The sequence below is a fragment of the Halomonas sp. THAF5a genome (assembly GCF_009363755.1).
In the GTDB taxonomy this organism is placed as follows: Bacteria; Pseudomonadota; Gammaproteobacteria; order Pseudomonadales; family Halomonadaceae; genus Halomonas.
On record NZ_CP045417.1, the window covers coordinates 1,355,064 to 1,578,878 of the forward strand.

212 protein-coding genes, 1 tRNA gene and 1 pseudogene (1 of these 214 cut by a window edge) are annotated in these 223,815 nt (G+C 68.8%); 144 read left to right on the plus strand and 70 right to left on the minus strand.

The genetic code is table 11. The features are described from left to right. The 8 genes from FIU83_RS06065 to FIU83_RS06100 form a co-directional block, all read left to right on the plus strand. Nucleotides 1–1,104, plus strand: the 3' portion of a protein-coding gene (locus FIU83_RS06065; protein WP_152483217.1) for a VWA domain-containing protein. 738 nt of this gene lie to the left of the window's left edge; the window shows 1,104 of its 1,842 coding nt (coding positions 739–1,842); its start codon lies beyond the left edge, outside the window; it ends in the stop codon at nt 1,102–1,104. Next, a complete protein-coding gene (locus FIU83_RS06070) occupies nt 1,097–1,885 on the plus strand; it encodes a class II glutamine amidotransferase (RefSeq protein ID WP_152483218.1) in 789 nt (262 codons plus the stop codon). Before FIU83_RS06065 ends, FIU83_RS06070 begins: the two co-directional genes overlap by 8 nt. A 132-nt stretch (nt 1,886–2,017) precedes the next feature. Beyond that, complete coding sequence (locus FIU83_RS06075) at nt 2,018–3,694, plus strand: AMP-binding protein (RefSeq protein WP_152483219.1); 1,677 nt, start codon at nt 2,018–2,020, stop codon at nt 3,692–3,694. A gap of 216 nt (nt 3,695–3,910) precedes the next feature. Beyond that, entirely contained in the window at nt 3,911–7,936 is a 4,026-nt protein-coding gene (gene hrpA / locus FIU83_RS06080; protein WP_301538572.1) for an ATP-dependent RNA helicase HrpA, read from the plus strand. Further along, nucleotides 7,933–9,054, plus strand: a complete 1,122-nt coding sequence (locus FIU83_RS06085; RefSeq protein ID WP_152483221.1) for a beta-ketoacyl-ACP synthase III — start codon at nt 7,933–7,935, stop codon at nt 9,052–9,054. Before hrpA ends, FIU83_RS06085 begins: the two co-directional genes overlap by 4 nt. 65 nt (nt 9,055–9,119) lie before the next feature. Beyond that, nucleotides 9,120–9,887, plus strand: coding sequence for a VacJ family lipoprotein (locus FIU83_RS06090; RefSeq protein WP_152483222.1), 768 nt, complete (start codon nt 9,120–9,122; stop codon nt 9,885–9,887). Between the two features lie 12 nt (nt 9,888–9,899). Further along, nucleotides 9,900–11,114: a PP2C family protein-serine/threonine phosphatase gene (locus FIU83_RS06095; RefSeq protein ID WP_152483223.1), complete on the plus strand. Its 1,215-nt coding sequence runs from the start codon at nt 9,900–9,902 to the stop codon at nt 11,112–11,114. Next, nucleotides 11,101–11,610, plus strand: coding sequence for an STAS domain-containing protein (locus FIU83_RS06100; protein ID WP_152483224.1), 510 nt, complete (start codon nt 11,101–11,103; stop codon nt 11,608–11,610). The genes FIU83_RS06095 and FIU83_RS06100 overlap by 14 nt, the downstream gene beginning before the upstream one ends. A gap of 116 nt (nt 11,611–11,726) precedes the next feature. Here FIU83_RS06100 and tal read toward each other — a convergent pair whose 3' ends face one another. Beyond that, nucleotides 11,727–12,665, minus strand: a complete 939-nt coding sequence (tal, locus tag FIU83_RS06105) for a transaldolase (protein ID WP_152483225.1) — start codon at nt 12,663–12,665, stop codon at nt 11,727–11,729. A 160-nt stretch (nt 12,666–12,825) separates the two neighbouring features. Here tal and FIU83_RS06110 point away from each other — a divergent pair, with 160 nt between their 5' ends. The 7 genes from FIU83_RS06110 (at nt 12,826) to arsJ (ending at nt 20,961) form a co-directional block, all read left to right on the plus strand. Continuing rightward, complete coding sequence (locus tag FIU83_RS06110) at nt 12,826–14,025, plus strand: Bcr/CflA family multidrug efflux MFS transporter (RefSeq protein ID WP_152485271.1); 1,200 nt, start codon at nt 12,826–12,828, stop codon at nt 14,023–14,025. Nucleotides 14,026–14,142: 117 nt separating this feature from the next. Beyond that, a complete protein-coding gene (locus FIU83_RS06115) occupies nt 14,143–15,153 on the plus strand; it encodes a substrate-binding domain-containing protein (RefSeq protein ID WP_152483226.1) in 1,011 nt (336 codons plus the stop codon). Between the two features lie 107 nt (nt 15,154–15,260). Beyond that, entirely contained in the window at nt 15,261–16,517 is a 1,257-nt protein-coding gene (gene pstC, locus FIU83_RS06120) for a phosphate ABC transporter permease subunit PstC (RefSeq protein WP_152483227.1), read from the plus strand. An 18-nt stretch (nt 16,518–16,535) separates the two neighbouring features. Continuing rightward, nucleotides 16,536–17,702 carry a phosphate ABC transporter permease PstA gene (pstA, locus tag FIU83_RS06125; protein ID WP_152483228.1) on the plus strand — a complete coding sequence of 389 codons (1,167 nt, stop codon included), beginning with the start codon at nt 16,536–16,538 and terminating at the stop codon, nt 17,700–17,702. 26 nt (nt 17,703–17,728) lie between these two features. Beyond that, the gene (gene pstB, locus FIU83_RS06130) at nt 17,729–18,571 is read left to right on the plus strand and encodes a phosphate ABC transporter ATP-binding protein PstB (protein ID WP_152483229.1); all 843 of its coding nucleotides are present in this window, start codon (nt 17,729–17,731) and stop codon (nt 18,569–18,571) included. Between the two features lie 148 nt (nt 18,572–18,719). Then, the gene (locus tag FIU83_RS06135) at nt 18,720–19,736 is read left to right on the plus strand and encodes an ArsJ-associated glyceraldehyde-3-phosphate dehydrogenase (RefSeq protein WP_152483230.1); all 1,017 of its coding nucleotides are present in this window, start codon (nt 18,720–18,722) and stop codon (nt 19,734–19,736) included. A 7-nt stretch (nt 19,737–19,743) separates the two neighbouring features. Beyond that, entirely contained in the window at nt 19,744–20,961 is a 1,218-nt protein-coding gene (gene arsJ, locus FIU83_RS06140; protein ID WP_253939552.1) for an organoarsenical effux MFS transporter ArsJ, read from the plus strand. Nucleotides 20,962–20,979: 18 nt separating this feature from the next. Here the strand turns inward: arsJ and FIU83_RS06145 are convergent, their stop codons facing one another. Then, a complete protein-coding gene (locus FIU83_RS06145; RefSeq protein ID WP_152483232.1) occupies nt 20,980–22,182 on the minus strand; it encodes an MFS transporter in 1,203 nt (400 codons plus the stop codon). A 96-nt stretch (nt 22,183–22,278) separates the two neighbouring features. On the opposite strand from FIU83_RS06145, the gene FIU83_RS06150 reads away from it, so the two are divergent. After that, entirely contained in the window at nt 22,279–22,629 is a 351-nt protein-coding gene (locus tag FIU83_RS06150; RefSeq protein WP_152483233.1) for a metalloregulator ArsR/SmtB family transcription factor, read from the plus strand. 122 nt (nt 22,630–22,751) lie between these two features. Further along, nucleotides 22,752–22,976, plus strand: a complete 225-nt coding sequence (locus FIU83_RS06155) for an SIP domain-containing protein (protein ID WP_253939587.1) — start codon at nt 22,752–22,754, stop codon at nt 22,974–22,976. Here FIU83_RS06155 and FIU83_RS06160 read toward each other — a convergent pair. Together FIU83_RS06160 and arsB are read right to left on the minus strand one after the other, a co-directional pair. Beyond that, nucleotides 22,918–23,580 (minus strand): NADPH-dependent FMN reductase, encoded by a 663-nt coding sequence (locus FIU83_RS06160; protein WP_152483234.1) that lies wholly within the window; start codon nt 23,578–23,580, stop codon nt 22,918–22,920. The two genes, FIU83_RS06155 and FIU83_RS06160, sit on opposite strands and share 59 nt — an antisense overlap. Nucleotides 23,581–23,685: 105 nt before the next feature. After that, complete coding sequence (gene arsB / locus FIU83_RS06165) at nt 23,686–24,750, minus strand: ACR3 family arsenite efflux transporter (protein ID WP_253939553.1); 1,065 nt, start codon at nt 24,748–24,750, stop codon at nt 23,686–23,688. A 179-nt stretch (nt 24,751–24,929) separates the two neighbouring features. Here arsB and FIU83_RS06170 point away from each other — a divergent pair, with 179 nt between their 5' ends. Both FIU83_RS06170 and fetB read left to right on the plus strand, forming a co-directional pair. After that, nucleotides 24,930–25,544, plus strand: coding sequence for an ATP-binding cassette domain-containing protein (locus FIU83_RS06170; protein WP_152483235.1), 615 nt, complete (start codon nt 24,930–24,932; stop codon nt 25,542–25,544). Beyond that, nucleotides 25,535–26,338, plus strand: coding sequence for an iron export ABC transporter permease subunit FetB (gene fetB, locus FIU83_RS06175; protein ID WP_152483236.1), 804 nt, complete (start codon nt 25,535–25,537; stop codon nt 26,336–26,338). The genes FIU83_RS06170 and fetB overlap by 10 nt, the downstream gene beginning before the upstream one ends. Nucleotides 26,339–26,368: 30 nt before the next feature. Here fetB and FIU83_RS06180 read toward each other — a convergent pair whose 3' ends face one another. Together FIU83_RS06180 and FIU83_RS06185 are read right to left on the minus strand one after the other, a co-directional pair. Beyond that, entirely contained in the window at nt 26,369–27,151 is a 783-nt protein-coding gene (locus FIU83_RS06180; RefSeq protein ID WP_152483237.1) for an alpha/beta fold hydrolase, read from the minus strand. Next, nucleotides 27,151–28,338, minus strand: coding sequence for an acetyl-CoA C-acyltransferase (locus tag FIU83_RS06185; protein ID WP_152483238.1), 1,188 nt, complete (start codon nt 28,336–28,338; stop codon nt 27,151–27,153). The genes FIU83_RS06180 and FIU83_RS06185 overlap by 1 nt, the downstream gene beginning before the upstream one ends. Nucleotides 28,339–28,499: 161 nt before the next feature. Between FIU83_RS06185 and FIU83_RS06190 the strand changes: the two genes are divergently transcribed. The 7 genes from FIU83_RS06190 to FIU83_RS06220 all read left to right on the plus strand — a co-directional run bounded on the left by FIU83_RS06190 (nt 28,500) and on the right by FIU83_RS06220 (nt 37,203). Further along, nucleotides 28,500–29,069 (plus strand): TetR/AcrR family transcriptional regulator, encoded by a 570-nt coding sequence (locus FIU83_RS06190; RefSeq protein WP_152483239.1) that lies wholly within the window; start codon nt 28,500–28,502, stop codon nt 29,067–29,069. A 257-nt stretch (nt 29,070–29,326) separates the two neighbouring features. Continuing rightward, nucleotides 29,327–31,006, plus strand: coding sequence for an AMP-binding protein (locus tag FIU83_RS06195; RefSeq protein WP_152483240.1), 1,680 nt, complete (start codon nt 29,327–29,329; stop codon nt 31,004–31,006). Nucleotides 31,007–31,022: 16 nt separating this feature from the next. Beyond that, nucleotides 31,023–31,790, plus strand: coding sequence for an SDR family NAD(P)-dependent oxidoreductase (locus tag FIU83_RS06200; protein ID WP_152483241.1), 768 nt, complete (start codon nt 31,023–31,025; stop codon nt 31,788–31,790). A gap of 270 nt (nt 31,791–32,060) precedes the next feature. Beyond that, the gene (locus FIU83_RS06205; RefSeq protein WP_152483242.1) at nt 32,061–33,872 is read left to right on the plus strand and encodes an acyl-CoA dehydrogenase C-terminal domain-containing protein; all 1,812 of its coding nucleotides are present in this window, start codon (nt 32,061–32,063) and stop codon (nt 33,870–33,872) included. A gap of 249 nt (nt 33,873–34,121) precedes the next feature. Next, nucleotides 34,122–35,147, plus strand: a complete 1,026-nt coding sequence (locus FIU83_RS06210; protein WP_152483243.1) for a glutathione S-transferase N-terminal domain-containing protein — start codon at nt 34,122–34,124, stop codon at nt 35,145–35,147. Then, nucleotides 35,147–35,995, plus strand: coding sequence for a hypothetical protein (locus FIU83_RS06215; protein WP_152483244.1), 849 nt, complete (start codon nt 35,147–35,149; stop codon nt 35,993–35,995). Before FIU83_RS06210 ends, FIU83_RS06215 begins: the two co-directional genes overlap by 1 nt. A gap of 17 nt (nt 35,996–36,012) precedes the next feature. Beyond that, a complete protein-coding gene (locus FIU83_RS06220; RefSeq protein ID WP_152483245.1) occupies nt 36,013–37,203 on the plus strand; it encodes a hypothetical protein in 1,191 nt (396 codons plus the stop codon). Nucleotide 37,204: 1 nt separating this feature from the next. Here the strand turns inward: FIU83_RS06220 and FIU83_RS06225 are convergent, their stop codons facing one another. Then, a complete protein-coding gene (locus FIU83_RS06225) occupies nt 37,205–37,681 on the minus strand; it encodes a nucleoside deaminase (protein ID WP_152483246.1) in 477 nt (158 codons plus the stop codon). A gap of 170 nt (nt 37,682–37,851) precedes the next feature. Between FIU83_RS06225 and FIU83_RS06230 the strand changes: the two genes are divergently transcribed. After that, the gene (locus tag FIU83_RS06230; RefSeq protein ID WP_152483247.1) at nt 37,852–38,211 is read left to right on the plus strand and encodes a hypothetical protein; all 360 of its coding nucleotides are present in this window, start codon (nt 37,852–37,854) and stop codon (nt 38,209–38,211) included. Between the two features lie 13 nt (nt 38,212–38,224). Here FIU83_RS06230 and FIU83_RS06235 read toward each other — a convergent pair whose 3' ends face one another. Further along, on the minus strand, nt 38,225–38,527 hold the full coding sequence (locus FIU83_RS06235) for a helix-turn-helix domain-containing protein (RefSeq protein WP_152483248.1): 303 nt from the start codon (nt 38,525–38,527) through the stop codon (nt 38,225–38,227). Between the two features lie 247 nt (nt 38,528–38,774). Here FIU83_RS06235 and FIU83_RS06240 point away from each other — a divergent pair, with 247 nt between their 5' ends. After that, nucleotides 38,775–40,079 (plus strand): acetyl-CoA carboxylase biotin carboxylase subunit family protein, encoded by a 1,305-nt coding sequence (locus FIU83_RS06240; RefSeq protein WP_172976037.1) that lies wholly within the window; start codon nt 38,775–38,777, stop codon nt 40,077–40,079. Between the two features lie 35 nt (nt 40,080–40,114). Beyond that, complete coding sequence (locus FIU83_RS06245; protein ID WP_152483250.1) at nt 40,115–42,139, plus strand: CocE/NonD family hydrolase; 2,025 nt, start codon at nt 40,115–40,117, stop codon at nt 42,137–42,139. 4 nt (nt 42,140–42,143) lie between these two features. On the opposite strand, the gene bioA is transcribed toward FIU83_RS06245, so the two are convergent. The 15 genes from bioA to FIU83_RS06320 all read right to left on the minus strand — a co-directional run bounded on the left by bioA (nt 42,144) and on the right by FIU83_RS06320 (nt 50,353). After that, nucleotides 42,144–43,415: an adenosylmethionine--8-amino-7-oxononanoate transaminase gene (gene bioA / locus FIU83_RS06250; RefSeq protein WP_152483251.1), complete on the minus strand. Its 1,272-nt coding sequence runs from the start codon at nt 43,413–43,415 to the stop codon at nt 42,144–42,146. A 244-nt stretch (nt 43,416–43,659) separates the two neighbouring features. After that, the gene (locus FIU83_RS06255; protein ID WP_152483252.1) at nt 43,660–44,805 is read right to left on the minus strand and encodes a site-specific integrase; all 1,146 of its coding nucleotides are present in this window, start codon (nt 44,803–44,805) and stop codon (nt 43,660–43,662) included. 150 nt (nt 44,806–44,955) lie between these two features. Beyond that, nucleotides 44,956–45,204 (minus strand): hypothetical protein, encoded by a 249-nt coding sequence (locus FIU83_RS06260; RefSeq protein WP_152483253.1) that lies wholly within the window; start codon nt 45,202–45,204, stop codon nt 44,956–44,958. Nucleotides 45,205–45,206: 2 nt separating this feature from the next. Further along, nucleotides 45,207–45,506 carry a hypothetical protein gene (locus FIU83_RS06265; RefSeq protein WP_152483254.1) on the minus strand — a complete coding sequence of 100 codons (300 nt, stop codon included), beginning with the start codon at nt 45,504–45,506 and terminating at the stop codon, nt 45,207–45,209. Nucleotides 45,507–45,609: 103 nt separating this feature from the next. Continuing rightward, entirely contained in the window at nt 45,610–46,242 is a 633-nt protein-coding gene (locus FIU83_RS06270) for a hypothetical protein (protein WP_152483255.1), read from the minus strand. 26 nt (nt 46,243–46,268) lie between these two features. Beyond that, on the minus strand, nt 46,269–46,517 hold the full coding sequence (locus FIU83_RS06275) for a hypothetical protein (RefSeq protein WP_152483256.1): 249 nt from the start codon (nt 46,515–46,517) through the stop codon (nt 46,269–46,271). A 125-nt stretch (nt 46,518–46,642) separates the two neighbouring features. Beyond that, nucleotides 46,643–47,044, minus strand: a complete 402-nt coding sequence (locus tag FIU83_RS06280; RefSeq protein WP_152483257.1) for a pyocin activator PrtN family protein — start codon at nt 47,042–47,044, stop codon at nt 46,643–46,645. Beyond that, entirely contained in the window at nt 47,031–47,324 is a 294-nt protein-coding gene (locus FIU83_RS06285) for a phage antirepressor KilAC domain-containing protein (RefSeq protein WP_152483258.1), read from the minus strand. The genes FIU83_RS06280 and FIU83_RS06285 overlap by 14 nt, the downstream gene beginning before the upstream one ends. Next, nucleotides 47,321–47,551: a hypothetical protein gene (locus FIU83_RS06290; protein ID WP_152483259.1), complete on the minus strand. Its 231-nt coding sequence runs from the start codon at nt 47,549–47,551 to the stop codon at nt 47,321–47,323. Before FIU83_RS06290 ends, FIU83_RS06285 begins: the two co-directional genes overlap by 4 nt. Beyond that, nucleotides 47,539–48,126: a hypothetical protein gene (locus FIU83_RS06295; protein WP_216645072.1), complete on the minus strand. Its 588-nt coding sequence runs from the start codon at nt 48,124–48,126 to the stop codon at nt 47,539–47,541. The genes FIU83_RS06290 and FIU83_RS06295 overlap by 13 nt, the downstream gene beginning before the upstream one ends. Then, nucleotides 48,123–48,314: a hypothetical protein gene (locus FIU83_RS06300; protein WP_152483260.1), complete on the minus strand. Its 192-nt coding sequence runs from the start codon at nt 48,312–48,314 to the stop codon at nt 48,123–48,125. The genes FIU83_RS06295 and FIU83_RS06300 overlap by 4 nt, the downstream gene beginning before the upstream one ends. Further along, nucleotides 48,311–48,640, minus strand: coding sequence for a hypothetical protein (locus tag FIU83_RS06305; protein WP_152483261.1), 330 nt, complete (start codon nt 48,638–48,640; stop codon nt 48,311–48,313). The genes FIU83_RS06300 and FIU83_RS06305 overlap by 4 nt, the downstream gene beginning before the upstream one ends. After that, on the minus strand, nt 48,633–48,827 hold the full coding sequence (locus tag FIU83_RS06310; protein WP_152483262.1) for a hypothetical protein: 195 nt from the start codon (nt 48,825–48,827) through the stop codon (nt 48,633–48,635). Before FIU83_RS06310 ends, FIU83_RS06305 begins: the two co-directional genes overlap by 8 nt. Before the next feature lie 68 nt (nt 48,828–48,895). Next, nucleotides 48,896–49,708, minus strand: coding sequence for a toll/interleukin-1 receptor domain-containing protein (locus tag FIU83_RS06315; RefSeq protein WP_152483263.1), 813 nt, complete (start codon nt 49,706–49,708; stop codon nt 48,896–48,898). Between the two features lie 15 nt (nt 49,709–49,723). Next, on the minus strand, nt 49,724–50,353 hold the full coding sequence (locus FIU83_RS06320; protein WP_152483264.1) for a LexA family transcriptional regulator: 630 nt from the start codon (nt 50,351–50,353) through the stop codon (nt 49,724–49,726). A gap of 522 nt (nt 50,354–50,875) precedes the next feature. Between FIU83_RS06320 and FIU83_RS06325 the strand changes: the two genes are divergently transcribed. Both FIU83_RS06325 and FIU83_RS06330 read left to right on the plus strand, forming a co-directional pair. Continuing rightward, nucleotides 50,876–51,391, plus strand: a complete 516-nt coding sequence (locus FIU83_RS06325; protein WP_152483265.1) for a phage regulatory CII family protein — start codon at nt 50,876–50,878, stop codon at nt 51,389–51,391. Next, nucleotides 51,384–51,593 carry a TraR/DksA C4-type zinc finger protein gene (locus FIU83_RS06330; RefSeq protein WP_152483266.1) on the plus strand — a complete coding sequence of 70 codons (210 nt, stop codon included), beginning with the start codon at nt 51,384–51,386 and terminating at the stop codon, nt 51,591–51,593. Before FIU83_RS06325 ends, FIU83_RS06330 begins: the two co-directional genes overlap by 8 nt. A gap of 2 nt (nt 51,594–51,595) precedes the next feature. Here FIU83_RS06330 and FIU83_RS06335 read toward each other — a convergent pair whose 3' ends face one another. Continuing rightward, on the minus strand, nt 51,596–52,123 hold the full coding sequence (locus tag FIU83_RS06335) for a hypothetical protein (protein WP_152483267.1): 528 nt from the start codon (nt 52,121–52,123) through the stop codon (nt 51,596–51,598). 12 nt (nt 52,124–52,135) lie between these two features. Continuing rightward, nucleotides 52,136–52,627: a hypothetical protein gene (locus FIU83_RS06340; RefSeq protein WP_152483268.1), complete on the minus strand. Its 492-nt coding sequence runs from the start codon at nt 52,625–52,627 to the stop codon at nt 52,136–52,138. A 250-nt stretch (nt 52,628–52,877) separates the two neighbouring features. Here FIU83_RS06340 and FIU83_RS06345 point away from each other — a divergent pair, with 250 nt between their 5' ends. The 28 genes from FIU83_RS06345 to FIU83_RS06475 all read left to right on the plus strand — a co-directional run bounded on the left by FIU83_RS06345 (nt 52,878) and on the right by FIU83_RS06475 (nt 81,964). After that, nucleotides 52,878–53,912 (plus strand): PriCT-2 domain-containing protein, encoded by a 1,035-nt coding sequence (locus FIU83_RS06345; protein ID WP_152483269.1) that lies wholly within the window; start codon nt 52,878–52,880, stop codon nt 53,910–53,912. Further along, nucleotides 53,912–55,369 (plus strand): primase-helicase family protein, encoded by a 1,458-nt coding sequence (locus FIU83_RS06350; RefSeq protein ID WP_152483270.1) that lies wholly within the window; start codon nt 53,912–53,914, stop codon nt 55,367–55,369. The genes FIU83_RS06345 and FIU83_RS06350 overlap by 1 nt, the downstream gene beginning before the upstream one ends. Nucleotides 55,370–55,605: 236 nt before the next feature. Beyond that, nucleotides 55,606–55,986, plus strand: coding sequence for a hypothetical protein (locus FIU83_RS06355; protein ID WP_152483271.1), 381 nt, complete (start codon nt 55,606–55,608; stop codon nt 55,984–55,986). Between the two features lie 277 nt (nt 55,987–56,263). Then, nucleotides 56,264–56,836 (plus strand): N-acetylmuramoyl-L-alanine amidase, encoded by a 573-nt coding sequence (locus FIU83_RS06360; RefSeq protein ID WP_152483272.1) that lies wholly within the window; start codon nt 56,264–56,266, stop codon nt 56,834–56,836. Nucleotides 56,837–56,876: 40 nt separating this feature from the next. After that, on the plus strand, nt 56,877–57,227 hold the full coding sequence (locus tag FIU83_RS06365; RefSeq protein WP_152483273.1) for a phage holin, lambda family: 351 nt from the start codon (nt 56,877–56,879) through the stop codon (nt 57,225–57,227). Then, entirely contained in the window at nt 57,224–57,688 is a 465-nt protein-coding gene (locus FIU83_RS06370; RefSeq protein ID WP_152483274.1) for a hypothetical protein, read from the plus strand. The genes FIU83_RS06365 and FIU83_RS06370 overlap by 4 nt, the downstream gene beginning before the upstream one ends. A gap of 105 nt (nt 57,689–57,793) precedes the next feature. Then, nucleotides 57,794–58,123 (plus strand): HNH endonuclease, encoded by a 330-nt coding sequence (locus FIU83_RS17625; protein ID WP_253939554.1) that lies wholly within the window; start codon nt 57,794–57,796, stop codon nt 58,121–58,123. 141 nt (nt 58,124–58,264) lie between these two features. Beyond that, entirely contained in the window at nt 58,265–58,777 is a 513-nt protein-coding gene (locus tag FIU83_RS06380) for a phage terminase small subunit P27 family (RefSeq protein WP_152483275.1), read from the plus strand. Next, nucleotides 58,740–60,461: a terminase large subunit gene (locus tag FIU83_RS06385; protein WP_152483276.1), complete on the plus strand. Its 1,722-nt coding sequence runs from the start codon at nt 58,740–58,742 to the stop codon at nt 60,459–60,461. The genes FIU83_RS06380 and FIU83_RS06385 overlap by 38 nt, the downstream gene beginning before the upstream one ends. A gap of 10 nt (nt 60,462–60,471) precedes the next feature. Then, nucleotides 60,472–61,728, plus strand: coding sequence for a phage portal protein (locus tag FIU83_RS06390; RefSeq protein ID WP_152483277.1), 1,257 nt, complete (start codon nt 60,472–60,474; stop codon nt 61,726–61,728). After that, nucleotides 61,715–62,431 (plus strand): head maturation protease, ClpP-related, encoded by a 717-nt coding sequence (locus FIU83_RS06395; RefSeq protein ID WP_216645073.1) that lies wholly within the window; start codon nt 61,715–61,717, stop codon nt 62,429–62,431. Before FIU83_RS06390 ends, FIU83_RS06395 begins: the two co-directional genes overlap by 14 nt. A gap of 70 nt (nt 62,432–62,501) precedes the next feature. Further along, nucleotides 62,502–63,752: a phage major capsid protein gene (locus FIU83_RS06400; RefSeq protein WP_152483278.1), complete on the plus strand. Its 1,251-nt coding sequence runs from the start codon at nt 62,502–62,504 to the stop codon at nt 63,750–63,752. Nucleotides 63,753–63,827: 75 nt separating this feature from the next. Then, a complete protein-coding gene (locus FIU83_RS06405) occupies nt 63,828–64,058 on the plus strand; it encodes a hypothetical protein (protein ID WP_152483279.1) in 231 nt (76 codons plus the stop codon). A 3-nt stretch (nt 64,059–64,061) separates the two neighbouring features. Next, nucleotides 64,062–64,595, plus strand: coding sequence for a hypothetical protein (locus FIU83_RS06410; protein WP_152483280.1), 534 nt, complete (start codon nt 64,062–64,064; stop codon nt 64,593–64,595). Next, nucleotides 64,592–65,140 (plus strand): hypothetical protein, encoded by a 549-nt coding sequence (locus tag FIU83_RS06415; protein WP_152483281.1) that lies wholly within the window; start codon nt 64,592–64,594, stop codon nt 65,138–65,140. The genes FIU83_RS06410 and FIU83_RS06415 overlap by 4 nt, the downstream gene beginning before the upstream one ends. A gap of 4 nt (nt 65,141–65,144) precedes the next feature. Next, the gene (locus tag FIU83_RS06420; RefSeq protein ID WP_152483282.1) at nt 65,145–65,735 is read left to right on the plus strand and encodes a hypothetical protein; all 591 of its coding nucleotides are present in this window, start codon (nt 65,145–65,147) and stop codon (nt 65,733–65,735) included. A 2-nt stretch (nt 65,736–65,737) separates the two neighbouring features. Then, complete coding sequence (locus FIU83_RS06425) at nt 65,738–66,184, plus strand: hypothetical protein (RefSeq protein ID WP_152483283.1); 447 nt, start codon at nt 65,738–65,740, stop codon at nt 66,182–66,184. A gap of 5 nt (nt 66,185–66,189) precedes the next feature. Continuing rightward, nucleotides 66,190–66,942, plus strand: coding sequence for a hypothetical protein (locus FIU83_RS06430; protein WP_152483284.1), 753 nt, complete (start codon nt 66,190–66,192; stop codon nt 66,940–66,942). 87 nt (nt 66,943–67,029) lie between these two features. Next, complete coding sequence (locus tag FIU83_RS17430) at nt 67,030–67,179, plus strand: hypothetical protein (RefSeq protein WP_172976038.1); 150 nt, start codon at nt 67,030–67,032, stop codon at nt 67,177–67,179. Between the two features lie 80 nt (nt 67,180–67,259). Next, on the plus strand, nt 67,260–67,715 hold the full coding sequence (locus FIU83_RS06435) for a DUF4124 domain-containing protein (protein ID WP_172976039.1): 456 nt from the start codon (nt 67,260–67,262) through the stop codon (nt 67,713–67,715). Between the two features lie 72 nt (nt 67,716–67,787). After that, nucleotides 67,788–71,363, plus strand: a complete 3,576-nt coding sequence (locus FIU83_RS06440) for a hypothetical protein (protein WP_152483286.1) — start codon at nt 67,788–67,790, stop codon at nt 71,361–71,363. A gap of 8 nt (nt 71,364–71,371) precedes the next feature. Beyond that, entirely contained in the window at nt 71,372–71,761 is a 390-nt protein-coding gene (locus tag FIU83_RS06445) for a hypothetical protein (protein ID WP_152483287.1), read from the plus strand. Nucleotides 71,762–71,765: 4 nt separating this feature from the next. After that, a complete protein-coding gene (locus FIU83_RS06450) occupies nt 71,766–75,152 on the plus strand; it encodes a hypothetical protein (RefSeq protein WP_152483288.1) in 3,387 nt (1,128 codons plus the stop codon). Nucleotides 75,153–75,175: 23 nt separating this feature from the next. After that, complete coding sequence (locus FIU83_RS06455; protein ID WP_152483289.1) at nt 75,176–76,348, plus strand: hypothetical protein; 1,173 nt, start codon at nt 75,176–75,178, stop codon at nt 76,346–76,348. Further along, nucleotides 76,345–79,227, plus strand: coding sequence for a LamG-like jellyroll fold domain-containing protein (locus tag FIU83_RS06460; protein WP_172976040.1), 2,883 nt, complete (start codon nt 76,345–76,347; stop codon nt 79,225–79,227). Before FIU83_RS06455 ends, FIU83_RS06460 begins: the two co-directional genes overlap by 4 nt. Then, the gene (locus FIU83_RS06465) at nt 79,224–79,646 is read left to right on the plus strand and encodes a hypothetical protein (protein ID WP_152483291.1); all 423 of its coding nucleotides are present in this window, start codon (nt 79,224–79,226) and stop codon (nt 79,644–79,646) included. Before FIU83_RS06460 ends, FIU83_RS06465 begins: the two co-directional genes overlap by 4 nt. A gap of 45 nt (nt 79,647–79,691) precedes the next feature. Continuing rightward, complete coding sequence (locus FIU83_RS06470) at nt 79,692–81,734, plus strand: hypothetical protein (RefSeq protein ID WP_152483292.1); 2,043 nt, start codon at nt 79,692–79,694, stop codon at nt 81,732–81,734. Further along, nucleotides 81,734–81,964 carry a hypothetical protein gene (locus FIU83_RS06475; protein ID WP_152483293.1) on the plus strand — a complete coding sequence of 77 codons (231 nt, stop codon included), beginning with the start codon at nt 81,734–81,736 and terminating at the stop codon, nt 81,962–81,964. The genes FIU83_RS06470 and FIU83_RS06475 overlap by 1 nt, the downstream gene beginning before the upstream one ends. Here FIU83_RS06475 and FIU83_RS06480 read toward each other — a convergent pair whose 3' ends face one another. The 10 genes from FIU83_RS06480 to bioB form a co-directional block, all read right to left on the minus strand. Continuing rightward, complete coding sequence (locus FIU83_RS06480; protein WP_152483294.1) at nt 81,965–82,159, minus strand: hypothetical protein; 195 nt, start codon at nt 82,157–82,159, stop codon at nt 81,965–81,967. A gap of 683 nt (nt 82,160–82,842) precedes the next feature. Continuing rightward, complete coding sequence (locus FIU83_RS06485; protein WP_152483295.1) at nt 82,843–83,286, minus strand: hypothetical protein; 444 nt, start codon at nt 83,284–83,286, stop codon at nt 82,843–82,845. 15 nt (nt 83,287–83,301) lie between these two features. Continuing rightward, nucleotides 83,302–84,201, minus strand: a complete 900-nt coding sequence (locus FIU83_RS06490) for a DUF6731 family protein (protein ID WP_152483296.1) — start codon at nt 84,199–84,201, stop codon at nt 83,302–83,304. 453 nt (nt 84,202–84,654) lie between these two features. Beyond that, on the minus strand, nt 84,655–84,876 hold the full coding sequence (locus FIU83_RS17435; protein ID WP_172976041.1) for a DUF1654 domain-containing protein: 222 nt from the start codon (nt 84,874–84,876) through the stop codon (nt 84,655–84,657). 171 nt (nt 84,877–85,047) lie between these two features. Next, a tRNA-Leu gene (locus FIU83_RS06500) sits at nt 85,048–85,132 on the minus strand. A 44-nt stretch (nt 85,133–85,176) separates the two neighbouring features. Then, nucleotides 85,177–85,878 carry a dethiobiotin synthase gene (gene bioD, locus FIU83_RS06505; RefSeq protein WP_152483298.1) on the minus strand — a complete coding sequence of 234 codons (702 nt, stop codon included), beginning with the start codon at nt 85,876–85,878 and terminating at the stop codon, nt 85,177–85,179. A 1-nt stretch (nt 85,879) separates the two neighbouring features. Continuing rightward, nucleotides 85,880–86,722, minus strand: coding sequence for a methyltransferase domain-containing protein (locus FIU83_RS06510; RefSeq protein ID WP_152483299.1), 843 nt, complete (start codon nt 86,720–86,722; stop codon nt 85,880–85,882). After that, nucleotides 86,719–87,438, minus strand: a complete 720-nt coding sequence (locus tag FIU83_RS06515) for an alpha/beta fold hydrolase (protein ID WP_152483300.1) — start codon at nt 87,436–87,438, stop codon at nt 86,719–86,721. The genes FIU83_RS06510 and FIU83_RS06515 overlap by 4 nt, the downstream gene beginning before the upstream one ends. Further along, a complete protein-coding gene (gene bioF / locus FIU83_RS06520) occupies nt 87,435–88,607 on the minus strand; it encodes an 8-amino-7-oxononanoate synthase (protein WP_152483301.1) in 1,173 nt (390 codons plus the stop codon). Before bioF ends, FIU83_RS06515 begins: the two co-directional genes overlap by 4 nt. Before the next feature lie 5 nt (nt 88,608–88,612). Further along, nucleotides 88,613–89,743, minus strand: a complete 1,131-nt coding sequence (gene bioB / locus FIU83_RS06525; RefSeq protein ID WP_152483302.1) for a biotin synthase BioB — start codon at nt 89,741–89,743, stop codon at nt 88,613–88,615. Between the two features lie 70 nt (nt 89,744–89,813). Here bioB and FIU83_RS06530 point away from each other — a divergent pair, with 70 nt between their 5' ends. Next, a complete protein-coding gene (locus tag FIU83_RS06530; protein ID WP_152483303.1) occupies nt 89,814–90,530 on the plus strand; it encodes a ComF family protein in 717 nt (238 codons plus the stop codon). 75 nt (nt 90,531–90,605) lie between these two features. Next, nucleotides 90,606–91,592 carry a serine/threonine protein kinase gene (locus FIU83_RS06535; protein ID WP_152483304.1) on the plus strand — a complete coding sequence of 329 codons (987 nt, stop codon included), beginning with the start codon at nt 90,606–90,608 and terminating at the stop codon, nt 91,590–91,592. 72 nt (nt 91,593–91,664) lie between these two features. Here the strand turns inward: FIU83_RS06535 and FIU83_RS06540 are convergent, their stop codons facing one another. Next, nucleotides 91,665–92,210 (minus strand): hypothetical protein, encoded by a 546-nt coding sequence (locus tag FIU83_RS06540; protein ID WP_253939555.1) that lies wholly within the window; start codon nt 92,208–92,210, stop codon nt 91,665–91,667. 288 nt (nt 92,211–92,498) lie between these two features. Here FIU83_RS06540 and folE point away from each other — a divergent pair, with 288 nt between their 5' ends. From folE to FIU83_RS06555, 3 genes are all read left to right on the plus strand, one after another. Beyond that, on the plus strand, nt 92,499–93,056 hold the full coding sequence (folE, locus tag FIU83_RS06545) for a GTP cyclohydrolase I FolE (protein WP_152483305.1): 558 nt from the start codon (nt 92,499–92,501) through the stop codon (nt 93,054–93,056). Between the two features lie 22 nt (nt 93,057–93,078). Then, a complete protein-coding gene (folX, locus tag FIU83_RS06550) occupies nt 93,079–93,489 on the plus strand; it encodes a dihydroneopterin triphosphate 2'-epimerase (RefSeq protein WP_152483306.1) in 411 nt (136 codons plus the stop codon). Nucleotides 93,490–93,596: 107 nt separating this feature from the next. Then, on the plus strand, nt 93,597–95,054 hold the full coding sequence (locus tag FIU83_RS06555) for an NAD-dependent succinate-semialdehyde dehydrogenase (RefSeq protein ID WP_152483307.1): 1,458 nt from the start codon (nt 93,597–93,599) through the stop codon (nt 95,052–95,054). A gap of 233 nt (nt 95,055–95,287) precedes the next feature. Here the strand turns inward: FIU83_RS06555 and purH are convergent, their stop codons facing one another. The 7 genes from purH to dsbD form a co-directional block, all read right to left on the minus strand. Then, entirely contained in the window at nt 95,288–96,865 is a 1,578-nt protein-coding gene (purH, locus tag FIU83_RS06560) for a bifunctional phosphoribosylaminoimidazolecarboxamide formyltransferase/IMP cyclohydrolase (RefSeq protein ID WP_152483308.1), read from the minus strand. 94 nt (nt 96,866–96,959) lie between these two features. Next, on the minus strand, nt 96,960–97,298 hold the full coding sequence (gene fis / locus FIU83_RS06565; protein ID WP_152483309.1) for a DNA-binding transcriptional regulator Fis: 339 nt from the start codon (nt 97,296–97,298) through the stop codon (nt 96,960–96,962). After that, nucleotides 97,295–98,353 carry a tRNA dihydrouridine synthase DusB gene (gene dusB / locus FIU83_RS06570; protein WP_152483310.1) on the minus strand — a complete coding sequence of 353 codons (1,059 nt, stop codon included), beginning with the start codon at nt 98,351–98,353 and terminating at the stop codon, nt 97,295–97,297. The genes fis and dusB overlap by 4 nt, the downstream gene beginning before the upstream one ends. A gap of 81 nt (nt 98,354–98,434) precedes the next feature. Next, nucleotides 98,435–99,370 carry a 50S ribosomal protein L11 methyltransferase gene (gene prmA, locus FIU83_RS06575; RefSeq protein ID WP_152483311.1) on the minus strand — a complete coding sequence of 312 codons (936 nt, stop codon included), beginning with the start codon at nt 99,368–99,370 and terminating at the stop codon, nt 98,435–98,437. 100 nt (nt 99,371–99,470) lie between these two features. After that, nucleotides 99,471–100,811, minus strand: coding sequence for an acetyl-CoA carboxylase biotin carboxylase subunit (gene accC, locus FIU83_RS06580; protein WP_152483312.1), 1,341 nt, complete (start codon nt 100,809–100,811; stop codon nt 99,471–99,473). A 43-nt stretch (nt 100,812–100,854) separates the two neighbouring features. After that, a complete protein-coding gene (gene accB / locus FIU83_RS06585; protein ID WP_152483313.1) occupies nt 100,855–101,316 on the minus strand; it encodes an acetyl-CoA carboxylase biotin carboxyl carrier protein in 462 nt (153 codons plus the stop codon). Between the two features lie 206 nt (nt 101,317–101,522). Next, nucleotides 101,523–103,391 (minus strand): protein-disulfide reductase DsbD, encoded by a 1,869-nt coding sequence (dsbD, locus tag FIU83_RS06590; RefSeq protein WP_253939556.1) that lies wholly within the window; start codon nt 103,389–103,391, stop codon nt 101,523–101,525. 200 nt (nt 103,392–103,591) lie between these two features. Between dsbD and FIU83_RS06595 the strand changes: the two genes are divergently transcribed. Further along, the gene (locus tag FIU83_RS06595) at nt 103,592–104,968 is read left to right on the plus strand and encodes a DUF2333 family protein (protein ID WP_216645074.1); all 1,377 of its coding nucleotides are present in this window, start codon (nt 103,592–103,594) and stop codon (nt 104,966–104,968) included. Nucleotides 104,969–105,039: 71 nt separating this feature from the next. On the opposite strand, the gene ppa is transcribed toward FIU83_RS06595, so the two are convergent. Continuing rightward, a complete protein-coding gene (gene ppa, locus FIU83_RS06600; protein WP_152483315.1) occupies nt 105,040–105,570 on the minus strand; it encodes an inorganic diphosphatase in 531 nt (176 codons plus the stop codon). Between the two features lie 297 nt (nt 105,571–105,867). On the opposite strand from ppa, the gene FIU83_RS06605 reads away from it, so the two are divergent. Continuing rightward, entirely contained in the window at nt 105,868–107,505 is a 1,638-nt protein-coding gene (locus tag FIU83_RS06605) for a bifunctional protein-serine/threonine kinase/phosphatase (protein ID WP_253939588.1), read from the plus strand. Nucleotides 107,506–107,726: 221 nt separating this feature from the next. Here the strand turns inward: FIU83_RS06605 and FIU83_RS06615 are convergent, their stop codons facing one another. Then, nucleotides 107,727–108,986 (minus strand): 6-phosphofructokinase, encoded by a 1,260-nt coding sequence (locus tag FIU83_RS06615; protein ID WP_152483318.1) that lies wholly within the window; start codon nt 108,984–108,986, stop codon nt 107,727–107,729. A gap of 207 nt (nt 108,987–109,193) precedes the next feature. On the opposite strand from FIU83_RS06615, the gene mpl reads away from it, so the two are divergent. From mpl to FIU83_RS06630, 3 genes are all read left to right on the plus strand, one after another. After that, on the plus strand, nt 109,194–110,588 hold the full coding sequence (mpl, locus tag FIU83_RS06620) for a UDP-N-acetylmuramate:L-alanyl-gamma-D-glutamyl-meso-diaminopimelate ligase (RefSeq protein ID WP_152483319.1): 1,395 nt from the start codon (nt 109,194–109,196) through the stop codon (nt 110,586–110,588). A 22-nt stretch (nt 110,589–110,610) separates the two neighbouring features. Further along, on the plus strand, nt 110,611–111,237 hold the full coding sequence (locus FIU83_RS06625; RefSeq protein ID WP_301538573.1) for a flavin prenyltransferase UbiX: 627 nt from the start codon (nt 110,611–110,613) through the stop codon (nt 111,235–111,237). Nucleotides 111,238–111,334: 97 nt separating this feature from the next. After that, nucleotides 111,335–111,958, plus strand: a complete 624-nt coding sequence (locus tag FIU83_RS06630; RefSeq protein WP_172976042.1) for a LysE family translocator — start codon at nt 111,335–111,337, stop codon at nt 111,956–111,958. Nucleotide 111,959: 1 nt separating this feature from the next. Here FIU83_RS06630 and FIU83_RS06635 read toward each other — a convergent pair whose 3' ends face one another. Genes FIU83_RS06635 through FIU83_RS06645 form a run of 3 tightly spaced genes read right to left on the minus strand, consistent with a single transcriptional unit; the run spans nt 111,960 to nt 115,195 of the window. Further along, complete coding sequence (locus FIU83_RS06635) at nt 111,960–113,363, minus strand: bifunctional DedA family/phosphatase PAP2 family protein (protein WP_152483321.1); 1,404 nt, start codon at nt 113,361–113,363, stop codon at nt 111,960–111,962. A gap of 34 nt (nt 113,364–113,397) precedes the next feature. Then, nucleotides 113,398–114,333, minus strand: coding sequence for a diguanylate cyclase (locus tag FIU83_RS06640; RefSeq protein ID WP_152483322.1), 936 nt, complete (start codon nt 114,331–114,333; stop codon nt 113,398–113,400). After that, on the minus strand, nt 114,326–115,195 hold the full coding sequence (locus FIU83_RS06645; RefSeq protein ID WP_152483323.1) for a hypothetical protein: 870 nt from the start codon (nt 115,193–115,195) through the stop codon (nt 114,326–114,328). Before FIU83_RS06645 ends, FIU83_RS06640 begins: the two co-directional genes overlap by 8 nt. A 98-nt stretch (nt 115,196–115,293) precedes the next feature. Between FIU83_RS06645 and FIU83_RS06650 the strand changes: the two genes are divergently transcribed. The 11 genes from FIU83_RS06650 to lipB all read left to right on the plus strand — a co-directional run bounded on the left by FIU83_RS06650 (nt 115,294) and on the right by lipB (nt 125,730). Then, a complete protein-coding gene (locus FIU83_RS06650; protein WP_152483324.1) occupies nt 115,294–116,601 on the plus strand; it encodes a glutamate-5-semialdehyde dehydrogenase in 1,308 nt (435 codons plus the stop codon). Nucleotides 116,602–116,657: 56 nt separating this feature from the next. Then, the gene (nadD, locus tag FIU83_RS06655) at nt 116,658–117,287 is read left to right on the plus strand and encodes a nicotinate-nucleotide adenylyltransferase (RefSeq protein WP_152485278.1); all 630 of its coding nucleotides are present in this window, start codon (nt 116,658–116,660) and stop codon (nt 117,285–117,287) included. A 75-nt stretch (nt 117,288–117,362) separates the two neighbouring features. After that, a complete protein-coding gene (rsfS, locus tag FIU83_RS06660; protein WP_152483325.1) occupies nt 117,363–117,722 on the plus strand; it encodes a ribosome silencing factor in 360 nt (119 codons plus the stop codon). Next, on the plus strand, nt 117,719–118,186 hold the full coding sequence (rlmH, locus tag FIU83_RS06665; protein ID WP_152483326.1) for a 23S rRNA (pseudouridine(1915)-N(3))-methyltransferase RlmH: 468 nt from the start codon (nt 117,719–117,721) through the stop codon (nt 118,184–118,186). Before rsfS ends, rlmH begins: the two co-directional genes overlap by 4 nt. A gap of 63 nt (nt 118,187–118,249) precedes the next feature. Beyond that, complete coding sequence (gene mrdA / locus FIU83_RS06670) at nt 118,250–120,157, plus strand: penicillin-binding protein 2 (RefSeq protein WP_152483327.1); 1,908 nt, start codon at nt 118,250–118,252, stop codon at nt 120,155–120,157. Between the two features lie 3 nt (nt 120,158–120,160). Further along, entirely contained in the window at nt 120,161–121,321 is a 1,161-nt protein-coding gene (gene rodA, locus FIU83_RS06675; protein WP_152483328.1) for a rod shape-determining protein RodA, read from the plus strand. 29 nt (nt 121,322–121,350) lie between these two features. Continuing rightward, complete coding sequence (gene mltB / locus FIU83_RS06680) at nt 121,351–122,418, plus strand: lytic murein transglycosylase B (RefSeq protein WP_152483329.1); 1,068 nt, start codon at nt 121,351–121,353, stop codon at nt 122,416–122,418. Continuing rightward, the gene (locus FIU83_RS06685) at nt 122,415–123,329 is read left to right on the plus strand and encodes a septal ring lytic transglycosylase RlpA family protein (protein ID WP_152483330.1); all 915 of its coding nucleotides are present in this window, start codon (nt 122,415–122,417) and stop codon (nt 123,327–123,329) included. The genes mltB and FIU83_RS06685 overlap by 4 nt, the downstream gene beginning before the upstream one ends. Before the next feature lie 53 nt (nt 123,330–123,382). Next, nucleotides 123,383–124,582 (plus strand): D-alanyl-D-alanine carboxypeptidase family protein, encoded by a 1,200-nt coding sequence (locus FIU83_RS06690; protein WP_152483331.1) that lies wholly within the window; start codon nt 123,383–123,385, stop codon nt 124,580–124,582. 171 nt (nt 124,583–124,753) lie between these two features. After that, complete coding sequence (locus FIU83_RS06695; protein ID WP_152483332.1) at nt 124,754–125,065, plus strand: YbeD family protein; 312 nt, start codon at nt 124,754–124,756, stop codon at nt 125,063–125,065. After that, nucleotides 125,065–125,730: a lipoyl(octanoyl) transferase LipB gene (lipB, locus tag FIU83_RS06700; protein ID WP_152483333.1), complete on the plus strand. Its 666-nt coding sequence runs from the start codon at nt 125,065–125,067 to the stop codon at nt 125,728–125,730. Before FIU83_RS06695 ends, lipB begins: the two co-directional genes overlap by 1 nt. Nucleotides 125,731–125,828: 98 nt before the next feature. On the opposite strand, the gene lipA is transcribed toward lipB, so the two are convergent. Together lipA and FIU83_RS06710 are read right to left on the minus strand one after the other, a co-directional pair. Further along, nucleotides 125,829–126,881, minus strand: coding sequence for a lipoyl synthase (gene lipA / locus FIU83_RS06705; protein WP_152483334.1), 1,053 nt, complete (start codon nt 126,879–126,881; stop codon nt 125,829–125,831). A 198-nt stretch (nt 126,882–127,079) separates the two neighbouring features. After that, on the minus strand, nt 127,080–128,066 hold the full coding sequence (locus FIU83_RS06710; RefSeq protein ID WP_152483335.1) for a LysR family transcriptional regulator: 987 nt from the start codon (nt 128,064–128,066) through the stop codon (nt 127,080–127,082). Between the two features lie 265 nt (nt 128,067–128,331). Between FIU83_RS06710 and FIU83_RS06715 the strand changes: the two genes are divergently transcribed. The 9 genes from FIU83_RS06715 (at nt 128,332) to FIU83_RS06755 (ending at nt 139,684) form a co-directional block, all read left to right on the plus strand. Continuing rightward, nucleotides 128,332–130,926 carry a DUF3141 domain-containing protein gene (locus FIU83_RS06715; RefSeq protein WP_152483336.1) on the plus strand — a complete coding sequence of 865 codons (2,595 nt, stop codon included), beginning with the start codon at nt 128,332–128,334 and terminating at the stop codon, nt 130,924–130,926. Between the two features lie 283 nt (nt 130,927–131,209). Next, nucleotides 131,210–133,846 carry a type I DNA topoisomerase gene (topA, locus tag FIU83_RS06720; protein WP_152483337.1) on the plus strand — a complete coding sequence of 879 codons (2,637 nt, stop codon included), beginning with the start codon at nt 131,210–131,212 and terminating at the stop codon, nt 133,844–133,846. Beyond that, nucleotides 133,843–134,304, plus strand: a complete 462-nt coding sequence (locus tag FIU83_RS06725; protein WP_152483338.1) for a DUF6586 family protein — start codon at nt 133,843–133,845, stop codon at nt 134,302–134,304. Before topA ends, FIU83_RS06725 begins: the two co-directional genes overlap by 4 nt. Beyond that, on the plus strand, nt 134,298–134,798 hold the full coding sequence (locus FIU83_RS06730) for an NYN domain-containing protein (protein ID WP_152483339.1): 501 nt from the start codon (nt 134,298–134,300) through the stop codon (nt 134,796–134,798). The genes FIU83_RS06725 and FIU83_RS06730 overlap by 7 nt, the downstream gene beginning before the upstream one ends. A gap of 223 nt (nt 134,799–135,021) precedes the next feature. Continuing rightward, a complete protein-coding gene (locus FIU83_RS06735; RefSeq protein WP_152483340.1) occupies nt 135,022–136,614 on the plus strand; it encodes an ABC-F family ATPase in 1,593 nt (530 codons plus the stop codon). Between the two features lie 149 nt (nt 136,615–136,763). Further along, nucleotides 136,764–137,228, plus strand: a complete 465-nt coding sequence (locus tag FIU83_RS06740) for a 2-hydroxyacyl-CoA dehydratase (RefSeq protein WP_152483341.1) — start codon at nt 136,764–136,766, stop codon at nt 137,226–137,228. A 17-nt stretch (nt 137,229–137,245) separates the two neighbouring features. Next, the gene (locus FIU83_RS06745) at nt 137,246–138,499 is read left to right on the plus strand and encodes a GspE/PulE family protein (protein ID WP_152483342.1); all 1,254 of its coding nucleotides are present in this window, start codon (nt 137,246–137,248) and stop codon (nt 138,497–138,499) included. A gap of 120 nt (nt 138,500–138,619) precedes the next feature. After that, nucleotides 138,620–139,231 carry a murein L,D-transpeptidase family protein gene (locus FIU83_RS06750; RefSeq protein ID WP_152483343.1) on the plus strand — a complete coding sequence of 204 codons (612 nt, stop codon included), beginning with the start codon at nt 138,620–138,622 and terminating at the stop codon, nt 139,229–139,231. Between the two features lie 189 nt (nt 139,232–139,420). Further along, a complete protein-coding gene (locus FIU83_RS06755) occupies nt 139,421–139,684 on the plus strand; it encodes an Lpp/OprI family alanine-zipper lipoprotein (protein WP_152483344.1) in 264 nt (87 codons plus the stop codon). 286 nt (nt 139,685–139,970) lie between these two features. Here the strand turns inward: FIU83_RS06755 and FIU83_RS06760 are convergent, their stop codons facing one another. Both FIU83_RS06760 and mfd read right to left on the minus strand, forming a co-directional pair. Beyond that, nucleotides 139,971–141,017, minus strand: a complete 1,047-nt coding sequence (locus FIU83_RS06760) for a L,D-transpeptidase family protein (protein ID WP_152483345.1) — start codon at nt 141,015–141,017, stop codon at nt 139,971–139,973. 145 nt (nt 141,018–141,162) lie between these two features. Then, nucleotides 141,163–144,612 carry a transcription-repair coupling factor gene (gene mfd, locus FIU83_RS06765; protein WP_152483346.1) on the minus strand — a complete coding sequence of 1,150 codons (3,450 nt, stop codon included), beginning with the start codon at nt 144,610–144,612 and terminating at the stop codon, nt 141,163–141,165. Nucleotides 144,613–144,814: 202 nt separating this feature from the next. Between mfd and FIU83_RS06770 the strand changes: the two genes are divergently transcribed. From FIU83_RS06770 to nqrM, 8 genes are all read left to right on the plus strand, one after another. Further along, nucleotides 144,815–146,278, plus strand: coding sequence for a glyceraldehyde-3-phosphate dehydrogenase (locus tag FIU83_RS06770; RefSeq protein ID WP_152483347.1), 1,464 nt, complete (start codon nt 144,815–144,817; stop codon nt 146,276–146,278). 339 nt (nt 146,279–146,617) lie between these two features. Further along, nucleotides 146,618–147,967 (plus strand): Na(+)-translocating NADH-quinone reductase subunit A, encoded by a 1,350-nt coding sequence (locus FIU83_RS06775; protein ID WP_152483348.1) that lies wholly within the window; start codon nt 146,618–146,620, stop codon nt 147,965–147,967. Continuing rightward, nucleotides 147,967–149,193 carry an NADH:ubiquinone reductase (Na(+)-transporting) subunit B gene (locus tag FIU83_RS06780; protein ID WP_152483349.1) on the plus strand — a complete coding sequence of 409 codons (1,227 nt, stop codon included), beginning with the start codon at nt 147,967–147,969 and terminating at the stop codon, nt 149,191–149,193. Before FIU83_RS06775 ends, FIU83_RS06780 begins: the two co-directional genes overlap by 1 nt. Continuing rightward, nucleotides 149,193–150,014, plus strand: a complete 822-nt coding sequence (locus tag FIU83_RS06785; protein ID WP_152483350.1) for a Na(+)-translocating NADH-quinone reductase subunit C — start codon at nt 149,193–149,195, stop codon at nt 150,012–150,014. Before FIU83_RS06780 ends, FIU83_RS06785 begins: the two co-directional genes overlap by 1 nt. Nucleotides 150,015–150,017: 3 nt before the next feature. Beyond that, nucleotides 150,018–150,686: an NADH:ubiquinone reductase (Na(+)-transporting) subunit D gene (locus tag FIU83_RS06790; RefSeq protein WP_152483351.1), complete on the plus strand. Its 669-nt coding sequence runs from the start codon at nt 150,018–150,020 to the stop codon at nt 150,684–150,686. Between the two features lies 1 nt (nt 150,687). After that, complete coding sequence (nqrE, locus tag FIU83_RS06795; RefSeq protein ID WP_071945613.1) at nt 150,688–151,305, plus strand: NADH:ubiquinone reductase (Na(+)-transporting) subunit E; 618 nt, start codon at nt 150,688–150,690, stop codon at nt 151,303–151,305. A 69-nt stretch (nt 151,306–151,374) separates the two neighbouring features. Next, a complete protein-coding gene (gene nqrF / locus FIU83_RS06800) occupies nt 151,375–152,607 on the plus strand; it encodes an NADH:ubiquinone reductase (Na(+)-transporting) subunit F (protein WP_152483352.1) in 1,233 nt (410 codons plus the stop codon). Nucleotides 152,608–152,818: 211 nt separating this feature from the next. Further along, complete coding sequence (gene nqrM / locus FIU83_RS06805) at nt 152,819–153,073, plus strand: (Na+)-NQR maturation NqrM (protein WP_152483353.1); 255 nt, start codon at nt 152,819–152,821, stop codon at nt 153,071–153,073. A gap of 95 nt (nt 153,074–153,168) precedes the next feature. Here nqrM and FIU83_RS06810 read toward each other — a convergent pair whose 3' ends face one another. From FIU83_RS06810 to leuS, 6 genes are all read right to left on the minus strand, one after another. After that, on the minus strand, nt 153,169–153,609 hold the full coding sequence (locus tag FIU83_RS06810; RefSeq protein WP_152483354.1) for a DUF488 domain-containing protein: 441 nt from the start codon (nt 153,607–153,609) through the stop codon (nt 153,169–153,171). A 27-nt stretch (nt 153,610–153,636) separates the two neighbouring features. Further along, nucleotides 153,637–154,617, minus strand: coding sequence for a PA2778 family cysteine peptidase (locus FIU83_RS06815; protein ID WP_253939557.1), 981 nt, complete (start codon nt 154,615–154,617; stop codon nt 153,637–153,639). Between the two features lie 12 nt (nt 154,618–154,629). Further along, nucleotides 154,630–155,025, minus strand: a complete 396-nt coding sequence (locus tag FIU83_RS06820; protein ID WP_152485280.1) for a PA2779 family protein — start codon at nt 155,023–155,025, stop codon at nt 154,630–154,632. A 373-nt stretch (nt 155,026–155,398) separates the two neighbouring features. Beyond that, entirely contained in the window at nt 155,399–156,454 is a 1,056-nt protein-coding gene (gene holA, locus FIU83_RS06825; RefSeq protein WP_152483355.1) for a DNA polymerase III subunit delta, read from the minus strand. A gap of 98 nt (nt 156,455–156,552) precedes the next feature. Then, nucleotides 156,553–157,041, minus strand: a complete 489-nt coding sequence (lptE, locus tag FIU83_RS06830) for an LPS assembly lipoprotein LptE (RefSeq protein WP_152483356.1) — start codon at nt 157,039–157,041, stop codon at nt 156,553–156,555. A 38-nt stretch (nt 157,042–157,079) separates the two neighbouring features. Further along, nucleotides 157,080–159,662, minus strand: coding sequence for a leucine--tRNA ligase (gene leuS / locus FIU83_RS06835; protein WP_152483357.1), 2,583 nt, complete (start codon nt 159,660–159,662; stop codon nt 157,080–157,082). Between the two features lie 228 nt (nt 159,663–159,890). Here leuS and FIU83_RS06840 point away from each other — a divergent pair, with 228 nt between their 5' ends. Continuing rightward, complete coding sequence (locus tag FIU83_RS06840) at nt 159,891–160,406, plus strand: zinc ribbon-containing protein (RefSeq protein ID WP_152483358.1); 516 nt, start codon at nt 159,891–159,893, stop codon at nt 160,404–160,406. 13 nt (nt 160,407–160,419) lie between these two features. Here the strand turns inward: FIU83_RS06840 and FIU83_RS06845 are convergent, their stop codons facing one another. Then, nucleotides 160,420–161,748, minus strand: coding sequence for a hypothetical protein (locus FIU83_RS06845; protein ID WP_253939558.1), 1,329 nt, complete (start codon nt 161,746–161,748; stop codon nt 160,420–160,422). A gap of 92 nt (nt 161,749–161,840) precedes the next feature. Then, complete coding sequence (locus tag FIU83_RS06850; protein ID WP_152483359.1) at nt 161,841–162,734, minus strand: LysR family transcriptional regulator; 894 nt, start codon at nt 162,732–162,734, stop codon at nt 161,841–161,843. 187 nt (nt 162,735–162,921) lie between these two features. Between FIU83_RS06850 and leuC the strand changes: the two genes are divergently transcribed. From leuC to FIU83_RS06955, 21 genes and pseudogenes are all read left to right on the plus strand, one after another. Next, the gene (gene leuC / locus FIU83_RS06855; RefSeq protein ID WP_152483360.1) at nt 162,922–164,367 is read left to right on the plus strand and encodes a 3-isopropylmalate dehydratase large subunit; all 1,446 of its coding nucleotides are present in this window, start codon (nt 162,922–162,924) and stop codon (nt 164,365–164,367) included. 3 nt (nt 164,368–164,370) lie between these two features. Next, nucleotides 164,371–165,024, plus strand: a complete 654-nt coding sequence (leuD, locus tag FIU83_RS06860; RefSeq protein ID WP_152483361.1) for a 3-isopropylmalate dehydratase small subunit — start codon at nt 164,371–164,373, stop codon at nt 165,022–165,024. Between the two features lie 187 nt (nt 165,025–165,211). Next, nucleotides 165,212–166,291: a 3-isopropylmalate dehydrogenase gene (leuB, locus tag FIU83_RS06865; RefSeq protein WP_152483362.1), complete on the plus strand. Its 1,080-nt coding sequence runs from the start codon at nt 165,212–165,214 to the stop codon at nt 166,289–166,291. A gap of 190 nt (nt 166,292–166,481) precedes the next feature. Further along, the gene (gene asd / locus FIU83_RS06870; protein WP_152483363.1) at nt 166,482–167,594 is read left to right on the plus strand and encodes an aspartate-semialdehyde dehydrogenase; all 1,113 of its coding nucleotides are present in this window, start codon (nt 166,482–166,484) and stop codon (nt 167,592–167,594) included. A gap of 264 nt (nt 167,595–167,858) precedes the next feature. Further along, nucleotides 167,859–170,519, plus strand: a complete 2,661-nt coding sequence (locus FIU83_RS06875) for a FimV family protein (protein ID WP_172976044.1) — start codon at nt 167,859–167,861, stop codon at nt 170,517–170,519. Nucleotides 170,520–170,525: 6 nt separating this feature from the next. Further along, complete coding sequence (gene truA, locus FIU83_RS06880) at nt 170,526–171,446, plus strand: tRNA pseudouridine(38-40) synthase TruA (RefSeq protein WP_152483365.1); 921 nt, start codon at nt 170,526–170,528, stop codon at nt 171,444–171,446. A gap of 214 nt (nt 171,447–171,660) precedes the next feature. After that, nucleotides 171,661–172,296 carry a phosphoribosylanthranilate isomerase gene (locus FIU83_RS06885; RefSeq protein WP_152483366.1) on the plus strand — a complete coding sequence of 212 codons (636 nt, stop codon included), beginning with the start codon at nt 171,661–171,663 and terminating at the stop codon, nt 172,294–172,296. Between the two features lie 59 nt (nt 172,297–172,355). Then, nucleotides 172,356–173,570, plus strand: a complete 1,215-nt coding sequence (gene trpB, locus FIU83_RS06890) for a tryptophan synthase subunit beta (protein ID WP_152483367.1) — start codon at nt 172,356–172,358, stop codon at nt 173,568–173,570. Nucleotides 173,571–173,585: 15 nt separating this feature from the next. Further along, the gene (gene trpA / locus FIU83_RS06895; protein WP_152485282.1) at nt 173,586–174,389 is read left to right on the plus strand and encodes a tryptophan synthase subunit alpha; all 804 of its coding nucleotides are present in this window, start codon (nt 173,586–173,588) and stop codon (nt 174,387–174,389) included. 73 nt (nt 174,390–174,462) lie between these two features. Beyond that, nucleotides 174,463–175,479: an acetyl-CoA carboxylase, carboxyltransferase subunit beta gene (accD, locus tag FIU83_RS06900; RefSeq protein ID WP_152483368.1), complete on the plus strand. Its 1,017-nt coding sequence runs from the start codon at nt 174,463–174,465 to the stop codon at nt 175,477–175,479. 8 nt (nt 175,480–175,487) lie between these two features. After that, entirely contained in the window at nt 175,488–176,879 is a 1,392-nt protein-coding gene (gene folC / locus FIU83_RS06905; protein WP_152483369.1) for a bifunctional tetrahydrofolate synthase/dihydrofolate synthase, read from the plus strand. Then, nucleotides 176,876–177,547 (plus strand): SPOR domain-containing protein, encoded by a 672-nt coding sequence (locus tag FIU83_RS06910; RefSeq protein WP_152483370.1) that lies wholly within the window; start codon nt 176,876–176,878, stop codon nt 177,545–177,547. The genes folC and FIU83_RS06910 overlap by 4 nt, the downstream gene beginning before the upstream one ends. Next, nucleotides 177,544–178,128 carry a CvpA family protein gene (locus tag FIU83_RS06915; RefSeq protein ID WP_152483371.1) on the plus strand — a complete coding sequence of 195 codons (585 nt, stop codon included), beginning with the start codon at nt 177,544–177,546 and terminating at the stop codon, nt 178,126–178,128. Before FIU83_RS06910 ends, FIU83_RS06915 begins: the two co-directional genes overlap by 4 nt. Nucleotides 178,129–178,214: 86 nt before the next feature. After that, a complete protein-coding gene (gene purF, locus FIU83_RS06920; protein ID WP_152483372.1) occupies nt 178,215–179,735 on the plus strand; it encodes an amidophosphoribosyltransferase in 1,521 nt (506 codons plus the stop codon). A 10-nt stretch (nt 179,736–179,745) separates the two neighbouring features. Continuing rightward, nucleotides 179,746–180,942 carry an O-succinylhomoserine sulfhydrylase gene (locus FIU83_RS06925; protein ID WP_152483373.1) on the plus strand — a complete coding sequence of 399 codons (1,197 nt, stop codon included), beginning with the start codon at nt 179,746–179,748 and terminating at the stop codon, nt 180,940–180,942. 354 nt (nt 180,943–181,296) lie between these two features. Then, nucleotides 181,297–181,987: pseudogene (locus FIU83_RS06930) on the plus strand (type 1 glutamine amidotransferase domain-containing protein). A 174-nt stretch (nt 181,988–182,161) separates the two neighbouring features. Next, nucleotides 182,162–182,716, plus strand: a complete 555-nt coding sequence (locus FIU83_RS06935) for a cytochrome b (RefSeq protein ID WP_152483374.1) — start codon at nt 182,162–182,164, stop codon at nt 182,714–182,716. 37 nt (nt 182,717–182,753) lie between these two features. Next, nucleotides 182,754–183,338 carry a YceI family protein gene (locus tag FIU83_RS06940; protein ID WP_152483375.1) on the plus strand — a complete coding sequence of 195 codons (585 nt, stop codon included), beginning with the start codon at nt 182,754–182,756 and terminating at the stop codon, nt 183,336–183,338. Nucleotides 183,339–183,643: 305 nt separating this feature from the next. Then, the gene (locus FIU83_RS06945) at nt 183,644–185,470 is read left to right on the plus strand and encodes a bifunctional diguanylate cyclase/phosphodiesterase (RefSeq protein ID WP_152483376.1); all 1,827 of its coding nucleotides are present in this window, start codon (nt 183,644–183,646) and stop codon (nt 185,468–185,470) included. 117 nt (nt 185,471–185,587) lie between these two features. After that, complete coding sequence (locus tag FIU83_RS06950; RefSeq protein WP_152485283.1) at nt 185,588–186,868, plus strand: MATE family efflux transporter; 1,281 nt, start codon at nt 185,588–185,590, stop codon at nt 186,866–186,868. Nucleotides 186,869–187,039: 171 nt separating this feature from the next. Then, the gene (locus FIU83_RS06955) at nt 187,040–188,299 is read left to right on the plus strand and encodes a D-amino acid dehydrogenase (protein ID WP_152483377.1); all 1,260 of its coding nucleotides are present in this window, start codon (nt 187,040–187,042) and stop codon (nt 188,297–188,299) included. Between the two features lie 70 nt (nt 188,300–188,369). On the opposite strand, the gene FIU83_RS06960 is transcribed toward FIU83_RS06955, so the two are convergent. The 5 genes from FIU83_RS06960 to cfa all read right to left on the minus strand — a co-directional run bounded on the left by FIU83_RS06960 (nt 188,370) and on the right by cfa (nt 194,396). Beyond that, nucleotides 188,370–189,557: an amino acid aminotransferase gene (locus FIU83_RS06960; RefSeq protein WP_152483378.1), complete on the minus strand. Its 1,188-nt coding sequence runs from the start codon at nt 189,555–189,557 to the stop codon at nt 188,370–188,372. Then, entirely contained in the window at nt 189,558–189,896 is a 339-nt protein-coding gene (locus FIU83_RS06965; RefSeq protein WP_152483379.1) for a 4a-hydroxytetrahydrobiopterin dehydratase, read from the minus strand. A 149-nt stretch (nt 189,897–190,045) separates the two neighbouring features. Then, nucleotides 190,046–192,007 (minus strand): ATP-dependent DNA helicase RecQ, encoded by a 1,962-nt coding sequence (locus FIU83_RS06970; RefSeq protein WP_152483380.1) that lies wholly within the window; start codon nt 192,005–192,007, stop codon nt 190,046–190,048. 95 nt (nt 192,008–192,102) lie between these two features. Beyond that, on the minus strand, nt 192,103–193,017 hold the full coding sequence (locus tag FIU83_RS06975; RefSeq protein WP_152483381.1) for a sensor domain-containing diguanylate cyclase: 915 nt from the start codon (nt 193,015–193,017) through the stop codon (nt 192,103–192,105). A gap of 227 nt (nt 193,018–193,244) precedes the next feature. Further along, entirely contained in the window at nt 193,245–194,396 is a 1,152-nt protein-coding gene (gene cfa / locus FIU83_RS06980; RefSeq protein ID WP_152483382.1) for a cyclopropane fatty acyl phospholipid synthase, read from the minus strand. Nucleotides 194,397–194,668: 272 nt separating this feature from the next. Here cfa and FIU83_RS06985 point away from each other — a divergent pair, with 272 nt between their 5' ends. The 3 genes from FIU83_RS06985 (at nt 194,669) to FIU83_RS06995 (ending at nt 197,637) form a co-directional block, all read left to right on the plus strand. Beyond that, the gene (locus FIU83_RS06985; protein ID WP_152483383.1) at nt 194,669–196,129 is read left to right on the plus strand and encodes a sodium-dependent transporter; all 1,461 of its coding nucleotides are present in this window, start codon (nt 194,669–194,671) and stop codon (nt 196,127–196,129) included. A gap of 189 nt (nt 196,130–196,318) precedes the next feature. Continuing rightward, nucleotides 196,319–197,200: a uroporphyrinogen-III C-methyltransferase gene (gene cobA, locus FIU83_RS06990; RefSeq protein ID WP_152483384.1), complete on the plus strand. Its 882-nt coding sequence runs from the start codon at nt 196,319–196,321 to the stop codon at nt 197,198–197,200. Between the two features lie 101 nt (nt 197,201–197,301). After that, the gene (locus FIU83_RS06995; RefSeq protein ID WP_253939590.1) at nt 197,302–197,637 is read left to right on the plus strand and encodes a septal ring lytic transglycosylase RlpA family protein; all 336 of its coding nucleotides are present in this window, start codon (nt 197,302–197,304) and stop codon (nt 197,635–197,637) included. Between the two features lie 258 nt (nt 197,638–197,895). On the opposite strand, the gene FIU83_RS07000 is transcribed toward FIU83_RS06995, so the two are convergent. The 4 genes from FIU83_RS07000 to FIU83_RS07015 are packed head-to-tail and all read right to left on the minus strand — an operon-like array spanning nt 197,896 to nt 201,639. Further along, nucleotides 197,896–198,999 carry an ABC transporter substrate-binding protein gene (locus FIU83_RS07000; protein WP_253939559.1) on the minus strand — a complete coding sequence of 368 codons (1,104 nt, stop codon included), beginning with the start codon at nt 198,997–198,999 and terminating at the stop codon, nt 197,896–197,898. Beyond that, nucleotides 198,996–200,369 (minus strand): sensor histidine kinase, encoded by a 1,374-nt coding sequence (locus FIU83_RS07005; protein WP_152483386.1) that lies wholly within the window; start codon nt 200,367–200,369, stop codon nt 198,996–198,998. The genes FIU83_RS07000 and FIU83_RS07005 overlap by 4 nt, the downstream gene beginning before the upstream one ends. After that, a complete protein-coding gene (locus FIU83_RS07010; RefSeq protein ID WP_152483387.1) occupies nt 200,366–201,028 on the minus strand; it encodes a response regulator transcription factor in 663 nt (220 codons plus the stop codon). Before FIU83_RS07010 ends, FIU83_RS07005 begins: the two co-directional genes overlap by 4 nt. Beyond that, nucleotides 201,025–201,639 carry a helix-turn-helix domain-containing protein gene (locus FIU83_RS07015; protein WP_152483388.1) on the minus strand — a complete coding sequence of 205 codons (615 nt, stop codon included), beginning with the start codon at nt 201,637–201,639 and terminating at the stop codon, nt 201,025–201,027. The genes FIU83_RS07010 and FIU83_RS07015 overlap by 4 nt, the downstream gene beginning before the upstream one ends. Before the next feature lie 268 nt (nt 201,640–201,907). Between FIU83_RS07015 and FIU83_RS07020 the strand changes: the two genes are divergently transcribed. The 17 genes from FIU83_RS07020 (at nt 201,908) to FIU83_RS07100 (ending at nt 218,649) form a co-directional block, all read left to right on the plus strand. Beyond that, nucleotides 201,908–202,894: a tripartite tricarboxylate transporter substrate binding protein gene (locus FIU83_RS07020; RefSeq protein ID WP_152483389.1), complete on the plus strand. Its 987-nt coding sequence runs from the start codon at nt 201,908–201,910 to the stop codon at nt 202,892–202,894. Next, complete coding sequence (locus FIU83_RS07025; protein ID WP_152483390.1) at nt 202,894–203,346, plus strand: tripartite tricarboxylate transporter TctB family protein; 453 nt, start codon at nt 202,894–202,896, stop codon at nt 203,344–203,346. Before FIU83_RS07020 ends, FIU83_RS07025 begins: the two co-directional genes overlap by 1 nt. Continuing rightward, nucleotides 203,346–204,872, plus strand: a complete 1,527-nt coding sequence (locus FIU83_RS07030; RefSeq protein ID WP_152483391.1) for a tripartite tricarboxylate transporter permease — start codon at nt 203,346–203,348, stop codon at nt 204,870–204,872. Before FIU83_RS07025 ends, FIU83_RS07030 begins: the two co-directional genes overlap by 1 nt. Before the next feature lie 334 nt (nt 204,873–205,206). After that, a complete protein-coding gene (gene urtA / locus FIU83_RS07035; protein ID WP_152483392.1) occupies nt 205,207–206,523 on the plus strand; it encodes an urea ABC transporter substrate-binding protein in 1,317 nt (438 codons plus the stop codon). A gap of 60 nt (nt 206,524–206,583) precedes the next feature. Further along, complete coding sequence (gene urtB, locus FIU83_RS07040) at nt 206,584–208,188, plus strand: urea ABC transporter permease subunit UrtB (protein WP_152483393.1); 1,605 nt, start codon at nt 206,584–206,586, stop codon at nt 208,186–208,188. Nucleotides 208,189–208,191: 3 nt separating this feature from the next. After that, complete coding sequence (gene urtC, locus FIU83_RS07045; RefSeq protein WP_152483394.1) at nt 208,192–209,340, plus strand: urea ABC transporter permease subunit UrtC; 1,149 nt, start codon at nt 208,192–208,194, stop codon at nt 209,338–209,340. Then, entirely contained in the window at nt 209,337–210,182 is an 846-nt protein-coding gene (gene urtD / locus FIU83_RS07050) for an urea ABC transporter ATP-binding protein UrtD (protein WP_152483395.1), read from the plus strand. The genes urtC and urtD overlap by 4 nt, the downstream gene beginning before the upstream one ends. After that, nucleotides 210,182–210,880, plus strand: a complete 699-nt coding sequence (gene urtE / locus FIU83_RS07055) for an urea ABC transporter ATP-binding subunit UrtE (protein WP_152483396.1) — start codon at nt 210,182–210,184, stop codon at nt 210,878–210,880. Before urtD ends, urtE begins: the two co-directional genes overlap by 1 nt. A gap of 247 nt (nt 210,881–211,127) precedes the next feature. Beyond that, nucleotides 211,128–212,021, plus strand: a complete 894-nt coding sequence (locus FIU83_RS07060) for an urease accessory protein UreD (protein WP_152483397.1) — start codon at nt 211,128–211,130, stop codon at nt 212,019–212,021. A 25-nt stretch (nt 212,022–212,046) separates the two neighbouring features. Continuing rightward, nucleotides 212,047–212,349, plus strand: a complete 303-nt coding sequence (ureA, locus tag FIU83_RS07065) for an urease subunit gamma (protein WP_152483398.1) — start codon at nt 212,047–212,049, stop codon at nt 212,347–212,349. A 48-nt stretch (nt 212,350–212,397) separates the two neighbouring features. Continuing rightward, the gene (locus tag FIU83_RS07070) at nt 212,398–212,730 is read left to right on the plus strand and encodes an urease subunit beta (protein WP_152483399.1); all 333 of its coding nucleotides are present in this window, start codon (nt 212,398–212,400) and stop codon (nt 212,728–212,730) included. Then, on the plus strand, nt 212,727–214,442 hold the full coding sequence (ureC, locus tag FIU83_RS07075; protein ID WP_152483400.1) for an urease subunit alpha: 1,716 nt from the start codon (nt 212,727–212,729) through the stop codon (nt 214,440–214,442). Before FIU83_RS07070 ends, ureC begins: the two co-directional genes overlap by 4 nt. Nucleotides 214,443–214,615: 173 nt before the next feature. Then, nucleotides 214,616–215,152: an urease accessory protein UreE gene (gene ureE, locus FIU83_RS07080; RefSeq protein WP_152483401.1), complete on the plus strand. Its 537-nt coding sequence runs from the start codon at nt 214,616–214,618 to the stop codon at nt 215,150–215,152. Beyond that, nucleotides 215,136–215,864, plus strand: coding sequence for an urease accessory protein UreF (locus tag FIU83_RS07085; RefSeq protein WP_152483402.1), 729 nt, complete (start codon nt 215,136–215,138; stop codon nt 215,862–215,864). Before ureE ends, FIU83_RS07085 begins: the two co-directional genes overlap by 17 nt. Nucleotides 215,865–216,106: 242 nt before the next feature. Further along, nucleotides 216,107–216,763 carry an urease accessory protein UreG gene (gene ureG / locus FIU83_RS07090; RefSeq protein ID WP_152483403.1) on the plus strand — a complete coding sequence of 219 codons (657 nt, stop codon included), beginning with the start codon at nt 216,107–216,109 and terminating at the stop codon, nt 216,761–216,763. A 46-nt stretch (nt 216,764–216,809) separates the two neighbouring features. Further along, nucleotides 216,810–217,028 carry a hypothetical protein gene (locus FIU83_RS07095; protein ID WP_152483404.1) on the plus strand — a complete coding sequence of 73 codons (219 nt, stop codon included), beginning with the start codon at nt 216,810–216,812 and terminating at the stop codon, nt 217,026–217,028. 190 nt (nt 217,029–217,218) lie between these two features. After that, nucleotides 217,219–218,649, plus strand: a complete 1,431-nt coding sequence (locus FIU83_RS07100) for a phospholipase D family protein (protein WP_152483405.1) — start codon at nt 217,219–217,221, stop codon at nt 218,647–218,649. Between the two features lie 50 nt (nt 218,650–218,699). Here FIU83_RS07100 and FIU83_RS07105 read toward each other — a convergent pair whose 3' ends face one another. Beyond that, nucleotides 218,700–219,629, minus strand: a complete 930-nt coding sequence (locus FIU83_RS07105; protein ID WP_152483406.1) for a YihY/virulence factor BrkB family protein — start codon at nt 219,627–219,629, stop codon at nt 218,700–218,702. A gap of 112 nt (nt 219,630–219,741) precedes the next feature. Here FIU83_RS07105 and FIU83_RS07110 point away from each other — a divergent pair, with 112 nt between their 5' ends. The 5 genes from FIU83_RS07110 to apbC all read left to right on the plus strand — a co-directional run bounded on the left by FIU83_RS07110 (nt 219,742) and on the right by apbC (nt 223,725). Next, nucleotides 219,742–220,296: a YqhA family protein gene (locus FIU83_RS07110; RefSeq protein WP_152483407.1), complete on the plus strand. Its 555-nt coding sequence runs from the start codon at nt 219,742–219,744 to the stop codon at nt 220,294–220,296. 115 nt (nt 220,297–220,411) lie between these two features. Further along, nucleotides 220,412–221,086, plus strand: coding sequence for a hypothetical protein (locus FIU83_RS07115; RefSeq protein WP_152483408.1), 675 nt, complete (start codon nt 220,412–220,414; stop codon nt 221,084–221,086). 78 nt (nt 221,087–221,164) lie between these two features. Then, nucleotides 221,165–221,578 carry an alternative ribosome rescue aminoacyl-tRNA hydrolase ArfB gene (gene arfB / locus FIU83_RS07120; RefSeq protein WP_152483409.1) on the plus strand — a complete coding sequence of 138 codons (414 nt, stop codon included), beginning with the start codon at nt 221,165–221,167 and terminating at the stop codon, nt 221,576–221,578. Nucleotides 221,579–221,708: 130 nt separating this feature from the next. Continuing rightward, nucleotides 221,709–222,722 carry a hypothetical protein gene (locus FIU83_RS07125; RefSeq protein WP_152483410.1) on the plus strand — a complete coding sequence of 338 codons (1,014 nt, stop codon included), beginning with the start codon at nt 221,709–221,711 and terminating at the stop codon, nt 222,720–222,722. Between the two features lie 199 nt (nt 222,723–222,921). Then, nucleotides 222,922–223,725, plus strand: a complete 804-nt coding sequence (gene apbC / locus FIU83_RS07130; protein WP_152483411.1) for an iron-sulfur cluster carrier protein ApbC — start codon at nt 222,922–222,924, stop codon at nt 223,723–223,725. Nucleotides 223,726–223,815 lie beyond the last annotated feature (90 nt).

Consider the following 223,815-nt stretch of genomic DNA (forward strand, 5'->3'; position numbering starts at 1 on the left):
TCCGCGCTGATCTTCCATGAGCCCGATGACGCCCCCCTGACCCTGATCGCCCCGGATGGCGCGCGCTACCGTGCCGACGATGCGTCGGGGGACGTCCGCTGGCAGGCGGAGTCACGCTTCGACCTGATCCGGGTGCCGGACCCCGAGGCCGGCGAGTGGCTCCTGGAGGGCGCCGTGGGCGAGGAGAGCCGCATCAACGTCGCCTCGCCGCTGCACCTGCGCACCGCCAACCTGCCGACCACCCTCTACCTTGGCTTCGACGTGCCGGTGGAGGCATGGATCACCCACGACGGCGGACCCTTCGAGGGGGGGGAGGACCTGACGCTGTCGGTGGCGCTCCAGGACGCCGAGGGCAAGGTGCAGTCCCGCGTCGTGCTCGAGCCCGAGGCGGGACGCTATCGCGGGCGACTGCCGGCGCCGGCGCTGACCGGCAACGCCCACCTGGTGATCCGCGCCGAGAGCGAGGCGCTCAAGCGGCAGCGCACCCAGGCCGTGAACGTGCTGCCGGCCATCGGGGCGGTGCACCGTCCCCGGGCCGGGCGGGTGGTGCTGGCCGCCGAGCACCCGGCCCTTCATCGCAACAACACCGAGATCCACGGCGAGCTGCAGGGCGAGCGCCTCGCGGCCGAGCCGGTGGGGGAGCGGCGCTGGCATCTCGCGCTGCCCGAGCTCGACCCCTCGCTCTCCCTGCCGCTGCTGCTGGAGGCCACCGTCGAGCTCGACGGCGAGCGCCAGACGCTCTCCCTGCCGCGCCTGGTGCTCTATCCCGAGGGCCGCCTCGGCATCGGGGTGGCCGACGTGGCCGGCCCGACGCTGGCGATCGAGACGTCCGACGAGCAGGGAGAGGTCCCCCCGCCGCCGCCCGAGAGTTCGGCCGAGCAGGCCGCCGACCGCTTCGTCGAACTGGTCAACCGGATGCCCGAGACGGCCCGGGACCTCTGGCAGGCGGGCTGGCCGGGCGTTCAGGCGCTCTGGCAGACGCACCGTCGCGACCCGCGCCTGTGGGGCGTGCTCGCGGTGCTCGCCCTGGGGCTGATGGTCATTTTCCTGATTCGGCGCCGCCAGGCGCGGCGCCTGCCACGCCGGGAGGAACCCCATGTGTGAGCTTCTGGGCATGAGTGCCAATGTGCCCACGGATATCTGCTTCAGCTTTACCGGCTTCCTGCACCGGGGCGGCGGGACCGGCCCGCATCGCGACGGCTGGGGCATCGCCTTCTACGAGGAGGGCGGCTACCGCGACTTTCGCGACCCCCACCCCTCGGTGCACTCGCCCATCGCCCGGCTGATCTGCGACTATCCCATCAAGTCGAACATCGTCATCAGCCATATCCGCCAGGCCAACGTCGGCCAGGTGCGCCTGGCCAACACCCACCCCTTCGTGCGCGAGATGTGGGGGCGTCCCTGGTGCTATGCGCACAACGGTCAGTTGGCCGACTGGCAGGCACTGCCGCACTCCTTCTACCGTCCGGTGGGCGGCACCGACAGCGAGCACGCCTTCTGCTGGCTGCTCGGCGAGCTGCGCGGCGCCTTCCCCGAGCCGCCCGCCGACGAGGCGCAGCGCGAGGCCCTCTGGTCGAGGCTGCACGGGCTCTGCGAGCGGCTGCGCGGCCTGGGGGTGTTCAACCTGCTGCTGGCCGACGGCGAGTACCTCTATACCTTCTGCTCCACCAAGCTGGCCCACATCACCCGTCGGGCGCCCTTCGGTCGGGCGAGCCTGTCGGACGCCGAGCTGACGGTGAACTTCGCCGAGCACACCACCCCCGATGACGTGGTCTCGGTGATCGCCACCGAGCCGCTCACCGACAACGAGGAGTGGGTGCGCATGGAGCCGGGCGAGCTGCTGGTGTGGCAGGGAGGTGTCATCCAGGCGCGCTATAAAACGTAAGTTTCAATCGGTTGTTTTACAGCCGTCGAGCCGCTGGTATAAGGTGCCTGAAGACGAAACCGCGCGTGGAGAGCCGCGCGAGGATAACAATAAAGGCCGATACCGACATTGGCCGCCGCATGGAGAGAGCCCATGAGCGATAACGCCACGCCCGCCATCCTGACCGGCCAGCCGCTGGAGAATCTCGACGACTACGCGTCGGTGATGGACGTCTTCCACGCCTCGGTAGCGCGCTTCGGCGACAAGCCGGCCTTCAGCTGCATGGGGCGGGTGCTGAGCTATGCCGAGCTCGACCGCCTCTCCGGCCACTTCGCGGCCTGGCTGCAGCAGGAGACCGACCTCGAGCCCGGCGATCGCATCGCCATCCAGCTGCCTAACGTTCTGCAGTTCCCGGTGGCGGTGTTCGGCGCGTTGCGGGCGGGCCTGGTGGTCGTCAACACCAATCCGCTCTATACCGAGCGCGAGATGGCGCACCAGTTCAAGGATGCCGGGGTTCGCGCCATCGTCATCCTGGCCAACATGGCCGCCAAGCTGGAGCACATCCTCGAGCAGACCGAGATCGATCAGGTGGTGGTGACCGAGCTCGGCGACCTGCACCCCTTTCCCAAGCGGCCGCTGATCAATGCCGTGGTCAAGCACGTCAAGAAGCTGGTGCCGGCCTTCTCGCTGCCCGGTGCCACGCCCTTCCGCCGTGCGCTGGCGGTGGGCGGCCGTCAGGCCCACCGTGAGGTGAGTCGTGGTCCCGACGACATCGCTGCCCTGCAGTACACCGGCGGCACCACGGGGCTTGCCAAGGGCGCCATGCTGACCCACCGCAACCTGGTGGCCAACATGCTGCAGGCGCGTCAGGCGATTGGCCCGGCCCTGGGCGAGGGCGACGAGACCATCATCGCGCCGTTGCCGGTCTATCACATCTACACCTTCACGGTGAACTGCCTGTTCATGATGGAGACCGGCAACCACTCGGTGCTGATCCCCAACCCCCGCGACCTCGACGGCTTCGTCAAGACGCTCAAGCAGATACGCTTCACCGGCTTCATCGGCCTCAATACGCTCTTCAACGCGCTATGCAACCGCGAGGACTTTCGAGGTCTCGACTTCTCGCGGCTGCACCTGACCATCTCCGGTGGCATGGCCCTGACCCGGACCGCGGCCAGCCGCTGGGAGGAGGTCACCGGCTGTCAGGTGGCCGAGGGCTACGGCCTGACCGAGACCTCGCCCATCGTCAGCTTCAATCCCGTGGATGCCATCCAGCTGGGGACCATCGGCAAGCCGGTGGCCGGTACCGAGGTCAAGGTGCTGGACGCCGACGGCCGGGACGCCCCCTACGATGCGGCCGGGGAACTCTGCGTGCGCGGGCCCCAGGTGATGAAGGGCTACTGGAATCGCGACGATGAGACCGCACGGTCGATCGACGACCAGGGCTGGTTCCACACCGGCGACATCGCCGTGTTGCAGCCCGATGGCTACATTCGCATCGTCGATCGCAAGAAGGACATGATCCTGGTCTCGGGCTTCAACGTGTATCCCAACGAGATCGAGGATGTCGTGGCCGCCCATCCCGGCGTGGTGGAGTCCGCGGCGGTAGGGGTGCCGGACGAGACCAGCGGCGAGGCCATCAAGCTGTTCGTGGTCGCCCGCGACGAGAGCCTCGACGCCGAGACCCTGCGGGCCTGGTGCAAGAAGGAGCTCGCCGGCTACAAGGTGCCGCGCTTCGTGGCGTTCCGCGACGAGCTTCCCAAGACGAACGTGGGCAAGGTGCTGCGTCGCCAGCTGCGTGACGAGGAGCAGGAGAGCGCCGGTGCGTGATGCCGGCAGCCCGCGCTGCCCAAGACGCTGTCACGTTCAGCAAGGTGCTGCGTCGCCAGCTGCGTGACGAGGAGGAGGAGAGCGCCGGGGTGTGATCCCGGGTCGACGGCCCCGATTAGGCGCGGTCGAGGCCGCGACGTTATAATGCGAGGCCGCCCGGCCCCCCCGGGCGGGCCCCTTTTCGCCGACCGTGACCCGGAGCCGACCGTCGATACCGTGACCACCGAGACCCGCCAGCCCCCCGCCGCGAAGGCCGAGGACGCCGCCGCGCTAGACGCCCTGACCCGTGACCTCGATGACGTCATGCGCCGTGACGTCGCAGGCCTCGAGAAACGCCTGCGCGGCCTGCGCCGCCGCCTGAAGGACGGCAAGCCCGTCGATCGAGGTCTCGCCGAGGTGCGCCGCGCCGTGGAACGCTCCCGCGGCCTCGTCGAGCGGCGCCGGGCGCGCCCGGTCACCCTCGACTACCCGGCCGAGCTGCCGGTGGTGGAGCGCCGCGAGGATATCCTCGCCGCCCTCGAGGAGCACCAGGTGGTCGTGGTCGCCGGCGAGACCGGCTCGGGCAAGACCACCCAGCTGCCCAAGCTCTGCCTGGAGCTGGGCCTGGGGCGGCGCGGGCTGATCGGCCACACCCAGCCGCGGCGACTGGCGGCGCGCTCGGTGGCCACGCGCCTGGCCGAGGAGCTGGCGGTGCCGCTGGGCGAACAGGTCGGCTACCAGGTGCGCTTCACCGACCAGAGCAGCGACGAGACGCTGGTCAAGCTGATGACCGACGGCATCCTGCTCGCCGAGACCCGCCACGACCCCGACCTCAGCCGCTACGAGGCGATCATCATCGACGAGGCCCACGAGCGCAGCCTCAACATCGACTTCCTGCTCGGCTACCTCAAGCGGCTCACCGCCCGCCGGCCCGACCTCAAGGTGATCATCACCTCGGCGACCATCGACGTCGAGCGCTTCGCCGAACACTTCGCCCTGGCGGGCGAGGGCGGCACGCCGCGTCCGGCGCCGGTGGTCGAGGTCTCCGGACGCACCTACCCGGTGGAGGTGCGCTACCGCCCTCTGGTGCGCGATGACGACGACGAGGAGGACCGCACCCTGCAGGAGGGGATCCTCCACGCCGTGGAAGAGATCGAGCGGGTCGAGCGCGAGAAGGGCTGGTTCCACGGGCCGCGGGACATCCTGGTCTTCCTGCCCGGCGAGCGCGAGATCCGCGAGACCGCCGATACCCTGCGTCGGGCCGACCTGCGCGGCACCGAGATCCTGCCGCTCTATGCGCGGCTCTCCAACGCCGAGCAGAACCGCGTCTTCGCCTCCCACGCGGGCCGGCGCATCGTGCTCTCTACCAACGTCGCCGAGACCTCGCTGACGGTGCCGGGCATCCGTTACGTCATCGACCCGGGCCTGGTGCGCATCAGCCGCTACAGCTACAAGGCCAAGATCCAGCGCCTGCCGGTGGAGCCGGTCAGTCAGGCCAGCGCCAACCAGCGCAAGGGCCGCTGCGGTCGGGTGGCCGAGGGTCTGTGCATCCGCCTCTATGACGAGGAGGACTTCCTCGCCCGTCCCGAATTCACCGATCCCGAGATCCGCCGCACCAACCTGGCCTCGGTGATCCTCTCGATGCTGTCGCTGAAGCTCGGCGACATCGCGGCCTTCCCCTTCGTCGACCCGCCGGATTCCCGCTTCATCACCGACGGCTTCCGGCTGCTCTTCGAGCTGGGCGCGGTGGACGGCGGCAACCGCCTGACCCCGCTCGGGCGCAAGCTCGCCCGGCTGCCCATCGATCCGCGCCTGGCGCGGATGGTGCTGGCCGGCGCCGAGCAGGGGAGCCTGCGCGAGGTGCTGATCGTGGTCGCCGGCCTGGCGGTCCAGGACCCCCGCGACCGCCCGGCCGACAAGCGTCAGGCCGCCGACCAGGCCCATCGCCGCTGGCACGACCCGGACTCCGACTTCGTCGCGCTGCTCAACCTCTGGCACGGCTTCGAGGCCGCCCGGGAGGAGCTCTCCGGCAATCGCCTGCGCCGCTGGTGCAAGGATCACTACCTCAACTACCTGCGCCTGCGCGAGTGGCATGACACCTTCCGCCAGCTGCGCCAGCTGCTGCGCGACATGGAGATCGAGGTGCCGCCGCCGGCGCCCGTCGTGGCCCAGGAGGAGGGCGACGAGAAGGCGCGCCGCGAGGCCGGCCGCAAGCGCGCGGTCGCCCTGCACCAGGCGCTGCTCACCGGGCTGCTCTCGAATCTCGGCCTGCTTACCGAGAACCGCGAGTACCTGGGGGCGCGCAACCGCAAGTTCGTCGTCCATCCGGGGTCGGGGCTCGCCAAGAAGTCGCCCAAGTGGCTGATGGCCTTCGAGCTGGTGGAGACGACCAAGCTCTTCGCCCGCACCGCGGCGCGGATCGAGCCCCAGTGGATCGAGCCGCTGGCCGGGCATCTGGTGAAGCGCTCCTACGCCGAGCCCCATTGGGAGATGAAGCGTGCCCAGGTGGTGGCCACCGAGCAGGTCACGCTCTTCGGCCTGCCCATCGTCACCGGGCGCCGGGTCCACTTCGGCCCGATCGACCCGGTGGCATCGCGAGAGCTCTTCATCCGCCGGGCGCTGGTCGAGGGGGAGTTCAAGACCCGCGGCGACTTCTTCGCCCACAACCGGGCGCTGGTCGAGGAGGTTGAGGACCTCGAGGACCGCGCCCGCAAGCGCGATATCCTGGTCGACGAGGAGACCCTCTTCGCCTTCTACGACGAGCGCCTCCCCGCCGAGATCGTCAACGGCAAGGGCTTCGAGGCCTGGCGCAAGAAGGCCGAGGCCGAGGATCCCGGCATCCTCAAGTTCGACCGCGCGGCCCTGCTGGCCCGCGAGGCCGGCGAGGTCACCCAGGCCGACTACCCCGACGAGCTCACGCTCAACGGCGTGCGCTACCCGCTCGCCTACCACTTCGAGCCCGGCGCCCAGGACGACGGCGTGACCCTCACCGTGCCGGCCGCCATGCTGCCCCAGCTGCCCCTGGCGCGGCTGGAGTGGCTGGTACCGGGCCTGCTGCGCGAGAAGTGCATCGCCCTGATGAAGTCGCTGCCCAAGGCGATCCGACGCCAGGTGGTGCCGATCCCCGACTGGGTCGACGCCGCGCTGGAGGCGATGACCCCGGACGACATCCCGCTCACCGAGGCGCTGGGCGAGTTCCTGCGTCGCAAGACCGGCGTGCGCCTGCACCCCGACGACTGGAACCTCGAGGCCCTGGAGCCCCACCTGGTGATGAACCTGCGGGTGGTCGACCACCAGGGCGAGACCCTGGGCCAGGGGCGCGACGCCCGCGAGCTGGAGCGCCGCTTCGAGGCGGCCGCGGGGGAGGGCGCCCGGGCCCTGGCCGAGCAGGCGAGCGACGCGGGCGAACTTGCCGCCCTGCCCGAGACGCCGCTGCCCGAGTCCCGGGTCACCACCCAGGCCGGTATCCGGGTGGAGGCCTATCCCGCCCTGGTGCCCGCCCAGGAGGCCTTCCGGGTCGAGCTCTTCGATCATCCCGACAAGGCCCGCGAGGCGCATCGCGACGGCGTGGTGCGGGCGGCCATGGAGCAGCGGCCCGACCAGGCTCGCGCCATCGAGCGGCTCAAGGGGCTTGCCACCTGTGCGCTGCTGTTCGCCAAGGTGGGCAGCAAGCGAGCGCTGATCGACGACGTGGTGGCGGCGGTCTTCCGCCAGGTGGTGGCCGTCGACCCGCTGCCGCGCTCCCAGGGCGAGCTCCAGGCCCGGCTGGAGGCCACCGGCGATGCCCTGCTGCCCCGCGCCGAGACCCTGGTGGCGACCCTCGAGCAGGCGCTCCAGGGCCACCTGGCGGTGACCAAGGCGCTCAAGGGCAATCTCAACCTGGCCCTGGCGCTGGTGTACAGTGACCTCAAGGCGCAGATGCAGCGCCTGGTGCACCCCGGCTTCGTCAGCGAGGCCGGCGAATGGCTCGAGGAGTACCCTCGCTACATGGAGGCGGCGTTGATCCGTCTGGAGAAGGCGCCGCGGGAGCGCATGCGCGACCAGATGCAGATGCAGGAGGTCCAGGACTTCGAGGCCCGCCTGTCGGCCCGCCGCGAGAGCGAGCGGCGCGGCGGGGTGGAGGACCCGGCGCTGGTGGCGTTTGCCTGGTGGATCGAGGAGCTGCGCGTCTCGCTCTTCGCCCAGCAGCTGGGCACGAAGTTCCCGGTGTCCGCCAAGCGCCTCGAGAAACGCTGGGCCGAACTCACAGGGAGAAGCGCATGACACAGGCCGTTATCACCGGCACGGGACTCTATACCCCGGAGCAGTCCATCGACAACGCGGCCCTGGTGGCCGCCTTCAATGCCTGGGTGGACGCCGAGAATGCGCGCCATGCCGAGGCCATCGCCGCCGGGGAGCGGGAGGCGCTGCTGCACTCCAGCACCGAGTTCATCGTCAAGGCGTCGGGGATCCACAGCCGCTACGTGATGGACGCCGAGGGGATCCTCGATCCCGAGCGCATGCGCCCGCGCCTGGCCCCTCGGGGCAATGACGCGCCCTCCTACCAGTGCGAGATGGGCCTGGATGCGGCCCGTCAGGCGCTGGACGCGGCGGGCGTGGCGGCCGGGGAGATCGACCTTCTGATCGTCGCCTGCTCCAACCTGGAGCGCCCCTATCCGGCGGTGGCCGTGGAGCTGCAGGCGGCGCTGGGTGCCGGCGGCTATGCCTTCGACATGAACGTCGCCTGCAGCTCGGCGACCTTCGCCCTCGAGACCGCCGCCAACGCCATCCGCGGCGGCGGCGTGCGCCGTGCCCTGATCGTCAATCCCGAGATCTGCTCGGCCCACCTCAACTTCCGCGACCGCGACAGCCACTTCATCTTCGGCGATGCCTGCACCGCCCTGGTGCTGGAGAGCGACGAGGTGGCGACGGCCGAGGCGCGCTTCGAGATCCTCGGCACCCGCCTCGTGACCCGCTTCTCCAACGCCATCCGCAACAACGCCGGCTTCCTCGACCGCGTCACCGACAGCGACCCGCTGGCCGTAGACCGGCTCTTCGTCCAGGAAGGGCGGCGCGTCTTCAAGGAGGTCTGCCCGCTGGTGTCGGCGCTGATCACCGATCACCTGGCGAGCCTGGAACTCGCCGGCGACGACCTGTCACGGCTATGGCTGCACCAGGCGAACCGGCACATGAACGACCTGATCGCCCGGCGCGTGCTGGGCCACGCGCCGGAGCCGGATCAGGCGCCGATCATCCTCGATCGCTACGCCAACACCAGCTCGGCCGGCTCGATCATCGCCTTCCACCTCCACCGCCACGACCTCGCGCCGGAGGCGCTCGGGGTGGTCTGTTCCTTCGGCGCGGGCTACAGTGCCGGCAGCGTGGTGGTGCGTCGCCAGTGAGCGTCAAGACAACAACCGCAGGGAGGCGATAGTGCCCGATGAATGGACATGAGAGGCAAGGAACGATGAGCGGCATGATGGCCCGGTGGATGGGGCGCGGGGCCCTGCTGGTGTCGCTGGCGGTGCTGACCGGCTGCGCCAGCAGCGGCGAGCTTCACGAGCGCCATCCCGACGATCCCTGGGAGGGCTTCAACCGCAAGGTCTTCGCCTTCAACGAGGTGGTCGATCGCTACGCCCTCAAGCCGGCCGCCCAGGGCTATCGCTTCATCACGCCGGATCCCGTGGAGACGGGCGTGGGCAATTTCTTCTCCAACCTCGGCGAGATCCGCACCACCCTGAACAGCCTGCTGCAGGGCAAGGGCACCAACGCCAGCGTGGCCACCGGGCGCTTCTTGATCAATACCACCGTCGGCATCGGCGGGCTCTTCGACGTCGCCACGCGAATGGACATCACCGGCCGCGAGGAGGACTTCGGCCAGACCCTCGGCGCCTGGGGCGTGGGGGAGGGGGCCTACCTGGTGCTGCCGCTGCTGGGGCCGAGCACGGTGCGCGACACCGCGGGGCTGCCGGTGGACAGGGCCACCGATCCGGTCACCTACGTGGAAGACGACGCGGTTCGCTACGGACTGCGCGCCCTCGACGTGATCGATACCCGGGCCGGGCTGCTCGACCAGGAAGCGCTGATCCGCGGCGATCGCTACAGCTTCATCCGCGATGCCTACCTGCAGCAGCGTCGCTTCGAGGTCAACGACGGCCAGCTGGACGAGGATCCCTTCGCCAGCGACGAGTTCGACTTCGACGGGGCGGATTTCGACGACGCCTTCGCCGAGTGAGGCCATGACCGAATGCCACCAGCCAAGCAACTGATCGGAGTGATCGATGTCCCGGGGCCGGAGCGCGACGCTCTGGCGCGGACCATCGCCCGTGACGACCTGGCGGTGTACGCCGCCTCCGGGATCGAGGAACTGCCGCCGGAGACGGCGCTCATCGTCGCCCACGCCCGGGCGGTGTCCCGCGCCGACTGGGAGCGCCTGGCCGAGCGGCTGCCGACCCTGGTGGTCAGCGACAATCGCCAGGATGCCGACCTGCTGAAGGCGGTGGAGGCGGGGCTGGTGGACTACATCATCGACCCGCTGCGCCACGGCTCGCTCCTGCGGCGCATGATCGTCAAGGCCATCGAGGTGCATCGGCTGGCCGCCGAGCGGGAGCGCGACCGGGCGAGGCTGGCCCATCTCAACGAGAACCTCGAGGAGCTCAACGAGAGCCTCGAGACCCACCTGGCGATGCTGCGTCTCGATCAGCAGGCCGGCGGCCAGATCCAGCGCAAGCTGCTGCCGCCTCGCCCCCAGACGCTGCAGGATGTGACCTTCGACTACTGGCTGGCGCCCTCGCTCTACCTCTCCGGGGACTTCCTCGACTTCCAGGCCTTCGACGAGCGCTACAGCCTCTTCTACTTCGCCGACGTCTCGGGTCACGGGGCCTCCTCGGCCTTCGTCACCGTGCTGCTGAAGTACCTCTCCAATCGCTGGCGGCAGGAGTGGGATGGCGAACATCCCGAGCGACTGGCGCCGCGCTGGCTGGCGGCGCTCAATCGCGAGCTGCTGGACGCCGGCATCGGCAAGCACGCCACCTTGTTCGTCGGGGTGATTGACCACCGGCGCCGATATCTCCACTATTCTCTCGGCGCCCAGCTCCCCATGCCGCTGCTGGTGGCCGATGGCGAGGTTCAGGTGCTGCCCGGCGAGGGGATGCCGGTCGGGCTCTTTCCCGGGGTCGACTACCCGAGCCTGGGGTGTCCGCTGCCGGAGAACTTTCGGCTGTGGCTCTGTTCGGATGGAATACTGGAGTGCCTTCCGGGGGAGACCCTGGAAGGGCGGCTCAGGGAGCTCGAGCGGCGGGTCCTGGCCAGCGCGACGCTGGAGGATCTGCGTGGCAGTCTTGCGCTGGCGCACCTGGCCGACGATGATGAAGTCGTGGCCCATAGCGCTCCAGGGCATGAGGAGCTGCCGGACGACCTGACGATCATGGTGTTGAGCGGATTTGGCAATGATAAATCATGAGGGCCGCATCAAGGCAGCATTCGCATCGGGTGTCTTCGTCCTCAAGCTATGCGGGGACGTGCGCCTGACCCTCTGCGCGACCCTGGACCGCCAGGCCCAGCAGCTCGCCGAGACGCCGGGGCTCGAGACGCTGATCATCGATCTGAGAGACACCACCAACGTGGATTCCACCGCCCTGGGTTTTCTGGCCAAGGTGGCCATGGCGGTGCAGGGGCGCGTCAGCGAACCGCCGACCATCATCGCCGACAATCCCGACGTCCAGCGCATGCTGGACGTCATGGGGTTCTCGCGAATCTTCACCCTGGTGGAGTCGCCGATCACCGAGGCTCGCGACCTCCGCGACCTGCCCGAGATCCCCACCGACGTGGAGGAGACCCGCCAGCGGGTGCTCGAGGCGCACCGCATCCTGATGCGCCTCAACGAGCACAATCGCGAGGAGTTCCAGCCGCTGGTGGAGATGCTCGAGGCCCAGCAGGCCGCCTCCCACGGCTCCTAAACCGGCCGCCCTGCGCCCGATGCCGGCATCGGGCGCGTCTCACGTCGGTTTCGCTACGCCTCCCGGGCTCCGTGCCCTCCCAGGGTCTCCTGCGCGGCCCGGCGTCTCGAGGTCCCTCAGCCCTGGCGGAGCTCCGCCAGCAGCGCCTCCAGCTTGCGCTGGTCGGCCATGAACTTGCGGATGCCCTCGGCGAGCTTCTCGGTGGCCATGGCGTCCTCGTTCATCGCCCAGCGGAACTCGGCCTCATCCTGCGGCTCCGGCGCGCGGGTCTCCGCGTCCAGCGGCGTCAGCCGGCGCGTCAGCGTACCGCTCGTGCCGGCCAGTTCCTCCAGCAGCGCCGGGGAGATGGTCAGCCGGTCGCAGCCCGACAGGGCGAGGATCTCGCCGCTGTTGCGGAAGCTGGCGCCCATCACGATGGTGTCATAGCCGTGGCCCTTGAAGTGCTCGTAGATGCGCTTGACCGACTGCACGCCCGGATCGCGGTCGCCGGCGAAATCGGCCTCGGGATCCTGGGCCTTGTGCCAGTCGAGGATGCGCCCCACGAAGGGGGAGACTAGGGTCGCGCCGGCATCGGCGCAGGCCTGGGCCTGGGCGAAGCTGAACAGCAGGGTCAGGTTGGTGTGGATGCCCTCGCGCTCGAGGATCCGGGCGGCGCGGATCCCCTCCCAGGTGGCCGCGACCTTGATCAGGATCCGCTCGGGGCCGACCCCGTGACGGCCGTAGCGCTCGATCAGCGCCCGGGCCCGCGCGAGGGTGGCGTCGGTATCGAAGGAGAGCCGCGCGCTGACCTCGGTGGAGACGTAGCCGGGCACCAGGGCGCTGATCTCGCTGCCGATCTCGACGGCCACGGTGTCCAGCGCATCATCGACGTCCGTGGCGTGGCGGGCGATCTCGGCCAGCCGCGCGCGGCGCCCCTCGTGCTGGGCCGCCTGCAGGATCAGCGAGGGATTGGTGGTGGCATCGGTCGGCTCGAAGCGGCGGATCGCGTCGAGATCGCCGGTGTCGGCCACCACGGTGGTCATGGTCTTGAGTTGTGAAAGCAGGTCGTCTGCCATGGTGGGGTCCCTCCGGTTGTGATGGCGTTCACTCTAGCAAGGCGGCCAGGACGAATATAGGCGGTCGGGCCAGAGAGCGGCTTTTGGGTTATCATTAGCTCTCTATCTTTTGTCGCGATCCACTCCTTACTCTGCCAAGAGCCCTGTGGGAGGCGCCTTGTTGACCCTGGATTCCCGGCGGGTGGCCCTGCTGGTCGCCGCCAATACCGCTTTGGCTCCCTTCGCCATCGATGCCTACCTGCCGGCCATGCCGGCCCTGGCCGAGGCCGTGGGGGAGAGTATCCATCACACCGAGCTGTCGATCAGCACCTTCCTGGCCGGCTTCGCCCTGGGCCAGCTCACCGGCGGCCCGCTCTCCGACCGGCTGGGCCGCAAGCCGGTCCTGCTCAGCGGCCTGGTGGTCTTCCTGCTGGCCAGCCTGATGCTGGCCACGGTGGGCAGCCTCGGCGAGCTGCTCGGCTGGCGCCTGGTACAGGCGCTGGGCGGTGGCGCCTGCGTGGTCAACTCCGCGGCCATCGTGCGCGACTGCTTCCAGGGCCGCGAGGCGGCCAAGGTGATGTCGACGATGGCGATGATCATGATGCTGGCGCCGCTGGCGGCGCCGGCGGTGGGCAGCGGGCTGCTCTACCTGGCCGACTGGTGGCTGATCTTCGTCTTCCTGGCGGTCTACGCGGCCTTCCTGCTCTGGCTGATGGGCACCAAGCTGCCCGAGACCCGCGCACCGGACGCCCCGGCGGCCTCGCCGCGCCAGGTGCTGCGCAACTACGCCAGCGTGCTGCGCCATCGCGAGGGGATGGGCTACGTGCTCGCTGTGGCCGCGACCTTCTCCGGCATGTTCGCCTTCATCACCGCCTCGCCGTTCCTCTATATCAGCCACTACGGCGTGTCGCCGGCGATCTATCCGGTGGTCTTCGGCGCCAACGTGGTCGTCATGGCGGCGTCGAACCGGCTGAACATTCGCCTGCTGCGCCGCCGCACCCCCCAGCAGAACATGCGCCTCGGCCTCGGCGTCCAGTTCGGTGTGGCCTGCTGCCTGACCCTGCTGGTGGCCTCCGGCCAGGACTCGCTTTTGACCGTGGTGCCGCTGATCATGCTGTTCATGGGCATGGTCGGCCTGATCACGCCCAACGCCATCGCCTCGCTGCTCGAGCACTTCAGCCACATGAGCGCCACGGCCACGGCGCTGCTGGGCAGCATTCAGTTCAGCTGCGGGGCGCTCGCGGGGGTGGTGGTGAGCGGCTTCGAGATCGACAGCGCCTGGCCCATGGTGACGACCATGCTGGCGGTGTCGCTGGCCGGCAACCTGGCCCTGCGGGGGCTCGCCGGGCGTGCCGGTCGGGAGGCCACGACCGCCGCCTGAGCGGCGGCGGGGTGGCGCCGATGACGTCACCCTGCTGGCTGTCATGAAGCTGTCACTTTCCTGGGGCAATGTGTGTGTCGCGAAGGATGAATCCCTTTCTCGACAGGAGATCGCTCCATGAACCGCATCCTCAAGACCACCGCCATCGCCGCCGCCGTCATGGGCGTGGCCACCGTGGCTCACGCCCGCGATCAGATCCGCATCGTCGGCTCCAGCACCGTCTACCCGTTCGCCAGCTACGTGACCGAGGAGTTCGGCGCGGTGACCGAGTACCCGACCCCGGTAATCGAGTCCACCGGCTCCGGCGGCGGCCTCCGCCTGTTCTGCAACGGCGTGGGTGAGGGTACTCCTGACATCACCAATGCCTCGCGCCGCATCAAGGCCTCCGAGGTGGAGCGCTGCATCGAGAACGGCGTGACCGACGTCACCGAGGTCAAGATCGGCTCCGACGGCATCGTCTTCGCCCAGTCCAGCACCAACGAGGGCGTCGACCTGACCCTCGAGCAGCTGTTCCTGGCCGTGGCCGCCAAGGTGCCGGTCGACGGCGAGCTGGTCGACAACCCCTACCAGAAGTGGAGCGACATCGACGCCGCCCTGCCGGATCGCGAGATCTCCGTCTACGGCCCGCCCAGTACCTCCGGCACCCGTGATGCCTTCGAGGAGCTGGTGATGGAAGCCGCCTCCGAGGAGATGGACGCCTATGGCGACGAGGCCTACACCGAGATTCGTGCCGACGGCGCCTACATCGACGCCGGCGAGAATGACAACCTGATCGTCCAGCGCCTCACCGAGGACACCGAGTCCTTCGGCATCTTCGGCTACTCTTTCCTGGTCGAGAACCCCAACGCGCTGGTCGCTGCCACCATCGGCGGCGTCGAGGCCGAGCCCGAGGCGATCAGCTCCGGCGACTACCCGATCGCTCGCTCGCTGTGGTTCTACGTCAAGAACCAGCACGCCGAGGCCGTGCCGCCGCTGTACGACTACGTCGACATGTTCGTCTCCGAGACCATGATCGGCGAGGGCGGCTACCTGGGTGACCTGGGCCTGATCCCGCTGCCGGAAGCCGAGCGCGAGCAGACCCGCGACAAGGTCGCCGATCGCGCCAAGCTGCAGGTCTCCGATCTGTAAGGGACCCCATCGGGCACGGATGCCTGACCCGGCCGGCAGCCCCTCGGCTGCCGGCCGCTGCACGTTCCGACAGCCTGGCTGTCGATGAAAGCCATCGAGAGAGCCCTATGCAGACCGATCAACTCCTTCCACTGTTCAGCGGCGTGCTGCTGCTGCTGGGTCTGATAGCCTTCTTCCTGGGCCGTGCCAAGGCTGCGCGTGTGCGCGCCAGCGGCACGGCCATGCAAGCGCAGCCGGACCAGTACGCCTGGTTCGCCGTGCTCGCCACCGCCGGACCCGCCGTCACGGTCGGCGCGGTGGGCGCCTTCGTGATGCTGTTGCTCGGCGCCCAGATTCCTACCCTCTACCTCCTGGCCGGCAGCCTGGTGGTAGCCGCCCTCGGGCTGATGGTGGGCATGCGCCAGGTGAGGCCCGACTTCCACGCGCGCCAGGCGATCGAGCGGGTGATCCGCTGGGTGCTCAAGGCCGCGGCCCTGATCTCCATCCTGACCACCTTCGGTATCCTGATCTCGATCGTCTTCGAGGCGCTGCGCTTCTTCCAGATGCACAGCTTCTGGGAGTTCATTACCGGCACGGTCTGGAACCCCGGCGCCAGCTTCCTGGCCGCCGCCGGTCGCGCCGAGGAGGGCGCCAGCGCCGCGCAGTTCGGCTCGGTGCCGCTGTTCGCCGGCACCTTCATGATTACCGCCATCGCCATGCTGGTCGCGATCCCCATCGGCCTGCTGGCGGCGATCTATATGGCCGAGTTCGCTCCCCCGAAGGTGCGCACCCTGGCCAAGCCGACCCTCGAGGTGCTGGCCGGCATCCCCACCGTGGTCTACGGCTTCTTCGCCGCCATCACCGTGGCGCCGATCATCGTCTCCATCGCCAACTTCTTCGGCCTGGACGCCGCCTTCAACAACGCCGTGGCGCCGGGCATCGTGATGGGCATCATGATCATCCCCTTCATCTCCTCGCTCTCCGACGACGTCATCAACTCGGTGCCGGACAGCATGCGCCAGGGCTCGCTGGCGCTGGGCATGACCCGGGGCGAGACCATCCGCGACGTGGTCATTCCGGCGGCGCTGCCGGGGATCATCTCCGCGTCGCTGCTGGCGGTCTCCCGCGCCCTGGGGGAGACCATGATCGTGGTGATGGCGGCGGGCATGCGGCCCAACCTCACCGCCAACCCGCTGGAGGACATGACCACCGTGACGGTGCGCATCGTCGCCGCGCTCACCGGCGACCTGGAGTTCGAGAGTGCCGAGACCCTCTCCGCCTTCGCCCTGGGCCTGGTGCTCTTCGCCGTCACCCTCAGCCTGAACCTGGTGTCGGTGCTGATGATCCGTCGCTTCCGCGAGAAGTATCGCGTCAACAACCTGTAACGCCGAGGAATCGCCGAGATGAGTCAAACCTTCGACGAGATCAGCACCCAGTTGCGCAAGCGCCACCGCCGCTCGGCGCGACTCAAGTGGATCTCCATGGGCGCCCTGGGGCTGGCCGGCCTGTTCCTCCTGTGGTTCTTCTCCGACATGCTGGGCAAGGGCCTGCCGGCCTTCCAGCAGGCGCAGATCCAGGTGGAGATCGACTACAACGAGGATGCAAGCCGCATGGGGCGTGCCGCCCTGGATCCTGAGGTGTCGCGTCTGGTCAGCCGCACCTTCGAGCGCCTGATCCCGGTGCAGATCCGCGAGAATCCCGCGCTGCTGGGTACCACCGAGACCCGCTGGGTGCTCGCCGACGGTGAGGTCGACCAGTACCTCAAGGGGCATCGCCACAAGCTGAACGAGGCCCAGCAGGCCCTGATCGACGAGCTGGCGGCCGAGGGGCGCGTCGAGCTGAGGTTCAATACCACCTTCTTTACCACCGGCGACTCCAAGATGCCGGAGGCCTCGGGCATCCTCTCCGCCGCGGTGGGTACGGTGATGACCATGCTGGTGACGCTGGCCATCGCTTTCCCCATCGGGGTGATGACGGCGGTCTACCTGGAGGAGTTCGCGCCGGACAACCGCTTCACCCAGGCCATCGAGATCAACATCAACAACCTGGCGGCGATCCCCTCGATCCTGTTCGGTCTGCTGGGCCTGGCGATCTTCATCAACTTCTTCGGGGTGCCGCGCTCCTCACCGCTGGTGGGCGGCATGACGCTGGCGCTGATGACCCTGCCGGTGATCATCATCGCCACCCGCACGGCGCTGCGCAGCGTGCCGGACTCCATCCGCCACGCCGCCTTCGGGGTCGGCTGCTCGCGCTGGCAGGTCGTGCGCGACCACGTGCTGCCGCTGGCCATGCCCGGCATCATGACCGGCTCGATCATCGGCCTGGCCCAGGCCATGGGCGAGACCGCGCCGCTGATCATCGTCGGCATGGTGGCCTTCATCCCCGACGTCTCGGCTTCCCTGACCGAGGCCGCCACCGTGCTGCCGGCGCAGGTCTTCACCTGGGCGGGTGAGCCCGAGAAGGCATTCGTCGAGAAGACCGCGGGCGGTATCCTGGTCCTGCTGGCGATCCTGATCTTCCTCAACGCCACCGCCGTCATCCTGCGCAAGAAATTCGAGCGTCGCTGGTAAGCCCGCGCGCCATGGAGAACTTCGACATGAACATCCAAGCTGTTCCCCGCCACACTGGCGGTGCTGACCCCGAGCTGGGGCAGCCCCATACCCGCAACGACGACGCCTGCCACGACCTGAGCATCCGCGTGCGTGACCTCAGCCTCTGGTATGGCGACAGCCAGGCGCTCAAGGGGCTCAACATCGACCTCTTCCAGAAGAACGTCACCGCGCTGATCGGGCCGTCCGGCTGCGGCAAGTCGACCTTCCTGCGCTGCCTCAACCGCATGAACGACCTGATCCCGAGCGTGCGCATCGAGGGGCTGGTGGAGATGGACGGGCGCGACGTCAACCAGGCGAAGATGGACGAGGTGGCCCTGCGTCGCCGGGTGGGGATGGTCTTCCAGAAGCCCAACCCCTTCCCCAAGTCGATCTACGAGAACATCGCCTACGCCCCGCGCATGCACGACCTGGTGAGCCGCAAGTCGGACCAGGACGAGCTGGTGGAGCGGGCCCTGCGCGATGCCGGCCTCTGGGAGGAGGTCAAGGACAAGCTGCACCAGCCCGGGACCTCGCTCTCCGGCGGCCAGCAGCAGCGCCTGTGCATCGCCCGGGCGATCGCCGTGCAGCCCGACGTGATCCTGATGGACGAGCCGACCTCGGCCCTGGACCCGATCTCCACGGCGACCATCGAGGACCTGATGGACAAGCTCAAGCAGCAGTTCACCATCATCACCGTGACCCACAACATGCAGCAGGCGGCGCGGGTCGCCGACTACACCGCCTTCTTCCATCTCGGCGAGATCATCGAGTACAACGACACCAAGACGATGTTCTCCAACCCGGCCACCAAGAAGGCCGAGGACTACATCACCGGCCGCTACGGCTGATGGCCGCGCGCGCGTGACGGTTCGACGGGGAGGCCACTGGCCTCCCCGTCGTCGTTTGTGGCTGTCATCGAGGTGTCATCGATCTCGAATATATATGGTTTGTCGTATATATTGGCGACGACATTGTTCACGACCAGGAGAGCGCCCCATGACCCTGTCCATCGGTATCAACGGCTTCGGCCGCATCGGCCGTCTCGCGCTGCGCAGCCTGTGGCCGCGCGTCGAGGCCGGCGAGGTTGTCATCGCACGCCTCAACGACCCGGGCGGCGACGCCGCCACCTTCGCCCACCTGCTGGAGTTCGACTCGGTGCACGGCCACTGGTCGCCGGGGGAGGGCATCCGCGCCGAGGAGGAGGCGATCGTCATCGACGGGCAACGCATCGCCTTCAGTGGTCATCAGGCGCCGAGTGACGGCGACTGGGCTGGCTGTGCGGTGGTCATCGAGTGCTCTGGAAAGCACAAGACCCGGGACAAGCTGCAGGCCTACCTCGACCAGGGCGTCGACCGGGTGGTGGTCAGCGCGCCGGTCAAGGAGCCGGACGTGCTCAACGTGGTGATGGGCGTCAACGACGATCAGTACCGGCCCGAGCGGCATCGCATCGTCACCGCGGCGAGCTGCACCACCAACTGCCTGGCCCCGGTGGTCAAGGTGATCCACGAGACCTTCGGCATCCGCCATGGCTCCATGACCACGGTGCACGACATCACCAATACCCAGACGATCCTCGATGCCCCCCACAAGGACCTGCGTCGTGCGCGGGCCTGTGGCATGAGCCTGATCCCGACCACCACCGGCTCGGCCAAGGCGATCACCGCCATCTTCCCGGAGCTCGAGGGCAAGCTGAACGGCCATGCCGTCCGCGTGCCGCTGGCCAACGCCTCGCTGACCGACATGGTCTTCGAGTTGGAAAGGGAGGTCACCGGGGAGGAGGTCAATGCGGCGCTCTCGGCCGCCGCCGAGGGCGAGCTCGCCGGCATCCTCGGCTATGAGGCGCGCCCGCTGGTCTCCATCGACTACCGCACCGATCCGCGCAGCTCGATCATCGATGCGCTCTCGACCATGGTGGTGAACGGCACCCAGGTGAAGCTCTATGCCTGGTACGACAACGAGTGGGGCTACGCCAACCGCACCGCGGAGCTGGCGCTGAAGGTGGCCCGTGGCTGAGGGGAGTGTGCTGAACCGCTTTCGGGCGCTCTCCTTCGAGGTGCGCCAGTACCTGCTGATCACCGGCAACTACTGGGCCTTCACCCTCACCGACGGTGCCCTGCGCATGCTGGTGGTGCTGCACTTCCACCAGCTGGGCTACTCGCCGCTGGAGGTGGCGCTGCTGTTCCTCTTCTACGAGGCCTTCGGCGTGATCACCAACCTGGTGGGCGGCTGGCTCGGGGCGAGGCTCGGGCTGAACCGCACCATGAACATGGGGCTAGGGCTGCAGATCGTGGCGCTCGCCATGCTGATGGTGCCGGCCACGGCGCTGACCGTGCCCTGGGTCATGGCCGCCCAGGCGCTGTCGGGGATCGCCAAGGACCTCAACAAGATGAGCGCCAAGAGCGCGGTCAAGGTGCTGGTGCCCAAGGACAGCCCCAGTGCCGGCTCCGCGCTCTATCGCTGGGTGGCGATCCTGACCGGCTCCAAGAACGCGCTCAAGGGCGCCGGCTTCTTCCTGGGCGGGGTGCTGCTGACCCTGATCGGCTTCCGTGGCGCGGTCATCGCCATGGCGCTGATGCTGGCGGGCGTGCTGGTTCTGTCGCTCGTGCGGCTCAAGGCCGACCTGGGGCGACAGAAGCGCAAGCCGGCGTTCGGCGAGATGTTCTCCACCTCGAAGGCGATCAACGTCCTGTCGGCGGCTCGCCTTTGCCTGTTTGCCTCGCGGGATGTCTGGTTCGTGGTGGCCTTGCCGGTCTTCCTCTATGACCAGCATGGCTGGAGCCACTGGACCGTGGGCGGCCTGCTGGCGCTGTGGGTGATCGGCTACGGCGGGGTACAGACCCAGGCGCCGCGCCTGACCGGCCTGGTCAAGGGCGGCGCTCGGGGGATCACCGCCTTCTGGGCCCTGGCGTTGGCCGGCCTGCCGGCCTTGCTGGCGCTGCTGCCGCTGGCCCAGGTGGGTTGGCTGGTGGCGGGGCTACTCGCCTTCGGCGTGCTGTTCGCGGTCAACTCGAGCTGGCACAGCTACCTGATCGTCCACTATGCCCGCGCCGACGGCGTCTCCATGGACGTGGGCTTCTACTACATGGCCAACGCCATGGGACGCCTCGCCGGCACGCTGCTCTCCGGCTGGGTCTACCAGGCCTTCGGGCTCGCCGCCTGCCTCGGGATCTCGTCCGCTCTGGTGGCCGCCAGCGCGCTGATGGCCCTGGCCCTGCCGCGGGAGGCCACGCCCCGCTGAGGTCGGGGCGCGAGCCGCTCAGGGGGCGGCGCGCGGCGCCTGTCGGGGCGCGGTCTCGGTCAGGCCACGCAGCGCCCAGAGCCCCAGCGCCGGCCCCGGCAGCAGCCACCACAGCACCCAGGGGCCCTGGGCGGCCCACAGGCTCGAGGTCAGCGAAATCGCCGGTAGGGTCAGGGCGAAGCCCACCGCGTTCATCACGGCGAGCGTCGAGCCGACCCGGGCGTGGGGCGCGGTGGCCGCGGCCAGGGCCGAGAACTGGGGCGAGTCGGCGATCACCGTGAGCCCCCAGACGGCGAGCAGCGCGAGCAGCAGGCCTGGCGGCGCCCAGGCCAGCAGCGGGTAGGCGAGGCAAGTCAGCCCCGAGACGGCGAGCGCCCGCCGGGCCACCCAGAGGCTGCCCAGCCGGCGGCTCAGCTCGCCGCCCCACACGCAGCCGACCAGCCCCAGGGCGATGACCCCGAAGGCGAGCCACGGCACCAGGTCCATCGGTGCCGCCAGGCGCTCAAGCTCTCTCGCTACCAGGAAGGGCGTCAGCATCCACAGGGCGTAGAGCTCCCAGCAGTGCCCGAAGTAGCCACCCGCCACGGCACGAAAGCGCGGCGCGCGAAGTCCCGCCAGGCCCTCCCGCAGCCGGGTGGGGCCGGCCGGGGGCGGCAGGTGCGGACCGTCGCCGAGCCGGTAGATGGCCGCGCCCCCCGCCAGCGCCAGCAGCGAGGCGCCGAGCAGCGGCCACGCCCACGGCAGCCCCGGGGTCGAGCCGCGCAGCAGATGGGGCAGGGCGGTGCCCAGCGTCAGCATGCCGACCAGCCAGGCCAGGGCCGCCCCCTTGTGGGTCGGCGTCCAGCCGATCACGAGCTTCATGCCCAGGGGGTAGATGCCGGCCAGGCACAGGCCGGTGGCGAAGCGCAGCAGCAGGCCGGCGGTGGCGTGCTCGGCGGCCAGCACGAAGCCGGCGTTGATCAGTGCGCCGAGCAGGCAGGAGGCGGCGAAGAGCCGGCTGGCCCGGAAGCGGTCGGCCAGGCCGCTGGCGGCGATGGCCAGGGTGCCGAGGATGAAGCCGGCCTGGACGGCCAGCGTCAGCCCGCCGAGGTCGGCCTCGGTGAAGCCGAGGTCGCGGGCCAGCGAGAGGCCTACACCGTTGACGGAGAACCATAGCGAGGTGCCGCAGAGCTGGGCCAGCACGATCACGGCGAGGGGGTGATGGCGCAGGAGGCGGCTCATGGGCGCCTCCCCGGCCGCTCGCCTTGCCGCGGGTCGTGCTGCGCGCCCCGCCCCTCGTCGCGTAGAATCATGCCGATACTCCCTGGAGAAACCCTGATGTCGCTGGACCCGGTCCGTGTCTTCAAGTGCCTGGGCGACGAGACTCGCCTGATGCTCACGCTGCTCGTGCTGCGCGAGCAGGAACTTTGTGTCTGCGAAATGACCCACGCCCTGGAGCTCTCGCAGCCCAAGGTGTCGCGGCACCTGGCGCAGCTGCGCCAGTGCGGCCTGCTCGAGGATCGCCGCGAGGGCCAGTGGGTCTACTACGGGGTCGAGGCTAGCCTACCGGGCTGGGTCATGGCCACCCTGGCCGCGGCGGCCGAGGGGCGAGCCACGGAACTCGAACGGGTGTGCGCGCGCCTGGCGCGGATGGGCAACCGGCCCGAGCGTCGAGCCGCGCTTTGCTGAACGCGGAAAGGCCTCGCGGCTGTCCGATGTGAGGCAGTGAGCGGGATCCACCTCCCATCGATGAAGCCCCCGAGCGCAGCGAAGAGGGCGTTCACCCCGTGTCGATGTCCATGCCCGGGGAGATGGCGTTGCCCCACGCCTCCCCGGAGCCGGGTGGCGGGGAGCGGGGGGCGATCAGCGTCAACCTGGCCGCCTTGCCCGACGACGCCCGCTGTCACGCCGTGATCGAGATTCCTCACGAATCGGATCGGCAGGCCCTCGTGCACCCCGAGAACATGCGGCTGCATTTCAGGCCCCGCCGTCAGGGGCGTTACGCTGTGAGGGGGCCTCGCGGAATGCGGGGCTGATCCGGTGGGGGTCTACCTCCTCCCGGTAACGGGCAGCGGCCTGTGCCCACCAGCCCAGCTGGCCCAGGGTGCGGCCGAAATAGCCGACCCAGCGCTCCGTGTCGTCGTGAAAGCTGCCATCTTCCTCCAGCGCCTGCTGGGCATGGGGGACATGAATCATGGCCGAGACCGGCAGGCAGCCCAGCTCCGCCAGGAAGGTGCGCATGTTGACCGCGGCCCTGGCGCCGCCCCATTGGCCGGCCGAGTAGGTCACGATGGCGCTGGGCTTGAAGGCATAGAGCGAGCTGCCGAAGTGGTTTAGCAGATGCGCCAGGGCCGGACTCATGGAGTGATTGTACTCCGGGCTCACCATGACGTAGCCGTCGGCGGCGGCGATCCTGTCGGCGAGCGCATCCAGCCCCTCGGGAGCCTGCGACCTCGTGTAGGCGAAGTGAGGCTTGAAGACCGCGCCTAACTCGAGCTCCAGCGGGTCGATCAGCTCGACCGAGGCGCCTTCGGCCTCGAGCAGTCGTTGGCAGGCAAGTGCCACCCTGAGGCCCAGTCGAGCCGGTGCGGGGGGCGTCGAATCGCGCGCGGTGCCGATAAAGACCAGATAGTGGGGCATGGCATGTCCTCCTTAACGTAATCTCAGCTGCCGCACTCTCGGCGGCGTCCTAATGGAACCCGGGACACTACGGCGGCATGGTAGGTGAGATGATGGCGCGCACCCTCAAGGAAACTGCCGTCGCGTGGCATTGGCGATGCGCACCAGGGCGAGCATCACCGGCACCTCCACCAGCACCCCGACCACGGTCGCCAGCGCCGCGCCGGACTGGAGGCCGAACAGGGCGATGGCCGCCGCCACGGCGAGCTCGAAGAAGTTGCTGGCGCCGATCATCGCACCGGGGGCGGCCACGCAGTGGGGCACCTTCCAGGCCTTGGCCCAGCCGTAGGCGATGAAGAAGATCAGAAAGGTCTGAAGGATCAGAGGCACCGCGATCAGGGCGATATGCAGCGGTGCCTCGAGGATCACCTCGCCCTGGAAGGCGAACAGCAGCACCAGGGTGATGATCAGGCCGATGGGCGTGATGGGCCCCACCCGCTTCAGGAAGACCCGTTCGTACCAGTCGAGGCCATGCCGGGCGATCAGGGTGCGGCGAGCCAGGTAGCCGGCCGTCAGCGGGATGACGATATAGAGCACCACCGAGAGCGCCACGGTATCCCAGGGGACCTGGATATCGGAGACCCCGAGCAGCAGCACCACGATCGGGGCGAAGGCGACCAGCATGATCAGGTCGTTCAGGGAGACCTGCACCAGCGTATAGGCGGCATCGCCTCGCGTCAGGGTACTCCACACGAAGACCATGGCGGTGCAGGGCGCCGCTCCCAGCAGGATGGCGCCGGCCAGGTACTGGCTGGCGAGCGCTTCGGGAATCCAGGGGCGAAACACCACCATCAGGAAGAACCAGGCGATGGCGAACATGGTGAACGGCTTGATCAGCCAGTTCACCGTGGTGGTGATGACGAGCCCCTTGGGCTGGCGACGCACCCCCAGCACCGAGGTGAAATCGATCTGGGCCATCATGGGAAAGATCATCGCCCAGATCAGGATCGCCACCGGGATCGATACCTGGGCCACCTCGAAGCGTGACAGCGTCTCGGGAACCGCGGGCGCGAACTGGCCGAGCAGCACGCCGGCGATGATCGCCAGCGCCACCCACAGGGAGAGCAGGCGCTCGAAGAGCCCCATGCCCTCCGTCGTCGTTGGGGCATCGGAAGTGGCGTGGTGGTTCATGGGTAATGCTCCCGGCGGATGGTGAGGATGCTGCGACAATATATGATAATCCATATGTCTTCAATCGACTCTCCGGCGGGTCGGGCCGGAGCTGCTATGCTCGGCGCCATCGGCTATCCCCGGGACCTTTGATGCCCCGACCTGCCCCCGACCGTGCCACCCTTGCCATGGAGGCCTGAATGCCCGCTAGCGATGCCCTGCGCCTGGACCGGCTGAGCGTCGGCGACCTCGTCCCCGTCAGCCTGAGTCTCGCCCCCGGAGAGATCCTCTGCCTCTCCGGCGCCAGCGGCTCGGGCAAGAGCCGGCTCTTGCGTGGCGTGGCCGACCTGGAGCCTCATGGTGGCGAGGCCTGGCTTGGCGAGACGGCCCAGTCATCGCTCGCCGGCCACGCCTGGCGCGCCCGGGTGATGCTGGTGCCGGCGGAGAGTCACTGGTGGGCCGACACCGTAGGCGAGCACCTTCCCGAGTCGCCTCGTGGCGACCTCGAGGCCCTGGGCTTTCCCCCTGACGTGTGCGATTGGCAGGTCTCGCGGCTCTCCTCGGGGGAGAAACAGCGCCTGGCGCTGGTCCGGGCGCTGAGTCGTGAGCCCGCGGCGCTGCTGCTCGACGAGCCGACCGCCAACCTGGACGACGCCACGGCCCGGCGGGTCGAGGCGTGGCTCTGCGCGAGGATCCGCGCGCGGGGCTGGCCGGTGATCTGGGTCGCCCACGACCCGGCGCAGATCGCCCGGGTGGGGGATCATCACCGGCGCATCGTCGAGGGGCGGCTGGAGGAGGCGGGCGCATGGGCGTGATCGCGCTGGCCTGGTGGCAGCTTGCCCTGGCGGCCCTGATGGTGGTGGCGCTCGCCGGCTGCACGATGCTCGCTCGCCTGGGCATGGGACGCAGCCTGCTCGTTGCGGCGGCTCGCACGGTGATCCAGCTCGGCCTGGTCGGTCTGGTGCTCGAGGCGCTCTTCTCGGCGTCGCGCCTTCACTGGGTGGCGCTGATGGCGCTTGGCATGCTGCTGGTCGCCGGGCGTGAGGTGATGGCCCGGCAGACGCGGCGGCTGCGCGGTGGCTGGGCCTTCGGCATCGGTACCGTGGCGATGTTTCTCTCCTCGTTCACCGTGACCGTGCTGACGCTCACCGCGATCATCGGCGCCGAGCCCTGGTACCGCCCGCAGTACGCCATTCCGCTGCTCGGCATGATGCTCGGCAACACCATGACCGGCGTGGCCCTGGCGCTGGATCGCCTCACCGACTCGGCCTGGCGTCAGCGCGCGGTGATCGAGAACCGGTTGATGCTCGGCCAGCGCTGGCAGGAGGCGATCGGCGATATCCGTCGGGAGGCGATGCGCAGCGGCATGATGCCGATGATCAACGCCATGGCGGCCGCGGGGGTGGTCAGCCTGCCGGGGATGATGACCGGCCAGATACTGGCCGGCAGTTCGCCTTCCCTGGCGGTGAAGTACCAGATACTGGTGATGTTCACCATCACCCTGGGCACCGGCTTTGGGACCCTGGCGGCGGTCGCGGCGGGCAGTCGCCGGCTGTTCGACGGCCGCGAGCGCCTGCGCCTGGACCGCCTGACCGCTCCCAGGAGGTGAGGCGGGTGGTGGATGCAGGGTGGCCGGGTGTCAGGCCCCTTCGAGCGCCGCCAGGAAGGGCAGCAGGGCGGCCACCAGCCGTTCCGGGCATTCACGGTGGGGGACATGGCCGCATTGGGACAGGATGCGGGGCGCCTTCGGCCCGGGGGTGAGTGCGGCAATCCGCTCGGGCTGGGCCGGCGAGCCATACTCGTCGTGCTCGCCATGGACGGCGAGCGTCGGGCAGGTCACCCGGTGCAGTGCGTCGTCCAGCGTCCAGTCGGCAAAGGCCTCGGAGTGCCAGTTGTCGACCCAGCTTCTCAGCACCCATTCGGCCTTGTCGCCATGGTATTTCGCCAGCCGCGCCATGGCGACGGGTTGCTGGAAGGCCTGCTCGGCTTCCCGGATGCCGGCCAGGGTGCGCGGCTCGGTGAAGGCCTGGGCCGCCACGGTGATCAGGGCCTCGCAGGCATCGGCATGCCGGCCGGCGATCTCGGTCGCCATGCCGCCGCCCACGCTGTGGCCGAGCACCACGAAGCGGGCGAGACCAAAACGATCTCGCAGGGCGGGGAAGACCTCAGCCTCGTCGGCGATGAAACTGGTGGGCTGATGGCCCGGCCAGGGCGCCGACTCGCCGTAGCCGAGGCGGTCGTAGGCGATCACCTCCCGACCGCTGGCCTCGGCGAGCCTGGCGGGAAAGTCCCGCCACAGCGCCACGCAGCCCAGGGAATCGTGCAGCAGCACGACGGGGCTGCGCGTCGCCGCCGTCGTGTCCGGTCCCCAGCGGGCGGCATGCAGGCCGCCCGCCGGGGTGTCGAGCGTGAGGCTCTCCATCAGTCGATCAGTTCGACCGCCACCGCGGTGGCCTCGCCGCCGCCGATGCACAGGCTCGCGATGCCCCGCTTGCCGCCCTTGGTCCGCAGGGCGTGGATCAGGGTGGCGATGATCCGCGAGCCGGTGGAGCCGATGGGGTGGCCCTGGGCGCAGGCGCCGCCGAAGACGTTGACCTTCTCGTGGGGCAGTCCCAGGTCGTCCATGGCCATCAGGGTGACCACCGCGAAGGCCTCGTTGATCTCGAACAGGTCGACGTCGTCGACGCCCCAGTCGAGCTTCTTCATCAGCTTGTCGATGGCACCCACCGGGGCGATGGTGAACTCGCTCGGGTGACGCGAGTGGGTGCTGTGGCCGAGCATCCGCGCGATGGGGGTGGCGCCGAGCCGGTCGGCCGCCGCCTGGCTCGAAAGGATCAGCGCCGAGGCGCCGTCGGAGATGGAGCTCGAGTTGGCCGCGGTGATGGTGCCGTCCTTGGCGAAGGCCGGCCGCAGGGCGCGAATCTTGTCGAGCTTGGCCTGGAAGGGCTGCTCGTCGTGGTCGACCACGCTCTCGCCCTGGCGACTCTTGACGGTCACCGGCGCCATCTCGGCATCGAGGTGGCCGGCCTTGGTCGCCGCCATGGCGCGCTCCAGCGAGGCGATGGCGAAGCCGTCCAGGCGCTCGCGGCCGTAGTCGCGCTGGGTGGCGACGTCCTGGGCGAAGACGCCCATCAGCTTGCCGGTCTCGGCATCCTCGAGGCCGTCCAGGAACATGTGGTCCTTCAACTCGCCGTGGCCCAGGCGGTAGCCGCCGCGGGCCTTGGTGAGTACGTGGGGCGCGTTGGACATGGACTCCATGCCCCCGGCGAGCATCACCTCGCCGCTGCCGGCGCGGATCAGGTCGTGGGCCAGCATGGTGGCCTTCATGCCCGAGCCGCACAGCTTGTTGACGGTGGTGGCGCCGATGGCGTCGGGGATGCCGGCCTGGCGCATGGCCTGGCGGGCCGGTCCCTGCTTGACGCCGGCGGGCAGCACGCAGCCCATGATCCCCTCATCGATGGCGGCGGCCTCGATGCCGGCGCGCTCGATGGCGGCGCGGATGGCCGTAGCCCCGAGTTCGGGGGCGGTGAGGCTCGAAAGGCTGCCCAGCATGCCGCCCATGGGCGTGCGGGTGGCGGAGAGGAAGACGATATCGTTGGACTGGCTCATGGCGTGGCTCCCGAGGTATTCCGGCGCGGGCCGGACAGGATGAGGGTTGTCGTTGTTGGAGGCGCGTCGCTCAGGCGATGGCCGCTCGTTGACCCGGCGTCGGGCCTGTGGTCTTCTCAGGGTCAACCAAGCAAGCGCTAGTGTAAATCCCAATGAATGTAATGAATGACTCCCCGCGCCGCAAGGAATTGACCCGCCAGGCCGCCCAGTTGTTCGTCCAGGAGGGCTTCGACCGGACGACGGTGCGCATGCTCGCCCAGGAGATGGGGATCAAGTCCGGCAGCCTCTTTCACCATTTTCGCGACAAGCAGGAGATCCTCGCGGCGGTGATCGAGGCGGGGACCCAGAATGCCCTGGCCATCGCGCGGGCGGCCCTCGAGTCCTGTGATCCGACGCCCGAGGCCCGGCTGCAGGCCATGGCGCGGGCGCACCTGGAGACCCTGCTCACCGACCGCAACGCGCACGTGGTCGCTCTGTACGAGTGGCGCCGCCTCGACCCCCAGGCCCGCGACCACCTGAGCCACCTGCGCGACGCCTACGAGGCGCTCTGGGAGGCGGTGATCGACGAAGCGCTGGACGCGGGCCTGATCCACGGCGACCGCTTCCTGGTCTCCCGCTTCGTGATGGGCGCGCTGAACTGGACGGTGCGCTGGTACGACCCTGCCGGGTCGCGCTCCCCTGATGACCTGGCCCACGAACTGGTCGCCATGATCACCCGGCGTCCCGCCTGACCCCCAGATCCTCCACGCGGGCTACCGGCCCGCGATGCTCGACCATCGTCTAGTCCCTTCGTGTCGCTCAGGGGTTGCCCCCTTCCCCGGATGCCACTAGCGTGTACCGAGCGCTTGCTAGGTTTACGATTACGTCAACTGCATGGCAATCGGAAGAGGGCGTCTTCACGCCAGCGACCGGCCAGCCTCATGGTCGTCACCGTTTGCCGCGACAACATGTGCCGCTACAACAATCACAAGCCGCAAGAGGGCAGACCATGAGCACCCCATCCGCGCCATCCATGACCGACTACGCGACCTATCTCGAGTCCTTCTCGATCGACGACGTCATCGCGCGCCTCGACGACCATCGCGACGGCCGCGCCAACGCCTTCGAGTCCTGCTGCGCCCGCCACGTGCGCGCCGGTCGGGGCGAGGTGGCGGCCCTGATCCATGAGGACGCCCAGGGGGAGGTCACCACCCTGAGCTACGCCGAGCTGGAGGCCCAGAGCGCGCGCCTCGCCGGCTGGTTCGCCGCCCAGGGGCTGGGCGAGGGGGATCGCATCGCCTGCATGCTGCCGCGCACGCCGCAGCTGCTGGTGGCGGTGGTGGCCACCTGGCGCATCGGCGCGGTCTACCAGCCGCTCTTCACCGCCTTCGGTCCGGATGCCGTGGACTACCGCCTGGGCCGGGCGGACACGAAACTGGTGATCACCGATCACGCCAACCGCTTCAAGTTCGACGGCCTGACCCAGTGCCCGCCGGTGCTCGCCGTGGGCGGCCCCGACGCCACGCACGCCGACGACCGCGACTGGGACGAGGCGCTCGCCCACGCGCCCCTCGAGGCCGCGCCGCCGCGCCTGCCCCGCGAGGCGCCCTTCCTGCAGATGTTCACCTCCGGCACCGTCGGCAAGCCCAAGGGCGTGGCCGTGCCGCTCTCCGCCATGCCGGCCTTCGCGCTCTACATGGAGCTCGCCGTCGACCTGCGTGACAGCGACCGCTTCTGGAACATGGCCGATCCGGGCTGGGCCTACGGCCTCTACTACGCCATCGCCGGCCCGCTGCTGCTGGGCGTGACCACCCACTTCTGCGAGGCGGGGTTCAGCGCCGAGGGGGCGCTCGCCTTCATGAAGCGCCACCGCATCACCAACTTCGCCGCGGCCCCGACGGCCTATCGCCTGATGAAGGCCTCCGGGCTCTTCGACGACGCCCATGCGACCCTCTCGCTTCGCTCGGCGAGCTCCGCCGGCGAGCCCCTCAACACCGAGGTGGTGACCTGGGTGGAGCGCTCCCTGGGCTGCCCGGTGATGGATCACTACGGCCAGACCGAGACCGGCATGACCTGCAACAACCACCATGCCCTGGCGCATCCCAAGCACGTCGGCGGCATGGGCGTGCCGCTGCCCGGTTACCGCCTGGCGATCCTCGATGCCGAGTACAACGAGCTGCCGCCGGGAGAGCCGGGCGTGCTGGCCGTGGACATCGAGAACTCCCCGGCGCACTTCTTCGCCGGCTACACCTGGCAGGAGAAGCACCCCTTCGCCGAGGGTTACTACCTCACCGGCGACGTGGTGATCCGCAACGAGGACGGCACCTTCCAGTTCGCCGGCCGCGACGACGACATCATCACCACCGCCGGCTACCGGGTGGGGCCGACCGACGTGGAGAACAGCGTGATGACCCACCCCGCGGTCGCCGAGTCCGCCGCCGTGGGCCAGCCCGACGAGATCCGCGGCGAGATCATCAAGTCCTACGTGGTGCTGCGCGAGGGGTATGAGGCGAGCGACGCGCTGGCCGACGAGATCCGCCAGCAGGTACGCGAGCGGCTCTCGACCCACGCCTTCCCGCGGGTGATCGAGTTCGTCGACGTGCTGCCCAAGACCCCCAGCGGCAAGATCCAGCGCTTCAAGCTGCGCGCCGACGCCTCCGAGAAGGCGGGCGACGCCTCCGTCACCTGATATCGAGGAACCCTGCATGAACGTGAAGGACAGCACCTTTCTGATCACCGGCGCCGCCTCCGGGCTGGGCGCGGCCACCGCCGAACGCCTGGTCGCCGGGGGCGGCCGGGTGGTGCTCTGCGACCTGAGCGATGCCGTCGAGGCCCACGCCGAGGCCCTGGGCGAGGCCGCCCGCGCGGTGCGCGGCGACGTCACCTCCGGCGACGACATCCAGGCGGCGGTCGACGCCGCCGTGGCCCTCTCCGAGGGGCGCGGCCTCGCCGGGGTGGTGCACTGCGCCGGCGTGGTGAGCGTGGGGAAGCTGGTCGACCGCGAGGGCAACCCCGCCGATCTCGAGGCCTACCAGCGCACCCTGCAGATCAACCTGGTGGGCACCTTCAACGTCATGCGCCTGGCCGCGGCCGCCATGGCGAAGAACGAACCCGGCGAGGACGGCGAGCGCGGGGTGATCATCAATACCGCCTCCGTCGCCGCCTTCGACGGCCAGGTGGGGCAGTGCGCCTACAGCGCCTCCAAGGCCGGGGTGGTGGGCATGAGCCTGCCCGCGGCCCGCGAGCTCTCGCGCCACGGCGTGCGGGTGATGGCCATCGCCCCCGGGGTCTTCGAGACCCCGATGATGAGTGAGATCCCCGACGAGGCCGCTCAGGCCCTGGCCGCTGCCGTGCCCTTCCCCAAGCGGCTCGGCAAGCCCGCGGAGTTCGCCCGCCTGGCCGAGCAGATCGTCACCAACCCCATGCTCAACGGCGAGGTGATCCGCCTGGACGGCGGCATCCGCATGCAGTGACGCCCTTCGGGCAGCGCCTGGCCGACAGCGCCGAGCCGCCGAGCCGACACGGGCCTCAGCTGCTGAGGTCGTAGCAGCCCCCGCTGGATCGAACGTCCAGTGGGGGCTTCGTCGTGTTATCAGGCGTAGTAGAAACACTCGAAGGTTCGCGGCGCTCGGTGCTGCTATTTAAACGAACGCTTGACTGGCCGCCGGTGAGTGGATATTTTCAAACACATGTTTGAAAGCGGTTGCCGCCGCTGCTTGCGCCCGAACCTCAGGAGAGACGAGATGCCCGACTACCAGGCCCCCCTGCGCGACCTGCGCTTCGTGATGGATGAGATGCTCGACTACCCGGCCCACTACGCGCGTCTGCCCGGGGGCGAGGAGGCCACCCCCGATGTGGTGGGCGCCATCCTGGAGGAGGGCGCGCGATTCGCCCGCGAGGTGCTGCTGCCGCTGAACCAGAGCGGCGACCGCGAGGGCTGCCTGATGGAGGGCGGCGAGGTCAAGGCCCCCAAGGGCTTCAAGGAAGCCTACGCCCAGTACGTGGCGGGCGGCTGGCCGGGGCTCGCCGCAGAGGCGGAGCACGGCGGACAGGGCCTGCCGGCCTCGCTCGGCATGGCGCTCAACGAGATGATCTGCGCCACCAACCTGGCCTGGGGCATGTACCCGGGGCTCTCCCACGGCGCTGCCGACGCCCTGCGCCATCACGGCAGCGAGGCGCAGAAGGCCACCTATCTGACCAGGCTGGTCGAGGGCACCTGGACCGGCACCATGTGCCTGACCGAGCCCCACTGCGGTACCGACCTGGGGTTGATCAAGACCCGCGCCGTGCCGAATGACGACGGTAGCCATGCGATCACCGGCACCAAGATCTTCATCTCCGCCGGGGAGCACAACCTGGCCGAGAACATCGTCCACCTGGTGCTGGCCAAGCTGCCGGATGCTCCGGAGGGCTCCAAGGGCATCTCGCTGTTCGTGGTGCCCAAGTTCCTGCCGAACGAGGCGGGCGAGCCCGGCGAGCGCAACGGCGTCGCCTGCGGCTCGCTGGAGCACAAGATGGGCATCCACGGCAACGCCACCTGCGTGATGAACTTCGACGCCGCCCGGGGCTTCCTGGTGGGTGCGCCCCACCAGGGCCTGGCCTGCATGTTCACCATGATGAACGCCGCGCGCATCGGCGTGGGCATCCAGGGGCTCGGCCTCACCGAGGCGAGCTTCCAGAACTCCCTGGCCTACGCCCGCGACCGCCTGCAGATGCGCGCGCTGGCCGGTGCGAAGGCCCCGGAGAAGCCCGCCGACCCGATCATCGTCCACCCGGACGTGCGCCGCATGCTGCTGACCCAGAAGGCCTTCGCCGAGGGCGGGCGGATGCTGACGCTATACACCGCGCAGATGATTGACCTGGTCGAGCAGGGGAGCGACCCCGCCGAGAGGGAGCGCGCCGAGACCCTGCTCGGCCTGCTGACGCCCATCGTCAAGGCCTTCCTGACCGAGGTCGGCTTCGAGGCCACCAACGAGGGGGTGCAGGTCTTCGGCGGCCACGGTTTCATCCAGGAGTGGGGCATGGAGCAGCTGGTGCGCGACGCACGCATCACCCGCCTCTACGAGGGCACCACCGGCATCCAGGCCCTCGACCTGCTCGGTCGCAAGGTGCTGATGAGCCAGGGCGAGACCCTCAAGGTCTTCACCAGGGAGATCCACCGCTTCTGCCAGGCCGAGGAGGGCAACCCCGAGCTCGCCGAGTTCGTGCGTCCCCTGGCCAAGCTGAACCGGGAGTGGGGCGAGCTGACCATGGGCGTGGGCATGAAGGCCATGAGTGAGCGCGAGGAGGTCGGCGCGGCCAGCGTCGACTACCTGATGTACTCTGGCTACGTGACCCTGGCCTACCTCTTCGCTCGGGCCGCCAGGCAGGCCCGAGCCGCCCTGGCCGAGGGCGGCGACGAGGCCGCCTTCTACCGCGCCAAGCTCGATACCGCGCGCTTCTATTACCAGCGCCTGCTGCCGCGCACCCGCGCCCACCAGGCCGCCATCGAAGCGGGAGGCGAGTCGCTGATGGCGATCGGCGCCGAGGACTTCGGCCTGGGCTTTGAAACCTGAGTTTCAATACCTGATTCAGGATCTCTCGCGATCGGGCACCGCTCGATCCCTCTGCGGCGGGCCTCGGCCCGCCGCTCTTTTTTGCAGGAGGCGCTCGGCCCGGATCGGCCGGCGGTGTCGCGTGATCGCCGCCTGGCGTTGTCCTGTCGCCAAGGGCATGATGGCGCCAGGCTCGTCGCCCCGCCGCCGGACCGCCGGCTCACCGTTCCGCCATCCCCCGAGGCGTGCCAGGCACGCAAGGAGATCGCCATGCCCCGCCCGAACCGCTTGCACCAACTGCTCTGTGTGATGCGTCGACACGATGGCCGCCTCGGCGGGCCGGCGCTCGCCGAGGCGCTCGGCATTCCCCTGCGCACCCTCTATCAGGATATCGCGGCGCTGCGGGCGCTGGGGGTCGAGATCGCCAGCGACCCCGGCGTCGGCTACGTGCTCGCGCCCGGGGTGCTGGTGCCGCCCCTTAACCTGAGTCAGGCGCAGTTCGAGGCGCTCGCGCAAGGGCTCGACCGCGTGCGCAACGCCCCCGAGGAGCCGCTCTCGCGGCCGGCCGGCGAGGTGCTGGCGTGCCTCGCCGAGGCCCTGCCCGAGGTGATGTCGGACGACCTGGACGTGCCTGAGACGCGCGCTGCCTCCCCGGGACAGCCCGCGTCCGAGGCCGCGCCCCGCGAGCTGATCTTCTACACCAACCCGCTCTCTCGGGGCGGCATCGTCCACTGGATGCTCGAGGAGCTCGGCGTCTCCTATCGGACCGTGGTGCTCGAGTACGGCACCACGATGAAGTCGCCGGACTACCTGGCGCTCAACCCCATGGGCAAGGTGCCGGCGATCCGCCACGGCGACGCCGTGGTCACCGAGGCCGCCGCGATCTGCACCTACCTCGCCGACGCCTTTCCCGAGGCCGGGCTGGCACCGCCGCCCACCGAGCGGGCCGACTACTATCGCTGGCTGTTCCTCGCCGCCGGACCGTTGGAGGCCGCCCTGGGGCTCGGTGCGCTGGGCGTGCATCCCACGCCCGAGCAGCAGATGCAGCTCGGCTGCGGCGATGTCTGGTCGGTGCTCGACACCCTCTCCGCCGCGGTCGCCGGGCGTCGCTATATCGCCGGCGATCGCTTCAGTGCGGCGGACGTCTACGTCGGCTCCCACCTCGGCTGGGGCATGCACTTCGGCACGATCCCGCGGCGGCCCGAATTCGAGGCCTACTGGGCGGGCCTGAGGGACCGGCCGGCACGCGCTCGCTGCGAGGCGTTCATCGAGCAGGCCCGCTCGCCGCTGGCCTGATGACGGGGCGCAGCGTGTTCTTCCGGCCGCTGCGCCGCCACGGCCACCTGGCCCTGGCGGCGCTGGTGCTGCTGGGCTGGTCGCTTTCGGGCGAGGGTGTCGCCGGCATGCTCTTCGTGCCGATCTGGGTGCTGGCCACCCAGCTGATCGTGGCCGGCAGCCTCGAGGCCTCCCGGCTGCGGCGGCGGGCCTGGCTCGGCCAGTACCTGCGCGACGACTCCCCCTGGCGGCGCTGGCTCGCGGGCGGGGTGCTGATGGTGCTGCGCCACCAGTTCGTCGGCGCTCTGCTCGCCCTGGTGCTGCTGGTCGACCTGCGGCTGCTCGCCCTGGCGGAGTGGCCGCTGCTGCTCGCCGCGCTGCCGGTCATGGTGCTGGCCAGGCACCGGCTGCGGCGGCGGCTATCGCGCCATGTCGTGGCCGAGCACCTGCCGGCGGTGACCCGGCGACTGCTCGTGATGCCCATCTCCGCGCTGCTGGCCCTGGCGATGGTGCTGGCGGCGCTCTGGCTGCCCCAGCCGTGGCTGGTCGGGCTCGTTTGGGAGGAGGCGATCACCCGCCACCTGGTGGTCGGCGAGGGCGGAGGGCTGCTCGGCGTCTTCGAGCGGCTGGCCGAGAGCGCCGAGCTCACCCGGCAGTGGGCCATGCAGAACGCCGTGGAGCGTTTTGCCCTCGCCACGCCCCTGGCGGTGCTGGGCTGGCTGGTGCTGCTGCTCACCCAGGGCGCCGTCGCCTGGGCCTACGTGCGTTTGCTGGTGGGCGCCGAGGCGCTGCGCCGCGAGGGCCGTTCGCTTCGCAGGAAGCCGTCGGGCGAGCCGGCGCCGACCGCCGATCGGGAGACGCGACCATGAACATGACCGACTAGGCCGTGAGCCCGAAAGCCGAGCGCGCCCCGATGCGTGCCAGCCGCCGGCGCGGCTGGGTGCTCTCGGCCCTGGTGGTGCTCCTGCTGCTGGCGGCCTTCGAGGCCGGCCATCGCCTGCTCGAAGCGCACAGCCAGGCGCCGCTCTACCGGGTGATCGTCGCGGGAGAGTCCCTGACCCTGGAGGCCGAGGATCACGCCGCCTTCACCCGCGATCTCGAGCGGCTCGCCGACGAGGCCGAGGCAGCGCTGGCCGCCCGCATGGCGCCCTGGACCGAGGCGCGCCTGGCCAAGGCCTTCGCGCCGCTCGAGGCGGCGGTACCGAGCTACCTCGACTGGTACTTCTCGCTGGGCGGCAGCACCCTGCGCCTGGCGATGGGGCTGGCGGACGATCAGGCCGCCTGGTTCGCGACCCAGCGCCGGAAGCGGCTGATCGAGGCGAGCGGCATCGAGGCGGCCCTGGCCGAACTCCAGGCGGCGCACGCGGCGCGGCTCGCCCGCGAGCAGCGGGCCCTGGCGGAGGCGATGAGCGCGACCCTGCTCGAACGCTACGCGCCTCGAAACGTTACCGACGCGAAGACGCCGGCAGTGGCGCCGCCACCCTTCGACCTGGACGACCGGATGGACGAAGCGCTGCTGACCACGCTCGACGCCCGCCGCTGGCAGGCCGCCGCGCTGGGAGGCAGCGGCATCGGGCTGATGGCAGGGCGGCCCCTGGCGCGCAGGCTGGCGGCCGGGACCCTGGGGCAGGGCGGCCGGATGGCGCTGCGCGCCCTGGCGACGCGGCTGGGCGCCGGGGCCGTCCGCTCGCTCGCCAGTGGCGGGGCCGCGGCGGCGGTAACGGCGCCCACCGGTCCCGGCGCTTTGATGGTGGGCGCGGCGACCACCGTCACGGGGATCGCGGGGATGGTCGGCGGCGAGTTCGCCCTGCTGAAGCTGCAGGAGGCGCGCCAGCGCCCGGCCCTCGAGGCCCGGCTGCTGGAGGGCATCGAGGAGGCCCGTCGCGACGCCGCGGGCGCGCTCGGTCTCGCCGTGTCGGCCGCCGCCGCGCGGCTGGGGGAGGGGCTGGAAGCGCCTGCCGGGCAGGGCGAGCGCGCTGCGGGCGAAGCGCGTCCCGAGGCCTATCGCATCCTCGAACGACTCGGCCTCACGGCGGCGTCCGGCGCCCGAGCCCAGGCGCCGGGGTTGGAGCAGTGACTCAGACCCCGTGCAGGCGGCGATGCAGGGCGTGGACCCGCTCGGCGAGCTCCGGCTCCGGCCCCTCGACCGTCGCGCTCGGCACGATCTCCTGGATCGGCAGGGTGTTCACGGGCGGCGGGGCGACGCCCATCTCCTTGAGCCAGCCGACGAGCTGCTCGGAGGAGCTGGCGTAGACGATGCGCCCCAGCCCCACCCAGCCGTGGGCGGCCGCGCACATCGGGCAGTGCTCGCCCGAGGTGTAGACGGTGGCCCGGGCGCGCTCCTCGGGAGGCAGGTTCTCCGCGGCCCAGCGGGCCAGGAAGAACTCCGGGTGCTGGGTGGCATCGCCGCCGGCCACGTGGTTGTGGTCCTCGACCAGCACCGCACCGTCGCCGCTCACCAGCACCGAGCCGAAGGGCTCGTCGCCGGCCTCCAGGGCCTCCTCGGCCAGCTCCACGCAGCGTTCGAGGTGCCGCTTGTCGGTTTCGCTGATCATCGTCGTTCCCTCCTTCGACGGTGGCGTGTCTTCTCATCATACGACCCGCCGGGGGCGTTTTCATGGGGGCGGGCGGCGTGTCGCCCCGATCCCGCTTGGGATGTGCCCCGCGCAATGCCACACTCGAGGCGCCTGTCATCAGGCGCTATCCATCGATCGGGGAGGGCACGATGAGCAACGGTCTCTACCAGCGACTGGCCTGCGACTGTGGCGCGGTTTGCCTGCTGGCCTGCGGGGTGCCGCTCGGCGGGGCCGTGGACCCGGTCGGCACGTCCGTCACCCTCTGGCCGCTGGAGGCGGTGCAGGTCGGCGAGGGCGTCGATGAGCTCGTCTCCCGCGAGGCGGCCTCGGGCGGCGTGAGCCAAGAGTGTCGTCGCTGCGGCGAGGTGATGGGCGTCGAGCATAATGAGGCGGGCGTGGTGGCGCTGCCCTGGGCGGCAGACGATGAGTCGGACGCCGTGCAGCCGGTCTCGCTCCGGGAGCCTCTGGAGGCCCTCGGCTACCGCTTCCCCGCAAGGGGCAACGGCTGACGATGGCGCCGCCTCAGTGCCGCGGCGGGTAGCCCAGGGCCTCGCGCAGCCGCTCGGCGTGCTGGGCCACCCAGGTCGGGTCGATGGGGCCCCAGTCGCGAATCACGTAGCTGCCGATGTTGTGTCGCTCGCCCGGCAGGGGCTCGAACTCGCAGACCATGTCCAGTTCGGCCAGGGCGGCGAGGGTGTCCTGGGCGGTGCGCCGGGGCATGCCGGTGGCCTCCATGATGGCCGGCACGCTGGCGGCGCCGCTGACCACCAGGTGGGCGACGTAGAGGCGACGATAGAAGCTGGTGCGGGTCTTGCTCAGGGTCATGCGGAGCATCCTTGGCGGGTACGGGCTCGGGCGAGCGGCATGCCTCGCCTCGCTGCCTGCAGTCTAGCGGCTTCGTCCTGCCTGGCACCATGGCTTCCTTCCTCGCCCGCCTTCCCCAGCCGCGGGGCAGGCGCGGGGAGGGCGGCGCATATCCGACGGGCGGATTCGCGGATCGCTTGCCATGATGGAGGATGGGACACGACACGATGAACCGCCGCCATGGGATGGCCTGCCTGGAGGAATCCCCATGCGCTGGAACGTCTTCATCGTCGGCCAGGATCCGCTGTCGCATCGGCTGCTGCCGCACCTTCGCCATGCCGAGGAGTATGTCTTTCATCCGCTGCTCTCCCTCGAGCAGGTCGTGCACGCCGCGGAATACCCCTTCGATCGCCTGGTGGAGGAGGCGCTTGACGAGCTCGCGCGCTTCGAAGGCCCGGTGGACGCCATCGTCGGCTATTGGGACTTTCCCACCAGCGGGCTCTTGCCCGTGCTGCGCCAGGCCCGGGGGCTGCGTGGCCCGTCCCTCGAGGCGGTGCTCAAGTGCGAGCACAAGTACTGGAGCCGCCTGGAGCAGGCGCGCTCGGTGCCGGAGTGCGTGCCGGCCTTCCAGGCGCTGGACCCCTTCGACCCGCGGGCCGTCGAGTCCGTGGAGATCGACTATCCGTTCTGGCTCAAGCCGATCAAGGCGCACTCCTCGCACCTTGGCTTTCGCATCGAGAGCGCCGAGCAGCTGCGCGAAGTGCTGCCGCTCATCCGCGCCGGCATCGGACGCTTTGGCCGGCCCTTCGACGAGATGTGCGCCCATGCCGCGCTGCCCGAAGAGGTGGCGGCGATCACCGGCCATCACTGCATCGCCGAGGCGATCATCTCGGACGGGCGCCAGTGCACCCTGGAGGGCTACGTGCAGGGCGGGGAGGTGCACCTGGTGGGCATCGTCGACAGCCTGCGCGACGACGACCACCCCTCCGTGCTGCTGCGCTACGCGTATCCCTCCTCGCTGCCCGAGGCGCTCCAGCAGCGCATGCTGGCGCTGACCCGGCGCTTCATCGCCCGGATTGGCTTTGATGACGGGCCCTTCAACATCGAGTACTTCCACGACGCGCAGCGCGACCGGCTCTGGCTGCTCGAGGTCAATGCGCGCCTCTCGCGCTCCCACGCGGCGCTCTTCCGGCTGGTCGACGGCGCGCCGCACTTCCAGGTGATGGTGGACGTGGCGCTGGGCCTCGCGCCGCGCATGCCCCATCGCGAGGGACCCTACGCCGTGGCCGCCAAGCAGATGCTGCGGGTCTTCGAGAATGGCCGGGTCGAGCGGGTGCCGAACGAGGCGGAGATTCGCCGCGTCGAGGCGGCGTTCCCGGGCACCCTGGTGCAGCTCAACGTGGCGCAGGGGATGCGGCTCTCCGAGCTCAGGCACCAGGACTCCTTCTCCTGGGAGCTGGGCGTGCTCTTCACCGGGGCCGAGAATTGCGAGGCGCTGGAGGCGCGCATCGCGCAGTGCCGCCGGATGCTGCCGTTCAGGATCGCGCCGCTGGCGGACGAGGAGGGGGCCTGAATCGCCGTCGCCGGCCATGATCAGAGGAGGAGGCCATGCGTATCGTCACCGACTTTCCCTACCGCGTGGCGTGCCACGACCCGGTGTGGATCCCCATGGACGACGGCGTCACGCTCTGCGGACGGCTCTGGCGGCCGGTTGGCGCGGACTCGCGGCCGGTGCCGGCCATCCTGGAGTACATTCCCTACCGGCTGCGCGACGGCTCGGCGCGGCGCGATGCCCAGCACCACCGCTACTTCGCCGGCCACGGCTACGCCTCGATCCGCGTCGATATCCGCGGCAGCGGCGACTCCGGGGGCGTGCTCACCGACGAGTACCTGGAGCATGAGCTCCTCGACGGCGAGGCGATCCTGCGCTGGCTGGCCGCCCAGCCCTGGTGCGACGGCCGGGTCGGCATGATCGGCATCTCCTGGGGCGGCTTCAACGGCCTGCAGCTGGCGGCCCGCCGGCCCCCCGAGCTCGGCGCCGTGGTCAGCGTCTGCTCCACCGACGATCGCTACGCCGACGACGTCCACTACATGGGCGGCTGCCTGCTGGGGGACAACCTCTCCTGGGCCTCGACCATGTTCGCCTACAACGCCCTGCCGCCGGACCCCAGCGTGGTGGGCGAGGCGTGGCGTGAGATGTGGCACCGGCGCCTGGAGGGCAGCGGGTTGTGGCTAGCCACCTGGCTCGAGCACCCCCACCGCGACGCCTACTGGCGCCACGGCTCGATCTGCGAGGACTTCTCCCGGGTGCAGGTGCCGGTGCTGGCGGTGAGCGGCTGGTCGGACGGCTACTCCAACGCCGTCAAGCGCCTGGTGGCGAACCTGCCCGGCCGCTGCCAGGGGCTGATCGGCCCCTGGAGCCACAAGTACCCGCACCTGGGCGAGCCGGGGCCGGCCATCGGCTTCCTGCAGGAGTGCCTGCGCTGGTGGGACCAGTGGCTCAAGGGACGCGATACCGGGGTCAAGGAGGAGCCGGCGCTCAAGGTGTGGATGCAGGACAGCATGCCGCCGACCACCCGGGTGGGCTGCCGGCCGGGGCGCTGGGTCGCCGAGCCCTGCTGGCCCTCGCCCAATATCGTGCAGGTCAAGCTGCCCCTCTCCCCCGACCGGCTGCACCTCGACGGACGCTCCGTCGAGGAGGAGAGCGTGCTGACCGTGCAGTCGCCGCTGACCTGCGGGCTCTTTGCCGGCAAGTGGTGCTCCTATGCTGCCGGCCCGGATCTGGCCCACGACCAGCGCCAGGAGGACGGCGGCGCCCTGACCTTCGACAGCCCGCCCCTGGAGGCGCCGCTGGAGGTGATGGGGGCGGCGGTGGTGGAGCTGGAGCTGGCCGCCGACCGGCCGGTGGCCATGGTGGCGGCGCGCCTCTCCGACGTGGCCCCCGACGACAAGGCGACCCGGGTCACCTACGGCCTGCTCAACCTCACCCACCGCGAGAGCCACGCCGCGCCGAGCCCCCTGACGCCGGGCCGCCGCTATCGCGTGCGGCTGCAGCTCAACGACGTGGCCCAGGTGTTTCCCCGGGGGCACCGGCTGCGGCTCTCGCTCTCCACCTCCTACTGGCCGCTCGCCTGGGCGCCGCCGGCGCTGGTGCGCCTGACGCTCTTCGATCGGGGCTGCGCGCTGCACCTGCCGGTGCGTCCGCCCCGCGAGGAGGACAGCCGGCTGGCGTCCTTCGCCGAGCCCGAGGCGGCCCCGAGCATCGAGACCACCCGCCTCGCGCCCGGCCATCACAACTGGTACGTGCATCGCGACCTGGCCGAGGACCTCTCGGTCCTGGAGGTGATCAACGACAATGGCCGCCTTCGCCTCGAGGACTCCGGGATCGAGGTGGCGACCCGGGCGGTGGAGACCTACGCCTGCCGCGACGACGACGTCGACTCCCTGGAGGGCACGACCCACTGGGAGCGCTCGCTGGCCCGGGGCGACTGGGCGGTGCGCACCGTGACATTCACGCGCCTCACCTCGGATGCCGAGACCTTCCGGCTGCACGCCACCCTGGACGCCTACGAGGGGGAGACCCGGGTCTTCTGCCGCAGCTGGGACCTGCGCCTGCCGCGCCGGCTGGTGTGAGCGCTCAGCGCGCCAGGAACCAGCCCTTCATGGCATCGGTGATGCGGCGCATCTCGGCCTCGCTCGTCACGTAGGCGGGCATGGTGTAGAGCCAGCGGCCGAAGGGGCGCAGCCAGACGCCTCGGTCGCGGGCGAAGTCGGCCACGCCCTTGAGCGACGCGGCGTCGTGGACCTCGATCACCGCGGTGGCGCCGAGCGCGCGCACGTCGGCGACGTCCGGGTGGGCGCGCAGCGCCGCATCCTCGACCAGGGCCTCGCGCAGCATGGCGTTGAGCGCCGTAATGCGGCCCAGGTAGTCGTCCTCCTCGAACACCGCCAGGCTCTCCAGCGCCACCCGGCAGGCCAGCGGATTGCCCATGAAGGTGGGGCCGTGCATGAAGGCGTGCAGCTCGCTGTCGCCGACGAAGGTGTCGTGGACCCGATCGGTGGCAAGCGTCGCGGCGTGGCCCAGGTAGCCGCCGGTCAGCCCCTTGGAGAGCACCATGATGTCCGGCGTCACATCGGCGTGGTCGGCGGCGAACATCCGCCCGGTGCGTCCGAAGCCGGTGGCCACCTCGTCGAAGATCAGCAGCACGTCGAACTCGTCGCACAGCTCGCGGGCGCCGCGCAGGTAGTGGGGCGAGGTCATGTTGAGCCCGCCGGCGGCCTGCAGCAGCGGCTCCATCAGCAGCGCGCCGATCTCCTCGTGATGGGCCTCCAGCACGCCGCGCAGGGCGTCGAGGTCGGTCTGCACTGCCTCCTGGGTGGCGTCGAAGCCGGCGGTGGGGGCGGGGGCGAAGTGGTGCTGGGGCAGGAAGCCCGAGAACAGCGAGTGCATGCCCTCTTCCGGATCGCACACCGCCATGCAGCCGGCGGTGTCGCCGTGGTAGGCCTTCATCAGCGTCAGCATGCGGTGCTTGGCCGGCTTGCCGCGCAGGTAGTGGTACTGCACGGCCATCTTCATGGCCACTTCCATGCCCACCGAGCCGCTGTCGGAGAAGAAGACGTGATTGAGGCCCTCGGGCGTCACGCGCACCAGCTCCCGCGCGAGGCGGTCGGCGGGCTCGTGGGTCAGGCCGCCGAGCATCACGTGGCAGAGCTCGTCGGCCTGGTGCTGGATGGCCTCGACCAGGCGCGGATGGCGATAGCCATGGATCATGCACCACCAGGAGCAGGTGGCGTCGAGCAGCGTCTCGCCGCCCTCCAGGGTAAAGGTCGCGCCCTCGCCGCCGACCACCTTGGGGGCCGGGCGCTGGGTCTTGAGGTGGGCATAGGGGTGCCAGACGGGGGACGTCATGAGGGCCTCCGAGGAGTCGGCAGAGAGTGAAGGGGGCGAAAACCGCGAGGGGCAACGGCCCGGTGCGCCGCGGATGGGAGCGCAAACGATGGACACGACGCATCGCCGTGCCTTCTCGAGGAAAGCCGGTGCGAGAGAGAGCGAAACGCTGTGTTGAGATGGTGCGGATGGGGAGACTTGAATTTTCTAGGTTTCACGTAATTTCAATATGTTAGGTGAAATTGCTGACTAGTTACTGACCATTCTATCTGAACATCTCCACGGCACGCATTCCGACCTCGGGTGAGGAGTTCGGTACCCACTTGGCGTAAGTGCGGGCGGTGAACACCACATCGCGGTGGCCGAGCTGCTTGCTTACCCAGGCCAGGGGCTCGCCAGCGGACAGCATCATCGAGGCGAAGGTGTGCCGCGTCTGGTACAGGGTACGGTACCGCACGCCGGAGCGTAGGACCGCCGGTCGCCACAGCTTCTCGCGTATGTCGGCGTCGCTGCGGAACGGTTGCTGGCCGCGCGGCCACAGAAAGATGCGGCCGGAGGGATTCAGCCTGGTGAATTGCTTCTGTGCCTTAAGGGCCTCGGCGGCCGGTGGTAGGAGGGTGACGGTACGGCGACCCGCGGCGGTCTTCGTGTCCTCCAGGTTGCCTCGCGCTTCGCGCGTGCTCGACTTCGATACCATGATCTCCATGCGCTTCCAATCGATGTCGCCCCACTCGAGGGCGATGTATTCGCTGGGCCGCATGCCCGTCCAGAAAGCGAACTGGAAGAGAGGGCGCACCTCGTCGCGCATGGCCGCCAGAATGGCGATCTGTTCGTCCCGGGTGAACGGGTCCGGGCCGCGGCTGGAGGTAGGGCCCTGGTTGCGCCGGTAGTGCCAACCCTTGATGGGGTTGGAGTAAATCAGCTGGTCGTGCATGGCGTCGCTGAGGGCCGAACGCAGCACGGTGAGAATGTTGCTGATCCGCTTGTTGCCGCAGGAGAGCGTGGTGACCCACTCGCGCACGGCGGGGCGCGTTACCTCCGGTAGGGTCAGGTTACCCAGCTCAGGGATGATGAGCCTCTCGATGATCGTGGTGTAGGTGCGGATCGTGCTGGCCTTGAGCGTGGGCTTCTTGGCCTCAAGCCAGCTTCGCAGATAATGGTCGAGCCGATCGCCCCGCAGGAACTTGCGGGCGTTCTTGCTGCGGGGAAAGGTGACCTGGTAGTCGAAGGTACCGGCCTCGATCGACGCGATGACAGCGGCGCGATGGCGCGCCGCCTTCTTCAGGTTAGCGGGGGTGGGCTGGAGCTTGAGGCGTTCGCGGCAGCGGGCGCCTTGGTAGTAGAAGTCGATCTCGACAGTGCTGGCCGAAGCGATCCTGACCCCTTCGTGGTGACTCCGCTGGTTACCCACCTTGCGTATCCCTCCAGTGACATCAGCACCCGTCCGTCCGGTGCTTTCATGAATTCATGGCCATTGCGCCATTGGCCGCGACGGATTTTCGAACGCACCGCTTCCTCGCTGTAGCCGGTGAGTTCTGAGAAGCGCTCGATTGTGACGTGGTCAACGGGCAGCATAGTGACTCCCCACTGGTAGCACGTTGGCGCCGATGTGGCATGGCGTCATGTGATGCCTAATGCCATCCGTGCAGTGTCTCGTGACGTCTTCCGGGGCATCCTGTTCACTGGTGACCGCCAGTCGATCGACGCGATCCTGGGCGATGACCACCATGGTGCGATAGCGCAGCCTGGCGCGTCGGCTCTGCTTGATATGTTCCTCGAGCTGGCCGAGGACGCGGCTGAAGAGTGGCATGTTCAGTCGCCTCCCTTGGCTTGGCAGCGTTTCTCGTGGGCCCGGGCGCGCAGCCAGTTCGCCATCTGGTGCATGGCCGGCACGCAGTCATCGGCGGCCTCATCCAGTGCCTCGGCCTGGGCGATTTGCCGATCCCTGCCGTTCAGCACGTCCTGGGCCAAGGCGATCTTTTCGCGCTCTAGGCGGTCGCGCTCCTTGAACAGCGCGTGCACAGCGGCGATCTCGTCGGGGTTCAACGAGCAGGGTGCGCCGATCTCGAGGCGACGGCGCACGAACTGCTGGAAGCTGGCGGTGTAGTTCATAACGCCTCCCCGATCGGATGCGCAGCATCCTGCTCAAGGATGCCGTCATTGGCGAGTTTCTGTGCGAAATTCTGCTCAGAGTGGTGGACCCGGGCGATGGTGTTCACGCCTCACCTCCCTGCCGCTGGGCAGCGCGGTCGAGGCGTTCGATCTCGGCGAGGATCAGGGCACCGGCCTTGACCAGGTTGCGGCGCGGATCGGCGCTGGGCTTCCACCACTTGTCTGCCCAAGGCCAGATGGCGGTGCTGGCGGTAGAGCCTCGGCCCGTATCGGCATGGTGGGCATAGCTCGCGGCGGCGTTTGCCAGTTCGCCATGCTGGTACCCATCATCGCGCTCGCGGCTGAAACTCTCGGTCGAGAGCTGCCGCATGCGCTCGCGGTAGACGTCCAGGTATGGGGCGCTGAAGTGGCTGTTCGGGCCGGCGAAGGCGGAGTCGGCGCACAGCAGCAGTTGGGCGAACACCGTCTTGGCGCGCACGGCGACGCTGTAGAGGTCGCCTTCGTCGTTCTCGCTGCGATCGAGCTCGCTGAAGCCCGGCGGGTGCTCGAAGGTGAGCCCGTCGATATAGGCCTGGGAGTCGTTGGCGTAGGCGTCGATGGCCGCGGGGTCATCGCAGGCCGGGTCGATGGGCGGATCAATCAGCTTGATGCTGACCTCGAAGCCGAAGGGCTCGAGGATGTCCTGGAAGGGCTGTTCCTCGAACAGCGGGTGATCGAGCAGCTGGTGGGTGTGCATGTGGTCTCTCCTGTGGTGGGCAGGATCTAGCGGTGGTGGCGGTAGCGCATGGCGCGCTGATCGGCGACGTAGCGCACGAAGGCCGCGTCGCCGAGGCGTGCGTGGATCTCGGGTCGGCGCTGGGTCCAGCGGGTCATGGCGCTGGGCGAGATCCCGGCATCGCGGGCCATCTGGGTGAGCGATTCGCCCGGCTTGCCGGGCGCCCGCTTGGGGGCGGGCGCCTTCTTCTGGGGCGCTGGCCGTGCGTCTTGCCATTCGCGTGCGGTGAGTTTCATGGCGTGCCTCTAGTGCCAGATCAGCCAGCCCAGCGCGAGGCCGGCGACGAAGACGTAGCCGAAGTGCAGATACGCGCCGAGCAGGCTGAACAGTTCCATGGCTTCCTCGTCGGGTTGCGTTCCGGTCAGTCCGCGGTGCCCGTGGGCGCGCGGAAATCGGTGGTCGGTACCGCGTCGATCATTCGCCGGCGCAGCTGCTGGTCGCTCTTCGACGTGGTGATCATCATCTCGCGCTGGGCGGCGGCTTCGCGGGCCTGGTGCTCGAGCAGCGCCGCCAACTGGTAGAGGCAGATGAATCCTTGGGCCTTGTAGGAGCGGTCGAGCGTGACGATGGGCAGCGGGATCTCGCCGTCGCGCAGGGCGCGGCGGAAGCGCTCGGCGCTGCGGTTGCGGAAGTAGCGCAGGCGCACCGTCTCGAGCGGGATCAGCACGTCGCCAAACTCGCGGTAGAGCAGGGCCACGGTGCTGACCGGCTCGGCCTCGTCGAGCCAGGGCGGCGGCGCGGTGGGCGGCTCAGTGCGCGGCATCGTTGGCGGCCTCCCGCTCGGTGACGACGTCGCGGCCCAGCCGGTGGGCGATGTACATCAGCCCCCGCTCGGTGACGAGCGTCTTGCCGTAGGGGCGCGGCTGGCCGAGCCCCACGTGCTCGTACTGGCGCAGTTCGACGACCAGGCGCCCTGTGCTGGTGTGCTCGCGGGTGCCCAGGTTGTGCTGGTCGAGCATGCCTAGCTCGCGCAGCTGCTGGCACAGGGTGGTGCGGCCGGTGCCGAGCAGCGCGGCGGCCTGCTGGAGGGTGTAGCGCTTCATGCCAGGTCCTCCGTGCGAATGCCCAGGTCGTTCAGGGCGGCGTCGAGGGGATCGCGCTCGGTGAGCGCGACGGGATCGTCGAGCAGCGCGCTTTCCGCCATGGCGTAGGCGTGGAACCAGGAGGTGTCGCTGTGCCAGGTGACGGCGCGGGCGTAGCGCATCATCCAGCGGTCGCGCTGAAGGCGCTGCCACCAGCGGCGGAGGCGCCAAGCGGTTATGCGAAGCATGCGGTGGCCCCTCCGGCGTCGATCATCTGCTCCACGGCGATGGTCAGGCGGGCGTTGAGCTCGTCGAGGTCGCCGCCGTTGGTGATCAGCTGGTCGCGCTTGTGCAAGGCGATGCCGGCCTCGCTGAGGTGCGCACGTACCTGGGCGTTGCCGGGCCTGTGAAGGTGGATCACGGTGCCGCCGTGCTGGCGGATCCAGTCGGCCTCCTGGGGGAAGCGCACGTCGCTGAACACGGCCCCCTGAAAGCGCTCGGTCTCCACGTCCTCGAGCATGGCGAGGCGGCGCTCGGCGAGCTTGACCCAGAAGTTGGTGCCATAGAGGTCCCGACCCCATTCGGTGTCCAGGGTCTGCATTAGCTCGCGGGGGCTGAACTCAATGCCGGGCAGCGGGGCCTCCTTGGCCTCGCCGTCCAGGGCGTGAACGTCGATGTCGAGCATAGCGCCCAGGGCGTCCTTGATCGGATCGGCGAAGTTGATGCGGGCCAGCCCGAAGCGCTCGGCGATGATTTTTTGGGCGGTGCTCTTGCCGCAGCGGGCGGGGCCGGTGAGGCCGATCAGCAGCTTTGTGGGGGTCATGAGCTTCTCCTCTCGCGGTGTTCGAGCCAAGCGCCCAGCAGGCAAGCGGGCAGGATGAACAGGGCCACCACCAGCAGCAGGCCGACCATCACGGCGACGCCGGTGGCCGCCTCGCTGGCGTGCAGAGGCAGCAAGCCCACCATCAGCTGGGCCATGGTGCGGAAAGGGTCGAGGAGGGCGGCGATCATGCGGCACCCCCGGGCGAGGGCAGGTAGCCCTCGAGCTTGGTGATGATGTCGCCCAGCGCCTTGAGGCTGTCGGGCTGGGCGAGCTCGTGTGGGGGCAGGTACAGCCGGGCGCTCCAGCTGGCCCGGTGGCTGCCGTCGCCGCCATCGCTCTCCGCCTGGTGTGCCGGCGGCACGAGGTGGACATACACGCTGTGGACGGTGCCGCTGTAGTGGTAGCAGGCGACGTGATCGGTCTGCAGGCTGACGTCGATCCAGAGATCCTGGATGCGCGCCATCAGGCAGCGATGGGCGCTGGTGAGCTGCTGGAGGGGGATGACCTCAGCCACGGGCCACCTCCTGCGCCTGGTGCAGGCAGCGGGCGGGCTCGATCAGCGGCAGCAGCCGGATGTGGCGGGTGAAGGGGTCAGGCAGCGCGAGGTGGCCGGTGGCCAGCTCGACGCGCTTTACCGCCTGTGGGGTGGCGGCGGCCGGGTGCAGGTAGACCCGGGCCTGGGATGGGCGTGTGGTGTGCATTGCCATACTCCGTGGTGGGCGGGTATGGCATGAGGTTCGTACCTATATGGTGTTCTTGTCAATACCTTTTAGGTATCTTCTCCATCGTTGCCTTCCTCATTGTCGTCGCGGAATTTGCGGAAGTGCGTGGGCGAGCCGTGCTTCTTGATCTCTACTTTTCTGATTTGGTTGTCGTTATTTTTGTTATATTTGTTCGATGAAATGTATCTGCTTATAATTTTGTTTATATCGTCAATGGTAAGGTCTTCGTTGGTTTTGCTTTCATTTTGGTTGGAGCTTTTTGATGCCTCTCTTCTTTCTAGTCCTGCAAGCCTGTTGGAGAGAGATCTCGTGGTGAGGAGTATTTCGCTAAGTATGTCATCGGGTTTTCTCTCTTCTTCTTCAGTTTCCGAGGTGTCGTGAGATTCCTCGATTCTGGCAAGCCCTGATTCATAATCAGGCCAATACTTTTCAAAAACTTTCTCTAGTACGCTTACGTCTAGTCCGGAATCGCCAAGCAAATTGTTTAGCATATAAATAAGGCGCAATATGCTTTCTTTTGTTGGGAAGGTGTGGTTGAAGTTTGCGAGAGGGTTGTTTATGTCCTGTGGCTCTAGGTCAATTAGGAATGTGCAAACTCTGTTGCTTGAAAGGCCCTTTGCTAGGGCTCCGGACTCAAACATGATCCATGGGCTGTTTTTGTTTTCTTGAGTCAAAAAAACAATGCCAATCCCAGTGTCGTTCAGCTCGTTAGAGATCTCAGTAAACCACAGTGAGCCTCCGTCAATGCCTTTGGTTGAGATCCAGGGGCGAAGTGACTGCAAGACGCATTGCAGCCATTCGTTTGTCAGTTCTGCGACTGCTTTGCTTTTTGCACCTGACCAGCTAAGAAATACCTTCACTTTTAAGCTCCATTGTTAAAGGTCTTCAACCCTCCAGCGGGCTTTTCCTATTATTGTCCATTCACCGTCCATGCGTGTGTAACGAGGTTCGAAACTGGGGTTTATGGCACACAAGTACAGGTCGTCACCCTCGGTGCGCAATTGCTTAAATGTGCCTGAGTTGTCACTCAGCCGCATGGCGTATACAAAATCACCGTTATGCCACTCTAGGTCAGGGTCGATGACAATCTTGTCGCCCTCTTGGAACCTAGGTTCCATGCTGATGCCTTCAATCCTGAGTGCAAACGCTTGAGGGCCTGTTGGTCCGGGTGCAAGCACATACTCAGAAACGTGGGCGTCTTCGATGTTTTCCATGACTTTCCCTGCCGATGCCTGGCCTAGCACCGGCAGCCGCCGCGTCGAAGTGGTTACCACCGCGGCGTTCTCATCATGTAAAGGTTGGTCTAGGAAGCCCTTCGGCAGATCCAAGCAAGCCTCTATGTGCCGGGCTAGGTTGTTGCCTATCCCTTTGTGTGCTGAAGCGCCCGCTATGGCGCTCACCTGTCCTTGGCTTCTGTCGATCAGGTCGGCGAAGGCCTTCAGGGTGAGGGCGCGGTCACTAATGATCGCCTGTACGCGGCGTCTGCGGGTCGTCGTGATGTCCATTCATGAAGCATCCTTGACATTACCCAAATGGTAAACGAGCATTGTGGTGTTGGTAATTTGATACCAAAAAGGTATTGAGGTGTCGTTATGAAGCTATCTGACTACCTTCGTGAGCTGGACCGGCCTGAGGCTAATGGCTGCATTCCGCTGGAGCAGTTTGCTGAAAGGGCAGGTACCACAGTGGGTTATCTACGCGTTCATGTTCTTCGCGCACGGAAACCTGCTTCCTTGAGGTACATGCGCCGCTTGGCGCAAGCAAGCGAAGGAAGGGTCTCTTTGCTTGAAGTGCTCGTTCACTACGGAGTGCCCTCCGAAGAGCTGAAGATGGAGCAGGCCGCCTAGCAAGGCGGCCTGCGGGTGCCGGAGGACCTACCCACCATAGGTCCATCCTCCGGCGATGTGCCGGGAGTGTTTGCCCACCACGAGCGACTCCCGGCGATGTGATGCACACCACATGCGATCACGTTTGCAGGATAACGCAATCGGCAGCGGGTCGCATGGCAACGACAAGGGAGTAATGTCATGACCCGCCGTTGGCTCTCCTCTCAGGAGCGCGCCCAGCGCGAAGTCCTGCCCCTCAATCTGGCCCTGTACCACGCGGCCCGTGAATACCCGGGCGGCGTGAAGGCTGTGGCGGCCATATATGGGCTGAACGCCACCACCCTGCAGCACAAGCTAAGCCCCACCCACGAGACGCACCGTGCCAACATCGATGATATCGAGGCGGTGCTGGCCGCTACCCGCGATCCGCGCATCCTGGATAGCCTCGGCGAGATCGCCGGCGGCTGCTTGTGGGTGTGCCCAGTGGAGCGGCGCGGTACCGATCGCAACGGCGAGCAGCTCGACGTGCTCGAGCACCTGGCCAGCGTCCATGACCGCCTGGGCGACATGATCGCCAGCGTGCGTACCAGCCTCGAGGATGGCGTGGTCGACGAACGCGAGCGGGCCGAGCTGCGCAAGCGCGCCCGCCAGACCATGGAGGCGGTACTTTCGCTGGAAATGGCCGCCAACGGCGCGGGGGAGGTGGCGCATGGATAACGCCGATCGCGCTCAGGAACTCATCGACCAGCGCCTCGAGGACGCGCTGGCCGCCCGCCGGGCGGCATCGGCTCAGGCTGTGCAGGCCCAGTGCACCGATTGCGAAGACTGCGGGGAGGATATCCCCGCGGCCCGTCGTAAGCGCCTGCCGGGCGTGGTGACCTGCGTGGCGTGCCAGACGCGCCGGGAGGGCAGGCGGTGATGTTAGCTAGTCGTCAACCATTGTATGAGTTGCTGACTGGAGGCGGCGCCTTGGTCAAGACCGTAGGTGATCAGTCGCGTGGTCAGCTGCTTCAGGCCCTCTTCTCGCATGCCCTTCAAGGCGGCAATGAGTCCGGGTTTTTCATCCTCAGGCACCTGATCACTCGCGATGATTCTGGTTTCGATCAGGTCGCGGATGCTGTCCGCATGCAGGCGGACGGTGACAGTGCCAAGTATCGCCGAGAGCCCACCGTCGTCGGAGAGGAAGTCCATCCCCGCAGCAGTGATAGTGGCGCTTCCCTTGAGTGTAGGGCCATGCCAACGGGCTATTCCGGGGCGGTGTTGAGAGGGATGCCGAGCGCGTTCGACCCGCTCGAGTGTAACCAGGCCATGCTCCTCAAGGTAATGGAGGTTCACGCTTGCAGGGCACTCGAGGTCCACGGGATCAAACAGGTCAGTCACGGGATTCGGGTATCTTTCACCCAGCGTGTTCAACAAGTCCCTCTGTACGTGCCTGTCGAGCAACTGCATTTTCGACTCCTTTCAGCTGACAGCCTTGAGCAGGCGGTTCCATGTCGTCATGGGCGTCAGTTCTGTCTCGTCGAGTCCAAGCTCCTTGCATACATCGAATTCGGCGATCAATCGCAAGCCCTCGATCTCGTTGAGATCACTGCCATGGAGCTTCGCCAGCTCACTGTCTATTTCATCATCCGACAGTCGGCGGAACCTGCTCCACAGGTCGGCATAGCTCTGCTTTCGAAAATTGGCTTGCAGCTTCTTCTCGGCAGGCTTGAACAGTACCTGGGCCACTGCCACCACGGTGAGTGCACCGCCGGCCACGCTGGCGAGGATGCCGCTCTGATTGACCATCGAACCGACGCCGCCCGCCAGGCCCAGCAGTGTGGCACCTGTCAGCAGCACGTCGGCATTTCGCGCCAAGTTGGCATGCAAGGTGAGAAGGCGAATGGAATAGCGGATTTCGTACTCCATGTCGTCGCGGTTACGTGGCCTGTCTTCCGGTTTCGTCGCTTCCATCTGTTTTCCTCACCTTGTGGCTCATATCAGCCCCTACTTGGTGCCCGGCCGGCGATGGATGGGCACGTGTGCCCTCCCGGGACGGTCGGGATCCGGCAGATCACGGGGCTGAGGCTGGCGATCTGGTTTCTGTTCCTTTGTCATGGGCACTCCTTGGTTTCCGCGTTGGGCTTCTGGTTGGCACCACTAAGCCTATCGTATGACCAAGATGAGTGCCCTCCCTACAACGTCCAAGGCGAGGGGGTGACCTATGCAGCATGATCCCCTGACCCTGGACGAACTGCGTCTCGCCCTGCAGCACATCGCCGCCGATGACCGCGAGACGTGGGTCAGCATCGGCAACGCCTGCAAGACGGAGTACGGCGACGACGGCTTCGCGGCCTGGGACGAGTGGAGCCAGCAGGCGGCAAGCTACAAGGCGGCGGATGCCAAGAGCGTGTGGCGCAGCCTGACGCCGGGCCACGTGCACCTGGGCACCATCATCAAGCTGGCCGCCGATGGCGGCTGGAAGCGCGAGCGTCGCGAGATGAGCGCCGAGTATCTCCGGCGACTGAAGGCCGAGGCAGAGGAGCGCCGCCGCCGGGCGGCCGAAGCGGTGGAGGCGGACCAGGCCAAGCTCGAGCGCATGCGCGAGGCGGTGGCCGAGGCCTGCCAGCGGGTGTTCGAGCAGCATCTGCAGGATCACGGCGCCTCGCCCTACCTGGACCGCAAGGGCGTGGGCGCCTACGGCGTGCTGTTCCCGCGCCGCTCGCTGGTGGTCAACGTCGACAGCCTGCGCGAGCGGGTGGACGTATGGGCGGGGCAGGAGACGCGCCAGTTCTGGGCGGATGTGCCCAAGCCCCGGCCGGATCACCTGCACTTCTTCCACGTGCGCCAGGGCGACCTGGTGGTGCCGCTGCGCGATGCCGGCGGCAAGCTGTGGGCGCTGCAGACGATCAACCACCTGGGCACCAAGCTGTTCCCGCGGTTCGGCCGCAAGATGGGGTGCTTTCACCTGATCGACCGGGCCGGCGATGCGGTGCCGCCGGTGGTGGCGGTGGCCGAGGGCTACGCCACGGCGGCGAGCGTGCACGAGGCGACGGGCTGGCCGGTGGCCGTGGCGCTGGATCTCGGCAACATGGCCCGGGTGGCGCAGCTGGTGCGGCAGATGTTCCCCCAGAGCCAGCTGATCCTGTGCGGCGACGATGACCCGGAGACGAAGGACAACCCCGGCCGCGCCAAGACCGAGGCGCTGGCCGAGAAGCTGGGCTGCGCGGTGGCCTTCCCGAGCATGGAGGCCGCCTGATGGATTGGAACGATCTGCACCAGGCCCGCGGCCTGGACGCTGTGCGCGAGCAGCTGACCGCCGCCGTGGAAGCGGCGAATGATGAGACCCTCCCCGTGGCCCCCTCCCGGGAGAGCGGCGACCAGACGGATGAGGTTACCGCCGCGCCCGCACACCCGCCGGAGGGGGAAGGGGAGGACAATCCCTTTGGCGTTCGCGTCAGCAAGGGCGACATGCTGCAGCACTTCCGGCTGATCTACGGCACGGATCTGGTCTGGGATGGCCTTCGACGCAAGCTGATCCGGGTACCGCACGTGCGCGAGGCGGTCGGCCGCGAGACGTTCAAGGAGTGGCAGGACCACCCGTGGCGGATGATCGCCGAGGAAGTGGTGTTCGATCCCACAGAGACGATCGACCCGAGGCTGTCGGTCAACCTCTACGACGGCTTCAAGATGGAGGCGGATTCGCGGGGCCGGCAGGGCTGCGAGCGGATCCTCAACCATGTGTGGCGGCTGTGCGGCTATCGGGAAGAGGAGTTCTTCTGGCTGCTCAAGTGGATGGCGCTTCCTCTGCAGTGGCCGGGCACCAAGATGGCCACGGCGGTGCTTGTGCACGGCTCGGAGGGCACGGGCAAGTCGCTGCTGTTCGAGGGCATCCTGAAGCGGATCTACGGCGAGTACGGCATCACGATCGGCCAGGCCCAGCTGGAGAGCCAGTTCACCGGCTGGCAGTCGCGCCGTCTGTTCGCGCTGGCCGAGGAGGTGGTCAGCCGGGCGGAGAAGGCCCACTACAAGGGCGTGCTCAAGCACGTGGTCACCGGCGACGAGCTGCAGATCAACGAGAAGAACATGCCGCTGCGCAGCGAGCGCAACCATGTGAATTTCGTCTTCCTCTCCAACTCGACCGTGCCCCTGGAGCTCGACCTGGGCGACCGGCGCTACTTCGTGCTCCACGTGGAGGATCTGCCTCCGCCGGCCTACTTCGAGGCGCTGGCCGAGGAGATCGACCAGGGCGGGGTGGAGTGCTTCTACCGTTACTTGCTGGATCTCGACCTGGCGGGCTTCAAGGCACACACCAAGCCGCCGCTCTCGGATGCAAAGCAGAGGCTGATCGATTCGAGCCTCTCGCCGGCGCGCTTCTTCGTCCACGAGTGGCGGGCGGGCGACCTGGGGCTGCCCTATGGGGTGGTGGCCGTGGCGGACCTCTGGAAGGCGTTCCTGCGATGGTGCGAGAACACCAACGAGTTCAAGACCAAGCAGCGCTGGTTCTGCGACGAGGTGGCCCGCGATCTGGTGCGTGATCGACGCGACATCCGCTACCCGGCGGCCAACGGCGAGTTCAAGACGACGCGGCTGTTCGTGCCGCCGGAGCAGGCGGACAAGATCGGAAAGGCCGGCTGGCCCGACCATGCGGCCAAGGAGGCTCGCGACTTCCGCTTCAAGCTCGAGGTGAAGGCCGACGAGGGGGCTCGCTCATGATTCCGACAGTCCGACAGACCATCAGACGCTCTATCAGACGCAGGATTGCCACAACCACGCGGTTTCCGACAGTCCGACGCCGATTTCCCGAGTAGCCCGTGCGCGCGTATGCGCATGACTAACCCCTTATTATTTCTGTCTGACTGTCTGAAGAATGAAGTAACTGTCTGTCGTTATTGGGGAAATCGTTCAGACAGATATTCCGACAGAGGGTCAGACGATCCGACGGAGGCGATATGATCAAGGAAATGGACGAACTTCTGCAGCATTGGGCCGACCAGCACCGCGGCCAGGGTATGCGCCAGTGCTCCCCCCTGGGGCGCCTGGTGGAGTTCCGCGGCGTCCCGCCGCGCTCCGGTGGCCCCAAGGGCAGTCGCGATCCGCTCAACCTGGGCGACATGGACGACGCCGCCTGGCAGGTGGAGCAGGCCCTTCAGACCCTGGAAGACAAGCACCAGGTGATTGCCCACGAGCACTACCGCTGGAACGGCTACTCCGACGAGAAGGCGCGGCGCCTGGGCCTGCCTCGCCGGACCTACTACGACCAGCTGGACGCCCTGCACCACGCGCTGCTGACGGCGATGCGTCATCACATGGGGCGCCGCCGCCGTGGGTGAGGGTGCCGATACCCTGTGTATTGCGGCGACCTACGGTCGACCGGCCAGCGTATTACGGCGTTGGCATTACCGGTCGGTTGATGCCACCGCACTCGGGGGCCATCATTCCGATACCGTCAGATAGCTGCGCCTGATCGGGTTCTCTCTTGTAGTCGCCTCGTTCGCCCCGGCCCTTGTGCCGGGGCGCTTTCGTTCAGGCGCAGCTGACGCACCGAGTTACTCCCGCCGTGGTGGGCGGCGCCGCCTTCGGGCGGCACTTTTCGTTCTGGAGGGTGCCATGGGCTGGGTGACCGAGGTGGACGCGATTCCCCAGGCGGGGCCCCAGCGCCACACCGTGGTGATCAGCGCCGGGCACAGCAACCGCGACCCGGGCGCGGTGGCCCATGGCTACCGAGAGGCGGAGATCGTCACCGAGTTTCGCAACCTGGTGAGCCAGGCGCTGGCCCGGCAGGGCATCCGCCACCTCACCGACGGAGATGGCACGGACAACTGGCCGTTGAACAAGGCGGCGGCGCTGGCCGGCGGCGCCTCGATCGCGGTGGAGTTCCACTGCGATGCGGCGAGCCCCTCGGCCTCCGGCACCTGGACGCTCTCCCGGGATGACCAGCTGCCGCTGGCCGTCAAGCTGTGCCACGCCACGGCGGACGCCCTGGGCATCCGCAACCGCGGCGCCCATCCCGAGGATGCCGGCCAGCACCATCGCCTGGCGTTTGTCAGCGACGGCGGCGGCATCGTCCACGAGCTGTTCTTCCTGACCCACAAACAGGACCTCGCGGCGTACATCGCCGGCAAGCGAGGGCTGGCCAGCGCGGTGGCGGGCGTGATCGCCGCTGCCGCCCGTGCCGAATAAGACCCATAACCAACACGCAGGGACGCCAACGAGGTGTTCCATGAACCGTATGAGAGATGCCATGTCAGGCCCTGATAAGGACCCTCAGTTCTTGCAGGCGGCGCTGGCCTATGTGGCCAGTGCGTGGCCGCAGCTATATGCGGCGGGCCTGGCCTTCGTGGTCGCCCTGGTGCGGGGTCTCCACGCTGGCAACGCGAAGCGCAAGAGTTGGCTCGAGGCAGTGATGTGCGGCTGCCTGGTGCTCGCGCTGTTCCCGCTGCTGAGTTACTTCGGTCTCCCTGGTGCCCTCGCGGCCAGCATCGGCGCCGTCATTTCCTTCATGGGTGCTGTCTGGATCCGTGAGCGTATCGACCAGGCCTACGACAAGATCATCGGCAGGTGGCTGAAATGATCCGCCGCATCTTGAGTGCCGGGCCGGTCTGGCTGCTGGCCGTGCTCCTGGGCATCACCGTGTATGCCGGGATGCAGGCGCGCCATTATGCCGAGGCGTTGGGGGCCAGCCAGGCCCGCGTGGCTCGCGTCGAGGATCGGGCGGCCATTCTGCTCGAACATCAGCGCTGGCAGAACCGGCAGATAGCGACGATGACCGAGGCGCTGGGCGAGCGCGACGAGCGCTTGCTGCGTGATGGCGAGCTACTCGACCTGGTGCGCCAGGCCGCCCGCAACCTGGAGCGAGACGATGCCAAGACTGCTGATTGGGCCGGGCAGCCTAGCCCTGCTGCTGTTCGCCAGTGGCTGCGCGACCTCCGCACGGGAGCCGGTCACGGTGCCGGTGGCGATGGTGCCGGAGGTGCCGAGCTTCCTGGTTCGCCCGCTGCCGGCCCCGACGCGGCAGGTGACGCGCAACCGTGATCTGCTGCAGCTGCTGGCCGACTACGAATCACTGAGGCGCCGGGCTAACGCCGACCGCGCGGCCGTGGCAGACCTGCTGGACCAGCCCGGCTCGGCAGGTGAGAAGTGAGCGAGATACCCAGCGCTTACGATGACCGCCGCGGCAGTAGTGCCCAGCGAGGTTACGACAATCGCTGGAAGAAGGCCCGCGCCGGCTACCTGCGCAAGCATCCGCTTTGCATTATGTGCCAAGCCACTGGCCGCTTGGTGCCGGCGGTGATCGTCGATCACATCAAGCCCCATCGGGGTGACATGGTCCTGTTCTGGGACCGGAACAACTGGCAATCGCTGTGCAAGTGGCATCACGACAGCGTGAAGCAACGCATGGAGCGCGGCGGTCTCGCCGCGTGTGACGAGTCCGGCATCCCCACCTCGCCTGGCCACCATTGGAGCTGAAGGGGAGGGGGGGTATCGAAAGTCCACGGCCCTCGGACCCTCGACCGGTAGCCTTCCCTTCGCGTATCGAAGCGGGAAAAAAGGGAGGGGGGTACCTCGAGCCTGCCGGGGGCTCTGGCCATCAACCATAGGAGGTTCGCCATGGCGGGCAACCGGAATTCCGGGCGTAAGCCGTTGCCGGCGAACGTCCACGCGCTGCGCGGCAACCCGAGCAAGAAGCCCTCGCACGAGCTGGAGCATACCGGCCAGCAGCAGCTGCCGGCCGAGATCCCGCCGTGCCCGGCGTTCCTGACCAAGGATGCCAAGGCCGAGTGGAAGCGCATCGCCAAGGATCTCCAGACCCTCGGCCTGATCAGCAAGCTGGATCGCGGCGAACTGGCCGTCTACTGCCAGGCCTGGGCCGACTGGAAGGTCGCCCGGGAGAAGATCAGCGCGATGGAGTCGGCCGGCTTCGTCGAGACGACCCCGAGCGGCTACAAGCAGATGAGCGCCTGGATGCAGCTGGCCAACCGCGCGGAGGAACGCATGCGCAAGGCCGGCAGCTCGTTCGGCCTGAACCCGTCGGCCCGGGCCAGCCTCGGGGCCGGCACGGTGCAACAAGGAGAGCTGTTCCCCAATGAGCAAGCCGAGACCGCCCGAAAGTACGGCCTGTGACGATCGCGCCACAGCCTACGCTCAGGCGGTCGTTGCCGGCGAGCTGATCGCCGGGCCCCAGGTGCGCCACGCCTGTGCGCGTCACCTGCGCGACCTGGAAGAGGGACCGGCCCGCGGGCTCTATTGGGATGTCGAGGCGGCGGCCCATGCCATCGGCTTCTTCGAGGACGTGCTGCGCCTCAACGGCGGGCGCTTCGAGGGGCAGCCGTTCGAGGTGCTGCCCTGGCAGGCCTTCATCGTCGGCAGCCTGTTCGGCTGGAAGGGCGAGGACGGCTTCCGCCGCTTCCGCGTCGCCTACGTCGAGACCGCCAAAGGCTCTGGCAAGTCGCCGTTGGCCGGCGGCGTCGGGCTCTATGGGCTGGTCGCCGACGGCGAGCACCGCGCCGAGGTCTACGCCGCGGCCACCAAGAAGGACCAGGCGCAGATCCTGTTCCGCGACGCCGTGGCCATGGTCGACCAGTCGCCGCTGCTGGCCCATAGCATCGCCAAGAGCGGGGCCCCGGGGAAGGAGTACAACCTCGCCTTCCACAAGACGGCCAGCTTCTTCCGCACGGTGAGTGCCGACGATGGCCAGTCAGGCCCGCGGCCTCACATCGCCCTGCTCGACGAGATCCACGAGCACAAGACCGCCATGGTCGTGGAGATGATGCGCGCCGGCACCAAGAGCCGCGAGCAGGCGCTGATCTTCATGATCACCAACAGCGGCACGGATCGCTTGACCGTGTGCTGGGACTATCACGACTACGCCGACAAGATCGCCAGCGGCGCGCTCGAGGACGACAGCTTCTTCGGCTTCGTCTGCAGCCTGGACGAGACCGACAACCCCTTCGAGGACGAGCAGTGCTGGTACAAGGCCAACCCCTCGCTGGCCTACGGCATCCCCGGGCTCAAGTACCTGCGCGAGCAGGTCACCCAGGCGCGCGGCATGCCCTCGAAGGAGGCCACCGTCCGGCGTCTCAACTTCTGCCAGTGGGTGCAGGCCGACAACCCGGCGATCAGCCGCGACGCCTGGCTCGCCACCCAGGACGAGGACTTCGACCACGACCTGCTGATCGGCCGCCGCTGCGTCGCCGGCCTCGATCTCTCCAGCACCCAGGACCTGACCTCCCTGGTGCTGATGTTCGAGCCGATCGAGAGCGACCCGGTGTGGCGCATGGTGCCGTGGTTCTGGTTGCCGGCGGACGGCCTCGCCAAGAAGGGCGAGCAGGATCGGGTGCCCTACCTGGCCTGGCAGAAGGCTGGTCACCTCGATACCACCCCCGGGCGGGCCATCAACAAGCGCCACGTGCTGCACAAGCTGGTGGAGATCACCGAGCGCTACGACCTGCAGGGCATCGGCTACGACCGCTGGCGGATCGAGGATCTCACTTCGCTGATCGACGACGAGGGCCTGAGCCTGCCGCCGCTGACCCCGGTCGGCCAGGGCTTCAAGGACATGTCGCCGGCGGTGGACGAGTTCGAGCGTCGCCTGGTCAACGCTGAGCTTCGCCACCAGGGGCACCCGGTGCTGACCTGGTGCGCCGCCAATGCGGTCTACGCCGAGGATCCGGCCGGCAACCGCAAGATCAACAAGGCCAAGAGCACCGGCCGCGTCGACGGTGTCGTCGCAGCGGTGATGGCCACCGCCCTGACGCTGGGCGAGCTGGCCGAGCCCGAGCCGGAACCCGGTTTCATCATCCTGTGACGGGAGCGCCATGCGCAATCTACTCAACCGCCTGACCGGCCGCGACGACGCCCCGGAGGCGCGCCACGAGCCCACGGTCACGCCTGACCCTGGCATCAAGGACCAGACCGTCAGCAGCGGCGACGTGGAGAGCATGATGGAGCTCTTCCAGGTCGCGCCCAGCTATGCCGGCCCGGCGGTCACCGCCGAGACCGCGATGCGCGTCACCGCGGTCTACGCCTGCGTGCGCATGCTCTGCGGTGCCGTCTCCACCATGCCGCTGCACATCTATCGCCGCACGGCGGATGGTGGCAAGGAACGCATCGACCATCCCCTGTGGTGGCTGCTCAACCAGGAAGCCAGTCCGCTGTTCACGTCCAGCGCCATGCGCGAGGCCCAGATCGCCTCGATGCTGCTGCGCGGCGACGGCTTGGCGCGCATCCGCCGCAACCGTCGGGGTGTGCCCGAGCGGCTCGAGCCTCTGCCGCGCCAGAACACCATCATCGAGAAGGCCGGCGGGCGCCTGCGCTACTACGCCAACCTGGACGAGGAGGGCTATGTCGGCCTCGACCAGGACGACGTCCTGCACCTGCCCAACGTCGGCTTCGATGGCGTCTGCAGCCCCTCGGTGATCGGCCTGGCCGCCAAGCAGGGCATCGGCCTGGCCATGGCCGCCGAGGAGTACAGCGCCCGCTTCTTCAGCAACGGCGCCCGGCCGGACCACGTCATCACCACGGACGGCACGCCGAGCCAGGAGCAGATCGACCTGATCCGCAACAACTGGCTGAAGAAGCACCAGGGCACCGCCAACGCGCACCTGCCGGGCATGCTGGTCGGGGGCGCCAAGGTGCACCAGATCACCATGACCTCGGAAGACGCCCAGCTGATGGAGGCCCGTCAGTTCCAGGTCACCGACATCGCCCGCGCCTTCGGCCTGCCCAGCTGGATGATCAACGCCAACGAGAAGTCCACCAGCTGGGGCAGCGGCCTCGAGCAGATGGGCCTCGGCTTCATCATCTACACCCTGCAGCCCCACTTGACGCGCTGGGCCCAGGAGATCAATCGCAAGCTGCTGCGCGATCGCAACCTCTTCGCCGAGTTCAACGTCACCGCCCTGCTGCGCGGCGATGCCAAGGCCCGCTCGGAGTATTACAAGGCCGCGCTCGGCGGTACTCAGGCGCCCGGCTACATGACCCCCAACGAGGTCCGCGCCCGCGAGAACCTGCCCCCGATCAACGGCGGCGACCAACTCTATGCACCCGAGGTGACCCCCGATGCCGATGCCTAAGCTGCTCCAGCTGTTCCTGGACAACCAGGCCAAGCCCAAGGACTTCCGCGCCCTGCGCAACGAAGGTCGCGGCGAGATCTATCTCTACGACGCCATCGGCGACTGGTTCGGCATCAGCGCCGAGGCCTTCAACCGCGAGGTCCGCGCCATGGAGGGGGAGATCGACGAGCTCCACCTCTACATCAACTCCCCCGGCGGCGACGTCTTCGAGGCCCGCGCCATGGCCACCGCCCTGTCGCAGCTCAAGGTGAAGACGGTGGCCCACATCGAAGGCCTGGCCGCCAGCGCGGCGACCTTCCTGCCCATGGTCACCGACGAGGTCGAGATGACCGAGGGCGGCTTCTTCATGATCCATGAGGCCTGGACGCTGACCATGGGCAACAAGCGCGACCACCGCCAGCAGGCCGACCTGCTGGGCAAGGTCGACGACTCCATCCTCGACGCCTACGCCAAGCGCACCGGCGCCAAGCGTGATGACCTCACCGCCTGGATGGAGGCCGAAACCTGGTTCACCGCCGCGGAGGCAAAGGAGCATGGCTTCATCACCAGCATCCTCGAAACCGACCGCCGCCAGGCCGCTGCCCAGTGGAACCTGGCTGCCTACCACAACACGCCCAGCGCCCTCACTGAAGGGCCGCCCCCGGAGCACCTCTACGACCGAGCGCAAGCCGAGCGACGGCTCGCGCTGATCGAACGGCACTAGCGGGCTCCCGCGTGCCATATCCCTACGCCGCCCACCGGGCGGCGTTTTCGTAAGCGAAGGAGACAGCATCATGCCTCAGAGCATCCAAGAACTGCGGGAGCAGCGCACCAAGGCCGCCAAGGGCGCCCGCGAGCTGCTCGACCAGCACCCCGGCGACAAGTGGGGCAAGGAGCAGGACGATCAGTACAACAACCTGATCGGCGAGATCGACCGCATCGATGCCAGCATCGATCGCCAGCAGAAGCTGCTCGACCGCGAGGCCGAGGAGAAGCATCGGGTCGAGGATCGCGCCGGCCGCGACGGCATCAGCACTGACGAGGCCACCGCGCTCAAGCAGAAGGAGAGCGCCATCTTCCGCGCCTGGATGCGCGAGGGTGTCGACGGCCTCAACGCCGAGCAGCGCGAGCACGTCCAGGCCCAGCGACAGAAGATGCTGCAGAACGCCATGAGCACCGGCACCGGCAGCGAGGGTGGCTACCTGGCCCCGGACCAGTTCAGCGCCGAGCTGCTCAAGGCACTGAAGGCGTTCGGTGGCATGCGCGAGGCCTCCCGGGTCATCCAGACCTCGAGCGGTGTGGCGATCAACTGGCCGACCACCGACGCCACCAGCGAGGAAGGCGAGATCGTCGGCGAGAACGTCTCGGTCACCACCGGCGAGACCAGCTTCGGCACCCTGCCGCACGCCACCTACAAGTTCTCGTCCAAGTCCATCGCACTGCCCTTCGAGCTGCTGCAGGACAGCGAGATCGATCTCGAGGCCTACGTGCGCGAGCTGCTCCAGGAGCGCCTGGGTCGCATCACCAACCGGCTGTTCACCGTGGGCACCGGCACCGGCCAGCCCCACGGCATCGTCACCAGCTCGGCCTCCGGGAAGATCGCCCCCACCGGGCAGGTCGACGAAATCCTCTATGACGACCTGGTGGACCTCGAGCACAGCGTCGACCCGGCCTACCGGCGCAGCGGCAACGTCGGGTACATGTTCCACGACATGACCCTGCGCTCGCTCAAGAAGCTCAAGGATGCCGACGGCCGCCCGCTGTGGGTGCCGGGCGTCGCCACCAGCGAGCCGGATACCCTCAACGGCTACCGCTACACCATCAACCAGCACATGGATCAGCTGGGTGCCGGCAACAAGCCGATGCTCTTCGGCGACTACGCCAAGTACATCATCCGCGACGTCATGCAGCTCCAGTTCTTCCGCATGACCGACTCCAAGTACACCGAGAAGGGGCAGGTCGGCTTCCTCGCCTTCATGCGCTCAGGTGGCCGCCTGATGGACGTCGGCGGTGCCGTGAAGCACTTCCAGAACGCCGCCAGCTGATCCTGATCGCTGATCGGTAGACGCGTCGCGGGGCCTCCCGGCCCCGCGTCAGTGCCATCCATCGAGGACATCATCATGGCCGAACCCAAGACCACCGAGCCCAAGGCCGGCGGCAAGACACCGTCGCACCTGACCGTGCTGATCCTGCGCGACGAGCGGGTGGGCAAGAAAGACTTCAAGCCGGGGGATACCCCCAAGCTCAGCTATGCCGAGGCGCAGCGACTGATCAAGGGCGGCGGTGCCGACGGCGACAGCGGCGCCATCCGTGCCGCCCAGGCTCAGCGCAAGCAAGCGGCGCAGGGCTAACCCATGGTCGTGCGCACTCGTCTGGTCACCGCGCCGAGCGTCGAGCCGGTCAGCGTCGCCGAGGCCAAGGAGCAGTCCCTGGTCGAGCACGCCGAGCACGACGGCATGTTCGAGCGCCTGATCGCCGCCGCCCGCCAGGAAGCCGAGCAGCGCACCGGGCGGGCGCTGATCACCCAGGCGTGGCAGCAGCGGCAGCCGGCGGACGGCAATACCGTCTGCCTGCGCCGCTGGCCGCTGCTGGCGGTGACCAGCGTCAGCGACGACCAGGGCACGCTCGACCCGACCGACTACCGGGTCGAGATTGGCGACTTCCCGGCGGTGATCGCCAACCGCTCGCTGACGGGCACCGTGACCGTAGCCTTCACCGCCGGCTACGGCGAAGCGGCTGCTGACGTGCCGTCTGCGATCCGCCAGTGGATCCTGGTCACCGTGGCCTCGCTCTATGAGCACCGCGAGAAGGCCGTCACCGGCACCATCACCTCCGAGCATCGCTTCATCGACGGGCTGCTCGATCACTACGTGGTGACCCCGACATGAGAGCCGGACGACTCCGCCACCGCGTCACCCTGCGCGGCGCCCGCCACGGCCACCCGCCCAGCTGGCCCGCGGCCGGCAACGCCTGGGCCGAGTTCGTCGAGCCCAAGAGCGCCGGGCGCACCGAGCAGCAGGGCATCCGCGCCCCGGGCGCCACGCTCGTGCGCATGCGCCCGCGGCCAGGCCTGCAGGTCGGCCAGCTGATCGAGCGCCGCGACGGCGGGCTGTTCATCGTCGAGGCCATCGACCCGGCCCGCACGGTGGTGGAGATCGCCGCGCGGCGCCTGCAGGGCATGCCGGCCAGCTATGTGCCGTTCGCCACCGGCATCGGCTATAGCATCGAGGCCTTCCTGCTGCGCGAGAACGTCTTCGTCGGCCAGGCCAACGAGCCCCGCCACCTGGTGGAGGTGATCCAGCCGCAGCTGACCTGGCCTTGGGCCGAGGCCGGCGACCTGATTCAGATCGCCGGCCTGTCGCTTGAGATCGTCGGCCAGGTCGAGGGCACCGACGACGGCATCACCGTCCAGCTGTTCACCATCCCGGGCTGACGACATGGCAAGAGCAAGAGGCAAGAACAGCAAGCTGCCCAAGGGCGTGGTGGTCGGCGGGCTCAGCGAGAGCAAGAAGGCCTTCCAGGCGCTGCCCGCCGCCACCCGCCGGGCCATTGCCGGCGCCGTGAACGAGCAGGCCGCCGAGACCCGGCAGGCCCTGGTCGGTCGCATCAGCCAGGACGGCGGTATCAAGAAACGCGAGGTGGCCAAGCGCATCAGCGTGCGCAAGGCCAGCCTCAAGGAGGAGCGCCCCTTCGCCGAGCTCAAGCTCAACCGTGCGCCGGTGCGCTTCCGCCACTGGCAGTACGAGACCCGACAGACCGACGGCACCGGTACCCGGGCCAGCATCTGGGTCCGCAAGGGCGGGCAGCGCATGCGCGTGTGGGGCTTCGTGAACCCCAAGGGCCGCGGCGTCCCGCTCACCCGGTACCGCAAGGGCAGCCAGGACCGCATCCGTCGCGCCGCCGGCTGGGGCCTCAAGAACCACTGGAACCACCAGGTCGACGACCGCCTGCGTAGCGAGATCGCCAGCGGTGTCGATGGCAAGTTCATGACCCGCTTCAACAGGGAGTGGGCCCGGAAAGGGAAGTGAGCATGAGCCAGCCCAAGAGCACCCGGGTGGTCGCCAAGCTGCTCGAGCGCCTCGAGGCGATCAGCGTGGCCAACGGTTACCACACCGACATCGCCCACATCGAGAGCGACAGGCCCCAGGTCGACATCCAGCACGACATCCCCCTGCCGGTGCTGCACCTGCGCAACGTCGAGAATGCCATCACCCGCGTGGTAGCCAATGGGGCCCGTAGCGAGCAGCGCACCCTGCAGCTCGACGCCTACCTGAAAGGAGGCGAGGGCGCTCGCGAGCGGCAGGACGCCCTGCTCGATGACCTCTACCGGGCGCTCTACACCGGCGAGAAGATCAAGCTCGACCGCCTCGCGGTGGAGATCACCACGGGCAACGCCGCCCTCGACGATGCCGACCTGGGCAGTCGCATCGTGCCCATCTACCTGCCCGTCACCATCACCTACACCAGCGAGAGGTAAGCACCATGTCTGGCTATCAAGATACCGGCCTGATCGTCGCCGGCGACGTCTTCATGGGCGAGGTCGATTCGAGCGGCAACGTCGGCGCCCTGCGCGGCCCCCTCAACGTGCCGTCGCTCGCCATCACGCCCAACACCGTCGAGACCATCGAGCGGCAGAGCTACAAGAAGGGCACCTACGGGCAGACCCTCGACGCCGTGAACCTGCCCAACGAGGCCGCCAACCTCACCATCCAGTTCGACTCGCTGCCCGCGATCCAGCTGGCCGAGGCCCTGGCCGGCAAGACCGCGGCCATCGACGACGCCGTCGACACCATCACCGGCGAGGCCCACACCCTGGAGGAGGGGCTCTGGATCAAGCTGGCCAAGTCGAACCTGGCCGAGGGCTCGGTGACCGTCACCGAGACCACCGGCAGCACCGACATCACCGCCAGCTGCGAGATCGACCATGCCGCCGGCCTGGTCAAGGCCACCACCACCGCCGCGGCCACCGATGTCACCATCGACTACGACACCAACGCCACCACCGGCACCCGGGTGCTCGGCGCGAGTGAGATCTCCAAGCCGCGCTACATCCTGGTAGAGGGCGTCAACCTCGCCACCAACAAGCGGGTGCGGGTCGAAATCGACCGCGTGGTGCTGAGCTCCGACCAGGCCACCGAGCTGATGGGCCGTGAGTTCATCAACGGCCAGCTCACCGGCTCGCTGGTCACCCTGGAAGGCAAGCAGTCGCCGTACACCATGGACATGTACGACTGACACCCCGCGTGACGTACGCCCGGGGCGACCCTGGGCGTAAGTGATCCACCAGCAGCCTGTAAGACATCAACCCACGGAGACAACGCGATGAGCGACACCAAGGCCCAGCCCGAAGAGCTCGTGCAGGTCACCCTGCACGAGCCGCACACCCATAACGGCGAGCGCCACGAGAAGGGCGCCAAGCTCAAGGTCCGCCCCGATCAGGTCGAGCGCCTGAAGAAGCACAAAAAGATCTGATGGCGAGAGCCCGGCCCCGCAGGTGGCGGGGCCGGGTAACGGGTTGTAACCTGCCTCGAGGGAACCGAGGGAGGAGCGTCATGATGCGATGGATCGGCCTGGCCCTGGTGGCGGTGGTGCTGCCGGCGCAGGCTCAGGTTTACAAATGCGAGGTGGATGGGCGCACAGCCTTTCAGGACAGCCCGTGCGATGCTGGAGAGCAGTCGACCTTTACCACCAAGGCGATGGAGCGACGCGCCAAGCGAGAGGCAGAGCGCGAGCGGCAAAGGGAGATCGCCCGGTCTTGGGAGCCTCACCCCTCGGCGGCGGAACAGACTCGAGAGGCGATTCTGGCAGACCTGGAGTATCGGCTCTACGATCCCGAGTCTCTGCGGCTCGATGAATGGGTGCCTCCCGAGAAGGGCATACCCGGCTACCGCCAATACGTTCGCTATCGCGCCCGTGCCCTGGCAGGTGGGATGACCATCAGTGAAGCGATGTACTACTTCGATGAAAATTTCGAGATCGAGGAGATCGAAGACCTCGACGAGAGTTGAGTCTCCACCCTCTCTCTAGACCACACCAGCCCCGCCATCGAGCGGGGCTTTTCTTTGCCTGCACGGTGACCCATGGCCCAGAACCAGAACGACATCCAGCTGCGCATCCAGGCCGCCGTGGATGGCCTGCAGGACATCGGCAAGCTGCTCAGTGAGCTCGACGAGGTGGGGGCCGATACCACCGAGGCCTCGGCTGACGTCGAGAAGCTCAACGAGGCGATGTCCTCGCTGGCCCAGCAGCGCAAGCTGATCGACTCCCTCGAGCAGACCCGCGGCAAGGTCGCCGAGGCCGAGCAGGCCATGAACGAGGCGGTGGGCGAGGCCAACCGCCTGCGCAGCGCCTACGACGATAGCGCCCAGGGCGTGGAGGCCCAGCGCCGCGCCGCCGAGCAGGCCGCCGCCAGTGCCGAGCAGGCCAGCGAGGCCTACCAGCAGCAGCGCCGTGCACTGCAGGCGCTTCAGACTCAGTACAAGGGCGTGCAGGCCGAGACCTTGGGGGCCCGCCAGGCCTGGCGCGATGCCGCCCAGCGGGTGAAGGATCTCGAGGCCGCCATCGAGGCCAGCGGCAAGGCCACCGCCGACCAGTCCCGCCAGCTCGACCAGGCCCGCGGGGCCGCCGAGGAGGCACGGCGCGGCTATGAGCGCCAGGCCGAGGCCCTCAGCGGCGTGCGCGACCAGCTCGCCGAGCAGCGCACCGTGGTGGATCAGGCCAAGCAGAGCTGGGAGGACTACCGCGACGAGAGCCGCGACCTCAACCGCGACCTCAAGCAGAGCGAGCGCGCCTTCGCCAAGCAGGGCAAGGAGCTCGACCGCGCCCAGCAGGCCGCCGACAAGGCCAGCACCAGTTTCCAGCGCCAGGGCAAGGCGCTCGACGAGCTGAGCGAGGATGCCAGGCAGGCCGGTGTCGACGTCGACAACCTGGCCGACGAGCAGCAGCGTCTCGACCAGGAGTCCCGCGAGCTCGAGGGCTCGGTCGACAAGCTCAAGGGTCGCCTGCGCGAGTACCGCCAGCAGGTCGACGGCACCGAGGGCAGCGTGCGCAAGCTGGCTCGCAGCCTTGCCGGCGGCATCAAGCGCTTCGCCGCCTGGGGCGCCGCGGCGGCGGCCGGCGGGGCGGCGCTCAGCGTCGGCCTGATCGCCCGCTACACCGCGGCTCAGGCGCAGATGGCCGATCAGCTGGATAACACCAGCGAATCACTCGACACGAACGCCCAGCGGCTGCAGGAGATCCAGTATGCCCTGGATCGTACCGCCGACGGCTCGGCCAATGCCGCCGACCTGCTCAAGGACGTCGCCGACAAGATCGGCGATGCCTATGAGAACGGGGGCGGTGAGGCGAAGGATGCCATCGACGCCCTGGGCCTTAGCCTCGATGAGTTGATCCAGCTCTCGCCTGACGAGATGCTGCTGCGGCTGGCGTCTGCCATGCAGAGCCTGCCCAAGGCCAGCCAGGTCAACATCCTCGAGAGCCTGTCGAACGATGCCAGCCTGCTGGGGCCCTTGCTGGCAGACAATGCTGCTCGGCTGCGCGAGCTCGCCGCCGAGGCGCGCAACGTCGGGGCCATCCAGAGCGACGCCGATCTGGAACGCCTGCGAGAAACCAACCGGGCCGTGGAGCGCCTCCAGGGGCGTTTCCAGGGCCTACGCAACCGCCTGCTGGGCGAGATGGCCCCCGCCGTCACCGAAGTGGCCGATCAGTTTGATGGCCTGCTCGAGGACAACCCCGGCCTCGTCGATGACCTGGCCACTGTGTTCGGCAACCTGCTGCGCCAGACCAGCGACTGGATGCAGTACGTCATCACCAATCGCGACAAGGTAGGCGCGGCGCTCCAGGGGCTAATCGATACGGCACAGTTCCTCGGCAACACCTTCACGGCGGTGTTCCGCGGCATCCAGACGGTGATCGCTGGCGTCCTGGCGGGGGCGGCCCAGGCCTATTCGCATGTGCGCAACCTGATGGAGAGCACCGCGGGCCTGCTCAACAAGCTGGGCATCGTCAGCGACGAGACCCTGGCCAGGATGCGGGCCCACTCGGAGGCCGCCCAGCAGGCGGTGCGCGACCTCGAGGCACAGACCGTCGAGTACGGCCGCCAGGCGCTCGAGGCCGGCAAGAATGCCATCAGCGCCTACGACAACAGCGCCGATGCGGCCGAGGAGAGCGCCGAACGGCAGCGACGGGCCAGCGCTGCGCTCGATCAAGTGGCCCTCAATACCGCCAAGCTAATCGGCGAGCAGGCCAACGCCCACGAAGAAGCCGCCGAGGCCGCCGAGGCGAGTGCCCGTCGCCAGAAGCGTGCCATGGAGCAGGCTGCCGAGACGCTCGGCACGACGGTCGACGAGCTCAAGACCGGCATCAGCGACAACAATCGCGAGGCGATCGCGGCCTTCGAGACGCTGGCCCGATCCGGGGAGGTCTCGGCCAAGACCCTGCGCGAGGCGTTCGGCACCGTCTGGGACGACCTGAACAGCCAGGAGGAGCGCGAAGCGTTCCGCGCGACGCTTCAGCAGATGGTCAACGATGGCGTCGAGGGGGCTGGGTCGATTCTCTCGGCGTTTCGCGCCATGTCTTACGGCATCCGCGACGAGGTCGACGATGCTGCCGACTCGGTAGACCAGCTAGGAGATGCCGCGAAGCAGGCGGCGGGCGATACCGAACAGTCCAACAAGAAGGTCGTCAGCTCCGCCCGGGGCGTCGCCGCCTGGATGGCCGACGGCTTCAAGGCGGCGCTCGAGGCCATGGATGCGCTCAGCGTCCGGGCCGGCAATGCCTTCCGCGCGCTGCGCGGTGCCGAGACGACGCAGGCCGGTATCGAGGGCCTGCGCGATCGCCTGGCCGAGGTGAACGAGGAGATCAAGCGCCTCAACCGCGAGGCGCTCACCAGCATGAACGCCACGGGCATCACCGCCTGGGCGATCAGCGTGAAGCGCGATGCCCGGGAGGTCGAGCGGGCCTTCCTGGCCCAGAAGATCGCCGCCACCGAGCTGTTCGACGAGCTGCAGAAAGGCGAGCGCACCGGCGTCGATCTCTCCATGACCATGGAGGACCTCAAGCAGCGCTTCGACCTACTGGATGACGCGACCCTGTCGGGCCTCGAGGGCGAGATCCGCCGCATCCGCGGCGAGGTGGAGTCGCTGCGCGACTCGCTGGCCGACACCTTGGCCGCCGCCGAGCAGGAGAGGGCCAGCCTGGAGGGCGACCGCGGACGCGTGCAGGAGCTGCAGTACCTCGAGCGACAGCAGGAGTTGCAGGAGCAGCTGAACCGCGCGCAGGCGCTGGGCGATGCCGAAGCGCAGAGGCTGGCTCAGCAGGCCCTGCAGGCCGCCGAGCGCAATCACGAGCTGCGCATGCGTCAGATCCGCGAGGAGAGCGAGGCCGAGAAGCGGGCCGCCCTCCAGCGTGAACGCGAGGCCGCCAGTCGTCGCCAGCGCGATGAGGTGAACCAGCGCGAGCGGGAGGCCTTCGAGCGCGACCAGACGGCCCAGCAGGTGACTGCCACCCGACAGGCGGCACTGGCCGCCCAGCCCACCCGGGCCACGCGCATCGAGCTGGTCACGCCCAACGGTACCGCCAACCTCACCGCCGATAACGAGCGCAGCGAGCAGCTGCTAATCGATGCCCTGGGCCGCGACGCCCGCCGAGCCTACTAGGAACGCCCATGATCACCCTGACCCATGCCGGCGGCGCCATCACGCTGCCGGAGGATCTCGCCTGGCCGGACGAGTTCGACTGGAGCCCGGTGGCCGCCGCCGAGCAGCGCACCCTGAGCGGCGCGCTGATCATCCAGCACAGCACCCGCCAGAGCGGCCGGCCGATCACCCTGGCCAGCCAAGGCGCGAGCTGGTTCCCCCGCGCCCAGGTGCAGGCCCTGCAGACGCTGCTCGAGGAGGTCGCGCCGCTGACGCTCGACATCCACGGCCGTGCGTTCACGGTGACCTGGCGCCGGGCCGGCAACGCCCAGCCGCTGGAGGCCACGCCGGTCTATCGCCTCGCCGATCCCGACGGCACCCATCCCTATCTCATCACCCTGCGGCTCCAGGAGATCTAGCCCCATGCCGATCCTGCAAGGCGACATCAAGCTGCTCAAGTCGGAACGCATGACCGACAACGCCGACGGCGGCGGGCGCATCACCGGCAACGAGATCGTCGACGGCCTCAGCAACGAGATCTTCAACGACGTCTCGGACCTGGATCGCGTCTACGGCCGCACCAACCTGCGCAAGGCCTTCGCCGCCGTGGAGACCGACGACACCGACTACTACTTCGGCGCGCACATGATCGTCGACCAGGCGCCGGACGACCCCAACGTCTCGGTGCTGATGTTCTCCACCGGCAGCCCCACCGACGAGCGAGCCAACGCCCGCAACCGCATCGAGGGCTACGTGGTGGCCGGGCCGCTGACGCGCATGCGCCTGTATGGCGACCAGCTCGAGGGGCAGCGCTCGCTGCTCGCCTACCAGCGGGTCGGCGAGACCCCGCCGGACATCGGCGACGTGCTGCTGCTCTCCACCGAATCCGGCGAGGGCGCGGGCAACGAGCAGTACGTGCGCATCACCGGCGTGGAGACCCAGGACCAGGTGTTCACCGACGGCAGCGGCGACTTCACCCGCCAGGTGCTGACCATCGACATCAGCACCGCGCTGACCGAGCGTTTCTCCGGGCACGAGCCGCGCCGCGACTCCCGCGCCCAGCCGGCCACCCTGCTGCGCCAGACCCAGGTGGCGGATGCCAGCCAGTATTACGGCGTCAGCCGCCTGGCCGTGGCCGCCAGCCTCGGCAGCAACCAGGTGCAGGTGGCGAGCGTCTATCAGCCCATCGTGCCCAGCACCCAGACCGAGAGCCCGGTCACCGACGTGCAGATCGGCGGCAACGTGGCCGTTGAGGTCGAGAGCGGCGGCATCACCCACGAGATCCCCCAGGTGGCCGAGACGCTGCAGATCGCCGTGGCCGTCAACAACCGCGGCTACAGCTACACGCGCAGCCTGCAGCCGCTGCCGGCCCCGGGCACCGTGGTGGTGGAGTACCTGGCGCTGGGCAAGTGGTACACCCTGCGCGACGAGAACGGCACCGGCGAGCTCAGCGGCGCCGGCACCGGGCAGGTCAACTTCGCCACCGGCTCGGTCTCGATGACCCTGCAGGCGCTGCCCGACGTCGACTCCTCGATCCTCGTCTACTGGGGCACGCCGGTGCACTACGTCGACCGGGCCGGCTACCAGGTGCCGTTCGCCACGCCGTCGCTGCGCTTCACGCTCAACCAGGGCGGCGTGGTGCCGGGCAGCGTCACCGCCACCTGGCTCTCCGGGGGCGTCGAGGTCACGGCGACCGACGACGGCCTGGGCAACCTCTCCGGCGCCGCCACCGGGCGCATGGTCTACGGCTTCCAGGATGCCGCCAACGGCGACCGCGTGGGCGAGGTGTGGCTCGAGTTCAATGATGGCCAGTGGCCGGACGCCAACAGCAACGTGGTGGTGGACTACGAATACGGCGCGAGCGACACGGCGACCTTCAACCCCAGCAAGGACGGCAGCGGCTTCGTGCAGCTGCAGCTGCCCAACGCACCGCTCAAGCCCGGCAGCGTGGGCCTCGAGTGGACCGTCACCCGCCGCGACGTGGAGGCCAGCGGCTACACGATCGAATACACCACGGGTAACTGGACCATCGGCCAGGCGGCCGGCGGGGCCGGCAGCGAGACCTTCGAGGAGCGCCGCGAGGACGAGACCACCATCCGCTACCGGGCCTACGACGATGGCGCCGGCGGCCTCAAGGGCTTCGCCGGCACCGTGGACTACGACACCGGCCTCGTGACGCTCGAGGTCGAGAAGGTCCACGACGTGCAGCGCTGGTCCCGCGGCGAGAACGGCTCGGACTGGGGCGAGACCAGCGTCACCGACGACTACGCCGACGGCTCGGCGATCATCGCCCGCTGGCAGCCCCAGGTGCTGGCCAGCACCACCGACAGCGTCTCCAGGAGCCCCAGCCCCCTGGCCCTCGATCTGCTGCCGCTGCTGCAGGATCTCATCGTGCCCGGCACGCTGCGCTTCACCTTTCGGGGCAGCACCTTCGAGGACCGCGACGGCCAGCTCTACCGCGACGTCGACCCGCAGACCGGCGCCGGCTTCTACAGCGGCACCATCGACTACGCCGCGGCCAGCGTGGTGCTCGAGGACTGGGGGGAGGGCGGTACCAACCAGGTGAGCATCGACAGCCTGGTCACGGTGTACGGCAACTGGACCGTCTATGACGTTTTCTTCCGCACCCCGGGCTCGCCCATCCAGGTCGGCGAGCTGACCCTGCTGGCCACCACCGCGGACGGCGAGCTGCTCAGCGGCCAGGCGCAGTTCAGCGGGCAGATCACCGGCGACGACCTCGAGGGCGAGGTCGACTACAGCACCGGCGTGGCCAGAGCGCGCTTCGGCGAGCTGGTGGACGACAGCACCCTGACCCCGGAGGAGAAGAACGAGCCCTGGTACGACCCGGCCGACGTCGAGAACGGCATGATCTGGCGGCCCCGCGCGGTGCTGCCCAGCACGGCGCGCTTCAACACCGTGGTGCTGACCAGCCTGCCGCTGGATGCCGAGCTGCTGGGCCTCGACCCGGTGCGCCTGCCGCCGGATGGCCGCGTGCCGATCTACCGCCCGGCCAACGTGGCAGTCGTCCACCACACCGCCAAGACGGCCTGGCCGTTGGGCACCCAGCCCGGCGACACGCTGGACGTCGGCCGTACCCGCCTGGCGCTGCTGCACGTGGAGGACGCCAACGGCACCCGCCTGGGCGATGCGGAATACGCCGCCGACCTGGACGCCGGCACCGTCACCCTCGATGCCTCCTTCGTGCCCGGCGACTACAGCGAGCCGCTCTATGCGGTGCATCGCGTCGAGGACATGGTGCTGATCGGCGACGTGCAGATCGGCGGCACCCTGACGCTGATCGGCCAGCTCAGCCACGACTACCCGGCGGAGGAGACCCTGGTCAGCTCCGCGCTGATCGCCGGCGACCTGCAGGCGCGCTGGGCCAACCTGTTCGACCAGGCCACCTGGACCAACACCTGGTCGGATTCGCTGATCGGCGACGAGACCAGTGCCGAGTACAACGCCACCACCTACCCGCTAACGGTGACCAATCGCGGGGCGATCACCGAGCGCTGGGCGCTGCGCTTCACCTCCACCAGCGGCGGCAACATCGTCGGCGAGAGCGTGGGCCAGATCGGCACCTTCTCGATCAACGCCGAGACGGCGCCCAACAACCCCAACACCGGCGTGCCCTATTTTCGCATCGCCGCCGGCGGCTGGGGCAGCGGCTGGTCCGCCGGCAACGTACTGCGCTTCAACACCATCGGCGCCAACGCCCCGCTGTGGCTCGCTCGCACCGTGCTGCAGGGCGAGGCCCAGGCCAGTGACTTCCAGTTCCGCCTGCAGGTGCGCGGCAACGTCGACGCCTGATCATCCTCCCGGAGAGCGATTCGATGACATTCCCCGTCAAGCACTTCACTCACGACATGGGCGGCGCGCCCGTGCTCGGCGATACCGCCGCCGGCGACTTCATCGGCCTGCTCAAGGCCTGCCTGGTGACCGGCTTCAATGTCACGCCGATCGGCACCATGACCTATGACGGCGGTACCGGCGAGGTCACCGTCGACGTCGGTACCGGCCACGGCTTCAAGAAATGGCAGGTGATCGCGATCACCGGCGCCGACCAGGCCGCCTACAACGGCGAGCACCGCGTCACCGCCACCACCGACAGCACCTTCGCCTTCGTGCCCCCGTATGCCCCGGCCACCAGCCCGGCCACCGGGACGACCCTCGAGGCCAAGGCCGCCCCGGTGGGCGGCTGGACGATCGAGGCCGAAGACGCCACCAACCACAAGATCGCGCTGCGTCGCAGCGCGCCGGACGCCACCGACCACGTGCTGCTGGTCGAGAACACCGGCTATAGCGGCGACAGCGGCGTGAACGGCAACTTCGCCAACGTGCGGATCTGCGAGAGCTTCACCGACTTCGCCACCTTCGATGCCGTGGCCAGCTACTGGTGGGCGGCCAGCCACCGCTACGCCACGCCGGAGTGGCTGCTGGTGGCCGATGGCCATCTGCTCTACTGGATCCCGCGCTACGCCACACCGGGCAAGCGCGCCGCCTTCGTATGGGGCGACATCGAGACCGTGCGCCCCGGCGACGCCGCCCATTGCCTGGTCAACGGCTGCGACAAGGGCGGGGCCGGCGAATGGGATGCCAACGATTCTCCCTACACCGGATTCACCACCATCGGCTCGAGCGATTTTCGCGGCATCGCCAGGGGATACCAGCAGCTGCCCGGTGAGCAGCCGTGGGAGATTTACGCCATCGGCGACTACCTCGGCGGCGACAAGCTGGCCTACCCGAACCCCGCGACCAATGGCTTCTACGTGGCCACCGGCAAGGTGATGGTCGTGGAGCAGGCCAGCCTGCGCGGCTTCATGCCGGGCCTGCTTCAGCCGCTACAGACCTCGAGCGTCTACCACGGCGCGGTGGTGGACAACCTGCCCGACCTGGAGGGCGTGCCGGTGCTGTTCTGGCTGGCCATGGACTCGCGCAGCAACGCCGGCACCGAACGCCTGATGGCCTGGCGGCTGGATGAATGGGCGCCGGAGGTGGGCGCATGAGCCTGATTGCCCGCTACAAGCTCGACGGCAACGCCAAGGACAGCGAGGGCACCGCCCACGGCACCGCCGCCGGCGTCACCTGGGCCCCCAGCCAGCTGATCAAGGGGGGTAAGGAGGCGCGCCTGGACGGCACCACCGGCCAGATCACGCTCGGCCTGCAGCTGACCGTTCAAACTACCTTCAGCTTGATCGTCTGGGTGCGCCCCCACCCGGGCCAGGGCTGCCTGATCGCCCAGCATGACGGCACCAACGGGGTGCGTATCGAGCAGACCGCCACCGGAGAAATCCGCGCCTGGATCAACGGCACCAGCAGCCTGCTGGGCAGCTGGCAGCACGGCGAATATCACCGGGTATTCCTCGCTTACGACCAGGACGTGGCCACCCTGTACCTGGACGGTGCCGAGGTGGGATCGATTAGCGAAACCGTGATCCTGCCCGACACCCCGCTGCTGGTGGGCAACAACCATGATGGCAGCGAGCCGATGGCGTGCGATGTGGTGGACGTGGAGATCAACGACGCCGTGGCGCCGCCGGAACAAAGTGCGGTACCGCCGGGATTCGACGTCCACTACACCATGGACAACGTGGCGGGAAGTACCCTGTATGACGAGACCGGGGGGTACAACGCCACCATCTATGGGGCAACCCAGGCCGAGGGCATCGACGGCCAGGCCCTGGAGTTTAGTGGCAACCATGTGGACACCGGCTACCGCACCAACGGCGGCGACTACACCATCGCCTTCTGGATGCGCCCCGCTGCGGGAAACAATAATGCGGCGATGTGCGCCGAGGCAGAAAGCACCAACAACAGCTATGGCCTTCTTTTCTGGTTGACCAACAACGGCAACACGCTGACCTTCGGTCATTTCAAGAGTGTGTCGGGTGACTACGACCCCGTAGATGCTGATTTCGCGGGCTACGTGGATCGCTGGGTGCATGTGGCCGCGGTGCGAAAAAACGGCCAATACCACAAGATATTTATCGATGGCGTGGAGGCGGCAAGCGGCCCCTGTTCCGCCACCACATCAACATCGACTAACACCCTAAAGCTGGGTGGGAATGTTGATTATATTTCTGACAGCCGTCATTACAGCGGCAGGATGGACGGTTTTTATGCCTACCCGGCAGCACTTAATGCAGACAAGGTAATGGCACTGCGCAATGATCTATACTCCACGATCCCCTTCGTGCTGGACGAGAATTTCATCGCCAATGATGAATGCGTTTCTCTGGATGCCTGGTCTGAACCGACGGGTGATGCCACCGTGGTGGGCAGCGAGATCGTCTATCCGGCAGGGTCCGCCAGCTATCCCAGCAGCCGGCTTCTGACCATTCCGACAATTTCACCCGGGAAGGACTTCCTGATCTACTTCAAGATCCGGCAAGACCAAGCGTCGGGCCGGTACGCCTACCTTCAGATGGAGAATTCAAGCCAAGTTGCCAAGATCCATTTCATCCTTAATTACAACTGGCCAAACACGACCCCCGAGGTTGGCACGGTCAGCGTGTCCATGAACGGCGGTAACGAGCGATTTGTTCTGGAGACCGGCATCGACACCAGCGTTGGCGTCGAATACGTGATCCATATTGATGTTAACCGCTCGGCGATTTCCTTCTACAAGGTGACTCAGGCCGGGCTGGAGCTTAAGGGAAGCGGCGCGCACTTTTCTTCTGTGACAGACATAAGAAGAGTGAAGTTTAACCAGGGATCGGGAAGCGGTGACATGGAGGCGGCGCTGGATTATCTCAGCTTCTGCTACCCCAACTTTGTATCGATCGGCGACAGCATCGCCGCCGGGCATAACCACTTCGACCCGAGCCCCAGCTTCTACCCTGGCATCGACAATGTGAAAAACAGCTGGCAGGGCAATATGTACTATGCCGGGCTGCGTAACGGCTTCGTCGTCAACAAGGGGATCGGCAGCCAGGATTCGGGGGAGCTATTGGCGCGGATCGGCGAGGCGACGAACCACAACGCCCGCTATATCTTCCTGCAGGCCTCGAACAACGACTATGGGGCGGCCATCGACCAGGCCAACCGAACCGACAACATCCAGGCCAGCCTGACCGCCATCAAGAACAGCGGCGCCCGGGGCGTGCTGCTGAACGCCCTCTACCCCAACGCCAATCACCCCGGCAACCCCGCCAACGCCCAGCAATACCTCGACTGGTGGAACAACTACCGCCCGACCCTGAGCAACGTCTACCAGGCGATCGACATCAACCAGCCGGTAATCGACAGCGGGACCGGCTACATAGACGCCGCCTATTGCGAGACAGACGGCATCCACCCCAATGAGGCCGGCTATATCGCCATCGGCACCTACGTGGAACAGGAGTTCAGCCACGTGGACGAGGAAGGCAGCATAGACCCGGGCGTGGAGATCCAGGCCCTGCTCGAGGAAGTGCCGGTAAAGAGCTTCCCCTACCTGGCGATGCGCGTGCTGCCCACCGACCAGCAGGCGGACGGCTACAATCCGCACCCTCAAGCGGTGCCCAACCCCACCGCCATTCCGCGCAGTGGACGTAGCCAGGTGCAGGGCGTCTCGGCGCTGCTAGCCCCTCCAGCGTGGTTCGACCAGCGCGACGGCAGTGGCGGCAGCCATCTCTCGCCAGCGGGCGTGGTCTCACGGCCCGATCGCCAGGGGCGGCTTAGGGGCAACATCACCGACCAGAACGGCCAGCCGGTATCGCGCCGGGTGCGCTGCTTCGAGCGCCGCACGGGGCGCATCGTGCGCGAGATCTGGAGCAATGCCGCCGGCTACTACCAGTTCGACGACCTGGACCCGGGCAAGCGCTTCACCGTGGTGGCCCATGACTACAGCGGCACCTACAACGCCGTGATCGCCGACAACGCTCAGCCGGAGGTGCCCGCATGAATCTCGCTCTTGCCGTGAAAAACGCCCGGCTGCTGGCCATCGCCGATGCCGCCAACGCCGGGGCGGATGCCAGCAACCGGGCCACCCTGACCTTCTACGCCGACCCGATGCCGGCGGGCGCCGATGTGGCGCTCTCCGGCCAGCTCGAGCTGGCGGTGGTGGACTGCCCTTACCCGCTGGAGGCCAGCATCGAGAACGGGGTGATGACCCTGGCGGCCTTCGAGGAGGTGATGGCCACTGCCGAGGGCGTGGCCACCTGGGCGCGGCTGCGCGACGTGGCCGGCACCGCCGTGGCCGACCTCACCGTGGGCATGGAGGACGAGCAGGGCAACCCCACCGCGGCCATCACCATCACCCAGTCGCAGCTGTATGCCGGGGTGATCGTCGACATCACCGAAGGCGTGATCGTCGAGGCCTGATAGCGGGCCCGATCGCGCGCCATAGCGCCCCAGCCAGGAGCCGGCATGGCCCAGATCAACCTCCAGTTCGGCGCGCCCGGGTATGGCGAGCCGGTCGGCACGGTCAACCTGCAGTTCGGTACCGAGGATGGCGGGGCAGGGGGCGAGACCCTCACCGCCCGCATCGGCGTTACCCTGCCGGCGCCCGCGGCCGCCCTGCGTGTCGAGATCCCCCGGCGCGGGGCCACCCTCGCCGCGACCCTGCCGGCCCCGGCGGCCAGCGCCCAGGCACGGCTGGTGGTGCGGCCGCGCGTCACGGCCACCCTGGCCGCGCCCCAGGCCACCGCCGGCGCGCGCCTGGTGGTCCGTGCCCGGGCCGCGATGACCCTGCCGGCGCCCGTGGTGCGGGTGAAGGCCGAGCGCGACATCAACGTCTACCGGGATCCCTCGGCGCTGGCCGGCTCGCGCTTCCAGCAGGCCCGGCAGCAGACCGCCGCGACCGCCGCGGGCTATGGGCAGACTGATCGCCTGCGCCACCAGGCCGCCAGCCGGTACCAGCAGGCCGCGCCGCTGGCTCGCCAGCACCAGGAGCCCGCCCGACAGCAGCCGCGCCGGGACGCCCGTGCCGGCATCCGCTACCAGCAGGCCGCTGCCCTGGTGCGTGGCGCCACGACCGGCAACCGCTTCCTGCCCGAACGTCACCGCCGCGCTGGGACGACCTGGCAGCAGGGCCGCCCGGTGTGGGATGTCACCGGCGTGCCCGGGCCTTACCTGCCGCCCCTGCGTACCGGCTGGGGGCTGCCCTACCAGCAGGCCACCCGGATCCTCGCCGAGCACTGGGGCAGCGGCTGGCAGGCGGGGGAGTGGAGCACCCTCGGCCACCGGGGCCGCTATCAGAACGCCCAGTGGCCGCCGCCCGGGACCAGCCCGCACCCGGTGGATCCGCCCGGGCCGGGGCCCGATCCCTTCGTGCCCTCGCTGGACCTGCAGTTCTGCGCGCCGCCGCCCGGCATATGGGATCTCGCCTTCGGCATCGACCCCTGCGACGTCGAGTGGCCGACCGATCCCGATGCGCCCGTCGTCGCCCCCATCCAGAGGACCTATCTCGTGAGCAACAGCGCAAGCCTCACCCTGGTGGCCACCGGCCAGGCGCTGGCCGCCAGCGCCATCTCCGCCGCCATCGATGCCGACTCCTGGGCCTGGGAGCTGCGCGCCACCGTGCACGGCGCCGAGAGCGTCGCCGCGATCCGCGATGCCGCCCAGCCGGTGGAGATCGAGGCCACCCTCAACGGCCACACCTGGCGCGGCGTGCTCGACTCCTGGAGCCGGCAGCGTCAGTTCGGCGACGTGCCGACCATCACCCTCAGCGCGCGCAGCCTGGCCGCCTACCTGGCCGCGCCCCATGCCGCCCCGCGCAGCTACGCCGAGACCCAGACCCGCACCGCCCGGCAGCTCGCCGAGCAGGAGCTGCCCCTGGGCTGGACGCTGGACTGGCAGATCGACGACTGGCTCGTCGAGGCAGAGGCCTGGCACTACACCAACCGCACGCCCATCGAGGCAATCACCGCCATCGCCTCCGCGGCCGGCGCCGTGGTGCAGGCCCACCCCAGCCAGCCGCGGCTGATCATCGCCCCGCGCTACGCCGCCCCGCACTGGGCCTGGGGTGGGGCGACGCCCGACGTCACCCTGCCGCTCGACGTGCTCACCCGGCTCGGCTCCGAGCTGCGCAGCACTGAGGCGCTCAACGGCGTGTACGTCACCGGCGAAACCACCGGCGTGCTCGCCCTCGTCAAGCGCACCGGTACCGCCGCCGATCGCCTCGGGGAGATGGTCGTCGACCCGCTGGTCACCCGGCAGGCCCCGGCGCGCGGGCTTGGCATCGCGGTGCTCTCCGCCAGCGGCGCCCAGACCCGCGAATCCCTGGCCCTGCCCTTGTCTGCCGACATCGCCGGCCTGCTCGCCACCGGCCAGCTGGTGCGCGTGGATCCCGACGGCGACGACTGGCGCGGCCTGGTGCGCGCCGTCAGCCTCAACGCCCAGCTGCAGGGCGACGCCCTGACCATCGACCAGAGCGTCGAGCTCGAACGCCACCTCGAGGAGATCGCCTGATGGCCCGCAACCTCTACCGCCAGTTCCTCGACCTCATCCCCCACGACCCCCTGCTGGTAGGCGAGGTGACCAGCCAAAACAGCGACGGCACCAGCACCCTGCAGCTCCCCGGCGGCGGAACCCTCCGCGCCAGGGGGCAGGGTGTGGCCGTGGGGCTCAAAGCCTTCGTGCAGGCGGGGGAGGTGAAGGGCGAAGCGCCTGCGCTGACCGATGTGACCGTGGAGGTGTGACTATCCGTACGGAGATTGGTTGGTGGGCTTGAGGCTGATACCGAGTTCCTGAGCCTTGCTATAAACCGCATTCTCAGTCCTGCCAAGCTTCAGGCCGATGATGCGGGTGGGCGTGTTTTCCTTGGCAAGTTGCTTCAACTGCGCTTTATCCGCTGCTGACCACGGCTTCCTTTCGTTATCTGGCCATTTGCTCATTGCGACGCTCCATCATGATGGTTGACATGATGAGGCTGAACTTCCTAAGTTCGCCTCACTCAGGTCAGCCTAGATACTTAGACGATGGGTCGCCAGCTGGCCGAAGTCCCCAAGCGACCATCTATGATCCTTGTCATCAGCTAGGGTGTAGATAACGCCAGCGGATCACATCATGACTGGACTCCAGCGGCCAGGCGCCATCATGGGCTGGACGGATATGGAATCGGTCCTGGTGATCTAGGTAGGCCCGGCTCAAGCGATTGCCCGGATGAACGGAATCTTTGCGCGGAAACTGAGTGTGAATGACCAGCGGCTTGCCAGCCTTGGGGAATTGCTCCCCGATGGGATGGAATGTCGACAAGCTTCCTCCTGGGCGCCTCACGGCGTGCTGTGGATTCATGGGCAGGATAAGCATCACCGTCAGCGTTTGGCAAGTTGGCTTGTCTGCGCCTACTGACGTTGCGTATCGGCGATCACTTACAGTCGCCTGGCTACAAGGCTTCTACGCTCAAGGAGTGACGTCAGGCATTCGCGAGCTCATGGAGGAGCCCGCAGCCAAGGAGGCTGGCCGGCGTCACTTCATTATTCCTTTGTCATCTGATGCGATGAGACAGCCAGAGACCTAGAGCCTCTGCCTGTCTCCGTTTATTGCTTCTCTTTAATATTCTGTAGAGTTAAATTCTTCACCCTGCTTTTCTTCGCTGCGGTTGTTTTAGCACGGCAGATGAAGCCATGGTTACTCTGCGAATTGCCAGTAGTGAAAACACAAGTAGTCCAATGACTAGTGGAGTGAATTCTTCGGCGCAGGCGAGAGGTTGAAAAAAACCCAAAAGTCCTGCGATGCAAAGAATTAGAGATCCATCTATAGAGGTTCTCAAGTATCTCATTAAGTCATCATGATATCCGGTTTCTTTTAAGCTTTTTATTTTTTCTTGGTTGGAGAGGATTAGTGATTTTATGGTGACTGAGAAAGCGGAAAATATGCCGCCAAGTGTAATTACGGCAGAGAAGAAAGAGGTTTCTTTAGGGAAAGGGACACCGTATTTGGCCAAGCCATATGCACCAGCAAAGGCTGTTACTCCAGCTATATACGGATGGCTTCGCTCCCATGTCAGAGTTTGGAACATTTTTCGCACCTCACTCTATCTCGTGTAGCCTTTTTGTTGCCAGCTTGCATATGCTCGGAATAAAGCGCTCCACCGGTCTTCAATATCCATTCTGTAGTCATCAGTGTTGACCGCAACACCAATTTCTTGAGTGAGCTTTCCACCTAGCAAGTCAATGATCTCAGGCCTATCGCCATCCACAGGGCCCTTTGTTTCGAGCTTTTTCACTGCGTCTGGATTACGAAGTCCAAGGGTCTTGGCGAAAGATGCTACTGTTTTTGCTGCTCCGTTAAGTGCTGCTCCACGGCGGCGGCCATCTACGGAAATGTTGATATCAAGTATTGTGCCATCAAGTTCTTCTGATGCGCGATAGGCATGTGTTAGTGCTGTGTTTCCCTCAAAGCTCTCTCGTGAGACTTGTGACGTGTCGATCTTTACCTCTACTCGCTGAAGGCTTCTTTGTTCGCGAAATTTTCTTTCGAAGTCTTCATCAAGTTTTACATTTAGAGAATAGCAGCCATTGCCGGTAAACTCATTTAAATATTCCTGCACAGCAGAGTGTCGCGGACCATTTTGAGCGTATTGTATCGCCATGCAGCTGGTTTCTGGATCGTACAGCACAGCCGTGTCTTCGCCTGGCGCTCCTCCGTCATAGTCAATCCCTGTTAAAGGGGTGTCTATGTCAGCTTGACCGGGGCCGTGACCGTCTCTGAAGTTCATGATATTAAAAAGCCTGAGTTCTGGCTTGCTATCGAGCCCGGGTATGTCTCTGCCTAGAGATAAACTTTCAAGGCGATATCTTCTTCCCCTAACTGGTCGTATCCGTTCCCTAAGACCTTGATCACTGATACGTTCAAGCACCTCCGTCAGCCGGTCGGCGTCTTCACTGGGCACTACGCGAAAAAGGTGGATTTTGATGGTGTTTGTGCTCGCCAATTTTCTTCTCCCTGCATGAGCGATTGATGCCTTCTTGCCACCTCTTCCGGGTCGCTTTGACGCCATCCTAGCTGTAAACGTTAGGGATCTCCATCTTTAGGATGTACTCATATGGTCTGAGTAATTTTATAACGTGCTGATTTATAATGCTTTTCTGTAGACTTGGCCTTGGGTGACGCTAGTCTTTTGACACAGCCGCCAAACCCCTTCGTAAACGTCCTGGCCTCTCTCCAATAGGTACGTAGGATGGCCCGGTTGCCAGTAGCCATCATCGCCTGAGGTGTTCAGTTGTACTCGTCCGCTGATCAAGTGTCCCTGCCAGATCACGTGATACTCGATCAGCCGATCCCTGGGCGGGCGGTGCCGTTTCAAACTGACCCAGCCTCGGCGCTCGAGGCGTTTGCGCCAGGTGGTGAGGCGATAGCGGGTATCCTCGTCCATCTGGAAAGTCCGTCACACCTTGGTAGGTATCCAGCTGACGAGCCAGCCCTCGTAGGTGCGTGTCACGTCGACGTTCTCGTTCTCGTCGATCTCTTCGATGATGAGGTTCCAGGCGTTGAGATCGTCCTCGGCGGCGGGTTTCAGATGAACCTGTCGATTCTGACGGCGGTTCGCCGCAGCGATTTCGATATGGATGCGCTGCGCGAGTTGATCGTAGCTGGAAGGGTGGGGCATGGCGGTATGTCCTGTTTTATGTACAGGCATACAGTAGTAAGAGGGAAGCATAGCCGCAAGGTCGGCGAAAAAGCTGACCAAAAAGCTGACCACACCGGGCCCAAAACAGACCAAATACAGCCCAAAATGACTGTTGGTCGTTCGGTAAGGTATTGAAAAAGAAAGAAAAAATGGTGCGGATGGGGAGACTTGAACTCCCACGCCCGAAGGCACCAGAACCTAAATCTGGCGTGTCTACCAATTCCACCACATCCGCACGGATAGGCAGGCGTGCACATTCTACGGACGCCTTCGCCCAAGTCAATCGACATCGGGCAGCGCCAGGTGATCGGCGGCCGCCTCGGCCAGCGCCGCATGGCCCTCGCTCGGGAGGCGCGGCACCACGCCGAGGCAGGGGGCGTCGAGGGTGGCGGCGAGGGTCGCCAGGTTATCGCGGTAGAGGGCGTCGTCCGCGGCGAAGCCGGGGTCGATCAGGTTGCCCACCCAGCCGGCGAGGCGCAGGCCGTCGGCGCGGATCGCCTCACCGGTGAGGCGGGCGTGGCTGATGGCGCCGAGGCGCAGACCCACGACCAGGATGACCGGCAGCGCGAGGCGCACGGCCAGCGCCGACAGGTCCTCGCGGTCGTTGAGCGGCACTCGCCAGCCCCCGGCCCCCTCGATCAGCGTCAGGTCGCGCGCGAGGGCGAGCGGCGCCCGGGCATGCTCGACCAGCGCCTCGAGGGTCGGCGTGACCCCGGCACGGCGGGCGGCCAGATGCGGCGCGATGGCGGGGGCGAAGGCGAAGGGGTTGATCGTCGCGTAGGGCAGCGCCGGCCGGGTCTGGGCCTCGAGGGCCAGGGCGTCCGCGTTGCGCAGCCCCTCGGCGGTCTCCTGGCAGCCGGAGGCCACGGGCTTGAGGCCCAGGGTGGTGAGGCCGTGGCGGCGGGCCAGGGCGAGCAGGCCGCTGGTCACGAGGGTCTTGCCGGCGTCGGTGTCGGTGCCGGTCACGAAGTAGGCGCGCATGTCAGGTCGAGAGCTCCAGGGTCAGCAGGCGATAGGTGACGGGCAGGCCACGGTCGTCGCGCAGCGCCTCGAAGCGCCGCGCCGCCCGGGCCAGGTCGTCACGCGACAGGCGGGCACCGGGCCGCGCGACCTGGGCCCCGACGCCCTTGATCGAGGCCATCACCGCGGCGAGGTCGGGATAGTGGAAGCGCGCGGCGCGCTCCCGGCAGTCGACCCGACGAAAGCCCGCCGCCCAGGCCGCGTGGCGATGCTCGCCGGCGTCGCGGAAGGCGAGCAGGGCGGCCGGGCGATCGGGATGCGACCAGGCGTGGCTCACCTCGGCCAGGGTGCCAGGGGCGAGGGTGTTGATCAGGGCGCGACCGCCGGGGCGCAGCACGCGACGCACCTCGGCCAGCACGGCGTCGAGGTCGGGGCACCACTGGATCGCCAGGTTGGAGACCACGACGTCCTGGCTGGCGTCGGACAGCGGCAGGGCGGCGGCATCGCCGCAGAGCCAGCGAACGTCCTCGCCGTGGCGGCGGCGAGCCTCGTCGAGCATCCCCGGGGCGAGGTCGAGGCCGGTGACGCGACAGGTGGCGCCGTAGCGCGCCTTGAGGTCGGCGGCGGCCTCGCCCGGGCCGCAGCCCAGGTCCAGCACCGTTTCGGCCCGTTCCGGCAGGCGCTCGAGCAGCGACTGTGCCATGGCGCGCTGGGCGCTGGCCCGCTCGGCGTAGTGCGGGGCGGCCCGGGAGAAGGCGCGGGCGACACGGCCCCGCCAGCCGGCCTCCTCTGCCGAGGCCGCTTGCCTCGGGGACGGCGCGGCGCGGCAGGGTGCATCGGTGTCCGGCGCGGGCAGGGCGATCATGGCGCGCTCTCCAGGGCGATGGCGGCCAGGCACTCGGCCAGCGCCCGGGGCTGGCTCAGCATCGGGGCGTGGCCCGCCTGGGCGAGGCGAACGTCGGCCGCCTCGCGGGCCGACGGGGCCAGCAGCGGGTCGTGCTCGCCGGCGATGCGCCACACCGGGCAGGGCGGCTCAGCCAGGCGGGCGGTGTTGTCGATCGCGGCCAGCTGGCCGAGCCCCGCGGCCAGGGTCGCCGTCGGGGCGGCGGGCTCGGGCCCCAGCAGGTCGAGCAGGCGGCGATGGGCCGACCGAGGCGCGGGCTCACCGCGAAGCTGCCAGCGCAGGAAGTGGGCGCGGGTCGCTTCGGGGTCACGGTGGAAGGCGTCGCGAAAGGTCGCCAGCGCCTCCGGCGTGATGCCCTCGGGGTCGCAGAAGCGCGCCCCCATGCCGAGCAGCACCAGGCCGCGGGGGGCGGGCAGGTGGTCGAGCAGGGCCGCGGCGAGCAGGCCCCCCAGGGACCAGCCGACCCAGACGGCCTCGGCCGGAAGGTCCTCGGCCATCGCCTCGGCCAGGGCGGCGAGATCCTCGGGGTCCTCCAGGGCGGGGCGACTGCCGTAGCCGGGCCAGTCGGGCGCGGAGACCTCGACCTTCTCCTTTCGACGACCAGGCCAGTATTCGGCGAGCGGCTGCCAGAGGCGCGCATCGCAGCCCCAGCCGGAGAGCAGGACGAGCCGGCTCATGCGGGCACCTCCTCGGCGTGCAGGGCGGCCAGGGCCTCGAGCAGCGCTTCGAGGTCCTCGTCGCGGTGGGCCGCGCTCAGGGTGATGCGCAGCCGTGCCTCGCCGCGGGGCACCGTGGGCTCGCGGATGGCGCCGACCGCGAGGCCGCGCTCGCGCAGCCGGGCGGCCCAGTGCATCACTCGCGCGCTGTCGCCCAGCACCAGGGGCTGGATGGGCGTGGTGGAGGGCGAGAGCGGCAGGTCGAGCCGGGCGGCCTCGGTGCGAAAGCGCGCGATCAGGGTCGCCAGGCGCTCTCGCCGCTCGGGCTCGGCCTCGACCAGCCTGAGCGCCTCCAGCGTCGCCGCGGCCACCCCGGGGGGCTGGGCGGTGGTGTAGACGTAGGGGCGGGCGAACTGGGTCAGGTGGTCGATCAGCGCCTGGCTGCCGGCCACGAAGGCGCCGGCGGAGCCCAGCGCCTTGCCCAGGGTGCCGACCAGCACCGGCACCCGCTCGGGCCCGAAGGCCCGGCCCGCGCAGCCGTCACCGTGCTCGCCCAGCACGCCGAGGCCGTGGGCGTCGTCGATCATCAGCCAGGCTTCGTGGCGCTCGCAGGTCGCGGCGAGGCCGGCGACGTCGGCCACGTCGCCGTCCATGCTGAAGACCCCGTCGCTGACCACCAGCCGGCGCCCCTCGCCCGGCGAGCGGGAGAGCAGCCGTTCGAGATCCGTGAGATCGCCGTGGTGGAAGCGCCGCGAGCGGGCTCCCGAGAGCCGGCCACCGTCCAGCAGCGAGGCGTGGTTGAGGCGGTCCTGGAAGAGCCGGGTCTCGCCGTCGCAGAGCGCCTGGAGGGTGCCGAGGTTGGCCATGTAGCCGGTGGAGAAGAGCAGCGCGGCCGGGCGCCCGGTCAGCGCGGCCAGGCGCTGCTCCAGCGCCTCGTGAACCGCGAGGTGGCCGCTGACCAGGTGCGAGGCGCCTGCCCCGGCGCCGTCGCGGCGTGCGCCCTCGGCCTGGGCCTCGGCCAGGCGCGGGTCGCGGGCCAGGCCCAGGTAGTCGTTGCCGGCGAAGTCGCGCAGCGGTCCACTGGGATGGTGGGTGCGCCGCACCCGCCAGCGGCCGGCGTCGCGCTGCGCCGCGGCCCGCTCGTCGAGAAAGGTGCTCCAGGCCGCCGGCACAGGGTTCACAGCCGACATGCGGGTCAGGCCTGGGCGGCGTCGTAGGCGAGCCGGCCGGCCGCGTCCTGTTGGGCCGTCGCGGCCTGGCGTACGGCGCTCGCCTCGAGGGCGGCCGCCAGGGCGGCCTGCTGGCCGGCCTCGTCGGTGCAGGTCTCCCGACGCTCGGGATGCAGGCCGAGCCGGTCGAAGAGCGCGCGGTCCTTTTCCACCTGGGGGTTGCCGGTGGTCAGCAGGGTGTCGCCGTAGAAGATCGAGTTGGCCCCGGCCAGGAAGGCCAGCGCCTGGGTGGCGTCATCCATCTGCTCGCGGCCGGCGGAGAGGCGCACGTGGCTCTTCGGCATCAGGAGGCGGGCCACGGCGATGGCGCGCACGTACTCGATGGGGTCCAGATCCTCGACGTCCTCCAGCGGCGTGCCGGGCACCTTGACCAGCATGTTGATCGGCACCGACTCCGGGTGCGGCTCGAGCCGGACCAGCTGCTGGAGCAGGGCGGCGCGGTCGCGGGGCGCCTCGCCCATGCCGAGGATGCCCCCCGAGCAGACCTTCATGCCGGCGCCGCGCACGTTGCCCAGGGTCTCCAGGCGATCGGCGTAGGTGCGGGTGGTGATGATCTCGCCGTAGTACTCCGGGGAGGTGTCGAGGTTGTGGTTGTAGTAGTCGAGTCCGGCCTCGGCCAGGCGGCTTGCCTGGTCGCCGTCGACCATGCCCAGGGTCATGCAGGTCTCGAGGCCCAGCGCCTTGACCCGGCGCACCATCTCCAGCACCACCTCGAGGTCGCGCTCCCGCGGGCTCTTCCAGGCCGCGCCCATGCAGAAGCGACTGGCGCCGGCCTCCTGGGCGGCACGCGCCTGCTCGACCACCTTCTCGATCTCCAGCAGCTTCTCCTTGCCGAGCCCGGTGTTGTAGTGGCCCGACTGCGGGCAGTACTTGCAGTCCTCGGGGCAGGCGCCGGTCTTGATGGAGAGCAGGGTGGAGACCTGCACGGCGTTGGCCTCGAAGTAGGCCCGGTGCACCTGTTGGGCGCGGAACAGCAGGTCGTTGAAGGGCAGGGCGAAGAGCGCCTCGATCTCCTCGAGCGACCAGTCGTGGCGGACCTCGCCGTGCGCGGCTAGGGTCTGGGAGTCGGGGCGGGATTCTTGGGACGCGGCAGGCATGGCGGGCTCGCTTATGGTCAACTGGAAATGGGTATCGAGGTTGACGGATAGCCTACGGCCTGCGGCGATCATGTCAACCGTGAGTGCTCGCCGGGTTGACAATTGGCTGCGACGAGCCCTGCCCGGGCGCTGCGCCTTCTGCCTGGCGCCGCTGCCGGGGGAGGCGCCCTGGTGCGAGGCCTGCTTCACGGGGCTGCCCTGGAACCACCCCGCCTGTGACGGCTGCGGCGAACCCCAGCCGCCGGTCCAGGCGGGACTGCGCTGCGGGCGCTGCCTGCGCCGTCCCCCGGCGTTCGATCGGGCGAGGGTGCCACTGCGCTATGACGATGCGGTGGCGGACCTGGTGCAACGCTTCAAGTTCAATGCCTCGCCGCGGGCGGGAAGCCTGCTGCTCGAGCTGCTGGTGACGGGGCTCACGCCGGAGGATCGGGCCTGGCCCGAGGCGCTGGTGGCGGTGCCGCTGCATCCGCTCCGCGCCCGGGCGCGAGGCTTCGACCAGTCGCACTGGCTCGCGCGGCGCCTGGCCCGGCGGCTCGACCGCCCGCTGGTGCGGGCGGTGCGCCGGCGCGACACCCCCAGCCAGCGCGGCCTGGATCGCGGCGAGCGGCGCGCCAACCTGCGCGCGGCCTTCGACGTGCCGGCGGATCTCCCCGAGCGGGTGGCACTGGTCGATGACGTGATGACCACCGGGGCGACCCTGGAGGCGCTGGCCGTGGCCTGTCGTCGGGCCGGTGCCAGGGAGGTGGCGGCCTGGTCGGTGGCGCGCACGCCGCTTCACGATCGCTGAACCGGGCTCTGGTATCCGGGCTCTGGTATCCGGGCTCTGGTAGAGTGGGGCCTTTTATGCCTGCCGGAGCCCTCCATGGAGACCAGATCCCATCCCTTCGCCGATCTCTCGCCCGCCCGGGTCGTGGCGGCGGTGGAGTCGCTCGGCATCTGGTTGCCCGGGGAACCCTTCACCCTCAACAGCTACGAGAACCGGGTCTTCCTGGTGCACGACGACGAGCGTCGCCGCTGGGTGGTGAAGTTCTACCGCCCCGAGCGCTGGAGCGATGAGCAGATCCGCGAGGAGCACGCCTTCCTGGCCGAGCTGGCCGAGGCCGGCGTGGCCGTGGCCGCGCCCTGGCGGGACGCGGCCGGCGAGAGCCTGCATCGCGCCGAGGGCTTTCGCTTCACGCTCTTCCCGCACCTGCCGGGCCAGGCGCCGGAGCTGGAGGACCCGACCCACCTGTTCGCCCTCGGCGAGCTGGTCGGCGCGGTGCACGCGGTGGGCGAGCGCGGGGGCTTCGCCCACCGCCGCACCCTGGATCTCGACGGCATGGTGCTCGAGGCTCGCGACAGGGTGCTGGCGAGCCGCTGGCTGGATCGCCATCAGCGCCCGGCCTATGAGCGCCTGTGCGGCGCCCTGCATACCCGGCTCGCCGAGCATGGCGAGGCGCTGGGGACGATGATTCGCGTGCAGGGGGACTGCCATATCGGCAACGTGCTCGGCCGGGACGAGCACTTCGCCCTGGTCGATTTCGATGACTGCCTGATGGCGCCCGCCATCCAGGACCTGTGGATGCTGTTCACCGCCGAGGAGGAGGGTGAGCGCCAGATGCAACTCTCGGAGGTGCTCGAGGGCTACGAGCAGCATCGGGACTTCGACCGACGAGAACTCGCCCTGATCGAACCGCTGCGCACCCTGCGCCTGCTGCGCCATAGCGCCTGGCTGGTGGATCGCTGGGCGGACCCGGCCTTCCCGCAGGCCTTCCCTTGGCTGGCCGATGCCGGCTACTGGGACGGCCACCTGCGTATGCTCGAGCAGCAGCGTCAGCTGCTGGAGGCGGGGCCCCGCTGGCTGGCCTGACGCGGGACCGAGGTCCCCTGGCGCAGAACGCCCCGAGGGGCGTCCTGTGGCGGGTGGTGGGCCGGGCGAGCGTCAGTCGTCGCCGGGGGCCGGCGTCTCGGCGGGTGCCGTCGCGGCGGCGCCTTCACCTCTGCGGCGCTGCGCGTTGATCTCGGCCGAGGGATTGTCCTGCTGCTCGATGGCCAGGTCGCTGGCCAGGCGCAGCTGGAAGGTCTGCTGCGGCGTCAGGCGGCACTCGCCGCCCTGGCAGGCGGGGATGCCGAAGTCGCCGTCGGCGCCGTAGGCGGCGGCGGAGAGTTCGCCGCTGTAGATCTCGCTCTCACTGCCGTCGGTCTCGATGCAGGTCAGGGCCTCGGTGGTCAGGCGGATGCGCTCGCCATCGAGCCGGGCGTTGCCGACCAGCACGCAGTATTCCGGCAGGGTGTGGGAAGCGCTCCCGCCGGCGACCGGATGGATCACCAGGTCATCGCGGGCCGGTTCCTGAGGCGTGAGGGTCAGGGGTTCGATGACCTGGACGTCGAGGGTCGCATCGATCGGCAGTTCGAGGGTGTCGCTCATGGCCAGGGACGGCACCGCCAGGGCAGCGGCCATCAGCAGAAAGGCAGGGGTCTTGATCATGTCGGGCTCTCGAGGGTGACTTGGGCACAGCATGAAGCCGGCCATAGCCTATCATAGGGCGACCCACCCGGCAGCCTCCGGGGAGTGGCGAGAGCCGCGACACGATGTCACTGGCCGCCTCGTCGCCGCCCTGCGTCGGCGGGCGTCATGCGCTAGAATATCGAGTTCCAGGATTCTATAGTTGTACAGGGTTTATATCTTGTATATCTTCTGTACACGAAGCATGCGTGATGGCCGGGCTACCCACCATCGACACGCCGGACACCGACTCTGCCACGGGGCCTGACCATGACCGAAGAACTCGCCAACCACTATCGCCACATCATCCAAGCGCTCGGCGAAGACCCCGAGCGAGAAGGACTGCGCGATACGCCCAAGCGTGCCGCCAAGGCGATGCAGTTCCTCAATCGCGGCTACACCCAGTCGCTGGAGGAGATCATCAATGGCGCGGTCTTCGAGTCGGAGACCGACGAGATGGTGCTGGTCAAGGACATCGAGCTCTATTCGATGTGCGAGCACCACCTGCTGCCGTTCATCGGCAAGTGCCACATCGCCTACCTGCCCAGCGGCAAGGTGCTGGGGCTCTCCAAGTTCGCCCGCATCGTCGACATGTATGCTCGGCGCATGCAGATCCAGGAGAACCTGACCCGTCAGATCGCCGAGGCGGTCCAGCAGGTGACCGACGCGCGGGGCGTGGCGGTGGTGATCGAGGCACGCCACCTGTGCATGATGATGCGCGGGGTCGAGAAGCAGAACTCCAGCATGACCTCCTCGGTGATGCTCGGCGCCTTCCGCGAGAAGCCGAGCACTCGCCAGGAGTTCCTCACCCTGGTCAACGGTCGCTGATTTTCCCGCAAGGAGCCACGCCATGCCGATTCATGCCCTCGACGATCAGCACTTCGACCACGACCTGGCCACGATCCGCATCAAGAACCTGCGTCTGCGCACCCACATCGGCATCAAGGATGACGAGATCAAGAATCGTCAGGACGTGGTGATCAACGCGGTGATTCGCTACCGCGCCGACAAGGCGGTCGAGTTCAACCACATCGAGCAGGCCCTGAACTACCGGACCATCACCAAGGAGGTGATCGCCCTGGTCGAGGATCACCGCTTCCTGCTGCTCGAGCGCATGACCCGCGAGGTGCTGGACCTGATCATGGGCCACGAGCAGGTGCTCACCGCCCAGGTGGAGATCGACAAGCCCCACGCGCTTCGCTTCTCCGATTCGGTCTCGATCACGCTGTCCGATTCCCGCGAGCCCCGTCGCCCGCAATGAGCTCCCGGCGTTGATGTACGAAGGTCCCCGGTGCTTGGAGCATCGGGGTCTTTGCGCTTAGCATGGGGAAAACCGACAAGCGGCCGCGTTCGCGGCAGGAGACGACCATGCAAGCCCTCAAGGAAACGCAGCTCTATTGCCCCTTCGCCTATATCGACGGCAGCTGGGTCGCCGCCGACAGCGGCGAGCAGATCGACGTGATCAATCCGGCCACCGGCGAGACGATGGGCAACGTGCCGCGCCTGGGGCGTGCCGAGACCGAGCGGGCCATCGACGCGGCGGACGCCGCCCTGCCCAGCTGGAAGGCGCTCACCGCCCTGGAGCGCGCCGACATCCTGATGAAGTGGCATGACCTGATGATGGAGCATCAGGACGACCTGGCCATGCTCATGACCTTCGAGCAGGGCAAGCCGCTCAAGGAGGCCGCCGGCGAGATCGCCTACGCGGCGAGCTTCCTGCGCTGGTTCGCCGAGGAGGCGCGGCGTGTCTACGGCGACACCGTGCCGGCCGCCAAGGCCAACCAGCGGATCGTGGTCACCAAGGAGCCGGTCGGCGTGGTGGGGGCCATCACCCCCTGGAACTTCCCGGCGGCGATGATCACCCGCAAGGCCGGCGCGGCCCTGGCCGCGGGCTGCACCATCGTGGTCAAGCCGGCCAGCCAGACCCCGTTCTCCGCCACGGCCCTGGCCAAGCTCGCCGAGCGTGCCGGCGTGCCCCGCGGCGTGTTCAACGTGGTGCCCGGGCGCGCCTCGGAGATCGCCGCGGCCATGACCGAGTCGCCGGTGGTGCGCAAGATCACCTTCACCGGCTCCACCGAGGTCGGGCGTGAGCTGATGGCCCAGGCCTCCCGGCACATCCAGAAGATCTCCCTGGAGCTCGGCGGCAATGCGCCCTTCATCGTCTTCGAGGATGCCGACCTGGATGCCGCGGTGGAGGGCGCCATGGCCGCCAAGTTCCGCAACGCCGGCCAGACCTGCGTCTGCACCAACCGCTTCCTGGTGCAGTCCAGCGTGGTGAATGCCTTCTGCGAGAAGCTGGCGGTGGCCATGAACAGCGAGCTCAAGGTGGGCAATGGGACCGAGGGCGGCATCAACATCGGCCCGTTGATCGACGAGAACGCCGTGGCCAAGGTCAGCGAGCACGTCCACGATGCCGTGGACCAGGGCGCGGAGCTGCTGCTGGGCGGCCATCCGCATCCGCTGGGCGGCAACTTCTTCTCGCCGACCCTGATCAGCTTCGCCCACGATCGGATGAAGGTGGCCCGGGAGGAGACCTTCGGCCCGCTGGCGGCGGTGTTCCCCTTCGACGACGAGGAGGAGGCCGTGCGCATGGCCAATGACACCGAGTATGGCCTGGCCTCCTATTTCTACTCTCGCGACCTGGGGCGCGTCTGGCGCGTCGCCGACGCCCTGGAGTACGGCATGGTGGGCATCAACACCGGCCTGATCTCCAATGCCGCCGCGCCGTTCGGCGGGGTCAAGGCCTCCGGGCTCGGCCGCGAGGGCGGCCACCAGGGCCTCGACGAGTTCATGGAAACCAAGTACCTCTGCTTCGATCTGGGCTGATAGCCACAAGGCTCAAGGAGCAAGGGACAAGCGGCTCGGCGACGGGCCGCTGTCCCGCTCACGAAAAACCCCACTCGGCCATGCGGCTGAGTGGGGTTTTTAGCTTGGGCGAGCGGTCGGGCCTGGAAAGGGAGAGCAAAGAGTCGAGCATTGGGCTCCTTGCTCCTTGCTCCTTGCTCCTTGCTCCTTGCTCCTTGCTCCTTGCTCCTTGCTCCTTGGCGCCCGCGCCGGCGTCAGTGGCGGAAGTGGCGCATGCCGGTGAAGACCATGGCGATGCCGGCCTCGTTGGCGGCGTCGATCACCTCCTGGTCGCGCATGGAGCCGCCGGGCTGGATCACCGCGGCGATGCCGGCGGCGGCGGCGGCGTCGATGCCGTCACGGAAGGGGAAGAAGGCGTCGGAGGCCATCACCGAGCCAGGCACCGAGAGCCCCTCGTCGGCGGCCTTGATGCCGGCGATCTTGGCCGAGTAGACGCGGCTCATCTGGCCGGCGCCCACGCCGATGGTCTGACCGTCCTTGGCGTAGACGATGGCGTTGGACTTGACGTACTTGGCCACCTTCCAGGCGAAGGCCAGGTCGCGCATCTCCTGCTCGGTGGGCACGCGCTCGCTGACCACGGTCAGCTCGTCGCGGCCGACCATGCCGAGGTCGCGATCCTGGACCAGCAGGCCGCCGGTGACGCGCTTGAGGTCGTGGGCGTGCTCGCGCTCGCCGGGCCAGTTCGCGCCGACGTCGAGCAGGCGCACGTTCTTCTTCTCGGCGACGATGCGCGCCGCCTCCTCCTCGACCCCGGGGGCGATGATCACCTCGACGAACTGGCGATCGACGATGGTCCGGGCGGTCTCGGCGTCGAGCGCCACGTTGAAGGCGATGATGCCGCCGAAGGCGCTGGTCGGGTCGGTGGCGAAGGCCTTGTCGTAGGCCTCGAGGGCGGTGGCACCCACCGCCACGCCGCAGGGGTTGGCGTGCTTGACGATCACGCAGGCGGTGTCGGTGAAGCCCTTGACGCACTCGAAGGCGGCATCGGTGTCGGCGACGTTATTGAACGAGAGTGCCTTGCCGTTGAGCTGGACGGCGGTGGCCACGCTCGCTTCGCGGGCGTCGGCCTCGACGTAGAAGGCCGCATTCTGGTGCGGGTTCTCGCCGTAGCGCATGGACTGCTTCTTCTCGAACTGCAGGTTGTAGGTGCGCGGGAAGCCATCCTCGCCGCCGGGGACCCGCTGGCCGAGGTAGTCGGCGATGGCGGCGTCGTAGCCGGCGGTGTGCTCGAAGGCCTTCACGGCCAGGTCGAACCGGGTGGCATCACTCACCGCCCCTTCATGGGAGGCAATCTCGGCCAGCACACGCGGGTAGTCGCCGGCATCCACGACGATGGTGGTGTGGGCGTGGTTCTTGGCGCAGGCGCGCACCATGGTCGGGCCGCCGATGTCGATGTTCTCGATGGCATCCGTGAGGGTGCAGTCCGGCTTGGCAACGGTCTGAGCGAAGGGGTAGAGGTTGACCACCACCATGTCGATGGGATCGATGCCGTGCTCGGCCATCACCGCGTCGTCCTGGCCGCGGCGACCGAGGATGCCGCCATGGATCGTCGGGTGCAGCGTCTTGACCCGGCCGTCCATGATCTCCGGGAAGCCGGTGTGTTCGGAGACCTCGGTGACCTCGATGCCGTGCTCCTGGAGCAGGCGGAAGGTGCCGCCGGTGGAGAGCAGCGCGACGCCTTGCTCGGCGAGGCCGCGGGCGAAGTCGACGATGCCGGTCTTGTCGGAGACGCTGATCAGGGCGCGGCGAACCGCAGGGGAGGCTTGGGACATGGGAGTCACTCTCTGTCGATGGTCAGGCTGACACGGGTGGTGAAGGGGCGGGGAAGACGTGCGGGGAGCCGCACGGGCTCCCCGGATGGACCGTTCAGATCAGGCCGTACTGCTTGAGCTTCTTGCGCAGGGTGCCGCGGTTGAGGCCGAGCATCTCGGCGGCACGGGTCTGGTTGCCCTGGGTATGCTCGAGCACCGAGGTCAGCAGCGGTGCCTCGACCTCGGCCATGACCATGGCGTAGAGGTCGGTGACGCTGGAGCCGTCGAGATGATCGAAGTAGCGCGCCAGGGAGGCCTCGACGGCCTCGCGCAGGGGGCGGTCGTCCTGGGAGGCCGGGCGAACGGTGTCGCGCAGCTCGGCGAGCTCGCCGGAAGTCGGGGACTCGAACTCGGTCTGCGCGAGATGTTGATCAAGGGAGTGGCTGCTGGTCATGCGGCACAGGTTCCGTCGGCGGCCACGGCGCGAGCGACGCGAGCGGGCGTCGCGGCGGGGTCGTGGCGAAAGAGTTCGTCGATGAAGCGGCGCTGGGCGCAGGGGCGCTCGAGGCCGTTGAAGGTGGCTCGCAGGACCCGACGCCCGTCGTCGTCGAAGCGCGCATCGCCGGCCAGGTACCAGCCGAGGTGCTTGCGCGCGATGCGCACGCCCATGTGCTCGCCGTAGAAGTCATGCAGGGCTTTGAGGTGGTCGCGCAGCACCGCGGCGCGCTCTTCGTCCCGCGGTGGGGCCAGCGGTTCGCCATGGCGCAGGTAGTGGTCGATCTCGCGAAAGATCCAGGGGTTGCCCTGGGCGCCGCGCCCGACCATCACCGCATCCGCCCCAGTATAGTCGAGGATCCGACGGGCCTTCTCGGGGCCGTCGATATCGCCGTTGGCGAACACCGGGATGTCCACCGCGTCCTTGATGGCGGCGATGGTGTCGTACTCGGCGTGGCCGGCGTAGCGCTGCTGGCGATGGCGGCCGTGCACGGCCAGGGCCTGGATGCCGGCCTCCTCGGCGATGCGGGCCACCCGCACGCCGTTGTTGCTCTCGGCACACCAGCCGGTGCGGATCTTCAGGGTCACCGGCACCTCGACCGCCGCGACCACCGCCTGGACGATCTCGGCCACCAGCGCCTCGTCGCGCAGCAGCGCCGAGCCGGCCGCCTTGTTGCAGACCTTCTTGGCCGGGCAGCCCATGTTGATGTCGATGATCTCGGCGCCCATGGCGGCATTCAGTCGCGCCGCCTCGGCGAGCATCTCGGCGTCGCCCCCGGCGATCTGCACGCTGCGCGGACCCGGTTCGCCACGATGGTCCATGCGCAGCCGCGACTTGCGGGTGTGCCACAGGGCGGGATCCGAGGTAACCATCTCGCCCACGACCAGGCCCGCGCCCAGGCGCCGGCAGAGCGCGCGGAAGGGGCGGTCGGTGACCCCGGCCATGGGCGCCAGGACCACCCGGTTGGGCAGTGTGTGGCGACCGATGCGGGGCAGGGGGCGAGCGTCGTGCATGAGCGGGGTCGTTGGCGATGAGGGGTGCATATCATACGCCCACGCCGGGCGTTGTTGAACCGTCAGGCGCGGGCGTCGGGATCAGGCGATGGTCGTAGGGCGCCGACCGACGGAATGCCGCCCGGTGAGCCGGACCCAGCCCTCGCGGACCGTCGGCTCGTCCATGACGAGCCCTTGGGCGCGGTAGGCCTCGAGCACCTCCTCGGCCTGGGCCTCGAGGATGCCGGAGAGCGCCAGGCGGCCGCCCGGGGCGACGCGGCCGGCGATCTCGTCGGCGAGTTCGACCAGCGGTCCGGCGAGGATGTTGGCGACCACCAGCGGGAAGTCCCCCGCCTCGAGCTGCTCGGGATAGCAGAGCCGGAAGTCGGCCTCCGCCACGCCGTTGCGCTCGGCGTTGTCGCGGCTGGCCGAGAGCGCCTGGGGGTCGATGTCGGTGCCGATGGCCGTTCGGGCGCCGAGCTTGAGCGCGGCGATCGCGAGGATCCCCGAGCCGCAGCCCACGTCGAGCACGTTCAGGTCGGCCAGCTCGCCGTCCACTGCCAGGCCGTCCAGCCACGCCAGGCAGAGCGCCGTGGTGGGGTGGGTGCCGGTGCCGAAGGCGAGCCCGGGGTCCAGGTGAAGATTGACGGCGCCGGGCTCGGGCGGCGTGTGCCAGCTCGGCACGATCCACAGCCGCTCGCCCATGCGCAGGGGGTGGAAGTCCGCCATCCACTCGCGCTCCCAGTCGCGATCGGCCAGCAATTCGACCTCCACCTCGGGGCATGGCTCGTCGGGGAACTCGGCGGCCCAGGCCTGGCGCACCCGCTCGAGCATCGCCTCGGTTCCCTCCAGGTCGTCGTAGAGCCCGGTCAGCACCGTCTCGTCCCACAGCGGGGTGGTGCCGCGCTCCGGCTCGAAGACCGGATCGTCATAGGCGTCCTGGAGCGTGATGGCGGTGGCGCCTTCGGCCAGCAGCAGCTCCTCGAGGGTCTCGGCCTGTTCGGGGGCGATACGGGCCTTGAGTTGCATCCAGGGCATGGGCGGTCTCCGGTCGGTGCGGATATGTGCGGGGAAGGAAAGGGCGTGGCGAACGCAAGCGGGGCGGCCGTGGCCGCCCCGCGTGCAGGAGGAGACGGGCTCAGAGGCCCAGCTTCTTCTCCAGGTAGTGGATGTTCACGCCACCCTGCTGGAAGTAGCCGTCGCGCACCAGGTCCTTGTGCAGGTCGGTGTTGGTCTTGATGCCTTCCACCAGCAGCTCGTCCAGGGCGTTGCGCATGCGGATCAGCGCCGTCTCGCGGTCCACACCCCAGGTGATCAGCTTGCCGATCAGCGAGTCGTAGTGGGGCGGCACCGAATAGCCGGTGTAGACGTGGGAGTCCATGCGCACGCCGAGCCCGCCGGGCGGGTGGTAGAGGCTCACCTTGCCGGGGGAGGGCATGAAGGTGCGGGCGTCCTCGGCATTGATGCGGCACTCGAAGGCGTGGCCGTTCAGCTCCACCTCGTCCTGGCTGATCGAGAGCGGAAGCCCGGAGGCGATGCGCAGCTGTTCGCGGACGATGTCGACGCCGGTGACCATCTCGGTGACCGGGTGCTCGACCTGCACGCGGGTGTTCATCTCGATGAAGAAGAACTGGCCGTTCTCGTACAGGAACTCGAAGGTGCCGGCGCCGCGGTAGCCGATGGTGATGCAGGCCTCGCGACACGCCTCGAGCACCTGGGCGCGGGCGGTCTCGTCGATGCCGGGCGCCGGAGCCTCCTCGATCACCTTCTGGTGACGACGCTGCAGCGAGCAGTCGCGGTCATAGAGGTGGATGGCGTTGCCCTGGCCGTCGGCCAGCACCTGGATCTCCACGTGGCGCGGGTTCTCGAGGAACTTTTCCATGTAGACGGTGCCGTCGCCGAAGGCCGAGTGGGCCTCGGTACGGGTGACGTTGACCGCCGAGAGCAGGTGCGCCTCGGTGTGCACCACGCGCATGCCACGCCCGCCGCCGCCGGCGGCGGCCTTGATGATCACCGGGTAGCCGATGCGCCGGGCCACGGCGAGGATCTCGCCCTCGTCGTCGCCCAGGGGGCCGTCGGAGCCGGGCACGGTGGGCACGCCGGCCTTCTTCATCGACTCGATGGCGCTGACCTTGTCGCCCATCAGGCGAATGGTCTCGGCGCGCGGGCCGATGAAGGTGAAGCCGGAGCGCTCGACCTGCTCGGCGAAGTTGGCGTTCTCGGAGAGGAAGCCGTAGCCCGGGTGGATGGCGCTGGAGTCGGTGACTTCCGCGGCGCTGATCAGCGCCGGGATGTTCAGGTAGGACTGCGCCGAGGAGGCCGGGCCGATGCACACGGCCTCGTCGGCCAGGCGTACGTGCATCAGTTCACGGTCGGCCGTGGAGTGGACCGCCACCGTCTTGATGCCCAGCTCCTTGCAGGCGCGCAGGATGCGCAGGGCGATCTCGCCGCGATTGGCGATCAGAACCTTGTCCAGCATGATGAATCCGCCAGTTGATGAGTGAGGAAGACGCGGGAGACGCTCAGGCGATGACGACCATCGGCTGGTCGAACTCGACCGGCTCGCCGTCCTCGACCAGGATCGCCTCGATCACACCGTCACGATCGGCCTCGATCTGGTTCATCATCTTCATCGCCTCGACGATGCAGATGGTCTCGCCCTTCTTGACGCTCTGACCGAGCTCGACGAAGGCCTTGGAGCCCGGCGCCGGCGAGCGGTAGAAGGTGCCGACCATCGGGGAGTTGACGCTGTGGCCCTGGAAGGCGGGCTCGGGGTCGGCGGCGGAAGGCTCGGCAGGCGCTGCCGGGGCCTGGGGTGCCGGCTGGGGCGCCGCCGCGTAGGGCTGGGGCGCGGGCTGCTGCCAGCTCGTCCCGTTGGGGTGGCGGCTGATGCGAACCGACTCTTCCCCTTCCTGGATCTCGATCTCGCTGATGTTGGACTCTTCGAGCAGTTCGATCAGCTTCTTGACCTTGCGGATATCCATGACGTTGTCTCGACCGGTGGGGTTGGGGTGGTGATCCGGGGTGCTGTCAACCCCGGCCAACTTGCAATAGATCGCGGCAAGATAGCGTGTCTTGCGGCCTCTATTGACCATGAAGGAGCAGTGGAGGCGGAGTCTGCCGAAAATCGACCGGGATGTCCAGCCGTGGAGGAACGCTGTTCGGGCGCAACCTCCCGGGTGGTGCGGGCTCAGCCCCCTTGCGTCGCCAGCCAGTCCAGCACGCCCTCGAGGTGGCTGGCAAGTTGAGGGGCGTCGACCTCGCCCTGGACCCGGGCGTCGCGCAGCTCCTGGCCGTCGTCGAAGAACAGCAGGCTGGGCGGGCCGAACAGCCGGAAGTGCTCGAGCAGCTCGCGGCTGGCGGCGTCGCTCTCGGTCACGTCGACGTTGATGCGCCGAAAGCGCGCCAGCGGCCCGGCCACCTCGGGCGCCGGGTAGACGCTGCGCTCCATGACCTTGCAGGAGATGCACCAGTCGGCGGTGACGTTGACGAAGGCCGGCGCGTCGCTCTCGGCCAGCGTCGCCTCGAGCGCCTCGAGGTCCGTGACCGTGGTGATGGACGGCTCGGGGGCCGGCGCTCCCGGGATGGCGCTCGGGGCCGTCGCGGTGACGGCCAGCGGTCGCAGCGGATCCTCGCCGCCGCGGGAGGCGCCGATCACCAGGGCGATGCCCCAGGTCAGAAGCATCAGGCCGCCGGCCTGGCGCACCCGCGGCCAGCCCTGGGCCTGGTTGACGGTCAGCGCGCCCAGGGTCAGGGCGCTGCCGATGGCGAGTGCCGCCCACAGCAGCAGGGCGATGCTGCCCGGCAGCAGGCGCTCGACCAGCCAGATGGCGACCCCCAGCAGCAGGATGCCGAAGGCGGTCTTGACGCCGTTCATCCAGGCGCCGGAGCGCGGCAGCAGGGTGGTGCCGAAGGTGCCGACCAGCAGCAGCGGCACGCCCATGCCCAGCGCCAGGGCGAGCAGCGCCGCGCCGCCCATGAGGGCGTCGCCGGTGGTGGAGATGAACACCAGGGCACCGGCCAGTGGCGCCGAGACGCAGGGCGAGACCACCAGTACCGACAGCGCGCCGGCCAGGGCCAGGCCGGCGGGGCCGCTTCGCTGGGCGCGGGCCTGCCAGGCGTCGATGCGCCCCGAGAGCGACGACGAGAGACGCAGGTTGAAGGCGCCGAACATCGCCAGGGCGAAGAGCGTGAAGAGCAGCGCGAAGGTGATCAGCACCGGCGCCGACTGCAGGCGCGCCTGCAGGTTCAGGCCAGCGCCGAACAGCCCCATCAGCACGCCCACGGCGGCATAGGTCAGCGCCATGCCGCCCACGTAGCTCGCCGAGAGGGCGAAGGCCCGGGCGCGCGTCGGGTGCTGGCCGACGATGATCGAGGAGAGGATCGGCACCATGGGCAGCACGCAGGGCGTGAAGGTCAGCCCAAGGCCGGCCAGGAAGAAGAGCCCGAGCACTAGCGGCAGGCTCGCCTCGGCCATCAGCGAGCGGAAGCGGCCGTCCTCGCTGGTGGGGGCCAGGCCCGGAGCGCCGTCGGGCGTGGTCGTCGTGGTCGCGGCGGGGGCGTCATCGGTGACGGAGGCGGCGTTCGGCGTCCAGGCGGCGAAGCGGGCCGGCGGCTCGCCCTCGCGGGCGGTGAGCTCGATGCGCTCCGGCGGGTAGCACAGGCCCGCATCGGCGCAGCCCTGGAAGGTCAGGGTCATCTCGAGCGGGCCGTGGTGACCGGGGGTCAGCGCACTCTGGAAGACCACGCTGTCGTAGAAGACGTTGACGTCGCCGAGGAACTCGTCGCTCTTGGCCTCGCCCAGGGGCAGGTCCGGCTCCCCGAGCGTCAGGCCCTCGGTCATGGCCTCGACCGCGATCTGGTGGCGGTAGAGGTAGTAGCCGTCGGCGTTCTCGAAGCCGACATGCAGGGTCTCGCCGTCGTGCCAGGCGGTGGGCTGGAAGGCCTCCTCCACGGGCAGGAACTGTGCCTCGTCATCGCTCTGGGAGAACCATTGGGCCTGGGCGCCCAGTGGCAGCAGCAGGGTGATCAGCAGGGCGAGTCGCAACACGATCGGCACGGGACGTCCTTGGTAGCGGTGAGCAGGATATGCGTTCGGCGCGGTTTGACCCCGGACGATGGGCCGGGTTCCCCGTCGGCGGCATCGCCGCCGGCCTGCTAGGATATCGCAGTACCGGGAGGGTGTTGATGGCATCCTCGCAAGGAGGCTGCGCCGTATTGTCGCGCCGCCGGAAGCTCTCATCATCAAGGAAATCCAACATGGCGTTGACGCAAAAGGGTGCCGCCAGGCGCCGCAAGCGGATCGAGGAACTGGAGCGGCCGGCCTATGGCTGGATCTGGAAACCGTTGTTCACGCTGCTGGTGCTCTACCTGGTGGTATGCGTGGGGCTCGGCATCTGGTGGAGCCGCACACCGGCGCCCTTCGACGTGGAGCAGGCGGTCGTCGATCAGCGCGGCACGGCCGTCCAGGCGCCCGCCTCCCGGGGCGCGGTGACCGTCGCCGGCCTGATGACGCTGGTCGAGACCCTGCTGGAGAAGCCGGGTGGCTACCTGCGCAACGACATCGCCCCCCCCGGGGTGTGGCTCGATAACATGCCCGCCTGGGAGCTGGGCGTGCTCGCCCAGGCCCGTCGTCTCTCGGTGGCGCTGCCGGCCATGGAGCAGAGCGATCTGCCGGTGCTCGGCGACGTGCAGCAGCGCCTGGCGGGCGACAGCGGCGACTGGCTCTATCCCTCCACCGAGCAGCGTCTGCAGCGGGCCCTGGAAGGCCTCGACGGCTACCTGAAGGCCCTCGGCGAAGGTGGGGAGGCCGCCTTCGGCGACGGCGGGCAGGGGGTTGCCGCCTGGCTCGAGGCGCTCGCCCGCTCCCTCGATGACCTGGGGCTCAGGCTCTCGGCCAGCATCGGGACCCGCGCGGAGCTTCGCGACCTGGATATCGACGCCGAGGCGCTCCCGGCGCGCACCCCCTGGTATCGCGTCGACGACGTCTTCTTCGAGGCGCGGGGTCAGGCCTGGGCCATGCTTCACCTGCTGCGGGCGGTGCAGCGCGACCAGGCCGACATGCTGGCCGAGGCCGGTCTCGCGGGGCGCTGGGAGGCGCTGGTGGCCGAGCTCGAGCTCAGCCAGCGGCGGCTGTGGAGCCCGATGGTGCTCAACGGCTCCGGCTTCGGCCTCTTCGCCAACCACTCGCTGGTGCTGGCCAACCACATGATCCGGGCCCGCGACCTCTCCCGCTCTCTCGCCGGGGAGCTGGCGGCCGCCGAGCAGGAGGCCGATGCCGATCGCGCGGCCCCCGTCGAGCCGGCGCCCGACGCCGAGCCGGAAGCCCCCGCCGGCGAGACCGATGCCGTCGAGACGACCGAGACGGGTTCGGCGGGGGAAGCCGACGGCGAGATCCCGGCCTATGATCAGGCCGAGGTCGCCGACGGGGCCGCCGATGCGGGCGAGCCGACGGGCAGTGCGGACGGTGAGGGCGTTGCCGCGGCCGAGCCTGCCGCCGAGGCTGAGGCCGAGGCGGCGCCGGCCACCGGGGATTCGCCAGAAGACGAGGCGGCCGGCGGTGAAGCGGCTGTGGATGAGGCAGCTGAGGATGAGGCGGTCGGCGACGGCGCGGCCGTCGAGGCGCCCAGGGAATAAGGGCGCCGCCCTCCGGCAACGAAAACGGGCCGCCCCCTAGGGCGGCCCGTTTTCGTTGGGCGACGCGGCGATCAGGCCTTGTCGTGGGCGGCCACGGCCTTCTCGATGGCCTTGCAGGCGGCCTCGGAGCCTTCCCAGGACTCCACCTTGACCCACTTGCCCTTCTCGAGATCCTTGTAGTTCTCGAAGAAGTGCGCGATCTGCTGGCGCAGCAGCTCGGGCAGGTCGGTCACCTCCTGGACGTCGTCATAGAGGCTGGAGAGCTTGGGGTGGGGCACGCAGACCAGCTTGGCGTCCTCGCCGGCCTCGTCGGTCATGTTGAGGATGCCGACCGGACGGGCGCGGATGACGGCGCCGGGCTGGACCGGGTAGGGGGTGACCACCAGGGCATCCAGGGCGTCGCCGTCGTCGGCGAGGGTGTGCGGGATGAAGCCGTAGTTGGCCGGGTAGAACATCGGGGTGGCCATGAAGCGATCGACCAGCAGGGCGCCCATGTCCTTGTCGATCTCGTACTTGATCGGCGAGTGGTTGGCCGGGATCTCGATCGCCACGTAGATGTCGTTGGGGAGATCCTTGCCGGCGGGGATGTTGTCGAAGTTCATCGTCGCTTCCTTGGGTTGGCAATGCTAGTGCGGGGCGAATCGGAGTGGTGGAAAAATCCGCCGAATTATACGAAGCCGGCGCGGCGATTACCAATCGACCATAGGTGGCATGCCGCCTCCGTTCGTCGATGGGCCAGGCGTGTAAGCAGGGTGTATCATGGGTCCCCGATGGAAGGCGTCGGCCAACGGCCGGCGGATCGCGTCGCTTGCGAGGAGAACGCCTTGACCCCCCTGCACCTGTCGCTGAGCTACGGCCAGGCCTTCGTGGCGCCCGACCGGCGCCGGCATCGCAGCTCCATGTCGGTGCGTCTGCCCGACCCCCCGCTGCTCTCGGCCAAGGGCGCCTGCGCGCTGATCAGCGACTCGACCTCGCGCAACACCCTGGCCAAGCAGGCCGGCGATCTCAGCGTCAAGGGCTTTCTGGCCGACTACTTCTCTACCCCGGACCACTGGGACGTCAAGGCCTCGGCGACCCGAGTGCTGCGGGCGCTCAACGCCTGGTGCTTCAGCCAGAATCACCGGATCTCGGACGGCAGCTACGTCTCCTCGCTCTCCGCCATGGTCTTCCGCGGGCGAGAGGCGCACCTCTTCCACATGGGCGACACCGTGGTGTTCCGCCTGCGCGGCGCCGAGTTCGAGCAGCTCTCCCGGGACCACGTCACCGACCTGGGCGGCTATCGCTACCCCTCCCGGGCCATGGGCATGGACAGCGGCCTGGAGATCGATTATTCGAGCCTGCCCCTCAAGCAGGGCGACATCTTCCTGTTCACGACCCAGGCGGTGCAGGGCACCCTGATGCCCTCGGACTACGTGCGGCTGATCCGCGAGGATGCCAGCGACCTGGATGCCGCCTGCGAACGGCTTGCCGCCGCGGCTCGCGAGCGGGCCCAGGAGCGCGGCTACGGCAGCGACCAGTTCTGCTTCCAGCTGGTGCGCATCGATGCCCTGCCCGACGCCGCGGAGGAGCAGCCCGGCCGGGTCTACGGCGACCTGCCGATTCCCCCGGAGCTGGCCCCGGGGGAGCGCCTGGACGGGCTCGAGGTGCTGTCGGTGCTGTCGCGTACCGCCCAGTCGCGGGTCTACCACGTGCGCGACGTGCACAGCGGGCGCGAGATGGTGATGAAGGCCCCGAGCCCGGAGCTCTCCAGCCGCAACGCCTACCTGGAGCACTTCCTGCTGCAGCAGTGGGTGGTGGAGCGGGTTTCCTCGCCCTTCGTGGTGAGGATCATGGAGTCCTCGCGGCCGCGACGCTTTCTCTACTACCTGATGGCCCACGTGCGGGGCAGCACCCTGACCGACTGGGCCCGCCAGCATCCCCAGGCGAGCCTCGAGCAGCGCCTGGACATCGCCAACCAGCTGGGCAAGGCGGTGCAGGCGCTGCACCACCGCGACCTGCTGCACCAGCGCATCCACCCCGACAACGTGCTCATCGACCTGCATGGCCAGGTGGTGCTGGCCGACTTCAGCGCCTGCCACCTGCGCGACGTGGACGGCCATCGCCGCTCCCGGGGGCTGGTGCGCCAGCTCGGTCTCACCGAGCACAGCGCCCCGGAGTATGCCCTGGACGACCAGGTCGGACGGCGCAGCGACCAGTACTCGCTGGCCTCGACCATCTACTGGCTGCTCACCGGGGAGCTGCCCTACGCCCTGGCGCCCCACCGGCTGCGCAGCCACACCGACCTCGAGCAGCTGGCCTACCGGAGCGCCCGCACCCTCAACCCGGAGGTGACGGTCGCGCTGGACGATGCCCTGCGCCGCGCCCTGGACCCCCAGCGCGCGCTGCGCTTCCGGCGCATGTCCGAGTTTCGCCGCGCCCTGCGCCCGCCCCGGGAGACGGGCGGCGGCGCCCGCCGCCCGGGCGAACGGGCGAGCTTCTGGCAGGGGGTGGCGGGGATCCTGCTGCTGCTGCTGGTGCTCTCCTGGCTGCTGCGATAAGCCGCCAAGAAAAAACCTCTAGCAGAGAGACCCGCTGAAGGTTTTTCCTGGCGTTCAAGTTGTCATGTGAAACCATCCTGCTCGGCGCTCGGCGCTCGGCGCTCGGCGCTCGGCGCTCGGCGCTCGGCGCTCGGCGCTCGGCGCTCGGCGCTCGGCGCTCGGCGCTCGGCGCTCGGCGCTCGGCGCTCGGCGCTCGGCGCTCGGCGCTCGGCGCTCGGCGCTTAGATCGTGAAGGGCTCCAGCTTGCGCTCGACCTTGGCCAGTTTCAGGTGCGCGACCTTGGGCAGGCCGTTCTCGAAGGGCGGGAAGTCCTCGCCCTGGATCAGCGGCGCGAGGTACTGGCGGCAGGCGTCGGTGATGCCGAAGCCGTCGTCTCGGATGAACTCGCCGGGCATGAACTTCTCGCGGTTGGCCACCTCGGCCAGCGGCGCGGCCTCGATGCGCCACTCGTAGGGCGCGTCGCTGACCCGCTTGATGGCCGGCATCATGGAGTTCTGGCCGGCCACGGCCAGCTCCACGGCCTTGTCGCCCACCGCGTAGGCCTGGTCGACGTCGGTCTTGGAGGCGAGGTGGCGCGCGGCGCGCTGCAGGTAGTCGGCCACCGCCCAGTGGTACTTGTAGCCCAGGTCCTGCTTGACCATGCCGGCGAGCGTCGGCGCCACGCCGCCCAGCTGGCGGTGGCCGAAGGCGTCGGTGTTGCCGGAGTCGGCGAGGAAGGTGCCGTCCTCGTAGCGCGCGCCCTCGGAGACCACGATCACGCAGTAGCCGTACTCCTTGACGCAGGCGTCGACCCGGGCCATGACCGCGGCGCGGTCGAAGGCGACCTCGGGGAAGATCACCAGGTGGGGCGGCTCGCCCTCGCCCTCGCCGGCCAGCGCCCCGGCGGCGGCGATCCAGCCGGCGTGGCGGCCCATCACCTCCAGCACGAACACCTTGGTGGAGGTGGCGCACATGGAGGCGATGTCCAGCGAGGCCTCCAGCGTCGAGGTGGCGATGTACTTGGCCACGCTGCCGAAGCCCGGCGAGTTGTCGGTGATCGGCAGGTCGTTGTCCACGGTCTTGGGCACATGGATGGCGGTGAGCGGGTAGCCCAGCTTCTCGGAGAGCTGCGAGACCTTCAGGCAGGTGTCGGCGCTGTCGCCGCCGCCATTGTAGAAGAAGTAGCGGATATCGTGGGCCTTGAAGACCTCGATCAGCCGCTCGTACTGGGCGCGGTGGGTCTCGATGTCCTTGAGCTTGTAGCGGCAGGAGCCGAAGGCGCCGCCGGGCGTGTGGCGCAGTGCCGCGATCGCCTCGTCGCTCTCCTGACTGACGTCGATCAGGTCCTCGGTGAGGGCGCCGATGATGCCATTGTGGCCGGCATAGACCTTGCCGATCTGGTCCGGATGGCGGCGGCAGGCTTCGATCACGCCGCAGGCGCTGGCGTTGATCACGGCGGTGACGCCGCCGGACTGGGCGTAGAAGGCGTTATGCTGGGCCATGGAGCTTACCTGTTCCTGATACGTCGAGGGTGGCGAAAGCCGCAAAGTCTAGCCGAAAGTGGCAGCAGCTGCATCCGAGTGCCTCCCGGGCCCAACTCGCCTTGGGCCCGGGCGGCGACGGTGGTCGCTGGAGCGCCCCGACGGCGGCATGCTAGGCTCGCGCAGATCGCGCCGCGGCCGGCGGCACACTGAGTTCCCGGAGACTGCATGCACCTTCACATTCTCGGCATCTGCGGCACCTTCATGGGCAGCCTGGCGCTGCTCGCCCGCGAGATGGGCCTCACCGTCAGCGGCTCGGATGCCAATGTCTATCCGCCCATGAGCACCCAGCTCGAGGAGGCGGGCATCGCCCTGTGCGACGGTTACTCCGCCGACAACCTCACGCCGCGCCCCGACCGGGTGGTGATCGGCAACGCCCTCTCGCGGGGCAACCCCGAGGTCGAGGCGGTGCTCGACCTCGGTCTGCCCTACGTCTCCGGCCCCGAGTGGCTGGCCGAGCGGGTGCTGCCGGGGCGCCGGGTGATCGCCGTGGCCGGCACCCACGGCAAGACCACCACGGCGAGCCTGCTGGCCTGGCTGCTGGAGTCCGCCGGCCTGGCGCCGGGTTTCCTGATCGGCGGGGTGCCGCGCAACTTCGGCGTCTCGGCGCGTCTCGGCGGCGAGGGGGCCCCCTTCGTGGTCGAGGCCGACGAGTACGATACCGCCTTCTTCGACAAGCGCTCCAAGTTCGTCCACTACCGCCCGCAGATCGCCATCCTCGGCAACCTGGAGTTCGACCACGCCGACATCTTCCCCGACCTGGCCGCCATCGAACGGCAGTTCCACCACCTGGTGCGCACCGTGCCGGGCAAGGGGCTGCTGCTGGTGGCCGATGGCGAACCGGCGCTGGAGCGAGTGCTCGAGCAGGGCGCCTGGACGCCGGTGTCGCGCTTCGGAGAGGCCGCCTCGAGCCCCTGGCGAGTAGAGCTCGAGCGCGAGGACGCCTCGCGTTTCCGGGTGGTTCATGAGGCCCTCGATGAGGTGGGAGCGGTGAGCGAGGATGCGGTGGTCGACTGGTCGCTGACCGGCGCCTACAACGCCCGCAACGCCCTGGCCGCGCTGGCCGCCGCCCACGCCTGTGGGGTCGACCTGGCCCGCGGCGCCGCCGCGCTGTCGCGCTTCGCCACGCCGCGGCGGCGCCAGGAGCTGCGCGGCGAGGTGGCCGGCATCCAGGTGATCGACGACTTCGCCCACCATCCCACGGCGATCGCCGCCACCCTGGAGGGCCTGCGGGCCGCCACGCCTCGGGGTCGGTTGCTGGCGGTGATCGAGCCGCGCTCCAACACCATGCGGCTGGGCACCCTGCGCGACCGCCTGGCGGCGAGCGTGGCCGCCGCCGACGCCGCCTTCTGGTTTCAGCCGCCGGGGCTCGACTGGTCGCTCGCGCCGGTGCTCGAGGCGAGCCCGGTGCCGGCCCGACTCTGCGAGGACCTCGACGCCCTGGTGGCCGCCCTGGTGGCCGAGGCGCGTCCGCTGGACCGCATCGTGGTGATGTCCAACGGCGGTTTCGGTGGCATCCACGACAAGCTGCTGGCCGCCCTGGAGGTCGCCCATGCGGAGTGAGCCGAGTAAGCCGATTGAGCCGGTGGGGGCTGACGACGCCCCCGAGCTGCGCGATCCCGTCACGGTGGCCCTGACCGGGGCCTCCGGCGCCCAGTACGGCCTGCGCCTGATCGAGGCGCTGGTCGCCGCCGAGCACCGGGTCTGGGTGATGATCTCCAAGGCCGCCCACCTGGTGATCGCCACCGAGACCGACGAGGAGCTGCCGGCGCGGCCGGAGCGTCTCGTCGAGGCGCTGACCGCGCGCACCGGCGCCGTACCCGGCCAGATCCGCTGCTTCGGCCGCGAGGACTGGATGGCCCCGGTGGCCTCGGGCTCGGGAGCGCCCTCGGCCATGGTGATCTGCCCCTGCTCCACCGGCACCCTCTCGGCGGTGGCCACCGGCGCCAGCAACAACCTCATCGAGCGCGCCGCCGACGTGGCCCTGAAGGAGCGGCGCCGGCTGATCCTGGTGCCCCGCGAGACCCCCTTCTCGGCGATCCATCTCGAGCACATGCTCTCATTGACCCGCATGGGCGCGGTGATCCTGCCCGCCGCGCCGGGCTTCTATCACCAGCCGACGCGTCTCGAGGACCTCATCGACTTCATCGTCGCGCGCATCCTCAACCAGCTCGGCATCGAGCACCGCCTGATGCCCCGCTGGGGCGAGTAGGCCGGCCCGGGCCACGGAGCGCCCCGCCACCTCGTCGACCCGCCACCTTTTCGACCCGCCACCCCGGCGGGTCGCGACCATCAAGGATGGTTCCCCCATGATCTCGCTGTCTGTCCTCTCGGTGTTCGTGCCGACCTTCCTGCTGGTCTCCCTGACGCCGGGCATGTGCATGACGCTCGCCATGGTGCTGGGCATGACTCAGGGGGTGCGACGCACGCTGTGGATGATGATCGGCGAGCTCGTGGGAGTGGGGCTCGTTGCCGTCGCCGCCGGGGCCGGGGTGGCCGCGCTGATGCTGCGCCAGCCCGAGCTCTTCGCGGTCTTCAAGTGGTTGGGCGGTGCCTACCTGGGCTATCTGGGCGTGATGATGTGGCGCTCCCGCGGGGGCATGGCCATTCCCGAGACCCTCGAGGCGGGTCCGCCCGCCGCCCGCGGCCAGCTGGCCCTGCAGGGGCTGGTCACGGCGGTGGCCAATCCCAAGGGCTGGGCCTTCTTCGTGGCGCTGCTGCCACCCTTCCTCGACGCGGCGCGGCCGCTGGCGCCCCAGCTCGCGGCGCTGATCGCGGTGATACTGGCCATCGAGTTCGTCTGCCTGCTGCTCTACGCCACCGGAGGCCAGACCCTGCGGCGGGTGCTCGGCAAGCGCGAGAGCGTGCGCCTGCTCAACCGTGCCGCCGGCACGCTGATGGCCGGCGTGGGCCTGTGGCTGGCGCTGGGGTGAGCTAGAACGGCGGCAGCCAGGCGATCCGCGCGGCGACCACCGCCAGCGAGGCGGCGCCCAGCCGCCGCCAGGGGCAGGGGGCCAGGGGCGCGCGCGGCTGGCGCTGCCAGGCGAGCTGTACCAGGGCGCAGACCACCAGGCCCAGCAGCGCGCCGCCGATCAGATCGCTCAGCCAGTGCACCCCGACCACCAGGCGCGATAGCGCCATGGGCAGAATGGCGGCGATCGCCGCCCAGTAGGCGAGGGTGCGCCGGGCGGGCGACACCTCTCGGCTGACGAAGGCCGCGGCCATGCCGAACAGTACCACCGCCGTGGAGGTGTGGCCGCTGGGGTAGGCGAAGGAGTCGACGAGGTGCTCCGGGGTCATGGGGCGGAGGCGGCCGATCGCCGCCTTGCCGAGGGTGTTGAGCAGCGCGATGCCCACGAGCCCGCCGGCAATGTGCCAGAGGGCTGCCCAGTGGCGCCGCCAGGCGAGCCAGCAGCCCCAGGGCAGCACCAGCGCCAGCACGCCGAGCAGATCGCCGGCCCGGCCCAGCGCCCGGGCGATGGCGTCGAGGCCGGGCAGCGCGAGGCCCCGCATCAGCGCCTCCAGACGCGCGTCCATGGCCAGCGGGGCGTCCTGGTGCAGGATCACCAGCGTCCAGGCGGAGAGGGCGGCCAGGGAGAGGATCAGCAGCAGCCAGGTGGCGAGCGGTGGCTCGACGTCATGGGGCGGCGAGAGCCATCGCCAGAGCCGCCGCCCGAAGGCGCTGCGCCGCGACCAGCCGATCAGCCCGCGATAGGCCTGGCCCTCGCGGGTCACCAGGTGGCGCACCCAGGAGAAGAGCACCGCCAGCACCACCACCAGCACGCCTAGGCCGACCAGCCACGCCTGCAACCCCTCGGGCAGCGCCACCAGCCGCTGCCAGGTGCGCCCCAGCAGGTAGCCTGGCAGCACATAGGCCGGGGCCCACAGCGCCGCCGAGACGAGGTTGGCCCACAGGAAGGCGCGGGGCGACATGTGCAGCATGCCGGCGATCAGGGGCACCACCGGCCTCACCGGCCCCACGAAGCGACCCAGCAGGACCGACAGCGAGCCGTGCCGCTGGAAGAAGCGTGCCCCCCGTGCCAGCCACTCCGGGTGGCGCGACAGCGGCCACTGGGCGGTGACTCGCTCGCGCTGGTGATAGCCCAGCAGGAAGCTCAGGCCGTCGCCGATCACCGCCCCGGCGAAGGCGGCGAGGATGGCCGTGACCACGGCGAGCTCCTGGTGGCCGGCCAGGGAGGCGGCGGCCGTCATCAGCACCACCCCGGGCACCAGCAGTCCCACCAGGGCGAGGGATTCCACCAGGGCGATGACGGCGATGATCAGCAGCAGCAGCCCCGGGGAGGGGGCCAGCTGGAAGAGGGTGTCGACGAGGTTCACGTGACGCTCCGTTGTCGTGATGCGGCGAGGGCGCTCAACCGGCGGCCAGCGACTGGCTGGCGGCCTCCAGGCGCTGCTCGAAGTGCGGCCAGGATTCGCCGACCCGCGGCCGGCACAGGCGAAGCCGCAGCTCCATCCGGCCGGTGTCCATCAGGGTGATCTGCTCGAGCGCTTGCTGCAGCCGGTGCTGGACCAGCAGGGCGCCGCTCTCGCTGGTGTCCGGCATCACCAGCCAAAAGTCCGCCGGGCCTTCCCGGCCCAGGACGTCGTGATCGCGGCTGCGGCTCGAGACCGCCTGGCAGAGAGCGTCCAGCAGCGCCTGCCGTGCGGTGGGACCGAACTGCTCGCCGGCCATGTCCAGCTGGGGGAGGTGCATCAGCAGCACTCCCAGCGGCTGGCCCAGCATCTCGGCCCGCTCGACCTCGCTCTCCAGCTGCTCATGCAGGGTCTCGCGGCCGGTGGCGGTGCATTCGGCGTCGCGGGGGTCGGTGGCCCGGAGCAGGGCGTGCTGGCGGGCCTGCTCCCAGGGCACCAGCGCCGCTACGGCCACCAGGCCCAGGTATCGCAACAGAATCTCGCCATCGAGCTGGCCATTGCCGAGCAGGGCCAGCCATACCGGCGTCAGCGCCAGGTTGAGCAGCATGGCCGGAGCCAGTGGCAGCAGCAGCAGGGTCAGCACTGGCGGCAGGCCCAGCCACAGCGCCGGCAGCCCGGACTGGCGGGGCAGTTCGACGGCGATCAGCAGGTAGCCGCAGATCAGCGCCAGGTAGGCGGCCAGTCGCGAGGAGGTGTCGCGGGTCGCGGTAAGCAGGCTGGCGACCACCATCAGCAGCGAGAGGGCGGCCGGCAGGGGGATGCGCTCGTATTCGCCCATCAGGTAGAGCCACAGGGCCATGCCCAGCAGCAGCAGCGCGCCGCCGGCATGCCACAGAGCGAACAGGCGCGAGGAACGAGGGTGGCGCCTATGCATCGGGGGGCTCCCGGATGACCTCCAGGTCCGCCGCCTGCTGGGCCAGCGCTCGACGCTCGTCCTCCAGTGACGCGAGGGCGCGCAGGGCAATGGCGCGGCCCGGGCCGTGGGACTCCAGGGAGCGCCACAGCAGTGCGCGGCGCTCCTCGGCCTGCTCCGGGTGGCGGCTGGTCAGCATCGCCGCCAGCGTCGTGGCATCCAGCTGGTAGCAGCGCTCGAAGCTGCGGGTCAGGCGGCACAGGCGCTGTGCCAGTCGCCAGCAGCGGTGGCGGGGGACCCGCAGCAGCAGCAGCTCGGCGTGCACGCCCTCACGCCGGCAGCGCTTGCGCTCCAGGGCCAGGTCGCCGGGCAGCCGCTCGCCGGGCCACAGCGGCAGGCCCGGCACCAGGCGGGCACGGCGCAGGGCGCTCTGGCGTCGTGCGCGAAGGTCCAGCGCCCGTGATAGCCCCAGCAGCATCAGGGCGCCGAGCAGCAGGCCGCTCAGCACCCACTGCTCGAGCCCCAGCAGCTCCCTCAGCGGCCACCAGGTGGCGAGCGCCAGCAGGCTGCCCAGCAGCAGCACCCAGCGGGGCTGGGGCAGCATCAACAGCATGGCCCAGGCCCACAGCCAGGTGACGTGACGGCCAGGCTCCCCCCACAGCAGCGCCGCCAGCAGCAGGCTCGGCAGCAGCTGCCAGGGCAGGGTGGCGGGGCGGCGGTGATCGAAGGTCAGCAGCAGGGCGGTGATGGTGAGCCAGGCCGCGGCCAGCCAGATCAGCAGGGTATCGGTCAGGGTCGGCGTATAGGCGGCCAGCAGCGCCATCAGTACCGCCGCGATCAGCAGGTTGCCGCGCAGCAGGACGCTTTTGTACTTGGTCTGCATGGTGGATTAGTATGAATCCCTTCCCGGTTTTCGGCACAGTATAACCCCGGCCCTGCCCTTGTCGCGGCGGTGCCGCCCCCCAGGAGAGACGCATCGGCATGACAGCTCAAGCCTCCCGCTCGGATCGCGAGACCGCCACCGCAGAGATCGCGGACGTCGATACCTACATGGAGCGCCTCGGGCGGGGCGCCCGCGAGGCGGCCACCCGCATGCGCCGGGTCGATACCGCGGCCAAGAATGCCGCCTTGATGGCCATGGGTGAGGCCCTCGCCGAGGCCCGCGGCGAGGTGCTGGCGGCCAACGCTCGGGACCTGGCGCGCGGTCGCGAGAGCGGCCTCGACGCGGCCCTGCTCGACCGCCTGGCGCTGGACGAGTCGCGCCTCGACGCGATGATCGAGGGGCTGGCCCAGGTCGCCGCCCTGCCGGACCCGGTCGGCGAGATCGATGGGCTGCGTGCTCGCCCCAGCGGCATCCAGGTCGGCCAGATGCGCGTGCCCCTGGGGGTCATCGGCATCATCTACGAGTCGCGTCCCAATGTGACCCTGGAGGCGGCGAGCCTGTGTCTCAAGTCAGGCAACGCGGCCATCCTGCGCGGCGGCTCCGAGGCGCGTGAGTCCAACGCCGCCATCGCCGCCTGCATTCGCGCCGGCCTCGAGAGCGCCGGCCTGCCCGAGGCGGCGGTGCAGGTGGTGGCCACCACCGATCGCGCCGCCGTGGGCCGGCTGATCAGCATGCCCGAGTATGTCGACGTGATCATTCCGCGCGGCGGCAAGTCGCTGATCGAGCGCATCACTCGCGAGGCGCGGGTGCCGGTGATCAAGCACCTCGATGGCGTCTGCCACGTCTACCTCGATGCCGGCGCGGATCCCGACAAGGCGCTGGCCATCGCCGTCAACGCGAAGACCCAGCGCTACGGTACCTGCAACACCATGGAGACCCTGCTGGTCGACGCCCCGGTGGCCGAGGCCCTGCTGCCGCGCCTCGCCGCGGCCTACGCCGAGCACGGCGTGGAGCTTCGCGGCTGCGAGCGGACCCGGGAAGTCCTCGGCGACATCGCCGCGGCCAGCGAGGCGGACTGGGCGGCGGAATACCTGGCGCCGGTGCTGGCGATCCGCGTGGTCGACGGCATCGACGCCGCCATGGCGCACATCGAGCGCTACAGCTCGCGGCATACTGACGCCATCGTCACCGAGAACTACACCCTGGCGCGCCGCTTCCTGGCCGAGGTGGACTCCAGCTCGGTGATGGTCAACGCCTCCACGCGCTTCGCCGATGGCTTCGAGTATGGGCTGGGCGCGGAGATCGGCATCTCCACCGACCGCCTTCACGCCCGGGGCCCCGTGGGGCTCGAGGGGTTGACCACCCGCAAGTACGTGGTGCTCGGCGACGGCCAGGTGCGCCAGTGAGCGAGGCGGGCCTGCCGGCGCGCGTCGCCGCGGGCGCGTCCCCGCTCCGCCTGGCCATGCTCGGGGGCACCTTCGACCCGGTCCACCTGGGGCATCTGCGCAGCGCCGTGGAACTTCGCGAGGCGCTGTCGCTGGATCGCGTGCACATGATCCCCGCGGCCATGCCGCCGCTGCGCGGCGAGCCGCGGGTCTCGCCCGACGAACGCCTGGCGCTGCTGCGCCTGGGCATCGGCGACACGCCGGGACTCGTGGCCGACCCCAGGGAGCTCGAGCGCGAGGGTCCCTCCTACAGCGCCGACACCCTGGCCTCGCTGCGCCGGGAAGTCGGCGCCGAGGCGCGGCTGGTGATGGCGTTGGGGCATGATGCCTTCCTGCGCCTGGCCGACTGGCACGAGCCCGAGCGGCTCTTCGAGCTCGCCCACGTGGTGGTGATCGATCGGCCGGACCACGAGGCGGCGCTGCCGGCGGCCCTCGCCAGGCTCCTGGCCGGGCGCGAGGTCGAGGCCGGCGAGGCGCTGATGGCCTCGCCGGCCGGGAAGCTTTTACGCCTGCGGCTGCCCTCGCGCATGGCGATCTCGGCCACCGAGGTGCGCCGGCGTCTCGCGGCGGGGCGAAGCGTCCGCTACCTGCTGCCCGAGGCGGTGGAGGCGCGCCTGCTCGCGCGGGGACTCTATCGGCATCGTTGAGTGCTGCCCTCCGGCGCGTCGAGCCGGTACAATGGGTCGATGATTTCCCGTGGACCAAGGCAGACACGAAGGCCTATGCATATCGACGCACTCAAGACTCTGGTAGTGGATGCACTGGAGGACCTCAAGGCCCAGGACGTCGCCGTCCTGGACGTCTCACGACTGACCAGCGTGACCGACCGCATGGTGCTGGCCTCAGGCACCTCCACCCGTCACGTGGCGGCGCTGGCCGATACCGTGGTCCAGGCGGCCAAGGACGAAGGCCTGGCGCCGCTGGGCGTCGAGGGCGAGAGCGGGGCCGACTGGGTGCTGGTCGACCTCGGCCAGCTGGTGGTCCATGTGATGCTGCCCGAGACGCGTCAGCTCTACGACCTCGAACGGCTCTGGGCCGATCTCCCGAGCGACGCCGAATCCCGGGCCGAGCAGGGCTCATGAGGGTCCGCCTGCTGGCGGTGGGCACCAAGATGCCCGACTGGGTGAACCGCGGCGTCGAGGAGTACCGCAAGCGCCTGCCCCGGGACTTCGCTCTGGAAGTGGAAGAGATCGCCCCGGGGCAGCGCGGCAAGAACGCCGACGTGGCGCGGGCCATGGCCGCGGAGGCCGAGCGTATCCGCGCCCGCCTGCGCGGCAGTGAGCACCTGGTGGCCCTCGAGGTGGGCGGCAAGCCCTGGAGCACCGAGCAGCTGGCCCGCGAGGCGGATGCCTGGCGCCTCGAGGGGCGCGACGTGGCGCTGATGGTGGGCGGCCCCGACGGCCTGGAGCCGTCGCTCTCGGCCGGCGCCGACCAGCGCTGGTCGCTCTCGCCGTTGACCCTGCCCCATCCGCTGGTGCGCATCCTGCTTGCCGAGCAGCTCTATCGCGCCTGGACCCTGATGGTCGGTCATCCCTATCACCGTTGACGGCGGGCCGGACGGCACCGCCGTCGGGGGTTCCGCTCCTTCATCCAAAGGTCACTGCTTCGCATGCGTCGCCGCCGCGAAACCCTGAAGAACCCGGAACAGGAGCTGCGCGTGTTCCGCATGCGCTCGCTGCTGGCCGTCCTGGTGGTGCTGATCCTCACGGGGCTGCTGGGCGGGCGGCTGTTCTACCTTCAGGTGGTGCAGCACGAGGTCTACAGCACCCGCTCCGAGAAGAACCGGGTACGGGTGGAGCCGCTGCCGCCGACCCGCGGCCTGATCTACGATCGCCATGGCAAGCTGCTGGCCGAGAATCGGCCCACCTACAACCTGACCCTGGTACGCGAGCGGGTCGACGACCTGGACGCCACCCTGGCCTTGCTGGTGGAGCTGCTGGAGCTGCCCGAGGAGGAGGCCGAGGCTTTCCGGGTCCGCTCGCGCCAGCGCCAGCGCCCCTTCCAGCCCGCGCTGTTGATGAGCGACCTGGACGAGGCCCAGATCGCCCGCCTGGCGGTCAATCGCCACCGCCTGCCCGGCGTCGAGGTCGAGGCCCAGCTGCTGCGCTACTATCCCGAGGCGGAGACCATGGTGCACGCCCTGGGCTACGTGGGGCGGATCAACGCCGAGGAGCTGGCGGGGCTCGATTCGGGCAATTACGCCGGCACCCACTTCATCGGCAAGAGCGGGGTGGAGCGCTTCTACGAGGATGAGCTGCACGGCCAGGCGGGGCTGCGCAAGGTCGAGACCAACGCCCGCGGCCGGGTGCTGCGCGAGCTCGGCCACACCGATCCCGTGCCCGGCCGCGACCTCACCCTGACCTTGGACAGCAAGCTGCAGAAGCTCGCCGTGGAGCTTCTGGATGGGCGCCGGGGTTCGATCGTCGCCATTGCGCCGGCCACCGGCGAGATCCTCGCCCTGGCCTCGGTGCCGGGCTTCGACAGCAACCAGTTCGTCACCGGCATCGACGTCGCCTCCTATCGGGCGCTGCAGGAGGACCTGGACCTGCCGCTCTACAACCGCGCCATTCGCGGCCACTACCCGCCGGGCTCGACCATCAAGCCGTTCATGGCGATCACCGGCCTCAAGGAGGGCGCGATCACGCCGGGGGAGGTGATCTACGACCCCGGCTACTTCCAGCTGCCCAACGACTCGCGGCGTTACCGCAACTGGTTGCGCTGGGGCCACGGCCGGGTCGATCTGGAACGGGCCCTCGCCGTCTCCAACAACACCTATTTCTATTCGCTGGCCCATGAGCTGGGGATCGATGTCATCCACGAGAACATGACGGCCTTCGGCTTCGGCGAGCGGGTCGCCCATGACGTCCAGGGCCAGAGCGACGCCCTGATGCCGTCGCGCAGCTGGAAGCGTGGCCGCTTCAATCAGCCCTGGTACCCCGGCGAGACGCTCTCGGTGGGCATCGGGCAGGGCTACCTGCAGGTGACGCCGCTGCAGCTCGCCACCGCCACGGCGGTGCTGGCCAACCGGGGCGAGTGGGTCAAGCCGCGCCTCGCCCGGCGCATCGGCGACGAGGAGGTGCCGGTCGAGCTGCCCGAGACGCCGCCCGACGTCGAGCTCGGCAACGAGGCGTGGTGGGACAGCGTCTATTCGGGCATGGAGAAGGTCGTCTCGGGGCGCGAGGGCACGGCGCGACGCATCGGCCGCGACCTCGAGTACCGCATGGCCGGCAAGTCCGGCACCGCCCAGGTCTTCTCCCTGGGCCAGAACGAGAAGTACAACGCCGACGAGCTGAAGGAGCGGCTGCGCGATCATGCCCTGTTCATGGCCTTCGCGCCGGTGGAGGCGCCCGAGATCGCCGTGGCGGTCATCGTCGAGAACGCCGGGGGCGGCAGCACCCATGCCGCCCACCTGGCCAAGGCGATGACCGACGCCTGGCTGCTCGAGGACCAGGCCCCGGACCGTGATGAGGTGCGCGAGGCGCTGGAACGCGAGGACGATCGCGTGGCGGGAGACTGACGGATGATCTGGAGCGAACTGACCCGTGGCCTGCGCAGCCACCCGGTGAAACCCTCGCTGAGCGGCATCGCGCGACGCCGCAGCCTCTGGGAGCGTATCCACCTCGATCCCTGGCTGCTCGGCATGCTGCTGCTGTTGATGCTGGCCGGCCTGGTGGTGCTCTACAGCGCCAGTGGCCAGCGCTTCTCGGTGGTCACCGCCCAGGCGATCCGCTTCGGCGTCGCCCTGGTGGTGATGGTCGGGCTCGCCCAGCTCTCCACGGCGACCCTGCTGCGCTGGACGCCGCTGGTCTACGTGGGCGGGCTCGTCATGCTGGTGGCCGTGGAGCTGATCGGCGACATGGGCATGGGGGCCCAGCGCTGGCTGGTGATCCCCGGCGTGATCCGCTTCCAGCCCTCGGAGCTGATGAAGCTCGCCATGCCGATGATGGTGGCCGCCTGGCTGAGCCGCCAGGTGCTCCCGCCGCGCTGGCGCGACCTGCTGGTGTGCGCGGTGATCATCGGCCTGCCGGTGGCGCTGATCGCCCGGCAGCCCGACCTCGGGACCTCACTGCTGGTGGCCACGGCCGGGGTGCTGGTGGTGGTGCTGGCAGGGCTCTCCTGGCGCTTCATCTTCTTCTGCGGGGCCCTGGCGGCGGCGGCGCTGCCGCTGCTCTGGATCAACCTCCACGACTACCAGCGCCAGCGGGTGCTGACCTTCCTCGACCCGGAGAGCGACCCGCTGGGCGCCGGCTGGAACATCATCCAGTCGACCACCGCCATCGGCAGCGGCGGCTTCTGGGGAAAGGGCTGGCTCGAGGGCACCCAGTCCCAGCTGGAGTTCCTGCCCGAGCGCCATACCGACTTCATCGTCGCGGTGCTGGGCGAGGAGTTCGGGCTCGTCGGGATGCTCGCCTTCCTGGTGCTCTACCTGCTGATCGTCGGCCGCGGGCTGTGGCTCGCCGGGGCCGCCCAGGAGACCTTCGGCCGGCTGGTGGCGGGCAGCATCATCCTGACCTTCTTCATCTATGTCTTCGTCAACGTGGGCATGGTCAGCGGCATCCTGCCGGTGGTCGGCGTGCCCCTGCCGCTGGTCAGCTATGGCGGGACCTCCAGCGTGACCTTGATGGCCGGTTTCGGTATTCTCATGGCCGTTAACGCCCACCGCCGACTGCTGCCGCGATAGGCGGCCGACACGACTCAGGGAGAGCCGCAATGACGGTGTCGTCACCACAGGGAACACGCTGGAAGGCCTGGCTGGCGGGCGGGCTGCTGGCGCTGGGAGCCGCCGGGACATCGGCGGCCGATTTCGATCCCGATCGCCACCCGGAGGCGCGCCGGCTGGTCGAGGAGCTCGCCGGTCAGGGCATCGACCGCGGCTGGCTCGAGGGCGCCCTGCAGTCGGCCGAGTATCGCCCGGCGGTGCTCGAGGCCATGAGCGGCGCCGCCGAGCGCCGCCTGACCTGGCCCGAGTATCGCGCCATCTTCCTCGATGAAGCCCGCATCGCCAAGGGCGCGGCCTTCATCGAGGCCCACGCCGAGGCCTTCGCCCGCGCCGAGGCCGACTTCGGCGTGCCCCCCGAGATCATCGCGGCGATCCTCGGCGTCGAGACCCGCTACGGCGAGGTCACCGGCACCCATCCCGTGCTCGACTCGCTGTCGACCCTGGCCTTTCACCACCCGAGCCGGGGCCGCTTCTTCCGTGGCGAGCTGGCCGCCTTCCTGGCGATCGCCTTCGAGCAGCAGCGCGCCCCGGGCAGTCTGACCGGCTCCTACGCCGGGGCCATGGGCTATCCCCAGTTCATCCCGACGAGCTACCGCGCCTACGCGGTGGACTTCGACGATGACGGCCTGCGTGACCTCTGGACCAACCCGGTGGACGCCATCGGCAGCGTGGCCAACTATTTCGCCGAGCACGGCTGGCGGCCGGGTGCCCCGATCCATCGGCCGGTCGCGGGCCCCGCGACGCCGCCCGAGGGCATCGATTTCAATCGCGCCGCGCGTCCGCCCGCGGTGACGGCCGCGACGCTCGCCGAGGCGGGCCTGGCGGTCCCCGACGCGCTGGACGACGAGCATCGCCTGCTGCCGGTGGCGCTGGAGGACGGCGAGGGCGGATGGCGCTACGTGCTCGGCGAGCACAACTTCTACGTGATCACCCGCTACAATCACAGCCACCTCTACGCCATGGCGGTGACGGAGCTGGCCGAGGCGATCGCCGGGGCGCGCGGCCGCGAGGCCGGTTGGCGCGAGGTCGTCGACACCCGGTTCGAGGAGGCCCCATGAGACGTTCCCTGCTGATCCTTGGGCTGGCGGCGCTGCTCGCCGGCTGTGCCGGTGGCGGCGGACCACGCCCCGCGCCCGTCGAGCCCGCCGGCCCTAGCGCCTCGGCCTCGACGCAGGATGGCGAGCGCTATGCCCTCGCTGGAGACGCCTATCCCGAGGATCCTCCCGACGTCGCCCAGGTGCCCGATGCCGTGCCGCGGCATGAGCCTCGCTCCCGGGGCGGCAATGCCTCCCCCTACGAGGTGTGGGGCAAGCGCTACGAGGTGCTGGCGGATGCCCGCGGTTACCAGCGAGAGGGGCGCGCCTCCTGGTACGGCGAGAAGTTCCACGGCTACGCCACCTCCAATGGCGAGATCTACGACATGTACAAGATGAGCGCCGCCCACCGCTCCCTGCCGCTGCCGAGCTTCGTCCGGGTCACCAGCCTCGACAGCGGCCGTTCGGCGATCGTGCGGGTCAACGACCGTGGCCCCTTCCACAGCGAGCGCGAGATCGACCTCTCCTATGCCGCGGCCGCCCGCCTGGGCATCCTCGAAGAGGGCACCGGCCGGGTCCGGGTGGAGGCGATCGACGTGGATCGCTGGCTCGCCCGGCATGGCGATCCCTCGCCGTCCGCCGCCCCCGAGGGCGAGACGCCGGCGGGCGCTGCCGAGGCCGCCCGGGCCACAGGCGGCGACGTGACGGAGGGGGTCTTCCTGCAGGTCGCCGCCCTGGGGTCCGAGGAGGGGGCCCGGGCGCTGCAGGCGCGCCTCGAGGAGGAGATCGCTCGCCCCGTGCGCGTGGCCAGTGCCTCCGGCCTTCACCGCGTTCAGGTCGGCCCGCTGGATCCCGCGGGCCAGGTGGCCTCGGTCCGCGACGCCCTGCGTCGGGCCGGCTTCGCCCAGGCCTTCATTGTCGACGACGCCGAGTGAATCGGCGTCCCCTAGCGTTTAACCCTGTGATGCACCCGATGAGAACCCTTGCCATGAGATTCACCCCCTTCCTTCGCGGCCGGCTGCTGCCGGCGCTGCTGGTCAGCCTGCTGCTGGTCGCGTCACAGGCCGTTGCCCAGTCGATCCCCCAGCCGCAGACCATGATCCCCTCGCCGCCGCAGCTGGCGGCCAGCTCATGGATCCTGATGGATGCCGACAGCGGCCGGGTGCTGGCCGAGCACAACTCCCGCGAGCGCCTGCCCCCGGCCAGCCTGACCAAGCTGATGACCGCCTACCTGGTGGAGCGTGAGCTCAACCAGGGCAACATCAGCCCGGACGGGCTGGTGCCGATCAGCGAGAAGGCCTGGCGCACCGGCGGCTCGAAGATGTTCATCGAGGTCGGCGAGCAGGTGCCGGTCAGCGAGCTGTTGCACGGCATCGTCATCGTCTCCGGCAACGACGCCAGCGTGGCCATGGCCGAGTACCTGGCCGGCGGCGAGCGCCCCTTCGCCGACCTGATGAACCAGCACGCGACGCGCCTGGGCATGCATGACACCAATTTCGTCAATCCCACCGGCCTGCCCGACGAGAACCACTACTCCTCGGCCCATGACCTGGCACTGCTCTCCCAGCACATCATCAACGACTATCCGGAGCACTACCGGATGTACCGCCAGAAGGAGTTCACCTACGGCGGCATCGAGCAGCCCAACCGCAACCGCCTGCTGTGGCGTGACGCCAGCGTCGACGGCCTGAAGACCGGCTGGACCGAGGAGGCGGGCTACTGCCTGGTCGCCTCCGCCGAGCGTGACGAGATGCGGCTCATCTCGGTGGTGATGGGCACGGCCTCCGACGAGGCGCGGGCCCAGGAGTCCCAGAAGCTCTTGAGCTACGGCTTCCGCTACTACGAGACCCTGAACCTCTATGACGCCGGCGCCGTGCTCAACACGCCGCGGATCTGGGGAGGCGACAAGAACGAGCTGCGCGTCGGCGTGGACAGCAGTGTGGTCATGACCGTGCCGCGGGCGCGCGACGAGGAGCTCACCGCCAAGCTCGACATCCAGGCCGACCTGACCGCGCCGATCGCCGCCGGTGATCGGGTGGGTACCATGGAGGTGCGCCAGGGCGAGGAGCTGGTCGGCGAGCGGCCGCTGGTGGCCCTGGAGAGCATCGAGGAGGGTGGTTTCTTCAAGCGCCTGATCGATCAGGTGCAGCGCTTCTTCACCAACCTGACCCGCGGCTGGTTCGACTGAGCGGGCGGGCGAGGGTCGCCCGCCACGAGCATGCCGCGGCAAGCGACCACGGGCCGGCCCCTCGGGCCGGCCCGTGGCGTATCCGGCCCCTGGCGGCGACGCCGGCTGGCCGGTTGGTCGGCGCCGCCGCCTTGCGTAGAATAGGGGCATACCCTCCATCCGGACGCGATCATGAGCGACAATTCCCTGCGCGACCTTCGCAAGCCCGCGCCCCAGGCGGGCGACACGCCCCCGAAGATCAGCTTTCCCTGCGACTACCCCATCAAGATCGTCGGCGATGCCGCCGATGACTTCGCGGCGACGGTCTGCCAGATCGTCGTTCGCCACGACCCGCACTTCGACGCCGAGGGCATCCAGGTGGTGCCGAGCCGCAACGGCCGCTTCCTCTCGGTGCGTCTGACCATGCGGGCCACCGGCGAGGTGCAGCTCAAGGCGCTGTTCGGCGAGCTCAAGGCCACCGGCCGCGTGCACATGGTGGTGTGATGGTGCCCGACAGCACGGCGCCGATCGCGCTGCACCGCCTGGGCCGACGGCCCTACGGTCCCGTCTGGCAGGCCATGCGTACCCTGACCGACGAGCGCGATGCCGAGACGCCGGACCAGTTCTGGCTGGTCGAGCACGACCCGGTGTTCACCCAGGGGCAGGCCGGCAAGCCCGAGCACCTGCTGATGCCGGGCGACATCCCGGTGGTGGCCACCGACCGCGGCGGCCAGGTGACCTATCACGGCCCCGGCCAGGTGGTGCTCTATCCGCTGCTCGACGTGCGCCGCGCCCGCCTGGGCGTGCGCGAGCTGGTCACCGCCCTGGAGCAGGCGGTGATCGCGCTGCTGGCCGCGCACGGCGTGACGGCCCACGCCCGGCCCGATGCCCCCGGCGTCTACGTGGGCGAAGCCAAGATCGCCTCCCTGGGCCTCAGGATCCGCCGCGGGGCGAGCTTCCACGGGGTGGCGCTCAACGTCGACGGTGATCTCTCGCCCTTCGCGCGGATCAACCCCTGCGGCTATGCCGGCATGGCCATGACGCGGCTGGCCGACTGGGTCGACGACTGTCCCGGTGTCGAGGCGGTCGGCGAGCGCCTGGCCGAGTGCCTGGCGCGCGAGCTCGGCCGCGAACTCGCCGAAGGTCACGAGCAGCCTGCCATCGCCTAGGCTCGCCTCGGCGCGGCGGTCGCCCGCCGCTGCCACCCAAACCACAGGGGCCCCACCGCCGCGGCGGTGGGGCCCCTGTGTGTCGGGCGCGTCGAGGCTCAGCCGACGTTGACGGCGTCGATGCGGTTGGGGTCCGGCGCCTGGCCCGGCACCTCGGCGGGGGCGGCCAGGCCGAGGTTGTTCTTCTCGAATACGCGATCGGCCCGGTAGCTGGAGCGCACCAGCGGGCCGGACGGCACCTCCATGAAGCCCTTCGCGAGGCCCAGCACGCGGTAGCGGTCGAACTCCTCCGGCGTGACCCAGCGCTCCACCGGGAGATGGTTGCGGGTGGGACGCAGGTATTGGCCCAGGGTGACGATGTCGACGCCGATCTCGCGCAGGTCGTCGAAGGTCGCCAGTATCTCCTCGTCGGTTTCACCCAGCCCCAGCATCAGGCTGGTCTTGGTGATCACCTCGGGGCGGTGGCGCTTGGCGTGGGCCAGCACGTCGAGGGTCTTGCGGTAGCCGGCGCGGGGATCGCGCACCCGCGCGGTGAGCCGCTCGACGGTCTCGACGTTCTGGGCGAAGACCTCGAGGCCGGAGTCGACCACTCGCTCGATCGCCACGGGTTCGGCGTCGAAGTCCGGCGTCAGCGCCTCGACGACCACCTCGGGGGTGCGCGCCTTGATGGCGCGGATGCAGTCGGCATAGTGGCTCGCCCCGCCGTCGGGCAGGTCGTCCCGGTCCACGGAGGTGAGCACGATGTAGCGCAGCCCCATCAGCTCCACGGAGCGCGCGGTGTTCTCCGGCTCCTCGGCGTCCAGCCAGCCCTTGGGGTTGCCGGTGTCCACGGCGCAGAAGCGGCAGGCGCGGGTGCACACCGAGCCCATCAGCATGATGGTCGCCGTGCCGTTGCTCCAGCATTCGCCCTGGTTGGGGCAGTGGGACTCGGCGCACACGGTGCTCAGCCGGTGGGTGGACACGTTCTTCTTGACCGCCTCGAAGCGCTCGCCGCCGGGAATCTGGGCGCGCAGCCAGCTCGGCTTGCGGCCGCTGACGCCGCCTTCCTCGACCTCGCGACGCACCTTCATGCCGTCCTTGATGGCGGCCGTGCCATGGTCGTTGCGATACTTTTCGCCGCTGGAGATGCGTGGGGAGGGGGTGTCGCTCATAGCTGTGAGCCTCTCTGCTCGCCGGCTGTCTGGCCGGAGCGGCGCTCGGGGCGCGTCGACCGGCGTTTCCCGTCAGCCTGGCACGTCGAATGGTACGGGGATTCAAGCCCCATAACCTACCATAGCCGTCACCTTTCTGGACAGCGGGAGGCGCCGGGAAGGCGTCGGCGGGTCAGGGGCGTAGTCGAGCGTGTGGGCTCAGTAGACGCTCATCGGCAGGCAGTCGACGCTATGGCTCGGCAGCGGGGTGGGGGGCGCGGCGAAATGCTCGTGGAGCTCGGCGAGGTGTTCGCGCACGAAACGCAGGAACAGCTCGGTGACCGGGGTCGGGAAGTGGTCGCGGGGATGCACCGTGCACCAGGCGTGGCGCAGCGGGAAGCCGGGCAGGGCCAGTGGCACGAGAAGTCCCGCCTCGATCTCCAGGCGCACGGCGAGACGGGGCAGCACGGCCACCCCCAGCTGCGCCATGACCCCCTGCTTGACCGCCTCGTTGGACCCCAGCTCGATGGCATGGGGAAGCCAGACGTCCTGCTCGGCCGCCTGCTCCTCGAAGGCGCTGCGCACCCCGGAGCCGGGCTCGCGCATCAGCACGTAGTGGCGCGCGAAGTCCTCCAGGGTAGGGTGTCCGGCCTCGAGCAGCGGATGTCCCGGCCAGACCACGGGGATCAGCTCGCTCTCGAGGATTGGCATGAAGGTCAGTTCGTCGCCCTCGGGGACGCGGGCCATGATCACCAGGTCGTCGCGCCGCTCGGCGAGGCGCTCCAGCGCCTGGCGTCGGCTGCAGACGCGCAGGCGCACCACGATATCGGGGTAGTGGGCGCGGAAGCGGGCCAGCAGGTGCGGCACCACGTATTGGGCGGTGGAGACCGCGGCGAGGTTGAGCTCGCCATTGAGCGTGCCGGCCATGTCGGAGAGGGTCATCTGCAGGCGCGAGACCTGCCCGAAGATCGAGCGGGTCGAGGCGGCCAGCGCATCGGCAGCGGGCAGCAGGTGCAGGGTGCGACCGGCATACTTGAAGAGCGGCTGGCCCAGGGCCTGCTCGAGCTGGCGGATCTGGGCGCTCACGGCGGGCTGGGTCAGCCCCAGCGCCTCGGCCGCGCGGGAGTAGGAGTGCTGGTCATAGACGGCACGGAACACCTGCAGCTGGCGAAAGGTCAGGCGGTTGAGCAGCTTGGGGGTGGTCATGAGGGTCTGTCCGCCGGCGCCATGCCGTGGGTCGCTTTAGTCGAGCGATATGCTAGCACCGCTCGCGCACCGCCGACCATCGGTAGCCGCGTCGCGGCCTGCATGGCCGGCCACGGGACCCGCGCCGGGGGAGGCGCTGGCTCCTTGGCCGCCACACGCCCCTCGCAGGCACTCGTTTCATGCGCTATATTGCGATGCAGCAAAGCCCGTTTTTCTGCATCGGTGCCGCGCGCCTGGCGCGCCTAGAGCCACCTTGGAGCTGATAATGACCCCCCTGATACCGACTCCCGCAGCCGAGGCGCTGCCCTTCCTGGATCCGTTCGGTTTCGGACGTGCGGCCTGCGACTACTGGCGCGACACCCTGGAGCGCAGCGTGCTGTTCATGGACGTCATGCGCCGGCGGGGCAACCAGTACCTCGAGCATATCGAGAAGACCAAGCCCAACGTGCTCGGCTTCGAGGCCGAGGTGCTGATGGATGGCCGCAAGCTGCCGCGTCCGGTCAACTACGAGCTGCTGCGCATCCTGCCGCCCCCGGGGGTGGAGACCGACCTGCAGATGCGCCCCTTCGTGGTGGTCGATCCCCGCGCCGGCCACGGCCCGGGCATCGGCGGCTTCAAGCCCGACAGCGAGATCGGCGTCGCCCTGCGCGCCGGGCATCCCTGCTACTTCATCGGCTTTCTGCCCTATCCGGTCCCGGGGCAGACCGTCGAGGACGTGGTCGAGGCCGAGGTCGCCTTCCTGCGCCACGTCATCGAGCGCCATCCCGAGACCTCCGAGAAGCCCATGGTGGTCGGCAACTGCCAGGCCGGCTGGCAGATCATGATGGCCGCAGCCCTGGAGCCCGAGCTGTTCGGGCCGCTGCTGATCGCGGGCTCGCCGCTCTCCTACTGGGCCGGCGAGCGGGGTGGGGCGCCGATGCGCTACACCGGCGGCCTGACCGGCGGCAGCTGGATGACCTCTCTGTTCAGCGACCTGGGGGCCGGGCTCTTCGACGGCGCCTGGCTGGTGCAGAACTTCGAGCGTCTGAACCCGGCCAATACCTGGTGGACCAAGCAGTACCGGCTCTACTCCCAGGTCGATACCGAGGCCGACCGCTACCTGGAGTTCGAGCGCTGGTGGGGCGGCCACGTGGTGCTGGGTGGCGACGAGATCCAGTACATCGTCGACAACCTCTTCATCGGCAATCGCCTCTCCACCGCCCAGCTGGTGACCTCCGACGGGCGCCGCATCGATCTGCGCAACGTGCGCTCGCCGGTGGTGGTGTTCTGCTCCCGCGGCGATGACATCACGCCGCCGCCCCAGGCGCTGGGCTGGGTGCGCGACCTCTACGAGGGGGTCGAGGACGTGATCGCCAACGAGCAGACCATCGTCTACTGCGTGCACGACACCACCGGTCACCTGGGGATCTTCGTGTCCGGCAGCGTGTCACGCAAGGAGCACGCCGAGTTCACCGCGAACATGGACTATATCGACGTCCTGCCGCCCGGCCTCTACGAGACGACGGTCTCGGCCGCCGCCGAGCGCGAGGATGCCGAGCTGATCGAGCGGGACTACCTGCTCGAGTTCACGCCGCGCACCATCGAGGAGCTCGACCGCGAGGTCCAGCACCGCCCCGAGGACGACACCCGCTTCGCCGCCGTGTCGCGGATCTCCGAGATCAACCTCGGCCTCTACCGCACCTTCGTGCAGCCCTGGGTGCAGGCGATGGCCACGCCGGAGTCGGCCAAGTGGATGCGGCGCATGCACCCCAACCGCCTGGGCTATCGGCTGCTCTCCGACCGCAATCCGCTGATGACCGCCGTGCCGGTGCTGGCCGAGCGGGTGCGTGACGATCGCCATCCGGTGCACGAGGACAACGTCTTCCGGGCCGTGGAAGGCATCCTCTCCGATCAGGTCACACGCGGCCTGAACGCCTGGCGTGACCTGCGCGACAGCGCCAGCGAGCGCTTCTTCCTGGACCTCTACGGCCAGCCGATCCTGCAGGCCATGGTGGGACTGGGCGGGGATGCCCACGTGCACCGTCGTCGTCCGGGGGCCGAACCGGAACACCGTCGCTTCATCGAGCGTCGCCGGGACGAGGTGCATCGCGCGATTACCGACGGCGGCAGCCACGAGGCGGTCATGCGCTCGGTGATCCACGTGCTGGGCGGCGCCCCGGCCACCGATGAGCGCAACTTCAAGCGGCTGCGCGCCTCCCGCGCCGAGCTCGAGCCGGGGTCGGAGCTGGCCGACTTCAAGCATCTGGTGCGCGAGCAGTTCTTCACCCTCCAGCAGGATCACGAGGCGGCCCTCGAGGCGATCCCGACCCTGCTCAAGGGGCAGACGGCCGCCGAGATCGACGCCCACCTCGCGCATATCGAGCATGTGCTGGCCGCCAGCGGCGAGCTGAGCGAGCACGCGGCCGAGCGTTTCGAGCGCATCAAGGCGCTGTTCCACCAGGCCATCGATCACGCCCCCGAGCAGGAGCAGGAGGCGCGCCGCGATGCGGAGGCGAGCGTCATCCGCGAGGCCGAGGCCGGCGGGCTCGCCCGGCGTGAGATGGAGAGCCTGATGGAGGCGCTGCCCGTGACCGAGGCGCCTCGGGCCGATGCGGTGTCCCCGGCGCAGCATGCGGCTGTTCAGGACGCTGAGGCACAGGGTGTCGAGTCGGAAATCGTCGCGTCTCAGGATGTCGAGGCCGCAGAGCCGGCCGCTGCGCCCGCATCGGCCTCTCAGGCCGCCGAGGCAACTTCGGCCGCCGAGGCAACTTCGGGTGCCGACGCGTCGACCCCTTCGACCGCCAAGGCTGGCGTCAAGCGCAAGCCGGGAAGCCGCGCCACGCCGCGCCGGCGCTCGCCACGCAACACCGGCAAGAAGTGATCGCGGTGACCTGAACGGTCACGCCGGCAAGGGCCTCTATGCCGGTATCACGACCCCCACGCCCCCGCCCTCGGCGGGGGCGTCGTCGTTGAAGACGACGGCGTTCTCGGCTTGTCGTCTCATGACTCGGCGGTCTAGGTTCAAGAAGCCGCCCGCCGGGGGGCGACTGGCGTGAAGCCGGTGGCTGGGGTAGGGTAAGCGCATTTTTCACCCGTCGCAGACGACGGGTCGATACCGTCTGGCGCGAGCCGTCACGCTGGCGCCATCAGCACAGTGGAGCACTATGGGCAAGTCACTGGTCATCGTCGAGTCGCCGGCCAAGGCGAAGACGATCAACAAGTATCTCGGCAACGACTTCATCGTAAAGTCGAGCGTGGGGCACATCCGTGACCTGCCGACCAGCGGCTCGGGCAAGACGGCGACGGACCCCAAGGAGCGCGCTCGACAGGCGGCCGCTACCCGCAAGATGTCGCCGGAGGAGAAGGCGGAACATCGCAAGCGCAAGGCCCATGATCAGCTGATCCGGCGCATGGGCATCGATCCCAAGCACGGCTGGGCGGCGCACTACGAGATCCTGCCGGGCAAGGAGAAGGTGGTGGCCGAGCTGCAGAAGCTCGCCGAGAAGGCCGACGCGGTCTATCTCGCCACCGATCTGGACCGCGAGGGGGAGGCCATCGCCTGGCACCTGCGCGAGACCATCGGCGGTGACGAGAGCCGCTACCGGCGCGTGGTCTTCAACGAGATCACCAAGAACGCCATCCAGGAGGCCTTCGAGGATCCCGGCCAGCTCAATATCCCGCGGGTCGAGGCCCAGCAGGCGCGTCGCTTCCTCGACCGGGTGGTGGGCTTCATGCTCTCGCCGCTCTTGTGGGCCAAGATCGCGCGCGGCCTCTCCGCCGGGCGGGTACAGTCGGTCGCGACGCGGCTGATCGCCGAGCGCGAGCGCGAGATCCACGCCTTCATCCCCGAGGAGTTCTGGGACGTTCACGCCGACCTGCGACCGGGGGGCGAGGACGCGATGCCGGTGCGTTTCGAGCTGGTGCGCCAGGACGGCAAGGCCTTCCGGCCCGCCTCCGAGGCCGAGACCCTCGAGCGCATCTCGCCCCTGCGCGAGGCGAGCCTCGCGATCACCGCGCGGGAAGACAAGCCGACCCGCTCCAAGCCCAACGCGCCCTTCATCACCTCGACGCTGCAGCAGGCCGCCAGCGGCCGGCTGGGCTTCTCGGTGAAGAAGACCATGACGCTCGCCCAGCGCCTCTACGAGGCCGGCTACATCACCTACATGCGGACCGACTCCACCAACCTCTCCCGGGACGCGGTGGACGGCGTGCGTGAGTTTATCGGCGAAGAGTACGGCGCGCGCTATCTGCCCGAGGCGCCCAACCGCTACTCCAGCAAGGAGGGCGCCCAGGAGGCCCACGAGGCGATCCGTCCCTCCGAGGTCACCCGTCGTGCCACCGACCTCGCCGGCATGGAACGCGACGCCGAGCGCCTCTATGAGCTGATCTGGCGCCAGTTCGTGGCCTGCCAGATGACCCCCGCCGAGTACCTCTCCAGTACCCTGACCGTGGAGGTCGACGGCTTCGAGCTCAAGGCCAAGGGCCGGGTGCTGAAGTTCGACGGCTATACCCGGGTGATGAAGCCCATGGGGCGCAAGGACGAGGACCAGTCCCTGCCGGACCTCGCCGAGGGTACCCCCATGACCCTCGAGCGCCTCGATCCCCAGCAGCACTTCACCAAGCCGCCGGCCCGCTACACCGAGGCCAGCCTGGTCAAGGAGCTGGAGAAGAAGGGCATCGGTCGACCCTCGACCTACGCCGCCATCATCTCCACCATCCAGGACCGCGGCTACGTCAAGCTGGAGAACCGGCGCTTCTATGCCGAGAAGCTCGGCGACATCGTCACCGAGCGGCTCAAGGAGTCGTTCCCTGACCTGATGGACTACTCCTTTACCGCCCGCATGGAGGACAGCCTCGACGAGGTGGCCGAGGGCGAGCGCAACTGGCAGGAGCTGCTCGATGCCTTCTATGCCGAGTTCCAGAAGGAGCTCGCCGTGGCCGAGAGCGAGGAGGGGATGCGTCCCAATCAGCCGGTGCCGACCGACATCGACTGCCCGAGCTGCGGGCGCAAGATGCAGATCCGCACCGCCTCCACCGGCGTCTTCCTGGGCTGCTCCGGGTACAACCTGCCGCCCAAGGAGCGCTGCAAGACCACCATCGACCTGCTGCCCGGCGACGAGGCGGTGGCGGCCGATGCCGGCGAGGATGCCGAGACCGACGCGCTGCGCGCCAAGCACCGCTGTCCCAAGTGCGGCACCGCCATGGACAGCTACCTGATCGACGAGACGCGCAAGCTGCATATCTGCGGCAACAGCCCGGACTGCGACGGCTACGAGATCGAGCAGGGCAAGTTCCGCATCAAGGGCTACGAAGGCCCGACCATCGAGTGCGACAAGTGCGGCAGCGAGATGCAGCTCAAGTCGGGGCGCTTCGGCAAGTACTTCGGCTGCACCAGCGACAGCTGCAAGAACACCCGCAAGCTGCTCAGAAGCGGCGAGGTGGCGCCGCCCAAGATGGATCCCATCCCCATGCCGGAGCTCGCCTGCCAGAAGGTCGAGGATCACTACGTGCTGCGCGACGGGGCCAGCGGCCTCTTCCTGGCGGCCAGCAAGTTCCCCAAGAACCGCGAGACCCGTCCGCCGCTGGTCGCCGAGCTCAAGGCCCACGCCGAGGAGCTGCCCGAGAAGTACCGCTACCTGCTGGACGCCCCCGACGCGGATCCGGACGGCCGTCCGGCGCAGATCCGCTTCTCGCGCAAGGCGAAGGAGCAGTTCGTGATGACCGACGAGGGCGGCAAGGCCACCGGCTGGAAGGCCACCTTCGAGGGCGGCAAGTGGCACGTGGAGGACAAGCGCAAGTGACCCCGAGAGCCCGCACCAACCAGCTGCTCTACCAGGCCGAGCTGCTGCTCGCGCTGCCCGCCGGCGACGACGAGCACGCCACGGCGCGCCGCATGGCCGCGGAGGAGGGGGGCTTGGCGCTGCTCGAGCTGGCGCTGGAGTCGCTGCTGCGCGAGGTCACCGAGCATGCCCACCTCGGGCGCCACGACTGGCGCGAGCTGCTCGGCCCCGAAGGGGCCGGCATCGCCGAGCTGCATCGCCTGCGCGAGTTGGCCGCCCGCCCCGATAGCTGGCTCTCCCGGCTGCTCGCCCGCCTCGAGGCGCTGCACGGCACCGACGGCGTCGCCCGGCGCCGGTCTGGCAACCCGGGGCTGATCGCCGTGGGCGGCGGGGCGTCTCTCTCCGAGGAGCTCGCCGAGTGCGTGGGCGAGGCCAAGCGCGAGCTCGCCGCGCTGCGCGAGACCAGCGAGGAGTGGTAGCGGCGTCCGGCGACGCCGTCAGGGAGCGCGTCGCGCTGCTGGTCGACGTGCAGAACGTCTACTACACCGTGCGCCAGGCCTTCGGTCGTCACTTCGACTACCACGCCTTCTGGCGCCGCTTCGCCGCCGGCCGCGAGGTGGTCGTGGCCAACGCCTACGCCATCGATCGCGGCGACCCCAGGCAGCGCCAGTTCCAGGCGATCCTGCGCGGCATCGGCTTCTCGGTGCATCTCAAGCCCTTCATCCAGCGCCGCGACGGCTCCGCCAAGGGCGACTGGGACGTCGGCATCGCCCTGGACGCCATGGAGGCGGCGCCGCACGTCGACCGACTGGTACTGGTCTCCGGCGACGGCGACTTCGACCTGCTGGTCGAGCGGCTGCGCGAGCGCCACGGCGTGACGGTGGAGGTGGTCGGCGTCGAGCGCCTCACGGCCGAGTCGCTGATCCGCGCGGCCACCCGCTTCGTGCCCATCGAGGGCGACCTGCTGCTCTAAGTGGAAGGCCATTTGGAACGGATCATTGAGAGGAAGCCGGGGGCAGGCCGGAGAAGAGGTCCTACGCCATGGATGGCGTCGGAAGCGCCCAGGGAAGGGTTCACAGCGCCTCTTCGGAGGCCTGCCGACGGATCCTGGAGTAATCCCCAAGAGGGTCAGGATGTGAGCGGCGGCGATTAACGGGTACAATCGCGCCCCCTTCACGCACTGACTGGACGCTTCATTGATCTCCACCGCCAATATCACCATGCAGTTCGGCGCCCGGCCGCTCTTCGAGAATGTCTCCGTCAAGTTCGGCAACGGCAACCGCTACGGCCTGATCGGCGCCAACGGCTGCGGCAAGTCCACCTTCATGAAGATCCTCGGCGGGGATCTGGAACCGTCCTCGGGCCAGGTGATGGTCGAATCCGGCGCCCGGCTCGGCAAGCTGCGCCAGGACCAGTTCGCCTTCGAGGACGAGCGGGTCATCGACACCGTCATCATGGGCAACGACGAGCTGTGGCAGGTCGCCGCCGAGCGTGAACGTATCTACGCGCTGCCGGAGATGAGCGAGGCCGATGGCATGGCCGTGGCCGACCTCGAGGTGCGCTTCGCCGAACTCGACGGCTATACCGCCGAGGCACGGGCCGGGGAGCTGCTGCTCGGCCTGGGCATCCCCCTGCACCAGCACGCGGGGCCCATGAGCGAAATCGCCCCGGGCTGGAAGCTGCGCGTGCTGCTCGCCCAGGCGCTGTTCGCCGACCCCGACGTGCTGCTGCTCGACGAGCCCACCAACCACCTGGACATCAACACGATCCGCTGGCTGGAGGGCATGCTGACCGCCCGGGACAGCACCATGATCATCATCTCCCACGACCGCCACTTCCTGAACAGCGTCTGCACCCACATGGCGGACCTGGACTACGGCGAGATCACGCTGTTCCCCGGCAACTACGACGACTATATGACCGCCGCCACGGCGGCCCGTGAGCGCCAGCATGCCGACAACGCCAAGAAGAAGGCGCAGATCGCCGAGCTGCAGGCCTTCGTCAGCCGCTTCTCGGCCAACGCCTCCAAGGCCAAGCAGGCCACCTCCCGGGCGCGGCAGATCGACAAGATCAAGCTCGAGGAGATCAAGCCCTCCAGCCGGGTCAGCCCCTTCATCCGCTTCGAGCAGGGCAAGAAGATCCACCGCAACGCGGTCAACGTCGAGGCGATCACCAAGGGCTTCGAGGCCGATGCGCCGCTCTTCGAGCGCCTCTCGATGACCGTGGAGGCCGGCGAGCGCATCGCCATCATCGGACCCAACGGCATCGGCAAGACCACCCTGCTCAGGACCCTGGCCGGCGAGCTTCACCCGGACGCCGGCGCGGTGCGCTGGACCGACAGCGCCGAGGTCGGCGTCTTCGCCCAGGACCATGCCGACGATTTCGCCAACGACGCCACCCTGTTCGAGTGGATGGGGCAGTGGACCACCGGCGGCGAGCAGGAGGTGCGCGGGGCCCTGGGGCGGATGCTCTTCTCCAGCGACGACATCGGCAAGTCGGTCAAGGTGATCTCCGGCGGCGAACAGGGACGCATGCTGTTCGGCAAGCTGGCCCTGACCAAGCCCAACGTGCTGCTGATGGACGAGCCGACCAACCACCTCGACATGGAGTCCATCGAGGCGCTCAACCTGGCGCTCGAGAACTACCCGGGCACGCTGATCTTCGTCAGCCACGACCGCGAGTTCGTCTCGTCGCTGGCCACCCGCATCCTCGACATGAGCGGCGACGGAATCACCGACTTCAGCGGCAGCTACGACGACTACCTGCGCAGCCAGGGCCTCTACGGCTGATCCGGCGGCCCGGCGCCCCGGCGTGACGCCGCTCGCCAACGCCGCGAGCGTATATCGGATGATCTGCATCAAGCGTAATGCCGACGGCTTGGCTAGGCTGAAGGCAGGATCATTCGCCCGCGTCGGGGCATCACCGGGAGGAGCGACTCATGCGCTTTCATCAGGTCAAGGAGCTGGTCGCCTGGGCGGCCGACTATCACCGCGGGCTTGCCGAGCGCTACGCGCGGCTGGCAGGCGGTGACGTCAGTGATCGGGTCCGCATGGCCCTGGACTATCTGGCCGAGCATGAGCGCAAGATGCAGACCGAGCTCATGCGCTATCTCGAGGAGGGTGGGGACCACCGCAAGGTCCTCGAGACCTGGTTCGATGACCCGGCCGACTTTCCCCATGCGCCCGCCCTCGATCGCCTTCCCGAGCGGATGGGCTGCGACAGCGTCCAGGACGTGCTGGCCACCGCCCTGACCATGCATCGCACCCTGCAGGACCTCTATGCTCACCGCACGGCGCAGGCCTCGATCGAGGCGGAGCGTGAGTTCTTCGCTGCGCTGGCCAGTGGCCACGAGGCCGAGGTGCGCCGCCTGGCCCGCGACATGCAGCGGCTCGAGGACTACTGACGACAAGGAGACGTCCAATGGGTAGCGAAGAAGCATCGTGGCGGGCAGCCCTGCTGCCCCGCCTGCAGGACCGTCAGGCGTCCGAGGGGCATGACGTCGAAAGCGAGGCGCTGGCGGCCCACCTGCTGATCGAGGATGCCATCCGGGCCCGGGCCAGCGATATTCATCTCGACCCTGCCGTGGATCACTGGCAGGTTCGCCTGCGTATCGACGGCCGGGTTGTCGACGCCCTGGTCCTCGAGTGGGGCGAGGGCGTGGCGCTGGTCAACCAGCTCAAGGTGCTGGCCGGCCTCGACCCGGTGCCGTCCCGGGTGGCCAGTGAGGGCAGCCTGAACTGGTCTGGCGAGGATGAGGCGCACCGCCCGACCTTCCTCAGGATCACGGCGGTGAACTGCGTCGCCGGCGAGAAACTGGCCGTGCGTTTCCTGGCGCCGCCGCGGGCCTTCCACGACCCCCTCGCCCTGGGCGTCGGGAAGCAGGGCGCACGGGGCATTCGGCACTGGATGGATGCCACCGGCGGCATGCTGCTGGTGGCGGGGCCCACTGGCGCCGGCAAGACCACCACGCTCTACACCCTGCTCCACCAGCTGCGGCTCGGTGACAGCCACGTGGTGACCCTCGAGGATCCGGTGGAGTACGCCATCCCCGGGATCAACCAGATCCAGGTGGATGTCGAGAACGGCCTCGATTTCGCCACCGGTACGCGCTCCCTGCTGCGTCTTGACCCCGACTACGTGCTGATCGGCGAGGTCCGGGATCCCGAGTCCGCGGCCGCCGCGGTCAGCGTGGCCGGCAGCGGCCGCTCGCTGATGGGGACCCTGCACAGCCGAGATGCCGTGGGTGTTGTCTCTGCATTGCGACAGCTGGGATTAGTCGATGCCGAGATCAGTGCCACCCTGGGCCTGGTGATCGCCCAGCGGCTGGTGCGTCGGCTCTGCGAGCACTGTCGAGAGCGACGCTCGACCGAGTCCCAGGACGTCGAATGGCTTGAGGCGGTGGGGCTCCCGGTGCCGCAGGAGGCCTGGTATCCCGTCGGCTGCGAGCGCTGTGACGGCCTGGGCTACCGGGAGCGTACGGGGGTGTTCGAGATCTGGCAGCCGACGCCCCAGGATCATGCCCTGCTGCTCCGGCACGCCGATGACGCCGTCTTGCGACGCGCCCTGCGCGAGCGGGGCGAGACGCTGATGCTCGCCGATGGGCTGGAGAAAGCGGCGGACGGCATCACCAGCCTGCGTGAGATCTATCGCATGGGGGCGATCCTGCCCGCCTGAGCGTCCCCGCTGGCCCTGACCGCTCGCGCCTCGCCGGCCGCGCCTGACAGGGTCGACGCAATGCGGTATAACATCGGCCCAGGTCTGCGCTTCATTTCACCACCTCCAGAGACGGTCCCGATGAATCATCTCTCTCGCCGCCGCTTCGGCCAGCTGGCGCTGGGCTCCCCCCTGCTGCTGCTCGGCACGCCCGCGTCCGCCAGCCTCATGGATGACCTGCTCTCCCGGGCGGTCGAGCCTCGCCACGGTGGCGAGCGCTGGGTGCTGGTCGACGACGCCGAGACGAGTCTCGAGGTCCTCCAGGGTAACCGAGTGCTGGAACGCTTTCCGTCGGTGGCGCTGGGGCGTGGCGGCGCCAGGCCCCAGCGTCGACAGGGCGATCGGGCCACGCCGCTGGGCGAGTTCCGGGTCAATCGCTTCAACCATCGCAGCAAGTTCCATATCTTCATCGGCCTGGACTATCCCACCCCGACCCATGCGCGCATGGCCCTGGAATCCGGGGTCTACTCGCAGCAGGACTATGACGACTACTTCTCCTATTACCGCCGTCACGGCTATCCGCCCCAGGACACGGCGCTCGGTGGTTTTATCGGGATTCACGGCCTGGGAGAGGGCGATCCCGACATTCACCGGCGCTTTCACTGGACCGATGGCTGCGTCGCGGTGACGGACCCGGAGGTGGAACGCCTGTCGTCGCTGATCGACATTGGCACGCGCGTCGTGATCCGCTAGTCTTTACATGCGCAAGGGGCGTTCCAAGCTAAGGATAAGCGCCGTGACGTCGTCCAAGACGTACTCTAGATCAGCGTTTGACTCCCCATGCTTCGCAGCCGAACTCGCTGCAAGAAGTCCTGCACCTGCAGGAAGCCTGATTTCCAGGCAACATCAACGCAGTACCAAGGAAGACTCAAGGAGAACACCATGACTCTGAAGACTACCCTGAAGCTGACCGCCGCTGCCGCTTCTCTGGCCGTTCTGGCTGGTTGTGCCTCCACTGGCGCCCTGGAAGAAGTCCGCATGACCGCCGAGTCTGCCCAGGCTGACGCTGCAGAAGCTCGCAGCATCGCCACCCAGGCGCAGAACACCGCCAACCAGGCGCAACGCGACGCTCAGGCGGCGCTGGAGATGTCTCAGCAGAACCGTGAAGAGATGAACCGCATGTTTGAGCGTTCCATGCGCAAGTGATCGTTCTCCACCGCCCGGTCGGGCGGTAGTGGAACCATCGGTCAGAGGCCTCGCCATGTTGGCGAGGCCTCTGTCGTTGGTGCGTGCTGCTTGATGACGGCGGCCGTCTGCCGTTTCCGCGAGAGCGACCGGCGCCCCGCCTCGACGCCGCTTCGCAAGGCGGGAGGCGGCGACCGCCGGGTCACGCGGGGCGCCCGGCGGCGCCAGGGCGATCCAGGGACCGCTCCCGCCGCTGACAGGTGGCCCTGAGGCCTTGCGGGAGCGAATGGATCGGATCGGCAGGGGATCAGCTTTCCTCGGCCGAAACGGTGCGGTCGGTATCGGCGGCGATCAGCTTCAGGCGGTCCCACAGGGTTTCAGGGGCGGGTTCCGGAGCGCTGACTTCCAGGGGCGTGGGCATGCCGCGGGGAACCTCGACGACCTCGCGCAGCCGGGCATAGTCCACCGGGTAGTCGAGACCGCTGATGGCGGTATCGACCTCGGAGAGCGCCTCGGTGATGCGCTGGATGGAGGTGCCATCCTCCTCGTCGAGATAAGGGTAGGCCTGAACGTGCAGCACGCCGTCGGCCCAGCCCAGCTTCAGGGTCTCGTTGATCAGCTTGACCTGGGTGCCGATGGGCAGGCGCGGGAAGAGCGCCTCGATGTCCTCCGGCAGCATGCGGATGCAGCCGTGGGTGACCCGCATGCCCACGCCTTCGGGGCGGTTGGTGCCGTGGATCAGGTAGCCGGGGATGCCCAGGCGCATCTTGCGGGTGCCCATCGGGTTGTCGGGGCCCGGTGGCACCACGCTGGGCAGGGGGTCGCCGGCTTCCGCATGCTCGCGCCGGATCGACGCGGGCGGGTACCAGGACGGATTCTTGACCTTCTCGGTGATGCGGGTCTCGCCCAGCGGTGTCTTCCAGTCCATGCGACCCACGGCGATGGGGTAGGTCTCGACCCGGGGCGTCTCGCCCTCCTCGGTGGGCGGGTAGTAGTAGAGGCGCATCTCGGCCACGTTGACCACGACGCCCTCGCGGGGGCCTTCGGGGAGGATGAAGCGCCCCGGGATCACCACCTCGGTGCCCTCGAACGGGGCCCAGATGCTGATGTCGGGATTGGCGCGCACCATCTCCTCGTAGCCGATGCCGTGCTCGTGACCGATGTCGATCAGCGTGTCCTCGGGTTCGGTGACGACGGTGTAGACCTCGCCGACGAGATCGCCCTCCTCGGGTAAGGGATAGTGGCCGCGCGGCCAGTCGTCGGTGTCGGCCTGCAGGGGGGCGCTCAGGGCGGCGAAGAGCCCCAGTGCGGTGGCGAAGCGGGCGGAGCGCCCGAGCGGGGAGTAGTGCGTCATCGAGTCATGTCTCGTGGTTACCGGTCATCGGGGGCTGCGATGGGCCCGTCCTGGGCGTCGACCCTATAGTATCGCCCGACGCGACCGGTTTCTGCCAGATGGAGCGGGTGGATCGCCATCGGCGCATCCACCCGCGGTGCGTCGCTCAGGCCGCCTCGGCCTTGCGGTTGAGGGTCTCGAGGAGCCGCTCCACCGCCGCGAAGCGCGCTTCCTCCTGCGCCATGTCCGCCTCGAAGCGCAGGGTGTCGGCGCCGTCGAGGCGGTAGTGATCGGGCGCCTGCTGGATCAGCTGGACCAGCACCAGCGGGTCGACCGCCGTCTGGGCGGAGAAGATCACTCGACCCTTCTCCGGGCCCGCCTCCAGGCGGGCGATGCCCAGGCGCTCGGCGCGCTGGCGCAGCCGCGTCTGACGCAGCAGGGTCTTGACCGGCGCCGGCAGCAGGCCGAAGCGATCGGTCATCTCCACCTGCAGCTCCTTGAGCTCCGCCTCGTCGGCGGCGCTGGCGATGCGCTTGTACATCACCAGGCGCTGCTGCACATCGTGGAGGTAGTCGTCGGGGATCAGCGCCGGCAGGTTGAGACTGACCTCGACGCCCTGGTCGAGCGGGGCCTCGATGTTAGGCGTCTTGCCCTCGCGGATCGCCTTCACCGCGCGGTCAAGCATCTGCATGTAGAGGCCGTAGCCGACGGCCTCCATCTGGCCGCTCTGCTCCTCGCCGAGCAGCTCGCCGGCGCCGCGAATCTCCATGTCGTGGCTGGCCAGGGTGAAGCCGGCACCCAGGTCCTCGGCGCCGGCGATCGCCTCCAGGCGCTTGACGGCATCCTTGCTCATGACCCGCGGCGGCGGGGCGAGCAGGTAGGCATAGGCCTGGTGGTGGCTGCGGCCGACGCGACCGCGCAGCTGGTGGAGCTGGGCCAGGCCGAACTTGTCCGCGCGCTCGATGACGATGGTGTTGGCGCTGGGCACGTCGATGCCGGTCTCGATGATGGTCGAGCACACCAGCACATTGAAGCGCTTGTGGTAGAAATCGGACATGATCCGCTCCAGCGAGCGCTCGGGCAGCTGGCCGTGGGCGACGCCGACCCGCGCCTCGGGCACCAGCTCGCGGACCCGCTCCGCGGCGGTCTCGATGGTCTTGACCTCGTTGTGCAGGAAGTAGACCTGGCCACCGCGCAGGATCTCGCGCAGGACCGCTTCCTTGATGACCGCCTCGTCGCGCTGCTGGACGAAGGTCTTGACCGAGAGGCGTCGAGCCGGCGGGGTGGCGATGATCGAGAGGTCGCGGATGCCGCTCATGGCCATGTTCAGCGTCCTCGGGATCGGCGTGGCCGTCATGGTCAGGATGTCCACCTCGGCGCGCAGGCTCTTCAGGCGCTCCTTCTGGGCCACCCCGAAGCGGTGTTCCTCATCGATGATCAACAGCCCCATCCTGGGCAGCCGGGTGCTCTTGGAAAGCAGCTTGTGGGTGCCGATGACGATGTCGGCCTGGCCCTCCTCGATGCGCTTCATGGCGTCGGCCTGCCCCTTGCCGGCGGTGAAGCGCGAGATCAGCTCGATGTTCACCGCGGTGTCGGCGAACCGGTCGCGGAAGTTCTCGAAGTGCTGGCGGGCGAGCAGGGTGGTGGGCACCAGCACCACCACCTGGCGCCCGGCGTGCACCGACAGGAAGGCGGCGCGCATGGCAACCTCGGTCTTGCCGAAGCCGACGTCGCCGCAGACCACCCGGTCCATGGGGCGCGGGGCGGTCAGGTCGCCGATCACGGCCTGGATGGCGGCGCGCTGGTCCGGGGTCTCCTCGAAGGGGAAGCTGGCGGCGAAGCGGGCGTACTCCTCGTCGGGCGCTGGACAGGCGACGCCCTCCCGCGCCTCGCGGCGGGCATAGATGTCGAGCAGCTCGGCGGCGGTGTCGCGAATCTTCTCGGCGGCGCGGCGGCGCGCCTTCTCCCACTGGTCGGAGCCCAGCCGATGCAGCGGGGCGAGCTCGTCGTCGGCCCCGGCGTAGCGCGAGATCAGGTGCAGGCTGTCCACCGGCACGTAGAGCCGCGCGCCCTCGGCGTACTCCAGGGTCACGAACTCGGCGGCCTGACCGCCGGCCTCCAGGGTCTCGAGGCCCTTGTAGCGGCCCACGCCGTGGGCCTGGTGAACGACCGGCGCGCCCGGGCGCAGCTCCGAGAGATGCCGGATCGCCAGCTCGCCGTCGTCGGTGGCCCGCTCGCGACGCCGGCTCTGGCGCACCACCTCGCCGAAGAGCTCGGTCTCGCTGATGACCGCGAGGTCGGGGTCGGTCAGCCACAGGCCGGCGTCGATCTCGCCCTCGGTGATGGCCAGGCGCGCCTCGCTCGCGAGGAAGGCGGCGAAGTCGTCGACATGGGGCAGGGCGAGGCCCAGCGGCGCCAGGGTCTCCTCCAGGGCCTCGCGCCGGCCGCGGGACTCGGCGACGAACAGCACCCGGGTGGCGGGGTGGTCGTCGAGGAAGGTCGAGAGGGCCGCCAGCGGCTGCCTGGCCCGGGCGTTGACCGTCACCGTGGGCGGGGCCTGGCTGGCCGGGGTCACGGCGTGGCGGTGCTCGGTCTCCTCGGTCAGCGCCACGCGGGGATGGCGCTTGATGCCCGAGAAGACCTCGGCCACCGGCACGAAGGCCCGGTGGGGCGGCAGCAGCGGACGCGTCGGGTCGACGCCGAGGTTCTCGAAGCGGCTCTCGATGGCGGCCCAGTGGTGCTCGGCCGCGTCGAAGACGCCGGGCAGCATGGCCACCCGGGTGCCCTCGGCAAGATGCTCGAACAGGGTGGCCGTCTCGTCGAAGAAGAGCGGCAGGTACTGCTCGAGGCCGGGGGAGGGGATCCCCTTGAGGGCGTCCACATAGAGGGGGCACTGGCGCGGGTCGACGTCGAACAGCGTCTCGAACCCCTCGCGGAAGCAGGCGATGGCCGAGCGCGACAGCGAGTACTCGTGCGCCGGCAGCAGCTCGACCCGGTCGACCCGGTCGGCGCTGCGCTGGGTGTCGGGATCGAAGTGACGCAGGGTGTCGATCTCGTCATCGAACAGGTCGATGCGCAGCGGCGACTCGGCGCCCATGGGGAAGAGGTCGATCAGCGCGCCGCGCAGGGCGTACTCGCCGGGCTCGAAGACCGTCTCCACCGCGCGATAGCCGGCGCGCGACAGGGCGTGGCGGAAGCCCTCGCGATCGAGCGTCTCTCCCGTCGCCAGGGTCATCACTCGCCCGGCGATGTAGTCCACCGGCGGCAGTCGCTGCATCAGGGTGTTGATGGCCACCAGCACGATGCCGTGCTCGCCGTCCTGCAGGCGGCGCAGGGTGCGAAGCCTCGAGGAGACGATGTCCTGATGCGGCGAGAAGCTGTCGTAGGGCAGGGTCTCCCAGTCGGGGAAGGGCATCACCGGCAGCCGGCCGTAGAAGCCCAGGTCGCTTTCCAGGCGCTGGGCCGAGGCGGTGTCCGGGGTGATCACCAGCAGCGGCGCGTCCTCGGCGAGGTGGGCCAGGGACAGGGCGGTCGCGCTGCCGGGCGGCGTCTGCCAGTAGAGGGTGTCGCGCAGCCCCTGGGGGCGTGGCGGGTCGAGCGGCGAGAAATTCGACATGCGATTCGGTTACCCAACCGTGTTCGTGAGCAGTGTGTAGATGGGCCTCATCATACCAGCCCCGGCGTGGCGCTGTAGTCGAGGGCGAGTTTCTGTAAAACCCCTACAGCGACTGCGACCATCCTGCGATTGCCCCCGGACGCATCGCCCCGGATAATGCCATTCACTTATCCTCACTATTCTCACCCAGGAGAGGCCACCCGTGAGCCAGCAGTCCCCCGATACCGTCTTCCAGGAATGGCACGACAACCAGGCGATCGCCGAGCAGATGATCCCGATGATCGGCAGCCTCTATCGCCACAACAATGTGGTCGTGACCATGTTCGGGCGGTCGCTGTTCAACCGTAGCGTGATCCGCATCCTCAAGGACCATCGCTTCGTGCGTAAGGTCGAGGGGACCGAGCTCTCCGTGCAGGACACCTTCCCCCTGGTCAAGGCCATGATGGAGCTGAACCTGGGGCCGGCGCATGTCGATGTGGGCAAGCTGGGTGTGGCCTTCAAGCAGCGCGGCGGCAGCGACGCCGAGGCCTTCCTGCGCGACGAGCTCAGCGAGATCGTCGATGCCCACGACCCGGATGCCGGCAATGGCGAGCCCAAGGACGTGGTGCTCTACGGCTTTGGCCGCATCGGCCGCATCCTCGCCCGCGTGCTGGTCGAGAAGGCCGGCGGCGGCAACCTGCTTCGCCTGCGCGCCATCGTGGTGCGTGGCCGCGGCGACATCGCCAAGGATCTCGAGAAACGGGCTAGCCTCCTGCGCCGCGATTCGGTCCACGGCCCGTTCAACGGCACCATCAGCGTCGACGTCGAGTCGCGCACCCTGATCGCCAACGGCAACGCCATCAAGGTGATCTACGCCGACTCGCCGGCCGAGATCGACTATACCGCCTATGGCATCGACAACGCCGTGGTGGTCGACAACACCGGCATCTGGCGCGATGCCGACGGCCTGGGTCAGCACCTGGCCTGCCAGGGCGTGGCCAAGGCGCTGCTGACCGCCCCGGGCAAGGGCGACGTCAAGAACATCGTCTACGGCATCAACCACCAGGACATCCTCGACGAGGATCGCATCATCTCGGCGGCCTCCTGCACCACCAACGCCATCGTGCCGGTGCTCAAGGTGCTCAACGACGAGTTCGGCGTCGAGCATGGTCATGTGGAGACCGTCCACTCCTACACCAACGACCAGAACCTGATCGACAACTACCACAAGGGCGATCGTCGCGGTCGCAGCGCCCCCCTCAACATGGTGCTCACCGAGACCGGTGCCGCCAAGGCGGTGGCCAAGGCGCTTCCGGAGTTCGAGGGCAAGCTGACTGGCAACGCCATCCGCGTGCCGACCCCCAACGTCTCCATGGCGATCCTCAACCTGCGCCTGGACAGGGAAACCGACGCCGAGACGCTGAACAACTTCCTGCGTCGCATGTCCCTGGAGTCGCCCTACCAGAAGCAGATCGACTTCGTCGACTCGCCGGAGGTGGTGTCCACCGACTTCGTCGGTAACCGCCATGCCGGCATCGTCGATGCCAAGGCGACCATCGCCAACGGCAAGAACGCCGTCCTCTACGTCTGGTACGACAACGAGTTCGGCTACAGCTGCCAGGTGATTCGCATCCTGCAGCAGGTCTCCAACGTGCACTTCCTCAAGCTGCCCCGCGCCCAGGCCTGAGGCCTGGCGGCTGCCCTCCTCGAGGGGCCGGCAGCCGCCCGCGGTCAGGCGTGACACGCCCGTGAACCCCCGCCGGAGCCTGGCTCCCGCGGGGGTTTTGCGTGGCGCCCGCGGCAGGGCACGGCAAGGCCTGCGACATCGTTACCCCTTGCAGGACGGCGCGCCTTGCGACCTAAGGGCAGGTGGTCATCCCTGACGCTTGTCTTTATAATGCGGTGGATTTTTCGGGGTGGTTCGAGCGAGCCTCGGGCCTGTCTGGTAACGTACTGAAAACAGAAGAATTCGAATCCATTCGAACCCCCTTTCTTCATCTATCCGATCCATCAACTGGGCGAGACTATGATCGAAGTCAAGAAAGGCCTGGATCTCCCCATCGCGGGGACACCGGAGGCGCGTATCGAGGACGCGCGTCCGGTGCGCCATGTGGCCGTCCTGGGCACCGACTACGTCGGCATGAAGCCGACCATGGAGGTCCGTGAGGGAGACAGGGTCAAGCTTGGCCAGCTTCTCTTCACCGACAAGAAAATCGATGGCGTACGCTTCACGGCCCCGGCGGCCGGCGAGGTCGTCGCCATCAACCGCGGCGAGAAGCGCAAGCTGCTGTCAGTGGTGATCAAGGTCGATGAGTCCGAGGAGGCGGTCGAGTTCACCGCCCACGGCCGCGACAAGCTGGAGAGCCTGGAGCGTCAGACCGTCGTCGACCAGCTGGTCGAGTCGGGGCTGTGGACGGCGCTGCGCACGCGTCCCTTCTCGCGCACGCCGGCCATCGACAGCACGCCGACCGATATCTTCGTGACGGCCATCGATACCCATCCGCTGGCCGCCGATCCTGCCGTGATCATCAACGAGCAGGCCGAGGCCTTCGAGGATGGCCTGAAGGTGCTGACCCACCTCACCGAGGGGCAGGTCTACCTCTGCACGGCTCCCGAGGCGCGCGTGCCGGGCGGTGACCTCAAGGGCGTCCAGCAGGAGACCTTCTCCGGTCCGCATCCGGCGGGCCTGGTGGGCACGCACATCCACCATCTCTCGCCCGTTGCCCTGCACAAGCGCGTCTGGCACCTCGGCTATCAGGATGTCATCGCCTTCGGCAAGCTGTTCGCCGAGGGCAAGCTCGACGTCAACCGCGTGATCGCCGTGGGCGGCCCGCGCGCCGAGAATCCGCGCCTGCTGCGCACCCGACTCGGGGCCAGCACCGAGGAACTGCTCGACGGTGAAGTCGTCGAACCCACTGGAACCCGTGTGATTTCCGGTTCGGTGTTTTCAGGATTCACCGCCGAGGGGAGCCTGTGCTACCTGGGGCGCTTCCACCATCAGATCAGCCTGCTCGAGGAAGGCAACAAGCGCGTCTTCATGGGCTGGCTGTCGCCCGGCGCCAACCGCCACTCGGTGCTCGGCATCTACCTCTCGAAGTTCAAGGGGCTCAGCAACTATGCCCCGACCACCTCGACCAATGGCTCCGAGCGCGCCATGGTGCCGGTGGGCGCCTACGAGAAGGTGATGCCGCTGGATATCCTGCCCACCCAGCTGCTGCGGACGCTGATCGTCGGCGATATCGAGACGGGAATGTCACTGGGCTGCCTGGAGCTGGATGAAGAGGACCTCGCGCTGTGCACCTATGTGTGCCCCGGCAAGTACGAGTACGGTCCCATCCTGCGTGACAATCTCACCATGATCGAGAAAGAGGCCTGATGATGGCTATCCGACAGACACTCGATAATCTCGAGCCGCACTTCCACAAGGGTGGCAAGTACGAGAAGTTCTACCCTCTCTACGAGGCGGTGGACACCATCTTCTACACGCCGCCCAGCGTGGCCAAGACCACGGCCCACGTGCGCGACGGGATCGACCTGAAGCGCATCATGATCACCGTCTGGATGTGTACCTTCCCGGCGATGTTCTTCGGCATGTGGAACGCCGGCTGGCAGGCCAACCTGGCCATCGCCGAGGGTTTCGGTGCCCCGACCGGGCTGCGCGAGGCCATCGTCACCACGCTGACCGCCGGGCATGACCCGAGCAGCCTGTGGGCCAACTTGGTGCTCGGCGCCACCTACTTCCTGCCGATCTACCTGGTGACTTTCGTGGTCGGCGGCTTCTGGGAGGTGCTGTTTGCCATCAAGCGTGGTCACGAGGTCAACGAGGGCTTCTTCGTCACCTCCGTGCTCTTCGCCCTGATCCTGCCGGCCACCATCCCGCTGTGGCAGGTGGCGCTCGGCATCACCTTCGGCGTGGTGATCGGCAAGGAGATCTTCGGCGGCACCGGCAAGAACTTCCTCAACCCGGCGCTGACCGGTCGTGCCTTCCTTTACTTCGCCTATCCGGCGCAGATCTCCGGTGACGCGGTGTGGGTCGCGGCCGACGGCTACACCGGCGCCACGGCGCTCTCCCTGGCGTTCCAGGATGGCATGGCGGCTCTTTCCGACAAGTTCAGCTGGTCGGACGCCTTCCTCGGCTTCGTGCCCGGTTCGGTGGGTGAGGTCTCGACCCTGGCCATCTTCATCGGCGCCGCGGTGCTGCTGTGGACCCGGATCGCCTCCTGGCGGATCATGCTCGGCGTCTTCCTGGGCATGGTGGCGACCAGCACGCTGTTCAACCTGATCGGCTCCGACACCAACACGATGTTCGCCATGCCCTGGTATTGGCACCTGGTGGTTGGCGGCTTCGCCTTCGGCATGGTCTTCATGGCCACCGACCCGGTCTCCGCCGCGATGACCAACCAGGGTCGCCTGCTGTTCGGTGCCCTCATCGGCGTCATGACCGTGCTGATTCGCGTCGTCAACCCGGCGTTTCCCGAAGGCATCATGCTGGCGATCCTGTTCGCCAACCTGTTCGCCCCGCTGATCGACCACTTCTTTGTTCAGGCCAACATCAAGCGCCGCCAGCAGCGCACCGGTGTGCCGGCCGAGGAGACTGCCTGATGGCACAGAGCAACAACTCCATCAAGAAGATCCTGACGGTGGCGTTCGCACTTTGTATCGTGTGTTCGATCATCGTCTCTACCGCTGCCGTCGCGCTGCGCTCCAAGCAGCAGCTCAACCAGGAGCTCGACCGCAAGTCGAACATCCTGGCCGTGGCCGACCTCTATGAGCCGGGCATGGACGTCGAGGACGCCTACAGCGAGCAGATCACGCCGCGCGTGGTCAACTTGGAGAGCGGTGAGTACTCCGACGAGTTCGACCCTCAGAGCTATGACAGCTTCCAGGCGGCCAAGGACCCGGCCCAGTCCCGCACGCTCTCCGGCGAGAAGGACATCGCCGGCCTGTCGCGGCTGGAAAAGTACAGCACCGTCTATCTGGTGGGCGACCCGGATGATCCCCAGCAGCTGATCCTGCCGGTCCGCGGCCAGGGGCTGTGGGGTCTGATGCGCGGCTACCTCTCCGTGCAGGGCGACGGCAACACCATCAACGGCATTACCTTCTACTCTCACTCCGAGACCCCCGGTCTGGGCGGCGAGGTGGACAACCCGCGCTGGAAGGCCCAGTGGGAAGGCAAGGAGATCTTTGCCGAAGATGACAGCGTGCAGCCGGACATTCAGCTCGTGAAGGGCGGTGCCCGCGGCGAGACCGAAGTCGACGCGCTCTCCGGTGCCACGCTGACCAGCAAGGGGGTCACCAACCTCCTGCAGTTCTGGCTCAGCCCGCAGGGGTTCGGCGAATACCTGGCGAGGTTCCGCGAGGACATCTCGCGCTCCGAAGCCCAGGCGCTGGCCACCGCGTCCGACGATACCGAAGGAGCTTGATTCATGTCTGCCCCGACTGCCAAGGGCGTCCTGACGACGCCCATCTTCAAGAACAACCCCATCGCCCTGCAGATCCTGGGGATCTGTTCGGCGCTGGCGGTGACCAGCAGCATGAGCGTGTCGCTGGTCATGTCCATGGCGGTGATCTTCGTCACCTCGCTGTCGAACCTGTTCGTCTCGCTGCTGCGCCACCAGATCCCGTCGGCCATCCGCATCATTGTGCAGATGACCATCATCGCCTCGCTGGTCATCGTGGTGGACCAGATCCTCAAGGCCTACGCCTATGAGATGTCGAAGCAGCTCTCGGTCTTCGTCGGCCTGATCATCACCAACTGCATCGTGATGGGGCGCGCCGAAGGCTTCGCCATGCAGAACCCGCCGATGCTGAGCTTCCTCGACGGCATCGGCAACGGCCTCGGCTACGGCTTCATCCTGATGGTGGTGAGCTTCTTCCGCGAGCTGCTTGGCTCCGGCAGCGTGTTCGGCTTCACCGTGCTCGAAACCGTGCAGAACGGCGGCTGGTACGTGCCCAACGGCCTGCTGCTGCTGCCGCCCTCGGCGTTCTTCATCATCGGCCTGATCATCTGGGTGCTGCGCGCCTTCAACCCGGAACAGGTCGAGGAGAACGAGTTCACCATGAAGGCCAACACCCAGCCGAAGGAGGCCGTGTAACATGGAACATTATCTCAGCCTGTTCGTCGCCTCGGTCTTCGTCGAGAACATGGCCCTGGCCTTCTTCCTGGGCATGTGTACCTTCCTGGCGGTGTCCAAGAAGGTCTCCTCGGCCATCGGCCTGGGCATCGCGGTCATCGTGGTGCTGACCGTCACCGTACCGGTGAACAACCTGGTCTACACCTTCCTGCTCAAGGAAGGGGCGCTGACCTGGACCGGCATCAGCGGCGCCGAGAACATCGATCTCTCCTTCCTGGGTCTGCTCTCCTACATCGGCGTCATCGCCGCCCTGGTGCAGATCATGGAGATGTTCCTCGACAAGTACGTGCCGGCGCTCTACAACGCCCTGGGCGTCTTCCTGCCGCTGATCACCGTGAACTGCGCGATCCTCGGCGGCGTGCTGTTCATGGTCGAGCGTAGCTACAACTTCGGCGAATCCGTGGTCTACGGCCTGGGCGCAGGTACCGGCTGGGCGCTGGCGATCACGGCCCTGGCCGGGATCCGCGAGAAGCTCAAGTACAGCGACGTGCCGGCCTCGCTCCAGGGTCTGGGCATCACCTTCATCACGGTGGGCCTGATGTCGCTGGGCTTCATGTCCTTCTCGGGCATCCAGCTCTAAGACGGCTCGTTCCTGCCGGCGGCGTCCGCGCCGCCGGTGACCAGGCAACGCAAGCAATAGGAAACCGACATGGTTGATACATCAGTCATCTTGCTGGGTGTGGTCATGTTCACCGTGATCATCATCGGTCTGACCGCGGTGATCCTGGCCGCACGCAGCAAGCTCGTCAGCACCGGGGACGTGACCATCGAGGTCAACGGCGACCCCGAGCACACCCTGACCACCCAGGCCGGCGGCAAGCTGCTCAATACCCTCGCCGCCAACGGCATCTTCCTCTCCTCCGCCTGCGGTGGCGGTGGCTCCTGCGCCCAGTGCAAGTGCCGGGTCGAGGAGGGCGGGGGCTCCATCCTGCCCACCGAGGAGTCGCACTTCACCCTGCGCGAGAAGAAGGAAGGCTGGCGCCTCTCCTGCCAGGTGCCCGTGAAGCAGGACATGAAGATCGAGGTGCCCGAGGAGGTCTTCGGCGTCAAGCAGTGGGAATGCGAGGTCATCGAGAACCCCAACGTGGCGACCTTCATCAAGGAGCTCAACCTCAAGCTTCCGGAAGGCGAAGAAGTGGCCTTCCGCGCCGGCGGCTACGTGCAGCTGGTGGCGCCGCCCTACGACATCAAGTTCTCCGACTTCGATATCGAGGAGGAGTATCGCGGCGACTGGGAGAAGTTCGGCCTGTTCGACATCTCCCACAAGAACAGCGAGGAGATCATCCGCGCCTACTCCATGGCGAACTACCCGGAAGAGAAGGGTATCCTCAAGTTCAACATCCGTATCGCCACGCCGCCGCCCAACTCCAGCCATCCGCCGGGCCTGATGTCCACCTACGTCTTCTCCCTGAAGCCGGGTGACAAGGTCACCGTGATGGGGCCTTTCGGCGAGTTCTTCGCCAAGGACACCGATGCCGAGATGATCTTCATCGGCGGCGGTGCGGGCATGGCACCGATGCGCAGCCACATCTTCGATCAGCTCAAGCGTCTTAATAGCGATCGCAAGATCAGCTTCTGGTACGGCGCGCGCTCCTGGCGCGAGACCTTCTACAACGAGGAGTACGACCAGCTGGCGGAGGAGTTCCCGAACTTCGAGTGGCACCTGGCGCTCTCCGACCCGCAGCCGGAGGACAACTGGGAGGGGCCGACCGGCTTCATCCACAATGTCCTCTACGAGAACTACCTCAAGGACCATCCGGCCCCCGAGGACTGCGAGTACTACATGTGCGGGCCGCCCATGATGAACGCCTCGGTGATCAAGCTGCTCGTCGACATGGGCGTCGAACCCGAGAACATCCTGCTGGACGACTTCGGCGGCTGATCTCGCTCGACAGCGGCATCCCGGGCCGGCCGAGAGGCCGGCCCCTTTGCATCGGGGCCTGCGCGATCAGCGCCCCGCTTCTGCCGCCCGACATGACGATCGGCCTCGGTCGTCATCTCAGGCATCAGAAGACTAACGCCATGGACCTCAAGCGGTCTCATGCTGTCACATATGGCAAGCCCAGCTCTTTTCGCACTCTAGGAGACACGACATGACCCTTTTCCTGGTGGTATTCGCCTTCATGCTGCTGATCGTCGCCGCGATGGCCGTCGGCGTGATCATGGGGCGCAAACCCATCGCCGGTACCTGTGGCGGCCTCAACCAGCTCGGGCTCAAGGAAGGGTGCGACGTCTGTGGCGGCAAGGACGAGGTCTGCGAGGAGGAGAATCGCAAGCGCGGCAGCGCCCGCCGCCGCAGCGACGAGAGCCGCGGCGCCGACCTAGGGTACGACGCGACCCGGCGTTAACGGCGTCGACGGGCAAGCAGTAAGCAATAAGGCTCAAGGGCGCTGCCGCCCTTGAGCCTTTTTTTGGTGCTGCAGTTGAGCAGGAACTGGGCGCGTTATGCCTCGGGGGCCTGCCCGTCCCTGAGTCGATGGGCCAAACAGGGCGGCGAGGCCGGTTCCCTGTCCTCGGCGTCTTCGTCATGCAGTGCCTGCAGGATCGCCTCGCGCAGGATCGGCAGGTGTGAGGCGTCCAAGTGGCGCGCCGCCGAGAGCAGCGTGAGGCGCCCGTGACGGGCGTGGCGCATCAGGGGCAGCAGGTTCTCCGGCGAGTCCCTGAGCTCGCCCCGGTAGCGGGCGGCGAATACCTCCGCGCTGATCGCCTCTTGGTGAAACTGCCGGCGCAGGGCCGGCGAGGGGGAGGCATCCCGGTACCAGTCGGTCAAGGCGAGGCCTTCGCGGCGCTTGCCACGGGGCCAGAGCCGGTCGACCAGCACCCGGGCGCCGTCCTCGTCGTCGACCTCCTGATAGATGCGCTTGAGCACGATGTCGTAGTTCATGGTCAGTTTCTCTCGATCAGCTCGGCGTCAGCCGGCCCGCCGCGGCAGGTCCGCGAGGGCCTCCTGCGCCTGTGCCTGCCAGGGGCCGGGGAGGTCGGCGGCCCGCTCGAGGGCGGCTCGCGCCTCGTCGGCGCTACCCTGGCCGCGGTGCAGCAGTCCCAGGTTGAGCCAGGCCACGGCCAGCTCGGGATCCGCCTCCACGGCGTCCGCGAAGGCCTCGCGGGCGCCATCGGCGTCGCCGGCCGCATGGCGGGCACTGCCCAGGGCGAAATGGCCCATGGCCAGGTCTGGGTGGTGCTCCACCAGTGCCGTCCAGGCGGGCAGCGAGGCCGATACCCCCTGGACGCGCTCGAAGTCGGCGATGGCGTCCAGTGCCGCCCGGCCGTCGCCGGTGGCCGGCAGCTGGCCTGGCGGCAGGGCGATGAAGGCCCAGCGCTCGCTGCGGGCCCAGGTGGCATCGAAGCGCTTGAAGGACTCGAGGCGCTCGGGCTCCATGCCACTGTGCAGCGTCAGGGTCTTCTCGCCACGGTCGAAGCCGATGGCCACGGCGTAGTGCCAGACCGGCCAGGCCGGCAGCGAGAGGTTCTGCATCACCACCACCGGGTGGCCGGCATTGATCTCGGTGAGCAGGGCATCGAGGCTGCCGTCGATCCGGAAGGGAATGCGCCCCTGGCGGCGCACGGTGCCCAGCATCTCGGGCTGGACGCTGCCCTCCCGGCCGGGCAGGAAGACCTGGGGGATCAGGGTGTCGACCGTCACCGGCACGCCGGCGGCGTTGAGCACCATGGCCAGTGACGCGGGGCCGCACTGGTAGTCGCGCTGCCCATGGAAGGGCACCTCCTCGAGGAGAGCCTGACGGGGCAGGTGTTGCCGGGTGGATTCCGCCAGCTGCGGCGTGGAGGCGCAGCCGCTTACCACGAGCATCAGCATGACCAACGCGAGAACGCCCGCGAGGCGGGCGTTCTGATGGGAGGCGCTGGCACGGTGGCGGTCAGGGCATGCCATCATGCGGGTTCTCACTCAGCGCGTGAACGGGAAGACGTTGGTCAGCCCGAGGATATCGGTCACCAGCAGGATCACGAAGACGGCGAACAGGGCGCCGACCACGCTGGCCCCGGCGGGGAGCTGCTCGAGCTGGTCGGCCATCTGGGCGGCTTCCGCATCGGAGAGCGCGGCCACGCGGGCCTGGACCTCGGCGGGATCGACGCCCTGGGCGACCAGTTGCTCCTGAACGTCGTCGCGGGCGAGGACGGCCTGGATGCGTTCGCGGTCGCTCTGCGAGCGCTCGGCGCTCAGGACGTCCTGAGTGGTGACGAGCTGGCTGCCCGGGTTCGCCGGTGCGGCGGCCACCGGCAGGCTGCCCAGCACCAGGGCGACGATCAGCAGCGGGCTCAGGTAACGGCAGATCTTCTTCATCATCTCGGTGTTCCTTCTTCTTGGGGTTGGCTTCCGGCTCCAGGCTCCGTCAGCGCTGCGTCCTTGCAGCCCGGCAGAGTGCGATGCCCGTCCAGTATAGGACGAAATGATGTGAATTTTCATGCCTTTGTCGCGCCCCTGTGGGGGCTCCCCACGAATGAGGTGACGATATCGACATGTTCGAAGGTGGTGGTGCCTCATGCGAGCACGGTGCCGCGCCCTTGGGGTCTGACCCCGCTACTGCGTGTTCCACCAATCTTTTAAGATAACTGAGAAATCAACAGCATGGGGGTCAGACCCCAAGGGCTACGTCGAGCCCTCGGGCGTCCAGCGGGACAGGAGCTCTCAGGGGCTGATCCACGGGGCCGTGCCATCAGCCGACGCGGTAGGAGGAGGGCAGCTCGGCCAGCAGGCCCCGCCCGCCGGCCAGCGTCAGCGCCAGGTCGTGCAGGCCGTCCCACAGCGGCACGCGGCTGCCGCCCTTGATGGCGAGGTCCAGGCGCTGGGCGAAGAGCAGCAGCTTGTGCAGCCGCTTCAATGGCAGCCGGGCGATGGCCTGCTGGTAGGCGGGGCGGCGTTTCTCGAAGATCGGCGGTTTCTGGGCCTTGCAGGCGTGCTCCAGGCTCTGGCCCTGGTCCAGATGCTGGTGCAGGGAGAGCAGGATGCGCAGCTCCCGGGCCAGGGCCCACAGCACGATGGGCGCCTCGACGCCCTCGCCGCGCAGGCCGGCCACGATGCGGGAGACCCGGGCGCGCTCGCCCTTCAGGCAGGCGTCCATCAGGGTGAAGACGTCGTAGCGGGCGCTGTCCTCGACGCCGCCGGCCACCTCGCGGGGGCCGACGCGGGCGCCCGGCGGCAGCAGCAGGGCGAGCTTCTGCAGCTCCTGGTCGGCGGCCAGCAGGTTGCCCTCGGTGCGCTCGCCGAGCAGGCGGGCGGCATCGAGGTCCAGCGTGAGGCCGTGGCGACCGGCCCGGTCGCGCAGCCAGTAGCCCAGTCGCGAGGCGTCCACGGGCCAGACCGGGACGAAGAGCCCGGCCTTGTCCAGCGCCTTGAACCAGGCGCTCTTCTGCTCGCGATAGTCGAGCTTGCCGGTGGAAAGCAGCAGGATATCGTCGCCGCTCAGGGTCTCGGCGTACTCGCGCAGCGCCTTGCCGCCCTCCTGGCCCGGCTTGCTGCTGCCCAGGCGCACCTCGATGAGTCGGCGCGTGGCGAACAGCGACAGGCTGGCGGCCGCCTCGGTCAGCCGGCCCCAGGCGAAGTTGGCCTCGACGTGCAGGACCTCCCGCTCCTCGACCCCCGCCTGGCGGGCCGCATGGCGCACGGCGTCGCAGGCCTCCATGTGCTGCAGCGGCTCGTCGCCGGCGACGATCACCACCGGCGGCAGCTTCTTGGCCAGCGCGCCCTCGAGCTTGTCGGGGAAGACTTTCATGGATGTCTCTTCACAGGCCCTTGGGGTCAGACCCCAAAGGAGGCTTTAGGGTCAGACCCTTAAGGATGCTTTGGGGTCTGACCCCGCCGGCGTTTGCGTCATTCGCCCAGGGCGCGGAGGCGGTTCAGCAGCTGCCGGGTCGCCTCGCCACGCAGCCGCTCGCGCACGGCCTCGCGCTCGACGTCCTGGGACAGCAACTCGTCGTCGTTGACCGTCAGCCGTTCGCTGACGGACAGGCGCTGCTGATCGAGCAGGTAGGCACCGTCGACGCGGCGCTGGACCGAGAAGGGGACCTCCAGGGTCATCTCCAGCTCGCGCGGCCCGCTTTCGAGCCCGCCCAGGCGCCGCTCGCTGAAGGCCTCGTTGCCGAGGGTGAGCACCCGCGGGGCGTCGTCATGCAACCGGGTGCCGGCACCTTCGAGGCGCCGGGTGACCAGGCGACGAAGCGCGGTCTCCGGCCCCGCCAGGGCCAGGGCGTCGAGGCTCACCAGTGGCTGGTCGTAGCCGCGCAGGCGAAAGCCGCAACCGGCAATCGCCAGGGAGGCGCCGGCGGCGAGGCCGAGGCGCAGGAGGTGTCGGCGCTGCATGGGTCAGTCTCCCGTCTGGCGCAATGAGGGGTGGGCGATCAGCCCACCACGATGTTGACGAGCTTGCCCGGCACCACGATCACCTTGCGCACGCTCTTGCCCTCGAGGTGTCGCTGGACGTTCTCGGCGGCCAGCGCCTGGGCCTCGATGGCGGACTTGTCCGCGGCGGCCTCGACGTCGATGCGCGCGCGCAGCTTGCCGTTGACCTGCACCACCAGCTCGATGCTGTCCCGGGCCAGGGCGGCTTCGTCCACCTGGGGCCAGGCGGCGTCGATCGCCGGCTCGTCGTGGCCGAGTTCCGCCCACAGGGCGTGGCAGGCGTGGGGCGTGATCGGGGCCAGCAGCAGCACGCAGGCCTCCACCGCCTCGCGAGCCACGGCGAGTCCTTGCGGCGTGGTGTCGTCGAACTTCGAGAGGGCGTTGGTCAGCTCCATCACCGCGGCGATGGCGGTGTTGAAGGTGGTGCGACGGCCGATGTCGTCGCCGGCCTTCTTGATGGTCTCGTGGGTCTTGCGGCGCAGGTCGCGCTGGTCGTCGCTGAGTGCCTTGACCTCGAGGGCGCCTGGGGTGCCGGCCGCGAGGTGCTCGCTGACCAGGCGCCACAGGCGCTTGAGGAAGCGGCTGGCCCCCTCGACGCCGGAGTCGGACCACTCCAGGGACTGCTCGGGCGGGGCGGCGAACATCATGAACAGGCGCACGGTATCGGCGCCGAAGCGATCGATCATCGACTGCGGGTCGACGCCGTTGTTCTTGGACTTGGACATCTTTTCGATGCCGCCCATCTCCACCGGCGCGCCGTCCGTCGTCAGCACGGCGCTGACCGGGCGGCCCTTGTCGTCGCGCTTGACCTCGACGTCGGCCGGATTGAACCACTCCTTGCCGCCGTTCTCGGTGGGGCGATAGAAGGTCTCGGCGATCACCATGCCCTGGGTGAGCAGGCGCTGGAAGGGCTCGTCGGTCTCGACCATGCCGAAGTCGCGCATCAGCTTGTTGAAGAAGCGCGCATAGAGCAGGTGCAGGATGGCGTGCTCGATGCCGCCGATGTAGAGGTCCACCGGCAGCCAGTAGTTGGCGCGCTCGTCGAGCATCGCCTCGGGGTTGTCGGCGCAGCAGAAGCGCGCGAAGTACCAGGAGGACTCCATGAAGGTGTCGAAGGTGTCGGTCTCGCGGGTCCAGCCGTCGCCCAGGTCGGAGAACTCGGGCATGCGCTTGAGCGGCGAGCCGGTGGCGTCGACGGTGACCTCCATGGGCAGCGCGACCGGCAGCTCCTCGTCGCTGAGCGGCACGGTCTGGCCCTCGGGGCCGTACTTGACCGGGATCGGCGCGCCCCAGTAGCGCTGGCGGGCCACGCCCCAGTCGCGCAGGCGGAAGTTGGTCTTGACCTCGCCACGGCCGAGCTCGGCGAGGCGCTTCGCGATGGCCTCGAAGGCGGCGTCGAAGTCCAGGCCGTCGAACTCGCCGGAGTGGATCAGGGTGCCGGTGTCGTCGTGGGCCCCCGCGGTGAGATCCGGGGCCTCGCCGTTAGCGTCGGCGATCACCGCCTCGATGGGCAGGCCGTACTTGGTGGCGAATTCCCAGTCGCGCTGGTCGTGGCCGGGCACCGCCATCACCGCGCCGGTGCCGTACTCCATGAGCACGAAGTTGGCCACAAAGACCGGCACCTCGCGGCCGGTGAGGGGATGCACGGCCCGGTGGCCGGTCGGCATGCCCTTCTTCTCCATGGTGGCGAGCTCGGCCTCGGAGGTGCCACCGTGGGCGCACTCCTCGACGAAGGCAGCGAGTTCGCTATTTCCCTCGGCGGCGGCCTTGGCCAGCGGGTGGCCGGCGGCCACGGCGACGTAGGTCACGCCCATCAGGGTGTCGGGACGGGTGGTGTAGACCGACAGCGGCTCGGCGCCTTCGCCGTCTTCCGCCTTGATATCGAACGTCAGCTCCACGCCGCGCGACTTGCCGATCCAGTTGCGCTGCATGGTCTTGACCTGCTCGGGCCAGTCGATCTTGTCCAGGTCGGCCAGCAGCTCCTCGGCGTAGTCGGTGATCTTGAGGAACCAGAGCGGGATCTCCTTGCGCTCCACCAGCGCGCCGGAGCGCCAGCCGCGCCCCTCGATCACCTGCTCGTTGGCGAGCACGGTCTGGTCGACCGGGTCCCAGTTGACCGTGGACATCTTCTTGTAGACCAGGCCCTTCTCGACCAGCTTGGTGAAGAACCACTGCTCCCAGCGGTAGTAGTCGACGTCGCAGGTGGCGAACTCGCGGCTCCAGTCGTAGGCGAAGCCCAGCGCCTTCAGCTGGCGGCGCATGTAATCGATGTTGTCGTAGGTCCACTGGCCCGGCGGCACCCGGTTCTGGATAGCGGCGTTCTCGGCCGGCATGCCGAAGGCGTCCCAGCCCATGGGCTGCATGACGTTCTTGCCCTGCATGCGCTGATAGCGGGAGACCACGTCGCCGATGGTGTAGTTGCGCACATGCCCCATGTGTAGCTTGCCGCTGGGGTAGGGGAACATCGACAGGCAGTAGAACTTCTCGCGGTCAGGGTCTTCGACCGCCTTGAAGCACTGGTTCTCGTCCCAGAACTGCTGGGCGTCGCGTTCGGTCTCGTGGGGCTTGTACTGTGCGTCCATCGCTCTCTTCGGATACCTTGCAAGTCGAGTGCAGCGCCTCGGCGCCGCGGGTGTCAGCGGTCCTTGCCCGGGATCAAGGTTGAGCGCCGAGGCGGCGCGAAACCATTGAATTACCGGCGGGATGTCGTCTAAATGGAATAACTGGTCAACCGTTAGGATACCCCAGCACGGCGGGCGGCGGCTATGGGCAGCGCCGCCCAGGTCCCGCCGCGACATAAGGAGAGCACCATGAGCGAGCAACGGGATTCGCATCACGACCACCGCCTGCGCGAGGGCTACGAGCGCATGCTCGAGCGGCTGCGCGAGGGTGCCGATGAGCTCACTTGGGAGAACCTGCAGCAGGAACTCGACGATGCGGTAGAGTTCGAGGCCGAACTCGAGGAGTTCACCAAGGACGAGCTCTCGCTGCTGCGCGCCTGGGTCGAGCGCGACCTCAAGGAGATGCGCCGCTACCTGGGCGCCGGCGGCGAGAGCGTGGCTACCTGGCTCGGCATCGATCTGTCCATGCTGTCGCGCAAGGTGGTCGACTCGCTGCTCTCCATCGCCGATCGCAGCGTGACCGAGCGCGAGCGCCTCGAGGAGGACCTGGAGGCGGCCCGCGCCGACTACAGCGCCGGCGAGATCGCCGCTCCCGGGCGCATGGCCTGCGTGCACTGCGACGCCATCGTCGAGCTCGAGGGGGTCACCCGGATCGAGCCCTGCCACCAGTGCGGCCACCGCTACTTCGTGCGCGCGCCGAAGTAGTCCGCCGGGCCGCCTAGCGCAGGGCCTCCAGCACCAGGATCGCGACCAGGACCAGCCCGGTCAGGGTCGCGGCGTACCCCAGGTTCTGGCGCATCAGGCCGGTGGCGCTGACCCCGTAGCGCCCCTGCAGCGAGAGGTTGATCCCCGACAGCGGCCCGACGCTGGTGCCCACCGCCCAGGAGGCGAGGGCGACGAAGGCGAACAGGGTCTGGTCCGGGGCATCGAGGTCGAGCATCGAGGCGAGTACCGAGACGCCGATGATCGGGTGCAGGCCGGCCACGGCGCTGGCCACGATGACCAGGAAGCTGGCCATCGCCTGCGCCGGGCCGAAGCGGGTGAACAGGGTCCAGTCGCTGTCGGTGGCGGCGTCGATGAAGGTCGAGAGTCCCACGGTCAGCAGGCCCGCGCAGAGGAACAGCGAGATCTCGCCGCGCATCGCCGGCAGCCGGGTGATGGCGTGCTGGTGGACCCGGCGGCGTGTCCAGCGAAGGCCCCGGGGCAGGTTGGCGAGCAGCGCCATGCCCGGCATCAGGAAGGTGATGATGCTGACGATGGAGAGCTTGGGCGTCAGGACGAAGTGGAAGAGCATCACGGCCGCCGCCATGCTCACCGGCATCAGCAGGCTGCGTGGCGAGAGCGAGAAGCCGGCGGTGTCGGCGAGATCGAAGCGCTGTGAGAGCTCGCCCACCGTCAGCAGCCCCGCGGCCAGGGCCAGCGGCAGGCCGGCGGCAAGCACAGTGGCGTAGTGCATCTCGGGAGCCAGGGTCATCACCACCCCCATGGAGGCGAAGAAGGGCGACCAGAGGGCGGCGCTGGAGAGCCCGCGATTGAGGCCCAGCAGCTGGGGAGTGGTGAGCGGGCCTCGCCGCTCCAGGCGATCGCCGACCATGAAGACCGTGGAGAGGTTGAGGATCGAGCCGAGCAGGTGAACGCCGAGCCAGGTGGCGAGCACGCCCCGGGCGCCGGTCAGGGCCTTGCCCGGCGAGCGAGGACGGCCACGCAGATTGCCGATCAGGCCGATGAAGCTGACCCCCACCAGCATCGCGACCACGAAGGTGTTGCCGTCGAGGATGCCCGGCCAGTCGACCCTGGCCCCCTGCCATGCCTGGGCCAGCACCAGCAGCGTCAGGCCGATCACGGCCAGCAGGCCCGCCTGGCGACGCGTGCGTTGGGGCAGGTCCTTCCACAAGAGTGCCGTCGCCAGCCACAGGCAGTAGCCCACCAGGTGCTCCCATGTCACGAGCCCGGTAAACGTTAGGATCTGCGTCACCAGGCCGGCGAGAATCAGGCCGCCGGCCAGGGCGTGGCGCGGCACCAGGGGAGGGGGAGTGTGGGCGGGCACAGCGAATATCCGTGGCAAATGGTGAGCAGTCTAAACAATTCGCCGCCGGGCTGTCTCGGGCCCGGCGGCGGGCATCTGGACGGCGTCCGGCCTCAGCCCCACGCCCGGGCGGCCGGCTCCCGGGCCTCGTCGAGCTGTGCGAGCATCGCCCGGGCGGCATTGGAGCGGGTGCGGCTGCGGTGGACGAGATAGCCCAGCGGGCGATGGATCGGCGGATGGTCCACCGCCAGCTCGTGCAGCTCGCCCGCCACCAGGCGCTCGGGCAGCAGGCTCCAGCCCAGGCCGATGGCGGTCATCATCTTCAGGGTCTCCAGGTAGTTGGTGGAGAGTGCCACGGGAAGCGTTAGGCCGGCCGAGGCGAAGCGCGACTCGATCAGGCTGCGGGTGAAGGTCAGCGGCCCCGGCAGCACCGCATCGAAGGCGCAGAGCTCGTGGAGTCCCAGCCGGCCGTGCTCGGCCAGGGGATGGTCCGGGGCGCAGACGAAGCAGAGCCGGTCGATCCATACCGGCACCGCCTCGAGCTGTGGGTCCGGGTGGGGGGCGAGGGTCACCACCGCGAGCTCCAGTTCGCCGTCCAGTACCCCCTGGTAGGCCTGCTCGGAGTCCAGGAAGTGCAGGTCGAGGCGCACGTCCGGGTGCTGGCCGGTATAGGCCTTGAGCAGCGGCGGCAGCCGATGCAGACCGATATGGTGGCTGGTGGCCAGGGTGAGGCTGCCGGCCACGCTGTCTTCGAGGTTGCCCAGGGCCCGGCGGCTGTCGTCGACCATCACCAGGATCTGCCGGGCCCGGGGGAGCAGCACCCGGCCGGCCTCGGTGAGGCTCACGCGACGGCCGATGCGATCGAAGAGGCGGGCGTCGATCTGCCCCTCCAGCACCGCGATCCGCTTGCTCACCGCCGGCTGGGTGAGGTGCAGCTGCTCGGCGGCCCGCGAGAAGCTGCCGCTGTCCGCCACCGCGAGAAAGGCCTGCAGGCTCTGGGTATCCACGCCGGGTCTCCTAAGCATCCATTGGGGTCAGACCCCACGGTAAACTTTGGGGTCTGACCCCGAAGGAAGGATAAATTCCTGTATGGAATCCAATCCATAAATAACATGAATTGCTTTTATGAGCGAGTGGCAGGACACTACCCTCGAGACCGGACAAGTGAGGGCCCGAGAGCCCGGGAGAAACGACATGGCAGGCCAGACACTCTACGACAAGCTGTGGTCGCAGCACCTCGTCAAGGAGCGCGATGACGGCACCGCGCTGATCTATATCGACCGCCAGCTGCTCCACGAGGTGACCTCGCCTCAGGCCTTCGAGGGGCTGCGCCTGGCGGGCCGCCGGCCGTGGCGCCTCGACGCCAACCTGGCGACCCCGGATCACAACGTGCCCACCACCGTGAAGGAGCGGGCCGAGGGCAACGCCGGCATCAAGGACCCGGTGTCGCTGATCCAGGTGCAGACCCTCGACGACAACTGCGTCGAGTTCGGCATCGAGGAGTTCAAGATCAACGACCCGCGCCAGGGCATCGTCCACGTGGTGGGTCCGGAGCAGGGTGCGACCCTGCCCGGCATGACCGTGGTCTGCGGCGACTCCCACACCGCCACCCACGGCGCCTTCGCGGCGCTGGCCCACGGCATCGGCACCTCCGAGGTGGAGCACGTGCTCGCCACCCAGTGCCTGCTGGCGCAGAAGATGAAGAACATGCAGGTGCGCGTCGAGGGCCGCCTCGGCACCGGCGTCACCGCCAAGGACGTCGTGCTGGCGATCATCGGCCGCATCGGCACCGCGGGCGGCACCGGCTACGCCATCGAGTTCGCCGGCAGCGCCATCGAGGAGCTCTCCATGGAAGGCCGCATGACCGTGTGCAACATGGCCATCGAGGCGGGCGCCCGGGTCGGCCTGATCGCCGTGGATGACACCACCATCGACTACCTGCGCGATCGCCACTACGCCCCGTCGGGCGAGCAGTGGGAGGCCGCCGTGGCCGACTGGCGACAGCTCGTCTCCGACGATGACGCCGCCTTCGACACCGTGGTGACCCTGGACGCCGCCGAGATCGAGCCGCAGGTCTCCTGGGGCACCAGCCCCGAGATGGTGACCGGCATCTCCGGCGAGGTCCCCGACCCCGCCGAGGCCGCCGACGAGACCACCCAGCGCGGCTACACCCGGGCGCTGGAGTACATGGGGCTCGCGCCGAAGCAGAAGATCACCGACATCCGTCTCGACAAGGTGTTCATCGGCTCCTGCACTAACTCGCGCATCGAGGACCTGCGCGAGGCGGCCAGGGTGGCGCGCGGCAAGAAGGTGGCCGACTCCATCAAGCTCGCCATGATCGTGCCGGGCTCGGGCCTGGTGAAGCGCCAGGCCGAGGCCGAGGGACTCGACAAGGTCTTCATCGAGGCGGGCTTCGAGTGGCGCGAGCCCGGCTGCTCCATGTGCCTGGCCATGAACGCCGACAAGCTCGGCGCCGGCGAGCACTGCGCCTCCACCTCGAATCGCAACTTCGAGGGGCGCCAGGGCTTCGGCGGGCGCACCCACCTCGTCAGCCCGGCCATGGCGGCGGCCGCGGCGATCGCCGGTCACTTCGTCGACGTCCGCCGGGTCGACGCCTCACCCGTTGCCCAGGAGGCCTGAGCCATGAACAAGTTTGAACGCGCCGAGGGCCTCGTGGCCCCGCTCGATCGGGCCAATGTCGACACCGACCTGATCATTCCCAAGCAGTTTTTGAAGTCGATCAAGCGCACCGGCTTCGGCGTCAACCTCTTCGACGAGCTGCGCTATCTCGACGAGGGCCAGCCGGGTCAGGACGTCGCCCACCGCCCGATCAACCCGGACTTCGTTCTCAATCAGCCGCGCTACCAGGGTGCCAGCGTGCTGCTGGCGCGGCGCAACTTCGGCTGCGGCAGCTCCCGCGAGCACGCGCCCTGGGCGCTCGAGGACTACGGCTTCCGGGTGGTGATTGCCCCGAGCTTCGCCGATATCTTCTACAACAACGCCTTCAAGAATGGCCTGCTCCTGGTGACCCTGCCGGAGGAGACCGTAGACCGTCTGTTCGCCGAGGTCGAGGCCAAGGAGGGCTACCGGCTCGACGTGGACCTCGAACATCAGCGGGTGATCACCCCCGCCGGCGAGATCCTCGAGTTCGAGGTCGACGCCTTCCGCAAGCAGTGCCTGCTGGAAGGCCTGGACGATATCGGCATCACCCTGAAGGACGAGGAGGCCATCCGCGCCTTCGAGGAGAAGCACCGCGCCGCGCGTCCCTGGCTGTTCCGCGACTCCGCGCGAGCCTGACACTTTCCTGCTGCATCTAGCCCGGCAACGGGGCTGATCCGGCGGCAGGCCTGCGGAGGGCCGCCCCACGATGAGGCGCTGTGAACCCATCCCTGGGCGCTACCGACGCCATCCCTGGCGTAGGACCTCCTCTTCGGCCTGCCGCCGGCGCCCCTCGGCCCGGTGATAGTCGAACAAGGACCACGTAATGACACAGAAGATTCTGATCCTCCCGGGTGACGGCATCGGCCCCGAGATCACCGCCCAGGCCAGTCGCATCCTGGCCGCCTGTCAGGCCCGCGGCCTGGACGTCGAGGTGGAGGAGGGGCTCTTGGGCGGTGCCGCCTATGACGCCCACGGCGAACCGCTGCCCGCCGAGACCCTGGAGAAGGCCAAGGCGGCCCGGGCCATCCTGCTCGGCGCCGTGGGGGGGCCCAAGTGGGACAAGCTCGAGGACCTCAGCAAGCGCCCCGAGAAGGGCCTGCTCGGCGTGCGCAAGCAGCTCGGCCTGTTCGGCAACCTGCGCCCGGCCATCACTTACCCCCAGCTGGCCGCCGCCTCCAGCCTCAAGCCCGAGCTGGTCGCCGGCCTCGACATCATGATCGTGCGCGAGCTCACCGGCGGCATCTACTTCGGTCAGCCCCGCGGCATCGAGGAGCGCAACGGCGAGCGGGTGGGCTTCAACACCTACGTCTACAGCGAGAGCGAGATCGAGCGCATCGGCCGGGTGGCCTTCGAGATGGCCCAGAAGCGTGGCAAGCGGCTGTGCAGCGTCGACAAGGCCAACGTGCTGGAGGCCACCATCCTCTGGCGCGAGGTGATGGAGCGCCTGGCGCCGGAATATCCGGACGTCGAGCTCTCACACATGTACGTCGACAACGCCGCCATGCAGCTGGTGCGCGCGCCCAAGCAGTTCGATGTCGTGGTCACCGGCAACATGTTCGGCGACATCCTCTCCGACGCCGCCGCCATGCTGACCGGCTCCATCGGCATGCTACCCTCCGCCTCCCTCAACGAGAGCGGCCAGGGCATGTACGAGCCCTGCCACGGCAGCGCGCCGGATATCGCCGGCCAGGGCATCGCCAACCCGCTGGCGACCATCCTCTCGGTGGCCATGATGCTGCGCTACTCGCTGGACGCGCCGGCGCTGGCCGCGCGCATCGAGACCGCCGTGGGCAAGGTGCTGGACGAGGGGCTGCGCACCGCCGACATCGCCGCCGAGGGGACTCGCACCGTCTCCACCGCCGAGATGGGCGACGCCGTGCTCGCCGCCTTCGAGGCCCTCTAGCGGCAGAATGGGCAGAATGGGGTCAGACCCTTAAGCAGGCTTTGGCATGAAATGCCAAAGCCTGCTTAAGGGTCTGACCCCTGTGCCTTTTTAAGGGTCTGACCCCAAGTTCGCTTAAAGCCGGCCCGCCTGCCAGGCGAGGCCGGCTCGTGTATAGTATTTCGCACATTCGATTGCTGGAGGACTTCACATGTTGAAAGTCGGTTTTGTCGGTTGGCGTGGCATGGTCGGTTCCGTGCTGATGCAGCGGATGCTCGATGACGGCGACTTCAAGGGCATCGAGCCGGTCTTCTTCACCACCTCCCAGGTCGGCCAGGCCGGTCCCGATGTCGGCGTCGACGTGCCGCCGCTCAAGGATGCCTTCGACCTCGAGGCCCTCAAGGCGCTGGACGTGGTCGTGACCTGCCAGGGCGGCGAGTACACCGAGAAGGTCTACGCCGACCTGCGCCAGGGCGGCTGGAAGGGCTACTGGATCGACGCCGCCAGCACCCTGCGCATGACCGACGAGGCGACCATCGTCCTCGATCCGGTCAACCGCGGCGTCATCGACGCCCAGCTGGCCAAGGGTTCCAAGACCTTCGTCGGCGGCAACTGTACCGTCAGCCTGATGCTGATGGGCCTGGGCGGACTCTTCGAGGCCGACCTGATCGAGTGGATGACCTCCATGACCTATCAGGCCGCGTCCGGCTCCGGCGCCAAGCACATGCGCGAGCTGCTCAACCAGATGGGCGGCCTGCGCGACAGCGTGGCCGGCGAGCTCGCCGACCCGGCCAGCGCCATCCTGGATATCGACCGCAAGGTCACCGCGGCCATGCGCTCGGGCGACTTCCCCACCGACAACTTCGGTGCTCCGCTGGCCGGCAGCCTCCTGCCCTGGATCGACAAGCCGATGGAGAACGGCCAGAGCAAGGAGGAGTGGAAGGGCTCCGTGGAGACCAACAAGATCCTCGGGCTCGACGAGCGCCCGATTCCCATCGACGGCCTCTGCGTGCGCATCGGCGCGATGCGCTCCCACAGCCAGGCCTTCACCATCAAGCTCAAGAAGGACGTGCCGATCGACGAGATCGAGGATCGACTGGCGCGCCATAACGAGTGGGTCAAGGTCATCGCCAACGACAAGGACGCGACCATCGACGGCCTGACGCCGGCGGCCGCGACCGGCACCCTGACCGTGCCCGTCGGTCGCCTGCGCAAGCTGGCCATGGGGGGCGAGTACCTCTCCGCCTTCAGCGTCGGCGACCAGCTGCTGTGGGGCGCCGCCGAACCGCTCAAGCGCATGCTGAAGATCCTGCGCGAGCAGTAAGGCACGGCCTCGGCGGCGGGCGGCCACCGTCACGCCGGCCATGTGCGGGGCGTCTCCTCAGGAGGCGCCCCGCCTTTCGTTGGTGGCGACGATTCGCGGCGCCCATGATCCATGTCGTATGTTGCAGAGTATGGGATTCGTTGAGGTGCCGTGATGGCGCGCCATTGAGCGGAATGTGTTACACAGACATCGATGCCACTAAGCATATATGACCAGCCCGTCGCCCGGCTCGAGGCGTCGGCAGCAACGACGCAAGGGACCCCCATGAAACGCAAGCTGACACTCGCCATGCTGCTTTCGCTCTCCACCGCCAGTCCCCTGGCGTTGGCCCTAGGCCTGGGGGAGGCCGAGGTCAATTCGACGCTCAGTGCGCCGCTGCGGGCCAGCATCCCCCTGACCGACAGTGCCGGCCTGCAGCCCGGGCTGCTCAATGTTTCCGTGGCGGACGCCGAGGCCTTCGCGGCCGCCGGCCTTCCGCGCACGCCGCTGGCGGCCAGCGTCAAGATGGCGGTGACGAGGCGCCAGGGCCGCCTGATGCTCGACCTGACCACCGAGCGCGCCGTGCGCGAGCCCTGGGTCGACCTGCTGCTGCGGTTCGATTGGCCTGGGGGTCGTCAGCTGCGGGAGGTGACCCTGCTGCTTGATCCAGCGGACTACGAGCGACTGCCGGCCCTGGTCGCGGCCCCCACGGCGGCGCCGGCGGTGTCGCGAGAGCCCTCCACGCCTCGGGCATCGGACGCCACGCCGCGCCCGGTGGCCCGTCCCCCGGCCGCAGCCGAGGCGGGCGCTCCCGCCTGGGTGCGTCCCGGCGATACGCTGTGGTCCGTGGCCGGCCGGCTGCGCCCGGACAGCGGCATCAGCATCGACCAGATGATGGTCGCCCTGGTCGAGGCCAACCCGGAGGCTTTCCCCTCCGGCAATATCAACGCCATGCGCGCCGGCTTCACCCTGGTGGTGCCGCCCCGCGAGGCCATCGCGGCACGTTCCGCCACTCGGGCCGATGAGCTCGTCCAGGCCATGAACCAGGCCTGGGCCAATCGGGGCGGCGGCGCTCCGGCGAGGGTGCCCCTGGGCGATGCCGAGTCGGCGGCGGCCGTGGCCAGCGCCGGGGTCGAGACCGGGGCCGAGGCGTCAGCGCCCGAAGGCGAGGTATCCGGGGTGGCGTCGACGGCCGAGGCCGGCGAGCCTGACGGCGAGGGCGGCCAGCGACTGACGCTCCTGAGCGACGCCGATCTCGCCGCCGAGGGTGGGCCCGCCTCGGCGGAAGCGGCCGAAGGGGAAGCGGCCGAAGGGGAAGTGGACGTGGCTGCCGTCTCGGCACGGGAAGCGGGCGATGCGCCGGCGCTCGCCCTCTCGCCGGCGGAGCGGGGCGAGGGACAGGCCATCGACCCCGACGTGCTGGCGATGATCCAGGGCGGCGGCGAGCTGACCGAGGACCAGCGCCTGCTGCGCCTCGAGGCGCGCTGGCAGCAGAGCCAGGAGGACCTGGAGGCGGTGCGCAGCGAACGGGATGCCCTGCAGGCGGCGCTCGGCGATCTGCGCGAGGAGGTGGAGGCCATGCGCGAGCAGCTGGCGAGCCTCGCCGCCGGCGGCAACGGCGCGGATGCCGCCGGGACGGGCGGCGTGGTGGCGCCGGGCAGCGCATCCTCACAGACCCCGCCGACCCCCTGGTGGGGTGCCCTCTATCAGGGCGCCATGGATCGCCCCCTGATGCTGGGCGGTGCCGGCCTGGCGGCCCTGCTGGCGCTCTGGGCCCTGGTGCGCCGTCGGCGGCGCGAAGAGCCGGCGCCGGTCTTCAATGAGGCGCGTCCGGTGGATCCCGCGACCAGCCGTGTGGTGATGCCCGGCGCCGATGGTCGCGTCGTCGACGAGACGCCCGCCGCCGGGCGCGAGGAGCCGCCAAGGACTTCGGCGCGTGCCTCCATGCCCGAAGCCGAGGCCATCAACGAGGTAGATATCTTCATCGCCTATGGGCGTTATGACCAGGCGCGCGAGCTGCTCGAGGCGAGCCTGGTTCGCGAGCCCGGTCGCGACGATCTGAGGCTCAAGCTGCTGCGGGTGCAGCTGGAGCAGGGCGATCGCGGCGCCGCGGCGCGCCAGGCGGAGCAGCTGCGCGCCGGCGGGGATCCCGATGTCCAGGCCGACGTGGCCGCGCTCATGCAGCGTCACGCGGTACACGCCGCCTCCGCCGCGCCCGAGCGGGCCGTGTTTCCCGAGGCTGACGAGCAACAGCCGCGTCATTTCGATGAGCCTGACGCCCCGGACGAGGAGGGGGTGACCGGCGATGCGGAAGAGGCGGCGTCGCCTGCTTCCACGCCGGCCGCCGGCGACGAACCGCGCCACGACGACAGGGCGGCCGATTCTCAGGCTGCCTATCGTCGGCCCGAGCTGGCTGCCCCCGCCGAGTCGGAGCCCGCTGCCGCGACCTCCGATACCGGCGAGTCCGTCGAGGCCCACGAGGCGTCGGCAGAACCCGACGAATCCGCGCCCGCGTCGTCCCTCGCCGCGGTGCCGCTCGAGACCGTGAAGACCGAAGAGGGGCGCGATATCATCGACTATCGCCCCCCCTCCCTGGAGGCGACGCCCGAGCCGCGGGAAGAGACGCCCATGCAGCCCAGCGTGGACTTCACGCCGTCCGGCTTCGGCGGGGATGAGGCGCCCTCGGCCACGCTGGGGGGGCGTGATGAGCGCACCCTGTCCGAGGAGTGGGACGTCGAGGAGGTGGCCTTCCCGCCGCTGTCACGCGATAATGCCCACTTTTCCGCGGCGGCCTCCCCGGCGTCGACACTCGCCGAGGCGCAGCACCTGTTCGATGCCGGCGAGCGCGCCCAGGCCCGAGCGCTGCTCGAGAGCCTGATCGACGAGACCGATGACTCGGATGCCCGGCAGGAGGCCCGCGAACTGCTGGATCAACACCTGCCATGAGGCCGCATGACCCTTTTCAGATCCCTCGATGAACGTCACTCCCTGAGCGGCCGCCTGGCCATGGCGGTAGAGTACGACGGCAGCGACTACTGCGGCTGGCAGCGCCTCAAGCACGCTCCCTCCGTCCAGGGGGCCGTCGAGGCCGCGCTCTCGAAGGTGGCGGCCGGGCAGGCGATTACCGTGCACTGCAGCGGGCGGACCGACTCCGGCGTCCACGCGACCCGCCAGGTCATCCACTTCGATCCCCCGGTCCCTCGTTCGGAGAAGGCCTGGGTGTTCGGTGCCAATGCCAACCTCCCGCGCGACGTCGCGGTGCGCTGGGTTAAGCCGGTCGCCGATGACTTCCATGCCCGCTTCAAGGCCCTGGCCCGGCGCTACCGCTATGTGATCCTCAACCAGCCGAGCCGGCCGGTGCTGGAGCGCGCCAACGCCACCTGGTGTCGCGACCCCCTGGACGCCGACGCCATGCACCGGGCCGCCCAGGCGCTGGTGGGCGAGCACGACTTCTCGAGCTTCCGTGCGGCCGGCTGCCAGTCGAAGACGCCCTGGCGCCACCTCCACTTCATCGAGGTGCATCGCCACGGCCCCCTGGTGGTCGTCGACGTCCAGGGCAACGCCTTCCTGCACCACATGATCCGCAATATCGTGGGGGCGCTGGTCACGGTGGGGCGGGGCGAGCGGGGCGACGACTACCTGGCCGAGCTCATGGCTCTGAAGGACCGTTCCCTGGCCGATGTGACCGCGCCCGCCTGCGGCCTGCACTTCGTCGACTCCCTCTACGACGAGCGCTGGGGCCTGCCCCGTGAGCCGCTGGGCCCCAACCTGCTCGCCTTCCTCGGCGAGTGGACCGGCGAGCGGACCCTGCCCGATTGCCCGATGGTCGAATTTCGTCGTGGCCGTCCGGTGGCGGCAGGAGAGCACGCCTGATGCCTTCGGTATCACGCATGATTGGTAAGCGGCGAGCGTAGCCCTTGGGGTCTGACCCCCAGGCGTTGAGTGCTCAGTCATCTCGGTGTGTTGACGCAATAGGCAGCAGCGGGGTCAGACCCCAAGGGCGCGGCACCGTGCCGTCACGTAAATTCTGGGGAGGCCCTGGGGCTACGCCGAGCTCTTGGACCCACCATCAGCAAAGGTTTCTCTAATGGCGCTTCGCACCCGTATCAAGTTCTGTGGCCTGACCCGCGAGGCGGACGTCGACGCCGCCGTGGCCGCCGGCGCGGACGCCCTCGGCTTCGTGCTCTGGCCGGGCAGCAAGCGCGCCATCGACGAACAGCGGCTCGCCGAGCTGAGTGCCCGGGTGCCGGCTTTCGTCACCCGGGTGGGGCTCTTCGTCGACCCGGCACCCTCCCTGGTCGAGCGCTGTGCGCCGCACCTGGATCTGCTGCAGTTCCACGGTGACGAGACTCCGTCCGCCTGCGAGGCGGCCGGGCGCCCCTGGATCAAGGCCCTGCGCATGCGCGAGGGCCTCGACCTGCCCGCCGTCGCCGCGGCCTATGACGGTGCCCGGGCGCTGCTGCTCGACGCCTATCGGCCCGGCGTGCCGGGCGGCACGGGGGAGACCTTCGACTGGTCGCGAATCCCCGCAAGCCTGGCAAAACCTGTTATCCTCGCCGGAGGCCTGACGCCGGACAATGTCGGCGCGGCGATCGCGGCCGTCGGTCCCTTCGCGGTGGATGTCTCTGGCGGCATCGAGAGCGCGCCCGGCGTCAAGGACGCCACCCGCATGGCGGCCTTCCTGCACGCCGTGCGCCGGGCCGACGAGCGGCGCGCTCGCTGAGCCCGCGGCGTCTCCGTTCCCCCTTCACCCCCTTCTGGCGACCCTGTGAGGTGTCTTTCGTGAGCAAGTTCAGTGACCTGACCCGACTGCCGGATGCCCGCGGCCATTTTGGCACCTACGGCGGCCGGTTCGTCTCGGAGACCCTGAGCTTCGCCCTGGACGAGCTGGAGAAGACCTACCTGAGTCTTCGTGACGACCCGGACTTCCAGGCGGAATTCGACTACGACCTGGCGCACTACGTGGGCCGCCCGTCACCGCTCTATCATGCCGAGCGATGGTCGAAGCAGCTCGGTGGGGCGCAGATCTGGCTCAAGCGCGAGGACCTCAACCACACCGGCGCCCACAAGGTGAACAACACCATCGGTCAGGCGCTGCTGGCCAAGAAGAGCGGCAAGCCGCGGGTGATCGCCGAGACCGGCGCCGGCCAGCACGGCGTGGCCACCGCCACCGTGGCGGCGCGCCTGGGCCTGACGTGCGACGTCTACATGGGCGCCGCGGATGTCGAGCGCCAGAAGCTCAACGTCTACCGCATGCGCCTGCTCGGCGCCAACGTCATCCCGGTGGAGTCCGGCACCCGCACCCTCAAGGACGCCATGAACGAGGCGCTGCGCGACTGGGTGACCAACGTCGACAACACCTTCTACATCATCGGCACCGTGGCGGGACCGCACCCCTATCCGATGCTGGTGCGCGACTTCAACGCCGTCGCCGGCCGCGAGGCGCGCCGCCAGTCGTTCGAGGAGTTCGGCAAGCTGCCCGATGCGCTGATCGCCTGCGTCGGCGGTGGCTCCAACGCCATGGGCCTCTTCTACCCGTTCGTCGAGGACGATGACGTCGTCATGTACGGCGTCGAGGCCGGCGGCGACGGCGTCGAGACCGGGCGCCACGCCGCGCCCCTGGCGTCGGGTGCCCCACGCGGCGTGCTGCACGGCAATCGCACCTACCTGATGTCCGACGAAGGCGGCCAGGTCTCCGATACCCACTCGGTCTCCGCGGGCCTGGACTATCCGGGCGTCGGCCCCGAACACGCCCTGTGGAAGGACGTCGGGCGGGTCCACTACGTGGCCGCCAACGACAGCGACGTGCTCGAGGCGTTTCGCGAGCTGACCCATGTCGAGGGCATCATGCCGGCGCTCGAGTCCGCTCACGCCCTGGCCTACGCCAAGGTGCTGGCGCCGACCCTGCGCCCCGACCAGAACATCGTGATCAACCTCTCCGGGCGTGGTGACAAGGACATCATGACGGTGGCGAAGATCGACGGAATCGAATTCTAGATGACGGCCCACACCATGAATCGTATCGACCAACGCTTCGCGGCGCTCAAGGCCGAGGGCCGGCGCGCGCTGATTCCCTACATCACCGCCGGCGATCCGGCGCCCCAGTATACCGTCGGCTTCATGCACGCCCTGGTGGCGGCCGGCGCCGACGTCATCGAACTCGGCGTGCCGTTCTCGGACCCCATGGCCGACGGGCCGGTGATCCAGAAGGCCTGCGAGCGAGCCCTCAAGAAGGGCGTGCGGCTCAGCCACCTCTTCGAGATGGTCAGCGAGTTTCGCCGCACCGACGCCGAGACGCCCGTCGTGCTGATGGGCTACCTCAACCCGGTGGAGCGCCTCGGCCTCGAGGCCTTCGCCGACCAGGCCGCCGCCGCCGGCGTCGACGGCGTGCTGATCGTCGACATGCCGCCGGAGGAGGCCGACGAGGTCGGACCGCTGCTCAAGGCGCGCGGCCTGGCGTCGATCTTCCTGGTCGCCCCTACCACTTCGCGTGCCCGGGCCGCTACAATATGCGCCCACGGCGAGGGCTACCTCTACTATGTTTCGCTGAAGGGCGTGACCGGCTCGGCGACCCTCAATGCCGACGACGTGGCCGAGCATCTGGCGCCGCTGCGTGAGATGACCGATCTGCCGCTGTGCGTGGGCTTCGGCATCCGCGATGGCGCCTCGGCCGCCGAGGTGGGCAAGGTGGCCGACGGCGTGATCGTCGGCTCGGCGCTGGTCAACCGCATCGCCGAGAACGCCGAGCAACCCGAGGCGATCCCTGCCGCCCTCGAGGCGGTCCTGGAAGAGATGCGCCAGGCGCTGGACGCCTGATCCTCCTCGCCAACGAATCGACCCTGCTCCCGGCGCCGTCGGGGGCATCAGCCTATACGGAAGTGTTTCTGACATGAGCTGGCTAGACAAGATCGTGCCCTCGGTGGGCCGCATCCAGCGCAAGGATCGTCGCGCGAGTGTCCCCGACGGCCTGTGGCGCAAGTGCCCCAAGTGCGAAGCGGTGCTCTATCTCCCCGAGCTGGAAAAACACCATAGCGTCTGCCCCAAGTGCGACCATCACCTGCGCCTGACCGCGCGCAAGCGCCTCGACTGGTTCCTGGACAAGGAGGGCCGCGAGGAGATCGCGGCCCAGCTCGAGCCGATCGATCGCCTCAAGTTCCGCGACTCCAAGAAGTACCGGGATCGCCTGGTGGCGGCGCAGAAGGCCACCGGCGAGAACGATGCGCTGGTCGCCATGCGTGGCTCCCTGGAGGGCCTGCCCGTGGTCGCGGTCGCCTTCGAGTTCACCTTCATGGGCGGCTCCATGGGTGCCGTGGTGGGGGAGAAGTTCGTGCGCGCCGCCACCGTCGCCCTCGACGAGGGCATCCCGCTGGTCTGCTTCGCGGCCTCGGGCGGGGCGCGCATGCAGGAGGCGCTCTTCTCGCTGATGCAGATGGCCAAGACCTCGGCGGCCCTGGAGAAGCTCAAGCAGGCCGGCGTGCCCTACATCTCGGTGCTTACCGATCCGGTGTTCGGCGGCGTCACGGCGTCCCTGGCGATGCTGGGCGATCTCAACGTGGCCGAACCCAACGCGCTGATCGGCTTCGCCGGGCCGCGGGTCATCGAGCAGACCGTGCGCGAGAAGCTCCCCGAGGGCTTCCAGCGCAGCGAGTTCCTGCTCGAGCACGGCACCGTGGACATGATCGTCCATCGTGCCGAGATCCGCTCGCGCCTCGGTGGCGTGCTGCGCAAGCTGACCCACCAGCCGCTGGTCGGCGAGGCGCCGGTCGCCGATGAGCCGGACCTGGTGCAGGTGGCCGAACAGGCCGAGCAGGAGGAGCTGCCGGCCGCGGCACCCGCCGAGGGTGAACCGCAGGACGCCGCAAGCGACGCCGAGCCGAACGCAGAGCGTTCCGACGCGGCGCGCTGACCCAGCCCATGAGCGAAGATGCCCTGCCCACGACGCTTCCTGCCTGGCTGGCCCGGCTGGAAGCGGCTCACCCGGTCGGTATCGACCTCGGCCTCGAACGCGTGGCCGAGGTCGCACGCCGCCTGGGGCTTCTCGAGGCGTCGCCGGCGGCGCGGGTCATCACCGTCGCCGGCACCAACGGCAAGGGGTCGACCGTGGCCATGCTCGAGGCCCTGGCTCGGGCCCACGGCCTCTCCACGGCGACCTACACCTCGCCCCACCTGCTGCGCTACAACGAGCGCCTCCGGCTCGACGGACGGCAGGCCGATGACGCCACCCTGATCGCCGGTTTCGAGGCGGTCGAGGCGGCGCGGCTCGACGGCGAGCCGATCAGCCTGACCTACTTCGAGATGGGCACCCTCGGGGCGCTATGGGCGATCGCCCGCCAGCGTCCGGCGCTGGCGATCCTCGAGGTAGGACTGGGTGGCCGCCTGGATGCCGTCAACGTCATCGATCCCGACGTCGCGGTGATCACCACCGTGGCCCAGGACCATGCCGCCTTCCTGGGCACCGACCTCGAGGGCATCGGCCGCGAGAAGGCCGGCATCCTGCGCCCCGGCCGACCCGCGGTGCTGGGCAGCACGACCCTGCCGGCGAGCGTACGCCGGGTGGCCCGCGAGCGCGGGGCCGACGTCTACGCCCTGGGCGAGGCCTTCCAGCGTGACAGCGATGGCGAGACCTGGCGCTTTTGGGGTCAGACCCCTAAGGAATCCTTGGGGTCAGACCCCAATGGATACTTAGACAGCAAGGGATGCATCGGTGCGGATGGTCGCATCGCGCTCGCCGAGCTGCCCGACCCGGGGCTGCCGCTGGACAATGCCGCCAGCGCGCTGCAGGCCCTGGCGCTCGCCGGGGTATCGCTGGAGGCGGCGGCCTGCCGCCAGGCGCTGGCGAGCGTGCGGCTGCCCGGGCGCATGCAGTGGCTCGGCCCCTGGTGCCTGGATGTCGGCCACAACCCCCACGCCGCCGCCTACGTGGCCGACCGGCTCGCGGCACGCCCCTGCGCCGGGCGCACCATCGCCCTGATCGGCATGCTCGCCGACAAGGATGCCGATGGAGTGATCGCCGCCCTGGCGCCGTCGGTGGATGCCTGGGTGCCGGCGAGCCTCGAGGGGGAGCGGGCGCGCACGGCCGATGACCTGGCCGAGCGCCTGGCCCGCCACGGCGCCACGGTCTGGCACCGCGGCACGTCGCCGGCCGAGGCCGCCGACTGGCTGAGCGCGCGCCTCGCGCCCGAGGATCGCGTGCTGGTCTGCGGCTCCTTCTTCACCGTTGCCGCCGTGCTGGCCTGGCATCAGGCCGATGGCCCGAGCGCGGCGGCGACGGCCGAGCGGGCCACGCGCAGCGAGGAAGCGAGATGAAGTACGGAATGCGAGAGCGCCTGAGCGGGGCCGTGATCCTGATCGCCCTGGCGGTAATCTTCCTGCCCATGCTCTTCGAGGATCCGGCGCCGCGCGGCGAGCGGCCCCAGCCGGTGATGACCATCGAGCAGCCGGTCGAGGTCTCGCGCCGCGAGCTGCCGGACCCGCAGCCTCCGGAGAGCCTCGATCGTGGGGCCGGGGACGAGGCCGCCCCCGAGCCTGCCTCCGCGGCCACCGCCGCATCGCAGGCGACGCCGGAGGACACGCCGACGCCCGAACCCGCGTCTGAACCGGCGCCCGAGCCGGCCGCGACGTCGCCCGAGCCCGCCGACGCGCCGGCCGAAGATCCCATCGCCGAGCTGGCCCGCGCCGCCGACGAGCGCCTGGCGAGCCAGCCCCAGGCGTCCGGCACGCCGGTCGAGGCCGCGCCCGCCGGGGAGTGGGCCGTGCAGGTGGGCAGCTTCGGCGAGGCCGCCAACGCCGAGCGCCTCGAGGCGAAGCTCACCAAGCAGGGCCTGCCCGTCTATCGCCGCGCCCGCGACAACGGCCTGACCACCGTCTACGTCGGTCCCTTCGCCTCCTCCCGGGAGGGCGAACGGGTGATGGGTGAGCTCAAGGCCCGGGACAATCTCCAGGGCCTGCTGGTGCGCGTGGACAGCGGTTCATGACACTGACCTGGATCGACTGGATCTTCGTGGCGGTGCTGGTGGTGACCGGGCTTGCCGGCTTCATGCGCGGCCTGGTCCGCGAGGCCCTGGGACTCGCCGCCTGGATCCTCGCGCTGCTGGCGGCCCGCTTGCTGGCCCCGCCGGTGGCGGACCTGCTCGCCGGCGTCATCGACAGCGCGGATGGTCGTCTGGTGCTGGCCTTCGTGCTGGTGATCTTTGCGGTGATCCTGCTCTGCGGCCTGATCATCCGCATGGTGCATGCCGCCGTGGAGTGGGTGGGCATGGGCCTGTTCAACCGGGTGACCGGCACCGCCTTCGGCCTGGCCAAGGGCACGGCGATCCTGGTCCTGGTGACCGTCCTGCTGAGCCTGACGCCGCTGGTGCAGCTCCAGGCCTGGCAGGAGGCGACGCTGCGCCCGACCTTCGAGCGTCTCCAGACCTGGGCGGTGAGCCAACTGGCGGCCTGGGAGGGACGCCTGCCCGAGGCGTCCTCGCTGCGGGAGCTCTCCCTGCCCCAGGCGACGCCGGCCACGTCCGCCGAGGCCGAACCGGACGACGCCGATGAGGCGACGCCCCCCTGACACCTGACGCAGGGACGGCGCCACCCGCCGTCCCGACCCTTCACAGCAAGCCCGGACATCAGGTCCGGCAAGAGAGGTAAGGTAGAATGTGCGGTATCGTGGGCCTGATGGCCAAGCAGGCGGTGAATCAGGGCATCTATGACGCCCTGACCGTGCTCCAGCACCGCGGACAGGATGCCGCCGGCATGATGACCTGGGACGATGGCCGGTTCCTGTTGCGCAAGAGCAACGGCCTGGTGCGGGACGTCTTCCATACCCGCCACATGGCCCGCCTCAAGGGCAACCTGGGCATCGGTCACGTGCGCTATCCCACCGCCGGCTCCTCCAGCGAAGCGGAGTCGCAGCCGTTCTACGTCAACTCCCCCTACGGCATCACCCTGGCGCACAACGGCAACCTGACCAACTCCGACCAGCTCAAGCAGGAGCTGTTCTCCTCGGACCTGCGCCACATCAATACCAGTTCCGACTCCGAGGTGCTGCTCAACGTCTTCGCCCACGAGCTCGGCAAGCAGGGACTGCACCTGGCGCCGGGCGACATCTTCGACGCGGTGCGCCGCGTGCATCGTCGCTGCCGGGGCGGCTATGCCGCGGTGGCGATCATCAACGGGGTCGGCATGGTCGCCTTCCGCGACCCCTATGGCATCCGTCCGGTGGTCTTCGGCACCCGCGACGAGGGCGAGGGGCAGGAGGTGATGATCGCCTCGGAGTCCGTGGCCCTGGACGTCGGCGGCTTCGAGCTGCATCGCGACCTGGCCCCGGGCGAGGCGATCTTCGTCGACATGACCGGTGCCATCCACACCCAGCAGTGTGCCGACACCCCGCGGCTCGCCTCCTGCATCTTCGAGCACGTCTACCTGGCGCGCCCGGACTCCATCCTCGACGGCGCCTACGTCTACGGCACCCGCATGCAGATGGGGCGCAAGCTCGGCGACCGCATCCAGAGCGAGTGGCCCGAGCACGACATCGACGTGGTGATCCCGATCCCCGACACCTCGCGGACCTCGGCGCTGGAGCTCGCCCAGCACCTCGGCGTGACCTACCGCGAGGGCTTCATGAAGAACCGCTATATCGGGCGGACCTTCATCATGCCCGGCCAGACCCAGCGCAAGAAGTCGGTGCGCCAGAAGCTCAACGCCATCGGCGTCGAGTTCCAGGGCAAGAACGTGCTGCTGGTGGACGACTCCATCGTGCGCGGCACCACCTGCAAGCAGATCATCCAGATGGCGCGCGAGGCCGGCGCTCGCAAGGTCTACTTCGCCTCCGCCGCGCCGCCGGTGCGCTATCCCAATGTCTACGGCATCGACATGCCGGCGGCGGGCGAGCTGATCGCCCACGGGCGCAGCGAGGCCGAGGTGGGCGAGCTGATCGGGGCCGACCGGATCTTCTATCAGGACCTCGATGACCTGAAGGCCGCCTGTCGCGAGGTGAACCCGGACCTCGAACACTTCGACTGCTCGGTGTTCGATGGCCACTACGTGACCGGTGACATCGACGATGGCTACCTGGCGGCGCTCGAGGCCTCGCGCAGCGACGATGCCAAGGAGCTCAGCGCCGGCGACCATGCGCTGGTGGGGATGCACAACCAGGAAGATGACATCGACGACTGAGGGGCCCGTCATGCAGCAAGACCAGACATCCGCGCCGGAGTGGGAGTTCGAGACCCTGGCCATCCGCGCCGGGCACCGGCGCACCCACGAGCAGGAGCACAGCGAGCCGATCTTCCCGACCTCGAGCTTCGTCTACGGCAGTGCCGCGGAAGCAGCGGCCAAGTTCGGGGGGGAGGAGCCGGGCAACATCTACTCGCGCTTCACCAATCCCACCGTGCGCACCTTCGAGCAGCGTCTGGCGGCCATGGAGGGCGGCGAGCGCTGCGTGGCCACCAGTTCCGGCATGGCGGCGATCATGGCCACGGCGCTGGCGCTGCTCTCCGCGGGCGACGAGATCGTGGCCTCGCGGTCGCTGTTCGGCTCCACGGTCAGCCTGTTCGACAAGTATCTGGGCAAGTTCGGCATCACCACCCGCTACGTGGAGCTGTCGAACCTCGAGGAGTGGGAGGCGGCCGTCGGCCCGTCGACCCGGCTGCTGTTCGCCGAGACGCCCTCGAACCCGCTCTCCGAGGTGGTGGACATCGCGGCCCTGGCCGAGATCGCTCACCGCCAGGGGGCCTGGCTCGCCATCGACAACTGCTTCCTGACGCCGGCACTGCAGCGGCCGCTCGCGCTGGGGGCGGACCTCGTGATCCACTCCGCCACCAAGTACCTGGATGGCCAGGGCAGGGCGGTCGGCGGGGCCGTGGTCGGTCGCGACAAGGAGCTCGAGGAGGTGTTCGGGGTGGTGCGCACCTGCGGGCCCTGCCTGAGCCCCTTCAACGCCTGGGTCTTCACCAAGGGCCTCGAGACCCTGAACCTGCGCATGCGCGCCCACTGCGAGAACGCCGGGCGGCTGGCCGAATGGCTGGAGGGCCATCCGGCCGTGGCGAGGGTCCACTATAGCGGCCTGGCGAGCCACTCCCAGCACGAGCTCGCTGGCCGTCAGCAGCGAGGCTACGGCGCGGTGGTCGGCGTCGAGGTGAAGGGCGGCCGCGAGGCGGCCTGGTCGGTGATCGATGCCACGCGCATGGTCTCGATCACCGGAAACCTTGGCGACGTCAAGACCACCATCACCCACCCCGCGACCACCACCCACGGTCGCCTCTCCGACGACCAGAAGGCCGCGGCCGGGATCAGCGAGGGCCTGATCCGCCTGGCGGTGGGGCTGGAAGCGCTGGAGGACATCCGCGACGACCTGGCCCGTGGGCTCGACGCCCTGGTCTGACGCCCCTCGTCCCGGAAGCATCGCGCGCCTGTCCCTCGTGGCAGGCGCTTTTTTTGGTCCATCGCATTTTGGCGTGAAGCCGTTTGGCAAGAAATGAGGTAGGCAGCTTTCCTGTGGGAGCGATGCTTGCATCGCGAAAGAAGGCCGAAGGCCTTCCCGGCTCCAGGCACAAACCCCGGGGCGCCTATCGGCGCCAATCGCGGTGCAAGCACCACTCCCACAAGGCTTTCTCGCCCCGTTCACGATGATCTGCGAAGAACCCCTTTTTTTGGTTTTTCGTCGTGTCCTTGAACTCCTCGCCCGCGTCTCCATCTCATTTAGGCACGCATGCACCAACGCCCGAGGAGGGCCGCGATGAAGATCCTGATGGTACTGACCTCCCATGACCGCATGGGCGACACCGACCACAAGACCGGCTTCTGGCTCGAGGAGTTCGCCGCGCCCTACTACGTGTTCAAGGATGCCGGCGCCGAGATCACCCTGGCCTCGCCCAAGGGCGGGCTGCCGCCGGTGGACCCCAACTCCCAGGCCGAGGAGGCCCTCACCGAGGAGACCCGGCGCTTCGAGGCGGACGACCAGGCCAAGGCGCAGCTCGCCAGCACGCGCCGGCTCGCCGAGGTCGCGGTCGATGACTTCGACGCCATCTTCTATCCTGGCGGTCACGGCCCGCTGTGGGACCTCACCGGAAATGCCGACTCCCGGCGCCTGATCGAGGCCTTCCTGGCCGCCGAGCGCCCGGTGGCGACCGTCTGTCACGCGCCCACGGTGCTGCTCGACGCTCGAACGCCCGAGGGCGAGCCCCTGGTCAAGGGGCGTCGGGTCACCGGCTTCGCCAACAGCGAGGAGGAGGCGGTGGGGCTCACCGGCGTCGTGCCGCACCTGCTCGAGGATGCCCTCAAGGAGCAGGGGGGGGCATTACGAGCGCAGCCGCGACGACTTCGCGCCCTTCGAGGTCCGTGACGGGCTGCTGGTGACCGGCCAGAACCCGGCCTCCAGCGCCTCCACCGCGAAGCTGCTGCTCGAGGTGCTGGCCGAGCGCCACTGAGCCTCGCCGGCCTCGGACACGCGCCGCCCTTGCCTGCCATGCCGCTCGGCACGCCCCGTCGTGTCGGCGGCATGCGGTTTTATTGAATGCGATGTTCGGGTTTATTCGCGGATGTCGATCCCGCGCTGGGGTATCCTGAGCGCCCAACATCAACGGCAGGGAGGCAGCGAGATCATGTGGAGAAATACCCGTCGCGGCTGGGGGCTGACCAGCATCCTGCTGCACTGGGTCTGTGCCCTGGCCGTCATCGGCCTCTTTGCCCTGGGCTGGTGGATGACCGGGCTCGACTACTACGACCGCTGGTACAACCTCGGCCCCTGGTGGCACCGTTCGGTGGGCATGCTGCTGCTGTTGGCCACCCTGATTCGCCTGGTCTGGCGGGCCGCGCAGCCCACGCCCGAGGCGCAGGGACCGCGCCTGGAGCGCCTGGCCGCCCACCTGGGTCACCTCGGACTCTATGCGTTGATGCTGGTGGTCCTGATCAGTGGCTACCTGATCTCCACTGCCGAAGGGCAGGGGATCCGGGTATTCGACGTCATCGAGGTGCCGGCGCTGATCAGCGATCTGCCGGATCAGGCCACACTGGCCGGCCGGGTCCACTGGTACGGCGCCCTGGCGCTGATGCTGCTGGCCGGGGGCCATGCCCTGGCCGCCCTGAAACACCACTGGGTCGATCGCCATGATGTCCTCATGCGGATGATCGACCCGCGTCGTTCTCGTCGCCCCTGAGGCGATGATCCCCCGAAGCGATCTGCAAGGAGCCGTCATGATCAAGAAGACCGCCATCGCCGCCGCCCTGGCCGCCACCGCCCTGGTGCCGCTGACCCAGGCCCAGGCCGCCGACTATGCCATCGACACCGAGGGCCAGCACGCCTTCATCCAGTTCAAGATCAGTCACCTGGGCTTCTCCTACATCCTCGGCAGCTTCGAGGAGTTCTCCGGCAGCTTCCACTACGACCCGGAGAACCTGGAGGCCTCGGCCGCCAACCTCGAGGTCGACGTGACCAGCCTCACCAGCAACCACGCCGAGCGCGACAAGCACATCAAGAGCGATGACTTCCTGGCGACCGGCGAGTATCCGACCGCGACCTTCACCTCCACCGGCTTCGCGCCCAGTGGCGACAACGAGGGCGTGTTGAGCGGCGAGCTGACGCTGCATGGCGAGACCAACGCGATCGAGATGCCGGTGACCCTGATGGGCGAGGGCGAGGACCCCTGGGGCAACTACCGTGCCGGCTTCGAGGGTTCCACGACCCTGGTCCTCGCGGACTACGGCATCGACATGAGCCAGTTCCCCGAGTCGATGCACGAGCTCGAGCTCTACGTTACCCTCGAGGGCATCCGCCAGTAAGCCGCCCCGGGTCCCTGACCGAGCCGACAATGACACGCCCCCCGGGAGCCTCCCGGGGGGCGTGTCTTTGTAGATGACAGGCGTTGCCGGCACCGAGCCGAGGCCATCCAGGCGGGAAAGGACATGAGACACCTCGGCCTCATGCGACTAAGTTTCTAGAGAAAACGAGGGAGCGAGAGTCGAGACGACGGTGCCATGCCATGTAATATTCGTTTACATTGTAGGGCATAGGGTACGCTGGGTTGGCGTCCACGGCCTTGTGTGTTCAGGGGCCGGTGGTACCCCCAGGCGATGGGAGGGTCGCTATGAGCGGTCGTGATACCCGCATAGGGAAATGGCTGGCCGGTCGCTGGCGGCAGGCAAGGGCCGGATGGTGCGCCTTCTGCGAACGCGCCTCCCGGGACGACGTGGATCGTGTGCGCCGCCAGTACCTGGAGAGCGAGCAGCGCTTTCGGGCGCTGCTCGAGAGCCTTCCTCGTGTCGCCGTGCAGGGCTACGATCGCCATCGTCGGGTGATCTACTGGAACGATGCCAGCCACCGGCTCTACGGCTATGCCCCGGACGAGGCCCAGGGCCGTCTGCTCGAGGACCTGATCATTCCCGCTCCCATGCGAGAGCCCGTGATCCTGGCGCATCGCGCCTGGGTCGAGCAGGGCGTCGAGATCCCCGCCGATGAGCTCGAGCTCCAGCACAAGAGCGGGGAGCCGGTATCGGTGTTCTCGCACCATGTGATGCTCAATGAGCACACCGACGACCCCCTGATGTTCTGCGTCGACGTGGATCTCTCGGATCAGAAGCGCGCCCATCGCGAACTGGAGTTCGCCCAGCGCTTCGATGCCCTGACGCACCTGCCCAATCGCCAAACCTTCGAGTCACAGCTCGATGAGCTCCTGGCTCACTCTCGAAGCCAGGACAGCGTGCTGGCGCTGGTCTACCTGGACATCGACCGTTTCGTCGAGATCAACGACGCCCTCGGCTACGAGCACGGTGATCGCCTGTTGCTCGAGCTGAGCCGTCGCCTGCATCGCATCAAGGGAGGCGTCGACCTGTTGGGGCGCCTCTCCAGCGACGAGTTCATCATCGCCTTCCCGGGCGTGCGTCGCGAGGAGGTCGCGGCGCAGCTGGTACAGAGGGTCCAGCAGGCCCTGCGGGCTCCCTTCGTGATCGACGGAACGCGCCGCCAGGTCACGGCCTGTCTCGGGATCAGCTGCTATCCCGACAACGGCGAAACGGCGCGGGAACTGGTTCATCACGCGGATGTGGCCAAGAATCGGGCCAAGCTCGACGGCCGCGGAAGCGTCTGGTTCTTCGATCAGCGCCTGCACGACGACCTGCTTCACCAGCATCGGCTCGTCGAGCGCCTGGAGCGGGCGCTCGACCGCGACGAGCTCACCCTGCACTATCAGCCCCAGGTGTCGGCAGACAGCGGGGAGATCAAGCATCTCGAGGCACTGCTGCGCTGGCAGCCGGCAGAGGGCGCGTCCATCTCGCCAGCCGAATTCATCCCCCTGGCCGAGCAGTCCGACCTGATCCACCGCCTCGGCGACTGGGTCATGGAGGTCGCGTGCCGCCATCGGGCCCGGTGGCGAGAGGCCGGCCTGCCGCTGGGGCGCATCGATATCAACTTCTCGGGACGGCAGATGAGCCGCCCCGATCTCTTCGCGCGCTTCGAGGCCTGCCTGGCCCGTCACGGCCTGGGGGCGGGGCATATCGGCATCGAGCTGACCGAGCATGTGCTGATCGAGGCCGACAACAGCATCCTCGAGGAGTTGCGCCGGCTTCACCGCCTGGGCTATCACATCGCCATCGATGACTTCGGCACCGGCTACTCGTCGCTGAGCTACCTCAAGCACTTCCCGATCACCGCGCTCAAGATCGACCGCGCCTTCGTTCGAGATGCCCCGGAACTCCCCGATGATCAGGCCATACTGGAGGCCGCGGTCTTCATCGGTCATCGGCTGGGACTCGAGGTGGTGGCCGAGGGGGTCGAGACGCCCGAGCAGCTGGCACTGGTCCAGTCGATGCACTGCGACCTGATTCAGGGATTCCATTTCTTCCGCCCCATGCCCGCCGCACGGATCGAGCGTCTCCTGACCGAGCGGGTCGAGGCACAGGAGGGGAGGCCGGGCTGAGTCCTGTGCCGCCATGGCGTAGAATGCCTGGCCCCGACCGATCCCGGAGTCCGTGTGAATTCCCTCGACGCATCCCGTTCCTCCCTCGGCCTCACCCTGTGGCGCCAGACCTGGCCGATGGCCATCGGCGTGCTGGCGCTGCTCGGCTTCCAGCTGGTGGACAGCGCCTTCATCGCCCGCCTGGGCACGGCGCCGCTGGCCGCCCAGTCCTTCACCTTCCCGCTCTCGTTCCTGGTCATCGGCATCCAGGTGGGCATGGGGATCGCCATCGCCGCGCTGATCTCACGGGCCCTGGGTGCGGGGGAGGCGTCACGCGCCCGCCGGCTGGGCAGCCTGGTGCTGCTGGTCGGCACCGTCACCATCGCGCTGCTGGCGCTGTTGCTGTGGGTCATCCAGGCGCCGGTGTTTGCCCTGCTGGGCGCCGATGCGGCGTCGCGGGCGCTGATTCGCGACTACTGGGGCCCGCAGTTGCTCGCGGCCTGGCTCGGGGCGGTGCTCTACTTTGGCTACAGCCTGTTTCGGGCCCATGGAGATACCTGGCTGCCGGGCAAGATGATGGTGATCACGAGCCTGGTGAACCTGCTGCTCGATCCGCTGCTGATCTTCGGGCTCGGTCCCTGGGCGGGGCTGGGGCTGCCGGGGGCCGCCTGGGCGACAGCGATCGCCTTCGCCGTCGGCCTCGCGTTGCTGGCCCTGCGCCTGCGGGACAAGGCCTGGCTCGCCGCCCAGGGGCTGGTCGCGGAGCTCAAGCGCTCGCTCGTGCCCTTCGTCGGTATCGCCGGCCCGGCGATGATCAGCCAGCTCATGCCGCCGCTGGCCGCGATGCTGGCGATCTCGGTGGTCGCCTCCCTGGGCGAGCCCCAGGTGGCGGCGTGGGGCCTGGCCAGTCGTCTGGAGACGCTGTCGCTGATGGTGGTGCTGGCCATGACGATGTCGTTGCCACCCTGGCTCGGGCGCTGCTACGGGGCGGGGGACTGGGCGCAGGTGCATCGGCTGATGCGCCTGGCGCTCAGGGTGGTGGTGGTCTGGCAGCTGTCGCTGGGGGCCATCATGGCGCTGGCATCGCCGTGGCTCGCGCTGGCACTGTCCGGCAACCCCGAGGTGCAGGACGACCTGGCGATCCTGATCCGCTTCCTGCTGCCGAGCTACGCGGCGCTGGGGGTCTGCATGCTCGTGGTCTCGGCCGGCAATGCCCTGGGCTGGCCGCTGCGGGCCATGCTGATGTCCGGCGCGCGGCTCTTCCTCTTCTACCTGCCGTGCCTGGGGCTGGGCGCCTGGCTCGGTGACCTGGCGGGCCTGGCGATGGGGGCGGCCATCGGCAACCTGCTGGCGGGCCTGGCGGCCTGGCGGCTGCTGAGACGGATCCTGGCGAGCCCGCGCCGCCGGCCCGCTGATTAACCTCAGGATGATCCGCTGAAAATGAGTCGTTAAAGATACGTGTTTGTTGTTAAAAAAAGTAAAAACGTGCTTTAAGGCTAACAAAGGGAAGATATTCGGGCGAATTTACTGTCGTGTTATCCCTATACTGCGTGACTCGTTGATCTCACCACCCGGCAGAAGGGGAAGCGCATGAAGGTTCTGATTCTCGGCAGCGGCGTCGTCGGCGTCACCAGCGCCTATTACCTGGCCCGGCAGGGCCACGAGGTCACGGTGGTGGACCGCCAGCCCTCGCCGGCGATGGAGACCAGCTACGGCAATGCCGGCCAGGTCTCCTTCGGCTTCTCCTCGCCCTGGGCGGCTCCGGGCATTCCCCAGAAGGCCCTCAAGTGGATGTTCCAGGAGCACGCCCCGCTCAAGATCCAGCCCAAGATGGACCCGAGCATGGCGCGCTTCATGACGCAGATGCTGGGCAACTGCACCCCCGAGCGCTACATGGTCAACAAGGAGCGCATGGTGCGCGTGGCCGAGCACAGCCGTGCCTGCATCGATGCCCTGCGTGACGAGACCGGCATCCGCTACGAGGATCGCCAGCGCGGCCTGATGCAGCTGTTCCGTCACGAGAGCCAGGTGGAGGCGGTGGCCAAGGACATGAAGGTCCTGGAGCAGTGTGGCGTACGCCACACGCTGCTGGGCGCCGATGATATCGCCAAGGTCGAGCCGGCGCTCGCGCGGGTGCCGGGCAAGTTCGTCGGCGGGCTGCACCTGCCCGACGACCAGACCGGGGACTGCTACCTCTTCACCAACCGCCTGGCCGACTACTGCCGGGAGCACCTGGGCGTCGAGTTCCGCTTCAACGTCGAGATCCAGCGCCTCAAGCGCAGCGCCGGGCGCATCGAGAGCGTGCTGACCAGCGAAGGCGAGCTGACCGCCGATGCCTACGTGGTCTGCCTGGGCAGCTATTCGCCGTTCCTGGTGAAGGACATGGACATTCGGCTGCCGATCTACCCGGTCAAGGGCTACAGCCTGACCGTGCCGGTCACCGACGACGGCGGTGCCCCGCAGTCCACGGTGATGGACGAGACCTTCAAGGTGGCGATCTCGCGTTTCGATGACCGCATCCGGGTGGGCGGCACCGCCGAACTCGCGTCCTTCGACCTGAGCCTGCTGGAGAAGCGCCGCGCCACCATCGCCATGGTGGTGCGTGACGTCTTCCCCGAGGGCGGCGACGTGAGCCGCGCCGAGTTCTGGACCGGCCTGCGCCCCATGACTCCGGACTCCACCCCGATCATCGGTGCGACCCGGGTCGACAACCTGTGGCTCAACACCGGCCACGGCACCCTGGGCTGGACCATGAGCTGCGGCAGCGCCCAGCTGCTGGCCGACCTGATGAGCGGCAAGTCGCCGGCCATCGATCCTGCCGGCCTGGACGTCTCGCGCTACGCGGCGTGATCGTCCCGCCGTAACGCACGACGCCCGGGCCAATGGCCCGGGCGTCGTCGCTTGGGGAGAACGGCTGGGGTCAGTTGACCGCGGCGATCGCCTTGGCCAGGTAGGGCAGGTTCTCGTGGGAGAAGCCGGCCACGTTGGCGCGGCCGGAGCGCACCATGTAGATGCTGAACTCGTCGCGCAGGCGGTCTACCTGTTCCGGTGTGAGGCCGGTGTAGGAGAACATGCCGCGCTGCTCGGCCACGTGGGCGTACTTCTCGTCCAGGCCGTACGGCTTCAGGGCCTCGACGAAATCGCGGCGCAGGGTGTTGATGCGGTCGCGCATCTCGGTGAGCTCCTCGCGCCAGAGGGCGGTCAGCTCGTCGGAGTGCAGGATCTCGGAGACGATGGCGCCGCCGTGGGCCGGCGGGTTGGAGTAGTTCTCGCGGGCGACGATGGCCACCTGGGAGCGCACGTTCTCCATCTGCTCGGCGTTCTTGGCGACCATGATCAAACAGCCGGTCCGCTCGCAGTAGATGCCGAAGTTCTTGGAGCAGGAGCTGGTGATGATCACCTCGTCGAGGTGCTCGGCCAGCAGGCGCGGCGCGAAGGCGTCCTCGTCCAGGCCCTCACCGAAGCCCTGGTAGGCGAAATCGACCAGCGGCAGCAGCTGGCGCTCCTTGAGCACTTCCATCACCTGCTTCCACTGATCCTGGGACAGGTCGAAACCGGTCGGGTTGTGGCAGCAGGCGTGCAGCAGCACCACGTCGCCTTCCGGGATCTGCTTCAGGGCGCCGAGCATGCCGTCGAAGTCCAGGCGGTTCTCGGCGTCGACGTAGGGGTACTTGTGCAGGGTCAGGCCGGCGGCCGGGAAGATGCCGAGGTGGTTCGGCCAGGTCGGGTCGCTGACCCAGATGTCCTTGCCGGGAAGCTGCTTGGCGATGAAGTCCGCCGCCAGGCGCAGGGCGCCGGTGCCGCCGGGGGACTGGGTGGCGCTGGCGCGACCGGTCTCGAGCACCGGCGAGCCCTCGCCCAGCACCAGAGGCAGCACCGCCTGGCCATACGCCGGCGCGCCGTGCGAGCCGATGTAGGTCTTGGTGGTCTCGTTCTTGAGCAGCAGGGCCTCGGCTTCCTTCACGGCGCGCATCACCGGGGTGTTGCCCTGGTCGTCCTTGTAGACGCCCACGCCGAGATCGACCTTCTGGGGATTGGTGTCCTTCTTGAAGGCCTCGATCAGACCGAGGATGGCGTCCCCGGGAACCCGCTCAATGTTGTCGAACATTTACGTCGCTACCTCGTCAGTTCTGGCGGCAAGAATGAAATCGTTCTTGTGCAGGCCCTGCATCTCGTGCGACCACCAGGTCACGGTGACCCTGCCCCATTCGGTCAGCAGGGCCGGATGGTGGCCGGCCCGTTCGGCGATCTCGCCGACACGATTGGTGAAGTCGAGGGCCTGCTGGAAGTCGCGAAACGTGAAGCTTCGCTCGAGCTTCATGATGCCATCGCGCTCGACGATCCGCCACTCGGGGATCTCGGGGCGGTAGCGCTCGATCTCGGCCTGGGTCACCTGGGGAGCGTCCGCGCGGCAGGCCTCGCAGGTCTGGTCGGAAAGCTGGCTCATGGTCTCCTCCTGGTCGTCGACATGGGCGTTCTTGGCGCGTCGGCGCGCCGGTCTCCTGCCGAGAAAGGTCGTGCAGCGGCGGCGCCTCGTCAAGCCGGTCTCGGTTCTCTCCGGGCGATGCCGGTGCGTCGCCCGCCGGCGCGGGCGGGTCAGGCGAGGGACAGGGCGGCGACCCGTTCGCGCACCTCGCCATAGGGCACGTTCTCGAGGGCGGCGAAGCCGGACAGCTGGCGCGCCTTGAGCGGGGTGAAGAGCGGCGTGGTGATCCCGCAGAGGAAGCGCGTCAGCAGGTCCGGCGTGGCCGGATGGCCCTCGCCGGCCTGGCCGAGTCGCTCAAGGAAGGGAGCGCAGAGCGTCTCGAGCGCCTCAGGCGCCGGCGGCGCAGCCCTGGCGGCGTCGGGCAGCCTGGCCACCTGGCCGCGACAGGCCGAGCAGTGGCCGCAGCGGGCCGGCGCCCGGGCGTCGCCGAACCAGTCGGCCAGGCGTCGGCTGAGGCAGCCGTCGCTCTCGAAGAGGGCCAGCATGGCCTCGAGCCGCGCGATCTCGGCGCGCTCCTTGTCGCGGAAATAGCGGGTCAGGTCATCGGTGAGGGCCGTCGGGTCGGCCCCGGGGTCGAGCACGTCGTAGACCTCGGTCATCTGCTTGCTCTCCAGCGTCATCCAGCCCTTCTCGACGAAGTACTCCAGGGCGGTGATGACGCGTCCGCGCCGGGCATCGAGCCCACGCTCGGCGCCCAGCGCCTCCAGGGCCGTGAAGTCCAGGGTGTACCAGGTGCGGGCCCGGGAGGAGGCGTCGAGAATCGCCTGGACGAAGGCGCGGCGCTCCCCCTGGAAGCGGGCCACCAGCGTCTCCGGCGCCTCCGCCAGCCGGAAGCGGTAGTCGGCGAAGTAGCTGTAGCGCGGGGCGATGATGCCGCGCAGCTCGAGCTGCACCAGCAGGGTCTTGAGCGGCAGGGGGCGGATATTGCTGTGCCGGGACAGGGCGTTGAGCATCAGCTCCCACTCGCCGCCGGCCGCCTGCAGGGCATCGATCACGCGGCGGATGCCGTGGGGCTCCGGCGTATCGCCGTAGACGAAGTTCTCCAGCACCTCGAGATGGTCGCGCCCGGCCAGCATCAGGCAGTGCGAGGGCAGGCCATCCCGGCCGGCCCGGCCGATCTCCTGGCTGTAGTTCTCGATGGACTTCGGCAGGTCGAAGTGCACCACGTGGCGGATGTCGGCCTTGTCGATGCCCATGCCGAAGGCGATGGTGGCGACGATGCAGGGCGTATGGCCCGCCATGAACTCCCGCTGGATGGCATCGCGTCGCTCGGCGTCGAGCCCCGCGTGATAGGCGGTGGCGGGCAGGCCGGCCTTCTGGAGGTAGGCGGCCAGGCGCTCGGCGGTCTGCTGCAGGGTGACGTAGACGATGGTCGGCTCGGGCGGGCTCGGCACGAGCTTCGGTCGCAGCCACTCCACCAGCCGGCGGGGGCGCTGGTCGGCGGGCACCGGGGCGACCGCGAGGTCGAGGTTGGCGCGATAGAAGCCGGTGCCGGTGACGTCATCGGCCGCGATCTCGAAGCGCTCGCGCATGTCATCGATCACTCGCGGCGTGGCCGTGGCGGTGAGCAGCAGCACCTGCGGGATGCCGAACTCCCGGCGATAGGCGGGCAGCTTGAGGTAGTCCGGCCGGAAGTTGTGCCCCCATTCGGAGATGCAGTGCGCCTCGTCGACCACCATCAGCGAGATCGGCACGCGGCGGATGAAGGCCCGGAAGCGCTCGTTCTTGAGGCGCTCGACGGAGACCATCAGGATGCGGATATCGCCGCGCTTGACGCCCTCCATCACCGCCGCGGCCTCCTCCCGGCTCTGGCCGGATTCGAGGCTGGCGGCGGCGATGCCGTGACGCGCCAGGAAGGCCAGCTGATCCTGCATCAGCGCCAGCAAGGGAGAGATCACCAGCGTCAGGTGGGGGAGGTGAAGGGCGGGCAGCTGGTAGCAGAGCGACTTGCCGGAGCCCGTGGGAAAGATGGCCGCCGCCGAGCGGCCGGCCACGATCGCCTCGATCACCGGCCGCTGGCCGGGGCGGAAATCGTCGTAGCCGAAGACCTGTGCGAGGGTCTGCTGGATCATGGGGCGCTCCCTGCCTGGGCGTTGGAGGTGTACTGGGGATCCATCCAGTATACGGGGCCAGGGCGTCCCCGTCCTCCCGCCGACCGAGTGGCGGCTCAGGCGCCGGCCATCACCCGATTGCGGCCGCCGTGCTTGGCGGCATAGAGGCTGTCGTCGACGCGCTGCAGGAAATACTCGCGGGTGTCGCCGACGCGGTGCTCGGCGACGCCGATGCTGACGGTGACCTGGCCGCCCTCGACACCGAAGTCGTGCTCGGCGATCCGCTGGCGCAGACGCTCCGCCAGCTGCCGGGCGTGCGACTCGGGCGTCAGGGGCAGCAGGACCGCGAACTCCTCGCCGCCCAGGCGGGCCATCAGGTCCTCTTCGCGCAGCACGTTCCGACACAGGCAGGCAAGCTCGCGCAGTACCTGATCGCCCTGCAGGTGGCCCCAGGTATCGTTGATCGACTTGAAGTGGTCGATATCCAGCATGATGAGCGACAGGGGGAGGCCGTGGCGGTTGCTCAACGACAGCTCCTCATCGAGGCGCGTCATCAGCTTGCGCCGATTGGCCAGGCCGGTGAGATCGTCGGTGTCCGAGAGCCGGCGCAGACGGTCCTCCTCGAGCCTCTGCTCGCTGATGTCGATCATCAGGCCGACCCAGAGGATACCGCTGTCGACCTCGCGGGGCTGGGCCCGCACGGCGATCCAGTGCGTGCGCTCCCCGTCCAGGCGCAGCCGGAAGGTGGTGGCGATCGGGGTCCCGCCGCGCGCCGAGCGCTCGATGATGGCCATCAGCCGCGGATAGTCCGGCTCGGCCAGCCGCTCCAGGGCGGGCATGGCGTTCTTGGCCAGGTCCCGCCGGTCGCGGCCAAGTAGTTCGACGCCGCTGCCGGCCAGGTAGGGAAAATGCAGGTGCCCGCCCGGCGAGCGGTGTAGCTGGAAGATGACCCCGGGCAGCTGCTCGGTCAGCTCGAGGAGCCAGGGGGCGTCTGCGGGCGGTTGATCCGGCAGGACATCATGGGAGGGCATGCGGGTGTCCTTGTATTCCTGCTACGCGCAGCGAGTGTCGTTGTTGTCCTGCCCAGCGAGAGGCCGGAGGGCGCGCTCATCGCATGGCGCGTCGCTTGTCGAGTGAGCGCATTATCGCGCCCCCATAGGGTACTGCCTATCCGCCTTCGGGTGTAGGCGATTGCCGACAAAATGCCTTAGGCCATCTGCTACATGCGCGCTCCGGGCGGTGTCGGCAAGCCCGTCGATCAGCGGGGGGCGTCGTAGCGTCGTGCCCGGCCGCGGGAGAATACCACCTGCCAGAGCTGGATGTGGCGGGCGCGGAAGGCGCCGGCGCAGACCGACAGGTAGTAGCGGAACATCCGCCGGGTGCGCTCGTTGTAGCGCGGGGCGATCTCGTGCCAGCGGGCATCGAAATTGGCGAGCCAGGCCATCAGCGTGCGGTCGTAGTCCGGGCCGAAGTTCTGCCAGTCCTCCATGAGCAGGTGATCCTCGCTCTCCCGCGCGATCTGCATGGCCGAGGGCAGGGTGCCGTTGGGGAAGATGTAGCGATGGATCCAGGGGTCTGCCGCGATCTCGGAGCGATTGGAGCCGATGGTGTGGAGCAGGAAGAGCCCATCCGACGGCAGCAGGCGCCGGACGGTCTCGAAATAGGTGGCGTAGTTGCGGTGCCCCACGTGCTCGAACATGCCGATGGAGACGATGCGGTCATACAGGCCCCCGAGGTCGCGATAGTCCTGCAGCAGGATCTCGACCGGCAGGCCCGCGCAGCGTTCCCGGGCCAGCGCCGCCTGCTCCCGGGAGATGGTAATGCCGGTGACCGAGACGCCGTGATGGCGGGCCGCGTGTTCGGCGAAACTGCCCCAGCCGCAGCCGATGTCGAGGACCTTCATGCCCGGCCTCAGGTCGAGCTTCCGGCAGGCCAGCTCGAGCTTGGCCCGCTGGGCGTCACCGAGATGCTCGGCGTCCTTCCAGTAGCCGCAGGAGTAGCACATGGTCTCATCGAGCATGCGTTCGAAGAGGTCGTTGCCCAGGTCGTAGTGGGCCTCGCCGACCATGTAGGCCCGGGTCCGGCTCTGCAGGTTGCGAAACCCCGACTGCAGGCGGTACATGAGCCTTTCCGACGGCGTGCGCGCGTGCTGTCCCAGGCCGTGCAGCAGCATGAGGTGAGCCATCTTATCGATGCGCTCGCACTCCCACCAGCCCTCCATGTAGGTTTCGCCGAGGCCCAGGGTGCCCTGGTGCAGGAGGCGCCGGAAGACGTCGGGATGCAGCACGCGAATGTCCTGGGGGGCATCGCCGTTCAAGGTGACCCCCGAGCCCGCCAGCAGGCGCTCCACGATGCGCCGGGATCGGGTGTCGGTCAGGGCGATCGGGCCGATCGGGGTGTCGCTGGTCATGGTGCCCTCCTGGTCGCATGCCGCCTGACGGGCTGACGCGCGCGTCGATGCCGCGCCGATGCCACTTTGCTCACCAGCATAGACCAGCGGGCCGGCGCCGTGCCCGACCCTGCCGCCCCGAGGCGAGGGCATCGCAGCTTCGTCGCCTTTCTCGGCGAAAAGGCAGCATGATCGGCCGTGCGTCTGCCCAATGACGATAAAATCCGTCACAATAGGCGCCTGGTGGCGATACCTTGCGGTGTCGGAAAGAACCCCGGTGATCCTGGTGTGATATGACAACGACTGCACAACCCCGAACCCAGTGGCTCGGCCGCTGGGGCTTCATCCTGGCGGCGACCGGCTCCGCGGTGGGCCTGGGCAATATCTGGAAGTTTCCCTATATCACCGGCGAGTTCGGCGGTGGCGCCTTCGTCCTGGTCTACCTGGCCTGCATCCTTGCCGTGGGCGTGCCGGTGATGATGACCGAGATCGCCCTGGGGCGGCGCGGACGCGGCAGCCCCGTGGATGCCCTGCGCCGCGTCATCGCCGAGTCGGGCCGCGGCTCGGCCTGGTCGCTGCTCGGCTGGATGGCCATGCTGTGCGGTTTCCTGATCCTGTCGTTCTACGTGGTGGTGGCCGGCTGGTCCTTCGCCTATCTCTGGAAGATGCTGACCGGTGGCCTCGCGGGCTCGAGCGTCCACGAGATGGCGGCGATCTTCGCCGCCAACAACGCCAGTCCCCTGAACCTCGGCTTCTGGAGCACCCTGGTCACGGTCGCCACCATGGTGATCGTCGGCAAGGGTGTTCAGGCCGGCATCGAGAAGAGCGTCAGCTGGATGATGCCCGGCATGGTGCTGATGCTGCTGCTGCTGATCGGCTACGGGGTGTTCTCCGGCGGGTTCCCGGCGGCGGTCGACTTCCTGTTCTCCTTCGATGCCGGCCGTCTCTCCAGCGAAGGCATGCTGGCCGCGCTCGGCCACGCCTTCTTCACCCTGTCGCTGGCCTCCGGCGCGATTCTCACCTACGGCAGCTACCTGCCCGCGACCACCTCCATCGCCCGCACGACGCTCTCCGTGGCGCTGGCCGATACCGTGGTGGCGCTGATGGCCGGGCTGGCGATCTTCCCGGTGATCTTCGCCAACGGCATGAGCCCAAGCAGCGGTCCCGGCCTGATCTTCATGAGCCTGCCGCTGGCCTTCCAGGCCATTCCCCTGGGCAACCTGTTCGGCGCCCTCTTCTTCGTGATGCTCTCCATGGCCGCGCTGACCTCGTCGATCTCCATGGTCGAGGCTACTGTCTCCTGGCTGACCGACAACAAGGGCATCTCGCGGCGCGCCGCCTCCTGGGGCACCGGCATCGTGCTGTGGCTGATCAGCACCCTGGCGATGCTCTCCTTCAACGTCGGCGCCGACTGGACCCTGGCCGGCAAGCACTTCTTCGACTGGCTCGACTACCTGACCTCGCGCTGGATGATGCCGCTGGGCGGGCTCGGCATGGTGGTGCTGGCCGGGTTCGTGCTGAGAAGCGAGACCTTCCGCGAGGAGCTCGGCCTGTCGCCCGTCTGGCAGGCCCTATGGCTGTTCATGGTGCGCTACGTCAGCCCGCTGGGGATCCTGATGATCTTCGTCGACGCCCTGGGCATCACCCGGGTCGAGTTCGGCCTGCACTGGCCCTGGCTGCTGGCGCTCCTGGTGGCCGTGACCCTGGTCGGCGAGCTGGCCAGCCCCCGCCTCAGGCGCACGCTCTGCCCCTGAGCCCGCCGCGCCTTGGTGTGTCCATCGCCCCCGTCCTGCGGGGGCGATGTCGTTTCGGGCCGCCGCCGCGCCCCGTGCCGGCCATGAAACCAGCAGTTATAGCCTTGTGCCGAGGGAGTCGTGGTATACGTGGCGACTATTAATTACCATAATGAATAACTCGCCAATCAAGACTGAGGTTTTTGGAATATGAGAACCGGTTCCGAGCACGCGGTGGGGCGTGACGAGGCGCCATGGGGGCCGCTCGAAGGCTCGGCCTTTCCCCAGGGCTGCGTCAGCCTGGTTGGGGCCGGCCCGGGCGATCCGGAGCTCCTGACCGTGAAGGCCCTGCGACGCCTCCAGGCCGCCGAGGTGATCCTCCATGACCGGCTGGTGAGCGACGAGATCCTGTCGCTGGCGGCGCCGGAGGCCTTTCGCCTCTACGTCGGCAAGGAGCGCTCGCTGCACAGCGTGCCTCAGGATGGCATCAACCAGGCCCTGGTCGACTGGGCCCGGGCAGGCAAGCGAGTGGTGCGCCTCAAGGGGGGCGATCCCTTCATCTTCGGCCGCGGGGGCGAGGAGCTCGAGACGCTGGTCGAGGCGGGCATCATGGTGGAGGTGGTGCCCGGCATCACCGCGGCGTCCGGCTGCGCGGCCTATGCCGGCATTCCGCTGACCCATCGCGATCATGCCCAGTCGGTGCGCTTCGTCACCGGCCACCTGCGCAACGGCAGCAGCGACCTGGACTGGCCGACCCTGGCGAGGCCCGGCCAGACCCTGGTGTTCTACATGGGGCTCGGGAGCCTGTCGCTGATCGGCGAGCAGCTGCGGCGCCATGGCCTGGCGCCCGAGACCCCGGTGGCGCTGATCGAGCAGGGCACCACGTCACGCCAGCGGGTGCACGTCGGGACCCTCGAGGCGTTGCCGCCGGCAGGCGAAGTGGTTACTATCCGACCGCCGACATTGATCGTCGTCGGCGGCGTGGTGTCACTCCACGACCGGCTGGCCTGGTTCGACCAGGCGCAGGCCAACAGCGCGGGTTGGCTGCAGGGCAAGCATCCGTCTGCATCGACCCTCGACAAAGGCGCCTGATCGTCCCGCGGCGAGCCCGGGCGCACGTTGTTTCGTCACAAGGTGACCGCATGGGGATTCGTACTCGACTGCTGCTGACCGTCGGCCTGGCCGGCTGGCTGATGACCGGCTGTGCCGGTACCGGCCAGGCCCACGAGCCCGAGGTCAGGACCCAGGAGGGCATCGCCTCCTACTACAGCGACCGCTTTCAGGGCCGCACCACGGCCAGCGGTGAGCCCTTCGACCAGCAGGCCCTCACGGCCGCCCATCCGACCCTGCCGTTCGGTACCCGCGTCACGGTGACCCGGGAGGACAACGGCCGCGAGGTCGAGGTGCTGATCAACGATCGTGGCCCCTACGCCAAGGGGCGCATCATCGATCTCTCCAAGCGCGCCGCCAGGGCGCTCGGCATGCTCAAGCGCGGCACCGCGCCGGTGGAAATCTCCTACGTACGATAAGCTTGACGTCATGGGGATCAGAGCCTGAAAGCGACCCGGGTAAATGGCTGCTAAATCTTTAGGTTGCATATACCTGGCCGATGCTCGAAAGCTCGGCGTAGCCTTTGGGGTCTGACCCCCAGGTTGTTGATTGCTCAGTAATATCAGAGTGTGACGCAGCATGCAGCGGCGGGGTCAGACCCCAAGGGCGCGGCACCGTGCCCGCATCAGGCACCAACACCTTCCAGCATGTCGATATCGGAGAGGCCTCCCTCTCCGTCAGCGTCTTTCGCGTCGGGCGAATTCCCGTCGCCAGCGCGACAACAGTGCCTCACGCTTGAGGTCGTCCAGGGTCGCCAGCAGCCCCGGTCCCAAGGCAATGGGGCGCAGCGCCTCGCCCAGTCGCCGACGCAGCGCGGCCGCCGTGCCCGGCCCCTCGAGCGCGGGGTGAAGGGCGCCCAGCGGCGTCTCCCGTGCCAGCACCTGCTGTCCCCGCTCACCGAGCATGAAGTCGACGAACCGTTGGGCCGCCGCCGGATGGGGAGCCCGACGGGGTATCAGCGCCAGGCGCTGGGTGACCAGGGTGTAGTCCTCGGGCACCACGATCCGGAGGTGCGGGTGGTCGGCCAGGCGCTCCCGGGCGTAGCTGCCCAGCAGGTTATAGCCCACCAGATAGCGCCCCTCGATCAATCCCTCCAGCATCTCCCCGGTGGTCCCCGCCAGGGCGGCCTCGGACGCGCCCAGCGCGGCCACCAGTTCCCAGTAGCGGGGCGAGAGCCGCGACTCCTCGATGGCATAGGTGTAGCCCGCGCCGCTGAGCGTCGGGTCGTAGGTCACCACCCGGCCGCGCAGCGTCTCCTCCCGGCGTTCGAGCAGCGTCAGCAGGTCGGCGTGGCTTCGCACCTCGCCGAAGCGCGCGATGACCGCCTCGTTCACCACCATCACGATGGGCTCGAAGGTGACGGCGAAGAGCTCGCTGCGCCAGCGGGCCCAGGCCGGCCAGCGCCTGGCCGCCGGGGTCTCGAGGGGCTGGGCGTGGCCGTCGTTGGCCAGGCGGTACTGCCAGGGCATGGCCGAGGAGATCAGCACGTCGGCCTCCCCGGGTGAGCCGAGGAAGCGCTCGTGCAGGGCCAGGGTGGAGAGGTTGCGGTAGTGGATCGCGAACCAGGGGTGGTCGCGGTGGAAGGCGTCCAGCAGCGGTCGCACCTGGGGCAGGTCCAGGGCGCCGTGGATCACCAGCGGCAGGGTGACGTCGCTCTCGGGCGCGGCGGGGTAGCGCAGGCTCGGGGCGGCATGCGACGGCGGCCCGATGAGCAGCAGGGCGAGCAGCCCGCATCCGATCAGGCGGGCGAGGGGAGGCATGGTGGAGGCTCGGCGGGTCATGGGGTCTCTCCGGGAAAGCGCAGCGTCACGCACAGCCCGACGCCGCCCGCGCCCTCGGTCAGCGCCAGGCGTGCATCGTGGGCGCGGGCGATACCGTCGACGATGGCGAGCCCCAGTCCCGAGCCTTCCCGATCGTCGCGGTCGCGATGGAAGGGACGCAGCATCAACAGGCGCCGCGCCACGGGAATGCCCGGGCCATCGTCCTCGACGGCCAGACTCGGGGGGGCCTCGCCGACCCGGACCGTGACGTGGCGCGCCCCGTAGCGACAGGCGTTATCGATCAGGTTGCCGAGCGCCTCGGAAAGCTGCCAGTCGATCCCCGGGACCTCAACGTCGCGCTCGGCGGTCGCCATGCCGAGATCGACCCCCGCCCGATGGCAGCTCGCCCAGTGCTCGCGCACCGCCTCCCGGGCGAGGGCATTGAGCGACAGGGGCACGCGCTCGGGGCGGTATTCGGGGTTGGCCAGGCGGGTCAGGGACAAGAGCTGCATCGCCAGTCGTGCGGTCCGGGTGCTGGTCGCCTGCATGGCGACCAGCGCTTCCCGCCAGCGGGCCGGATCCTCCTGACGCAGGGCGAGCTCGGCGCGGGCCGAGAGTCCCGCCAGCGGCGTGCGCAGCTGGTGGGAGGCGTCGCCGATGAAGCGCTCCTGGTTGGCGCGTACCCGGCGCATCCGGGCCAGCAGGTCGTTGACCGTATCGCGCAGCTCGGCGAGCTCGCGGGGCAGGCGCAGGTCCAGCGGGGCGAGGGTGCGGGGATCGCGGCTGCGGATCGCGCGGCGCAGGCGGGTCAGCGGGGCCAGGGCGGTGCGGATCGACAGCAGCAGCGCCACGATGGCCAGCGCCGCCATGGCCAGGATCATCGCCAGGTTGGCCCGCCACAGCTCGGCGGCCAGGGCGTCGCGCCCCTCGCGGCTGTGGGCGACGCGCACCTCGAAGGGCTCGCGCTGCTGCCACTCCTCCAGGCGCGTGCGCCGGACGCCTTGGCGCAGCGCGAGGCCCTGCCAGGTGATGTCGCGATAGCGCAGGGTGTCGTCGTCCGATGGCGCCTCGCGCTCGTCCCCCGGCAGCTCGGCGTTGCCGGTGATCAGGCGGCCGCGGTGGTCGACCAGGCTGTAGAACACCCGCTCCTCGGCATCGGTGGCCAGCATCTCCAGCGCCGCCGGCGGCAGGTCGAGCCACAGGCGGTCATCCTGCCACTGCACCTGCTCGGCGATGGCCAGGGAGGCGGCCTCGAGCAGGCGGTCGAAGGCGCGGTCGGCGGTGCGCCGGGCCTCGAACCAGGCCTGCAGCAGCATCAGGCTGCCCAGTACCAGCAGCGGCACCAGCAGCCAGGCCAGCAGGCGACGGGAGAGGCTGTCGCCGCGCCTCACTCGGCCTCCAGCAGGTAACCCAGGCCGCGCACCGTGCGCAGGGCCACGGCGCCGTCGGCCAGGCGCTTGCGCAGGCGGTGCACGTAGACCTCGATGGCGTTGTCGCCCATGGCATCGCCCTGGAAGGCCTCCTCGGCGAGCCGGGCCTTGTCCACAGGGGTGCCGGCATGGCGCATCAGGCAGGCCAGCAGGCGCTGTTCCCGGGGCGGCAGGGCGAGCGGTGTTCCCTGAAGCGTGAAACGCTGCTGTCGGGTGTCGAGGGTGAGGGGGCCCACGCTCAGTTCCGCCGCGGGACTGCGGCGGCGAAGCAGGGCACGCACCCGAGCCTCGAGTTCGTCCAGGGCGAAGGGCTTGGCCAGGTAGTCGTCGGCGCCCAGGTCGAGGCCGCGTACCCGGTCCTCCACGGCACCACGCGCGGTCAGGATCAGGACCGGCGTGGCGCGGTCATGGGCACGCAGGGCCTCGAGCACCTCGAGGCCGCCGCAGCCCGGCAGATTGAGGTCGAGCAGCACCAGCGCGACGCCGTGACCGGGCGCCGCCAGACACTCGCGTGCCTCGCCACCGTCGGCGAGGTGACGGACCTCGTGCCCCCCCAGGCGCAGGGTCTCGGCCAGGGTCTCGGCGAGCAGGGCATCGTCCTCGATCAGCAGCAGGCTCATGGCGCCACCTCTCGGCCGTCCTGTCCCGGACCGGCGGCCAGTGCCGCCACGGCGGCCTCCAGGGCGGCCCTGGCTTGCCCTGCCTCCAGGCGACCGGCCGGGCCCGAGAGCGCCAGCCAGCGCGACGGCTCGAGGGCGTCGCCGGGCAGCGCCTGGCAGACCATGGTGCCGCCGGGCAGGCGCGGTCGCGGGTCATCGTCATCCTCCACCGCCCACCGGTCGCCCGGGTGCAGGTCGTGGCGCAGGGCGCTCTCGGGCAGCGTGACCAGCCGACACTCCACCATGCCGTCCTCCACCTCGAGCAGGGCCGCGGTCTCGCCGGTCTCGGCCGCCAGGCGGGCGAGCAGGGGCTGGATGCGCCTGGCCAGGTGCCGGCCGGGCAGGTGGCGGCGCGCCAGGCGCACCGGAGCGTGGCCGAGATGCCAGCGGCCGTGGGCGTTGCGCTGCACGTAATCGAAGCGGGCGAGCGAGCCCAGCAGGCGCAACAGGGTGCTCTTGTAGAAGCCGGTGGCCTGGGCGAGCTCCGCCAGGCTGAAGACCTCCTGGGGGGAGTCGAAGGCCTCGAGCACCGTCAGCGCGCGCTCCACCGCCTCGACGCGGTCCTGTGCCATGGGGGATCGAGCCTCTCTGGGTTGAATGAGTCGTCTGAAGGCACCTGGCCTCGAGCGTCGCTGACGCCCCTGTGAGGCAACGACTGCGCTCCTTGAACTTTGGTCGCAATCGGGCGGCGCGGCGTTGACGCCCCCTGCGGGCGCGCCTAACTTTCCGTCCTGAGGAACGATGTTCTGCCTTACAGAATTGTAAGGAAGGCCGACAGGTTCCGCAAGCCGACCATCACATAACGACCTTACAAGCCCGATGTCAGGAGGCACGCCCGCCATGAACCTCAAGCGCCCCGTTCAGCTGGTCGCGATCAGCATGCTCGCCACCACCGCCGTCACCGCCTTCGCCTTCGAGCCCGAGGGCAAGGTGGAGTGCCTGGCCCCCGCCGACCCGGGCGGCGGCTGGGACTTCACCTGCCGCAGCGTCGGTCAGGTCCTGCAGGACCTCGAGCTGGTGCCCGGCAACGTCCAGACCATCAACATGGCCGGCGCCGGCGGCGGCGTCGCCTACGCCCACACCGTCAGCAAGCGAGGCGGCGACGATCAGCTGCTGGTGGCGGCCTCCACGGCGACCACCACTCGCCTGGCCCAGGGCCAGTTCCCCGGCATGAGCGCCGACATGGTCAACTGGATCGGCGCGCTGGGGGCGGATTACGGCGTGATCGCCGTGGCCGACGACTCCGAGTACGACGACCTGCCCGCGCTCATGGAAGCCCTCTCCGAGGATCCGCGCAGCGTCAAGTTCGCCGGTGGCAGCGCCAAGGGGGGCTGGGACCACCTCAAGGTGCTGATCGCCGCCCAGGCGGCGGGCGTCGAGAACCTGCCGCGCATCGCCTACCTCTCCTACAACAACGGCGGCGAGGCCATGACCCAGGTGGTCGGCGGCCATGTCGACGCCTTCACCGGCGACATCTCCGAGGCCCAGGGCTTCATGGAGTCCGGTGACCTGCGCGTGCTGGCCGTGCTCTCTGAAGAGCGCCTGCCCGGCGAGTTCGGTGACATTCCCACCGCCCGTGAGCAGGGCATCGACGCCCTCGGCCCCAACTGGCGCGGCTTCTACATGCCCGCCGACATCTCCGAGGACGCCAAGCAGTACTGGGTGGACGCCATGGACACCATCTACGAAAGCCAGGAGTGGAAGGACGTCATGACCAACAACGGCCTGATGCCCTTCCACATGAGCGCCGGCGAGTTCGAGACCTTCGTCACAGACCAGATCGATGACATCGAGAAGCTCTCCCAGGACATCGGGCTGATTCAGTAATGACGTTCAATGACCGCATCTTCGGAGTGCTGATGATCGTCCTGGCCGTCGCGTACGGCTGGGGCGCCACGCAACTCCCCGAACCCTTCGGCGGCAGCGAGGCCGTCGGCCCCGAGACCTTCCCGCTGCTGCTCTCCGTGGTGCTGGCGCTCTCGAGCCTCTACCTGATCGTGCGTCCCGATCCGGATAACGCCTGGCCCTGGAGCCGCACCGGCGTCGAACTGATCATCGCGGTGGTGGTGCTGGTGCTCTACGCCATGCTGCTGCAGCCGCTCGGCTTCATCGTCAGCACGACGCTGGCCGTCGGCACCCTGTGCTGGCGCATGGGGTCCCGGGCGCCGCGCGCCTACCTCGTCGGGGCGATCTCCGGCCTGGTGGTCTACCTGGTGTTCAACTTCGCCCTGGACCTCGCGCTGCCGCTGGGCCTGCTCTCGTTTCTGGAGGTGAGCTGATGGAGACCCTCGGCTATCTGATTGACGGCTTCGGCGTCGCCCTGGCGCCCCACAACCTGATGTTCGCCCTGATGGGCGCCTTCCTGGGCACCCTGATCGGCGCGCTGCCGGGGCTCGGGCCGGCCAACGGGGTGGCGATCCTGATCCCGCTGGCCTTCACCCTGGGGCTCGCCCCGGAGACCGCGCTGATCATGCTCACCGCGGTCTACGCCGGCGCCATGTATGGCGGGCGCATCTCGTCGATCCTGCTCAATATCCCCGGCGACGAGCCGGCCATGATGACCTGCCTGGACGGCTATCCCATGGCCCAGCAGGGCAAGGCGGCCGAGGCGCTGGCGATCTCGGCGGTGGCCTCGTTCATCGGCAGCCTGGTGGCCACCATCGGCCTGATCCTGCTGGCGCCGATCCTGGCCGACTTCGCCCTGACCTTCGGCCCCGCGGAGTATTTCGCGCTCTTCCTGCTGGCCTTCGCCACCCTCGGTGGCATCACCGGCAAGAATCCGATGAAGACGGTGGTGGCCGCGGCCATCGGCCTGATGATCGCCACCGTGGGCATCGACAACACCGGCGTTCAGCGTTTCACCTTCGGCACGCTGGAGCTCTACGAAGGGGTCGACTTCATCATCGCCATCGTCGGGCTGTTCGCCATCTCGGAGCTGCTGTTCTTCATCGAGGAGCGCGCCGGCGGCTGCAAGCAGAAGATGGTCGTCAACAAGCTCAAACTCTCCTGGGCCGACATCCGCAACATCCTGCCCTCGAGCCTGCGTGGCGGGGTGCTGGGCTTCATCGCCGGCGTCCTGCCGGGGGCAGGGGCGTCGCTCGGCAGCTTCATCGGCTACACCCTCGAGAAGAAGGTGGTGGGCGCCAAGGGCCACTTCGGCCAGGGCGACCCGCGTGGCGTGGCCGGCCCCGAGGCGGGCAACAACGGCGCCTCCTCAGGCGCGCTGGTGCCGATGCTGACGCTCGGCGTGCCGGGCAGCGGCACCACCGCCGTGCTGCTGGCGCTGTTGATCTCGCTGAACATCACGCCGGGACCGCTGATGTTCACCCAGAATGCGGACATCGTCTGGGGGGTGATCGCGGCGCTGCTGATCGGCAACTTCCTGCTGCTGGTGCTCAATATCCCGCTGGTCGGCATCTTCGTCCGGCTGCTCTCGGTGCCGCCGATGTACCTGCTGCCGGTCGTCACCATGATCGCCTTCGTCGGGATCTACTCGATCAGCAACACCACCTTCGATCTCTACTTCATGGTGGCCTTCGGGGTGGCGGGCTATGTGCTGCGCAAGCTGGAGATCCCGCTGGTGCCGGTCATCCTCGGCCTGCTGCTGGGGCCGGAGATGGAGAAGAACCTGCGCCATGCCATGGACATCTCCGATGGCGACTGGACCATCCTCTGGGACAGCGGCCTGGCCATCGGCCTGTGGGTGTTCGCCGGCCTGGGGCTGATCCTTCCCTACATCGTCGGGCCCCTGCTGCGCCGGCGCATGAAGGTGACCACCGGCACGGGCGGTCCGGAAGGCGACTGAGCCACGGACACCCCTGTCGCACCTGCACGTCCCACGGGGGGCGCCGGCCTGGCCGGCGCCCCCCGTGTCGTGCGTGGCCGGCATGCGCTGCGATGGTGCGTTGCACCATGGGGACGGACGACGGTGGGGCGCCGCGGCGGGCGCATGCCCCGCGAGGCCCTGCGGCGATGCCCGTCACGTCTCGCTGAACTTTTTCCAAGCGTCTGATTTCTCGAGCGAAAACCGATGCTCCGGCGAACTGGCACACCCCTTGCGATGACAGGCCAGAGGCGTCGTACGCGATGTCCTCCTGCGCTGGACAGACCGACAACAACATCGCCCGCAAGGAGTTCCCATGATCCCGTCATCCGCTTCCCGTTCGCCCCGCTGGCTGGCCGCGTCCCTCCTGAGCCTGGGGGTGGCCGTCCCCGCCCTGGCCCAGGAGGAGCCGATCAAGGTCGGCATCCTGCACTCGCTCTCCGGCACCATGGCCATCAGCGAGACGGTGCTCAAGGACACCGTCGAGATGCTCATCGCGCAGCAGAACGCCGACGGCGGCCTGCTGGGGCGCGAGCTGGAGGCCGTGGTGGTGGACCCGGCCTCCGACTGGCCCCTGTTCGCCGAGAAGGCCCGCGAGCTGCTCGCCCAGCAGGAGGTCGACGTGATCTTCGGCAACTGGACCTCGGTGTCGCGCAAGTCGGTGCTGCCGGTGGTCGAGGAGCTCAACGGCCTGCTCTTCTACCCGGTGCAGTACGAGGGGGAGGAGTCCTCCGAGAACGTCTTCTACACCGGGGCGGCGCCCAACCAGCAGGCGATCCCCGCCGTGGACTACCTGATGAACGAGGTGGGGGTCGAGCGCTGGGTGCTGGCCGGCACCGACTACGTCTACCCGCGGACCACCAACAAGATCCTCGAGGCCTACCTCGAGGGGCACGGCGTGGGGGAGGCGGACATCATGGTCAACTACACCCCCTTCGGTCACTCCGACTGGCAGAACATCGTCTCCGAGATCAAGGCGTTCGGCAGCGAGGGCAAGAAGACCGCGGTGGTCTCGACCATCAATGGCGACGCCAACGTGCCCTTCTATCGGGAACTGGGCAATCAGGGCATCGATGCCGCCGACATCCCGGTGGTGGCCTTCTCGGTGGGCGAGCAGGAACTCACCGGCATCGACACCGCGCCGCTGGTCGGCCACCTGGCCGCCTGGAACTACTTCATGAGCGTCGACACCGACGCCAACTACGACTTCATCGACGCCTGGATCGACTACACCGGCGACGAGATGGCGGTGACCAACGATCCCATGGAGGCGCACTACATCGGCTTCAACATGTGGGCCGAGGCGGTGCGCAAGGCCGGCACCACCGAGGTCGATGCGGTCAAGGAGGCCATCATCGGCGTCAGCGTGCCCAACCTCACCGGCGGCTATGCGGCGATGATGCCCAACCACCACATCACCAAGCCGGTACTGATCGGCGAGATCCAGGACAACGGCCAGTTCTCCATCGTCTGGGAGACTCCCTCCACCGTGGCCGGGGACGCCTGGTCGGACTACCTGGAAGGCTCCAAGGACCTGATCAGCGACTGGCGCGTCCCGATGTCCTGCGGCAACTACAACGTCGTGGCGGGGAGTTGCGGCGGAGGTGAGGCCGAGGTGGCCTCGGCCGAGTAAGCCGCTCCCCGGGCCGCGTCCGCGGCCCGGGCTCTTTCCCCTTACCGACAGGACATGGTCATGAGGAAGATCCGCTCCCTCGTGCGAGGTCTGCTCTGCCTGGTCGCCGTCGCGCTCGCCGCGCCGGCGGCCATGGCTGCACCCGGCGATGACGGCCGGGCGCTGCTCGAGGCCCTCGATACCCGGGCCTATGCCGACAAGGGCGAGGCCATCGAGGCCCTCGCCGCCAGCGGCGACCCGCGCACCCGGCGTTGGCTCGAGGCGCTGATGGACGGCAAGCTGCAGCGCCACAAGGACACCGGGCGCTTCGTCGTGGTGCTCGAGAACCGCGGCCGGCACTGGCCGGTCGCGGACGCCCTGAGCCTCGAACCCGCCGGCGAGATGTCGCGCCGCGAGCTCGACCGCATCGGCATCAACAACGCCCTGCGCGGCCGGCTGCAGGGCACCCTGGCGGTGCTCGACCTGCGGGTGGAGGATGCCGGGGCTCGTCGCGAGGCGGCCCGGGACCTGCTGGGGCGGGTCGACGCCGCCATGGTCGTGCCCCTCGAGGGCGCGCTCGAGGACGAAGGCGACGCCGAGGTCCGCCGCCTGCTGGCCCAGGGGCTGGCGATTCACCGGCTCGAGCAGGGCGAGGCCGCGGCCATCGAGGCCCTGGCCGGCAGCCTCAACCCCGAGGCCCGGGCGGCCCTGAACGTGGCGGCACGCAGCGACGATCCGGCGCTGGCCGAGGCCGCCAGCGGGGCGCTCGCCGACATCGAGCAGAATCTCAGGCTCAACCGCGGCCTGGAGACCCTCTACTTCGGCCTGTCGCTCGGCTCGGTGCTGGTGCTGGCGGCGATCGGCCTGGCCATCACCTTCGGCGTGATGGGCGTGATCAACATGGCTCACGGCGAGCTGATCATGCTCGGCGCCTACACCACCTGGGGCATGCAGCAGCTGCTGCCGGGCCAGCCGGGGCTGGCGCTGCTGCTGTCGATTCCCGTGGGCTTCCTGGTCGCGGCGCTGGCCGGGATCGTCATCGAGCGCAGCGTCATCCAGTTCCTCAAGGGCCGCCCGCTGGAGACCCTGCTGGCCACCTTCGGCGTCAGCCTGATCCTCCAGCAGCTGGTGCGCACCCTGATCTCGCCGCTCAACCGCACGGTGGTCTCGCCGGAGTGGATGAGCGGCTCGCTGATGATCAACGAGGGCCTGTCGCTGACCCTCAATCGCCTCTACGTGCTGGGCTTCGCGCTGCTGGTGTTCGCCGGCCTGATGCTGGTGATGCGGCGCACCCGGCTGGGCCTGGAGGTGCGTGCCGTGACCCAGAACCGTGCCATGGCGCGCTCGATGGGCATCCGCGCGACCCGGGTCGACATCCTGACCTTCGCCCTGGGCTCCGGCGTGGCCGGCCTCGCCGGCGTGGCGCTCTCGCAGCTGACCAACGTGGGCCCCAACCTCGGCCAGAACTACATCATCGATTCGTTCATGGTGGTGGTGTTCGGCGGCGTGGGGAACCTGTGGGGCACCCTGGTGGCCGGGCTGTCGCTGGGCGTCATCAACCAGGTGCTCGAGCCCTGGGCCGGCGCCGTGCTGGCCAAGATCCTGGTGCTCGTCTTCATCATCCTGTTCATCCAGAAGCGCCCCCGCGGACTCTTTCCGCAGAAGGGCCGGGCGGCGGAGGGCTGATCCATGCATGCTTCCAGTTCGTGGCTCGGCCGGCCGTTCCGAGAACGCGCGACCCGGCGCTTCCTGGGCCTCCTGTTCGCCGCCCTGGCCGTCGTGACGCTGCTCCACCTGGCCCTGCCGGCGGGGCATCCGCTTCACGTCTCCACCTACACCATAACGCTGCTCGGCAAGTACCTGAGCTATGCGCTGCTGGCGGTGGCCGTGGACCTGGTATGGGGGTATCTGGGCATCCTGAGCCTCGGCCACGGTGCCTTCTTCGCCCTGGGCGGCTACGCCATGGGCATGTACCTGATGCGCCAGATCGGCGATCGCGGCGTCTATGGCGATCCGGTATTACCGGACTTCATGGTCTTCCTCGACTGGGAGGCGCTGCCCTGGTACTGGCTGGGCTTCGACATGGCCGGCTTCGCCTTCTTGATGGTGCTGCTGGCGCCGGGACTGCTGGCGCTGGTGTTCGGCTTCCTGGCCTTTCGCTCGCGGGTCACCGGGGTCTATCTCTCGATCATCACCCAGGCCCTGACCTTCGCCCTGATGCTCGCCTTCTTCCGCAACGAGATGGGCTTCGGCGGCAACAACGGCCTGACCGACTTCAAGGAGCTGCTGGGCTTCGACCTGAGAAGCGACGCCACCCGCCTGGGGCTCTTCCTGGCCACCGGCCTGGCGCTCGCCGCGGGCTATGTGCTGTGTCGGGCGATCGTCGCCAGCAAGCTCGGCCGGGTCTGCGTGGCGACCCGCGACGCCGAGGCGCGCACGCGCTTTCTCGGCTACCGGGTGGAGCGCTTCCAGCTCTTCGTCTTCGTCGTCTCGGCGATGCTGGCCGGGGTCGCGGGGGCCCTCTACGTGCCCCAGGTGGGCATCATCAATCCCGGCGAGTTCTCGCCGATCTTCTCCATCGAGATCGTGCTCTGGGTGGCGCTGGGCGGGCGAGGCACCCTCTACGGCGCGGTGATCGGGGCGCTGCTGGTCAACTACGCCAAGACGGTGTTCACCGGGGTGATGCCGGATGCCTGGCTTTTCGCCCTGGGCGGTCTGTTCGTGCTGGTCACGGTGCTGCTGCCCAAGGGCATCGCCGGGCTGCTGGCCTATCGCCGCCGCGCGTCGACACCCCCGCCATTCCCCGAACCCGCCCCGCCCAGGGAGGCCTCGGCATGACTCTTTTCACCTCGCTGGCCGATCGCGACCACGTCTTCGACTTCCTGGTGCCGGCCGCCTCGCCGGTGGACGTGCGCCACGGCCCGATCCTCTACCTGGAGGGCGTGACCGTCAGCTTCGACGGCTTCAAGGCGATCGACGCCCTCGACCTGACCATCGACGACGGCGAGCTGCGCTGCATCATCGGCCCCAACGGCGCCGGCAAGACCACCATGATGGACATCATCACCGGCAAGACCCGCCCCGACAGCGGCTCGGTCTGGTTCGGCAGCCGCCACGACCTGCTGGCCAAGAGCGAGCCCGAGATCGCGAGCCTCGGCATCGGGCGCAAGTTCCAGAAGCCCACGGTGTTCGAGGCCCTGACGGTGTTCGAGAACCTGGAGCTCGCCATGGCCGCCGACAAGCGCATCCTGCCCACGCTCACCGCGCGCCTGACCGGCGAGATCCGCGATCGCATCGAGGAGGTGCTCGCCACCGTCGGGCTCGTCGAGTGTCGCCAACGCCCGGCCGGCATCCTCTCCCACGGCCAGAAGCAGTGGCTGGAGATCGGCATGCTGCTGATGCAGCGTCCCCGGCTGCTGCTGGTCGACGAGCCGGTCGCCGGCATGACCGAGCAGGAGATGGAGCGCACCGCCGAGCTGCTCACCGGGCTCGCCGGCCGGGGCAGGCAGTCCGTGGTGGTGGTCGAGCACGACATGGGCTTCGTGCGCTCCATCGCCCGCACGGTCACGGTGCTGCACCAGGGCAGCGTGCTGGCGGAGGGCAGCATGGACCAGGTCGCCAGCGACCCCCGGGTCGTCGAGGTCTACCTTGGCGCCGACCCCGACGAGGAGGCCGCCTGATGCTCACGATCGCATCGCTTGACCAGTACTACGGCGAGAGCCACACCCTCTGGGACCTGGACCTCGAGGTGCCCGCCGGGCAGTGCACCTGCGTGATGGGCCGCAACGGAGTGGGCAAGACCACCCTGATGAAGGCGATCATGGGCGAGGTGGCGGTGGCCTCGGGCCGCATCCGCTTCGCCGACGACGTCGAGCTGACTCGGCGCCGGGTCGAGGACCGCTCGCGGCTGGGCATCGGCTACGTGCCCCAGGGGCGCCAGATCTTCCCGCTGCTTACCGTCGAGGAGAACCTGCGCACCGGTCTCGCGGCGCGCGGCGACGGGGCGAGGCGCATACCCGGGCGCGTCTATGAGCTCTTCCCGGTGCTCGAGGAGATGAAGCACCGCCGCGGGGGGGATCTCTCCGGCGGCCAGCAGCAGCAGCTGGCCATCGGCCGGGCGCTGGTGCTGGAGCCACGGCTGTTGATCCTCGACGAGCCGGGGGAGGGCATCCAGCCCAATATCGTCACCCAGATCGGCGAGGTGATCCGCCGGCTGATCCGCGAGGACGGCCTGACGGTGCTGCTGGTGGAGCAGAAGCTGCCCTTCGCCCACAAGTACGCCGACCGCTTCGCGATCATGGATCGCGGCCGGCCCGTGGCCCACGGCGAGATCGGCGACCTCTCCGAGGCGCTGATCCGGGAGCATCTGACGGTCTAGTCCTGGCCCTGCACCAGACCTGCACCAGATCCTGCACCAGGAGGGCGCGGCCGCCCTCGGCCCAATGCCGCTTCTGGTGCAGCCCCGCGTCTGGCTGCCCCTTTCTGGTGCGCCGCCGATGGCCCACTGCTCTCGCGTATACAATTTAACTGATTGAAATAAATGAACTAACCGCGTGTCTTGCCGTTCTGGTACAGCCTTTGCGAGAGACAAGGAAATCGCCACTTTCTCGACAGGGCGCATCGCCATGACGGCCATACCGACACTCACGCCGGCTTCGTCGGCACCGACCTCCGGGCATCGCTTCGATGCCGGTCGACACTGGGCGGCCTCGCTGGACCTGGCCTTCGCGCCTCGGGATGGCGTAACTCGCCTGACGCGCTGTCGCCATGTCGGGCCGTTGAGGGTGCAGCGCCCCTTCCACCCCGAGGGTCGACACGGTGCCTGCCACGCCTACCTGCTGCACCCGCCCGGGGGCCTGGTCAGCGGCGATGCCCTGTCCATTACCGCCCGGGTCGCCTCGGGCGCCCACGCGCTGCTGACGACCCCCGCCGCCAACAAGCTCTATCGCTCCGACAGCCACGGCGTCGCGTGGCGGCAGCATACCCGGCTGGAGGTCGCCGAGCGGGGCGTGCTCGAGTGGCTGCCCCAGGAGACCCTGGCCTTCGACGGCTCCCGGGGCGAGCAGGGCACCACCATCGCGCTGGGCGAGACGTCGCGCTGTCTCGGGTGGGAGGTGATGGCCCTGGGGCGCCCGGCGAGTCGGCTTCCCTTCCAGAGCGGCGTCATCGAGCAGCGCTTCCGCCTCACCCGCAACGGTCGCCCGCTGTGGATCGAGCGCCAACCCCTGGATCCCCGCCACCCGCGCTTCGTCGGTCGGTGGGGGCAGGGCGGGGCCAGCGTGCAGGCGACGCTCTGGGCGGTGGGACTCGAGGACGAGGCGGGCGCCGTGGAGGCGCTGCGCGAGGCCCTGCCGAGCGCCCCGTTCTGGGCGGTGACGGTGCGCCACGGCGTGCTGCTGCTGCGCTACCTGGGCGCGGAGCGCAACGCGGCCTGGGAGCTGTGTGGCCAGGCCTGGGCGATCCTGCGTCCCCGGCTGCTCGGCCTGCCGGCCCATACCCCCCGAATCTGGTTGACCTGATCGCCCCATACGATGGAGATGCCCCGTGGAACTGACCCCCAGAGACAAGGACAAGCTGCTGCTCTTCACCGCCGGCCTGCTGGCCGAACGGCGGCGTGCCCGCGGCCTCAAGCTCAACTATCCCGAGGCGATCGCGCTGATCAGCTGCGAGATCCTCGAGGGCGCCCGGGACGGGCGCAGCGTCGCGGAGCTGATGAGCCATGGCCGCGAGATCCTGACCCGCGACGACGTCATGGAGGGCGTCGCGGAGATGGTCGACGAGGTACAGGTCGAGGCCACCTTCCCGGACGGGACCAAGCTGGTCACCGTGCATACGCCCATCGTCTGAAGACGGGCTGCGCCCGTGCCGTTTTCGATATTACAGGAGGGAGTGCGGATGATTCCCGGTGAGTACCAGCTGCAGGACGGCGAGATCGAGCTCTGCCCGGGGCGCGAGCGGGTCACCGTCGAGGTCGCCAATACCGGCGACCGGCCGATCCAGGTCGGCTCTCACTATCACTTCGCCGAGGCCAATCCGGCCCTTGTCTTCGATCGCGAGCGCACCCGGGGCCTGCGGCTCGACGTGGCGGCCGGCACGGCGATCCGCTTCGAGCCCGGCCAGTCGCGAGAGGTGACGCTGATTCCCTTCGTCGGGGAGCGGCGTATCGTCGGTTTCCGGGGCGAGGTCATGGGCAGCCTCGATGCACCGGATCAGGGAGAACTGTCATGACCTCTCCCAACAAGATCGGCCGTCAGGCCTATGCCGACATGTACGGCCCCACGGTGGGTGACCGGGTGCGCCTCGGTGACACCGAGCTGTGGATCGAGGTCGAGCGCGACGCGACCTCCTACGGTGAGGAGGTCAAGTTCGGCGGCGGCAAGGTGATCCGCGATGGCATGGGCCAGAGCCAGCGCGCCGATGACGCGGTGATGGACACCGTGATCACCAATGCCCTGATCCTCGACTGGTGGGGCATCGTCAAGGCGGATGTGGGGCTCCAGGCCGGTCGCATCGCGGCCATCGGCAAGGCCGGCAACCCCGATACCCAGCCGGGGGTCGAGATCGTGATCGGCCCGGGCACCGAGGTGATCGCCGGCGAGGGCAAGATCCTCACCGCCGGTCATATCGACGCCCATATCCACTTCATCTGCCCCCAGCAGGTGGAGGAGGCGCTGGCCAGCGGCGTGACCACCATGCTCGGCGGCGGCACCGGCCCTGCCACCGGCTCCAACGCCACCACCTGCACGCCGGGTGCCTGGCACATCGCCAGGATGCTCCAGGCGATCGACACCCTGCCGATGAACATCGGCCTGCTGGGCAAGGGCAACGCCAGCCTGCCCGAGGCGCTTGAGGCCCAGCTCGAGGCCGGTGCCATGGGCCTCAAGCTGCATGAGGACTGGGGGACCACCCCGGCCTCCATCGATGCCTGCCTCGCCGTGGCCGAGCGCTACGACGTCCAGGTGGCGATCCATACCGACACCCTCAACGAGTCGGGCTTCGTCGAGGACACCCTAGCCGCCTTCAAGGAGCGCGGCATCCACACCTATCACACCGAGGGGGCCGGCGGCGGCCATGCGCCGGACATCCTCACCGCCTGTGCCAAGGCGTATGTTCTGCCGTCGTCGACCAACCCGACCCGGCCTTATACCGTTAACACCATCGACGAGCACCTCGACATGTTGATGGTGTGCCACCACCTCGACCCCAACATCCCCGAGGACGTGGCCTTCGCCGACTCACGCATCCGCCGCGAGACCATCGCGGCCGAGGACATCCTGCACGACCTGGGCGTGATCTCGATGATCGCCTCCGACTCCCAGGCCATGGGCCGGGTCGGCGAGGTGATCTGCCGCACCTGGCAGACCGCCCACAAGATGAAGGTGCAGCGTGGCCTGCTTCCCGAGGACGAGGCGCGGGGCGCCGATAACTTCCGCGCCAAGCGCTATATCGCGAAGACCACCATCAACCCGGCCATCACCCACGGCATCGGTCACGAGGTGGGCTCGGTGGAGGTCGGCAAGCTCGCCGACCTGGTGCTCTGGGACCCGGCCTTCTTCGGCGTCAAGCCGGCGCTGATCCTCAAGGGCGGCATGATCGCCATGGCGCCCATGGGAGATCCCAACGCCTCGATTCCCACCCCCCAGCCGGTGCACTACCGACCGATGTTCGGCGCCTTCGGTGGCGCGGTGAGCCAGACCCGCCTGACGTTCGTCAGCCAGGCCTCGCTGGACGCAGGCATCCAGGAGCGGCTCGGCCTGAAGAGCCCGCTCAGCGCCTGCCGGGACGTGCGCGGCGTGCGCAAGGCCGACATGAAGCTCAACGACGCCTGCCCCGAGCTCAGCGTCGACCCGCAGACCTACGAGGTGCGCTGCGACGGCGAGCTCCTGACCTGCGAGCCCGCCACCGAGCTGCCGCTCGCCCAGCGCTATCACTTGTTCTGAGCCGTAGCTGATGACCAACACTCAAGCGGCGCCGGGGGCAGGTCGGCGCGAGGGTCTTTTGCCAAGGATGGCAAAAGTAGCTTACAGGGAGGTATTCACAGCGCCCTCGCCATGGTCCGACACGTTGGGCCTGCCGCCGGAACAGCCGCGAATACCTTCCAGAGATGATGCCAATGCTGAGATTGATCGAACGCCTGGGGCCCATCGAGGCGAGCCGGGCGAGTGACACCCTGACGCTGCCCTTCGAGCAGCGCGTGCTGGGCCGGCTCAAGGCCGACAGCGATGCCGGGCGCGCCCTGGGCCTGTTCCTCGACCGCGGCCCGGTGCTGCGCGACGGCGAGGGGCTGCGCGCCGAGGGGGGCGAGGTGGTGCGCATCCGCGCCGCCGTGGAGCCGGTGGTGACCGCCCGGGTCGAGGCGGGTCTGCCCCTGGCGCGGCTCGCCTATCACCTGGGCAACCGCCACGTGCAGCTGGCGCTGGGCGAGGATGAAGAGGGCGGCTACGTCCGCTTCCCGCCGGATCACGTCCTCGAGGCCCTGGCCGAGCGCCTGGGCGCGCGGCTCGAGCACCACGACGCCCCCTTCGATCCCGAGCCGGGGGCCTATTCCCACACGGCGTCCCACATCCATGGCGAGTCCGCGGATGGCGAGGGCCATGAACATCATCATCACGGCCATGCCCATGACAATGCCCATGACCCTGCCCACTGAGGAGCCGACGACGGCGGGCCGGGACGATCTCGCGCTGCTGGGGCTGCTGCAGCTGGTCAGTCCCGCGCTGCCCATCGGCGCCTTCGCCTTCTCCCAGGGGCTCGAGAGCGCCTTCGAGCTGGGCTGGGTGACCGACGAGGCGAGCCTCGGCGACTGGCTCGAGGGCGTGCTCGAGGACGGCCTGACCCGCTGTGAGCTGCCGGCGCTGGTGCGCCTGGCCCGGGCCTGGCAGGCCGCGGACAGCGAGGCCGTCGCCGAGTGGGACGCCTGGCTCGCCGCTACCCGAGAGACCGCCGAGCTCGCCGCCGAGGATCGCCGTCTGGGCGCCGCCCTGGTGCGCCTGCTGGGAAGCCTTGCGCTGCTGCCCGGTGGCGCCACCAGTACCACCGGCGAGGCCCCGGCGCTGCCCGGCGAGCCCGGCTACGTGACCGTCTTCGCCTGGGCGGCCCACGTGCGCGGCGTGCCGGTGCGTCAGGCGATGCTGGGCTTCGCCTGGGCCTGGCTGGAAAACCAGCTGGCGGTGGCCTGCAAGGCCCTGCCGCTTGGCCATACCGCGGCCCAGCGGCTGGTGGAGCGGCTGCGCCCGGCGCTGGTGGCGGCGGTGGACGAGGCCCTGACGCTCGAGGACGACGCCCTCGGGCCGGTGCTGCCGGGCCTGGCGCTGGCCAGCGCCCTGCACGAGACCCAATATTCACGACTGTTCAGAAGTTAGCGCCAAATAAGGCCGGGCGATCACTGGCGAATCCATCTCGCGCGGCCGCTGGCATCCCGGCCGAAGCGACGCGGTCGATCTTCAGGGAAGAAGATCGAGGAAAGCCGGCACAGGGAGGTGCTGTCTTTCCGACCGCGGGAGTCCGGCCGGGATGCCAGGGTTTCGGGCGTGTGGCGTGGTGAGTCCAGTGAGCCGCCCGTGCCGACAAGATAACGACTAAAGAGTGCAAGAGGAAAAACGACATGACCCATTGCCTGCGTATTGGCGTCGGCGGCCCGGTAGGCTCCGGCAAGACGGCCCTGCTCAAGCAGCTCTGCCGCGCGCTGCGCGACCACTACGACATCGCCGTGGTGACCAACGACATCTACACCCGCGAGGATGCCGATTTCCTGCTCAAGCACGAGGCGCTGCCGGCGGACCGGATCCTGGGCGTGGAGACCGGCGGCTGCCCGCACACGGCGATCCGCGAGGACGCCTCCATGAACCTCGCGGCCATCGACGAGCTGCAGGCGCGCCATCCGGGCCTCGAGCTGGTGCTGGTGGAGTCAGGGGGCGACAACCTGTCGGCCACCTTCAGCCCGGAGCTTTCCGATCTGACCCTCTACGTCATCGACGTCTCCGCCGGCGACAAGATCCCGCGCAAGGGCGGGCCCGGTATCACCAAGTCGGATCTGTTGATCATCAACAAGATCGATATCGCCGAACAGGTTCACGCCTCCCTGGCGGTCATGGAGCGCGACTCGCGCACGATGCGCGGTGAGCGCCCCTTCGTCTTCGCCAACCTCTACGACGGCATCGGCCTGGAGGAGATCATCGCCTTCATCCTCGACCGCGGCATGCTGCCCGAGCGGCGCTCCAGCGTCGCGGCACCGAGCGGGCAGGACGCTGCCCGCGCCTGACCCCCATTCACTTGCCACTGACCCGCCACTCCCTGGAGACCCGTCCATGATCTTGCGCATTTCCCGCCCCCTTGTCGCCCTTTCCGCGAGCCTGCTCGCGTCCCCGCTGGCCCTGGCCCACTCGGGCCATGGCGCCCCCGACGTCCATGCCCACACCGGCAGCCCGGCGATGCTGGCGGTACTGGCGATCAGTGCCCTGGGGCTCGCCGCCCTGGTGCCCCTGGCGCGCCTGGTGCGACGTCGCCGGCGATACCGCCAGGGCTGAACAGCGCCTCTCGCCCTCTGCTGCGCCCGGCCCTGGCCGGGCGTCGTGCGTTATCGGCGGCCGCTCGCTATGCTGGCGGACCGTCCTCCCGTTGTCGGCAGGGCGGGTGAGGGTGCCAGGCGGGAGGACGGCGCCCGGGAAACCGCGAGGGGGAGACGCAGTGACAGACCTAGGGAGAGGGAGGCGCCGCATGTGGCCCTGGCTCGTGACGGCGCTGCTGGTGGCCTGGCTGGTCATGGGTGCCTGGCAGCGCTACAAGCCGCTGCCGGAGGGGCTGGGTCAGGCCTTTCCGGCGCGCTCCGCGGAGGGGGTGCGTTTTCTCGCCGACGAGACCTGGTATTCCCCGTCCGGCGAGCGACATGCCCGACGCCGGATCTTCGACGAGGTCATGGCGCTGATCGGTCAGGCCGAGCGCCTGGTGGTGCTGGACATGTTCCTGTTCAACGACTTCGCCGGCGCCGCCGATGGCCAGGACTTCCGGCCGCTGTCGGCGGAGCTCACCCAGGCCCTGATCGAGCGCAAGGCCGAGCGTCCGAGGCTCGAGGCCGTGGTCATCACCGACCCGCTCAATACCCTCTACGGCGGCCTCGAGCCGGCACACCTCGAGCGGTTGCGCGCGGCCGGCATCCGGGTGGTGGTGACGGATCTGACGCGACTGCGCGCCTCCAACCCGCTCTGGTCGGGGGCCTGGCACCTGGGGCCGCGCTGGCTCGGGAATCATCACCAGGCTGGCTGGCTGCCCAATCCCCTGGGCCCGGGGCAGGTGTCGCTGCGCAGCTACCTGACCCTGCTCAACTTCAACGCCAACCATCGCAAGACCCTGGTCGTCGATCGGGGCGATGACTGGGCGGGGCTGGTCACCTCGGCCAATCCCCACGATGCCAGCAGTCGGCACGGCAACGTGGCGCTGCGCTTCGAGGGGGCGGCCGCGCTGGACCTGCTGGCCTCGGAGCGTCCCGTGGCGAGCTGGTCGGGGGTGCGCCTGCCGGGGCCCGTGGCACTGGCCGCCCCGCCGGCCCCGGTCGAGGGGGCGAGGCTGCAGGTGCTCACCGAGGGCGGTATCCGCGCGGCGTTGCTGGCGGCCATCGAGGCCAGTGAGCCGGGCGACCGGCTGGATATCGCCGTCTTCTACCTGTCGCACCGGGCGCTGATCGAGGCCCTGGTGGCGGCCCAGCGGCGCGGCGTGGCGCTGCGGGTCCTGCTCGACCCCAATCGCGATGCCTTCGGGATCGAGAAGGGCGGCATCCCCAATCGCCCGGTGGCGCGGGAGCTACATGCCGCCGGGGTGCCGGTGCGCTGGTGCGCCACCGAGGGCGAGCAGTGCCACAGCAAGCTGCTGCTGCGTCGACCCGCCGCGGCGGAGGGCGAGGCCGAGCTGATCCTGGGCTCGGCCAACTTCACGCGGCGCAACCTCGATGACCTGAACCTGGAGACCAGCGTGCGTCTGGTGGGGCCCGCCGAGACCCCGGCCCTGCACGACGCGGCGGCCTTCTTTTCGCGTCGCTGGCATTCGACCCCGCAGCGGATCACCAGCGAGCCCTTCGCGGCCCATGATGACGCCTCGGCCTGGCAGCGGTGGCGCTATCGGATCATGGAGGCCACCGGGCTCTCCACCTTCTGAGCCGGGTGCTCGTCGAGTCGTCTCGGTTGCTGCCCACGCCGGCGAGGGCGTCAGTCGACGTGGGTCACCGCCTGGCGGCGCGGATCGATGTACCAGGCGAGGCCGAGGCGGGCGTTGCGCTCCAGTTCGGCGATCACCTGGGCCCCGAGCAGCAGGATGATGGCCCCCACCTCCAGGCTCAGCAGCACCACGACCAGGGTCGCCAGGGAGCCGTAGACCGCGTTGACCAGCGAGAGGTTGGCGAAGTAGAAGACCAGCAGAAAGCGCACGCCCTCCCACAGCAGGGCGGCGACGAAGCCGCCCACCACCGCCCGGCGAAGAGCGATCCTCACCACCGGCAGCACCTTGTAGATGGCGCTGAACAGCAGGAAGACGCCAAGGAAGCTGGTCAGGTTGAGCATCGGCTCGGAGAGCCCGGCCAGCGGCAGGTCACGTTCGAACAGCGTCAGCCAGAGCGCATTCATCGAGCTGGCGAGGCTGACCAGCAGGGTCAGGGCGAGCAGGCCCGCCCCGAGCACCAGCATGAAGGCGTAGGGCAGTGCCACCGAGACCAGGACGTGGCGATGGGGGTGGTGGGTGTCGGGGGCGTGGAAGATGATCGCCAGGGCATCCTCGAGCATGCGAAAGGCGAAGGAGCTGAACAGCAGCAGCACCGGGAAGCCCAGGATGCCGATCACGTCGCGGGAGTCGAGCAGGGTGCGCACGGCGTCGAGCAGCACCTCCGCGTGGGCGGGGGCCAAGTGGCGCGCCTGGATCGAGAGGACCTCGAGCAGGTGCTGCTGGTCCACCACGCCGGCCAGCAGCACGACCATCAGCGCGAACAGCGGCACGATCGAGAGCAGGATGTTATAGCCGACCCCGCCGGCCAGCAGGATGCCGCGGTTGCGCAGGAAGGCGCACAGCACCCGCCACAGGAACGCCAGCGTCAGCGGCAGCAGGGCGAGGAACGACTGTCGAGGGGCTTCGCGGGGAGACGTCATCGGGGCTGCCGTGCCAGTATGCCTGGGTCATCATAGGCGTATCCTGCTCGCCCGGGTCAACTGTTCGGCGGCGGTCGCCTCGGCCGCCCCCGTCATCGAGGAGACACACGTCATGGAATCGTCACACCGCCCCGATCCCCGTCCCGCGAGGCGTCGCGGCCAGCTCGAGCGACGCTTCGAGGCCTTCCTGTGGCACTCGCGCCTGATGGTGCTGATGGCCGTGATCCCCGCGCTGCTGGGGGCGCTGGCGCTGTTCGTCATCGCCAGCCTGGACGTGCTCTCGGTCCTCGTCGATACCTGGCGGCACTACCTCGGCGGCGGCGACGACATTCACAAGACCGTGGTCACCGACATCATCGTGGCCGTGGACATCTATCTGATCGCCCTGGTGCTGATGATCTTCGCGCTGGGGGTCTACAAGCTCTTCGTCTCGCGCATCGAGCCCGCCGAGCAACGCGGCACCCATCATCCCTTCGACGTCGGCTCCCTCGACCAGCTCAAGGACAAGATCGCCCGGGTGGTGATCCTCGCCGTGATCATCGAGTTCTTCCGCGCCGTGGTCGGCATCAGCTTCGACACCCCGCTGGATGCCATCTATCTCGCGCTCTCGGTGCTGGCGCTGGCGCTGGCGCTCTACCTGATGGCGCTGGCGCACAAGCAGGAGTGACGCCGGCGCGGAGCGCCCCGGGCCGACGGCGTGGCAAGTCGTCGGCGGCCCGCGCATAATGCGCGCTTTCGGCGCCGTTCCGGCGGCCGAGCCATTCCCGTGACAGCGAGACAGCATGGCCAAATTCGAAGAGATCGGCATCGCCAGCATTCCCGGCCAGGGCACCCAGCTGCGCCTGCTCCAGCGCCACGACGAGTTCTCCATCCGCATCGTCGGCGCGCCCGGCGACCTGATGAACACGCGTCTGCACGGCTCAGAGGACGCCCTGGGGGAGCTCGCCTGCCGGGGTATCGCCGATCGCCCTGGGGCGCGCGTGCTGGTCGGCGGTCTCGGCATGGGGTTTACCCTGGCCGCCGCCCTGGCGGCGCTCGGTGAGGATGCCGAGGTCGTCGTCGCCGAGCTCGTGCCCGGCGTCGTGGAGTGGAATCGCGGCCCGCTCGGGGCGGCCGCCGGTCGCCCCCTCGACGATCCCCGGGCCCGGGTCAGCCTGGGCGACGTGGGCGAGCTGCTGCGCGCCGAGCCCGGCGGCTTCGACGCCATCATGCTCGACGTGGACAACGGGCCCGAGGGGCTGACGCGCCGTGAGAACGACTGGCTCTACTCCCCCCAGGGGCTCGCCGCGGCCCGGCGGGCGCTTCGCCCCGACGGGGTGCTGGCGATCTGGTCGGCGGGGCCGGATCCGGCCTTCACCGAGCGGCTGCGCCGGCTCGGCCTGCGGGTCGAGGAGGTCACCGTGCGTGCCCACCGCCCCGGCAAGGGCGCGAAGCACCGGATCTGGCTGGCCAGGTGATCGCCCCTCACGTCCGGCGTCGATGGCGCCGCCGCCCAGTTCCCCGACCTCCCATTCACCCAGGCACAGGCAGACAGCATGCTGGAACTCTCTCGACAGGTGACCCTTCCCGACCACGAGATCGAGATGCAGGCGGTGCGCGCCCAGGGCGCCGGTGGCCAGAACGTCAACAAGGTCGCCACGGCGATCCACCTGCGCTTCGATATCCGCGCCTCCAGCCTGCCCGAGGGCTTCAAGGAGAAGCTGCTGGCGCTGGGCGACCAGCGCATCACCCGCGACGGTGTGGTGATCATCAAGGCACAGAACCACCGCACCCAGGAGCGCAATCGCAGCGAGGCCCTGGCGCGGCTCAAGGCGCTGATCAAGAGCGTGATGTACGCCCCGAAGAAGCGCGTCGCCACCCGCCCCAGCAAGGTCGCCAAGCAGCGCCGCCTGGACAGCAAGAAGAAGCGCGGCCGGCACAAGGCCCTGCGTGGCAAGGTCGAGCCCTGAGGGGGAGGGGACGGGTGGCGACCCCTCGCCGGACGTGTATGCTGGAAGACGAGACCACGATGGCCGGCCAATCCCGGCCGGTGACCGACACCCAACCATGCAGGGGGACTCGCCGATGGCGGACACGTCGATGAGTGAGCTGTTCAAGGACAATCGCGTCAAGGGCCTCACGGCCGTGGCGGTGGTGGCGTTGATCTGGGCGCTGATCGCCCAGTCGAGCGCCAGCTCCAGCAACGAGGCCCTGGAGTCGACGCGCGAGCAACTCGATACCGTGCAGGCCGAGAACTCGTCGCTGACCGAGCGCGTCGAGACGCTGCAGAGCGAGGCCGGTAATATCGATGAGCTCGAGGCACGCCGTGCCGAGCTGGATCAGGAGCGCCAGGCCGCCGAGGCCGAGCTGGAGGGCGTGCGCACCGAGATCGAGGAGGCCCAGACCGACCTCGAGGTGGCGCAGGCCTCCGTGACATCCGCCGAGGCCGACCTGGAGGAGCGTCAGGCGGCGCTGGCCACCGCCAAGGAGGAGCTGGCGTCCACCGAAGCGGCGCGTCGCGAGGCCGTCGAGGCCCGCGACGAGGCCCAGGCCTCTCGCCAGGAGGCCGAGGAGGCGCGTCAGGCCGCCGAGCAGGCCCGCCAGGAAGCCGAAGAGGCCCGCCAGCAGGCCGAGCAGGAGCGCAGCGAGGCGGTCACCGCCCGTGACGAGGCCCTGGCGCGACTCGATGAGCTCCAGCAGCAGATCGCCGCGTCCGAGCAGCGCCAGGCGGAGGTCGACGAGGCGCTGTCGAGCCTCGAGCAGGAGCGCGACGCCCTCGAGCAGGAGATCGCCGAGCTCGAGACGAGCCGCAGCGAGGCCGCCGAGGCCCTCGAGGCGACCCGGGGCGAGCTGGACGAGGCCCGCTCGAGCGTCGAGCAGGCCCGCGAGACCTTCAAGGATCTCGAGGTCGGGATCAAGGTCGGCCGCGAGGAAGTGGCCGAGCTCGACGCCCAGGTGGCCGAGCGTCAATCCAAGCTCGAGCGCCTGGACGGACAGCTCGAGACCTGGCGCAGCGAGCTGGAGGAGCTGGAGCAGGGCGTTCAGCCGGCGGGTGCCGAGGCCGACGAGGCGTCCGCGGCGGCGCCGACGGCCGAGGAGGCCAGCAGCGACTGACCGTCGGGACGCCATGTCCTGTCCCGTCCAACGGCGAGCCTTTGGCTCGCCGTTTTCGTTGTGGGGGCTGATGGGCAGCGGCGAGGGGCGAGGACGCCCATCATCGGCGGCCGGGCATTGCATGGCGGGGCGACCCGGCGGGTATACTGGCCGCTCATGCCGCTTGCGTGGCAACCCCCAACTGCAGAAGGAGCGATCCGTGATCGAAGGGGTCAAGCATATCGTCGCCGTGGCATCCGGCAAGGGAGGCGTGGGCAAGTCCACCGTCACCGTCAACCTGGCGCTGGCCATGGCCGCCGAGGGCTATCGAGTCGGCGTCCTGGATGCCGATATCTACGGGCCCAGCCAGGCCCAGATGCTCGGGGTGGGCGAGGGCGTGCGTCCCCAGTCCGCGGGCGAGAACCGCTTCCGGCCGCTCGAGGCCCACGGCATCCAGGCCATGTCCATGGCCTTCCTGGCCGATGTCCGCGAGCCCATGGTGTGGCGTGGGCCGATGGTGGCCGGGGCCTTCCAGCAGATGCTCACCCAGACGGCCTGGGACGACCTGGACTACCTGTTCATCGACATGCCGCCGGGCACCGGCGACATCCAGCTGACCCTGGCCCAGAAGGTGCCGGTGGACGGCGCGGTGATCGTGACCACGCCCCAGGACATCGCCCTGCTCGACGCGCGCAAGGGCATCGAGATGTTCCGCAAGGTCAACGTGCCGGTGCTCGGCGTGGTGGAGAACATGAGCCTGCACACCTGCTCCCAATGCGGCCACAGCGAGCCGATCTTCGGCGCGGGCGGCGGGGAGCGCATCGCCGATGAGTACGAGACGCGCGTGCTCGGCCGGCTGCCGCTGAGCCTGGCGATCCGTGAGCAGGTCGATGGCGGCCGCCCCACCGTGGTGGCCGAGCCGGAGAGCGAGGTGACCGCCACCTTCCGCGGCATGTCCCGCCAGGTGGCCGAACAGGTCGAGGGTCAGGCGCCCGACGGACCGGAGATCTCCTTCGGCGAGTGACATGCGGGGCTACTCAGGTTATGGATAGCGCAGGACGCCGGGGACAAGCCAAAAAGGAGGTCCTACGCCATGGATGGCGTCGGAAGCGCC

Excerpts from the sequence above, each read along its gene's own strand:
- FIU83_RS06070 (WP_152483218.1), top strand. The coding sequence starts at position 1,097 with ATGTGTGAGCTTCTGGGCATGAGTGCCAATGTGCCCACGGATATCTGC.
- FIU83_RS06075 (WP_152483219.1), top strand. The coding sequence starts at position 2,018 with ATGAGCGATAACGCCACGCCCGCCATCCTGACCGGCCAGCCGCTGGAG.
- FIU83_RS06085 (WP_152483221.1), top strand. The coding sequence starts at position 7,933 with ATGACACAGGCCGTTATCACCGGCACGGGACTCTATACCCCGGAGCAG.
- FIU83_RS06090 (WP_152483222.1), top strand. The coding sequence starts at position 9,120 with ATGAGCGGCATGATGGCCCGGTGGATGGGGCGCGGGGCCCTGCTGGTG.
- FIU83_RS06095 (WP_152483223.1), top strand. The coding sequence starts at position 9,900 with ATGCCACCAGCCAAGCAACTGATCGGAGTGATCGATGTCCCGGGGCCG.
- FIU83_RS06100 (WP_152483224.1), top strand. The coding sequence starts at position 11,101 with ATGATAAATCATGAGGGCCGCATCAAGGCAGCATTCGCATCGGGTGTC.
- tal (WP_152483225.1), bottom strand. The coding sequence starts at position 12,665 with ATGGCAGACGACCTGCTTTCACAACTCAAGACCATGACCACCGTGGTG.
- FIU83_RS06115 (WP_152483226.1), top strand. The coding sequence starts at position 14,143 with ATGAACCGCATCCTCAAGACCACCGCCATCGCCGCCGCCGTCATGGGC.
- pstC (WP_152483227.1), top strand. The coding sequence starts at position 15,261 with ATGCAGACCGATCAACTCCTTCCACTGTTCAGCGGCGTGCTGCTGCTG.
- pstA (WP_152483228.1), top strand. The coding sequence starts at position 16,536 with ATGAGTCAAACCTTCGACGAGATCAGCACCCAGTTGCGCAAGCGCCAC.
- pstB (WP_152483229.1), top strand. The coding sequence starts at position 17,729 with ATGAACATCCAAGCTGTTCCCCGCCACACTGGCGGTGCTGACCCCGAG.
- FIU83_RS06135 (WP_152483230.1), top strand. The coding sequence starts at position 18,720 with ATGACCCTGTCCATCGGTATCAACGGCTTCGGCCGCATCGGCCGTCTC.
- FIU83_RS06145 (WP_152483232.1), bottom strand. The coding sequence starts at position 22,182 with ATGAGCCGCCTCCTGCGCCATCACCCCCTCGCCGTGATCGTGCTGGCC.
- FIU83_RS06150 (WP_152483233.1), top strand. The coding sequence starts at position 22,279 with ATGTCGCTGGACCCGGTCCGTGTCTTCAAGTGCCTGGGCGACGAGACT.
- FIU83_RS06155 (WP_253939587.1), top strand. The coding sequence starts at position 22,752 with ATGGCGTTGCCCCACGCCTCCCCGGAGCCGGGTGGCGGGGAGCGGGGG.
- FIU83_RS06160 (WP_152483234.1), bottom strand. The coding sequence starts at position 23,580 with ATGCCCCACTATCTGGTCTTTATCGGCACCGCGCGCGATTCGACGCCC.
- arsB (WP_253939553.1), bottom strand. The coding sequence starts at position 24,750 with ATGAACCACCACGCCACTTCCGATGCCCCAACGACGACGGAGGGCATG.
- FIU83_RS06170 (WP_152483235.1), top strand. The coding sequence starts at position 24,930 with ATGCCCGCTAGCGATGCCCTGCGCCTGGACCGGCTGAGCGTCGGCGAC.
- fetB (WP_152483236.1), top strand. The coding sequence starts at position 25,535 with ATGGGCGTGATCGCGCTGGCCTGGTGGCAGCTTGCCCTGGCGGCCCTG.
- FIU83_RS06180 (WP_152483237.1), bottom strand. The coding sequence starts at position 27,151 with ATGGAGAGCCTCACGCTCGACACCCCGGCGGGCGGCCTGCATGCCGCC.
- FIU83_RS06185 (WP_152483238.1), bottom strand. The coding sequence starts at position 28,338 with ATGAGCCAGTCCAACGATATCGTCTTCCTCTCCGCCACCCGCACGCCC.
- FIU83_RS06190 (WP_152483239.1), top strand. The coding sequence starts at position 28,500 with ATGAATGACTCCCCGCGCCGCAAGGAATTGACCCGCCAGGCCGCCCAG.
- FIU83_RS06195 (WP_152483240.1), top strand. The coding sequence starts at position 29,327 with ATGAGCACCCCATCCGCGCCATCCATGACCGACTACGCGACCTATCTC.
- FIU83_RS06200 (WP_152483241.1), top strand. The coding sequence starts at position 31,023 with ATGAACGTGAAGGACAGCACCTTTCTGATCACCGGCGCCGCCTCCGGG.
- FIU83_RS06205 (WP_152483242.1), top strand. The coding sequence starts at position 32,061 with ATGCCCGACTACCAGGCCCCCCTGCGCGACCTGCGCTTCGTGATGGAT.
- FIU83_RS06210 (WP_152483243.1), top strand. The coding sequence starts at position 34,122 with ATGCCCCGCCCGAACCGCTTGCACCAACTGCTCTGTGTGATGCGTCGA.
- FIU83_RS06215 (WP_152483244.1), top strand. The coding sequence starts at position 35,147 with ATGACGGGGCGCAGCGTGTTCTTCCGGCCGCTGCGCCGCCACGGCCAC.
- FIU83_RS06225 (WP_152483246.1), bottom strand. The coding sequence starts at position 37,681 with ATGATCAGCGAAACCGACAAGCGGCACCTCGAACGCTGCGTGGAGCTG.
- FIU83_RS06230 (WP_152483247.1), top strand. The coding sequence starts at position 37,852 with ATGAGCAACGGTCTCTACCAGCGACTGGCCTGCGACTGTGGCGCGGTT.
- FIU83_RS06235 (WP_152483248.1), bottom strand. The coding sequence starts at position 38,527 with ATGACCCTGAGCAAGACCCGCACCAGCTTCTATCGTCGCCTCTACGTC.
- FIU83_RS06240 (WP_172976037.1), top strand. The coding sequence starts at position 38,775 with ATGCGCTGGAACGTCTTCATCGTCGGCCAGGATCCGCTGTCGCATCGG.
- FIU83_RS06245 (WP_152483250.1), top strand. The coding sequence starts at position 40,115 with ATGCGTATCGTCACCGACTTTCCCTACCGCGTGGCGTGCCACGACCCG.
- bioA (WP_152483251.1), bottom strand. The coding sequence starts at position 43,415 with ATGACGTCCCCCGTCTGGCACCCCTATGCCCACCTCAAGACCCAGCGC.
- FIU83_RS06260 (WP_152483253.1), bottom strand. The coding sequence starts at position 45,204 with ATGCCACTCTTCAGCCGCGTCCTCGGCCAGCTCGAGGAACATATCAAG.
- FIU83_RS06265 (WP_152483254.1), bottom strand. The coding sequence starts at position 45,506 with ATGAACTACACCGCCAGCTTCCAGCAGTTCGTGCGCCGTCGCCTCGAG.
- FIU83_RS06270 (WP_152483255.1), bottom strand. The coding sequence starts at position 46,242 with ATGCACACCCACCAGCTGCTCGATCACCCGCTGTTCGAGGAACAGCCC.
- FIU83_RS06275 (WP_152483256.1), bottom strand. The coding sequence starts at position 46,517 with ATGAAACTCACCGCACGCGAATGGCAAGACGCACGGCCAGCGCCCCAG.
- FIU83_RS06280 (WP_152483257.1), bottom strand. The coding sequence starts at position 47,044 with ATGCCGCGCACTGAGCCGCCCACCGCGCCGCCGCCCTGGCTCGACGAG.
- FIU83_RS06285 (WP_152483258.1), bottom strand. The coding sequence starts at position 47,324 with ATGAAGCGCTACACCCTCCAGCAGGCCGCCGCGCTGCTCGGCACCGGC.
- FIU83_RS06290 (WP_152483259.1), bottom strand. The coding sequence starts at position 47,551 with ATGCTTCGCATAACCGCTTGGCGCCTCCGCCGCTGGTGGCAGCGCCTT.
- FIU83_RS06295 (WP_216645072.1), bottom strand. The coding sequence starts at position 48,126 with ATGACCCCCACAAAGCTGCTGATCGGCCTCACCGGCCCCGCCCGCTGC.
- FIU83_RS06300 (WP_152483260.1), bottom strand. The coding sequence starts at position 48,314 with ATGATCGCCGCCCTCCTCGACCCTTTCCGCACCATGGCCCAGCTGATG.
- FIU83_RS06310 (WP_152483262.1), bottom strand. The coding sequence starts at position 48,827 with ATGCACACCACACGCCCATCCCAGGCCCGGGTCTACCTGCACCCGGCC.
- FIU83_RS06320 (WP_152483264.1), bottom strand. The coding sequence starts at position 50,353 with ATGGACATCACGACGACCCGCAGACGCCGCGTACAGGCGATCATTAGT.
- FIU83_RS06325 (WP_152483265.1), top strand. The coding sequence starts at position 50,876 with ATGACCCGCCGTTGGCTCTCCTCTCAGGAGCGCGCCCAGCGCGAAGTC.
- FIU83_RS06330 (WP_152483266.1), top strand. The coding sequence starts at position 51,384 with ATGGATAACGCCGATCGCGCTCAGGAACTCATCGACCAGCGCCTCGAG.
- FIU83_RS06335 (WP_152483267.1), bottom strand. The coding sequence starts at position 52,123 with ATGCAGTTGCTCGACAGGCACGTACAGAGGGACTTGTTGAACACGCTG.
- FIU83_RS06340 (WP_152483268.1), bottom strand. The coding sequence starts at position 52,627 with ATGGAAGCGACGAAACCGGAAGACAGGCCACGTAACCGCGACGACATG.
- FIU83_RS06345 (WP_152483269.1), top strand. The coding sequence starts at position 52,878 with ATGCAGCATGATCCCCTGACCCTGGACGAACTGCGTCTCGCCCTGCAG.
- FIU83_RS06350 (WP_152483270.1), top strand. The coding sequence starts at position 53,912 with ATGGATTGGAACGATCTGCACCAGGCCCGCGGCCTGGACGCTGTGCGC.
- FIU83_RS06355 (WP_152483271.1), top strand. The coding sequence starts at position 55,606 with ATGATCAAGGAAATGGACGAACTTCTGCAGCATTGGGCCGACCAGCAC.
- FIU83_RS06360 (WP_152483272.1), top strand. The coding sequence starts at position 56,264 with ATGGGCTGGGTGACCGAGGTGGACGCGATTCCCCAGGCGGGGCCCCAG.
- FIU83_RS06365 (WP_152483273.1), top strand. The coding sequence starts at position 56,877 with ATGAACCGTATGAGAGATGCCATGTCAGGCCCTGATAAGGACCCTCAG.
- FIU83_RS06370 (WP_152483274.1), top strand. The coding sequence starts at position 57,224 with ATGATCCGCCGCATCTTGAGTGCCGGGCCGGTCTGGCTGCTGGCCGTG.
- FIU83_RS06380 (WP_152483275.1), top strand. The coding sequence starts at position 58,265 with ATGGCGGGCAACCGGAATTCCGGGCGTAAGCCGTTGCCGGCGAACGTC.
- FIU83_RS06385 (WP_152483276.1), top strand. The coding sequence starts at position 58,740 with ATGAGCAAGCCGAGACCGCCCGAAAGTACGGCCTGTGACGATCGCGCC.
- FIU83_RS06390 (WP_152483277.1), top strand. The coding sequence starts at position 60,472 with ATGCGCAATCTACTCAACCGCCTGACCGGCCGCGACGACGCCCCGGAG.
- FIU83_RS06395 (WP_216645073.1), top strand. The coding sequence starts at position 61,715 with ATGCCGATGCCTAAGCTGCTCCAGCTGTTCCTGGACAACCAGGCCAAG.
- FIU83_RS06400 (WP_152483278.1), top strand. The coding sequence starts at position 62,502 with ATGCCTCAGAGCATCCAAGAACTGCGGGAGCAGCGCACCAAGGCCGCC.
- FIU83_RS06405 (WP_152483279.1), top strand. The coding sequence starts at position 63,828 with ATGGCCGAACCCAAGACCACCGAGCCCAAGGCCGGCGGCAAGACACCG.
- FIU83_RS06410 (WP_152483280.1), top strand. The coding sequence starts at position 64,062 with ATGGTCGTGCGCACTCGTCTGGTCACCGCGCCGAGCGTCGAGCCGGTC.
- FIU83_RS06415 (WP_152483281.1), top strand. The coding sequence starts at position 64,592 with ATGAGAGCCGGACGACTCCGCCACCGCGTCACCCTGCGCGGCGCCCGC.
- FIU83_RS06420 (WP_152483282.1), top strand. The coding sequence starts at position 65,145 with ATGGCAAGAGCAAGAGGCAAGAACAGCAAGCTGCCCAAGGGCGTGGTG.
- FIU83_RS06425 (WP_152483283.1), top strand. The coding sequence starts at position 65,738 with ATGAGCCAGCCCAAGAGCACCCGGGTGGTCGCCAAGCTGCTCGAGCGC.
- FIU83_RS06430 (WP_152483284.1), top strand. The coding sequence starts at position 66,190 with ATGTCTGGCTATCAAGATACCGGCCTGATCGTCGCCGGCGACGTCTTC.
- FIU83_RS17430 (WP_172976038.1), top strand. The coding sequence starts at position 67,030 with ATGAGCGACACCAAGGCCCAGCCCGAAGAGCTCGTGCAGGTCACCCTG.
- FIU83_RS06435 (WP_172976039.1), top strand. The coding sequence starts at position 67,260 with ATGATGCGATGGATCGGCCTGGCCCTGGTGGCGGTGGTGCTGCCGGCG.
- FIU83_RS06440 (WP_152483286.1), top strand. The coding sequence starts at position 67,788 with ATGGCCCAGAACCAGAACGACATCCAGCTGCGCATCCAGGCCGCCGTG.
- FIU83_RS06445 (WP_152483287.1), top strand. The coding sequence starts at position 71,372 with ATGATCACCCTGACCCATGCCGGCGGCGCCATCACGCTGCCGGAGGAT.
- FIU83_RS06450 (WP_152483288.1), top strand. The coding sequence starts at position 71,766 with ATGCCGATCCTGCAAGGCGACATCAAGCTGCTCAAGTCGGAACGCATG.
- FIU83_RS06455 (WP_152483289.1), top strand. The coding sequence starts at position 75,176 with ATGACATTCCCCGTCAAGCACTTCACTCACGACATGGGCGGCGCGCCC.
- FIU83_RS06460 (WP_172976040.1), top strand. The coding sequence starts at position 76,345 with ATGAGCCTGATTGCCCGCTACAAGCTCGACGGCAACGCCAAGGACAGC.
- FIU83_RS06465 (WP_152483291.1), top strand. The coding sequence starts at position 79,224 with ATGAATCTCGCTCTTGCCGTGAAAAACGCCCGGCTGCTGGCCATCGCC.
- FIU83_RS06470 (WP_152483292.1), top strand. The coding sequence starts at position 79,692 with ATGGCCCAGATCAACCTCCAGTTCGGCGCGCCCGGGTATGGCGAGCCG.
- FIU83_RS06475 (WP_152483293.1), top strand. The coding sequence starts at position 81,734 with ATGGCCCGCAACCTCTACCGCCAGTTCCTCGACCTCATCCCCCACGAC.
- FIU83_RS06480 (WP_152483294.1), bottom strand. The coding sequence starts at position 82,159 with ATGAGCAAATGGCCAGATAACGAAAGGAAGCCGTGGTCAGCAGCGGAT.
- FIU83_RS06485 (WP_152483295.1), bottom strand. The coding sequence starts at position 83,286 with ATGTTCCAAACTCTGACATGGGAGCGAAGCCATCCGTATATAGCTGGA.
- FIU83_RS17435 (WP_172976041.1), bottom strand. The coding sequence starts at position 84,876 with ATGCCCCACCCTTCCAGCTACGATCAACTCGCGCAGCGCATCCATATC.
- bioD (WP_152483298.1), bottom strand. The coding sequence starts at position 85,878 with ATGCGCGCCTACTTCGTGACCGGCACCGACACCGACGCCGGCAAGACC.
- FIU83_RS06510 (WP_152483299.1), bottom strand. The coding sequence starts at position 86,722 with ATGATCGCCCTGCCCGCGCCGGACACCGATGCACCCTGCCGCGCCGCG.
- FIU83_RS06515 (WP_152483300.1), bottom strand. The coding sequence starts at position 87,438 with ATGAGCCGGCTCGTCCTGCTCTCCGGCTGGGGCTGCGATGCGCGCCTC.
- bioF (WP_152483301.1), bottom strand. The coding sequence starts at position 88,607 with ATGTCGGCTGTGAACCCTGTGCCGGCGGCCTGGAGCACCTTTCTCGAC.
- bioB (WP_152483302.1), bottom strand. The coding sequence starts at position 89,743 with ATGCCTGCCGCGTCCCAAGAATCCCGCCCCGACTCCCAGACCCTAGCC.
- FIU83_RS06530 (WP_152483303.1), top strand. The coding sequence starts at position 89,814 with ATGTCAACCGTGAGTGCTCGCCGGGTTGACAATTGGCTGCGACGAGCC.
- FIU83_RS06535 (WP_152483304.1), top strand. The coding sequence starts at position 90,606 with ATGGAGACCAGATCCCATCCCTTCGCCGATCTCTCGCCCGCCCGGGTC.
- FIU83_RS06540 (WP_253939555.1), bottom strand. The coding sequence starts at position 92,210 with ATGATCAAGACCCCTGCCTTTCTGCTGATGGCCGCTGCCCTGGCGGTG.
- folE (WP_152483305.1), top strand. The coding sequence starts at position 92,499 with ATGACCGAAGAACTCGCCAACCACTATCGCCACATCATCCAAGCGCTC.
- folX (WP_152483306.1), top strand. The coding sequence starts at position 93,079 with ATGCCGATTCATGCCCTCGACGATCAGCACTTCGACCACGACCTGGCC.
- FIU83_RS06555 (WP_152483307.1), top strand. The coding sequence starts at position 93,597 with ATGCAAGCCCTCAAGGAAACGCAGCTCTATTGCCCCTTCGCCTATATC.
- purH (WP_152483308.1), bottom strand. The coding sequence starts at position 96,865 with ATGTCCCAAGCCTCCCCTGCGGTTCGCCGCGCCCTGATCAGCGTCTCC.
- fis (WP_152483309.1), bottom strand. The coding sequence starts at position 97,298 with ATGACCAGCAGCCACTCCCTTGATCAACATCTCGCGCAGACCGAGTTC.
- dusB (WP_152483310.1), bottom strand. The coding sequence starts at position 98,353 with ATGCACGACGCTCGCCCCCTGCCCCGCATCGGTCGCCACACACTGCCC.
- prmA (WP_152483311.1), bottom strand. The coding sequence starts at position 99,370 with ATGCCCTGGATGCAACTCAAGGCCCGTATCGCCCCCGAACAGGCCGAG.
- accC (WP_152483312.1), bottom strand. The coding sequence starts at position 100,811 with ATGCTGGACAAGGTTCTGATCGCCAATCGCGGCGAGATCGCCCTGCGC.
- accB (WP_152483313.1), bottom strand. The coding sequence starts at position 101,316 with ATGGATATCCGCAAGGTCAAGAAGCTGATCGAACTGCTCGAAGAGTCC.
- FIU83_RS06595 (WP_216645074.1), top strand. The coding sequence starts at position 103,592 with ATGGCGTTGACGCAAAAGGGTGCCGCCAGGCGCCGCAAGCGGATCGAG.
- ppa (WP_152483315.1), bottom strand. The coding sequence starts at position 105,570 with ATGAACTTCGACAACATCCCCGCCGGCAAGGATCTCCCCAACGACATC.
- FIU83_RS06605 (WP_253939588.1), top strand. The coding sequence starts at position 105,868 with ATGTCGGTGCGTCTGCCCGACCCCCCGCTGCTCTCGGCCAAGGGCGCC.
- FIU83_RS06615 (WP_152483318.1), bottom strand. The coding sequence starts at position 108,986 with ATGGCCCAGCATAACGCCTTCTACGCCCAGTCCGGCGGCGTCACCGCC.
- mpl (WP_152483319.1), top strand. The coding sequence starts at position 109,194 with ATGCACCTTCACATTCTCGGCATCTGCGGCACCTTCATGGGCAGCCTG.
- FIU83_RS06630 (WP_172976042.1), top strand. The coding sequence starts at position 111,335 with ATGATCTCGCTGTCTGTCCTCTCGGTGTTCGTGCCGACCTTCCTGCTG.
- FIU83_RS06640 (WP_152483322.1), bottom strand. The coding sequence starts at position 114,333 with ATGCATAGGCGCCACCCTCGTTCCTCGCGCCTGTTCGCTCTGTGGCAT.
- FIU83_RS06645 (WP_152483323.1), bottom strand. The coding sequence starts at position 115,195 with ATGCAGACCAAGTACAAAAGCGTCCTGCTGCGCGGCAACCTGCTGATC.
- FIU83_RS06650 (WP_152483324.1), top strand. The coding sequence starts at position 115,294 with ATGACAGCTCAAGCCTCCCGCTCGGATCGCGAGACCGCCACCGCAGAG.
- nadD (WP_152485278.1), top strand. The coding sequence starts at position 116,658 with ATGCTCGGGGGCACCTTCGACCCGGTCCACCTGGGGCATCTGCGCAGC.
- rsfS (WP_152483325.1), top strand. The coding sequence starts at position 117,363 with ATGCATATCGACGCACTCAAGACTCTGGTAGTGGATGCACTGGAGGAC.
- rlmH (WP_152483326.1), top strand. The coding sequence starts at position 117,719 with ATGAGGGTCCGCCTGCTGGCGGTGGGCACCAAGATGCCCGACTGGGTG.
- mrdA (WP_152483327.1), top strand. The coding sequence starts at position 118,250 with ATGCGTCGCCGCCGCGAAACCCTGAAGAACCCGGAACAGGAGCTGCGC.
- rodA (WP_152483328.1), top strand. The coding sequence starts at position 120,161 with ATGATCTGGAGCGAACTGACCCGTGGCCTGCGCAGCCACCCGGTGAAA.
- mltB (WP_152483329.1), top strand. The coding sequence starts at position 121,351 with ATGACGGTGTCGTCACCACAGGGAACACGCTGGAAGGCCTGGCTGGCG.
- FIU83_RS06685 (WP_152483330.1), top strand. The coding sequence starts at position 122,415 with ATGAGACGTTCCCTGCTGATCCTTGGGCTGGCGGCGCTGCTCGCCGGC.
- FIU83_RS06690 (WP_152483331.1), top strand. The coding sequence starts at position 123,383 with ATGAGATTCACCCCCTTCCTTCGCGGCCGGCTGCTGCCGGCGCTGCTG.
- FIU83_RS06695 (WP_152483332.1), top strand. The coding sequence starts at position 124,754 with ATGAGCGACAATTCCCTGCGCGACCTTCGCAAGCCCGCGCCCCAGGCG.
- lipB (WP_152483333.1), top strand. The coding sequence starts at position 125,065 with ATGGTGCCCGACAGCACGGCGCCGATCGCGCTGCACCGCCTGGGCCGA.
- lipA (WP_152483334.1), bottom strand. The coding sequence starts at position 126,881 with ATGAGCGACACCCCCTCCCCACGCATCTCCAGCGGCGAAAAGTATCGC.
- FIU83_RS06710 (WP_152483335.1), bottom strand. The coding sequence starts at position 128,066 with ATGACCACCCCCAAGCTGCTCAACCGCCTGACCTTTCGCCAGCTGCAG.
- FIU83_RS06715 (WP_152483336.1), top strand. The coding sequence starts at position 128,332 with ATGACCCCCCTGATACCGACTCCCGCAGCCGAGGCGCTGCCCTTCCTG.
- topA (WP_152483337.1), top strand. The coding sequence starts at position 131,210 with ATGGGCAAGTCACTGGTCATCGTCGAGTCGCCGGCCAAGGCGAAGACG.
- FIU83_RS06740 (WP_152483341.1), top strand. The coding sequence starts at position 136,764 with ATGCGCTTTCATCAGGTCAAGGAGCTGGTCGCCTGGGCGGCCGACTAT.
- FIU83_RS06745 (WP_152483342.1), top strand. The coding sequence starts at position 137,246 with ATGGGTAGCGAAGAAGCATCGTGGCGGGCAGCCCTGCTGCCCCGCCTG.
- FIU83_RS06750 (WP_152483343.1), top strand. The coding sequence starts at position 138,620 with ATGAATCATCTCTCTCGCCGCCGCTTCGGCCAGCTGGCGCTGGGCTCC.
- FIU83_RS06755 (WP_152483344.1), top strand. The coding sequence starts at position 139,421 with ATGACTCTGAAGACTACCCTGAAGCTGACCGCCGCTGCCGCTTCTCTG.
- FIU83_RS06760 (WP_152483345.1), bottom strand. The coding sequence starts at position 141,017 with ATGACGCACTACTCCCCGCTCGGGCGCTCCGCCCGCTTCGCCACCGCA.
- mfd (WP_152483346.1), bottom strand. The coding sequence starts at position 144,612 with ATGTCGAATTTCTCGCCGCTCGACCCGCCACGCCCCCAGGGGCTGCGC.
- FIU83_RS06775 (WP_152483348.1), top strand. The coding sequence starts at position 146,618 with ATGATCGAAGTCAAGAAAGGCCTGGATCTCCCCATCGCGGGGACACCG.
- FIU83_RS06780 (WP_152483349.1), top strand. The coding sequence starts at position 147,967 with ATGATGGCTATCCGACAGACACTCGATAATCTCGAGCCGCACTTCCAC.
- FIU83_RS06785 (WP_152483350.1), top strand. The coding sequence starts at position 149,193 with ATGGCACAGAGCAACAACTCCATCAAGAAGATCCTGACGGTGGCGTTC.
- FIU83_RS06790 (WP_152483351.1), top strand. The coding sequence starts at position 150,018 with ATGTCTGCCCCGACTGCCAAGGGCGTCCTGACGACGCCCATCTTCAAG.
- nqrE (WP_071945613.1), top strand. The coding sequence starts at position 150,688 with ATGGAACATTATCTCAGCCTGTTCGTCGCCTCGGTCTTCGTCGAGAAC.
- nqrF (WP_152483352.1), top strand. The coding sequence starts at position 151,375 with ATGGTTGATACATCAGTCATCTTGCTGGGTGTGGTCATGTTCACCGTG.
- nqrM (WP_152483353.1), top strand. The coding sequence starts at position 152,819 with ATGACCCTTTTCCTGGTGGTATTCGCCTTCATGCTGCTGATCGTCGCC.
- FIU83_RS06810 (WP_152483354.1), bottom strand. The coding sequence starts at position 153,609 with ATGAACTACGACATCGTGCTCAAGCGCATCTATCAGGAGGTCGACGAC.
- FIU83_RS06815 (WP_253939557.1), bottom strand. The coding sequence starts at position 154,617 with ATGATGGCATGCCCTGACCGCCACCGTGCCAGCGCCTCCCATCAGAAC.
- FIU83_RS06820 (WP_152485280.1), bottom strand. The coding sequence starts at position 155,025 with ATGAAGAAGATCTGCCGTTACCTGAGCCCGCTGCTGATCGTCGCCCTG.
- holA (WP_152483355.1), bottom strand. The coding sequence starts at position 156,454 with ATGAAAGTCTTCCCCGACAAGCTCGAGGGCGCGCTGGCCAAGAAGCTG.
- lptE (WP_152483356.1), bottom strand. The coding sequence starts at position 157,041 with ATGCAGCGCCGACACCTCCTGCGCCTCGGCCTCGCCGCCGGCGCCTCC.
- leuS (WP_152483357.1), bottom strand. The coding sequence starts at position 159,662 with ATGGACGCACAGTACAAGCCCCACGAGACCGAACGCGACGCCCAGCAG.
- FIU83_RS06840 (WP_152483358.1), top strand. The coding sequence starts at position 159,891 with ATGAGCGAGCAACGGGATTCGCATCACGACCACCGCCTGCGCGAGGGC.
- leuC (WP_152483360.1), top strand. The coding sequence starts at position 162,922 with ATGGCAGGCCAGACACTCTACGACAAGCTGTGGTCGCAGCACCTCGTC.
- leuD (WP_152483361.1), top strand. The coding sequence starts at position 164,371 with ATGAACAAGTTTGAACGCGCCGAGGGCCTCGTGGCCCCGCTCGATCGG.
- leuB (WP_152483362.1), top strand. The coding sequence starts at position 165,212 with ATGACACAGAAGATTCTGATCCTCCCGGGTGACGGCATCGGCCCCGAG.
- asd (WP_152483363.1), top strand. The coding sequence starts at position 166,482 with ATGTTGAAAGTCGGTTTTGTCGGTTGGCGTGGCATGGTCGGTTCCGTG.
- FIU83_RS06875 (WP_172976044.1), top strand. The coding sequence starts at position 167,859 with ATGAAACGCAAGCTGACACTCGCCATGCTGCTTTCGCTCTCCACCGCC.
- truA (WP_152483365.1), top strand. The coding sequence starts at position 170,526 with ATGACCCTTTTCAGATCCCTCGATGAACGTCACTCCCTGAGCGGCCGC.
- FIU83_RS06885 (WP_152483366.1), top strand. The coding sequence starts at position 171,661 with ATGGCGCTTCGCACCCGTATCAAGTTCTGTGGCCTGACCCGCGAGGCG.
- trpA (WP_152485282.1), top strand. The coding sequence starts at position 173,586 with ATGAATCGTATCGACCAACGCTTCGCGGCGCTCAAGGCCGAGGGCCGG.
- accD (WP_152483368.1), top strand. The coding sequence starts at position 174,463 with ATGAGCTGGCTAGACAAGATCGTGCCCTCGGTGGGCCGCATCCAGCGC.
- folC (WP_152483369.1), top strand. The coding sequence starts at position 175,488 with ATGAGCGAAGATGCCCTGCCCACGACGCTTCCTGCCTGGCTGGCCCGG.
- FIU83_RS06910 (WP_152483370.1), top strand. The coding sequence starts at position 176,876 with ATGAAGTACGGAATGCGAGAGCGCCTGAGCGGGGCCGTGATCCTGATC.
- FIU83_RS06915 (WP_152483371.1), top strand. The coding sequence starts at position 177,544 with ATGACACTGACCTGGATCGACTGGATCTTCGTGGCGGTGCTGGTGGTG.
- purF (WP_152483372.1), top strand. The coding sequence starts at position 178,215 with ATGTGCGGTATCGTGGGCCTGATGGCCAAGCAGGCGGTGAATCAGGGC.
- FIU83_RS06925 (WP_152483373.1), top strand. The coding sequence starts at position 179,746 with ATGCAGCAAGACCAGACATCCGCGCCGGAGTGGGAGTTCGAGACCCTG.
- FIU83_RS06935 (WP_152483374.1), top strand. The coding sequence starts at position 182,162 with ATGTGGAGAAATACCCGTCGCGGCTGGGGGCTGACCAGCATCCTGCTG.
- FIU83_RS06940 (WP_152483375.1), top strand. The coding sequence starts at position 182,754 with ATGATCAAGAAGACCGCCATCGCCGCCGCCCTGGCCGCCACCGCCCTG.
- FIU83_RS06945 (WP_152483376.1), top strand. The coding sequence starts at position 183,644 with ATGAGCGGTCGTGATACCCGCATAGGGAAATGGCTGGCCGGTCGCTGG.
- FIU83_RS06950 (WP_152485283.1), top strand. The coding sequence starts at position 185,588 with ATGGCCATCGGCGTGCTGGCGCTGCTCGGCTTCCAGCTGGTGGACAGC.
- FIU83_RS06955 (WP_152483377.1), top strand. The coding sequence starts at position 187,040 with ATGAAGGTTCTGATTCTCGGCAGCGGCGTCGTCGGCGTCACCAGCGCC.
- FIU83_RS06960 (WP_152483378.1), bottom strand. The coding sequence starts at position 189,557 with ATGTTCGACAACATTGAGCGGGTTCCCGGGGACGCCATCCTCGGTCTG.
- FIU83_RS06965 (WP_152483379.1), bottom strand. The coding sequence starts at position 189,896 with ATGAGCCAGCTTTCCGACCAGACCTGCGAGGCCTGCCGCGCGGACGCT.
- FIU83_RS06970 (WP_152483380.1), bottom strand. The coding sequence starts at position 192,007 with ATGATCCAGCAGACCCTCGCACAGGTCTTCGGCTACGACGATTTCCGC.
- FIU83_RS06975 (WP_152483381.1), bottom strand. The coding sequence starts at position 193,017 with ATGCCCTCCCATGATGTCCTGCCGGATCAACCGCCCGCAGACGCCCCC.
- cfa (WP_152483382.1), bottom strand. The coding sequence starts at position 194,396 with ATGACCAGCGACACCCCGATCGGCCCGATCGCCCTGACCGACACCCGA.
- FIU83_RS06985 (WP_152483383.1), top strand. The coding sequence starts at position 194,669 with ATGACAACGACTGCACAACCCCGAACCCAGTGGCTCGGCCGCTGGGGC.
- cobA (WP_152483384.1), top strand. The coding sequence starts at position 196,319 with ATGAGAACCGGTTCCGAGCACGCGGTGGGGCGTGACGAGGCGCCATGG.
- FIU83_RS06995 (WP_253939590.1), top strand. The coding sequence starts at position 197,302 with ATGACCGGCTGTGCCGGTACCGGCCAGGCCCACGAGCCCGAGGTCAGG.
- FIU83_RS07000 (WP_253939559.1), bottom strand. The coding sequence starts at position 198,999 with ATGACCCGCCGAGCCTCCACCATGCCTCCCCTCGCCCGCCTGATCGGA.
- FIU83_RS07010 (WP_152483387.1), bottom strand. The coding sequence starts at position 201,028 with ATGAGCCTGCTGCTGATCGAGGACGATGCCCTGCTCGCCGAGACCCTG.
- FIU83_RS07015 (WP_152483388.1), bottom strand. The coding sequence starts at position 201,639 with ATGGCACAGGACCGCGTCGAGGCGGTGGAGCGCGCGCTGACGGTGCTC.
- FIU83_RS07020 (WP_152483389.1), top strand. The coding sequence starts at position 201,908 with ATGAACCTCAAGCGCCCCGTTCAGCTGGTCGCGATCAGCATGCTCGCC.
- FIU83_RS07025 (WP_152483390.1), top strand. The coding sequence starts at position 202,894 with ATGACGTTCAATGACCGCATCTTCGGAGTGCTGATGATCGTCCTGGCC.
- FIU83_RS07030 (WP_152483391.1), top strand. The coding sequence starts at position 203,346 with ATGGAGACCCTCGGCTATCTGATTGACGGCTTCGGCGTCGCCCTGGCG.
- urtA (WP_152483392.1), top strand. The coding sequence starts at position 205,207 with ATGATCCCGTCATCCGCTTCCCGTTCGCCCCGCTGGCTGGCCGCGTCC.
- urtB (WP_152483393.1), top strand. The coding sequence starts at position 206,584 with ATGAGGAAGATCCGCTCCCTCGTGCGAGGTCTGCTCTGCCTGGTCGCC.
- urtC (WP_152483394.1), top strand. The coding sequence starts at position 208,192 with ATGCATGCTTCCAGTTCGTGGCTCGGCCGGCCGTTCCGAGAACGCGCG.
- urtD (WP_152483395.1), top strand. The coding sequence starts at position 209,337 with ATGACTCTTTTCACCTCGCTGGCCGATCGCGACCACGTCTTCGACTTC.
- urtE (WP_152483396.1), top strand. The coding sequence starts at position 210,182 with ATGCTCACGATCGCATCGCTTGACCAGTACTACGGCGAGAGCCACACC.
- FIU83_RS07060 (WP_152483397.1), top strand. The coding sequence starts at position 211,128 with ATGACGGCCATACCGACACTCACGCCGGCTTCGTCGGCACCGACCTCC.
- FIU83_RS07070 (WP_152483399.1), top strand. The coding sequence starts at position 212,398 with ATGATTCCCGGTGAGTACCAGCTGCAGGACGGCGAGATCGAGCTCTGC.
- ureC (WP_152483400.1), top strand. The coding sequence starts at position 212,727 with ATGACCTCTCCCAACAAGATCGGCCGTCAGGCCTATGCCGACATGTAC.
- ureE (WP_152483401.1), top strand. The coding sequence starts at position 214,616 with ATGCTGAGATTGATCGAACGCCTGGGGCCCATCGAGGCGAGCCGGGCG.
- FIU83_RS07085 (WP_152483402.1), top strand. The coding sequence starts at position 215,136 with ATGACCCTGCCCACTGAGGAGCCGACGACGGCGGGCCGGGACGATCTC.
- ureG (WP_152483403.1), top strand. The coding sequence starts at position 216,107 with ATGACCCATTGCCTGCGTATTGGCGTCGGCGGCCCGGTAGGCTCCGGC.
- FIU83_RS07095 (WP_152483404.1), top strand. The coding sequence starts at position 216,810 with ATGATCTTGCGCATTTCCCGCCCCCTTGTCGCCCTTTCCGCGAGCCTG.
- FIU83_RS07100 (WP_152483405.1), top strand. The coding sequence starts at position 217,219 with ATGTGGCCCTGGCTCGTGACGGCGCTGCTGGTGGCCTGGCTGGTCATG.
- FIU83_RS07105 (WP_152483406.1), bottom strand. The coding sequence starts at position 219,629 with ATGACGTCTCCCCGCGAAGCCCCTCGACAGTCGTTCCTCGCCCTGCTG.
- FIU83_RS07110 (WP_152483407.1), top strand. The coding sequence starts at position 219,742 with ATGGAATCGTCACACCGCCCCGATCCCCGTCCCGCGAGGCGTCGCGGC.
- FIU83_RS07115 (WP_152483408.1), top strand. The coding sequence starts at position 220,412 with ATGGCCAAATTCGAAGAGATCGGCATCGCCAGCATTCCCGGCCAGGGC.
- arfB (WP_152483409.1), top strand. The coding sequence starts at position 221,165 with ATGCTGGAACTCTCTCGACAGGTGACCCTTCCCGACCACGAGATCGAG.
- FIU83_RS07125 (WP_152483410.1), top strand. The coding sequence starts at position 221,709 with ATGAGTGAGCTGTTCAAGGACAATCGCGTCAAGGGCCTCACGGCCGTG.